Source organism: Bradyrhizobium sp. USDA 4451 (assembly GCF_054822585.1).
In genome coordinates, this window is the sequence record NZ_JBTRCH010000001.1 from 1,478,220 (window position 1) to 1,706,153 (window position 227,934).

208 protein-coding genes, 3 tRNA genes and 3 pseudogenes (2 of these 214 running past the window's edge) are annotated in these 227,934 nt (G+C 65.3%); 113 read left to right on the forward strand and 101 right to left on the reverse strand.

Annotation, left to right across the window (positions count from 1 at the left end):
• The 3 genes from ACVMB0_RS06765 to ACVMB0_RS06775 form a co-directional block, all read right to left on the reverse strand.
• Positions 1–169: the 5' portion of a chemotaxis protein CheW gene (locus tag ACVMB0_RS06765; RefSeq protein ID WP_461345709.1), read on the reverse strand. 305 nt of this gene lie to the left of the window's left edge; 169 of the gene's 474 nt are visible here — the first part of the coding sequence; it begins with the start codon at positions 167–169; the stop codon falls past the left edge of the window.
• Positions 170–182: 13 nt separating this feature from the next.
• On the reverse strand, positions 183–2,918 hold the full coding sequence (locus ACVMB0_RS06770) for a hybrid sensor histidine kinase/response regulator (protein WP_461345710.1): 2,736 nt from the start codon (positions 2,916–2,918) through the stop codon (positions 183–185).
• A gap of 385 nt (positions 2,919–3,303) precedes the next feature.
• Positions 3,304–4,902, reverse strand: a complete 1,599-nt coding sequence (locus ACVMB0_RS06775; protein WP_456751574.1) for a flagellin N-terminal helical domain-containing protein — start codon at positions 4,900–4,902, stop codon at positions 3,304–3,306.
• Between the two features lie 607 nt (positions 4,903–5,509).
• Between ACVMB0_RS06775 and ACVMB0_RS06780 the strand changes: the two genes are divergently transcribed.
• The 3 genes from ACVMB0_RS06780 (at position 5,510) to ACVMB0_RS06790 (ending at position 7,417) form a co-directional block, all read left to right on the forward strand.
• Complete coding sequence (locus tag ACVMB0_RS06780) at positions 5,510–6,199, forward strand: Crp/Fnr family transcriptional regulator (protein ID WP_456798937.1); 690 nt, start codon at positions 5,510–5,512, stop codon at positions 6,197–6,199.
• A 151-nt stretch (positions 6,200–6,350) separates the two neighbouring features.
• The gene (locus ACVMB0_RS06785) at positions 6,351–7,070 is read left to right on the forward strand and encodes a Crp/Fnr family transcriptional regulator (protein WP_456751573.1); all 720 of its coding nucleotides are present in this window, start codon (positions 6,351–6,353) and stop codon (positions 7,068–7,070) included.
• 98 nt (positions 7,071–7,168) lie between these two features.
• Complete coding sequence (locus tag ACVMB0_RS06790) at positions 7,169–7,417, forward strand: hypothetical protein (RefSeq protein WP_456751572.1); 249 nt, start codon at positions 7,169–7,171, stop codon at positions 7,415–7,417.
• Positions 7,418–7,448: 31 nt separating this feature from the next.
• Here the strand turns inward: ACVMB0_RS06790 and ACVMB0_RS06795 are convergent, their stop codons facing one another.
• Both ACVMB0_RS06795 and ACVMB0_RS06800 read right to left on the reverse strand, forming a co-directional pair.
• Entirely contained in the window at positions 7,449–8,057 is a 609-nt protein-coding gene (locus tag ACVMB0_RS06795) for a response regulator transcription factor (protein WP_461345711.1), read from the reverse strand.
• Positions 8,058–8,257: 200 nt separating this feature from the next.
• Positions 8,258–8,443: a hypothetical protein gene (locus tag ACVMB0_RS06800; RefSeq protein WP_456751570.1), complete on the reverse strand. Its 186-nt coding sequence runs from the start codon at positions 8,441–8,443 to the stop codon at positions 8,258–8,260.
• A 242-nt stretch (positions 8,444–8,685) separates the two neighbouring features.
• Between ACVMB0_RS06800 and ACVMB0_RS06805 the strand changes: the two genes are divergently transcribed.
• Positions 8,686–9,081 (forward strand): hypothetical protein, encoded by a 396-nt coding sequence (locus tag ACVMB0_RS06805; RefSeq protein WP_461345712.1) that lies wholly within the window; start codon positions 8,686–8,688, stop codon positions 9,079–9,081.
• Positions 9,082–9,157: 76 nt separating this feature from the next.
• On the opposite strand, the gene ACVMB0_RS06810 is transcribed toward ACVMB0_RS06805, so the two are convergent.
• Together ACVMB0_RS06810 and ACVMB0_RS06815 are read right to left on the reverse strand one after the other, a co-directional pair.
• The gene (locus tag ACVMB0_RS06810) at positions 9,158–9,340 is read right to left on the reverse strand and encodes a hypothetical protein (RefSeq protein WP_461345713.1); all 183 of its coding nucleotides are present in this window, start codon (positions 9,338–9,340) and stop codon (positions 9,158–9,160) included.
• A gap of 96 nt (positions 9,341–9,436) precedes the next feature.
• Positions 9,437–10,438, reverse strand: coding sequence for a glycoside hydrolase family 3 N-terminal domain-containing protein (locus tag ACVMB0_RS06815; RefSeq protein WP_461345714.1), 1,002 nt, complete (start codon positions 10,436–10,438; stop codon positions 9,437–9,439).
• A 117-nt stretch (positions 10,439–10,555) separates the two neighbouring features.
• Between ACVMB0_RS06815 and ACVMB0_RS06820 the strand changes: the two genes are divergently transcribed.
• Positions 10,556–12,670: an acetoacetate--CoA ligase gene (locus tag ACVMB0_RS06820; protein WP_461345715.1), complete on the forward strand. Its 2,115-nt coding sequence runs from the start codon at positions 10,556–10,558 to the stop codon at positions 12,668–12,670.
• A gap of 39 nt (positions 12,671–12,709) precedes the next feature.
• The gene (locus tag ACVMB0_RS06825) at positions 12,710–13,840 is read left to right on the forward strand and encodes a threonine synthase (RefSeq protein WP_461345716.1); all 1,131 of its coding nucleotides are present in this window, start codon (positions 12,710–12,712) and stop codon (positions 13,838–13,840) included.
• Here the strand turns inward: ACVMB0_RS06825 and ACVMB0_RS06830 are convergent.
• From ACVMB0_RS06830 to ACVMB0_RS06840, 3 genes are all read right to left on the reverse strand, one after another.
• Positions 13,837–14,877, reverse strand: coding sequence for a glycosyltransferase family 4 protein (locus tag ACVMB0_RS06830; RefSeq protein ID WP_456751564.1), 1,041 nt, complete (start codon positions 14,875–14,877; stop codon positions 13,837–13,839). The genes ACVMB0_RS06825 and ACVMB0_RS06830 overlap by 4 nt on opposite strands.
• A gap of 76 nt (positions 14,878–14,953) precedes the next feature.
• Positions 14,954–15,613: a DedA family protein gene (locus ACVMB0_RS06835; RefSeq protein WP_456751563.1), complete on the reverse strand. Its 660-nt coding sequence runs from the start codon at positions 15,611–15,613 to the stop codon at positions 14,954–14,956.
• A gap of 11 nt (positions 15,614–15,624) precedes the next feature.
• Entirely contained in the window at positions 15,625–16,203 is a 579-nt protein-coding gene (locus ACVMB0_RS06840; protein ID WP_456751562.1) for a class I SAM-dependent methyltransferase, read from the reverse strand.
• Positions 16,204–16,467: 264 nt separating this feature from the next.
• Here ACVMB0_RS06840 and ACVMB0_RS06845 point away from each other — a divergent pair, with 264 nt between their 5' ends.
• Together ACVMB0_RS06845 and ACVMB0_RS06850 are read left to right on the forward strand one after the other, a co-directional pair.
• A complete protein-coding gene (locus ACVMB0_RS06845) occupies positions 16,468–17,142 on the forward strand; it encodes a response regulator transcription factor (protein WP_456751561.1) in 675 nt (224 codons plus the stop codon).
• 5 nt (positions 17,143–17,147) lie between these two features.
• On the forward strand, positions 17,148–18,509 hold the full coding sequence (locus ACVMB0_RS06850) for a sensor histidine kinase (protein WP_461349611.1): 1,362 nt from the start codon (positions 17,148–17,150) through the stop codon (positions 18,507–18,509).
• A gap of 2 nt (positions 18,510–18,511) precedes the next feature.
• Here ACVMB0_RS06850 and ACVMB0_RS06855 read toward each other — a convergent pair whose 3' ends face one another.
• Together ACVMB0_RS06855 and ACVMB0_RS06860 are read right to left on the reverse strand one after the other, a co-directional pair.
• Positions 18,512–19,546 carry an aldo/keto reductase gene (locus ACVMB0_RS06855; protein ID WP_461345717.1) on the reverse strand — a complete coding sequence of 345 codons (1,035 nt, stop codon included), beginning with the start codon at positions 19,544–19,546 and terminating at the stop codon, positions 18,512–18,514.
• A gap of 23 nt (positions 19,547–19,569) precedes the next feature.
• A complete protein-coding gene (locus ACVMB0_RS06860; RefSeq protein ID WP_461345718.1) occupies positions 19,570–20,751 on the reverse strand; it encodes an MFS transporter in 1,182 nt (393 codons plus the stop codon).
• A gap of 101 nt (positions 20,752–20,852) precedes the next feature.
• Between ACVMB0_RS06860 and ACVMB0_RS06865 the strand changes: the two genes are divergently transcribed.
• Entirely contained in the window at positions 20,853–21,809 is a 957-nt protein-coding gene (locus tag ACVMB0_RS06865; protein ID WP_461345719.1) for a LysR family transcriptional regulator, read from the forward strand.
• 7 nt (positions 21,810–21,816) lie between these two features.
• The gene (locus ACVMB0_RS06870) at positions 21,817–22,305 is read left to right on the forward strand and encodes an SRPBCC domain-containing protein (RefSeq protein ID WP_461345720.1); all 489 of its coding nucleotides are present in this window, start codon (positions 21,817–21,819) and stop codon (positions 22,303–22,305) included.
• A 181-nt stretch (positions 22,306–22,486) separates the two neighbouring features.
• Here the strand turns inward: ACVMB0_RS06870 and ACVMB0_RS06875 are convergent, their stop codons facing one another.
• Positions 22,487–23,236 carry a class I SAM-dependent methyltransferase gene (locus ACVMB0_RS06875; protein ID WP_461345721.1) on the reverse strand — a complete coding sequence of 250 codons (750 nt, stop codon included), beginning with the start codon at positions 23,234–23,236 and terminating at the stop codon, positions 22,487–22,489.
• 329 nt (positions 23,237–23,565) lie between these two features.
• Between ACVMB0_RS06875 and ACVMB0_RS06880 the strand changes: the two genes are divergently transcribed.
• The 3 genes from ACVMB0_RS06880 (at position 23,566) to ACVMB0_RS06890 (ending at position 29,233) form a co-directional block, all read left to right on the forward strand.
• Complete coding sequence (locus tag ACVMB0_RS06880) at positions 23,566–25,941, forward strand: glucose/quinate/shikimate family membrane-bound PQQ-dependent dehydrogenase (RefSeq protein ID WP_461345722.1); 2,376 nt, start codon at positions 23,566–23,568, stop codon at positions 25,939–25,941.
• A 247-nt stretch (positions 25,942–26,188) separates the two neighbouring features.
• Positions 26,189–27,508, forward strand: a complete 1,320-nt coding sequence (locus tag ACVMB0_RS06885) for an Hsp70 family protein (protein ID WP_461345723.1) — start codon at positions 26,189–26,191, stop codon at positions 27,506–27,508.
• Between the two features lie 132 nt (positions 27,509–27,640).
• A complete protein-coding gene (locus ACVMB0_RS06890; protein WP_461345724.1) occupies positions 27,641–29,233 on the forward strand; it encodes an ABC-F family ATP-binding cassette domain-containing protein in 1,593 nt (530 codons plus the stop codon).
• 238 nt (positions 29,234–29,471) lie between these two features.
• Here ACVMB0_RS06890 and ACVMB0_RS06895 read toward each other — a convergent pair.
• Positions 29,472–29,561 (reverse strand) — tRNA-Ser (locus tag ACVMB0_RS06895).
• Positions 29,562–29,774: 213 nt separating this feature from the next.
• On the opposite strand from ACVMB0_RS06895, the gene ACVMB0_RS06900 reads away from it, so the two are divergent.
• On the forward strand, positions 29,775–30,638 hold the full coding sequence (locus ACVMB0_RS06900) for an alpha/beta fold hydrolase (protein ID WP_461345725.1): 864 nt from the start codon (positions 29,775–29,777) through the stop codon (positions 30,636–30,638).
• Positions 30,639–30,979: 341 nt separating this feature from the next.
• Here the strand turns inward: ACVMB0_RS06900 and ACVMB0_RS06905 are convergent, their stop codons facing one another.
• Entirely contained in the window at positions 30,980–32,122 is a 1,143-nt protein-coding gene (locus ACVMB0_RS06905; RefSeq protein ID WP_461345726.1) for an ROK family protein, read from the reverse strand.
• Between the two features lie 360 nt (positions 32,123–32,482).
• On the opposite strand from ACVMB0_RS06905, the gene rplU reads away from it, so the two are divergent.
• From rplU to ACVMB0_RS06920, 3 genes are all read left to right on the forward strand, one after another.
• Positions 32,483–32,938: a 50S ribosomal protein L21 gene (gene rplU / locus ACVMB0_RS06910; protein ID WP_461345727.1), complete on the forward strand. Its 456-nt coding sequence runs from the start codon at positions 32,483–32,485 to the stop codon at positions 32,936–32,938.
• Positions 32,939–33,040: 102 nt separating this feature from the next.
• Positions 33,041–33,310 (forward strand): 50S ribosomal protein L27, encoded by a 270-nt coding sequence (rpmA, locus tag ACVMB0_RS06915; RefSeq protein WP_028336337.1) that lies wholly within the window; start codon positions 33,041–33,043, stop codon positions 33,308–33,310.
• A 170-nt stretch (positions 33,311–33,480) separates the two neighbouring features.
• Positions 33,481–34,077 carry a GNAT family N-acetyltransferase gene (locus ACVMB0_RS06920; RefSeq protein ID WP_456751549.1) on the forward strand — a complete coding sequence of 199 codons (597 nt, stop codon included), beginning with the start codon at positions 33,481–33,483 and terminating at the stop codon, positions 34,075–34,077.
• A gap of 47 nt (positions 34,078–34,124) precedes the next feature.
• On the opposite strand, the gene ACVMB0_RS06925 is transcribed toward ACVMB0_RS06920, so the two are convergent.
• Together ACVMB0_RS06925 and ACVMB0_RS06930 are read right to left on the reverse strand one after the other, a co-directional pair.
• Entirely contained in the window at positions 34,125–35,159 is a 1,035-nt protein-coding gene (locus ACVMB0_RS06925; RefSeq protein WP_461345728.1) for an IS30 family transposase, read from the reverse strand.
• 186 nt (positions 35,160–35,345) lie between these two features.
• The gene (locus ACVMB0_RS06930) at positions 35,346–36,260 is read right to left on the reverse strand and encodes a DMT family transporter (protein ID WP_461345729.1); all 915 of its coding nucleotides are present in this window, start codon (positions 36,258–36,260) and stop codon (positions 35,346–35,348) included.
• Positions 36,261–36,402: 142 nt separating this feature from the next.
• Here ACVMB0_RS06930 and ACVMB0_RS06935 point away from each other — a divergent pair, with 142 nt between their 5' ends.
• The 12 genes from ACVMB0_RS06935 (at position 36,403) to ACVMB0_RS06990 (ending at position 47,973) form a co-directional block, all read left to right on the forward strand.
• On the forward strand, positions 36,403–36,888 hold the full coding sequence (locus ACVMB0_RS06935) for a MaoC family dehydratase (protein WP_461345730.1): 486 nt from the start codon (positions 36,403–36,405) through the stop codon (positions 36,886–36,888).
• A gap of 300 nt (positions 36,889–37,188) precedes the next feature.
• Positions 37,189–38,244, forward strand: a complete 1,056-nt coding sequence (gene obgE / locus ACVMB0_RS06940; protein ID WP_461345731.1) for a GTPase ObgE — start codon at positions 37,189–37,191, stop codon at positions 38,242–38,244.
• Positions 38,245–38,325: 81 nt separating this feature from the next.
• Entirely contained in the window at positions 38,326–39,468 is a 1,143-nt protein-coding gene (gene proB / locus ACVMB0_RS06945; RefSeq protein WP_456751545.1) for a glutamate 5-kinase, read from the forward strand.
• A gap of 184 nt (positions 39,469–39,652) precedes the next feature.
• The gene (locus tag ACVMB0_RS06950) at positions 39,653–40,945 is read left to right on the forward strand and encodes a glutamate-5-semialdehyde dehydrogenase (protein ID WP_461345732.1); all 1,293 of its coding nucleotides are present in this window, start codon (positions 39,653–39,655) and stop codon (positions 40,943–40,945) included.
• A gap of 45 nt (positions 40,946–40,990) precedes the next feature.
• Complete coding sequence (locus ACVMB0_RS06955; RefSeq protein ID WP_456756379.1) at positions 40,991–41,614, forward strand: nicotinate-nucleotide adenylyltransferase; 624 nt, start codon at positions 40,991–40,993, stop codon at positions 41,612–41,614.
• Between the two features lie 188 nt (positions 41,615–41,802).
• Entirely contained in the window at positions 41,803–42,171 is a 369-nt protein-coding gene (gene rsfS, locus ACVMB0_RS06960; RefSeq protein ID WP_016847840.1) for a ribosome silencing factor, read from the forward strand.
• 50 nt (positions 42,172–42,221) lie between these two features.
• Positions 42,222–42,704, forward strand: coding sequence for a 23S rRNA (pseudouridine(1915)-N(3))-methyltransferase RlmH (rlmH, locus tag ACVMB0_RS06965; protein ID WP_461345733.1), 483 nt, complete (start codon positions 42,222–42,224; stop codon positions 42,702–42,704).
• Positions 42,705–42,744: 40 nt separating this feature from the next.
• Entirely contained in the window at positions 42,745–44,130 is a 1,386-nt protein-coding gene (locus tag ACVMB0_RS06970) for a murein hydrolase activator EnvC family protein (protein ID WP_461345734.1), read from the forward strand.
• Positions 44,127–45,503 carry a S41 family peptidase gene (locus tag ACVMB0_RS06975; protein WP_456751541.1) on the forward strand — a complete coding sequence of 459 codons (1,377 nt, stop codon included), beginning with the start codon at positions 44,127–44,129 and terminating at the stop codon, positions 45,501–45,503. The genes ACVMB0_RS06970 and ACVMB0_RS06975 overlap by 4 nt, the downstream gene beginning before the upstream one ends.
• 150 nt (positions 45,504–45,653) lie before the next feature.
• Positions 45,654–46,865: a divergent polysaccharide deacetylase family protein gene (locus ACVMB0_RS06980; RefSeq protein ID WP_461345735.1), complete on the forward strand. Its 1,212-nt coding sequence runs from the start codon at positions 45,654–45,656 to the stop codon at positions 46,863–46,865.
• An 83-nt stretch (positions 46,866–46,948) separates the two neighbouring features.
• Positions 46,949–47,452 carry an RNA pyrophosphohydrolase gene (locus ACVMB0_RS06985; protein ID WP_456751539.1) on the forward strand — a complete coding sequence of 168 codons (504 nt, stop codon included), beginning with the start codon at positions 46,949–46,951 and terminating at the stop codon, positions 47,450–47,452.
• 20 nt (positions 47,453–47,472) lie between these two features.
• Positions 47,473–47,973, forward strand: a complete 501-nt coding sequence (locus tag ACVMB0_RS06990; protein WP_461345736.1) for an RNA pyrophosphohydrolase — start codon at positions 47,473–47,475, stop codon at positions 47,971–47,973.
• On the opposite strand, the gene ACVMB0_RS06995 is transcribed toward ACVMB0_RS06990, so the two are convergent.
• The 7 genes from ACVMB0_RS06995 to ACVMB0_RS07025 all read right to left on the reverse strand — a co-directional run bounded on the left by ACVMB0_RS06995 (position 47,931) and on the right by ACVMB0_RS07025 (position 56,175).
• A complete protein-coding gene (locus tag ACVMB0_RS06995) occupies positions 47,931–48,926 on the reverse strand; it encodes an AraC family transcriptional regulator (RefSeq protein ID WP_461345737.1) in 996 nt (331 codons plus the stop codon). The genes ACVMB0_RS06990 and ACVMB0_RS06995 overlap by 43 nt on opposite strands.
• A 223-nt stretch (positions 48,927–49,149) precedes the next feature.
• On the reverse strand, positions 49,150–50,820 hold the full coding sequence (locus ACVMB0_RS07000; protein ID WP_461345738.1) for an adenylate/guanylate cyclase domain-containing protein: 1,671 nt from the start codon (positions 50,818–50,820) through the stop codon (positions 49,150–49,152).
• A 301-nt stretch (positions 50,821–51,121) separates the two neighbouring features.
• A complete protein-coding gene (locus tag ACVMB0_RS07005; RefSeq protein ID WP_461345739.1) occupies positions 51,122–51,529 on the reverse strand; it encodes a F0F1 ATP synthase subunit epsilon in 408 nt (135 codons plus the stop codon).
• Positions 51,530–51,646: 117 nt separating this feature from the next.
• Positions 51,647–53,089, reverse strand: coding sequence for a F0F1 ATP synthase subunit beta (atpD, locus tag ACVMB0_RS07010; protein ID WP_456751534.1), 1,443 nt, complete (start codon positions 53,087–53,089; stop codon positions 51,647–51,649).
• A 26-nt stretch (positions 53,090–53,115) separates the two neighbouring features.
• Complete coding sequence (locus ACVMB0_RS07015; RefSeq protein ID WP_461345740.1) at positions 53,116–53,994, reverse strand: F0F1 ATP synthase subunit gamma; 879 nt, start codon at positions 53,992–53,994, stop codon at positions 53,116–53,118.
• A gap of 91 nt (positions 53,995–54,085) precedes the next feature.
• Positions 54,086–55,615 (reverse strand): F0F1 ATP synthase subunit alpha, encoded by a 1,530-nt coding sequence (atpA, locus tag ACVMB0_RS07020; protein WP_456751532.1) that lies wholly within the window; start codon positions 55,613–55,615, stop codon positions 54,086–54,088.
• Positions 55,615–56,175 carry a F0F1 ATP synthase subunit delta gene (locus ACVMB0_RS07025; RefSeq protein WP_456751531.1) on the reverse strand — a complete coding sequence of 187 codons (561 nt, stop codon included), beginning with the start codon at positions 56,173–56,175 and terminating at the stop codon, positions 55,615–55,617. The genes atpA and ACVMB0_RS07025 overlap by 1 nt, the downstream gene beginning before the upstream one ends.
• Before the next feature lie 630 nt (positions 56,176–56,805).
• Here ACVMB0_RS07025 and ACVMB0_RS07030 point away from each other — a divergent pair.
• Positions 56,806–57,291: a septal ring lytic transglycosylase RlpA family protein gene (locus ACVMB0_RS07030; protein WP_456751530.1), complete on the forward strand. Its 486-nt coding sequence runs from the start codon at positions 56,806–56,808 to the stop codon at positions 57,289–57,291.
• Positions 57,292–57,500: 209 nt separating this feature from the next.
• Here ACVMB0_RS07030 and ACVMB0_RS07035 read toward each other — a convergent pair whose 3' ends face one another.
• Positions 57,501–59,711 (reverse strand): primosomal protein N', encoded by a 2,211-nt coding sequence (locus ACVMB0_RS07035; protein ID WP_461345741.1) that lies wholly within the window; start codon positions 59,709–59,711, stop codon positions 57,501–57,503.
• A gap of 123 nt (positions 59,712–59,834) precedes the next feature.
• Between ACVMB0_RS07035 and ACVMB0_RS07040 the strand changes: the two genes are divergently transcribed.
• Together ACVMB0_RS07040 and ACVMB0_RS07045 are read left to right on the forward strand one after the other, a co-directional pair.
• A complete protein-coding gene (locus ACVMB0_RS07040) occupies positions 59,835–60,806 on the forward strand; it encodes a tyrosine recombinase XerC (RefSeq protein WP_461345742.1) in 972 nt (323 codons plus the stop codon).
• Between the two features lie 162 nt (positions 60,807–60,968).
• Positions 60,969–61,559, forward strand: a complete 591-nt coding sequence (locus ACVMB0_RS07045; RefSeq protein WP_456751528.1) for a DUF4337 domain-containing protein — start codon at positions 60,969–60,971, stop codon at positions 61,557–61,559.
• Positions 61,560–61,700: 141 nt separating this feature from the next.
• Here the strand turns inward: ACVMB0_RS07045 and ACVMB0_RS07050 are convergent, their stop codons facing one another.
• From ACVMB0_RS07050 to ACVMB0_RS07105, 12 genes and pseudogenes are all read right to left on the reverse strand, one after another.
• Positions 61,701–62,240, reverse strand: coding sequence for a hypothetical protein (locus ACVMB0_RS07050; protein ID WP_456751527.1), 540 nt, complete (start codon positions 62,238–62,240; stop codon positions 61,701–61,703).
• A 123-nt stretch (positions 62,241–62,363) separates the two neighbouring features.
• Positions 62,364–63,764 carry a dihydrolipoyl dehydrogenase gene (gene lpdA, locus ACVMB0_RS07055; protein WP_461345743.1) on the reverse strand — a complete coding sequence of 467 codons (1,401 nt, stop codon included), beginning with the start codon at positions 63,762–63,764 and terminating at the stop codon, positions 62,364–62,366.
• An 84-nt stretch (positions 63,765–63,848) separates the two neighbouring features.
• Entirely contained in the window at positions 63,849–64,598 is a 750-nt protein-coding gene (locus ACVMB0_RS07060) for an SDR family oxidoreductase (protein ID WP_461345744.1), read from the reverse strand.
• A gap of 71 nt (positions 64,599–64,669) precedes the next feature.
• Positions 64,670–65,914 carry a 2-oxoglutarate dehydrogenase complex dihydrolipoyllysine-residue succinyltransferase gene (gene odhB, locus ACVMB0_RS07065; protein ID WP_461345745.1) on the reverse strand — a complete coding sequence of 415 codons (1,245 nt, stop codon included), beginning with the start codon at positions 65,912–65,914 and terminating at the stop codon, positions 64,670–64,672.
• 172 nt (positions 65,915–66,086) lie between these two features.
• Entirely contained in the window at positions 66,087–69,047 is a 2,961-nt protein-coding gene (locus ACVMB0_RS07070; RefSeq protein ID WP_456751523.1) for a 2-oxoglutarate dehydrogenase E1 component, read from the reverse strand.
• 256 nt (positions 69,048–69,303) lie between these two features.
• The gene (sucD, locus tag ACVMB0_RS07075; protein ID WP_461345746.1) at positions 69,304–70,185 is read right to left on the reverse strand and encodes a succinate--CoA ligase subunit alpha; all 882 of its coding nucleotides are present in this window, start codon (positions 70,183–70,185) and stop codon (positions 69,304–69,306) included.
• Between the two features lie 35 nt (positions 70,186–70,220).
• Positions 70,221–70,697, reverse strand: coding sequence for a DUF1579 family protein (locus ACVMB0_RS07080; protein ID WP_456751521.1), 477 nt, complete (start codon positions 70,695–70,697; stop codon positions 70,221–70,223).
• A gap of 2 nt (positions 70,698–70,699) precedes the next feature.
• Positions 70,700–71,897 (reverse strand): annotated as a pseudogene (gene sucC, locus ACVMB0_RS07085) (ADP-forming succinate--CoA ligase subunit beta).
• A 160-nt stretch (positions 71,898–72,057) separates the two neighbouring features.
• A complete protein-coding gene (gene mdh / locus ACVMB0_RS07090; protein WP_461345747.1) occupies positions 72,058–73,026 on the reverse strand; it encodes a malate dehydrogenase in 969 nt (322 codons plus the stop codon).
• Between the two features lie 255 nt (positions 73,027–73,281).
• Positions 73,282–74,469: a cell division protein ZapE gene (zapE, locus tag ACVMB0_RS07095; RefSeq protein WP_461345748.1), complete on the reverse strand. Its 1,188-nt coding sequence runs from the start codon at positions 74,467–74,469 to the stop codon at positions 73,282–73,284.
• Positions 74,470–74,607: 138 nt separating this feature from the next.
• Positions 74,608–75,144, reverse strand: a complete 537-nt coding sequence (gene thpR, locus ACVMB0_RS07100) for an RNA 2',3'-cyclic phosphodiesterase (RefSeq protein WP_456751519.1) — start codon at positions 75,142–75,144, stop codon at positions 74,608–74,610.
• A gap of 167 nt (positions 75,145–75,311) precedes the next feature.
• On the reverse strand, positions 75,312–75,983 hold the full coding sequence (locus ACVMB0_RS07105) for an arylesterase (RefSeq protein ID WP_461349612.1): 672 nt from the start codon (positions 75,981–75,983) through the stop codon (positions 75,312–75,314).
• A 55-nt stretch (positions 75,984–76,038) separates the two neighbouring features.
• On the opposite strand from ACVMB0_RS07105, the gene ACVMB0_RS07110 reads away from it, so the two are divergent.
• From ACVMB0_RS07110 to ACVMB0_RS07120, 3 genes are all read left to right on the forward strand, one after another.
• Positions 76,039–76,758 (forward strand): ABC transporter ATP-binding protein, encoded by a 720-nt coding sequence (locus tag ACVMB0_RS07110; RefSeq protein WP_461345749.1) that lies wholly within the window; start codon positions 76,039–76,041, stop codon positions 76,756–76,758.
• Positions 76,755–79,352, forward strand: a complete 2,598-nt coding sequence (locus tag ACVMB0_RS07115; protein ID WP_461345750.1) for an ABC transporter permease — start codon at positions 76,755–76,757, stop codon at positions 79,350–79,352. Before ACVMB0_RS07110 ends, ACVMB0_RS07115 begins: the two co-directional genes overlap by 4 nt.
• Before the next feature lie 233 nt (positions 79,353–79,585).
• On the forward strand, positions 79,586–80,377 hold the full coding sequence (locus tag ACVMB0_RS07120; protein ID WP_021078796.1) for a Bax inhibitor-1/YccA family protein: 792 nt from the start codon (positions 79,586–79,588) through the stop codon (positions 80,375–80,377).
• A gap of 202 nt (positions 80,378–80,579) precedes the next feature.
• Here the strand turns inward: ACVMB0_RS07120 and ACVMB0_RS07125 are convergent, their stop codons facing one another.
• From ACVMB0_RS07125 to acnA, 3 genes are all read right to left on the reverse strand, one after another.
• The gene (locus tag ACVMB0_RS07125; RefSeq protein ID WP_456751516.1) at positions 80,580–80,951 is read right to left on the reverse strand and encodes a DUF2794 domain-containing protein; all 372 of its coding nucleotides are present in this window, start codon (positions 80,949–80,951) and stop codon (positions 80,580–80,582) included.
• A 519-nt stretch (positions 80,952–81,470) separates the two neighbouring features.
• Complete coding sequence (locus ACVMB0_RS07130; RefSeq protein ID WP_456751515.1) at positions 81,471–82,232, reverse strand: DUF1223 domain-containing protein; 762 nt, start codon at positions 82,230–82,232, stop codon at positions 81,471–81,473.
• A gap of 228 nt (positions 82,233–82,460) precedes the next feature.
• Positions 82,461–85,181, reverse strand: coding sequence for an aconitate hydratase AcnA (acnA, locus tag ACVMB0_RS07135; RefSeq protein ID WP_456751514.1), 2,721 nt, complete (start codon positions 85,179–85,181; stop codon positions 82,461–82,463).
• 251 nt (positions 85,182–85,432) lie between these two features.
• Between acnA and ccmA the strand changes: the two genes are divergently transcribed.
• The 6 genes from ccmA (at position 85,433) to ACVMB0_RS07165 (ending at position 89,204) form a co-directional block, all read left to right on the forward strand.
• On the forward strand, positions 85,433–86,035 hold the full coding sequence (gene ccmA / locus ACVMB0_RS07140) for a heme ABC exporter ATP-binding protein CcmA (RefSeq protein ID WP_461345751.1): 603 nt from the start codon (positions 85,433–85,435) through the stop codon (positions 86,033–86,035).
• A gap of 316 nt (positions 86,036–86,351) precedes the next feature.
• Positions 86,352–87,020 carry a heme exporter protein CcmB gene (ccmB, locus tag ACVMB0_RS07145; protein WP_461345752.1) on the forward strand — a complete coding sequence of 223 codons (669 nt, stop codon included), beginning with the start codon at positions 86,352–86,354 and terminating at the stop codon, positions 87,018–87,020.
• Between the two features lie 64 nt (positions 87,021–87,084).
• Positions 87,085–87,882, forward strand: coding sequence for a heme ABC transporter permease (locus ACVMB0_RS07150; RefSeq protein WP_461345753.1), 798 nt, complete (start codon positions 87,085–87,087; stop codon positions 87,880–87,882).
• A 4-nt stretch (positions 87,883–87,886) separates the two neighbouring features.
• Complete coding sequence (ccmD, locus tag ACVMB0_RS07155) at positions 87,887–88,066, forward strand: heme exporter protein CcmD (RefSeq protein ID WP_456751510.1); 180 nt, start codon at positions 87,887–87,889, stop codon at positions 88,064–88,066.
• A complete protein-coding gene (locus tag ACVMB0_RS07160) occupies positions 88,063–88,656 on the forward strand; it encodes a DsbE family thiol:disulfide interchange protein (protein ID WP_461345754.1) in 594 nt (197 codons plus the stop codon). The genes ccmD and ACVMB0_RS07160 overlap by 4 nt, the downstream gene beginning before the upstream one ends.
• Positions 88,657–88,826: 170 nt before the next feature.
• Positions 88,827–89,204 (forward strand): ComEA family DNA-binding protein, encoded by a 378-nt coding sequence (locus ACVMB0_RS07165; RefSeq protein ID WP_461345755.1) that lies wholly within the window; start codon positions 88,827–88,829, stop codon positions 89,202–89,204.
• 67 nt (positions 89,205–89,271) lie between these two features.
• On the opposite strand, the gene ACVMB0_RS07170 is transcribed toward ACVMB0_RS07165, so the two are convergent.
• Both ACVMB0_RS07170 and ftsY read right to left on the reverse strand, forming a co-directional pair.
• The gene (locus tag ACVMB0_RS07170; RefSeq protein WP_456751507.1) at positions 89,272–89,871 is read right to left on the reverse strand and encodes a septation protein A; all 600 of its coding nucleotides are present in this window, start codon (positions 89,869–89,871) and stop codon (positions 89,272–89,274) included.
• A 4-nt stretch (positions 89,872–89,875) separates the two neighbouring features.
• The gene (gene ftsY / locus ACVMB0_RS07175; protein WP_461345756.1) at positions 89,876–90,823 is read right to left on the reverse strand and encodes a signal recognition particle-docking protein FtsY; all 948 of its coding nucleotides are present in this window, start codon (positions 90,821–90,823) and stop codon (positions 89,876–89,878) included.
• A 49-nt stretch (positions 90,824–90,872) separates the two neighbouring features.
• On the opposite strand from ftsY, the gene ACVMB0_RS07180 reads away from it, so the two are divergent.
• Positions 90,873–91,574 carry an RluA family pseudouridine synthase gene (locus tag ACVMB0_RS07180; protein WP_461345757.1) on the forward strand — a complete coding sequence of 234 codons (702 nt, stop codon included), beginning with the start codon at positions 90,873–90,875 and terminating at the stop codon, positions 91,572–91,574.
• Between the two features lie 878 nt (positions 91,575–92,452).
• Here ACVMB0_RS07180 and mtaB read toward each other — a convergent pair.
• Positions 92,453–93,706, reverse strand: a complete 1,254-nt coding sequence (mtaB, locus tag ACVMB0_RS07185; protein ID WP_461349613.1) for a tRNA (N(6)-L-threonylcarbamoyladenosine(37)-C(2))-methylthiotransferase MtaB — start codon at positions 93,704–93,706, stop codon at positions 92,453–92,455.
• A 60-nt stretch (positions 93,707–93,766) separates the two neighbouring features.
• The gene (dapF, locus tag ACVMB0_RS07190; protein ID WP_461345758.1) at positions 93,767–94,651 is read right to left on the reverse strand and encodes a diaminopimelate epimerase; all 885 of its coding nucleotides are present in this window, start codon (positions 94,649–94,651) and stop codon (positions 93,767–93,769) included.
• Positions 94,652–94,833: 182 nt separating this feature from the next.
• Here dapF and ACVMB0_RS07195 point away from each other — a divergent pair, with 182 nt between their 5' ends.
• Both ACVMB0_RS07195 and ACVMB0_RS07200 read left to right on the forward strand, forming a co-directional pair.
• Complete coding sequence (locus tag ACVMB0_RS07195; protein ID WP_461345759.1) at positions 94,834–95,544, forward strand: GyrI-like domain-containing protein; 711 nt, start codon at positions 94,834–94,836, stop codon at positions 95,542–95,544.
• Between the two features lie 5 nt (positions 95,545–95,549).
• Complete coding sequence (locus ACVMB0_RS07200) at positions 95,550–96,278, forward strand: SIMPL domain-containing protein (RefSeq protein ID WP_461345760.1); 729 nt, start codon at positions 95,550–95,552, stop codon at positions 96,276–96,278.
• 104 nt (positions 96,279–96,382) lie between these two features.
• Here the strand turns inward: ACVMB0_RS07200 and ACVMB0_RS07205 are convergent, their stop codons facing one another.
• Positions 96,383–97,447 carry an MBL fold metallo-hydrolase gene (locus tag ACVMB0_RS07205; RefSeq protein WP_461345761.1) on the reverse strand — a complete coding sequence of 355 codons (1,065 nt, stop codon included), beginning with the start codon at positions 97,445–97,447 and terminating at the stop codon, positions 96,383–96,385.
• A gap of 465 nt (positions 97,448–97,912) precedes the next feature.
• Here ACVMB0_RS07205 and ffh point away from each other — a divergent pair, with 465 nt between their 5' ends.
• The 3 genes from ffh (at position 97,913) to rimM (ending at position 100,472) form a co-directional block, all read left to right on the forward strand.
• Complete coding sequence (gene ffh, locus ACVMB0_RS07210; RefSeq protein ID WP_461345762.1) at positions 97,913–99,460, forward strand: signal recognition particle protein; 1,548 nt, start codon at positions 97,913–97,915, stop codon at positions 99,458–99,460.
• A gap of 140 nt (positions 99,461–99,600) precedes the next feature.
• On the forward strand, positions 99,601–99,933 hold the full coding sequence (gene rpsP / locus ACVMB0_RS07215) for a 30S ribosomal protein S16 (protein ID WP_139480006.1): 333 nt from the start codon (positions 99,601–99,603) through the stop codon (positions 99,931–99,933).
• A 17-nt stretch (positions 99,934–99,950) separates the two neighbouring features.
• Positions 99,951–100,472: a ribosome maturation factor RimM gene (gene rimM, locus ACVMB0_RS07220; RefSeq protein WP_461345763.1), complete on the forward strand. Its 522-nt coding sequence runs from the start codon at positions 99,951–99,953 to the stop codon at positions 100,470–100,472.
• A gap of 14 nt (positions 100,473–100,486) precedes the next feature.
• On the opposite strand, the gene gcvA is transcribed toward rimM, so the two are convergent.
• The gene (gcvA, locus tag ACVMB0_RS07225) at positions 100,487–101,398 is read right to left on the reverse strand and encodes a transcriptional regulator GcvA (RefSeq protein WP_456751496.1); all 912 of its coding nucleotides are present in this window, start codon (positions 101,396–101,398) and stop codon (positions 100,487–100,489) included.
• Positions 101,399–101,570: 172 nt separating this feature from the next.
• Between gcvA and ACVMB0_RS07230 the strand changes: the two genes are divergently transcribed.
• The 6 genes from ACVMB0_RS07230 to ACVMB0_RS07255 all read left to right on the forward strand — a co-directional run bounded on the left by ACVMB0_RS07230 (position 101,571) and on the right by ACVMB0_RS07255 (position 107,427).
• Positions 101,571–102,767: an MFS transporter gene (locus ACVMB0_RS07230; protein ID WP_461345764.1), complete on the forward strand. Its 1,197-nt coding sequence runs from the start codon at positions 101,571–101,573 to the stop codon at positions 102,765–102,767.
• Positions 102,768–102,936: 169 nt separating this feature from the next.
• Positions 102,937–104,019 (forward strand): zinc-binding dehydrogenase, encoded by a 1,083-nt coding sequence (locus ACVMB0_RS07235; RefSeq protein ID WP_461345765.1) that lies wholly within the window; start codon positions 102,937–102,939, stop codon positions 104,017–104,019.
• 9 nt (positions 104,020–104,028) lie between these two features.
• Positions 104,029–104,790 carry a tRNA (guanosine(37)-N1)-methyltransferase TrmD gene (trmD, locus tag ACVMB0_RS07240; protein ID WP_461345766.1) on the forward strand — a complete coding sequence of 254 codons (762 nt, stop codon included), beginning with the start codon at positions 104,029–104,031 and terminating at the stop codon, positions 104,788–104,790.
• A 110-nt stretch (positions 104,791–104,900) separates the two neighbouring features.
• Complete coding sequence (gene rplS, locus ACVMB0_RS07245) at positions 104,901–105,281, forward strand: 50S ribosomal protein L19 (protein ID WP_021078824.1); 381 nt, start codon at positions 104,901–104,903, stop codon at positions 105,279–105,281.
• Between the two features lie 359 nt (positions 105,282–105,640).
• A complete protein-coding gene (leuC, locus tag ACVMB0_RS07250) occupies positions 105,641–107,047 on the forward strand; it encodes a 3-isopropylmalate dehydratase large subunit (protein ID WP_456751492.1) in 1,407 nt (468 codons plus the stop codon).
• Positions 107,048–107,217: 170 nt separating this feature from the next.
• Positions 107,218–107,427 (forward strand): hypothetical protein, encoded by a 210-nt coding sequence (locus tag ACVMB0_RS07255; protein WP_456751491.1) that lies wholly within the window; start codon positions 107,218–107,220, stop codon positions 107,425–107,427.
• Between the two features lie 184 nt (positions 107,428–107,611).
• On the opposite strand, the gene ACVMB0_RS07260 is transcribed toward ACVMB0_RS07255, so the two are convergent.
• Positions 107,612–108,553 carry a LysR family transcriptional regulator gene (locus tag ACVMB0_RS07260; RefSeq protein WP_456751490.1) on the reverse strand — a complete coding sequence of 314 codons (942 nt, stop codon included), beginning with the start codon at positions 108,551–108,553 and terminating at the stop codon, positions 107,612–107,614.
• A 129-nt stretch (positions 108,554–108,682) separates the two neighbouring features.
• Between ACVMB0_RS07260 and ACVMB0_RS07265 the strand changes: the two genes are divergently transcribed.
• Both ACVMB0_RS07265 and ACVMB0_RS07270 read left to right on the forward strand, forming a co-directional pair.
• Positions 108,683–109,648: a tripartite tricarboxylate transporter substrate-binding protein gene (locus ACVMB0_RS07265; RefSeq protein WP_461345767.1), complete on the forward strand. Its 966-nt coding sequence runs from the start codon at positions 108,683–108,685 to the stop codon at positions 109,646–109,648.
• A gap of 8 nt (positions 109,649–109,656) precedes the next feature.
• Positions 109,657–110,670, forward strand: coding sequence for a methyltransferase (locus ACVMB0_RS07270; RefSeq protein WP_461345768.1), 1,014 nt, complete (start codon positions 109,657–109,659; stop codon positions 110,668–110,670).
• Positions 110,671–110,684: 14 nt separating this feature from the next.
• Here the strand turns inward: ACVMB0_RS07270 and ACVMB0_RS07275 are convergent, their stop codons facing one another.
• Positions 110,685–111,161 carry a lipocalin-like domain-containing protein gene (locus ACVMB0_RS07275; RefSeq protein WP_461345769.1) on the reverse strand — a complete coding sequence of 159 codons (477 nt, stop codon included), beginning with the start codon at positions 111,159–111,161 and terminating at the stop codon, positions 110,685–110,687.
• 244 nt (positions 111,162–111,405) lie between these two features.
• On the opposite strand from ACVMB0_RS07275, the pseudogene ACVMB0_RS07280 reads away from it, so the two are divergent.
• Positions 111,406–112,163, forward strand: a pseudogene (locus ACVMB0_RS07280) (IS5 family transposase).
• A gap of 40 nt (positions 112,164–112,203) precedes the next feature.
• On the opposite strand, the gene ACVMB0_RS07285 reads toward ACVMB0_RS07280, so the two are convergent.
• The gene (locus ACVMB0_RS07285; RefSeq protein WP_461345770.1) at positions 112,204–112,764 is read right to left on the reverse strand and encodes a hypothetical protein; all 561 of its coding nucleotides are present in this window, start codon (positions 112,762–112,764) and stop codon (positions 112,204–112,206) included.
• Between the two features lie 164 nt (positions 112,765–112,928).
• Here ACVMB0_RS07285 and ACVMB0_RS07290 point away from each other — a divergent pair, with 164 nt between their 5' ends.
• Together ACVMB0_RS07290 and ACVMB0_RS07295 are read left to right on the forward strand one after the other, a co-directional pair.
• Complete coding sequence (locus ACVMB0_RS07290; RefSeq protein WP_456751485.1) at positions 112,929–113,222, forward strand: DUF1330 domain-containing protein; 294 nt, start codon at positions 112,929–112,931, stop codon at positions 113,220–113,222.
• A gap of 198 nt (positions 113,223–113,420) precedes the next feature.
• Entirely contained in the window at positions 113,421–115,118 is a 1,698-nt protein-coding gene (locus tag ACVMB0_RS07295; RefSeq protein ID WP_461345771.1) for a methyl-accepting chemotaxis protein, read from the forward strand.
• Between the two features lie 44 nt (positions 115,119–115,162).
• Here the strand turns inward: ACVMB0_RS07295 and ACVMB0_RS07300 are convergent, their stop codons facing one another.
• On the reverse strand, positions 115,163–115,501 hold the full coding sequence (locus ACVMB0_RS07300) for a hypothetical protein (RefSeq protein WP_461345772.1): 339 nt from the start codon (positions 115,499–115,501) through the stop codon (positions 115,163–115,165).
• Between the two features lie 127 nt (positions 115,502–115,628).
• The gene (locus ACVMB0_RS07305; protein WP_456751482.1) at positions 115,629–115,856 is read right to left on the reverse strand and encodes a hypothetical protein; all 228 of its coding nucleotides are present in this window, start codon (positions 115,854–115,856) and stop codon (positions 115,629–115,631) included.
• Between the two features lie 115 nt (positions 115,857–115,971).
• Between ACVMB0_RS07305 and ACVMB0_RS07310 the strand changes: the two genes are divergently transcribed.
• Complete coding sequence (locus tag ACVMB0_RS07310; RefSeq protein WP_461345773.1) at positions 115,972–116,337, forward strand: hypothetical protein; 366 nt, start codon at positions 115,972–115,974, stop codon at positions 116,335–116,337.
• On the opposite strand, the gene ACVMB0_RS07315 is transcribed toward ACVMB0_RS07310, so the two are convergent.
• Positions 116,334–116,660, reverse strand: coding sequence for a hypothetical protein (locus tag ACVMB0_RS07315; RefSeq protein WP_461345774.1), 327 nt, complete (start codon positions 116,658–116,660; stop codon positions 116,334–116,336). The genes ACVMB0_RS07310 and ACVMB0_RS07315 overlap by 4 nt on opposite strands.
• Before the next feature lie 115 nt (positions 116,661–116,775).
• Between ACVMB0_RS07315 and ACVMB0_RS07320 the strand changes: the two genes are divergently transcribed.
• From ACVMB0_RS07320 to ACVMB0_RS07330, 3 genes are all read left to right on the forward strand, one after another.
• Positions 116,776–117,174 (forward strand): metallopeptidase family protein, encoded by a 399-nt coding sequence (locus ACVMB0_RS07320; protein WP_461345775.1) that lies wholly within the window; start codon positions 116,776–116,778, stop codon positions 117,172–117,174.
• Between the two features lie 188 nt (positions 117,175–117,362).
• A complete protein-coding gene (gene leuD, locus ACVMB0_RS07325) occupies positions 117,363–117,965 on the forward strand; it encodes a 3-isopropylmalate dehydratase small subunit (protein WP_456751478.1) in 603 nt (200 codons plus the stop codon).
• Positions 117,966–118,058: 93 nt separating this feature from the next.
• Positions 118,059–118,847, forward strand: coding sequence for a glycosyltransferase family 32 protein (locus tag ACVMB0_RS07330; protein WP_461345776.1), 789 nt, complete (start codon positions 118,059–118,061; stop codon positions 118,845–118,847).
• A 166-nt stretch (positions 118,848–119,013) separates the two neighbouring features.
• On the opposite strand, the gene ACVMB0_RS07335 is transcribed toward ACVMB0_RS07330, so the two are convergent.
• Positions 119,014–119,892, reverse strand: coding sequence for an HpcH/HpaI aldolase/citrate lyase family protein (locus ACVMB0_RS07335; protein WP_461345777.1), 879 nt, complete (start codon positions 119,890–119,892; stop codon positions 119,014–119,016).
• A 141-nt stretch (positions 119,893–120,033) separates the two neighbouring features.
• Here ACVMB0_RS07335 and ACVMB0_RS07340 point away from each other — a divergent pair, with 141 nt between their 5' ends.
• On the forward strand, positions 120,034–120,690 hold the full coding sequence (locus ACVMB0_RS07340; protein ID WP_461345778.1) for a carbonic anhydrase: 657 nt from the start codon (positions 120,034–120,036) through the stop codon (positions 120,688–120,690).
• Between the two features lie 62 nt (positions 120,691–120,752).
• On the opposite strand, the gene ACVMB0_RS07345 is transcribed toward ACVMB0_RS07340, so the two are convergent.
• Positions 120,753–121,298, reverse strand: a complete 546-nt coding sequence (locus ACVMB0_RS07345) for a TIGR00645 family protein (RefSeq protein ID WP_461345779.1) — start codon at positions 121,296–121,298, stop codon at positions 120,753–120,755.
• A 28-nt stretch (positions 121,299–121,326) separates the two neighbouring features.
• Complete coding sequence (locus ACVMB0_RS07350) at positions 121,327–122,361, reverse strand: aspartate-semialdehyde dehydrogenase (protein ID WP_461345780.1); 1,035 nt, start codon at positions 122,359–122,361, stop codon at positions 121,327–121,329.
• Positions 122,362–122,476: 115 nt separating this feature from the next.
• Between ACVMB0_RS07350 and ACVMB0_RS07355 the strand changes: the two genes are divergently transcribed.
• Together ACVMB0_RS07355 and ACVMB0_RS07360 are read left to right on the forward strand one after the other, a co-directional pair.
• The gene (locus ACVMB0_RS07355; RefSeq protein ID WP_461345781.1) at positions 122,477–123,268 is read left to right on the forward strand and encodes a hypothetical protein; all 792 of its coding nucleotides are present in this window, start codon (positions 122,477–122,479) and stop codon (positions 123,266–123,268) included.
• 178 nt (positions 123,269–123,446) lie between these two features.
• Positions 123,447–123,854 carry a hypothetical protein gene (locus ACVMB0_RS07360; RefSeq protein ID WP_456751471.1) on the forward strand — a complete coding sequence of 136 codons (408 nt, stop codon included), beginning with the start codon at positions 123,447–123,449 and terminating at the stop codon, positions 123,852–123,854.
• Positions 123,855–124,060: 206 nt separating this feature from the next.
• Here the strand turns inward: ACVMB0_RS07360 and leuB are convergent, their stop codons facing one another.
• Positions 124,061–125,173, reverse strand: a complete 1,113-nt coding sequence (gene leuB, locus ACVMB0_RS07365) for a 3-isopropylmalate dehydrogenase (protein ID WP_461345782.1) — start codon at positions 125,171–125,173, stop codon at positions 124,061–124,063.
• Positions 125,174–125,323: 150 nt separating this feature from the next.
• Here leuB and ACVMB0_RS07370 point away from each other — a divergent pair, with 150 nt between their 5' ends.
• Both ACVMB0_RS07370 and ACVMB0_RS07375 read left to right on the forward strand, forming a co-directional pair.
• Complete coding sequence (locus tag ACVMB0_RS07370) at positions 125,324–126,187, forward strand: DMT family transporter (protein WP_461345783.1); 864 nt, start codon at positions 125,324–125,326, stop codon at positions 126,185–126,187.
• 89 nt (positions 126,188–126,276) lie between these two features.
• The gene (locus tag ACVMB0_RS07375) at positions 126,277–127,455 is read left to right on the forward strand and encodes a YbfB/YjiJ family MFS transporter (protein ID WP_461345784.1); all 1,179 of its coding nucleotides are present in this window, start codon (positions 126,277–126,279) and stop codon (positions 127,453–127,455) included.
• A 123-nt stretch (positions 127,456–127,578) separates the two neighbouring features.
• On the opposite strand, the gene ACVMB0_RS07380 is transcribed toward ACVMB0_RS07375, so the two are convergent.
• The 3 genes from ACVMB0_RS07380 to ACVMB0_RS07390 form a co-directional block, all read right to left on the reverse strand.
• Positions 127,579–128,364, reverse strand: a complete 786-nt coding sequence (locus tag ACVMB0_RS07380; RefSeq protein WP_461345785.1) for a molybdopterin-binding protein — start codon at positions 128,362–128,364, stop codon at positions 127,579–127,581.
• Positions 128,365–128,467: 103 nt separating this feature from the next.
• The gene (locus tag ACVMB0_RS07385) at positions 128,468–129,100 is read right to left on the reverse strand and encodes a cytochrome b/b6 domain-containing protein (RefSeq protein ID WP_461345786.1); all 633 of its coding nucleotides are present in this window, start codon (positions 129,098–129,100) and stop codon (positions 128,468–128,470) included.
• Positions 129,101–129,282: 182 nt separating this feature from the next.
• Positions 129,283–129,837 (reverse strand): fasciclin domain-containing protein, encoded by a 555-nt coding sequence (locus tag ACVMB0_RS07390; protein WP_461345787.1) that lies wholly within the window; start codon positions 129,835–129,837, stop codon positions 129,283–129,285.
• A gap of 316 nt (positions 129,838–130,153) precedes the next feature.
• Here ACVMB0_RS07390 and ACVMB0_RS07395 point away from each other — a divergent pair, with 316 nt between their 5' ends.
• Positions 130,154–131,554, forward strand: coding sequence for an MFS transporter (locus ACVMB0_RS07395; RefSeq protein WP_456751464.1), 1,401 nt, complete (start codon positions 130,154–130,156; stop codon positions 131,552–131,554).
• Between the two features lie 111 nt (positions 131,555–131,665).
• On the opposite strand, the gene ACVMB0_RS07400 is transcribed toward ACVMB0_RS07395, so the two are convergent.
• The gene (locus tag ACVMB0_RS07400; RefSeq protein WP_461345788.1) at positions 131,666–132,427 is read right to left on the reverse strand and encodes an SDR family oxidoreductase; all 762 of its coding nucleotides are present in this window, start codon (positions 132,425–132,427) and stop codon (positions 131,666–131,668) included.
• Between the two features lie 87 nt (positions 132,428–132,514).
• On the opposite strand from ACVMB0_RS07400, the gene ACVMB0_RS07405 reads away from it, so the two are divergent.
• Positions 132,515–134,050, forward strand: a complete 1,536-nt coding sequence (locus tag ACVMB0_RS07405; protein ID WP_461345789.1) for a malonate--CoA ligase — start codon at positions 132,515–132,517, stop codon at positions 134,048–134,050.
• Positions 134,051–134,127: 77 nt separating this feature from the next.
• On the opposite strand, the gene ACVMB0_RS07410 is transcribed toward ACVMB0_RS07405, so the two are convergent.
• Positions 134,128–134,988, reverse strand: a complete 861-nt coding sequence (locus tag ACVMB0_RS07410) for a sulfite exporter TauE/SafE family protein (protein WP_461349614.1) — start codon at positions 134,986–134,988, stop codon at positions 134,128–134,130.
• 134 nt (positions 134,989–135,122) lie between these two features.
• On the opposite strand from ACVMB0_RS07410, the gene ACVMB0_RS07415 reads away from it, so the two are divergent.
• From ACVMB0_RS07415 to ACVMB0_RS07435, 5 genes are all read left to right on the forward strand, one after another.
• Positions 135,123–136,031: a LysR family transcriptional regulator gene (locus ACVMB0_RS07415; RefSeq protein ID WP_461345790.1), complete on the forward strand. Its 909-nt coding sequence runs from the start codon at positions 135,123–135,125 to the stop codon at positions 136,029–136,031.
• A 253-nt stretch (positions 136,032–136,284) separates the two neighbouring features.
• A complete protein-coding gene (gene sdhC, locus ACVMB0_RS07420) occupies positions 136,285–136,671 on the forward strand; it encodes a succinate dehydrogenase, cytochrome b556 subunit (RefSeq protein ID WP_461349615.1) in 387 nt (128 codons plus the stop codon).
• Between the two features lie 14 nt (positions 136,672–136,685).
• Entirely contained in the window at positions 136,686–137,060 is a 375-nt protein-coding gene (gene sdhD, locus ACVMB0_RS07425; RefSeq protein WP_456756374.1) for a succinate dehydrogenase, hydrophobic membrane anchor protein, read from the forward strand.
• An 18-nt stretch (positions 137,061–137,078) separates the two neighbouring features.
• Positions 137,079–138,920, forward strand: coding sequence for a succinate dehydrogenase flavoprotein subunit (sdhA, locus tag ACVMB0_RS07430; RefSeq protein ID WP_456756373.1), 1,842 nt, complete (start codon positions 137,079–137,081; stop codon positions 138,918–138,920).
• A gap of 18 nt (positions 138,921–138,938) precedes the next feature.
• The gene (locus tag ACVMB0_RS07435) at positions 138,939–139,724 is read left to right on the forward strand and encodes a succinate dehydrogenase iron-sulfur subunit (RefSeq protein WP_021078861.1); all 786 of its coding nucleotides are present in this window, start codon (positions 138,939–138,941) and stop codon (positions 139,722–139,724) included.
• Between the two features lie 28 nt (positions 139,725–139,752).
• Here the strand turns inward: ACVMB0_RS07435 and ACVMB0_RS07440 are convergent, their stop codons facing one another.
• The 3 genes from ACVMB0_RS07440 to ACVMB0_RS07450 all read right to left on the reverse strand — a co-directional run bounded on the left by ACVMB0_RS07440 (position 139,753) and on the right by ACVMB0_RS07450 (position 144,771).
• Positions 139,753–142,500, reverse strand: coding sequence for a bifunctional acetate--CoA ligase family protein/GNAT family N-acetyltransferase (locus ACVMB0_RS07440; protein WP_461345791.1), 2,748 nt, complete (start codon positions 142,498–142,500; stop codon positions 139,753–139,755).
• A 112-nt stretch (positions 142,501–142,612) separates the two neighbouring features.
• Positions 142,613–144,487, reverse strand: coding sequence for a ferrous iron transporter B (gene feoB, locus ACVMB0_RS07445; RefSeq protein WP_461345792.1), 1,875 nt, complete (start codon positions 144,485–144,487; stop codon positions 142,613–142,615).
• Positions 144,484–144,771, reverse strand: a complete 288-nt coding sequence (locus ACVMB0_RS07450) for a FeoA family protein (protein WP_456751459.1) — start codon at positions 144,769–144,771, stop codon at positions 144,484–144,486. Before ACVMB0_RS07450 ends, feoB begins: the two co-directional genes overlap by 4 nt.
• Positions 144,772–145,101: 330 nt before the next feature.
• Here ACVMB0_RS07450 and ACVMB0_RS07455 point away from each other — a divergent pair, with 330 nt between their 5' ends.
• From ACVMB0_RS07455 to ACVMB0_RS07485, 7 genes are all read left to right on the forward strand, one after another.
• Positions 145,102–147,249 carry a hybrid sensor histidine kinase/response regulator gene (locus tag ACVMB0_RS07455; protein WP_461345793.1) on the forward strand — a complete coding sequence of 716 codons (2,148 nt, stop codon included), beginning with the start codon at positions 145,102–145,104 and terminating at the stop codon, positions 147,247–147,249.
• Positions 147,250–147,460: 211 nt separating this feature from the next.
• On the forward strand, positions 147,461–148,543 hold the full coding sequence (locus tag ACVMB0_RS07460; protein WP_461345437.1) for an IS4 family transposase: 1,083 nt from the start codon (positions 147,461–147,463) through the stop codon (positions 148,541–148,543).
• 328 nt (positions 148,544–148,871) lie between these two features.
• On the forward strand, positions 148,872–150,938 hold the full coding sequence (locus tag ACVMB0_RS07465) for an ABC transporter ATP-binding protein/permease (RefSeq protein ID WP_461345794.1): 2,067 nt from the start codon (positions 148,872–148,874) through the stop codon (positions 150,936–150,938).
• 61 nt (positions 150,939–150,999) lie between these two features.
• Positions 151,000–151,827: an FkbM family methyltransferase gene (locus ACVMB0_RS07470; protein ID WP_461345795.1), complete on the forward strand. Its 828-nt coding sequence runs from the start codon at positions 151,000–151,002 to the stop codon at positions 151,825–151,827.
• A 221-nt stretch (positions 151,828–152,048) separates the two neighbouring features.
• A complete protein-coding gene (locus ACVMB0_RS07475; protein WP_461345796.1) occupies positions 152,049–152,435 on the forward strand; it encodes a VOC family protein in 387 nt (128 codons plus the stop codon).
• Positions 152,436–152,541: 106 nt separating this feature from the next.
• Positions 152,542–152,793: a hypothetical protein gene (locus ACVMB0_RS07480; protein ID WP_461345797.1), complete on the forward strand. Its 252-nt coding sequence runs from the start codon at positions 152,542–152,544 to the stop codon at positions 152,791–152,793.
• Positions 152,794–153,006: 213 nt separating this feature from the next.
• Positions 153,007–155,256 (forward strand): OmpA family protein, encoded by a 2,250-nt coding sequence (locus ACVMB0_RS07485; protein WP_461345798.1) that lies wholly within the window; start codon positions 153,007–153,009, stop codon positions 155,254–155,256.
• Positions 155,257–155,547: 291 nt separating this feature from the next.
• Here the strand turns inward: ACVMB0_RS07485 and ACVMB0_RS07490 are convergent, their stop codons facing one another.
• Positions 155,548–155,913, reverse strand: a complete 366-nt coding sequence (locus ACVMB0_RS07490; protein ID WP_456751452.1) for a nuclear transport factor 2-like protein — start codon at positions 155,911–155,913, stop codon at positions 155,548–155,550.
• 151 nt (positions 155,914–156,064) lie between these two features.
• Here ACVMB0_RS07490 and ACVMB0_RS07495 point away from each other — a divergent pair, with 151 nt between their 5' ends.
• On the forward strand, positions 156,065–156,652 hold the full coding sequence (locus tag ACVMB0_RS07495; RefSeq protein WP_461345799.1) for a TetR/AcrR family transcriptional regulator: 588 nt from the start codon (positions 156,065–156,067) through the stop codon (positions 156,650–156,652).
• A 165-nt stretch (positions 156,653–156,817) separates the two neighbouring features.
• Here the strand turns inward: ACVMB0_RS07495 and argG are convergent, their stop codons facing one another.
• From argG to ACVMB0_RS07525, 6 genes are all read right to left on the reverse strand, one after another.
• Positions 156,818–158,155, reverse strand: coding sequence for an argininosuccinate synthase (gene argG, locus ACVMB0_RS07500; protein WP_461345800.1), 1,338 nt, complete (start codon positions 158,153–158,155; stop codon positions 156,818–156,820).
• 90 nt (positions 158,156–158,245) lie between these two features.
• Positions 158,246–159,028 carry a phosphatase PAP2 family protein gene (locus ACVMB0_RS07505; protein ID WP_461345801.1) on the reverse strand — a complete coding sequence of 261 codons (783 nt, stop codon included), beginning with the start codon at positions 159,026–159,028 and terminating at the stop codon, positions 158,246–158,248.
• Positions 159,029–159,067: 39 nt separating this feature from the next.
• Positions 159,068–159,553, reverse strand: a complete 486-nt coding sequence (locus ACVMB0_RS07510) for a hypothetical protein (RefSeq protein ID WP_456751448.1) — start codon at positions 159,551–159,553, stop codon at positions 159,068–159,070.
• 116 nt (positions 159,554–159,669) lie between these two features.
• Positions 159,670–160,884: a dual-specificity RNA methyltransferase RlmN gene (gene rlmN, locus ACVMB0_RS07515; RefSeq protein ID WP_461345802.1), complete on the reverse strand. Its 1,215-nt coding sequence runs from the start codon at positions 160,882–160,884 to the stop codon at positions 159,670–159,672.
• Between the two features lie 75 nt (positions 160,885–160,959).
• Positions 160,960–161,547 carry an invasion associated locus B family protein gene (locus tag ACVMB0_RS07520; RefSeq protein ID WP_461345803.1) on the reverse strand — a complete coding sequence of 196 codons (588 nt, stop codon included), beginning with the start codon at positions 161,545–161,547 and terminating at the stop codon, positions 160,960–160,962.
• A 189-nt stretch (positions 161,548–161,736) separates the two neighbouring features.
• A complete protein-coding gene (locus ACVMB0_RS07525) occupies positions 161,737–162,576 on the reverse strand; it encodes an SDR family oxidoreductase (RefSeq protein WP_461345804.1) in 840 nt (279 codons plus the stop codon).
• A 90-nt stretch (positions 162,577–162,666) separates the two neighbouring features.
• On the opposite strand from ACVMB0_RS07525, the gene ACVMB0_RS07530 reads away from it, so the two are divergent.
• Complete coding sequence (locus ACVMB0_RS07530; protein ID WP_461345805.1) at positions 162,667–163,647, forward strand: NADPH:quinone oxidoreductase family protein; 981 nt, start codon at positions 162,667–162,669, stop codon at positions 163,645–163,647.
• Positions 163,648–163,939: 292 nt separating this feature from the next.
• On the opposite strand, the gene ACVMB0_RS07535 is transcribed toward ACVMB0_RS07530, so the two are convergent.
• Both ACVMB0_RS07535 and ACVMB0_RS07540 read right to left on the reverse strand, forming a co-directional pair.
• Complete coding sequence (locus ACVMB0_RS07535) at positions 163,940–164,317, reverse strand: YkvA family protein (RefSeq protein ID WP_461345806.1); 378 nt, start codon at positions 164,315–164,317, stop codon at positions 163,940–163,942.
• Positions 164,318–164,411: 94 nt separating this feature from the next.
• Positions 164,412–164,717, reverse strand: a complete 306-nt coding sequence (locus ACVMB0_RS07540) for a 4a-hydroxytetrahydrobiopterin dehydratase (protein ID WP_456751442.1) — start codon at positions 164,715–164,717, stop codon at positions 164,412–164,414.
• A gap of 211 nt (positions 164,718–164,928) precedes the next feature.
• On the opposite strand from ACVMB0_RS07540, the gene ACVMB0_RS07545 reads away from it, so the two are divergent.
• From ACVMB0_RS07545 to ACVMB0_RS07555, 3 genes are all read left to right on the forward strand, one after another.
• Positions 164,929–166,332, forward strand: coding sequence for a TAXI family TRAP transporter solute-binding subunit (locus ACVMB0_RS07545; protein ID WP_456751441.1), 1,404 nt, complete (start codon positions 164,929–164,931; stop codon positions 166,330–166,332).
• Between the two features lie 214 nt (positions 166,333–166,546).
• On the forward strand, positions 166,547–168,109 hold the full coding sequence (locus ACVMB0_RS07550) for an alkaline phosphatase D family protein (protein WP_461345807.1): 1,563 nt from the start codon (positions 166,547–166,549) through the stop codon (positions 168,107–168,109).
• A gap of 214 nt (positions 168,110–168,323) precedes the next feature.
• A complete protein-coding gene (locus tag ACVMB0_RS07555) occupies positions 168,324–169,256 on the forward strand; it encodes an N-acetylmuramoyl-L-alanine amidase (RefSeq protein ID WP_461349616.1) in 933 nt (310 codons plus the stop codon).
• A gap of 13 nt (positions 169,257–169,269) precedes the next feature.
• On the opposite strand, the gene ACVMB0_RS07560 is transcribed toward ACVMB0_RS07555, so the two are convergent.
• Both ACVMB0_RS07560 and ACVMB0_RS07565 read right to left on the reverse strand, forming a co-directional pair.
• On the reverse strand, positions 169,270–170,382 hold the full coding sequence (locus ACVMB0_RS07560) for a hypothetical protein (protein ID WP_461345808.1): 1,113 nt from the start codon (positions 170,380–170,382) through the stop codon (positions 169,270–169,272).
• Between the two features lie 87 nt (positions 170,383–170,469).
• Entirely contained in the window at positions 170,470–170,841 is a 372-nt protein-coding gene (locus ACVMB0_RS07565; RefSeq protein ID WP_461345809.1) for a response regulator, read from the reverse strand.
• 199 nt (positions 170,842–171,040) lie between these two features.
• Between ACVMB0_RS07565 and ACVMB0_RS07570 the strand changes: the two genes are divergently transcribed.
• The 7 genes from ACVMB0_RS07570 (at position 171,041) to ACVMB0_RS07600 (ending at position 178,198) form a co-directional block, all read left to right on the forward strand.
• Positions 171,041–171,805: a Crp/Fnr family transcriptional regulator gene (locus ACVMB0_RS07570; protein ID WP_456751436.1), complete on the forward strand. Its 765-nt coding sequence runs from the start codon at positions 171,041–171,043 to the stop codon at positions 171,803–171,805.
• A 201-nt stretch (positions 171,806–172,006) separates the two neighbouring features.
• On the forward strand, positions 172,007–172,726 hold the full coding sequence (locus ACVMB0_RS07575; RefSeq protein ID WP_461345810.1) for a prolipoprotein diacylglyceryl transferase: 720 nt from the start codon (positions 172,007–172,009) through the stop codon (positions 172,724–172,726).
• Positions 172,707–174,152 carry a radical SAM protein gene (locus ACVMB0_RS07580; RefSeq protein ID WP_461345811.1) on the forward strand — a complete coding sequence of 482 codons (1,446 nt, stop codon included), beginning with the start codon at positions 172,707–172,709 and terminating at the stop codon, positions 174,150–174,152. Before ACVMB0_RS07575 ends, ACVMB0_RS07580 begins: the two co-directional genes overlap by 20 nt.
• The gene (locus tag ACVMB0_RS07585) at positions 174,149–174,430 is read left to right on the forward strand and encodes a hypothetical protein (protein ID WP_456751433.1); all 282 of its coding nucleotides are present in this window, start codon (positions 174,149–174,151) and stop codon (positions 174,428–174,430) included. The genes ACVMB0_RS07580 and ACVMB0_RS07585 overlap by 4 nt, the downstream gene beginning before the upstream one ends.
• Positions 174,427–174,666 (forward strand): hypothetical protein, encoded by a 240-nt coding sequence (locus tag ACVMB0_RS07590; protein ID WP_461345812.1) that lies wholly within the window; start codon positions 174,427–174,429, stop codon positions 174,664–174,666. The genes ACVMB0_RS07585 and ACVMB0_RS07590 overlap by 4 nt, the downstream gene beginning before the upstream one ends.
• 283 nt (positions 174,667–174,949) lie before the next feature.
• Positions 174,950–176,776 carry a translational GTPase TypA gene (gene typA / locus ACVMB0_RS07595; RefSeq protein ID WP_461345813.1) on the forward strand — a complete coding sequence of 609 codons (1,827 nt, stop codon included), beginning with the start codon at positions 174,950–174,952 and terminating at the stop codon, positions 176,774–176,776.
• A 174-nt stretch (positions 176,777–176,950) separates the two neighbouring features.
• Complete coding sequence (locus ACVMB0_RS07600; protein WP_461345814.1) at positions 176,951–178,198, forward strand: flavin monoamine oxidase family protein; 1,248 nt, start codon at positions 176,951–176,953, stop codon at positions 178,196–178,198.
• Positions 178,199–178,296: 98 nt separating this feature from the next.
• On the opposite strand, the gene ACVMB0_RS07605 is transcribed toward ACVMB0_RS07600, so the two are convergent.
• The 3 genes from ACVMB0_RS07605 to ACVMB0_RS07615 are packed head-to-tail and all read right to left on the reverse strand — an operon-like array spanning position 178,297 to position 180,514.
• Positions 178,297–178,704: a thiol-disulfide oxidoreductase DCC family protein gene (locus tag ACVMB0_RS07605; RefSeq protein ID WP_461345815.1), complete on the reverse strand. Its 408-nt coding sequence runs from the start codon at positions 178,702–178,704 to the stop codon at positions 178,297–178,299.
• Positions 178,701–180,029: an SDR family oxidoreductase gene (locus ACVMB0_RS07610; RefSeq protein ID WP_461345816.1), complete on the reverse strand. Its 1,329-nt coding sequence runs from the start codon at positions 180,027–180,029 to the stop codon at positions 178,701–178,703. The genes ACVMB0_RS07605 and ACVMB0_RS07610 overlap by 4 nt, the downstream gene beginning before the upstream one ends.
• Before the next feature lie 17 nt (positions 180,030–180,046).
• Positions 180,047–180,514, reverse strand: a complete 468-nt coding sequence (locus tag ACVMB0_RS07615) for a DUF2269 family protein (RefSeq protein WP_461345817.1) — start codon at positions 180,512–180,514, stop codon at positions 180,047–180,049.
• A 355-nt stretch (positions 180,515–180,869) separates the two neighbouring features.
• Here ACVMB0_RS07615 and ACVMB0_RS07620 point away from each other — a divergent pair, with 355 nt between their 5' ends.
• Together ACVMB0_RS07620 and ppa are read left to right on the forward strand one after the other, a co-directional pair.
• Positions 180,870–181,379 (forward strand): GNAT family N-acetyltransferase, encoded by a 510-nt coding sequence (locus tag ACVMB0_RS07620; protein WP_106326641.1) that lies wholly within the window; start codon positions 180,870–180,872, stop codon positions 181,377–181,379.
• A gap of 165 nt (positions 181,380–181,544) precedes the next feature.
• Entirely contained in the window at positions 181,545–182,075 is a 531-nt protein-coding gene (ppa, locus tag ACVMB0_RS07625; protein ID WP_021078233.1) for an inorganic diphosphatase, read from the forward strand.
• Between the two features lie 165 nt (positions 182,076–182,240).
• Here ppa and ACVMB0_RS07630 read toward each other — a convergent pair whose 3' ends face one another.
• Genes ACVMB0_RS07630 through ACVMB0_RS07640 form a run of 3 tightly spaced genes read right to left on the reverse strand, consistent with a single transcriptional unit; the run spans position 182,241 to position 183,791 of the window.
• On the reverse strand, positions 182,241–183,125 hold the full coding sequence (locus ACVMB0_RS07630; protein WP_461345818.1) for a bifunctional methylenetetrahydrofolate dehydrogenase/methenyltetrahydrofolate cyclohydrolase: 885 nt from the start codon (positions 183,123–183,125) through the stop codon (positions 182,241–182,243).
• Between the two features lies 1 nt (position 183,126).
• A complete protein-coding gene (locus tag ACVMB0_RS07635; protein WP_461345819.1) occupies positions 183,127–183,462 on the reverse strand; it encodes a DUF167 domain-containing protein in 336 nt (111 codons plus the stop codon).
• A gap of 38 nt (positions 183,463–183,500) precedes the next feature.
• Positions 183,501–183,791 (reverse strand): YggT family protein, encoded by a 291-nt coding sequence (locus ACVMB0_RS07640; RefSeq protein WP_021078230.1) that lies wholly within the window; start codon positions 183,789–183,791, stop codon positions 183,501–183,503.
• 297 nt (positions 183,792–184,088) lie between these two features.
• Here ACVMB0_RS07640 and ACVMB0_RS07645 point away from each other — a divergent pair.
• Positions 184,089–184,164: transfer RNA gene (locus tag ACVMB0_RS07645), tRNA-Ala, on the forward strand.
• A 106-nt stretch (positions 184,165–184,270) separates the two neighbouring features.
• On the opposite strand, the gene ACVMB0_RS07650 is transcribed toward ACVMB0_RS07645, so the two are convergent.
• From ACVMB0_RS07650 to ACVMB0_RS07680, 7 genes are all read right to left on the reverse strand, one after another.
• Positions 184,271–185,080, reverse strand: coding sequence for an enoyl-CoA hydratase (locus tag ACVMB0_RS07650; protein ID WP_461345820.1), 810 nt, complete (start codon positions 185,078–185,080; stop codon positions 184,271–184,273).
• Positions 185,081–185,195: 115 nt separating this feature from the next.
• On the reverse strand, positions 185,196–186,011 hold the full coding sequence (locus ACVMB0_RS07655) for a glutamine amidotransferase (RefSeq protein WP_461349617.1): 816 nt from the start codon (positions 186,009–186,011) through the stop codon (positions 185,196–185,198).
• Positions 186,012–186,176: 165 nt separating this feature from the next.
• A complete protein-coding gene (locus tag ACVMB0_RS07660) occupies positions 186,177–186,968 on the reverse strand; it encodes an SDR family NAD(P)-dependent oxidoreductase (RefSeq protein WP_456751423.1) in 792 nt (263 codons plus the stop codon).
• A gap of 237 nt (positions 186,969–187,205) precedes the next feature.
• Positions 187,206–187,709, reverse strand: coding sequence for a tellurite resistance TerB family protein (locus tag ACVMB0_RS07665; RefSeq protein ID WP_456751422.1), 504 nt, complete (start codon positions 187,707–187,709; stop codon positions 187,206–187,208).
• Between the two features lie 272 nt (positions 187,710–187,981).
• Positions 187,982–189,391 (reverse strand): DUF5939 domain-containing protein, encoded by a 1,410-nt coding sequence (locus ACVMB0_RS07670; RefSeq protein ID WP_461345821.1) that lies wholly within the window; start codon positions 189,389–189,391, stop codon positions 187,982–187,984.
• 97 nt (positions 189,392–189,488) lie between these two features.
• A complete protein-coding gene (locus ACVMB0_RS07675; protein WP_461345822.1) occupies positions 189,489–190,874 on the reverse strand; it encodes a cytochrome P450 in 1,386 nt (461 codons plus the stop codon).
• A 94-nt stretch (positions 190,875–190,968) separates the two neighbouring features.
• Positions 190,969–192,333 (reverse strand): hydrolase, encoded by a 1,365-nt coding sequence (locus ACVMB0_RS07680; RefSeq protein WP_461345823.1) that lies wholly within the window; start codon positions 192,331–192,333, stop codon positions 190,969–190,971.
• 151 nt (positions 192,334–192,484) lie between these two features.
• On the opposite strand from ACVMB0_RS07680, the gene ACVMB0_RS07685 reads away from it, so the two are divergent.
• A complete protein-coding gene (locus ACVMB0_RS07685; protein WP_456751418.1) occupies positions 192,485–194,164 on the forward strand; it encodes an MFS transporter in 1,680 nt (559 codons plus the stop codon).
• A gap of 110 nt (positions 194,165–194,274) precedes the next feature.
• On the opposite strand, the gene ACVMB0_RS07690 is transcribed toward ACVMB0_RS07685, so the two are convergent.
• Together ACVMB0_RS07690 and ACVMB0_RS07695 are read right to left on the reverse strand one after the other, a co-directional pair.
• On the reverse strand, positions 194,275–194,490 hold the full coding sequence (locus ACVMB0_RS07690) for a cysteine rich repeat-containing protein (protein ID WP_461345824.1): 216 nt from the start codon (positions 194,488–194,490) through the stop codon (positions 194,275–194,277).
• A 101-nt stretch (positions 194,491–194,591) separates the two neighbouring features.
• Complete coding sequence (locus tag ACVMB0_RS07695) at positions 194,592–194,873, reverse strand: hypothetical protein (RefSeq protein ID WP_456751416.1); 282 nt, start codon at positions 194,871–194,873, stop codon at positions 194,592–194,594.
• 220 nt (positions 194,874–195,093) lie between these two features.
• Here ACVMB0_RS07695 and ACVMB0_RS07700 point away from each other — a divergent pair, with 220 nt between their 5' ends.
• The 3 genes from ACVMB0_RS07700 (at position 195,094) to ACVMB0_RS07710 (ending at position 200,353) form a co-directional block, all read left to right on the forward strand.
• The gene (locus ACVMB0_RS07700; RefSeq protein WP_461345825.1) at positions 195,094–196,158 is read left to right on the forward strand and encodes a polysaccharide deacetylase family protein; all 1,065 of its coding nucleotides are present in this window, start codon (positions 195,094–195,096) and stop codon (positions 196,156–196,158) included.
• A 639-nt stretch (positions 196,159–196,797) separates the two neighbouring features.
• Positions 196,798–198,150, forward strand: a complete 1,353-nt coding sequence (locus ACVMB0_RS07705) for an autotransporter strand-loop-strand O-heptosyltransferase (protein ID WP_461345826.1) — start codon at positions 196,798–196,800, stop codon at positions 198,148–198,150.
• Between the two features lie 181 nt (positions 198,151–198,331).
• Positions 198,332–200,353 carry an AIDA repeat-containing protein gene (locus tag ACVMB0_RS07710; protein WP_461345827.1) on the forward strand — a complete coding sequence of 674 codons (2,022 nt, stop codon included), beginning with the start codon at positions 198,332–198,334 and terminating at the stop codon, positions 200,351–200,353.
• 92 nt (positions 200,354–200,445) lie between these two features.
• On the opposite strand, the gene ACVMB0_RS07715 is transcribed toward ACVMB0_RS07710, so the two are convergent.
• The 5 genes from ACVMB0_RS07715 to ACVMB0_RS07735 all read right to left on the reverse strand — a co-directional run bounded on the left by ACVMB0_RS07715 (position 200,446) and on the right by ACVMB0_RS07735 (position 205,275).
• Positions 200,446–200,880, reverse strand: a complete 435-nt coding sequence (locus ACVMB0_RS07715; RefSeq protein ID WP_461345828.1) for a DNA methyltransferase — start codon at positions 200,878–200,880, stop codon at positions 200,446–200,448.
• A 282-nt stretch (positions 200,881–201,162) separates the two neighbouring features.
• Positions 201,163–201,238, reverse strand: a tRNA-Thr gene (locus tag ACVMB0_RS07720).
• A gap of 109 nt (positions 201,239–201,347) precedes the next feature.
• Positions 201,348–203,141, reverse strand: a complete 1,794-nt coding sequence (locus ACVMB0_RS07725; protein ID WP_461345829.1) for a heme biosynthesis HemY N-terminal domain-containing protein — start codon at positions 203,139–203,141, stop codon at positions 201,348–201,350.
• A 21-nt stretch (positions 203,142–203,162) separates the two neighbouring features.
• Positions 203,163–204,425, reverse strand: a complete 1,263-nt coding sequence (locus tag ACVMB0_RS07730; protein ID WP_461345830.1) for a COG4223 family protein — start codon at positions 204,423–204,425, stop codon at positions 203,163–203,165.
• A 121-nt stretch (positions 204,426–204,546) separates the two neighbouring features.
• On the reverse strand, positions 204,547–205,275 hold the full coding sequence (locus ACVMB0_RS07735; RefSeq protein WP_461345831.1) for a uroporphyrinogen-III synthase: 729 nt from the start codon (positions 205,273–205,275) through the stop codon (positions 204,547–204,549).
• Positions 205,276–205,477: 202 nt separating this feature from the next.
• Here ACVMB0_RS07735 and tsaD point away from each other — a divergent pair, with 202 nt between their 5' ends.
• From tsaD to ACVMB0_RS07755, 4 genes are all read left to right on the forward strand, one after another.
• A complete protein-coding gene (gene tsaD / locus ACVMB0_RS07740; RefSeq protein ID WP_461345832.1) occupies positions 205,478–206,551 on the forward strand; it encodes a tRNA (adenosine(37)-N6)-threonylcarbamoyltransferase complex transferase subunit TsaD in 1,074 nt (357 codons plus the stop codon).
• Between the two features lie 13 nt (positions 206,552–206,564).
• Complete coding sequence (locus ACVMB0_RS07745) at positions 206,565–207,542, forward strand: NAD(P)H-dependent glycerol-3-phosphate dehydrogenase (protein WP_461345833.1); 978 nt, start codon at positions 206,565–206,567, stop codon at positions 207,540–207,542.
• A 117-nt stretch (positions 207,543–207,659) separates the two neighbouring features.
• On the forward strand, positions 207,660–208,769 hold the full coding sequence (locus ACVMB0_RS07750) for an alpha/beta hydrolase (RefSeq protein WP_461345834.1): 1,110 nt from the start codon (positions 207,660–207,662) through the stop codon (positions 208,767–208,769).
• A gap of 83 nt (positions 208,770–208,852) precedes the next feature.
• A complete protein-coding gene (locus tag ACVMB0_RS07755; protein ID WP_461345835.1) occupies positions 208,853–209,266 on the forward strand; it encodes an EVE domain-containing protein in 414 nt (137 codons plus the stop codon).
• Positions 209,267–209,408: 142 nt separating this feature from the next.
• On the opposite strand, the gene ACVMB0_RS07760 is transcribed toward ACVMB0_RS07755, so the two are convergent.
• Complete coding sequence (locus tag ACVMB0_RS07760) at positions 209,409–210,575, reverse strand: DNA topoisomerase IB (protein WP_461345836.1); 1,167 nt, start codon at positions 210,573–210,575, stop codon at positions 209,409–209,411.
• A gap of 818 nt (positions 210,576–211,393) precedes the next feature.
• Between ACVMB0_RS07760 and acs the strand changes: the two genes are divergently transcribed.
• Both acs and ACVMB0_RS07770 read left to right on the forward strand, forming a co-directional pair.
• Complete coding sequence (acs, locus tag ACVMB0_RS07765) at positions 211,394–213,334, forward strand: acetate--CoA ligase (RefSeq protein WP_461345837.1); 1,941 nt, start codon at positions 211,394–211,396, stop codon at positions 213,332–213,334.
• Positions 213,335–213,704: 370 nt separating this feature from the next.
• Positions 213,705–214,220 carry a L,D-transpeptidase gene (locus ACVMB0_RS07770; protein ID WP_456751403.1) on the forward strand — a complete coding sequence of 172 codons (516 nt, stop codon included), beginning with the start codon at positions 213,705–213,707 and terminating at the stop codon, positions 214,218–214,220.
• Positions 214,221–214,297: 77 nt separating this feature from the next.
• On the opposite strand, the gene ACVMB0_RS07775 is transcribed toward ACVMB0_RS07770, so the two are convergent.
• Positions 214,298–214,906: a thermonuclease family protein gene (locus ACVMB0_RS07775; RefSeq protein ID WP_456751402.1), complete on the reverse strand. Its 609-nt coding sequence runs from the start codon at positions 214,904–214,906 to the stop codon at positions 214,298–214,300.
• A 52-nt stretch (positions 214,907–214,958) separates the two neighbouring features.
• Positions 214,959–215,183, reverse strand: a complete 225-nt coding sequence (locus ACVMB0_RS07780; protein ID WP_461345838.1) for a DUF1674 domain-containing protein — start codon at positions 215,181–215,183, stop codon at positions 214,959–214,961.
• Between the two features lie 186 nt (positions 215,184–215,369).
• On the opposite strand from ACVMB0_RS07780, the gene ACVMB0_RS07785 reads away from it, so the two are divergent.
• From ACVMB0_RS07785 to purH, 3 genes are all read left to right on the forward strand, one after another.
• On the forward strand, positions 215,370–216,716 hold the full coding sequence (locus tag ACVMB0_RS07785) for an RsmB/NOP family class I SAM-dependent RNA methyltransferase (protein WP_461345839.1): 1,347 nt from the start codon (positions 215,370–215,372) through the stop codon (positions 216,714–216,716).
• Positions 216,717–216,865: 149 nt separating this feature from the next.
• On the forward strand, positions 216,866–218,617 hold the full coding sequence (locus ACVMB0_RS07790) for a heparinase II/III family protein (RefSeq protein WP_456751399.1): 1,752 nt from the start codon (positions 216,866–216,868) through the stop codon (positions 218,615–218,617).
• Between the two features lie 281 nt (positions 218,618–218,898).
• Complete coding sequence (purH, locus tag ACVMB0_RS07795; protein ID WP_461345840.1) at positions 218,899–220,491, forward strand: bifunctional phosphoribosylaminoimidazolecarboxamide formyltransferase/IMP cyclohydrolase; 1,593 nt, start codon at positions 218,899–218,901, stop codon at positions 220,489–220,491.
• Positions 220,492–220,607: 116 nt separating this feature from the next.
• Here purH and ACVMB0_RS07800 read toward each other — a convergent pair whose 3' ends face one another.
• Positions 220,608–221,999, reverse strand: coding sequence for an MFS transporter (locus tag ACVMB0_RS07800; protein WP_461345841.1), 1,392 nt, complete (start codon positions 221,997–221,999; stop codon positions 220,608–220,610).
• 114 nt (positions 222,000–222,113) lie between these two features.
• Here ACVMB0_RS07800 and ggt point away from each other — a divergent pair, with 114 nt between their 5' ends.
• The 3 genes from ggt (at position 222,114) to ACVMB0_RS07815 (ending at position 226,350) form a co-directional block, all read left to right on the forward strand.
• Positions 222,114–223,859 (forward strand): gamma-glutamyltransferase, encoded by a 1,746-nt coding sequence (gene ggt, locus ACVMB0_RS07805; protein WP_461345842.1) that lies wholly within the window; start codon positions 222,114–222,116, stop codon positions 223,857–223,859.
• A gap of 106 nt (positions 223,860–223,965) precedes the next feature.
• Positions 223,966–225,264, forward strand: a complete 1,299-nt coding sequence (locus ACVMB0_RS07810) for an MFS transporter (RefSeq protein WP_461345843.1) — start codon at positions 223,966–223,968, stop codon at positions 225,262–225,264.
• Positions 225,265–225,474: 210 nt separating this feature from the next.
• Positions 225,475–226,350, forward strand: a complete 876-nt coding sequence (locus ACVMB0_RS07815; protein ID WP_461345844.1) for an SDR family oxidoreductase — start codon at positions 225,475–225,477, stop codon at positions 226,348–226,350.
• Positions 226,351–226,416: 66 nt separating this feature from the next.
• Here ACVMB0_RS07815 and ACVMB0_RS07820 read toward each other — a convergent pair whose 3' ends face one another.
• Positions 226,417–226,752, reverse strand: coding sequence for a GIY-YIG nuclease family protein (locus ACVMB0_RS07820; RefSeq protein WP_456797011.1), 336 nt, complete (start codon positions 226,750–226,752; stop codon positions 226,417–226,419).
• A 114-nt stretch (positions 226,753–226,866) separates the two neighbouring features.
• A pseudogene (locus ACVMB0_RS07825) lies at positions 226,867–227,533 on the reverse strand (glutathione S-transferase family protein).
• 131 nt (positions 227,534–227,664) lie between these two features.
• On the opposite strand from ACVMB0_RS07825, the gene ACVMB0_RS07830 reads away from it, so the two are divergent.
• On the forward strand, positions 227,665–227,934 hold the start of the coding sequence (locus ACVMB0_RS07830) for a DUF2239 family protein (protein WP_456797009.1). Its footprint extends 318 nt past the window's final position; the window shows 270 of its 588 coding nt (coding positions 1–270); it begins with the start codon at positions 227,665–227,667; its stop codon lies off the right edge, out of view.

Consider the following 227,934-nt stretch of genomic DNA (forward strand, 5'->3'; position numbering starts at 1 on the left):
GGTTGAGCACGCCGGCGATCTCGCTGGACGACAGCGGCACCCGCGTCAGCCGCTCCGGCATGAACACGTCCTGGACGCGAGAGATCGGCAGCCCGAACAGCTGGCCGCCGATGACGGCGGTGACATATTCGGCGACCGCGCCTTCAGTTGTCTCGGTCTTGCTGGTCATTGGTGTGTTTCCCTCAAGCGGCCCGACGCATCTCGGCGGTCTGCTCTTTCAGCGCCGCGATCAGCCCGGGACGGTCAAACTTGGCGACATAGTCGTGGAAGCCGGCCTGCCGGCCGCGCTCGATCGCCGCCGGCGACACCATCGCCGACAGCGCGATGATCGGCAGCTGGTTCAGATTGTGGTCAGATCGGATGTTCTCGGCGAACTCGAAGCCGTTCATCTCGGGCATCTCGATATCGGTCAGCACGACGTCGAAGGCCTGCCCCGAGCGCAGCGCGGCGAGGCCCTCCTGGGCATTCGGCGCGGTCCTGACCTTGTAGCCGGCAGCCTTCAAGACCGGCGCCAGCATGTTGCGGAAGAACGCCGAGTCGTCGACCAGGAGCACCGATTGTGCCGAGGCCGACGGGCGCATCTCCTTGCGCGAGAACCAGTCGGCGAACGCCATCGGCAGGAAGTGGCCGACGTCGATCACCTCGGTGGCCTGCCCCTTGATCACCGCCGAGCCCAGAATGCCGTCCTGGGAGCCGGCGACCTCGATATTGAGCCGCTCCTCGACGATGTCGATGATCTCGTCGACCACGAGCCCCATCGAGCGGCCGTCGTCGGCGAACACCAGGATCGGCTGCGCGCCCTGGCTTTGCACCTCGACCCCGGCCATCTGCACCAGCGGCATCAGCTGCTCGCGGTACTGCACCATGTAGCGGCCGTTGCTGAGCTCGATCTTGTCGGTCGCGATCTCCTCCAGCCGGGTGACGAGGCCGAGCGGCACCGCCTTGGGCTGGCTGGAGCCGGCGCGGAACACCAGCAGCGAAGTCAGCTGCTCGCCGCTTGCGGCGTGGGCATTGGCGCTGTCGTCGGCCATGTCATGGGCCGAGGAGCCGGAGGCGCCGAGCGCCTTGGCAATCCCGTTGGGGTCGATGATCATGATCACGGCGCCATCGCCCAAAATGGTGTTGCCGGAGAACATGTCGATGTGCCGCAGCTTCGTGGACATCGGCTTGACCACGATCTCCTCGGTGTGGAACACGCCGTCGACCACGATGCCGAAGGTCTGGCTGCCGACTTGGGTGACCACGATGAAGCCGTTCTCGGCATCTGACGTGGTGGCGCCGTCGTCGATCTTCAGGAGCTTCTTGAGATGGATCAGCGGCAAGAGCTTGTTGCGCAGCCGCAGGACCGCGGTGTCCTTGATCCGCTCGATGCGGTGCTCGGAGTTGGCGCGGGCCCGCACCAGCTCGACCACGGAGAGCTGCGGGATGGCAAAACGGTCGCCGCCGGCTTCGACGATCAGGGCGGAGACGATCGCCAGGGTCAGCGGGATCTTGATGGTGACACTGGCGCCCTCGCCGGCCACGCTCTTGATGTCGATGGTGCCGCCGATCTGGTCGATATTGGTGCGCACCACGTCCATGCCGACGCCGCGGCCGGACACCGAGGTCACCTGCGCTGCGGTCGAGAAGCCCGGCGCGAAGATGAACTTGTGGATCTGGGCTTCGGTCATCTTCTCGAGCTCAGCCTCGGTGACGAGGCCGTTCTGGAGCGCCTTGGCCTTGATCCGCTCGGTGTTGAGCCCTCTGCCATTGTCGGCGATGCAGATGATGATGTGGCCGCCTTCGTGATAGGCGGAGAGGCGAATGGTGCCCTGCTCCGGCTTGCCGGCGGCGAGGCGCTCGGCGGTGGTCTCCAGCCCATGGTCGGCGGAGTTGCGCACCATGTGCGTCAGCGGATCCTTGATCAGGTCGAGCACCTGGCGGTCGAGCTCGGTGTCGGCGCCGTGCATCTCCAGCTCGATCTGCTTGCCGAGTTCGCCGGAGAGGTCGCGGACGATGCGCGGCAGCTTCTGCCAGGCATTGCCGATCGGCTGCATCCGCGTCTTCATGACGCCCTCCTGCAGCTCGGCGGTGACGTTGGAGAGCCGCTGCAGCGGCACCTTGAACTCGGTGTCCTCGTTGCGCCTGCTAATCTCCAGCAGCTGGTTGCGGGTCAAGACCAGCTCGGAGACCATGGTCATCAGGTGTTCGAGGGTGTCGACATTGACCCGGATCGACTGGTTGGCGATCTTGTCGCCTTCCTGGACGTCGGTCTCGGCGGCCGCCTTGCGGGCCGGCTTCTTGGCGGCCTCGGCCGGCTCGGCGGCGGGTGCGGCGGCCACCGGCTTGGCGGCCGGCGCCGGTGCGGGTACGGGCGCAGTCACTTCGGTCTCGGTCTCGCGGAAGGCGCGCTCGAGCTCGTCGAGCGAGACCTCGCCCGGACGCAAGGGGCGCTCCAGCGTCTGCACCACCAGCGTGCCTTCGGTCATTGCCGCCTGCACCGACGGGGCTTCGACGACGGGCACATCTTCTTCGGCGACATCAGCAGCCGCCATTGCGGCCATGCCGCGCTCGACCATGGCCTCGAGCTGATCGATCAAATCGCGGTCATTGCCCTCAGGCTCGGCTTCGGTTGCCTCGAGCCCGGCCAGAATCTCCTTGATGCGGTCGATCGAGGACAGGATCAGCGTCACGGCTTCGGCCTTCACCGGCATGCCGTCGCGGAATTTGCCCATCAAGGTCTCGCCGGCATGCGCCAGCGCTTCCAGCCGCGGCAGTCCGAGGAAGCCGCAGGTCCCCTTGATGGTGTGCACAAGGCGGAAGATATTATCCAGGATCTTTGCGTTGTTCGGATCCTGCTCGAACTGCACCAGCTGGTTGTCGACCGTGTCCAGGCTCTCGCTGCTCTCCGTCAGGAACTCGCGCAACAGATCGTCCATGGATAGGTCCCCTCAAGGTGCTACGGAACGCTCGCCTCGCATCGATAACTTGGCCGGCTTCACAGCGACGTTAATTTTGCCGTCCGTGCAAATACGGACGATGAAGCGTTTCAAGCGACGACGCACCACGACATCACGACCAATCTCACCGGACAGGCCCTTACCACCCCGACGGGAAAGAGCCCGTTCCACCGGTCATCGCAATTTGAATCAAATGGAATCACGGTCCCGCTAAGCCGAGCGAAACGTTTGCGGCGCCGACATTCGCCGGCATCAAACGCGATCGCCTGCTGGTTGAAGCCGGCGGGATGGTTAAGCGCGGCTAAAACAAAGGCGGCGGAGTTTCCTCCGCCGCCTCGATACCAGTTGTCTGTTGCGGCTACGCTTAGCGGAGCAGCTGCAGAACGCTCTGCTGCGACTGGTTGGCCAGCGCCAGCGCGGACACCGCGATCGACTGGCGGGTCGACAGCGCCTGGCTGTTTGCCGCTTCCTCGTTGGTGTCGGCCAGCGTCAGGTTGGACGAGCCGGTCTGCAGCACGTTGATCAGGTTCTTCGAGAAGTCCTGGCGGATCTGCACGATCGACAGGTTCGAACCGAGGGTCGAAGCCTGGGTGCGCAGCAGGCCGCTGGCGTTGTTCAGCGTCTTCAGCGTGGCATTGGCCGAGGCGTTGTCGATGAAGTCCGTGCCGGCCACCAGCTTGGTGAGGTTGAGGCCGGAGGCGTCGAAGGTCACGCCCTGGATCTTCAGCGTCGAGGAGCCCGTCTCGTTGAAGGTCAGCTTGAGCTGGTCGCCATTGAGCAGGTTGATGCCGTTGTACGACGCGTCCTGGGCAGTCGTGGTGATCTGATCCAGGATGTTGTTGTACTGGTTGACCAGGTTGGCGCGGTTGGCGAGCCCGTTCGGATCCTGCACCGGGGCGCTGCCCGCGAGGCCGTTGAACAGCTTGCCGGAGGCCGCTGCCGTGCCACCGATCGTGCCGATGGTCGCGGAGGCAGCATCGTTGGTGGTGCTGATGGTGAGCGCACCGCTGGCGCTGAGCGACGCCTGCAGGTTGTTGGCCGACAGGGCGTTGTTCAGGTCGTTGAGCGACTTCACCTGGCCCGCACCGCTGCCGAATGTGATGTTGGTGGCGGTGCCGTTACCGGTCGCACCGATCGTCAGCGTCAGGCCGTTGAGCGGCGACGGCGTTGCGACGGTGCGTGCCGTGGTTCCGGCGGTAAGACCGAAGGCAGCCAGTCCCGCGCCGGAGATGTTGAGATCCTGGTTGATGCCGGTGCTGATCTGGAGCGCGCCAGCCGACACGGTGGAGGCGGTGGTCGCACCGGTGATGCCGTCGATCGCGGTGAGCAGGTCGCCGACCGTCAGGGTGCTGCCCGCGCCGGTGCCGAGGGTCACGTTGCCGGCCGAGTCGGTCGTCGACGTGGTCTGCGAGGTCGAGAACGAGATCGTCTTGCCGTTGACGTTGATCACACCGGTCGGGGTCGCCGCCAGGGTATCGGAGTTGGTCGCACTCACGAGCTTGGTCGCAGCCGTGATCGGCGCGGGAGTCGTGAGATTGTTGTTGACGACCGAACCAGCGAGGGTGGCGCTGCTGTAGGTGGCGGTGCCGCGGATATCGTCGGTGGTGGCGCCGGTGATCACGGCGGTCGTCACCTGCGACTTCGCGGAATAGCCGACTGCAGCTTGCAGGGCCTGGTTGGCGACCGACTTGGCGCTGTCGACGAGCTTCTGCAGCGAGGTGATGCCGGTGTTGGCGGCCTGCAGCACCTGCACGCCGTTGCCGATGCCGTCCAGCAGGTTGTTGATGTCGCTGGCGCGGTTGTCGAGCGACTGCGCCGTGAAGAAGTTGGTCGGATTGTCGAGAGCGGTGTTGACCTTCTTGCCGGTGGACAAGCGGTTCTGCGTGGTGGCGAGCAGATCGGCCGTCGACTGCAGCGAAAGCAGATTTTGACGAACCGATGCCGAGAGGACGATGCCGGACATACTGATACCCTTCTGGATGAACACGATTGACGCGACGCCGTAAATTTCGCACGGCGACCGCTGCCACACTGGTCCGTCCGCGCTACCCGTTCGTTAAAGGGCTGCTCCGTACAAATACCCAGAATGGCCTTGCCGGTAATTCTACGGTGTGACGATGTAGCGTTGCGCGGAGCGGCGCATATCCGCCGCCGGATCCGCCTCGCGACGACGAATTTGTCCTCGCATTTGCGTAACTTGCAGAATCCCGGCGCCGCCGATCGGACGCGTCGAATGCCGCAATCGCAATCATGTCGATGCGTGATCGGACACGCATAAGAGTTAATGAAAATCAACAAATGCGAGACAATGCCGCAACCCTATCGTCCGCGACGCCTGTCGATCGAATCGACGACTGCCGCAGAGGCCGATGCGACGCGGACCGTCTGCCTCCTAGCGGGTATAAGGTTCGCGCCACAACCTCTGAGGTTCGCACCTCAACCCTTGTGCAATTAAACAGGCAAGCTATGGTCGCTGACCACGCGCCAAGAGTAGGTGATGCGAGACCATAGTGCTCCCGCCCTCGGCAGGAGCTCCAATGTCTGCGGTATCGTCCCCGCCCAATCGTCTGTTGCAAGCACTTCCCTCCGCGGAGTACGCGCAACTTCATCCCTTTCTCGAAACGGTCGACCTCACCAAGGAAGCGGTACTCGCCGAAGCCGGGGCACCGGTGCAGCGGGTCTACTTCCCGCATGGCGGCCTGGTCTCGATGATGGTCAATCTGTCCGACGGGCAATCTGTTGAGATTGCAACCATCGGTCGCGACGGCATCGTCGGCGCATCCGCCGCCCTGCATGACCGGCCGCTGCTCGCCGACGCGATCGTCGTGGTGCCGGGCACGGCCTCGATGCTGAGAGCGGAGGACTTCCGCGAGGCGGCAGATCACAGCGCGGATTTCCGGACCCTGGTCGCGCTCTACGAGCAGGCGCTGATGGCGCAGACGCAGCAATCGGTGGCATGCAACGTCTCGCATCCGGTGGAAGCACGGCTGTCACGCTGGCTGCTGCGTGCGCGCGATCTGTGCGGCAGCGAGGCATTGCCGTTGACCCAAGAGATGCTGGCCCAGATGATCGGCGTGCGGCGCAACGCAGTTTCGATCGTCGCGCATGGGTTCCAGCAGGCCGGCATTTTGCGCTACAGCCGCGGTCATATCGAAATCACCGATATCGACGGTCTGCGGAAGGCCGCGTGTGAGTGTTATGCGGCCGTCAAGGCGCACGCCGAACAATTGATCGGACCGGACGATTCCGGCCGCGGATAACGCCGCCTGCGGCGATTGGCATGTTCCTTATGGAACCAAGATATGTTTCCATTGGAACCGAGACGTGCCAGAATAAGTTGCAAGGACGTCCAGCTGCACGCATCAGCCCTGGTGACCAGAGACAAGCTTTGCCGGCAGGCAGGAGGTTGCTTTGGATAAGGTTCCGCGATCACCCAACGGATTCCTGTCGTCGCTCTCCGCGAACGATTTCGAGCTGATCCGGCCGCATCTGCGGACCACCGAGCTCGCCACCGATTCGGTGCTGGTCGAGGCCGACGAGTTGCTCCAGCTGACATATATGCCGCACAAGGGCGTGATCTCGCTGGTGGTCAAGCTCGGCCGAGGCGAGCGCGTCCAGGTCGCGATGGTCGGCCGCGACAGCATCTATGGTGCATTCGCGGGGCTTGGTGAGGCGCCCACGCTGAGCAGCGCCGTGGCCCTGGTGCCGGGCGTGACCTCCACGATCGAGGTCAAAGCCTTGCGGGCCGCCGCCGCGGCGAGTCCGACGTTGCGCGCGATGCTGATTCGGCATGGTCTCGCCGTCTATGCCCAAATCCAGCAGACCGCCGGGTGCAACGCCGTGCACACTGTGGAATCAAGATTGGCTCGATGCCTGCTGCAAACCCGCGATCTCTCCGGCAGCAACAAGATCGTCCTGACGCAGGAGATGATGGCGCAGATGATCGGCGCGCGCCGCAACAGCGTGTCGCTGGTCGCCCATACTTTGCAGCAGGCGAATTTCATCCACTACAGCCGCGGGCACATCGAGATCACCAACGCGGATGGCCTGAGCCGGACCGCGTGCGAATGCTACGCCACGGTCAAGGCGCAGTATGCGGGACTGCTGAGTTGCCAGGAGGTCGGCGGTTAGGGCCCGAACCGACGCCCGAGCCGTACTTCTACGGCGTGCGATTTTCACCGTCGGATAACGCTGAATCCCCACAGTCGCATGGACGCACGGGGGAGCCGATGTTCACTTACGAGACGACCGACCGGAAGGAAGCCCGGCGCTTCCGCATGGCCCAGTTCAACGGCCGAACCGCCACCGTCCGGTCGGCCGGCGCGACCGTCACCGGACGCGTCCGCGCGATTGTCGAAAGCAAGTCGGGCGCGACCGCCGCATGGGTGGTCACGATCGTTCCGGAGGAGCCGAAAGCGGCTGCCGCACCCGTGCGGCTCGCGCCGCGCCTGTGCTTCGCCGCCAAAGACGATTTTTGAAAACGGGTTCGGACGAAACCGGATTCACCGCTCAGGCGGAATGCAACAAAGCCTTGCGGACCAGATCCGCGGTGTTGCGCGCACCGAGCTTGCGCATGGCCTCGGCGCGATGGCTCTCGAAGGTGCGCGGGCTGATGTTCATCCGCAACGCGCCCTGCTTGTTGGAATAGCCATCGCTGATCAGGCTGAGCACCTCACGCTCGCGCTTGGTCAATGGCTTGCGGCCGGCTTCCGGCGCGAACATGACGTCCGGCGACCGTGAGCCTGCCGGCTTGTCGTCGCCCTGCGGCTTGAGGTCGGTAACCGGAACGACATTCGGATAGAGACTGGAAATCTGCTTCAGCATCGCAGACACCCGCTCGGTCTGCTCGAGCGCGTTCTCGATCACCTGGCGCAGATAGACGCCGTTGCCGGGCGCGTGCGCGAATTGCTGGCTGTGCTGTTTGAGCTCGTTCATATAGAGCAGCAGCGCCGTCACGGGCCCGTTGAACTGCCGGACGATCGCGGCACCGGCGTCCGGGGTCGCCTGGGGTCGCGGTGCAGCAGCCCCCTGGAGTTCGGCCGACTGGGTCTCGAGCGTCGCAGTTCCACCCGTCCATGTCGGGAGGCGCGCCTCGGCTCGATTGTCATGTTGCGTCATAAGTATGGTTTACCGAAGGTGAACTTGTGGCTGCGTTAACACGGGACTCCGTAGAACTACGGGTGACGCAACTGTGACCTCGGGCCCCGACCGGTCGAGGAGGCGCAGATTACCGCTGATTTGGCAACGAATCTCGCATATTTGAGTCGAATTACAGTATTCTTACGGGATGCAGGGCGCCGCCCGATACCCGGGCGGCTTCACAGATCGACATTGACCATTATCGTTTGGCCGCCGCGTTCCAGCGCGGCCAGTGCGGCCGTGCTGTCGCCGCCCCGCGGACCGGAGGTCACGGGCGCCGGAGCCGCAGGAATTTCTGCAGGAACCGCCCCGAAAGAACGAACCTGAGCCACCAATACGCCATTCGCCGGGTCGTCATCGATCATCCCTCTGGGCATCGGGATGGCCTCGCCTTACCGCACGCTTGAGCGCGCGCATATGAGCCGGTTCACATCGGCCCAAGGCGGCAAGAGAGCAGCGAGTGACCCGCCGGGAGCAGCGGACGGCCATCCGCTCAGGTGAATGTCAATTTACAGCCCCGGCACGCGCCGCGATGATCGCCGCCTCTCGACCAACAACAAAGGGTGCGGCCATGAAGCGAGGGCGAAACGGGCGACACGGATCCTGGATGGCGATTGCGGCGCTCGCCGCTGCATTGATGGCCGGCGCCGGTGCGCAGGCCGAGACCCCGCCGACCATCAACGCTGCACCGACACCTGACAACGCGATCATGGTCACCATCTTCTTCAAGCACGATCAGTCACGCCCGCTCAGCGAACTCAACGCGCAGCTCGAACGGCAGGGCTTCTACAAAGCGTTCCCGCCCGACGGCGTCGAGGTCGTCAGCTGGTATGTGATGATGGGTGTCGGCCAGGTGGTGACGCTGCGGCTGCCGGCCTCGCGGCTGCGCGAGGTCAACCGTGTCATCGAGAACAGTGCCTGGGGTGCCTATCACACCGAATTCTATCCGACCTACGACTACAAGGCGGTCGGGATCGGCAATCACGAAAAGGCGAAGCAGTAACCGATCGGATCAGGAGCTGCGACCGCACGCCGGCTCCGCCGAGAACCGGCTCACCATTGTGGATTCGATCCGCCGCCTAGGCGTGGGCGCGCGAGCGTTGGCTCAGCCGCTTGGCTAGGATCCGCAAATCCTCGGCACGCCCGCTGCACAGCAGACGCGTGAATTCGTCGGAATCGATGCAGGCAGGCGGGACGTCGGCCGAGCTGCGGGGGTCGCGGCGTAGCCAGGTCAATCGGAAGAGACGCTTGAGCATCTTCATGGTTGTTAGCCCCGATGAGCGTCACTGTTAAATCGCGGTAATGAAATTTGGTTCCGCTCCTTGTGGTCGGCCGGCGCAAAAATTGGTTCAGCGCGATCAGGCGAGCAGTGCCTTGCGCTTTTGCACCCGCGCAATGGAGCGTTGCACCGCGGCCCGATCCAGTGATCCGTCCTGCACTGCACCCGCGATCGCGGCGGCGATGCCGGCCATCTCCCGCTCCTGATCGAGCAGATTATTGCCGATGCAGATCATGTCGATGCCGGCGGCGATCGCCTGCAGGCTGGCCGCGCTGGTGCCGAGCGCCTTCTGCAACCCCTGCATCTGCATGTCGTCGGTGATCAGCAGCGTCTCGGGCAGGCGGTCGCGAAGCCGGCCGATCCCGGCCGGCGACAACGTCATCGGATGCTGCGCGTCCCACTGGCGGACGATGGCGTGGCTGACCAGCACCGCATCGCCATGGATCTGCGGCGCCAGCGCATAGAACAGCTCCTCCTGCTCCGGCCGCAGCGCATCGGAAATATCCATGAACTCCAGATGGGAATCGACGCACGCGCCGCCGATGCCCGGATAATGCTTCAGGCAAAGGCCCACGCCCGCCTGCCGCGCCGCGGCGTCGACCAGGCGGGCATTGGCCGCCACCTCGGCGATATCGGACGAATAGGACCGCTTGATCTTGCCGATGTTGGGATTGTCAGGGTTGAAATCGACGTCGATGACCGGCGCGAAATTGTAGCGGATGCCGAGCCGGCGCAGCTCGCCATAGCTTGCGGCCAGGATGGCCTGCTTATCCGACGTGGCGAGCCGGTTGAAATCCTTCGCGCTCGGCAGCGGCTGAAAGCCCAGCCCCTCCTTGAGCCGGCGCACCAGGCCGCCCTCCTGGTCGATGAAGACCAGCGGCTGTGACGGCAGGCCTGCGATCTCGGCGCAGAGCGATTGCAGCTGCGCGGACGAGGCGATGTTGTTGTCGTATTGCCGGGTCTGGCAGGAGTAATCGAACAGGATCACGCCACCGAGCCCGAACTGCGCGGCGAATTCGGTCAGCCAGGACGGAATGATCTTGCCGTGGAAGCCGAGGATGAAGAGTTCGCCGACGGACATGGCCGCTCCACTCCGACAGGCATGGAATCAGCCCGTACCGACGGAATAGCACGCCGCAGGGGGTCAAGAATATGACGCAGGCCGCGGGACCGCTGCGTTCGCCGTGCTCGCATCCCTATGTTAAGAGACGCCGGCACGCCAGATGGCGCATGCCACAACACAAGAAAGTTTCGGAAACCGCCCATGACCGCACCTTACGTCCCGCAAATGGCCCTTTACCGGCAATGGCTGAAGCAGACCCGCGGGCTCGAATTTGCGGATTTCGAGGCGATGCGGCGCTGGTCGGTCACCGATATCGACGGCTTCTGGCAGAGTGTCTGGGATTATTTCGACCTGCGCTCGCCGACGCCGCACACTGCGGTGCTGGCCGACCGCAAGATGCCGGGCGCGGTGTGGTTTCCCGGCGCTTCGGTGAATTATGCCCGCCAGGTCTTCCGCCATGTCGGGCCGGCGCATGCAGCCGGGCTGCCGGCGCTGATCGCGAGCGGCGAGGACGGCAAGCTCACTGAGACCAGCTGGCCCGAGCTCAAGCGCAAATCGGCGGCGCTGGCGTTGCATCTGAAGGCCAAGGGCGTCCGCGCCGGCGACCGGGTCGCGGCGTACCTGCCGAACATCCCGGAGACGATCATCGCCTTCCTTGCGACCGCGAGCTTGGGGGCGATCTGGAGCGTCTGCGCGCCCGACATGGCGGCGCCCGCGGTGATCGACCGCTTCAAGCAGATCGAGCCGAAGGTGCTGATCGCCTGCGACGTCGTGATCTATGCCGGAAGGCGCCATGATCGGCAGGGTGTGATCGAGGAGCTGCGGCGCGCGCTGCCGACCGTGCAGCATGTCATCCTGCACAGCGACGACGCTGCACCGTCGGAAACACGATTGTCGTCGATCCTCGCCGACCAGAGCGCGGAGATCGATGCCTTCGAGCCGGAATGGCTGCCGTTCGATCATCCGCTCTGGATCGTGTATTCCTCGGGCACCACGGGATTGCCGAAGCCGATCCTGCACAGCCATGGCGGCATCATCGTCGTGGCGCTGCCGCTGTCGACGCTGCACAACGACGTCGGCTGCAGCTACCATCCGAATTCGTTCGGCGAACGCTTCCACTGGTACTCGTCGACCGGCTGGATCATGTGGAATTGCCAGGCCAACGGCCTGCTCAACGGCACCACCTGCTGCATCTTCGACGGCAGCCCCGGCGGCACCAAGGACAAGCCGGACTGGACCACGCTGTGGCGCTTCGTCGCCGATGCCAAGGCGACCTTCTTCGGCGCCGGCGCGGCGTTCTTCGCCAATTGCACCAAGGCGGAGATCGATCTGGCCGCTGTCGGCGACCTCTCGGCCCTGCGCACGCTCGGCTCGACCGGCTCGCCGCTTTCAGCCGACACCCAAGCCTGGTTCAACGAACGCTTCGCCGCGCTGTCGAGGCGCAACGGCAACCAAGCGCAGGCCGAGATGTGGTGGGCCAATATTTCCGGCGGCACCGATTTCGCCGGCGCCTTCATCGGCGGCAATCGCGAACTGCCGCAGACGCCGGGCATCATGCAATGCCGCCTGCTCGGCTGCGCGGTGGACGCGTTCGACGAGCAGGGCCGCGCCGTGATCGACGAGGTCGGCGAGCTGGTCTGCACCGAGCCGCTGCCCTCGATGCCGCTGCGGTTCTGGAACGATCCCGACAATGCGCGCTATCTGTCGAGCTATTTCGAAACCTACCCCGACAATTTCGACGGCTCAGGCCGCGGCCCGGTGTGGCGGCACGGCGACTGGCTGAAAATCAATCCCGACGGCTCCTGCGTGATCTACGGTCGCAGCGATGCCACCATCAACCGCCATGGCTTGCGGATGGGCACCAGCGAGCTCTATTCGGCGATCGAAGCGCTGCCGGAGGTACTGGATTCGCTGGTCGTCGACCTCGAATATCTCGGCCGCGACAGCTACATGCCGCTGTTCGTGGTGCTGCGCGACGGCGTCGCGCTGGATGCTGCGATGAAGGCGAAGATCAACAAGGCGGTCGAAGCCGGGCTGTCGCGTCGCTTCCTGCCCAACGACATCTTTGCAGTGGCGGAAATTCCACGCACGCTGTCCGGCAAGAAGCAGGAGCTGCCGGTCAAGAAACTCCTGCTCGGCCATGCGATCGAGAAGGTGATCAACCGCGATGCGATGGCCAATCCCGGATGCCTCGACTGGTATCTCGACTTCGCAAAGAGCTATCTCGGCAAACAGGCCGGCGCGGCGTAACGCCGGCACAGGCCAAACGTATTTTTAGGATCTGACGACATGCCATCACCCAGCTACATCGACCCGCTCAACGGCAAGCTCTACCCGCTGGACGTGCCGCGCTGGTGCTCCGACGAGGGCAAGCCGCTGCTCATCACGCCGCTGTCGGGCATTTCCCGCGACGAGGTCGAGCGCGGAACGCGGTCGCTGTGGCGCTACCGCGCGGCGCTGCCGGTCGAGATCAGGCAGCCGATCACGATGGGCGAAGGTTGCACCCCGGCGGTCGAGAAGCAATGGGACGATCTGCGGCCGCACTTCAAGCTCGAATGGTTCAATCCGACCGCGAGCTTCAAGGATCGCGGCACCACGGTGATGCTGTCCTTGCTGCGCCAGCTCGGCGTCGACGCGGTGCTGGAAGACTCGTCCGGCAATGGCGGCGCGTCCGTGTCGGCCTATGGCGCCGCCGGCGGCATGCGGGTCAAGATCCTGGCGCCCGCCACGACGTCGCCGATGAAGGTCGCGCAGATGCACGCCTTCGGCGCCGAGGTGCAGCTGGTCGAAGGCCCGCGCGAGGAATCCGAGGCTGAAGCGATCCGGCAGTCGAAGCAGATCTTCTACTCCAGCCACAACTGGCAGCCGTTCTTCCTGCAAGGCACCAAGTCGCTGGCCTACGAGATCTGGGAAGATTTTGGCTTCACCGCGCCCGACAATGTCGTCATGCCGGTCGGCGCCGGCAGCAGCCTGCTCGGCTGCTATATCGGCTTCAAGGAATTGCTGGCGGCCGGACAGATCAAAAAGCTGCCGCGTCTGTTCGGGGCGCAGCCGCTCAACTGCTCGCCGGTCGATGCCAGCTTTGCCGCCGGCGTCGACACGCCGGTCGATCGCGCGGTCCACAAGACCATCGCCGAGGGCACCGCGATCAGGCATCCGCTGCGGCTGAAGCAGATGATCGCGGCGCTTACGGAGAGCGGCGGCGGCACCGTCGCCATACCCGAAGACGGCATCGTCGCCGCGTTGAAGCGGCTGGCCTTGACCGGCCTGTTCGTCGAGCCGACCTCGGCCACGGCGGCGGCCGCACTCGACATCCTGAAGGCGCGCGGTGCGATCCGGCCCGCGGAGCGCACCGTCGTCATCATCAGCGGCACCGGGATCAAGGCCGCCGGGTTGATCACGGAGCTGTTGGGCAGCTAGTCAGCCTGCAATCCTGCAACGACTGCGCGCGCCGGCGTGGCGTGCGCCCGCCCGATATTGTCGAGGAACTGCCGCACGCTTTCCTGCCAGGTAAATGTGAGCGCGTGGGCGCGGCATTTCTCGCGCGGCACATGCAGCGCGCCAAGCGCGGCGCGGCGTAGATCGTGATCGAGACACCCGCAGCCCGATTGACCGATCACGTCGAGCGGCCCCATCGCCGGATAGGCCGCAACCGGCACGCCGCTGGCCAGCGCCTCCAGGATCACCATGCCGAACGTATCGGTCAGGCTCGGAAAAACCATGACGTCGGCCGACGCATAGGCATCGGCGAGCGCCCGGCCGGTCCGCGTGCCGAGGAAGTGCGCGTGCGGAAACCGGGCTTGCAGGCTGCAGCGCAGCGGCCCATCTCCGACCACGACTTTCGAGCCAGGCAAATCGAGACCGAGAAACGCATCGAGGTTCTTCTCGACCGCGACGCGGCCGACATAGAGGAACACCGGCGCCGGGAAAGCCAGCGGCCGTTCCGCGCGGGGGCAGAACAGCTCGGCATCGACGCCGCGCGACCACGGCATCAGCTTGCGGAAGCCATGCGCCTTCAGCGCCTGCTCGAGCGACGGCGAGCCGACCATGACGCCGTCGCCGCCATTGTGGAAACGCCGCAACGCCGCGTAGCTCCACCGCAGCGGCACCGGCAGCCGTGCCGCGAGATATTCGGGAAAGCGGGTGTGATAGCTGGTGGTGAACGGATAGCCCCGCGTGCGGCAGACATGACGGGCGATCCAGCCGATCGGGCCTTCGGTCGCGATGTGCACCGAGTCCGGACGCGCGGCCGCGATCGCGCGCGCGATGCGCCCGATCGACGGCAACGCCAGCCGGATCTCCGGATAGCCGAGCATCGGCACGGTGCGGAAATCGGCCGGCGTGAGGAAGCTGATCTCGGCGCCGAGCGATGGCGCTTCGCTGGCAAGATATTCCAGCGAACGCACCACGCCATTGATCTGCGGATGCCAGGCGTCGGTCGCCACCAGCACGCGCATCAGGCGATCGCCTCCGATGCCGCGGCGACACGTTGACGCGCGTGCGAGCCTGGCTGCAAGCGAAACGGCAGCATCCTCATGCGCCCTCCTCCACCGGCAAGCGCGAGGGTAGCGCGAGCGGCTCCGCGAGAGGCCGCGGCGCGCGCGAGCGCCTGTAGAGGCGGAATCCGAATAACAGCCCGACCTCCACGGCGATCAGGACGACGACGACCCAGAAGCCGAGGCTGACCGGATCATGGCCGCTGCCGCGCAGCGCATAGCCCAGAGTGAGGAACGGCATGTTCCAGACCACCGTGCCGATCGCCGTCGCCAGCACGAAGGCGCGCGGTTCCAGCCGCAGCACGCCGGCGGGCAGCGCCAGATAGATCCGGACGGTGGGCAGGGTCTGACCAATCAGCGTCACCCAGAAATGATTGCCGCGATAGGCATCGGTGAGCTGCCGGTAGAGCGACGGCCGCAACAGCACGAATTTGCCAAAGCGTGTCACCAAGCCATCGATGCGCCGCGAGCCGAGCGTGCGGCCGAGCCCGTACCAGCCGATCGCGCCGACGACGGATCCGACGCTGGTCGCCAGGATCGTCATCGCGAGCGTCGTGCCGTCGGAGACGGTCAGCCCGAGCAGCATCAGCAGCACATAGGACGGCAACAGCGGAATGAACTTCTCGGCGATGGCGAGGCAGCCGACGCCCACCAGGCCAAAATGCAGGAACATCGCGATCGTGCTCGACGTGTCCATCGCGACCTCGATCAGGCGTGGGGGTGGCGGCGGCTGATCCGATAGACGGACGCCGGCGGCAGGTTGCGGAACGTCTGCCCGATACAGCTCGCTTGCAGATCGAGGCGATCCAGGATCGCATCGGCGACCGGACAGCGCGGACCATAGGTGATCTGGTAGAAGGCCCCGTCGGAGCGGAGATAGCCGAAGGCGCCATCGAGGATCGCCGTGACCTTTTCGGGCGGCATGATGAGAAGCCCGAGGCCGCTCACGACCGCACCGACCGGCGCTCCCTCGAACAGCCTCTCCCGCTTCAGCCACGCCGCATCCATCCAGAGCACCCGCGCACCGGGAAAGCGGCGCTGCAGCAGCGGGATGAATTCGGAGCCGTACTCGACCAGCGTCAGGTCCCGCTGCCTCACGCCACGGCGAAGCAAGGCTTGGGTAAAGACGCCCGTGCCGGGACCGAGCTCGATCACCGGACCGGTGTCAGCCGTGATCTCCTGCGCCATCAGCGACGCGACCGCCGGCCCGGACGGCGCGACCGCGGCAACACGCCGCGGATTGCGCATCCAGGCGCGGAAGAACGGCAGGATGTCAGCGGCCGACATGCTGAGGCTCCCGCGTGTTGAGCGCGATGCCGGTCGCGCGGCAGAGGTCGGTTGGCAAAATCATTTCAGGTGTCTTTCGCATTGCAGATGCCGGTAGCGCCGCCTCCGTCTCATGCGAAGCTTGCGTCAACCTGTCGCGAATCTGCGCACCCGAAAAATTTCGGTCGGCGACGCATTTGAGCTGACAAGCACGCAAGGTTGCCGCAATGAACGAGACATAAAGCCGGCAGATCGATTGCCGAGGCGATGCAGGAATAGAGACGAATGCGGGTGCTGTTGGTGGAGGACCAGCCGGACATGGTCGCGGCGCTGCGTGCGGCCCTCGCGCGCCACGACATGCTGGTCGATCATGCGCCGGATCTCCTGGAAGCCGAGGCGATTGCCGCGGCGGGAAGCTACGACGCGATCGTGCTCGACCGGCAATTGCCCGACGGCGACGGGCTGACGCTGATCCCGAAATTGCGCGCGAGCGGCAACGCCGTGCCGGTGCTGGTGCTGACCGCCCGCGGCGAGCTCGCCGACCGCATCTCGGGCCTCGACAGCGGCGCCGACGATTATCTCGGCAAACCATTTGCGTTCGAGGAGCTGTTGGCGCGGTTGCGGGCGTTGCTGCGCCGGCCCGCCAATGTGCAGCAGCACGCCGTGCGGATCGGCCGCCTGTCGTTCGACTTCACCCATCGCGAGGCCAGCGTCGATGGCCGTGCCCTGGAGATGCCGCGCCGCGAGCGGCTGGTGCTCGAGGCGCTGATGCATCGGATGGGGCGGATGGTGCAGCGCTCCGCGCTGATGGAGGCGGTCTACGGCCTCGACGATGACGTGCAGCCCAACGCGCTGGACAGCCATGTGTCGCGTCTGCGCCGCAGGCTTGCCGAGGCCGACGCCGGCGTCACGATCAACGGCGTTCGCGGCCTCGGCTATGTGCTGCGGGAGACACCGTGAGCGTGCTGCGGCCGCGATCGCTCACCTGGCGCCTGGTCGGGCGCCTGGCGGGCCTGCAGGCGATCGCGTTGACCCTCCTGATTCTGCTGATCGGCGCCGCCGCGATCGGCCTGCTGCGCGCCGGGCTTTTGATCGGCGAGTACGAAGGCAGCACGCTCGATACGCTGCGCGACGCCGTGATGCGCGATGAATCCGGCGGCGTGATGCTGCGCCAGACGCCGGAACTGGCCGCATTGCGCGCCGAGCACGCCGACCTCTGGTTCATCGTCCGCGATGCCGAAGGACGCCAGATCTCCGAAGGCGCGGTGCCGGCGCAGTTCGCGCCGATCGCCTCAGCGCTCGATCATGTCAGCGAGGCGCGGCTCAAATGGAACGCGGCGGAGGCGATGCGGCCCGCGGCTCTCGTCAAATGGGTCGACACATCGGCCGGGCGGATCCAGATCCTGACCGGCACGTACGGCCAGCTCTCGATGTGGCGCGCGCTGGAGAGCACGCCGCTGCTGTTCCTCAACATGATCCTGCCGATCGTCGTGCTGATGACGCTGGCGACGCTGGTCGCAACCCCGTTCGTGGTGCGGCGGGCCATGACCGGCCTCGCCCAGGTCGCGGCGCAGGCCGAGCGCATCGACATCGACCAGCGCGGCGTGCAACTGCCGCTCGACGACGTCCCGGTCGAGATCACGCCGCTGGTCAAGGCGATCAATGCCGCGCTCGACCGGCTCGACCGGGGTTACGAGCGCCATCGCCGCTTCCTGGCCGACGCCGCGCACGAGCTGCGCACGCCGATCGCGATCCTCTCGACACGCGTCGCTTCATTGCAGGCCGGTCCGGAGAAGACCCATCTGCTCGAGGACGCCACAAGGCTGAGCGTGATGGCCGGCCAGCTATTGGACCTGCAACGGCTCGACCAGCGCACCGACACGTTCGGCCCGGTCAATCTCGTCGGCGCCGCGCGGCAGGTCGTGCTCGACCTCGCACCGCTCGCTTTCGCGGCGGGATATGACATGTCCTTTGAGCAGGACGACGACGCGGTCGTGGTGACCGGCGACCAGACCGCGCTTGAGCGCGCCCTCACCAATCTCGTGCAGAATGCCATCGACCACGGGCAGCGCCGCGGCACGATCCTGGTTCGGGTGACGACAGCCGCGCGGATCGAGGTCTGCGACGACGGCGACGGTGTCCCGCCCGACGCGCGCGAGCAGATCCTGGAGCCGTTCCGCCGGCTGCATCCGGGTGGACGCGGCGCCGGCCTGGGCCTCGATCTGGTGCAGACCATCATGCGCCTGCACGGCGGCCGCATCGAGGTCGATCAGGCGCCGTCCGGCGGCGCCTGCATGCGCCTGGTATTCCCCGAGCTGCGGGGTTGAGCTCATACGGCCGGCGGGTTCAGGCGCGCGAAGCCCTCCTGGATGCGATAGGGGTAATATGGATAGGCCGGCATCATCGCGCTCGCTTTGTCGAGACGCGCGATCTGGTCCGGCGAGAGCGACCATCCGACCGCGCCGAGATTGTCGCGCAGCTGCGCCTCATCGCGCGCACCGATGATGACGGATGAAACGCTGGGGCGCGTGAGCAGCCAGCGAAGCGCGACCTGCGGCACGCTGCGGCCGGTCTCGGCGGCGACCATGTCCAGCGCATCCACGATCGCGTAGAGCTTCTCGTCGTCGACCGCCGGCCCGAACTGCGCCGTCTCATGCAAACGGCTGTTCGCCGGCAATGGCTGGCCGCGCCGGATCCTGCCGGTGAGCCGGCCCCAGCCGAGCGGGCTCCAGACCAGCGCGCCGACGCCCTGATCGAGCGCGAGCGGCATCAGCTCGGATTCATAGTCGCGGCCGACCAGCGAATAATAGACCTGGTGCGCCACATAGCGCGGCCAGCCGTGCCGCTCGGCGATGGCGAGCGATTTCATCAAATGCCAACCGGAGAAATTCGAGGCGCCGACATAACGCAGCTTGCCGGCGCGCACCAGCGTATCGAGCGTCGACAGCACCTCGTCGACCGGCGTGAAGGCGTCGAAGGCATGCAGCTGCAGCAGGTCGATATAGTCGGTGCCGAGCCGGCGCAGCGCAGCGTCGACCGCCGCGACCAGGCGATATCGCGACGTGCCGGCATCGAGCGGGCCGTCGCCCATCGGCAGGCCGGTCTTGGTCGAGATCAAGACCTTGTCGCGGCGGCCTTTGATCGCGGCACCGAGGATTTCTTCCGACGCGCCGTTCGAATAGACATCGGCGGTGTCGAACAGATTGACGCCGGCCTCGAGGCAGATGTCGATCAGCCGCCGCGCCTCGCTGGCGTCGCTGCGGCCCCAGGCCGAGAACAACGGTCCCTGGCCGCCGAAGGTGCCGGTGCCGAAGCTGAGCACCGGTACTTTGAGGCCGGATGCGCCGAGATTGCGGTATTCCATGGTCATACTCCTTGTGATGCGGTTCACTCGGCCGGGCACTGCGTGGCCAGCACGACGGGCCGGTCGAGGCGCAGGCTCCACAGCGCGAGCAGCAGTCCGACCGCGGTGATGATTGCGGCGACCAGCGGCAGCGCGCCAAGCCCGAGGCCGCGATCGATGGTGACGCCGCCGGCCCAGGCGCCGAGCGCGTTGCCGAGATTGAAGGCTGCGATGTTCAGGCTGGAGGCCAGCGTCCGCCCTTGCGCGCCGGCGGACTCGAGCACGCGCAGCTGCAACGGCGCGACGGTCGCAAATGACGCGATGCCGAGCACGAACAGCAACGCCACTGTCAATGCCTTGATCGAGACCACCGCCGCCAGCACGACGAGCACGGCGGCGAGGCCGCCGAGCGACACCAGCAGTGCACGCGCAAGTCCCTTGTCCGCGAGCTTCCCGCCGGCGACGTTGCCGATCGCAAGTCCGGCGCCGAACACCAGCAGGATCGGCGACACCGCGGCGTCGGAAAATCCGGTGAGCCGGGTCAGGATCGGCTGCACATAAGTGAACACCGCGAACAGCCCGCCGAAGCCGAACACCGTCATGGCAAGCCCGAGCAGCACCTGCGGGCGACCGAGCACGGCGAGCTCCTCGCGCAGCGGCGCCGGCTTGTCGTTGGCGCCGACATGACCGGGGACCAGCACCGCCAGCACGATGAACGCGATCACGCCGATCGCCGCCACCGCCCAGAATGCCGCGCGCCAACCGAGCATCAGGCCGAACCAGGCGCCAAAGGGAACACCGAGCAGGGTCGCGACCGTGAGGCCGATGAACATCGTCGAGATTGCCGACGCGCGCTTGTCCTCCGGGACGAGGCCGGTCGCGACCACCGAGCCGACGCCGAAGAAGGTGCCGTGCGCCAGCGAGGTGAGGATGCGCGCCGCCATCAGGAGTTCGTAGTTCGGCGCCAGCGCGCAGGCGGCATTGCCGAGCGTGAAGATCGCCATCAGCGCCAGCAGCACCGCCTTGCGCGGCATCCGCCGCGTCCCGAGCGTCAGGATCGGCGCACCGACGAACACGCCGAGCGCATAGCCGGAGATCAATAGGCCCGCCGCGGAGACCGAGACGTGCATGTCGGCGGCGACCTGCAGCAACAGCCCCATGATGAGGAATTCGGTGGTGCCGATGCCAAAGGCACCGGCGGTCAGGGCAAGGACTGCGAGAGGCATGTGTCGCTCCGGAAGGTGAAGATTCCGCAATGCGAGATAGCGGTCCAGGCGGGGAAGGACTAGAATGGCCGCAATCCAATCATTTGTGACTTGAATTCAAGATGGCCCGAACAGATACCAACCGCTCCGGCGAGATGGACGTGTTCGTCCGCGTGGTCGATCTCGGCGGCTTCACCGCGGCCGCGAACAGCCTGCGCCTGACGCCGTCCGGCGTCAGCAAGCTGGTGTCCCGGCTGGAGACCCGGCTCGGCACGCGCCTGGTCAACCGCACCACCCGCAAGCTGCAACTGACAGAGGAAGGCCAGGCCTTCTATCAGCGCGCCCAGCGTATCCTCGCCGACATCGACGAGGCCGAGCGCGAGGCCGCCTCCTGCGTGCCGCGCGGCCATCTCACCGTGAACAGCAACATCCCGTTCGGCATGCTGCATGTGATGCCGCTGCTGCCGCGCTTCATGCGGGAGCATCCCGACATCACCCTCGACCTCGTGCTGACCGACACGCTGGTCGATCTGATGCAGGCGCGCGCCGACGTCGCGATCCGCGCCGGCCCGCTCGGCGCCTCACGGCTGATCGCGCGCAAGCTCGGCACCAGCCGGATGGCGGTGGTCGCCGCGCCCTCCTATCTCGCCCGCTTCGGCACGCCGAAGACCCCGGCCGACCTCGCCGCCCATCGCCGCATCGGCTGGACCTTTCCGCGCAGCATCCGCGGCTGGCCGTTTCGCCGCGCCGAAAAGATCGAGGAGGCGTTGCCGCCGCCGGTCGCCCGCGCCAGCGACGGCGAGGCCGCGCGCCAGCTCACGCTCGGCGGCATCGGGGTAGCACGATTGGCGTTGTTTCACATCGGCCCCGATATCGAGGCCGGACGGCTGGTGCCGGTGCTGCAAAATCTCAATCCCGGCGACCGCGAGGACATCCACGCGGTCTATGTCGGCCACGCCGGCCCGCTGCCGGCGCGGGTGCGGGCCTTCATCGATTTTCTTGCGCGACACATCAGGATCGGCGATCCGGCGCTGCGGCGCGGCGCGGATGGCAAATGGAAGATCGTGGGCGGCAAGTGAGCATCCGATGACAAACGAAACCCCGATCTTGCAGACGGTCACCGAGACGATCCGCATTGCCGCGCGGCCGGAACAGGTATGGGACGCGATCATGGCCGCCAATGCGGGCGAGACATGGCGCAATGCGCATTTCAAGACCGACTGGCAGATCGGCGCCCCGATCGAGATCGAGGCGGAGATCGGGGCGAAGCGCTATCGCGACAAGGGACGCGTGCTCCATGTCGAGCCGCCAATGCAGCTCGCATACGCCTATTGGTCGCGGGTGTCCGGCCTGCCCGATGTTCCGCAATCCTATGCGACTGTCACGATGACGCTCGCAACTGAGGGCGGCGAGACGGTGCTGACCGTCACCCAGCAAGTGCCGCCGTCGCCGGTTCGCCGCGGGGACGGATGGGAAATCGGACCTGAGTCTGGCGCGAAGCATGTCGCCTTCTATTGGCGCATGACACTTCCCCGCCTGAAGCAGGCGGTCGAGGAAAGACGCACCGCGGAGTAGCACGGTCCAGTCTTACTACATCACAGGCGCTTTCCGCTGGTCCTGCGAGGCTATGAACGAATCCAGCCGTCATTGCGAGCGAAGCGAAGCAATCGATCTGTCCGCAACGCGGTTGGATGGATTGCTTCGTCGCTATCGCTCCTCGCAATGACGACGGAGCCAGAATCGTGACGCAATAAGACTAGACCCGCTTCAGCAGAAAGAGCTGCGTGACATAAGGAAACACCACCTCGTCGGCCTGACCGAGGCCGGCTTCGCGCAGGATATCGTCCGTCTTCTGCCGAAGCGCCGCCTTCTCCGCAGCGGGAAGATTGGCGACATAGCTGGTCGATGCGACACGCTCGAACACGTCCTGGCGCGCCATCCGGTGCGGATGGTCCTGCACGATCTCCTTCTCAAGCACGAAGCGGGGATCCTTCAAGATCCAGCGCCAGCGTCCCGACCGTTGCCGCGGCGTATCTCCTGCGTATTTTTCAATCATGACGGACAACGCGTCGACCCACGGCGCGCGGTCATCCCTGTTGTTCCAGACCAGCGCAAGCGTTCCGCCGGGACGCAAAAGGCGCGCGATCTCGGCGACCGACGCCTCATTGTCGAACCAGTGGAACGCCTGGGCGCAGGTGACGAGATCGACGCTGCCGGTGTCGAGATCGATCGCGTCGGCATGCGTGTTGATGACCTCCACCCGCGCCTCCTTGGCCAGCCTGGCCGACATTTCCGCGACGGGCTCGACTGCGACCAGACGCGCGGTGGTGGGGAGATGCTGAAGCAGCAGGCGGGTGAACTTGCCGGTTCCGGCACCAAGGTCGACAACACAACGCGCGGACTGCAGCGGCAGCGCGGCGATCATCTCCGCAGGGTAGCTGGGCCTTCCCGCCTCATAGGCGGCGACAGCGACGCTGTAATTCCTGGCCGTAGGGTTCAGTGCCATGTGAGCTTCTCCTGCGAGCCGGCAAATCTGGCTGATGGTATAGAACAGTGCCTGCGCAGAACTGGAAGAGCGCGTCGATTCAAAATTCACCGAAGCTCGTCACCTTTGCGTCAGTGCGAGGCGCCTGGCGTTGCTGCTTCTCGAACAAGTGCGCGCAGTTTGAATGATCTTGCTTCGGCAAGCAGCGCAACTTTGCACGCCTGTGTTGCATCAACATCGCAGTTCCAGGTTGCAAGTTACTCATGATTGAACCACAGTTGCTGAAAGCGGACGTGGTCTGTTGCGCTTGCGCGGGACAAGCCCGGTGCCTCTTCCGCACTGGTGCAGCCATGCAGCGATCGCGGGCAATTTTCATCACAGCTATCGTCTACGCCGTGATCGGCGCGGTCATCGCCACCGGCGGCATCTGGCTCGCCGCGCTGGGTGGATCGATCTTCTACGTCATTCTCGGCATCGGCATTCTCGCCACCGCCGCGTTGTTGCTCGCGCAGCGCCGTCAGGCGCTCTGGCTGTTTGCGATCGTGCTGGTCGGCACGCTGGCATGGGCGGTTGCCGAGGTACGATTCGACTGGTGGCCGCTCGCGGCGCGCGGCGACGTCATCTTCCCGATGGCACTCTGGCTGCTGACGCCGGTGATCGTTCGCGGGCTCTCGCGACACCAGCCGGTGTCCTACGGGCGCGCGACCGCGCCGCTCTGGATCGGCGTGGTGGCGGCAGCCGCCGTGCTCGTCGTCGGGCTGCTGTCGAGCTATCACGACATCAACGGCACGATTACTGAGGCCGGCGCGGCCGTGCAGCAAAGCGAAGCCGACCCGCAGCCGGATGGCGACTGGCGCGCCTATGGACGCACGCAATTCGGACAACGTTATTCGCCGCTGAAGCAGATCACGCCCGACAATGTCGGCAAGCTCAAGGTCGCCTGGACTTTCCGCACCGGCGACGTGGCAACGCCGGAGGATTCCGGCGAGACGACCTTCGAGGTCACCCCGATCAAGGTGCGCGACACGCTCTATCTCTGCTCGCAACACCAGGTGCTGTTCGCGCTCGATGCCAAGACCGGCGCCGAGCGCTGGCGCTACGACCCCAAGCTCGTGCACAACAAGACATTCCAGCACATGACCTGTCGCGGCGTCTCCTATCACGAGACCGCACAGGGTGCCGTCGACTCCGGCGGCAGCCCGGCGCCGGCCGAATGCCCGCGCCGGATCTTCCTGCCGGTCAATGACGGCCGCATGATCGCGCTCGATGCCGACAGCGGCAAGCTGTGCGACGGCTTTGCCGATCACGGCATCCTCGACCTCCAGCAGGGCATGGGAATCAAGACCGCCGGCTTCTTCGAGCCGACCTCACCGCCTGTGGTCAGCGACAAGATCCTGGTCGTGGCCGCCGCGGTGATCGACAATTACGCGGTCGAGGTGCCGTCGGGCGTGATCCGCGGCTTCGATGTCTACACCGGCAAGCTGGTGTGGGCCTGGGACTCCGCCGCGGCCGACGAGAACGCGCTGCCGTCGCCGACGCGGCATTACACCAACGGCTCGCCGAACTCCTGGATCACCGCCTCGTTCGATCCGAAACTCAACCTGGTCTACATCCCGACCGGCAACAACGGACCTGATATCTGGGGCGGCAATCGCGATGCGCTGGTCGAGCGCTATTCGAGCTCGATCGTCGCGCTCGACGTCAACACCGGCAAGCGCGCCTGGTCGTACCAGACCGTGCATCATGACCTCTGGGACATGGACGTGCCCTCACAGCCGAGCCTGGTCGATGTGACGACGGCCAAGGGCGTCGTTCCCGCGATCATCCAGCCGACCAAGGTCGGCAACATCTTCGTGCTCGACCGCAGGACCGGCGAATTGATCGTGCCGGCGCCGGAACGTCCGGTACCGCAAGGCGCCGCGCCCGGCGACCGCAGCGCGCCGACGCAGCCGTTCTCCGAGCTGACCTTCCGTCCCGAGGCAAAGCTGACCGGCGCCGACATGTGGGGCGGCACGATCTTCGACCAGTTGCTGTGCCGGATCATGTTCCACCGCTTGCGCTACGAGGGCACGTTCACGCCGCCGTCGCTGCAGGGCACGCTGGTCTTCCCGGGCAATCTCGGCATGTTCGAATGGGGCGGCATCGCCGTCGATCCCGTCAGGCAGATCGCGATCGCCAATCCGATGTCGCTGCCGTTCGCGTCAAAGCTCATTCCGCGCGGCCCGCAAAATCCGCCGGCGCCGACCGCCGAGAAGCCGGTCGGCAGCGAGGTCGGGGTGCAGCCGATGTACGGCACGCCGTTCGGCGTGGATATTTCGAGCTTCCTGTCGCCGCTCTCCGTGCCGTGCTACCGGCCGCCATGGGGCTCGATGGCTGCGATCGATCTGAAGACGATGAAGATCGTCTGGCAGCATCCCAACGGCACGATCCGGGACACCACGCCGCTTCCGCTTCCGTTCAAGCTGGGCGTGCCGATGCTGGGCGGGCCGATCACCACCGCGGGCGGCGTCGCGTTCTACACCGGGACCTACGAGTACACGATCCGGGCCTACGACGTGCGTGACGGCAAGGTGCTGTGGGAAGATCGCCTGCCCGCCGGCGCGCAATCGACGCCGATGAGCTACGAGGCCGACGGCAAGCAATACATCGTCACCGCGGCCGGCGGCCACGGCTCGTTCGGCACCAAGCGCGGCGACTACGTCATCGCCTACGCATTGATGGATTGAACCGCTTCATCGGGACCGGGCTCTCTTCTCCTTCCCCCTGAAACGGGAAGGTCGGGATGGGGCAGCCACGGGCAACGGGCAAGTGGAGCGAGCAGATCCCCACCCGCTTTGCTCTGGCGAGCAAAGCGACCTCCCCTTTCCAAAGGGCGGTGGAACTGGCCCAACTCGGATAGCCTTGGCAAGGGTTGGCAAGCCCGGCCAAAGCCGCTAAAGGTCCGCCCCCTTTCACATCATATCCGAGCATGACATGTCGAGCGCCCCGCCCGCCGTCTCGATTGGCGTCGATTTTGGCACCAGCAACACCGTGGTCGCGCTGTCCGATGCCGACGGCCGCGTTGAGGCCATCCGCTTCGACCATGGCGGCCGCACGCATAGCGTCTATGTGTCGGCGCTGTGCTTCTGGGAGGAGCGGCCCGGCGCCGGCCTGCATCCGCGCGCCGAGGGCGGCCCGTGGGCGATCGAGCAATTCCTCGAAGGGCGCACGATCCATCGCTTCATCCAGTCGTTCAAGACGTTTGCGGCAAGCTCGGCCTTCAACACCACCCAGATCTTCCGGCAGCGCTACAAGTTCGAGGACCTGCTGGCGGCGTTCCTGCGCACGCTGACACGCCATGCCGGCGACGGATTCGATCTGGGCGCACCGACCATCATGGTCGGCCGCCCGGTGAAGTTCGCCGGCGGCAATCCCAACGACGAGCTCGCGATGCAGCGCTATCGCGCCGCGTTCGAGCGGCTCGGTGCCGGCCATGCGCGCTATGTCTACGAGCCGGTCGGCGCGGCGTTCTCCTTTGCGCGCAGCCTCGACCACGACGCCACCGTGCTGGTCGCCGATTTCGGCGGCGGCACCAGCGATTTCTCCGTGATGCGGTTCTCGCGCAAGGGCGGCGTGCTGCGCGCCGAACCGCTGGGACATTCCGGCATCGGCATCGCCGGTGACACTTTCGACTACCGCATCGTCGACCACATCGTCTCGCCGCGGCTCGGCAAGGGCACCAACTACCGCTCGTTCGACAAGGTGCTGCCGATCCCCAATCACTATTATTCGAGCCTCGCGCGCTGGCACCAGCTCGCGATGATGCGGGGCAATGGCGATTTGCGCGAATTGCAGCAGCTGGCGCGCACCGCGCTCGATCCGGCGCCGCTGAACGATTTCATCACCATCGTCGACCACGATCTCGGCTTCGCGCTGTACCGCGCCGTCTCCGATACCAAAGTCGCGCTGTCGAGCCACGACCGCGTCGAGTTCCGCTTTGCCCGCGCCGGCATCGATATTGGTGCCACCGTGACGCGCGCCGATTTCGAATCCTGGATCGCCGATGATATCGAGCGGCTGGGTGCGACCGTCGACGAGGCGCTGGCGAAATCCGGCATCACCGCGCGCGATGTCGAGAAGGTGTTCTTGACCGGAGGCACCTCGTTCGTGCCGGCGGTGCAGCGCCTGTTCGCCGAGCGTTTTGGCGCAGCGCGGCTGACCTCGGCGGATCAATTCGAATCGATCGCCTATGGCCTCGCTTTGATCGGCCACACGCCCGATCCCGACCGCTGGACCTTCGCCGAAGCGGCGTGACGCTTCGCTTCGCGCCTTGATCCCGGCTCAATGCGGGATTACATCAATTCGATCATCAATCCCCGAGGATGCTTACGACCATGGATTTCACCCTGACCGCAATGCCCATCAGCCTTGCCCACGGGGATATCCATGCCAGCATCGATCGCGCTTTCTCATCTGACCCTGTCCGCGCCTGACGGCCGGGTTCTCGTTTCCAACATCGATCTCAGCTTCGGACCCGAGCGGACCGGTCTCGTCGGCCGCAACGGCGTCGGCAAGACGACGCTGCTCGGCCTGATCGCAGGCCGGCGCGCGCCACACTCCGGCGCGGTCTCGGTGCAGGGACGTGTCGCGATGCTGCATCAGACGGTTCAGGTGCAGCCGGACCAATGCGTCATCGATCTGTTCGACGCGCGCGATGCGCTCACTGCACTGCGCCGTGCCGAGCAGGGCCTTGCGAGCACCGAAGAGCTTGCGGAGCTCGACTGGACGCTCGATACGCGCATCGCGGCTGCGCTCGCGCAGGTCGGACTGAGCGACGTGCTCGACGCGCCGCTGTCGATGCTGTCGGGCGGACAGGCCACCCGGGCGCGCCTCGCCGCGCTGACTTTTGCAGAACCCGACTTTCTGCTGCTCGACGAACCCACCAACAATCTCGACCGCGCGGGACGCCAGGCGGTGATCGACCTGCTCGCCGGGTGGCGCCATGGCGCCATCATCGTCAGCCACGATCGCGCGCTGCTCGAGACCATGGATGCGATCGTCGAGCTGACCTCGCTTGAAGCCAGACGCTATGGCGGCAACTGGAGCCAGTACCGTGCGCGCAAGGCCGTCGAGCTGTCGGCCGCACGCCACGATCTGGCGGATGCCGAGAAGCTCGTCGCCGAGATCGACCGCAAGGCAAGGGAAACCTCCGAACGGCAAGCGCGCAAGGACGGCGCCGGCGCGAAGAAGCGCGCCAAGGGCGACATCCCGCGGATCGCTGCCGGACTGCGCCGGGATCGCAGCGAAGACACCGGCGGCGAGAAGGTCCGCCTCGCCGAGCGCCGGCGGACCCAGGCGCTCGAACTGGCCGCCACGACGCGCCAGCGCATCGAGGTGCTGCAACCTTTCTCGGTGCAACTGCCGTCGACGCAGCTGCCGGCGGGCAGGATGGTACTGCGGATCGAGGCGGCTGACGCCGGCTACGCCGCGGACGCGCCGATCCTGCGTGATCTCACCTTCTCGATCTCAGGTCCGGAGCGCGTCGCGATCACCGGCCCCAACGGCGCCGGCAAGACGACGCTGCTCAGGCTCGTCAGCGGCGAGCTGGCGGCGACGCGCGGCAGCGTCGAGGTGATGACCCGCTTTGCGATGTTCGATCAGGCGGTCAGCCTGCTCGATGCACAGGCCCCGATCCTGGATAATTTCCGCCGCATCAATCCGGAGACGAACGAGAACGCCTGCCGCGCAGCGCTGGCGCGCTTCATGTTCCGCGCCGATGCCGCCTTGCAGATCGTTGCGAGCCTCAGCGGCGGCCAGCTGCTGCGCGCCGGCCTCGCCTGCGTGCTGGGCGGCCCAACGCCGCCGCCACTGTTGATCCTCGACGAGCCGACCAATCATCTGGATATCGAATCGATGGAAGCGGTCGAGGCCGGGCTGTGCGCCTTTGACGGCGCGCTGCTGGTCGTCAGCCACGACGAAGCCTTCCTGGATGCGATCGCGATCACCCGCAGGTTCGAGCTCGGCGCCCATCCCCGCTGACGATAGACGAGCCTCCCCCCAAAATGGCGAAAACAACCCCATGCAAAGGAGTCCGCGGCCGCCGCGACTGATGGACCGGCGCGCTTCGCTGCCTCAGTGCGTGATTTCCTCGAGACACGCGGCCAGTACCTGGACCAGAAACCCTGCAACCCCTCGACAAGCCGTTCGGCACGAGGCTGTCACCCATGTCTTAGGTACGATCTGTTACCTATGTGTCCGGGCTGGACAGGGCGAAGGGTGGCGGAGAGGGAGGGATTCGAACCCCCGATAGGCTTGCACCTATGCCGCATTTCGAGTGCGGTGCATTCAACCACTCTGCCACCTCTCCAGTGGCCCGGGTGATTTGCGCCACCCGCGGTCGGGGCGTGTTCTAGGCGAGGTTGGCGGGACAGACAAGGCGCTGCAATAATATTTCCGTCACCGGCGCGCCACTCCACCGAAATGCCGGAGCGGCGCAAGAACGTGCGCGGAAACAACGCGCTAGCGGGACGGCGCTGATTCGATCGGCGTGCAAGCGAGCCAGAGGCAGCAGGAGCGGACCATGGAGCATGTGACGATTCGAGCCAATGGCGCGGCGTTCCACGTCGCGCGGACCGGGAGCGGCAGGCCGCTGTTGCTGCTGCACGGCTGGCCGGAGTTCTGGCTGACCTGGGAGCCTGTCATGGCGCGGCTGGCCGACCGCTACACCCTGATTGCGCCCGACCTGCGCGGCTTCGGCGACAGCGACAAGCCGCAGGGGCCTTACGGTCCAGATCAGCATACCGACGACATGCTGGCGCTGCTGGATGGGCTCGGGATCGACAGAGCCGGCGTGGTCGGCCACGACGTCGGCGGCGCCGTGATGCAGCCACTCGCCCGCAAGGCGCCCGAGCGAATCGCCGGGCTGTTCCTGTTCGATTTCGTCTATCCCGGCATCGGCCTGCGAATGGCCGCGCCGGACCGGCTGAACCACATCTGGTACCAGTCGTTCCACCAGATGGAGATGGCGCCCGCGCTGGTCGGCACGAGCCGCGAGAGCTGCCGCACTTACATCGGCCATTTCCTGCACAACTGGACCCACCGCAAGGCCGCGTTCGACGACGTGCTCGAGGATTTCGCCGACAATTTCTTCAAGCCGGGCAACCTCGCCGGCGGCTTCGCGCATTATCGCGCCTCACACGCGGGCCGCGTGAAGATGATGCAGGGCGAGGCGCCGGCGCTGCCGCCGATCAATGTCCCGACCTGCATCCGCTGGGCCGAGCACGACCCGCTGTTTCCTTACTCATGGACCGACCGGCTGGGCGAGACCTTCTCCAATCTGGATCTGGAGATGTTTCCCGATGTCGGGCATTTCCCGCATCGCGAGGACCCAGACCGCGCGGCCGCCGAGATCGCCGGCTTCTTCGCGCGGATCAATTGGAAGTGAGAGAAGTGGTGGGACCGCCAGGACGCGACAAAAACTGGCGGTCCCGTGCCGCTTTTCAGTATTGCAGGCCGGGAAGTGCGGCTTCGCCGGTCGGCGGGAGCGACACGGTCCACGGTAGCGGCCGGTGTCGAAACGGCAACGCGAAGCCGATCTTAACCTAACCGATCAACCTTACCGCGCGTCATCGGCACGCAGTGGCGCGACCCGTTTGGCCGGGAGCGTCGCCTGCCCGGATTGCGCGGAGCCTGTCACCGGGCGCGCATTCGCGCGACCCGTTGGCTCCATCCGGGCTACAGGCTAGCCGATCGACCTTACGCGCGATCGCCCGAGCACGCGCCGGCTCAGGCCTCGGCCTTCTTGGCTTTTTTGGCCTTTTTCTCGTTCTTGTCGTCGTCCTTGTCCTCGGCCTTCTCGCTTTTGCCGTTGTCCTTCCTGCGATTGGTGAAGCGGGCATTGCCGAGCCCGGTCCCGATGGTCAGCACGCCCCAGCGCGTGACATCCTGCATGAACGGAACCTCGGACAGCCCCTGCACCACGCCGTCATTGTGCATGACGATCGCGGTATCATGATCGCCGATCTGCGGGATCGCCTCGACCAGATTCGCCGGCAGGTTGAATTTGCTGCTCTCCCAATTGCCGGGCAGGTTCTGCGCGCCCTTCTCGATTCCGCCGTCCTCCTTGATGACGCCGGGACAGGCAATACCGATGAATGGCGCGAGCTTGAGATTTTCCTTCTCGGCGGCGGCGATCAAATCCTTCAGCATCTTCACCAGCCGCTTCACCGCGCCCTCGCGCGTCGGCTCGTCATCGGCGTGGCGCCACAGGTCCGACTTCCAGACCGCCGCCTTGGAGAGATCGGGCGCCTTCTTCCAGCGCGTCTCGACGACACCGCAACGGATATTGGTGCCGCCGATATCGACGGCGAGCACGCCGTCATGGGCCTCGAAGATCCACGAGGGCGCCAGATGCAGCGTGCCGATCAGGCCGGCGTCATCGGGATGAAAGCGGATCGGCGCCAGGTCGACCTTGAAGTCTTCCGACTTCAGGATGATGTCGGTGCGCGCGATGGCGAGCTCGCCGAGCCTGGAGTCGCGGAAGCCGCCGCCAACCACGATGCGCTCGGTCTTGGCCCAGGCCTTGGTGTTGAGGAAGCGCCGCGTCACATAGGCGAGCTCCTGGGCGAACTCCTCGATCGCGCTGTGCACGACCGCGGAGGCCTCGGTGTCGTCGCCGACCAGCATCTCGTCGAGCTTCTTCTTGCTGATCTTGTCCGACGGCTCGTCGCCGAACGGATCCTCGCCGGATTTGCGCAGCGGCTTGCGCCAGCGGTCGAGGATCTTGCGGAACGCACCCTTGGAGGCGCGATCGCCGAGAAAGCCCTCGTCGTCCTTCAGCTCGATGTTGAAACTGTCGATATCGACGGATGGCAGCCGCGCGGCACCGTGGTGCGCGATGCCCGTGGTCAGTCCAGCCTCTTCTGCCATTCGTCCTTGCCTGCCCGAGAGATTTCCTCCACTAACCGCCGGGAACTCAAATGGTTGCTCTCCGCGCGGCGGAGCCGCCGGCAGCGCCGAGAGCTCCGGTCAAGGTGCCGAATTCGGGCAAAAAGCACGCCAAACCCTTCATCTTTGGCCGGTTTTTGCCCTGCTTTACCTTGACTCTCGGTGGTTTGCGGCTATAAGTCCGCCCATCCGGCGCGGGGATTTCTCGCGCCGATTGTTTTTGTGCGGGCCATTTGGGAATTCATTCCCTTTCGCGCGAAACACATAACCCATAGCGACTGAACAAAAAGCCGACCCGGACCATCGGTCCGAGGCCGGAACCGAACACGAAGGAATCAAACGATGTTCGCAGTCATCAAAACCGGCGGCCGGCAGTACCGCGTCGTTCCGAATGATGTACTCGAGATTGGCAAGATCGCCGGCGACGTCGGCACGATCGTGCAGCTAGGCGAAGTTCTGGTGCTCGGCGGTGACACGCCGGTGCTGGGAACGCCCACCGTGGCAGGCGCCACCGTTGCGGCCGAAGTGCTGCAGCACAAGCGCGGCGCCAAGGTGATCGCGTTCAAGAAGCGTCGCCGCAAGAATTCACGCCGCAAGCGCGGCTATCGCGACGAACTCACGGTGCTTCGCATCACCGAGATCCTCGCCGATAACGCCAAGCCGACCATCGGCCCGCGGCCGAGGAAGGAAAAGGTCGCAGCGCCCGCCGATGGCGAGGACGCAGCACCGAAGGCGGCCAAGAAGAAGGCGCCCGCCGCGAAGAAGGCTCCGGCCAAGAAGGCCGCGGCCAAGGCTTAAGAAGAAGTGATCGTCGCGCTCTCAGATGTGAAGCGTGACAAAATGTGAAATGATTCCGTCAAGGAATTGATCTAGAGATCAAAGCGAAGTCGGAGACGAGCTATGGCTCACAAAAAAGCAGGCGGTTCATCGCGCAACGGACGTGATTCCAAGGGCAAACGCCTTGGCATCAAGGCGTTCGGCGGCGAGCGCGTGATCCCCGGAAACATCATCGCGCGTCAGCGCGGCACCACCTGGCATCCCGGCCTTAATGTCGGCATGGGCACCGATCATACCCTCTTCGCCAAGATCGAGGGTCATGTCGAGTTCCGTGCCAAAGCCAACGGCCGCACATTCGTATCGGTTATCCCGATGGCGGAAGCGGCCGAGTAGACGGTGGACACATACGAGTCCGCCGGGTCCTGTTGAACCGGCGGAGTCGCAAAGGGCTCCAAGGGGAGGCGGGATGACCGGCCTCCCCTTTTTGTTGCGCGCGATCCGGTTCGACCGCGCGTGACGTTCCAAGCGTTGCGTAACGATTTTTCGCATCACAGGAGCTCGACATGTTGCAGGACATCCCGACGCCGACCTTGCGTGAGGCAAGAGCTTGCGTCCTCGAGACCGAACGGCTGACATTGCGCAAGCCGACGCTCGCGGACGTAAAAGCCATCGCACGCCTCGCCAATGACCGCCGCATCGCGGAGAACACCCGCCGCCTGCCGCATCCTTATACCCAGGACGACGCCATCGATTTCGTGCGCGCGCTCGGCGCCGGCGGACGCGAGACCGTTTTCCTGATCGAGAACAATCACACGCCGATCGGCATGGTCGGCATCGACTGGCGCGAGGAGACATCGGCCGAACTCGGCTACTGGCTCGGCGTCGATTATTGGGGCCAGGGCTTCGGCACCGAGGCCGCGCGCGCCGTGATCGACTACTTCTTCGAGGAGTTCGATCTCGACCAGCTGATCGCGGGCGCCCGCGTCGTCAACCCGTCGTCGCGCAACATCCTCGAGAAGTGCGGCTTCCAGTGGAGCGGCGTCGAGCTGCACCGCTTCGAGGCGCTGGGCTCATCGAGCCCGGTCGACGCCTTCCGCCTGTCACGCGGCGTCTGGACCTCGCTGAAGAGCTGGAACAACTCGACCCGGCGCGAGAGCTGAACACCAGCACATTGCGTAGGGTGGGCAAAGCGCGAGCGTGCCCACCCTCACGAGCACGATCGCGCCACAGGTCGTCGTCCCCGCGAAGGCGGGGAGGTGGATTCACACTCGAAGTGCAACACTTGAGAGAAGGCCTCGAGAGGGGTTTGGAAGTCAAGGCATTTGCGCGGGGTGTTGTTGTAGGCGTTGATCGACTGGCGGAGGCGGCGCGTCGGGAAGGTCGCGAGATCGGTTTTGCGTGGAATGAAGCGGCGCATCCGACCGATCGCATTCTCGATGCCGCCCTTCTGCCAGGGCGCGTGCGGATCGCAGAAGAAGGTCTCGATCGCGAGGCGGTGCAGCTCCAGGTGACAGGCGAACTCGGTCCCATTGTCGAAGGTAACGGTCTGGCACAGGCCTTCCGGCAAGGCAGCAAACAAGCGGACGAGATGACGGGCGATACCGCGCGCGAGCTTGCTGGCGATGCGGATGCCGAGCAGCAGGCGCGAGGTGCGCTCGTGCACGGTCAGGATCGCCTGACCGTATTTGGAGAACATCATCAGGTCGGCTTCCCAATGACCGGGGGCATTGCGATCGGCGGCCTCGATAGGCCGTTTGTCCAAGGAAACACGGCCTTCTATGAAGCTTGCGGGACTGCCGCCCTTCTTGCCGCGGTAGCCGCGTTTGCTCTTGCCGCGTGGCAGATAACGCCGCCAGCTGAAGTCCGAGGTGCGCCGGATCTGGGCGTATATGAAGCGGTAGATGGTCTCGTGGGAGATCACCTTGCGGCCGTGTTCGCGGGCCAGCCGGCCCGCGACCTGCTCGGGCGACCAGCCCCGACCAAGGCGCTCCAAGACCGCGCGGCGCAGGCCGGGCTCCCGTTCGAGGCGTACGCCCGTCCAGCGCCGCGCTCGCATCTGTTGCTGGGCATAGCTGGGTTTGTAGCCGACCTGGGCGCCAGAATTGCGGTTCAGCTCCCGAGAGATCGTTGATGGCGAGCGATCCAGAGCTGCCGCGATTTGCCGCACCGAGCTGCCATTGGCTGAAAGCCGGGCAATCTCGCATCGCTCGTCCAGGGATAGCTGCTCGTAACTCCGCCCCATCGCAACACCTCCTCAAGGAAGTGTTGCACTTCGTTTGTGAACTCAGGGGACCCAGAGCCACAAATGGTCATTGTTTGGCGGAGCTGTGGCTCCAGCGCAGGTGACGACAAGCAACGGTGGTTATGGTCCCTGCGTTCGCAGGGACGGCAGCTATTATGCGGGGACGCTTTTGCCCGCCGCGCACCTTTACGCCGGCGGGTTCACCGCGGAGTCGATGCGTCCGAGCTGCTGCTCGCGCACGAAGATGTAGAGGCCGGCCGCGATGATGATGGCGGCGCCGACGATGGTGGCCCAGGACGGCACGTCGCCGAACACCACGAAGCCGAAGATCACCGCCCAGACGATCATCGAATACTGATACGGCACCACCACGCTGGCCGGCGCGAGCTTTAGCGAGCGATTCACACAGAGCAGCGCCGCAACCGAGATGATGCCGGCGGCGAAGAACAGCACCAGGCTGCCGGCCGACGGCGTCACCCAGCCGAACGGCGAGAGCACCAGGCCCAGGATGAAGGTGCCGCCGAATTGCGACGTCGCCAGCACGATATCGGGCGTCGCGCGCAGCGAGCGCGTGATCAGCATCAGCACCGCAAACGACAGGCTGCCGCCGAGCGCGATCATCGCCGGCCAGCTGATGGTCTGCGCCGACGGCCTGAGCGCGATCAGCACGCCGCAAAAGCCGACCAGGATCGCGGTCCAGCGCCGCCAGCCGATATGCTCGCCGAGCACGAGGCCCGACATCGCGGTGACGAAGATCGGCCCGGCCAAATAGTAGGTGATGACGTCGGCGAGCGGCAGATAGACAGTCGCCAGGAAGAACGCCGCGACCTCCAGCGTCGACAGCGTGACGCGCAGCAATTGCAGCCACGGCCGCTCCAGATGCAGGAAATCCGCGCGCCGCTGCCACACGATCGGCAGCAGCACGAGCAGCGCCGCGCAGGCGCGCAGCCACAACAATTGCCCGACCGAATAGGTGGCGACGATGAATTTGCCCATCGCGTCGCCGAACGAGAACATGAAGATCGACAGCAGCATCAAGCCGATGCCGGCGAGCCGCGCCGATCGATCGTCGTAGGAGGACAGTTTTGCGAACAGGCTCATGGAGGGATTCCCGGGTCGTCCGGTTTAAGAGCCGTGGATGCCCGGGACAAGCCCGGGCATGACGAATTGAACGGATTGCCGCACCCGCATCGCTGCGATACCGGTAGCCGATCCCGGCAACAAAAAGAGCAGGAAACGCCGCATGAGCGAGTTCGACCCCACCCAGCATCGCATGGTCCCCGCGCAACGCTGGTTCGAGGATTTCGTGCTCGGCGAGCGCTTCGTGATCCCGAGCCGGACCCAGACGTCGGCGGTGTTCGCCGCGTTCCAGACCGCGAGCGGCGACACCCATCCGATCCATTACGACGTCGAATATTGCCGCAACCGCGGCATGCCCGATTTGCTGGCGCACGGCTTCCAGACCCTGGTGCACACCGCGCCCGGCGCGGGGCTGTTTCCCTATGTCGTCGAGGAGTCGCTGGTCGGCTTCCTGGAACAGTCGAGCAGGTTCCTGAAGCCGGTCTATGCCGGCGACACCATCTACCCGGCGCTGGAGGTGATCGAGCTATCGCCCGGCAAGACGACGGGCGTCGTGACCTTGCGCTCGACCGTGCACAACCAGCGCCGCGAGCTGGTGCTGGAGGGCATGCAGAAATTCCTGGTCAGGAGGCGGCCTGCTAGCCTCTAAGCGTGGTGATTTTGGCTGAGTCGGGCCGCAAACTCGTTTCGCCTCTCCCGCTTGCGGGGAAGGCCGACGCGCGTAGCGCGGCGGGTGGGGGCTCTCTCCACAATGGGATTCGCGGCGATACCCCCACCCCAGCCCACCCCGCAAGCGGGAGAGCGAGCGCAGCGTGTTCGCGGTCGCCAGTTCAACCTGACTTCGTCACGCCTCAGGGCCGTAAAAAGGCCCGAAAATTAAGGCTTTTCGCTGATGTGAGGGCCTTTCCGGGTTGCCGCCGCGGCCACCCTGCCCTAACTAGTGAAAATCATGAAATTCCTCGATGAAGCCAAGGTCTATATTCGCTCGGGCGACGGCGGCAATGGCTGCGTCGCGTTCCGGCGCGAGAAGTTCATCGAGTTCGGCGGCCCCTCCGGCGGCAATGGCGGCCGCGGCGGCGACATCATCATCGAGTCCGTCGACGGGCTGAACACGCTGATCGACTACCGCTACCAGCAGCACTTCAAGGCGCCGAAGGGCGGCAATGGCATGGGCAAGGACCGCCACGGCGCCAACGGCAAGTCGATCGTGCTGAAAGTGCCGGTCGGCACCCAGGTGTTCGACGAGGATCGCGAGACCCTGCTGCACGACTTCACCGAGCTCGGCGAGACCTTCGTGCTGGCCAAGGGCGGCAATGGCGGCTTCGGCAACGCGCATTTCAAATCCTCCACCAACCGCGCGCCGCGCAACGCCAATCCCGGCGCGCCCGGCGAAGAGCGCTGGATCTGGCTGCGGCTGAAGCTGATCGCCGATGCCGGCCTGGTCGGCCTGCCCAATGCCGGCAAATCGACTTTCCTGTCGGCGGTGAGCGCGGCGCGGCCGAAGATCGCCGACTATCCCTTCACCACGCTGCATCCGCAGCTCGGCGTCGTGAACTACGGCGGCCGCGAATTCGTGCTCGCCGACATCCCCGGCCTGATCGAAGGCGCGCATGAAGGTGCCGGCCTCGGCGACCGCTTCCTCGGCCATGTCGAGCGCTGCCGCGTGCTGCTGCACCTGATCGATGCGACCTGCGAGCATGCCGGCAAGGCCTACAAGACGGTGCGCACCGAGCTCGAAGCCTATGCCGGCCAGCTCGCCGACAAGATCGAGATCGTCGCGCTCAACAAGATCGATGCTGTCATGCCCGACGAGCTGAAGAAGCAGAAGGAACGCCTCAAGCGCGCCGCAAAGAAGACGCCGCTGCTGCTGTCAGGCGCGACCGGCGAAGGCGTGCAGGATGCGCTGCGTGCGCTGGTCGACGTGATCGGCGAGGCGCCGGTGTCCAACAAGGCCAAGGGCGGCCAGGCGGAGCCGTGGGCAGTGCCGCTGCCGCCGCAGGGCTGAGCGGCGCGAGCCGAACGCCCTTTGGACTTTCCATGCCACTCGTGGCGCCTCTTGCTTCCACCTTCCTGCCAGACCGAACCCATGAAACGCCCCGCGCTCAAGAACTTTCGCCGCATCGTCGTCAAGGTCGGCTCGTCGCTGCTGGTCGACTCGCAGGCCGGCGAGTTGCGCGCATCCTGGCTCGCCGCGCTGGTCGAGGACATCGCAAAACTCCACAAGCGCGGCTGCGAGGTCATGGTGGTGTCGTCGGGCTCGATCGCGCTCGGCCGCAGCCGGCTGAAGTTGCCGCGCGGCCCGCTGAAGCTCGAGGAGAGCCAGGCTGCCGCAGCGGTTGGCCAGATCGCGCTGGCGCGGATCTGGTCGGAGGTGCTCGGCCATCACGGCATCGGGGCCGGGCAGATCCTCGTGACCTTGCAGGACACCGAGGAGCGCCGCCGCTACCTCAATGCGCGCTCGACCATCGCCAAGCTGCTGGAATGGGGCGCGGTGCCCGTGATCAACGAGAACGACACCGTCGCCACGACAGAAATCCGCTACGGCGACAATGACCGCCTCGCCGCCCGCGTCGCCACCATGGCGAGCGCGGATCTCTTGATCCTGCTGTCCGATATCGACGGCCTCTACACCGCGCCGCCGGCGCTCGATCCCGACGCCAGACTGATCCCGGTGGTCGAAAGCATCACTGCGGAGATCGAGGGGATGGCGGGCTCGGCCGGCTCCGAGCTGTCGCGCGGCGGCATGACCACCAAGATCGAGGCCGCGAAGATCGCGACCACTGCCGGCACCCACATGCTGATTGCCTCCGGCAAGATCGAGCATCCCTTGCAGGCGATCGCCGACGGCGGCCGCTGCACCTGGTTTCTCACTCCGGCCAATCCCGTCACCGCGCGCAAGCGCTGGATCGCGGGCTCGCTCGAGCCGAAGGGCACGCTGACCATCGATGCCGGTGCGGTGGCCGCGCTGCGCGCCGGCAAGAGCCTGCTGCCGGCCGGTGTTGTCAGGGTCGACGGCCAGTTCGCTCGCGGCGATGCCGTGGTGGTGCGCGGCCCCGACACCCACGAGATCGGCCGCGGCCTGGTCGCCTACGACGCCGAGAACGCAGAGAAGATCATGGGCCGCTCCTCGCCCGACGTGATGACCATTCTGGGCATCAGCGGCCGGTCCGAGATGATCCATCGCGACGACCTCGTTATCGGCCCAGCCGGCGCGATCCCGGCCAAATAGGCCATTGGGCAGGCATTGTGTGGGCCATCGGCCGAGCGCGGCGGCCGGCCGCCCATCTGCCATGCCGGTTCCGCGCCTCGCCACCCCTCAATTGCCATGCTAGAACATGGCCTTAGAGCATGATCCGGAAAAGTGGGCACCGGTTTTCCGAAGAGATCATGCTCAAACAAGAGCTGGGACTTCCATGAGCGCCCCCCTGAAGGCGATCGACGGCAACGCCGATCTCACCGTCCTGATGACCGACCTCGCCGCCAAGGCGCGCGCCGCCGCGCGCGTGCTGGCGCTGGCGCCGGCGGAGCAGAAGAACCGGGCGCTCACCGCGATCGAACGCGCCATCCGCGCAAATGCGCCGGCCATCCTTGCCGCCAATGCCGAGGACGTCGCCGAAGCCCGCGCGGGCGGCATGAGCTCGGCTTTCGTCGACCGCCTGACCCTGACGCAGGCGCGCGTCGACGGCATGGCCGATGGCGTTGCGACCGTGCGCGAGATCATCGATCCGGTCGGCGCCGTCACCGAAAGCTGGCAGCGTCCGAACGGCATGACGATCGAGCGCGTCCGGGTGCCGCTCGGCGTCATCGGCGTGATCTTCGAGAGCCGCCCCAATGTCGCGGCCGACGCCGGCGTGCTGTGCCTGAAATCCGGCAACGCGGTGATCCTGCGCGGCGGCTCCGACAGCTTCCGCTCCTGCCGCGCGATCCATGACTGCCTGGTGCAGGGCCTGCGTGAAGCCGGCCTGCCTGAGGCCGCGATCGCCCTGGTGCCGACCCGTGACCGCGCCGCCGTCGGCCTGATGCTGACCGGATTGAACGGCGGCATCGACGTCATCGTGCCGCGCGGCGGCAAGAGCCTGGTCGCGCGCGTCGAGGCCGAGGCGCGCGTGCCGGTGTTCGCGCATCTTGAGGGCGTCAACCACATCTATGTCGATGCCACTGCGAAGCTCGACATGGCCAAGTCGGTCGTGCTCAACGCCAAGATGCGCCGTCCCGGCGTCTGCGGCGCCGTCGAGACCCTGCTGATCGATCGCAACGCCGCCGCGACGAAACTGAAGCCGCTGGTCGCGCTGCTGCTCGACGCCGGCTGCGAGGTGCGCGGCGACGACGTCGTGCAAGGCGCCGACGCGAGAGTGAAGCCCGCGTCCGACGAGGACTGGAACACCGAATATGAGGACGCGATCATCTCGGCGAAGATCGTCGACGGCCTCGATCAAGCGATTGCGCATATTCAAGATCACGGCTCGCATCACACCGATGCGATCGTGACCGAGGATGCCGCTGCCGCGCAGCGTTTCCTCAACGAGGTCGATTCGGCGATCGTGCTGCATAACGCCTCGACTCAGTTCGCCGACGGCGGCGAGTTCGGCTTCGGCGCCGAGATCGGCATTGCCACCGGCAAATTCCACGCCCGCGGCCCGGTCGGCGCCGAGCAGTTGACCAGCTTCAAATACCGCGTCCACGGCACCGGGCAGACACGGCCGTGATCATTGTCGCACGCACACGGTAGATCCTTGCAGCAAGCTTCCACCGTGCCGTTGTCCGCAGCCCAGGCGCTTCCGTTCTATACCAACGGCATGCGTATCGGGCTGCTTGGCGGCTCGTTCAATCCGCCGCACGCCGCGCATCGCGCCATCAGCCTGTTCGCGCTGAAGCGCTTGCAACTCGATCGCGTGTGGTGGCTGCTGACGCCGGGCAATCCGCTGAAGAACCATGACGGCCTGCATGCGCTCGCCGAACGTGCCGAAGCGGCGCGCCGCGTCGCCGACGATCCGCGCATCGATATCAGCTGTCTCGAAGCTGTCATTGGCACGCGCTACACTGTCGACACGATCATCCACTTGCGCCGTCGTGTCTCCGGCGTGCACTTCGTATGGATCATGGGCGCTGACAATCTCGCGCAATTCCATCGCTGGAAGGATTGGCGGCGCATCGCGTCCGATGTGCCGATTGCCGTGATCGACCGACCGCCCCAGAGCTTTCGCGCCCTTGCCGCACCGGCTGCGCAGGCGCTCTCGCGCTATCGCATGCCCGAAAATCAGGCGACACGGCTGGCCGACCAGCAGGCCCCGGCCTGGGTGTTCCTGACAGGAATGAAATCCAATCTGTCTTCGACCGGTCTGCGGAACCCGGACGGGAGCTGGAGAACGGCGTGAAGCGCAAAAGGGTTACTGGAATATTGAAACCATTAACCCCACATGCGTAGTATGGTGTGTGGGTGCCGAGGATTCGGCCCCCGCGATACAGTGAAAGGAAATGGTCCCTGGCCACATCTGTATTGTCAAAGTCTGTTTTACCCAAGGTTCCAAAGACTGCGCGTAAAACATCGACGAAAACCGCGGCCTTGCAGGCGCAACCGGACGCCGACAAACCGGATGCCAACAAGACGCTGAGCCTGATCCTCTCCCGCCTCGAGGACATGAAAGCGGAAGAGACGGTCACCATCGACCTCCGCGGCAAATCCGCATATTCCGACTACATGATCGTCACCACCGGCCGGGTGAACCGGCACGTTGGCGCGATCGCGGAAAATGTGACGAAGAGCCTCAAGGAAAACGGGGTCAAGAACATCCATGTCGAGGGCTTGCCCAATTGCGACTGGGTGCTGATCGATTCCGGCGAGGTGATCGTGCACGTGTTCAGGCCTGAGGTGCGCGAGTTCTACAATCTCGAACGGTTGTGGACTCAGAACCCGGCGGTCGCGGCGGTCTAAGGGGTGTCGAAGCCGATGCGAATCGGCTGCAGCGCAGATAGTTTGCGCTGATGCGCCTTGTCGTGATCTGCATCGGCCGCCTGAAGCAGGGCCCTGAACGGGAGCTCGCGGAGCGGTACCGCGAGCGCTTCGAGGATATCGGCCGCAAGCTCGGCTTTCGCGGCCTGGAGATTCATGAGATTGCGGAGAGCCGCGCGCGCGACACGGCTGCGCGGATCGCGGAAGAAGCTGCGGCGATCGCGGCGCTGCTGCCGGACAAGCACATGCTGGTCGCGCTCGACGAACGCGGCAAGAGCATCGACAGCGCAAGCTTCGCGCAGCAGCTCGGCCACTGGCGCGACGAGGGACAGCCGCATACGGCTTTCGTGATCGGCGGCGCGGACGGACTTTCGCCGGAATTGCAGCGCAAGGCTTCGTTGCGAATTGCATTCGGCTCCGCGACCTGGCCGCATCAAATGGTCCGCGTCATGCTTCTGGAACAGATTTATCGGGCCGCAACCATTTTGGCCGGCCACCCCTATCATCGCGCGTAAGGCGCGGTGACCGACAGTCGAAAGCGCTGAACGCACGCGAATGCAGCACAAGCGGGACACAGCTTCGTATTTCGGCACCGCGCGCCGCTGGCTGCCGGAGGCTTTGTCGGTCGCGATCTTCGCCGCCGCTCAGCTGTCAGCAGCGCACGCGCAAACGACCTCACCTGCGCAGCAACCCGCGCCGCCCCCGCAGCAGGCCGCAACGGCGGAGACCTCGCCCGACGCCATCAAGCAGCGCGAGCAGGAGCTCGAGGCCGCGCGCGAACAGCAGCGCAAGGCGGCCGAGCAGCAGGAGAAGCTGAAGGCCGACATCGCGGCGATCGGCCAGGACCGCAGCAAGCTCAATCAGCAGCTGATCGATATTGCCGGCCAGGTGCGTGGCGTCGAGACCCGGATCGCGGATGCCGAGGCACGCCTGCAGCCGCTCGACGGCCGCGAGCGCGAGATCCGCAGCTCGCTCGATTCACGCCGCTCCGACGTGATCGAGGTGCTGGCCGCGCTGCAACGCGCCGGACGGCGCACGCCGCCGGCGCTGCTGGTGCGGCCGGAGGACGCGCTGCAATCGCTGCGCACAGCAATGCTGCTCGGCGCCGTGGTGCCGGAGCTGCGGGTCCGCGCCGAGAAGCTTGCGGCCGACCTCGGCGAGCTGGTCGCGCTGCGCAAGACCATCTCCGCCGAGCGCGATGCGCTGGCGGCCGACCGCGACAAGCTCAGAGAAGACCAGACCCGGCTTGCGGCGCTGGTCGACGAACGGCAACGGCAGCAGAGCGCGGCGGAAAAGGACATGGAGGCGGAAGGCGCGCGCGCCGTCGCGCTGGCCAAGCAGGCCGACAGCCTGCAGAGCCTGATCGCCAAGATGGAGCAGGACCTCAAGAGCGCGGCCAAGGCCGCCGCCACGGCGAGCCTCCAGGGGGCGCCGGCGACGGTTAACGGCAAGCCGAATCTGGGAGCCGTGAAGGATCCCGCCCGCATGAGCCCGGCGGTCGCCTTCGCCTCGGCCAAGGGCCTGTTCTCGTATCCGGTGAATGGCACCAAGATTCGCGAATTTGGCGGTTCCGATGGCGCGGGAGGCGTACAAAAAGGCATTTCTTTGGCGGCGAAACCGGGCGCGCAGGTCACAACCCCGTGTGACGGCTGGGTAGTTTACGCTGGTCCTTTCCGCAGCTATGGACAACTCTTGATCCTCAATGCCGGGGGCGGGTATCATGTCCTGATCGCCGGGATGGAGCGTATTTCGGTAAACATCGGCCAGTTTGTACTGACGGGGGAGCCGGTTGCGACCATGGGGTCGACGTCCCAGGTTGCATCCATTCTCGCGACCAATGCGAGCCAGCCAGTGCTCTATGTCGAGTTCCGGAAAGACGGCACTCCAATCGATCCAGGTCCATGGTGGGCCGCAAATGAAGGCGAAAAGGTTCGCGGATGATGCGCAAGACTTCGGTAATTCTCCTGAGCGCCGCCACCGGCGCGGCCCTGACGCTTTTCGTCACGCAGCCCCGCGCTGTGCTGATGGGATCGAGCGCGCGCGCCGCGACGTCGGACACCTACCGCCAGCTCAATCTGTTCGGCGACGTGTTCGAGCGGGTGCGCAGCGACTATGTCGAGAAGCCGGATGATTCCAAGCTGGTCGAATCCGCGATCTCGGGCATGCTGTCCGGCCTCGATCCGCATTCGAGCTACATGGACGCCAAGAGCTTCCGCGACATGCAGGTGCAGACCCGCGGCGAATTCGGCGGCCTCGGCATCGAAGTCACGATGGAAGACGGCCTGATCAAAGTGGTCTCGCCGATCGACGACACTCCGGCCTCGAAGGCCGGCATCATGGCCAACGACATCATCACCACCCTCGACGACGAAGCCGTGCAGGGCCTAACCCTGAACCAGGCCGTCGAGAAGATGCGCGGTCCGGTCAACACCAAGATCAAGCTCAAGATCATCCGCAAGGGCCAGGACAATCCGATCGACGTCACGCTGGTGCGCGACAACATCCGCGTCCGCTCGGTGCGCGCGCGCGTCGAGGCCGACGACATCGCCTATATCCGCATCACCACCTTCAACGAGCAGACCACCGAAGGCCTGAAGAAGGAGGTCGCCAATCTGCAGGGCCAGATCGGCGACAAGCTGAAGGGCTATATCATCGACCTCAGAAACAACCCCGGCGGCCTGCTGGAAGAAGCGGTCACCGTGTCCGACTCCTTCCTGGAGCGTGGCGAGATCGTCTCGACCCGCGGCCGCAATGCCGAGGAAACCCAGCGCCGCGCCGCCCATCCGGGCGACCTGACCAAGGGCAAGCCGGTCATCGTGCTGATCAACGGCGGCTCGGCCTCGGCGTCTGAGATCGTCGCGGGCGCGCTGCAGGACCACAAGCGGGCAACGCTGGTCGGCACCCGTTCGTTCGGCAAGGGCTCGGTGCAGACCATCATCCCACTCGGCTCGGGCAACGGCGCACTGCGCCTGACCACCGCGCGCTATTACACGCCGTCGGGCAAGTCGATCCAGGCCAAGGGCATCGTGCCCGATATCGAGGTGCTGCAGGACGTGCCGGAAGAGCTGAAGGCGCGCACCGATACCAAGGGCGAGGCCTCGCTGCGCGGCCATCTGAAGAACGATGGCGACGAGAAGACCGGTTCGCAGTCCTACGTCCCGCCGGATGCCAAGGACGACAAGGCGCTGAAAATGGCCGACGATCTGCTGCACGGCATCAAGTCGACCTCGAACGCCACGCCGGCGCCGGCCGGTGACAAGGCGCCCGGCGACAAGGCCGCCGCCGACAAGCCGGCCAACAAGTCCGCGAACTAATCCAATCCGATCGATTCGGCGAAAGGGCGGCCCTCGGGCCGCCCTTTCTGCTTTCGGATGTCCACCCGTAACCGTGCTTTGACGGGGCGGCCGGTGCGCGGGAATGCACCGCATCGTGCTATCGTTCGCGCTGTTGATTCGGGGAGGGTCATGGCAGAAGCGGCCGACGAACTGAGCACGCCGCTTGGGCAGAAGACCGTGGGCAGGACGCGCCGTATCCGCCTGCCATTCACGGCGATGCAGGCGCTCGCCGTGCTGCTGGGCCTCGTGCTGGTCGGCTTCGCCGGCGTCGCGCTGTTCAACGACAACCCGCTCGGCGGCGAGCCGATGGCCCGGATCGCGCTCCGCAATGCGCCGCCCGCAGCCGGCGACGACAAGCACGCCCCGGCCGCCCAGCCGGCCGAGCCGGCGGTCAAATCCGCCGCCAAGGCGCCGGGCGCATCGAGCGACGCCAGAACGGTCACCATCATCGACGGCTCCAGCGGCAAACGCCAGGATGTCGTGATCGGCGCCGGCGATCCGGCGGACAAGGCCGATGGCGAGGCATCTCCGGTCGCGATGGCCGGGGTCGACCCGCGCCTGTTGGAAAAGTCGCGCTACGGCATGATCCCGATGGTCGCTGACGGCCTGAAGCCGTTCACGGTCTATGCGGCCGAGGCCGACCGTGCCAAGGCGGCCCGGATGCCCGTGGTTGCCATCGTGGTCGGCGGCCTCGGCGTCGGCGCCGCCAAGACCGCCGACGCCATCATGAAGCTGCCGCCGGCCGTGACGCTGGCCTTCACGCCCTATGGCGCCGACCCCGGCAAGCTTGCGGAACGTGCCCGCGCCCAGCGCCACGAGATCCTGCTGCAGATCCCGATGGAGCCGTTCGACTATCCCGACAACGATCCGGGCCCGCAGACCCTGCTGACCACCCTGGGCAGCGAGCAGAACCTCGACCGGCTCTATTGGCATCTGAGCCGCCTGCAGGGCTATGCCGGGATCGCCAATTTCATGGGGGCGCGGTTCGTCGCGACCGATCTCGTGATGCAGCCGATCGTGCGCGAAGCGGCCAAGCGCGGCCTGAGCTGGTTCGACGATGGTTCCACCCCGCGCAGCGTGGCGCAGACGCTGTCCGCGGGCCAGTCGCTGCCGTTCGCCAAGGCCGATTTCGCCATCGACGCGGTGCCGACGTCGGCAGAAATCGACCGCGCACTGGTCAAGCTGGAAACCATCGCCAAGGAACGCGGCACCGCCGTGGGCGTCGCCTCGGCGCTGCCGGTCTCGATCGAGCGGCTCGGCGCCTGGCTCAAGACACTGGACTCCAAGGGCATCATGCTTGTGCCATTGACAACGGCGATGCTGAAATCAAAATCGGGCTAGAAGATCAATCTGTTGGTGCGACTTGAGACCTTGCCGGGGGGCCGGGTCTGGTGGCGCCGGGAACTGGGCGAGGTAGCGGCAGCATGGCACGTTATGAAGACCTGCCCTATCGAACCTGCGTCGGCATCATGCTGCTGAATACCGCCGGGCTGGTCTTCATCGGACGCCGCGCCGGCGGCATCGAGCATGTCGACGACGCCCATGTCTGGCAGATGCCGCAAGGCGGCGTCGATCCCGGCGAGGATACGTTTCAGGCGGCCAAGCGCGAGCTTTACGAGGAGACCAGCGTCAAATCGGTGGAGAAGCTCGGCGAGGTCGCGGACTGGCTGATCTACGACATCCCGCGCACCGTCGCCGGGCGCGCCTGGAAGGGCCGCTATCGCGGCCAGCGGCAGAAGTGGTTCGCGTTGCGCTTCACCGGCAAGGACAACGAGATCAACGTCGCCAATCCCGGCGGCGGCCACAAGGCCGAGTTCATCACCTGGCGCTGGGAGCCGATGAAGAATCTGCCGGAGCTGATTGTGCCGTTCAAGCGGCCGGTCTATGAGCGCGTCGTGAAGGAATTTGCCGCGCTGGCAGCCAAATAGACCCACGACGCAGCGCCGAAATGTCATCAGATAAGCCCTATCGGCCCAATGTGGGCATTGCGCTGTTCAACGCGGCCGGACGCGTGCTGATCGGCCACCGGATCAAGGACGACGGTCCGGAGATCGTGCTGCCCGGCCTCGACTGGCAGATGCCGCAGGGCGGCATCGACGACGGCGAGGATCCGCGCCAGGCCGTGATGCGCGAATTGTGGGAAGAGACCGGAGCGGTCAGCGCCGATTATCTCGGCGAGACCGACTGGATGACCTACGAATTCCCCGCCTATGACGGTCCGGCCTCGCACCGGCTGGCGAAATTCCGCGGCCAGCGGCAGAAATGGTTTGCGCTGCGCTTCACCGGACACGACGCCGAAATCGACCCGTTGACGCCGCGCAACGGCCAGCCCGCCGAGTTCGATCAATGGCGCTGGGAGCGGCTCGACCGTGTCGCCGATCTGGTGGTGCCGTTCCGCCGCGACGTCTATCGCACGGTCGCGACCTGGTTCGCCGAATTCGCCGGCTGATCCGGCGGCGGAATCCGTCGCGCATCGCCCGGCGTCATGCCGTAGGTTGCGCGGAACACGCGATAGAAGGTCGCGATGCTGTCGAAGCCGCAGGAGAATGCGATCTCGTCGATGCTGCGCTCCCGCGTGGCATAGAGCAGCCGCCTCGCCTCTTTCAACCTCGCCGCCGTCAGCGTCCGCGCGAACGACAGGCCGGTCGGCTCGAACAGCGCATGCACTTGCCGCAGCGAAATGCCGAGCTCGGCGGCAACAGTGGCCGGCGAGAGCGAGGCGCGATGCAGATCGCGCAACAGGATTTCGCGCGCGGCGTGGAGGTAGCCGGCATGCAGCGCGGCCCGGACCTCATCCTGGCGCGGCCGCACGCGCCCGCGCGCGAGCAGCGCCAGGCGCACCATATGCGTGACCTCGGCAGTGAACTGGCCGGCTTGCGCCGGATGCTGCGTCATGGCGCGGAACATGGCGCCGACCAGCCTGGTCAGGCCCGCGCCCCGCGTCAGCATGACCGGCGGGGCATCCTCGATCCGCGCACCAAGGGCGAGGTCGGCGGTGACGGGGATCTTGAGGCTGAAGAAGTGGAAGCCATCGGTCCGGTCGGGCGTCGACGCAAACGGAAGATTGGAGTGGCCGAACACCAGATCCCCGTTGTCCACCCACTGAACACGATCGCGGCCGATATTCAGATGACCGGGGCCGCGCACCTGCCAGGCGAGTTGCAGGCTGTTGCTCGGGACGCGCGCGATATCGGACGACGTGCGGCTGACGCGATAGGACGACGCCGACATTTCCGCCAGCACGGCATCGCCGATCGGCGTCGCGGAAAAGCGCCCGCGGAAGTCGGGCCGTTTGTCGCGCTCGAGCTCGATGGTGACCCCGAACAGGCTCTTGCCGCGCACGTCGCACCAATGCTCGAAGCGGTCTTGCGGGCGGAGCGCGTCGGTGGAGAAAGTCAGCACTTCAGAATGACCCGTTACGTGGGAGAGACGTCGCGATGCTGCGAGGCCAGTTCGTCATCGCGCCGCAGCTTGTCATGTGTGCGTGATCCCTGCTGTAAGCAGCCTCACATTTTCGGATCATGTTCTGGTCTTGCTGAGGCGATTTCTTCTCTTTTCGCTCGCAATGACGGCAGGATTCGTTCAGAGCCTTTCGGGACCAAAAACCTCCATTGACGCGGTAGGATTAGTTCGGGCCGACCGTGAACGGGCCGATCGCGACGACATGGCAATCACTGTCGCGCTTGACGCAGTCCCCGAGCGCGGCGTTGACCGCGCTCTGCTCGTTCTCCGCTTTCAGGCCCAGTCCGGGCCGTCCCTGGGTGCCGACCGCGACCGCATTCCAGCCGGTCGTCGCATCGGCAAGCTTGCGCATGACATCGCCGCGCTCGTTCGGCATGATGACCGAGCTGTCGGCGGGCTTGAAGAAGCCGGTCACGCGCAATGTGGCCGGGATCGGCACCACAAAGACGTCGTCGACCGCGACGATCGTGCACGGCACGCCCGCGACCGCGCCGCAGGCCTGCAGGTTGCGACGCGCCGATTCCTCCAGTGAATCGATGCCCGAATTGAAGAAGTAGTGGCCGCCCGGGCCGAGCGCGATGGTTCGCGTCTTGCGTCCCGGCACGAACAGGCTTTCAAGCCTTGCCCTGGCCGGCTCGCGCAGCAGCGGAACGTCCCTGGTCGCATACGGCTTCTCAACCAGCGCATCGCGCTTGACCCATGGCAAGGGCGGCACCGGCGGCAGGCCATGGCTATACACGATCGTATTTCCGACGGCGTACAACTCGCATTTGCGCGGCGAGCCCGCATTGTCGGCGCGCTTCTGGCACAGGTCGAGCGCGGCCGTCTTCGCCGCGTCCTCGCTCGGCTGCGCCACGCTCCAGCCGACGAAGCCGTTGATGTTGAGCGCAACCGCCTTGGAATCGCCTGCCGGCAAATATTCGGTCGCGAGCCCGTTGCGGGTGCGGTCGCTGACAAAGGGTGTCATGCCGGCGACGAGCTTGTCGCCCGATGTGATCGATGGCGGCGGCTCGGACACCGGCGTAGCCAATGTGGGTGCCGGTGGGGGTTTGGCAGACGGCGCCGCCGATGGCGACGGCGATGGCGCGACCAATGGTGCCGGTGCAGCCGAGACCAGGGACCCGGGCGCCGGCGGCGAGCTTGTCACGACAGCAGGCTTCGCCGCCGACGTTTCGAGCTTGGTGTAATACAGGAAGCCGCCGACGCCGATGGCGGCCAGCAGCACCAGCGTGATGGCGGCGGGCCACATCCAGGCCGGTACGGCCGCAGGCGCGGCCTTGACCGGCTTCTTGACCTGGGGCGTCGCGTAGCTGCCGTCGTCGCGCCGCATCGCCACCATGTAGGCGTGCACGGGGGTCGGAATGTTCTTCACTTCCTGCGCGCCGATGTCGGCGAATTGCACCGACAGCTTGTTGGCGACCTGCTCATGCACCGCGCGCGACACGCAGATGCCGCCGACCTCGGCGAGGCCCTCGAGCCTTGCTGCGATGTTGACGCCATCGCCGAGCAGATCGCCGTCGCGCTCGACCACGTCGCCGATCGTGATACCGATCCGGAACGCCATCTGCCGGCTCGGCGGATAGGCCATGTTGCGCGTGCGCAGGCTTTCCTGGATGTCGATTGCGCAACGCACGGCTTCGACGGCGCTGGGAAATTCCGCCAGCACCGCGTCACCCGCGGTGTTGAAGATGCGGCCACCGCCCTTGGCAATGAAATCGTCGGTGACCTGGCGGTAGGACGCGAGCCGCCGCAGCGTCTCTTCCTCATCCTCGGCAACCAGTCGACTATAGCCTGCAATATCGGCGGCGAAGATCGCTGCGATCTTGCGCTTCATGAGCACCAGCCCCGGAACCCGAATATGCCGGGCAGCATGCCGCCAGATGCTCGCGGGTGCAATAAACATTCAATGCCCGCCGGGGCGCGGCGAGCGTTGAATCGTTCAAGGCTTGATCGATGAAGGCAGAAAGTGTGAGCGATTTCACAAAGCCGCGCCCGACTTGAGCGCCATGGCGCGATCGCAGATCAGCAACCGCCTTAAAGGGCGATGTGATTAGGTTGAACCGTCATCGCGCCTTGGTTTGTTGTCTAAGCATGATCTTTTCGGAAACCCGCTTCGCACTTTTCCGGATCATGCTTTAGTGCATCGCCGTCGCGTTGAGCTCGTGCTGGATGCTCTTGAAGTGGTCAAGCCGCTCGATCGCGTGGTCGAGTTCGGTGCCCTCGTGCTTGGCAAGCTTCTCTTCCATCTCCTTGATGGTCTCCGCGAACTTGGCGCGGTCGAGCTCCGCAATCGCGGTCGCGACGTCGGCGAGCACGGTGAGGCCCTTGTCCGACACTTCGGCGAGACCGCCGAGCACGATCACCTTCTCCTTCTTGCCGGCGGTCGTGATCGTCAGGATGCCCGGACGAACCGTGGCGACGACCGGCGCGTGGCCGGCGAGCACACCGAAATCACCCTCCACGCCGGGGACGTCGACCTGATCGACCTCGCCGGAGAAGGCGAGCTTTTCGGGGGAGACGAGATCGAAGTGGAAGGTGGCCATGGAGCGCCCGTAGTTCAGACTGGTTTCGACTGGTGAGAGGCGAATAGCGAATGGCGAGTAGCGAATGCGCTCGTCACTCTTTCCCTATTCGCCGCTCCCTATTCGCTATTCGCTAACTCAGGCGGCTTCGGCCGCCAGCTTCTTGCCCTTCTCGACGGCTTCTTCGATGGTGCCGACCATGTAGAACGCCGCTTCCGGCAGGTGGTCGTACTTGCCTTCGCAGAGGTCGCGGAAGCCCTTGATGGTGTCGGCGAGGTCGACGAACTTGCCCGGCGAGCCGGTGAAGATTTCGGCGACGTGGAACGGCTGCGACAGGAAGCGCTCGACCTTGCGGGCGCGGGCGACCGTCAGCTTGTCCTCTTCCGACAGTTCGTCCATGCCGAGAATGGCGATGATGTCCTGCAGCGACTTGTAGCGCTGGAGGATCTGCTGGACCATACGTGCGGTGTTGTAGTGCTCGTCGCCGACCACCAGCGCCGACAGCATGCGCGAGGTCGAGTCGAGCGGGTCCACCGCCGGATAGATGCCCTTTTCCGAGATCGCGCGCGACAGCACCGTGGTGGCGTCCAGATGCGCGAACGAGGTGGCGGGCGCCGGGTCGGTCAGGTCGTCGGCCGGCACGTAGATCGCCTGCACCGAGGTGATCGAGCCCTTCTGGGTGGTGGTGATGCGCTCCTGCAGCGCGCCCATGTCGGTCGCCAGCGTCGGCTGATAACCCACGGCGCTCGGGATACGGCCGAGCAGCGCCGACACTTCCGAACCCGCCTGGGTGAAGCGGAAGATGTTGTCGACGAAGAACAGCACGTCCTGGCCCTGGTCGCGGAAATGCTCGGCGACCGTCAGACCGGTCAGGCCGACGCGGGCGCGGGCGCCCGGCGGCTCGTTCATCTGGCCGAACACCAGCGCGCACTTCGACTTCACGCTCGGATCCGGATTGTGCGGATCGGCGTTGACCTTCGATTCGATGAACTCGTGATAGAGGTCGTTGCCCTCGCGGGTACGCTCGCCGACGCCGGCGAACACCGAGTAACCGCCGTGCGCCTTCGCGACGTTGTTGATCAGCTCCTGAATCAGCACGGTCTTGCCGACGCCGGCGCCACCGAACAGGCCGATCTTGCCGCCCTTCGCGTACGGAGCAAGCAGGTCGACGACCTTGATCCCCGTGACGAGGATTTCGGCCTCGGTGGACTGATCGGTGTAGGTCGGCGCTTCCTGGTGGATGGCGCGCACGCCGTCGGACTTGATCGGACCGGCTTCGTCGATCGGCTCGCCGATCACGTTGATGATGCGGCCGAGCGTGCCTTCGCCGACCGGCACCCGGATCGGTTCGCCGGTGTCGGTCACTTCCTGGCCGCGCACCAGACCTTCGGTGATGTCCATCGCGATGGTACGGACGGTCGATTCACCGAGATGCTGGGCGACTTCGAGCACCAGGCGGTTGCCGCCGTTCTTGGTCTCGAGCGCGTTCAGAATCGCCGGAAGGTGGCCTTCGAACTGCACGTCGACCACGGCGCCCGTGACCTGGGTAACGCGACCGATCGGATTGGCTGCTGTAGCCATGGACTGTTCTCCTTCGAAAATCTGCCTTAGACCGCCTCAGCGCCGGAGATGATCTCGATCAGCTCCTTCGTGATCTGGGCCTGACGGGTTCGGTTGTAAATCAGGGTTTGCTTGCGAATCATCTCGCCGGCATTACGGGTCGCGCTGTCCATCGCGCTCATCTGCGCGCCATAGAACGAGGCGTTGTTTTCGAGCAGCGCGCGGAACACCTGCACCGCGAGGTTGCGCGGCAGCAGGCTGCCGAGGATCTGATCCTCTTCCGGCTCGTATTCATAGGACGTGGAGGGAGCCGCGCCCGCGGCGGGCGCGGCGACCTCGAGCGGGATGATCTGCTGCGCGGTCGGGATCTGCGCGATCACCGACTGGAAGCGAGAATAGAACAGCGTGCAGACGTCGAACTCGCCGGCCTCGAACCGCGCCAGCACCTTGTTGGCGATGTGCTCGGCGTTGGCGAAGCCGATCTGCCGCACCGAACGCAGGTCGAGATGCTCGACAATCCGCTTCTCGAAGGTCCGCCGCAGCTGCTCGTAGCCCTTGCGGCCGACACAGAAGAATTTGACGTCCTTGCCCTGCGCGAGCAGCGACTGCGCCCGCTCGCGCGCCAGGCGCACGATGGCCGAATTGAAGGCGCCGGACAGGCCGCGCTCGCCGGTGCAGACCAGCAGCAGGTGAACCTGGTCGTTGCCGGTGCCGGCGAGCAGCGCCGGTGCGCCCGGCGTGCCATTGGCCGCGGCGGCGATGTTGGAGATCACCGCATCCATCTTGGTGGCATAGGGCCGCGCCGCTTCGGCGGCGTTCTGCGCGCGGCGCAGCTTCGAGGCTGCGACCATCTGCATGGCCTTGGTGATCTTCTGCGTCGCCTTGGTCGAGGCGATGCGGACCCGCATGTCTTTTAGTGACGCCATTCTTCGTTCACCCCGGCGATCCGACCACAATGGTCAGATCGCAAGCCTCCGTTCGTCACGCCCGGCGGCGAGCCGGGCGACGCCCCATTCGTTATGCAAACGTCTTGGCGAAGCCGTCGACCGCCGCCTTCAGCTTGGCGGCGCTGTCGTCGGACAGATCGCGGCTGTCGCGGATCGCGTTGAGGATGTCGACGTGCTTGCCGCGCAACAGCGACAGCAGGCCATCCTCGAACGCCTTCACCTTGTTGAGCGGCAGCGCATCGAGATAGCCGTTGGTGCCCGCCCAGATCACGCAGACCTGCTCTTCCATCTTCAGCGGCGAGAACTGCGGCTGCTTCAGGAGCTCGGTCAAGCGCGAACCGCGGTTGAGCAGGCGCTGGGTGGACGCGTCGAGGTCGGAGCCGAACTGCGCGAACGCCGCCATTTCGCGGTACTGCGCGAGTTCGCCCTTGATCTTGCCGGCGACCTTCTTGGTCGCCTTGGTCTGCGCCGACGAACCGACGCGCGACACCGACAGACCGACGTTCACCGCCGGGCGGATGCCCTGGAAGAACAGGTCGGTTTCCAGGAAGATCTGACCGTCGGTGATCGAAATCACGTTGGTCGGGATGTAGGCCGACACGTCGTTGGCCTGGGTTTCGATGACCGGCAGCGCGGTCAGCGAGCCCAAACCGTGCTCCTTGTTGAGCTTGGCCGCGCGCTCGAGCAGGCGGGAATGCAGATAGAACACGTCGCCCGGATAGGCTTCGCGGCCCGGCGGGCGGCGCAGCAGCAGCGACATCTGGCGGTAGGCGACGGCCTGCTTGGACAGATCGTCATAGATGATCACGGCGTGCATGCCGTTGTCGCGGAAGTATTCGCCCATCGTGCAGCCGGTGAACGGCGCGATGTACTGCATCGGCGCCGGGTCCGACGCGGTCGCCGCAACGACGATCGAGTATTCCAGCGCGCCCTGCTCTTCGAGCACCTTGACGAACTGCGCAACGGTGGAGCGCTTCTGGCCGACCGCGACATAGACGCAGTACAGCTTCTGGCTCTCGTCCGGCTGGGCGTTGAGCGGCTTCTGGTTCAGGATGGTGTCGAGCGCGATCGCGGTCTTGCCGGTCTGACGGTCGCCGATGATCAGCTCGCGCTGGCCGCGGCCGATCGGGATCAGCGCATCGATCGCCTTCAGGCCGGTGGCCATCGGCTCGTTGACCGACTTGCGCGGAATGATGCCGGGCGCCTTGACGTCGACGCGCTTGCGTTCGGTGGCCTGGATCGGGCCCTTGCCGTCGATCGGGTTGCCGAGCGCGTCGACGACGCGGCCGAGCAGGCCCTTGCCGACCGGCGCGTCCACGATGGCGCGGGTGCGCTTGACGGTCTGGCCTTCCTTGATCTCGCGGTCGGCGCCGAAGATCACGACGCCGACGTTGTCGGTTTCGAGGTTGAGCGCCATGCCGCGCGTGCCGTTCTCGAACTCGACCATTTCACCGGCCTGGACGTTGTCGAGACCGTAGACGCGGGCGATACCGTCACCGACCGACAGCACCTGGCCAACTTCGGTGACCTCGGCTTCCTGGCCGAAATTCTTGATCTGGTCCTTGAGGATCGCAGAAATTTCTGCGGCGCGGATGTCCATCAGCCTGCCTCTTTCATCGCGTTCTTGATCGAATTGAGTTTGGTGCGAAGCGAACTATCCACCATCCGGCTGCCGAGCTTGACCACCAGGCCACCAATAATGGAGGGATCGACCTTCACGTTGAGCGCGACGTCCTTGCCCGTCACTGATTTCAGTGCGGTCTTCAGGGCGTCGAGATTCTTGTCACTGAGCTGCTCGGCGACGGTGACGTCCGCAGTCGCCTCGCCCTTGAACTTCGCCACCAGCGCGCGATAGGCGCGGATCACATCGGCAATTGCGAACAGCCGGCGGTTGGCGGTGAGCACCTTGAGGAATTTGGCCGACGTGCCGGCGATGCCGGCCTTGTCGAGCACCACGGTCAGCGCCTTCAGCTGGGCGTCCGCGGAAAACACCGGGCTGCGGACGAGGCGCTTCAGATCGGCGCTCTCGTTGAGCATGGCCTCGAATTTGTCGAGGTCGGCCCGGACTTGATCGACGGATTGCTCGTCGCGCGCCAACTCGAACAGGGCCGTTGCGTAACGACCGGACACTCCCGAAACGGACGGATCTTCAGCAGCCACGAGCTCGCTCTTTTTTGCTGTCAAATTCGCAAGGGAAAAACCGTCGCCACCAAAGCAGCGCCTAGCGATCCAAGCCCTTGGAATTCAAGCGGGACTTCGATTTTCGACCGGCACAGGACATGCCGGGACCGTTAAAATCGCGGCTTTGCTAACATAGCAATCGCGCAGGTGCAACATGACGGCATCGTGAGAGCCGCCTTGTCGCACGCGGTTTTCGGTGACCGCAGCCGACGGCAAATCGAGACGAGTTCGGCCCGCGGAAAACCGACCTAGCGACGCCCGATTTACATCTCGCGAATTTGTTCCATCGAATTTTGCATGGGCCTATGGCCGATCGCGCAAGGAACCCGCGACAGCCGTGATTTCCATTTGGCGAATACTTACCGAAAACTTACCACTGCAACGATATTCAGTATTCGTAAGTATAGCTTCAGTTAAAAATTGGTTAAAGCACAAGCTTAGGCAACTTCGATCGAGTACCCCAAGGCGGTAACAAGATATTTCAGCCCGAGACATTCGGGATTTACTGCCTAATTCGTGCCTCAATGCGAAACCAAACGGCCTAGGTCAACGAAGGGACGGGGGTTCCACTTGCCGCGTTAGCGGCAATACTGTCTGAGGGTCTTATCAATGCTGAATATCAAGAAAGCAGCGGGCAACGTCACCCGCTCGCGTACGGCGCTTGCGTTTGTAGCCGCAACTGTTCTGGTCGGGGGCAGCGTGACCGAGGCGTCCGCGAAGTCCCGGCACCACCATCATCGCCACCATCACCACCATGCCCGCGCCGAAGGCTCGTCCTGGCGCGACGCCAACGCATCGGTCCAGTCGTCCGGCGGCCACACGTTCTCGGGGATGGCCTCCTTCTACGGCAATGAATCGGGCAGCCGCACCGCTTCCGGCCAGCGCTTCAACCAGAACGCCATGACCGCGGCCCACCGCTCGCTGCCGTTCGGCACCAAGCTCCGCGTCACCCATGGCGGCCGCAGCGTCGTCGTCACCATCAACGATCGTGGCCCGTTCATCCGCGGCCGCGTGCTCGACCTCTCCACCGGCGCAGCCCGGGCCATCGGCCTGACCGGTGCCGGCGTCGGCCGCGTCACGGCCGAGGTCATCTAACGCTTTCAGTAAGCGTTGCGTTGCGTTGCGTACCGGCCGCGAGGCCCGCCTCGCGCCAAAGGGCCTGCCGTCGCGAATGACGGCAGGCTTTTTTTCGTCATTCCGGGGCGCGCGAAGCGCGAGCCCGGAATCCATTTGTCACCAACGTTGCGGCCTGATGGATTCCGGGCTCGTCGCTTCGCGCCGCCCCGGAATGACGGCTGTGAGAACTACAAAAAGCTCTGCGGATCGACGTCGACCTCGAGCTTCAGATTGCCGGTGGTCTTCGGACCGGCCTCCAGCCATTCGCGCAGATATTGCGACAGGTCGACATTGCGCAGCGACTTCACCAGCAGGCGAAAGCGATAGCGGCCCTTGATGACGGCAAGCGGTGCCTCGGCGGGGCCGAGCACCTGGATCCGTTCGTCGAGCGGCGCCACCGCGGCGAGCTTGCGGGCAAAGCCTTCCGCCGTCGGGCGATCGCCGGCGGAGATGATCAGGCTGGCCAGCCGGCCGAACGGCGGGTAGCCGGTGCGCTCGCGGATTTCGATCTCGCTGGCGTAGAACGCCTCGCGGTCGTTGGCGATCAGGGCCTTGATGACCGGATGCTCCGGCTGGTGGGTCTGCAGATAGCCGACGCCGCGGCCCTGCTCGCGGCCGGCGCGGCCGACCACCTGGTTCAAAAGTTGGAACGTCCGCTCGGCGGCGCGCGGATCGCCGTTGCTCAGGCCGAGATCGGCATCGATGACACCGACGAGGTTGAGCCGCGGGAAGTTGTGCCCCTTCGCCACCAGCTGGGTGCCGATGATGATATCGACGCGGCCCTCGGCGATCTCGTTGAGCTCGCTGCGCATGGTCTCGATCGAGGTGATCAGGTCGCTCGACAGCACCATGGTGCGGGCCTCGGGGAAGATGTGAGCTGCCTCCTCCTGCAAGCGTTCGACGCCGGGACCGACCGCGACCAGCGATTCCTCGGCCGCGCAATGCGGGCAGATGTTCGGGCGCGGCATCGAGAAGCCGCAGTGATGGCAGACCAGCCGCTGTCGGAACCGATGGTCGACCAGCCAGGCGTCGCAGATCGTGCAGGCAAAGCGGTGGCCGCAGGCCCGGCACAGCGTCAGCGGCGCATAGCCGCGGCGGTTGAGGAACAGCAGCGCCTGCTCGCGGCGCCCGATCGCATGGCGAATCTGCTCGGCCAGAACCGGCGAGATGAAACGCCCGCGCGGCGGCGGCGCGCGCCGCATGTCGATCGCCTCGATATGCGGCATGTGCTGGCCGCCGAACCGCGACGGCAGCGCCACGCGCTGGTAGCGCCCCTTGCGGGCATTGACCTCGCTCTCGACCGACGGCGTCGCCGACGCCAGCACGATCGGGATTTTGGCGATATGGGCGCGAACCACCGCCATGTCGCGCGCGTGATAATGCGCGCCGTCGTCCTGCTTGTAGGCCTGGTCGTGCTCCTCATCGACGACGATCAGGCCGAGCTCGGCATAGGGCAGGAACAGCGCCGAGCGGGCGCCGACCACGACCGGCGCCTTGCCCTCCGAGATCGCGGCCCAGTTGCGCGCGCGGGTGCGCGGCGTCAGCTCGGAATGCCATTCCAGCGGCCGCACACCGAAACGCTGCGCGAAGCGGTCGAGGAACTGGCCGGTCAGCGCGATTTCCGGCATCAGGATCAGGGTCTGCTTGCCGCGGCGGATATTCTCGGCGATCGCCTCGAAGTAGACCTCGGTCTTGCCCGATCCGGTGACGCCGTCGAGCAGCGCGACATGAAAGCTGCCGCTCGCCGCAAGCGTCCGCAGCACGTCGACCGCGCTGCGTTGCTCGCGCGAGAAATCCGGCTGCGCATAGGAAGGATCCGGAACCGGCGGTGCGGCTGGCGGCGGCATCGCCTCGACCGTCAGCGTGCCCTCATCGACCAGGCCGTCGATCACGCCGGAACTGACGCCGGCTTCCCGCGCCGCGTCCGACTTGCCGTGCAGCAAGCGGTCCGACAGCACCTCGATCAGGCGCCGCCGCGCCGGCGTCAGGCGACGCGGCGGCTCGCCGACCAGTCGCACACCGAGGCGCATCCGCTCCGGCCCGAGATTGTCGCCCATCCGCAGCGTCATCCGCAGCACCATGCCGCGCGCCGATAGCGTGTAGGTGGAGACCCAGTCGACGAGCTGGCGCAGCTCCGCCTTCAGCGGCGGAACATCGAGCTTCTCGCTGACGTCCTTGAGCCGGTTGTGCAGCCGCGGATCGGGCCTGGCGTTCTCGGCCCAGACCACGGCTATGACCTCGCGCGGTCCGAGCGGAACCGAGATCACGTCGCCGGGCGCGAGCTCCATGCCGCGCGGCACGCGGTAGGAATAGGTCTGGTTCAGCGCGACAGGCACCAGCACGTCGACGACGCCTGTCGTCGATGCGGAGGCCAAGCTGGGGCGCGTGGTGTGATCCATGAAATCGGAGCTTTTGAATCCGGACTTTGCACCGGGCTAGCACCGTCGTGCGGTCTTAGCGATCGGTAAACGAAGGCAGTGCGATATAATCAGGAGATTCGTAGCGCCAATAGCCCCTAACAGATGGCCCGGACCGATCAGCCCATCGCACCGCTCGAGCTCGACTGCGCCGATCCATCGGTGACGCAGGAGATGATGCGATGGCTGTCGCATCTGCGCGCCGAGCGGCGGCTGTCGCCGAAGACGCTCGAGGCCTACGCCCGCGACGTCAGGCAATGCCTGGCCTTCCTGGCCGAGCACTGGAGCGCTCGCGTGACGCTTGCGGCATTTTCCGTGCTCGAGGCGAGCGACGTCCGCGCCTTCATGGCGATGCGCCGCGCAGACGAGATCGGCGGCCGATCGCTGATGCGGGCGCTGGCCGGCCTGCGCTCATTCGGACGTTTCCTGGAGCGCGAAGGCAAGGGCAAGGTCGGCGCTCTCTCGGCGATCCGCGCGCCGAAGGTGGCGAAGAGCCTGCCGAAACCCATCCACATGGAAGCCGCGAAGCGCTTTGCCGACGCCGACGAGCGTGCCGGCGAAGAGCGCGAGACCTGGATCCTGGTGCGCGACGCCGCCGTGATGGCGCTGCTCTACGGCTCGGGCCTGCGCATCTCCGAGGCGTTGGGGCTGAAGCGCCGCGACGTGCCGAAGCCGGGCGAGGGCGACGTGCTGGTCGTGACCGGCAAGGGCAACAAGACCCGCATGGTGCCGGTGCTGCACAACGTGCTGCAACTGATCGCGGACTATGCGGCGATCTGCCCGCACCAGCTCAGCCCGACCGGGCCGATGTTCGTCGGTGCGCGCGGCGGCCCGTTGAGCCCGCGCATCATCCAGCTCACCATGGAGCGGCTGCGCGGAGCGCTCGGCCTGCCCGACAGCGCCACGCCGCATGCGCTGCGGCACTCCTTCGCCACCCATCTCTTGAGCCGCGGCGGCGATTTGCGTGCGATCCAGGAATTGCTCGGCCACGCATCGCTGTCGACCACGCAGATCTACACCGGCATCGACAGCGAGCGCCTGCTCGAAGTCTATCGCTCCGCGCACCCGCGAGGCTGATCGCATCGCTGTCAGCTCAAAGTCAGGCGCAGGCCTCGCCTGCCGATCCGCCGTTCATCTTGCGCCGTTCATCTTCGTTCATACGGCTGCCACATATTGCGCGGCCCTTGCCTTGTGCGCCGCATTCGGCAATCGTGGCGCGGTCTCATCCGGAGGGGAATCATGAGCGCACATGAAAGTATGGAGCACGCGGAGCATGCCGAGCATGCGTCGGGCGAGAACAGGAAGATCGCGCTCCTGATCGCCGTGATCGCGCTCTGCCTGGCGCTGTCCGAGACGCTCGGCAAGGGCGCCCAGACCGAATCGATCAGCAAGAATGTCGAGGCCTCCAACCTCTGGGCCTTCTTCCAGGCCAAGAGCATCCGCCGCACCGCGGTGCAGACCGCCGCCGAGCAGGGCAAGCTGAACCTCGCCACCACCACCGACGAGGCGGCCAAGGCCGCGCTGCAGAAGCAGATCGACGACTGGCAGAAGACCGCGGCGCGCTACCGCTCGGAGCCGGAGACGGGCGAGGGCTCCGAGCAACTCTCCGAGCGCGCCAAGCACGCCGAGCATGAGCGCGACGAGGCCACCGCGAAGTATCATCACTTCGAGCTTGCCTCCGCCGCCTTCCAGATCGCGATCGTGCTGGCATCCGCAACCATCATCACCGGCATCGCCGCGCTGGCCTGGGTATCCGGCCTGGTGACGCTCGCCGGCGTCCTGATGACCGTGCTCGGTCTATTCCAGCCGCACCTGCTGCCTTTGCATTGAGGCGGACGATTTCGCTCTGTAACCGTCATCCTGAGGAGCCGCGAAGCGGCGTCTCGAAGGATGAATCGGCCACCAGCTGGGCCGTGCATCCTTCGAGACGCGCGCAAAAGCGCGCTCCTCAGGATGACGGAATTGTAGAGTTCAAAGAACCTTGCTGGTCTGATGCACGCTTTTGCGGAAGCGTGCGATCAGGCGCAACGTGCGTGCGGTCCAACCCTCGCCGTCGCCGGTGATCATCTCGCGGATGCGCCGCTTGACCGGCTCGACCAGCGCGGTGGCCTTGGCGCGCAGCGCCATCACGAAATTATAGAGCGCCTCGAACCAGGGCATCTCCAGCAGCTTCGACCGCGTCACGTCGAACAGGAAGGCCGTGACGCCGACGCCGACGATCTTGGCGAACAGGATCAGCGAGACCGCACTGAACCAGTATTGATTCGCCAAGAGCCAGAGCCCGACCAGCTTCAGCGGAAACAACGGGATCAGCGGCACGACGAAGACGATCAGCGTCATCGCCGGCGACAGCGAATCGACCCGGTCCGCGAGCCATTGCTTGAGCGCATGCAGCGGAATCCACGCCACCACGCGGGCCACGATCGGCTCGAGGTGATCCCACAGCCAGGCCTCGATCAGGAAGATGATCGCAAGCAGGACCCAGAACGGCTGAAGCAGGCGGCGCAACATCGCTATGATCTTGAAGCGCGATGAATCATCGCGCTTCAGCTCCTCGTTTGAGCATGATCCTCTCGGAAAACCGCTTCACACTTTTCCGGATCACGCTCCAGCCGGCTCGCGCCGGACGTTCGATCACATATGGATGGCGCGCTTGCCCACCGCAAGCGCAGCTTCCTTGATCGCCTCGGAGCGGGTCGGATGGGCGTGGCAGGTGCGCGCCAGATCTTCGGCCGAACCGCCGAATTCCATCAGAACGCAGGCTTCATGGATCATTTCGCCGGCCTCGATGCCGACAATGTGCACGCCGAGCACCCGGTCGGTCTTCGCATCTGCGAGAACCTTCACGAAGCCGTCGGTGGTCTGGTTGACCTTGGAGCGGCCGTTCGCGGTGAACGGGAATTTGCCGACGGTATAGGCGACGCCGGCCTGCTTGAGGTCTTCCTCGGTCTTGCCGACCGACGACACTTCCGGGGTGGTATACACAACACCTGGAATGACGTCGTAGTTCACATGGCCGGCCTGGCCCGCGATGATCTCGGCGCAGGCCACGCCCTCGTCTTCCGCCTTGTGCGCGAGCATCGGCCCGGCCACGACGTCGCCGATCGCGTAGATCCCCTTCACATTGGTCGAGAAGTGCTGATCGATCGCGACGCGGCCGCGATTGTCGAGCGCAACGCCGGCTTCCTTCAGCCCGAGACCCTCGGTGTACGGCACGCGGCCGATGCAGACCAGCACGACGTCGGCCTCGATGGTCTCCGCGGCACCGCCGGCGGCCGGCTCGACCTTGGCCTGCAACGTCTTGCCAGACGTGTCGACCGAGGTGACCTTGGCGCCGAGCTTGAAGGCAAAACCCTGCTTCTCCAGGATGCGCTGGAATTGCTTGGCCACTTCGCCGTCCATGCCGGGCAGGATGCGGTCGAGGAATTCCACCACGGTGACCTTGGCACCGAGACGGTGCCAGACCGAGCCGAGCTCGAGCCCGATCACGCCGGCGCCCACGATCAAGAGGCTGCCCGGCACCTTCTCCAGCGACAGCGCGCCGGTCGACGACACGATGCGCTTCTCGTCGATCTCGATGCCCTTCAGCCGCGCGATGTCCGAGCCGGTGGCGATCACGATGTTCTTGGTCTCGACGGTCTCGGCCTTGCCGTCGCCGGAGATCTCGACCTTGCCGGCACCGAGGATCTTGCCGGTGCCCTTGAGCACGTCGATCTTGTTCTTTTTCATCAGGAACTCGACGCCCTTGACGTTGCCGTCGATGCCCTGCTGCTTGAAGTTCATCATCGCCGGCAGATCGAGCTTCGGCGCCGGGACGCTGACGCCCATCTTGGCGAAGGAGTGCCCGGCTTCCTCGAACATCTCGGAGGCGTGCAGCAGCGCCTTCGAGGGCATGCAGCCGACGTTGAGACAGGTGCCGCCCAGCGTCGCGTTCTTCTCGACGACGGCAACCTTCATGCCGAGCTGTGCCGCGCGGATCGCGCAGACATATCCGCCGGGTCCGGTGCCGATGACAACGAGATCGTAAGAAGCCATGATGGAAGGTCCTGTAGCTAAATTCCGTGATAATTATGCGGGCGCGATCTTGTTGGCAGACCGGCGCCCGCTCTTGAATGTGGCCTAGCGACCGCCCGACACGTCGAGGATCGCGCTGGTGACGTAGGACGCCTCGTCCGAAATCAGCCAGACGATGGCGTTGGCGATTTCGTCCGCGGTGCCGACGCGCTTCATCGGCACCAGATGGGCCAGCCGATGCGCGCGATCAGGCTCGCCGCCGGCGGCATGGATATCGGTATCGATCAGACCGGGACGAATCCCGGCGACGCGGATGCCTTCATTGGCGACTTCGTAGCCGAGGCCGACGGTGAAGGAATCGATCGCGCCCTTGGAGGCGGCATAATCGACATAGGTGTTGGGCGCGCCGAGCTTGGCCGCGACCGAGGACAGGTTGACGATGACGCCGCCCTTGCCGCCATGTTTGGTCGACAGCCGCTTCACCGCCTCGCGCGCGCACAGGATGCTGCCGGTGACGTTCACCGCCATCATCTGCTGGATGCGCTCGGCCGACATCTCGTCGACGCGCACGCCGCTCTTGCCGACGATGCCGGCATTGTTGACGAGCGCGCCGAGCGTGCCGAAGCCATCGGCGGCCTTGAACAGCGCCAGGATATCCTGCTCGCTGCCGACGTCGCACTTCACCGCGATCGCCTTGCCGTTCTTCGCTTCGATCGCGGCGACGACCTCGTTGGCCGCGGCCTGGTTCGTGGCGTAGCCGACCACGACGCGATAGCCGCGCGCGGCGGCAGCAAGCGCGGTAGCGCGGCCGATGCCGCGGCTGCCGCCGGTGATGACAACGACCTTATCCGTCACATTGATCCCCGATCATGAGCACCCAACAAATCGCGACGCCCGAGCCGGTCGGGCGTCGCGCGCGAACGACCTCAGAGATCCAGCACCAGGCGGGCCGGATCTTCCAGGCTCTCCTTGACGCGCACCAGGAAGGTGACCGCTTCCTTGCCGTCGATCACGCGGTGATCGTAGGACAGCGCCAGATACATCATCGGGCGCACCTCGATCTTGCCGCCGACCACCATCGGCCGCTCCTGGATCTTGTGCATGCCGAGGATGCCGGACTGCGGCGCGTTGAGGATCGGCGTCGACATCAGCGAGCCGTAGATGCCGCCATTGGTGATGGTGAAGGTGCCGCCCTGCATCTCGTCGATCTTGAGCTGACCGTCGCGGGCGCGGCGGCCGAAGTCGGCGATCGACTTCTCGATCTCGGCGATCGACTTGTGGTCGCAGTCGCGCACGACAGGCACGACGAGGCCACGGTCGGTGCCGACAGCAACGCCGATGTGGTAGTAGTTCTTGTAGATCAGGTCGGAGCCGTCGATCTCGGCGTTGACGGCCGGAATGTCCTTCAGCCCCTGCACCACCGCCTTGGTGAAGAAGCCCATGAAGCCGAGCTTCGAGCCGTGCTTCTTCTCGAACGTGTCCTTGTAGAGCGCGCGCAGCTTCATCACCTCGGTCATGTCGACCTCGTTGAAGGTGGTCAGCATGGCGGCGGTGTTCTGCACGTCCTTGAGGCGGCGCGCGATGGTCTGGCGCAGCCGGGTCATCTTGACCCGCTCCTCGCGCGCGGCATCGTCGGCCGGCGAGGGCGCACGGACCTGCACGGCGGCCGCCGGCTGGTTGACCGGCGTTGGCGCCGAGGCGGCCTTCTCGATCGCAGCGAGCATGTCGCCCTTGGTGACGCGGCCGTCCTTGCCGGAGCCCGGAACGGTGGAGGCATCGACGCCGCTTTCGGCCGACAGCTTGCGCACCGACGGCGCCAGCGGCGCGTCCGCCGGCGGAGCCTTCGGCGCGGCAGGCGCCGCCGCGGGAGCGGCGGCAGCGGGCGCGGCGGCCTTGGCGGGAGCGGCGGCAGCAGCAGCCGGCTTGGCGGCAACAGCGCCGTCATTGATCTGGCCGAGCAGCGCGCCCACGGCGACGGTCTCGCCATCCTTGGCGATGATCTCGCCGAGCGTGCCGGCGACCGGCGCGGGCACCTCGATGGTGACCTTGTCGGTCTCCAGCTCCACCAACGGCTCGTCCACTGCGACGGCCTCACCGGCCTTCTTGAACCAGCGGCCGATGGTGGCCTCGGTCACGGATTCGCCGAGCGTTGGAACGCGAATTTCAGTCATGGTCTTTTCCTCGATAACCTTGCGGTCGAAAAATTTATCCGGCCACCACCCGCCAAAGCGGACGACCCGGTCCTCCGTGACGACAGCACCTGTGCTGAATGACGCGGATACCGGATGCCCCGCCCCGGTGCGCGTTTGCGCACAGGGCGGGGCATGGCTGCAGTGAAGATCGTTAGTTCAGTGCGTCGTCGAGCAGCGCCTTGAGCTGCGCCAGGTGTTTCGACATCAGACCGGTGGCGGTCGCTGCCGATGCCGGACGGCCGGCATAGCGCGGACGCTTGTTGGCTGCGTTGACCTGGTTCAGCACCCATTCCAGATAGGGCTCGATGAAGTGCCAGGAGCCCATGTTGCGGGGCTCTTCCTGGCACCAGACCATCTCCGCGTTCTTGAAGCGGCCGAACTCCTGCACCAGCGCCTTGAGCGGCACCGGGTAGAGCTGCTCGATGCGCATCAGATAGATGTCGTCGATGCCGCGCTTCTCGCGCTCCTCGTACAGGTCGTAATAGACCTTGCCGGAGCACAGCACGACGCGACGGATCTTGTCGTCCGGCACCAGCTTGATCTTCTCGTCCGGCAGCATCTGCGCGTCATCGTACAGGATGCGGTGGAACGTGGCGTTCTTGCCGAGCTCGTCGAGCCGCGACACCGCGCGCTTGTGGCGCAGCAGCGACTTCGGCGTCATCAGGATCAGCGGCTTGCGGATCTCGCGATGCAGCTGGCGCCGCAGCACGTGGAAGTAGTTCGCCGGCGTGGTCGGATTGACCACCTGCATATTGTCCTCGGCGCACATCTGCAGATAGCGCTCGAGGCGCGCGGAGGAATGCTCCGGTCCCTGCCCCTCATAGCCGTGCGGCAGCAGGCAGACGAGGCCCGACATGCGCAGCCATTTGCGTTCGCCGGAGGAGATGAACTGGTCGAACACCACCTGGGCGCCGTTGGCGAAGTCGCCGAACTGGGCTTCCCAGAGCGCCAGCGCATTCGGCTCGGCCAGCGAGTAGCCGTATTCGAAGCCGAGCACCGCCTCTTCCGACAGCAGCGAGTTGATGACCTCGTAATGGCCGGTGTCTTCGCCGCCGAGATGGTTGAACGGCGTGTAGCGGCTCTCGTCCTCCTGGTCGATCAGCACCGAATGGCGCTGCGAGAAGGTGCCGCGCTCGGAATCCTGGCCGGACAGCCGCACATGATGGCCTTCCTGCAGCAGCGTGCAGAACGCCAGCGCCTCGCCGGTCGCCCAGTCGATCCCGATCCCGCTGTCGATCGCCTTGGCGCGGTTGTCGAGGAAACGCTGGATGGTGCGGTGGACGCGGAAGCCATCCGGCACCTTGGTGATCTTGCGGCCGATGTCCTTGAGTACGGCAACATCGACGCCGGTGACGCCGCGGCGGGCGTCTTCTTCCTGATCGGCCGACTTGAACCCGGCCCACTTGCCGTCGAGCCAGTCGGCCTTGTTCGGCTTGTAGCCCGAGCCGGCTTCGAGCTCGGCATCGAGCCGCGCGCGCCAGTCGGCCTTGGCCTTCTCGACCTCGCCGTCGGTCAACACGCCGTCAGCGACCAGCCGCTTGGCGTAGATTTCCAGCGTCGTCGGGTGCGCGGCGATCTTCTTGTACATCACCGGCTGGGTGAACGCGGGCTCGTCGCCCTCGTTGTGGCCGTGGCGCCGGTAGCAGAACATGTCGATCACGACCGGCTTGTGGAATTTCTGCCGGAACTCGATCGCGACCTTGGCCGCGAACACCACGGCCTCCGGATCGTCGCCGTTGACGTGGAAGATCGGCGCATCGATCATCTTCGCGACGTCGGACGGATAGGGCGACGAGCGCGAGTAGCGCGGATAGGTGGTGAAGCCGATCTGGTTGTTGACGATGAAGTGCAGCGAGCCGCCGGTGCGATAGCCCTTCAGGTCGGACAGGCTGAAGCACTCCGCCACCACGCCCTGGCCCGCGAACGCCGCGTCGCCATGCATCAAAAGCGGCAACACCGAGATGCGCATGTCCGGCGGATCGCCGTGCTGATCCTGCTTGGCGCGCACCTTGCCCATCACGACCGGATCGACGATCTCGAGATGCGACGGATTTGCAGTCAGCGACAGATGGATGCTGTTGCCGTCGAACTCGCGGTCCGAGGAGGCGCCGAGGTGATACTTGACGTCGCCGGAGCCTTCGACCGAGTCCGGGTTGGCCGAGCCGCCCTTGAATTCATGGAACAGGGCGCGGTGCGGCTTGCCCATCACCTGGGTCAGCACGTTGAGGCGGCCGCGATGCGGCATGCCGACCACGATCTCCTTCACGCCGAGATTGCCGCCGCGCTTGATGATCTGCTCCAGCGCCGGGATCAGCGATTCGCCGCCGTCGAGGCCGAAGCGCTTGGTGCCGGTGAACTTGGTGTCGCAGAACTTCTCGAAGCCGTCGGCCTCGATCAGCTTGTTGAGGATCGCGCGGCGTCCCTCGGGCGTGAAGCTGATCTCCTTGTCCGGACCCTCGATGCGCTCCTGGATCCACGCCTTCTGCGCGGCATTGGAGATGTGCATGAACTCGACGCCGAGCGTCTGGCAGTAGGTGCGCTCGCAGATCTGCACGATCTCGCGCAGCGTGCCGTATTCGAGGCCGAGCACGTGATCGAGGAAGATCTTGCGGTCGAAGTCGGCTTCGGTGAAGCCGTAGGAGCGCGGATCGAGCTCCTCGCGATCGCGCGGCGCCTCGATGCCGAGCGGATCGAGCTTGGCGTGGAAATGGCCGCGCATGCGGTAGGCGCGGATCAGCATCAAGGCGCGAACCGAATCGCGGGTCGCCTGATGCACGTCGGCGTCGGAAAGCTCGGTGCCCTTGGCCTGCGCTTTCGCCGCAAGCTTGGTGCCGACCGCCTTCTCGACCTGGGCCCAGTTGCCGTCGAGCGCCGAGGTCAGCTCGTCGCGCGGCGTCACCGGCCAGTTGGCGCGGCCCCACGAGGCCCCCTCGGCGTTCTTCTGCACGTCGGCCGGGGCGTCCTTCAGGCTCTTGAAGAAATCCTGCCATTCGGCGTCGACCGAGGATGGGTCCTGCTCGTAACGGGCATAGAGGTCGTCGATGTAGGCGGCGTTGGTGCCCTGCAGGAATGAGGAGAGTGCAAAAGCGGCGTTCGCGTCTTGGCGAGACATGGGGCAGTCCTGGTGATTTTTTCGGTTCGCGCGTAGGAGACGGCGCTGATGCCGGTCTGGAAGTGCGCCGGCTGGATGGGATATCCTTTACCCTATCTAGGACGGATATTCCTGCCTAAAAGAACTAAGAAATGAATATATTTTCAGTTCTTATCGAGCGGCCGCTGCGCCGTTAATATGCTCAAATAGATGTGGTTCCGGACGGAAATCCCGCCGGAACCATGTCGTGATCCAGGTAAGTTCCGCGTGGCGGCGGTTACTTCAGCATCTCGGCGAGCGTATGCCCGAGCCGCGCCGGCGACGGCGAAACCTTGATGCCGGCCGCTTCCATCGCCGCGGTCTTGGAACCGGCGTCGCCCTTGCCGCCCGAGATGATCGCGCCGGCATGGCCCATGCGGCGGCCGGGAGGTGCGGTGACACCGGCAATGAAGCCGACCATCGGCTTCTTGCGGCCGCGCTTGGCCTCGTCCTTGAGGAACTGGGCGGCATCCTCCTCGGCGGAACCGCCGATCTCGCCGATCATGACGATCGATTTGGTGTTGTCGTCGGCCAGGAACATTTCCAGCACGTCGATGAATTCGGTACCCTTGACCGGGTCGCCGCCGATGCCGACTGCGGTGGTCTGGCCGAGGCCTTCCTGGGTGGTCTGGAACACCGCCTCATAGGTCAGGGTGCCGGAGCGGGAGACGATGCCGACCGAGCCGGGCTTGAAGATGTTGGCCGGCATGATGCCGATCTTGCATTCGCCGGCGGTCATCACACCGGGGCAGTTCGGCCCGATCAGCCGCGACTTCGAGCCGGACAGCGAGCGCTTCACGCGCACCATGTCGAGCACCGGGATGCCCTCGGTGATGCAGACGATCAGCGGGATCTCGGCGTCGATCGCCTCGCAGATCGCGTCCGCCGCGCCGGGCGGCGGCACATAGACCACGCTGGCATCGGCGCCGGTCTTGGCGCGCGCCTCGGCGACGGTGTCGAACACTGGCAGATTGAGATGGGTCGAGCCGCCTTTGCCGGGCGCCACGCCGCCGACCATCTTGGTGCCATAAGCGATCGCCGCTTCCGAATGGAACGTGCCGTTCTTGCCGGTGAAGCCCTGACAGATGACCTTGGTGTTCTTGTCGATCAGAATGGACATGGTTCGAGATGCTTTCGCGAGACAGCGGTGAAGGGTTAGTGGATACGCCGGTACACGCCGGTGAGCACGTCGGCCCACCCTTCCGCGTCAGGCGAGAACTGGATCTTCATGGTGTAGGTGTTGTCGTCGACGACCTCGTAGACGTGACGGGCATTGCCGCGCAGCGAGCCGCGCACCAGGATCAGCGACTTGCCCGCCCAGCCGCCGGAGGCCGGCGACGGCGGGTAGTAGCCGAGCGAATCGTGCCAGAACAACCGGTAGGCGCGATCCTCGCGGTCGTAGGTGAAGACGCCGTGGGTGGCGAAGCTCTCCTTGCCGTCGCGGGTCTGCACGCTGTCCTGGATCAGGTAGAAGCCGTTGAGCGCGATGCGCGCAACGACATGCGAGGTGGCCGGACCGCCCGCGGTCCAGCGCGACGGATAGACCATCTCTTCGCCGTTCCACTCGCCCGCGAAGACCGCAAGCTTGCGGTGTTCATCCAGCGGCGTCGGGGCGTCGAGATGATCGGCCATCGTTAGCCTCCCTTGACGGCTTTCACGATCTTCTGCGCGGCGTCGTCGAGATTGTCGGCGGCGAGGACATTGAGACCGCTGTCGCGGATGATCTTCTTGCCGAGCTCGACATTGGTGCCTTCAAGACGCACCACCAGCGGCACCTTGAGGCCGACCTGCTTCACCGCGGCGACCACGCCCTCGGCGATCACGTCGCACTTCATGATGCCGCCGAAGATGTTGACCAGGATGCCCTTCACGTTCGGATCGGCGGTGATGATCTTGAAGGCGGCTGCGACCTTCTCGACGCTGGCGCCGCCGCCGACGTCGAGGAAGTTCGCCGGCTCCATGCCGTAGAGCTTGATGATGTCCATCGTCGCCATGGCGAGGCCGGCGCCGTTGACCATGCAGCCGATCGTACCGTCGAGCGCGACGTAGTTGAGGTCGTATTTCGACGCCTCGATCTCCTTGGCGTCTTCCTCGGTCTCGTCGCGCAGCGCGACCACGTCCGGGTGGCGGTACAGCGCGTTGCTGTCGAACGACACCTTGGCGTCGAGCACGCGGAGCTGGCTCTGCTTGGTGACGACCAGCGGATTGATCTCGAGCATCGCCATATCCTTGGCGACGAAGGCGTTATAGAGCTGGGCCGTCAGCTTCTCGGCCTGCTTGGCGAGATCGCCCTTCAGCTTCAGCGCCTCGGCAACGGTGCGGCCGTGATGCGGCATGATCCCGGTGGCGGGATCGACCGAGAACGAGATGATCTTTTCCGGGGTCGAATGCGCGACGTCCTCGATGTTGACACCGCCTTCGGTCGACACCACGAAGGAGATTTCCGAGGTCTCGCGATTGACCAGGATCGAGAGGTAGAACTCCTTGTCGATGTCGGAGCCTTCCTCGATGTAGAGGCGGTTGACCTGCTTGCCGTGCGAGCCGGTCTGCACCGTGACCAGCGTCGCGCCGAGCATCTGCTTGGCGAATTCGTCGACCTCGGCGACCGATTTGGCGATGCGGACGCCGCCCTTGTCGCCGGCGGATGCTTCCTTGAACTTGCCCTTGCCGCGGCCGCCGGCATGGATCTGGCTCTTCACCACCCAGATCGGGGCCGGGGAGCTGCTTGGCCGCCGCATCGGCGTCTTCCGGCTTCAGCACCGCGACGCCGCGCGAGATCGGCACGCCGAATTCGTGCAGCAGTGCCTTGGCCTGGTATTCATGGATATTCATGGAAAGAGGCTCCCAAACCCTCGTGCGCCGAACTTCGCGTCAGACTTAACGCTGGCATACCATATACCAAGGCTCGCGCAACTACAAAATCCGCCGGAATTTCATCACCTTGCGTCCGACAGGCGATCGAAATCGCCTATCGGGCGATTGCCGAACGCGATTACTTGCCGAGCAGATCGGGCGCGATCTTCTTGCAGGCGTCGACCAGGCCCTGCACCGCGCCGACCGACTTGTCGAACGCTTCGCGGTCCTTGCCGGCAAGCTCGATCTCGACGACGCGCTCGACACCCTTGGAGCCGATCACGGTGGGCACGCCGACATACATGTCCCTCACGCCGTACTCGCCGTTGAGATAGGCGGCGCAGGGCAGCACGCGCTTCTTGTCCTTCAGATAGCTCTCGGCCATCGCGATCGCGGATGCGGCCGGCGCGTAGAAGGCCGAACCGGTCTTGAGCAGATTGACGATCTCGGCGCCGCCGTTGCGGGTGCGGTCGACGATCTCGTCGATGCGCGCCTGCGAAGTCCAGCCCATCTTGACGAGGTCGGGCAGCGGAATGCCGGCAACCGTCGAGTAGCGGGTCAGCGGCACCATGGTGTCGCCGTGGCCGCCGAGCACGAAGGCGGTGACGTCTTCGACCGAGACGTTGAATTCGTCGGCCAGGAAATAGCGGAAGCGCGCGGAGTCGAGCACGCCGGCCATGCCGACCACCTTCTTGTGCGGCAGGCCCGAGGCCTTCTGCAACGCCCAGACCATCGCGTCCAGCGGGTTGGTGATGCAGATGACGAAGGCGTCCGGCGCGTACTTCTTGATGCCGGCGCCGACCTGCTCCATGACCTTGAGGTTGATCGAGAGGAGATCGTCGCGGCTCATGCCGGGCTTGCGCGGCACGCCGGCGGTGACGATGCAGACCTTGGCGCCGTCGAGCGCTTCATAGGAATTGGCGCCGACCAGGTTGGAGTCGAAGCCGTCGACCGGCGACGACTGCGCGATGTCGAGTGCCTTGCCCTGCGGCACGCCCTCGGCGATATCGAACAGCACGACGTCTCCGAGTTCCTTGAGGCCGACGAGGTGCGCCAGCGTTCCGCCGATCTGTCCGGAGCCAATCAGTGCAATCTTGTCGCGTGCCATGGGAAATCAGTCCTTTGAACTGGTGCAGGAGGGAGGGAAGTCGGTTGCAAGGGTGGTTATCCCTTTCGAATGATCCATTCAAGTCGGCCTGCAAGTCGGCCTGCAAGTCAGCCTGTAAGTCAGCCTTTAAGTCACGGCCTGCCCGATTGCGGGCCCTGCCTGCAATTCGATCAGGCATGCCAGCAGCATCCTCCCGGAGACACGAAAAGTTGCTCCGAACCGGACCACGCGCAAGAGCGAATTTCGAGCTGGATTTCAGGTCTCGACCAGCCCGGTCGTCGCGCCGCTTGCGGCAGAATCCTTCCGGCCGTGCGGCAGCGCCAAATAGGATTCCGAGCTCATTTCGATCAGGCGCGAGGCCGTGCGCTTGAACTCCATCGCCTCGACGCCGTCGTCGGCAAGGTACAGCGACACCGGATCGGCTGCCGCCGAGGCCATCAGCTTCACGGCATTGTCATAGAGCGTGTCGATCAGCGAGATGAATCGCTTGGCGGCATTGCGCTCGGCGTAGTCCATCACCGGAACGTGGTCGATCAGGATGGTGTGGTAGTCGTGCGCCAGCCTCAGATAGTCGGAGGCGGCAAGCGGCTTCTCGCAGATCTCGGCAAAGCTGAAACGCGCGACGCCGTGCGACGAGCACGGCACGTGCAGCACGCGCCCCTTGATCGCGATGTCGCGTGCCTTGCACGGCGCATTGCCGGTCATCTTGCGCCAGGCCGCGTCGAGCTCGGCATCGGCCGCTTGATCCGCCGGCACCAGCCACATCTTGACGCCGAACAGTTTTTCCAGCCGGAAATCGGTGCGCGCATCGAGCCGCAGCACGTCCATATGGTCGGAGATCTGCGCGATGAACGGCAGGAACAGCGCGCGATTGAGGCCGCCCTTGTAGAGATCCTCAGGCGCCACGTTCGAGGTCGCGACCACGACGGTGCCGAGATCGAACAGCCTCGCGAACAGCCGGCCGAGGATCATCGCGTCCGCGATGTCGGTGACGTGGAATTCGTCGAAGCAGAGCAGCCAGGCCTCGTCGAAGATCGCCTGCGCGGTGAGCGCGATCACGTCGCCGTCTGCAATCTCGCCGCGCGCGATCTGCTGACGATAGCCGTAGATCCGCTCATGTGCCTCGGCCATGAATTCGTGGAAATGCGCGCGGCGCTTGTGCTCGACCGGGCTCTGCTGGAAGAACAGATCCATCAGCATGGTCTTGCCGCGGCCGACCTCGCCATGGACGTAGAGACCGCGCGGCGGCTTGTCGTCCTTGTCGCCGCCGAACAGCCGGCCGAACAGGCCCTGCTTGCGCTGCGGCTTGTAGCTCGCGAGCCGCTCCTCCAGCGCGCCGAACGCATCGGCGGCGCGGGCCTGCGCGGGATCAGCCTCGATCGCGCCGGAGGCGACCAGGGCTTTGTAGTGCTCGAGAAAGGAACTGGGCGAGGTGGACAGCATGGGCCCACCTTACGGCCCTACTGCGCGCCAAATTGCAAGCCGTGAATTGTGCCATTGGGGTATGCAAGCGCGAACCCTTGCATACCACGGCCGGCCACACGGCCTTGCCAGGTGTCTGGCACCACGATCTGCGAGCCCTTACGCGCAGAGGTCGTAGGAATCCTCGACCACGTAAGGGCCGCCGCCTGTCGACGCGCGCGACGAGAACAGCACGAAGCGGTCCGCCATGAAGCTGCGGCTCGGGAAGTAGCCGCGCACCGACAGATAATCCGCGACGTCCCGGCTCGATGCATCATGCAGACGCGCGAGCGTGACATGTGGCGTGAATTTCCTGCCCTCCGGATCGAGCCCCATCCGCTGCATCATCCGCTCGAGCTCGGCTTGCAGTTCGATCAACGGCCGGCTGGGCTCGACGGCGGCAACCACCGCGCGCGGCTTGCGTCCGCCGAAGCTCGACAGGCCCTGCAATTTGACCTCGAACGGTTTGCGGTTCACCCGAAACAGCATCGTCGCGATCTCGTTGGCCCAGAGGCCGTCGATATCGCCGATGAAGCGCAGGGTGACGTGATAATTTTCGGGATCGATCCAGCGAGCGCCGGGAAGGCCACCACGCAAGCTGGAGAGGGATTGGCCGATATCGGCCGGAATTTCCAGACCAGTGAACAGACGCGGCATCGCTTTAATCCTCGATGCTTGGCGCGGGTTTTGGGAGCCCGCACCCTGTAACAAGCCCGGCGACGAATCACCGATGCCTATTTGTACCCGAGATATGTGACTCTGCGAAGCATGACCCGTTAACAGCTCGTAAACCTACGGACCCGACACGGCGCACTGCCTGCGTTTCAACTGCGTTGCCCGGATAATGCGCCGAGAAGTGCCTCCACCGTGGGCAGTATATTCTTCACAACGATGTCCACACCTTCCGCCGTCGGATGCATGCCGTCGGCCTGGTTGAACTTCTGATTAGCAGCAACGCCATCGAGGAAGAACGGATAAAGCGGTACGCCGAGGGATTTCGCCAAATCCGGATAGATCGCGTTGAACTTCGCTGCATACTCACTGCCATAGTTCGGCGGCGCAAGCATGCCGCACAAGAGCACGGCAATCTTGCGCGCCTGCAACTTAGTGATGATGTCGGAGAGCGCGGCACGCGTCACCGCGGGATCGATGCCGCGCAGGGCATCATTGGCACCGAGTTCGACGATCACCGCATCGGTTCCATCGGCCACCGACCAGTCGAGCCGCTCGCGGCCGCCGGAGGCGGTATCGCCGGACACCCCCGCATTGGTCATATCGACCTTTATCCCCTTGGCTTCCAAGGCTTTTTGCAGCCGAACCGGAAATGCCGCCGAGCCCGGGAGACCGTAACCGGCGCTCAGGGAATCGCCCAGGACCACCATCCTGATGGGTTTCACGGAGCCTTGCGCCGGGCCTTTGTCGGCTCCGTCCCCAGATCCCGGCGTCTGCGCACTTGCCACCGTCATCAAGCCCATAAGCAACACGAGTATGTGCACGACAATTCTCAACCGGCCCTCGACCGCAGCCGCGGAAGTGCCATATGACCGAACCATGGACAGTCTCATCGCATCCTCTTCACTGACCGACGTCGAGCCGGACACCATTGCCGTCAGGAACGTCAATCTCTCGCTCGGCACCGGCGCGGCACGGGTTCATATCCTGAAAGATATCAGCCTTCGTGTGGCAGCGGGCGAGGCGATCGGCCTGATCGGCCCGTCGGGCTCGGGCAAGTCGACCTTGCTGATGGTGATGGCGGGGCTTGAACGTCCTGACGGCGGAGAAGTGGTCGTCGACGGCACCTCGTTCAATGCCCTCGATGAAGATGCGCTGGCGCGCTTCCGCGGCCGCCAGGTCGGCATCGTGTTCCAGTCGTTCCATCTGATCCCGACCATGACGGCGCTGGAGAATGTCGCCGTGCCGCTCGAACTTGCCGGCAATCCCGATGCGGCTGCGCGCGCCGCACAGGAGCTGCAATCGGTCGGGCTCGGCGAACGGCTGCATCACTATCCGACGCAGCTCTCCGGCGGCGAGCAGCAGCGCGTCGCGATCGCGCGCGCGCTGGCGCCCGATCCCGCGATCCTGGTCGCCGACGAGCCGACCGGAAATCTCGACGAGACGACGGGCAAGCAGATCGTCGATCTGCTGTTCACCAAGCACGCCGAGCGCGGCATGACGTTGGTGCTGGTGACGCATGACCTCGCGCTCGCGCAGCGCTGCGACCGCGTGGTGCGGCTGCGCTCCGGCCGCATCGACGGACAATCCGCGACATGAGCATTGCGTCCGACGTCGCGGTGCAAGTCCGTACCCAGGGCCGCGCGTCGTCGCTTGCCTTCCGTTACGCGCTGCGCGAACTGCGCGGCGGCCTGCGCGGGTTCTATGTCTTCATCGCCTGCATCGCGCTCGGCGTGATGGCGATCGCCGGTGTCGGCTCGGTTGCAGCGAGCCTCGGCGATGGCCTGTCGCGCGAGGGCCGCACGCTGCTCGGCGGCGACGTCGCGTTCTCGCTGATCTCGCGCGAGGCCAAGCCCGACGAAGTCGCGTATCTGCGCACCCGCGGCGAGGTCTCGGTTGCGGCCACGCTGCGCGCGATGGCCCGCAGTGGCGACGGCAAGCTGGCGCTGGTCGAGCTCAAGGCGGTCGACGGCAAATATCCGATGCTCGGCGAGCTGACGCTCGAGCCGGGCATGCCGATCGCCGATCTGCTCGCCGAGCGCGACGGCGTTTTTGGCGCGGGTGCCGATTCGACTTTGCTGGCGCGGCTCGACCTCAAGCTCGGCGACCGCGTCACCATCGGCAGTGCGACCTACCAGATCCGCAGCGTGGTCGCGGCCGAGCCCGACAAGCTCGCCGGCGGCGTCGGGCTCGGCCCGCGCTTCCTGATCAGCGAAGCCAGCCTGCGCGCCACCGACCTGCTGCAACCTGGCAGCCTGGTGCGCTGGATCTACCGGGTGAAGCTGCCCGACGGCGCCAACGACGATCGCGCCACCACCGCGCTGATCGACGGCGCGCGGGCCGCGGCGCCGGAGGCCGGCTGGGAGGTCCGCAGCCGCAGCAACGCCTCGCCGCAGCTCGAACGCACCATCAACCGCTTCACCCAGTTCCTGACCCTGGTCGGCCTTGCCGCCCTGCTGGTCGGCGGCGTCGGCGTCGCCAACGCAGTGAAAAGCCATATCGACCGCCGCCGCGACGTGATCGCCTCGTTCAAGGCGCTCGGCGCCACCGGCCGCGACGTCTTCACGATCTACTGCACCCAGGTCGTGGTGCTGGCCGGAATCGGCTCGGTGATCGGGCTTGCGCTCGGCGCCGCGCTGCCTTTCGTCATCGTCGGCCTGTTCGGCAAGCTGCTGCCGCTGCCGGTGGTGCCGGCCCTGCATCCCGACGAGCTCGCGCTCTCCTTCATCTATGGCCAGCTCACTGCGCTGGCGTTCGGGCTGTGGCCGCTCGGCAGGGTCCACGACGTGCCGGTCGCCGCGCTGTTCCGGGAAACCGTCACCAGCGAGTGGCATCGCCCGCGCTGGAGCTATCTCGCGCTGATGGCCGTGGTGATCGCATTGCTGATCGGCGTTGCGATCGGGCTGGCCTATGACAAGCGGGTCGCCACCGTGTTCGTCGCCTCGTCGATCGCAGTGTTCCTGCTGCTGCGCGGCATCGCCGAGATCCTGATGGCGGTGGCGCGGCGGCTGCCGCGCAGCCGCATCACCATGCTGCGGCTCGCGATCGCCAACATCCACCGGCCGGGCGCGCTGACGCCGTCGGTCGTGCTGTCGCTTGGGCTCGGGCTCGCGGTGCTCGTCACCATCACCCAGATCGACGGCAATCTGCGCCGGCAATTCCTGGCCGCGCTGCCGGAGCGGGCGCCGTCGTTCTTCTTCATCGACATCCCCTCCACCGAGGCCGACCGCTTTGCCGCCTTCCTGGGTCAGATCGCCGCCGGCTCAACCGTCGAGGACGTCCCGATGCTGCGCGGGCGCATCGTCGCCGCGCGCGGCGTCAAGGCCGATCAGCTCAAGCCGTCGGTCGATTCGGAATGGGTGCTGCAAAGCGACCGCGGCCTCACCTATACCGGCGAGATTCCCAAGGGCTCGAAGATCGTCGAGGGCGAATGGTGGGGCCCCGACTACAGCGGACCTCCGCTGGTCTCGATGGAGAAGAAGATCGCCGACGGCCTCGCCCTGAAGATCGGCGACGAGGTCGTGGTCAACGTGCTCGGCCGCGACGTGCCGGCGAAGATCGCCAATCTGCGCAACATCGACTGGCAGGGCCTCGGCATCAATTTCGTGCTGGTGTTCTCGCCGAACGCCTTCAAGGGCGCACCGCACAGCCACGTCGCCACCCTGACGGAGCCGCACGCAAGCTCGACCCAGGCGGGCGCTGACGATGATGCGCGCATCATCAAGCAGGTCGCCGATGCGTTTCCGATGGTGACGAGCGTGCGGGTCCGCGAGGCGCTGGAGACGGTCGGCAGCGTCGTCAGCAACCTCGTGCTGGCGATCCGCGGCGCCAGCGCCGTGACGCTGATCTCGGCGATCCTGGTGCTGGGCGGCGCGCTCGCGGCCGGGCACCGCCACCGGGTCTATGATGCCGTGATCCTCAAGACGCTCGGCGCCACGCGGCCGCGATTGCTCGGCGCTTACGCGCTGGAGTATCTGATGATCGGTTTTGCAACCGCGATCTTCGGCGTCATCGCCGGTTCGGTCGCGGCCTGGCTGATCGTGACGCGGCTGATGACGCTGAGCTTCATCTGGCAGGCCGGCAGCGCCGCGCTGGTCGTGCTCGCCGCGCTGGTCGTCACGGTCGGGCTTGGGTTGGCTGGCACGCTGCTCGCGCTGAACCAGAAACCGGCCTCGGTGCTGCGGAATTTGTGACAATATGTAGCGGCGAAAGCGCCGTTTTTGCCTATCATGCTAGGCCAGAGCGACATTCGGCCGCGCGTGGAAGCTTGCGTCGGATGTGTTAATTTCCCACATACCAAACGGGTCGGATGGCCGGCTGAATGACACGGAATTAATGTTCCGCAAACCGAGCCATCTGAGATAGATTTACGACCGGCGCCGCAAATCCCTTGCGCTCCACCGGGACCAACCACGGGAATTCGACCATGTCGGACCTAGACCGCAATTACGCTTCTCCTTTCGGCCGGGCCGCCGGGCGCATTGACGCTGCGGCCGTCGACGCCGGTCTGCGCGCCTACATGCTGCGCATCTACAACTACATGAGCATCGGCCTTGCCATCACCGGCCTGGCCGCGCTCGGCGTCTACATGGGCGCGGTGACCACCGACCAGTCGGCCGCGGTCGCCAAGTTCGGCAACGCCTATCTGACGCAGTTCGGCTACGCGATGTTCGTGAGCCCGCTGAAGTGGCTGTTCATCCTCGCTCCCTTGGCGATGGTGTTCGTCATCTCGGCCGGCATCAACCGCTTGCAGCCCGCGACCGCCCAACTCCTGTTCTGGGTGTTCTCGGCGCTGATGGGCCTGTCGCTGTCATCGATCTTCCTGGTGTACACGCACACCTCGATCGTGCGCGTGTTCTTCATCACCGCGGCGACGTTCGGTGCGCTGAGCCTGTACGGCTACACCACCAAGCGTGACATGAGCGGCATGGGCTCGTTCCTGTTCATGGGCCTGATCGGCATCATCATCGCGAGCCTGGTCAACCTGTTCCTGGCGAGCTCGGCGCTGCAGTTCATCGTCTCGGTGGTCGGCGTGCTGGTGTTCGCTGGCCTCACCGCCTGGGACACCCAGCGGCTGAAGAACGACTACATCTACGGTTACGCCTCGCAGGGTGGCGTGATGGCAGAGCGTGCGGCGATCACGGGAGCGCTGTCGCTCTATCTGAACTTCATCAACCTGTTCACGCTGCTCTTGCAGCTGCTCGGCCAGCGCGATTAACCACCTCGAGCAAGGCAACCGATCGAAGCCCCGGCCCAACGGCCGGGGCTTTTCTTTTCGGCGGGCAGAATGGCGTAGCTCGGATGGAGCAGCGTAGCTCGGATGGAGCGGAGCGCAATCCGGGACTCCTCCATCCGCGGTTATAACGGCCCCGGATTGCGCTGCGCTCCATCCGGGCTACGAAGCCGCGGCCTTGCCACGCCTACACCAGCGACAGCTTGCGGTCGATCGCGAGCAGCACGCGTTCGAGTTCATGGCCACGACGCAGGATCAGCCCGGTCGCCGAAATCACGCTGTACATGCCTTGCTTGCGCGCCAGCCGGGGATCCTTCTCGATCCGGTAGATCGGCATTTCCGACGCACGCCGGAACACCGAGAACACGGCGCGGTCCTTCAGAAAGTCGATCGCGTAGTCGCGCCACTCGCCGTCGGCGACCATGCGGCCGTAGAGATTGAGGATGCGGTTGAGCTCAAGTCGATTGAATGTCACGCGGTTGGGCTGGGGGGTCGCGGCGACGGGACGCGCCGCGGCGCGACTCCCGCTCGGATCAGTGTCCTCCGAGATCAAACTCATCGAGCGCCTCCTGTCATCTCGGTGACGGCGGAACCCGAATGCCGTCCACCCTTCGGGATCGTCACGAGAGTGACATGATTGCGCTAAGCGATGGGCCCTGCAAGGGGCCATTCGCAACGCAACCAGGCCTTAACCACTATTGGACGCAACGGATTGTCCGAAAAACCAGAGAGTCACGGGAACGTTAGCGGAATCATATTGCTGCCCCACTTCCGCCAATCGCCCGCCCCGCTGCCTTGCGAAAACAAAATCCTGCGTTGGCCCGGTCCTTTCGGTTCCGGATTCCTCAGCCCCCAGCCCCCCGGGGCCGTCGGGATCGGGCCTGTTCGCAGGGGAGTCAAATCCCAACACTGGGCCAACGAAAGTTGGTCCTTTTTGTTTTTGGGACCTACGGCATAGCGCACGATCGAGACGCAGGCGCAAAGCCTCGCGTCCTTCCTTTCAGCACATCACTGGATGCACGTTCGCTGTCGCTCGGCTGCGCGACAAACCATGCAACGCAAGCGCGCCCCGTGAAGCTTAGTGAAGCGAGGTGAACGCGGCGCCGAGCATCGGGCCCGGCTTGTCGCGGTTGCCGTCCTGGACGTACACCGCCGCGGCATCGACGCCCTCGCGCGTGATGTTCTCCAGCGGCACCGTCCAGCTCCCGGACGACCCGTTCCAGTCACCGACCTTGAGGAGATTGCGCACCACATTGTGGTAGGTGATCTCGCGGCCGCGGTTCTCGCCGCGCGCGATCGAGATCGGCACCGACTTCGAGATCGAGCAGATCCAGACTTCGCCGCGCGATGCGGCGGGCGACTTCGATGCCGCGACCGACACGTTGATCTGCTTGCCGGTCAGCGTCATTGTCACCGGCACCGACATCACGCTGCCGCCCTTCTCGGTATCCTTGATCGCGCTCTCGATGCCGGCGCGATCGCTGCCGATCACATGCGCGGAGCCGTTGATCACGGCCTGCGGCGTGTAGACGTCGCGATCGCCGCGCATATGCGAATAGGCTTTCTGACGCGCGCTGAACCGGGAGTCGGCCAGCGTATCCTTCCAGCCGAGATAGTCCCAATAGTCGATCGGCATGCTGAGCGCGATGACGTTGGGGTCCTTCGCAAGATCACCGATGATCTTGTCCGCGGGCGGGCAGGACGAGCATCCCTGCGAGGTGAAGAGTTCGACGACAGCACGCGGATCGGCGTGAGCGGGGCGGATGATCGCGACGATCGCGCAGATACCGAGCGCACTGGACCATCGCGAGATAGAATTATAGGCCATCATCGCTGTCATACTGCGAACCAGTCGTGATGATTTCCATCCGTAATTGTACGGAGCATGAAGTCTGTCCCTGAACTTGCGTGCCCCAAAACGCGAGAAAGCGGCCTTTTCATAGGCCGCCTTCTTTTTGGTCGCTACTCACTAAGCGGTGAGCCACCGATCACAAATCCGCGTTGAGGCATGGTCCCTCGCGGCAAACGCGAGGGGTTTGCGCGGAGACCAGGCTCCAACAAACGGCCCTTAGGCCGCGAGTTTGCGCAGCACGTAGTGCAGGATGCCGCCGTTGCGATAGTAATCGAGCTCGTCCAGCGTATCGATGCGGCAGAGCAGCGGGACATCCTTCTTGGCCCCGTCGGCGGAGACGATCTCGGCGGTCAGCGTCTGGCGCGGCTTGAGGTCGCCCTGCAGGCCGCGGATCGTGACCTTCTCGTCGCCCTTGAGGCCGAGCGAGGACCACGACGTGCCGTCCTGGAAGGTGAGCGGCAGCACACCCATGCCGACCAGGTTGGAGCGGTGGATGCGCTCGAAGCTCTGGCAGATCACCGCACGCACGCCGAGCAGGCGGGTGCCCTTGGCGGCCCAGTCGCGCGACGAGCCGTTGCCGTACTCGGCGCCGGCGAACACCACCAGCGGCACGCCCTCGGCCTGATACTTCATCGCGGCGTCGTAGATCGACATCTGCTCGCCGTCCGGCCAGTGCTTGGTCAGACCGCCTTCCGGAATATTGCCGTCGGCGCCCTTCAGCATGAAGTTCTTGATGCGGATGTTGGCGAAGGTGCCGCGCATCATCACTTCATGGTTGCCGCGCCGCGTGCCGTACTGGTTAAAGTCGGCGGGGCGCACCTGGTGCTCGCTGAGGAACTTGCCGGCGGGCGAGGTCAGCTTGATCGAACCGGCCGGCGAGATGTGGTCGGTGGTGATCTTGTCGCCGAACATCGCCAGGATGCGGGCGTCGACCACGTCGGTGACCGGATCCGGCTGCTTCTTCATGCCTTCGAAATAGGGCGGATTCTGCACATAGGTCGAACCCATGTTCCAGCGATAGGTCTCGCTTTCCGTGGTCTTGATCTTGCGCCAGTTGGTATCGCCCTTGAACACGTCGGCGTACTTCTTCTTGAAGATCGTCGCGGTGACGTACTTCTTCATGAAGGCGTTGATCTCCTTGGCGGTCGGCCAGATGTCCTTGAGGAACACCGGCTTGCCGTCCTTGCCGATGCCGATCGGCTCGACCGCGAGGTCCTTGGTCACGGTGCCGGCGAGCGCATGCGCGACCACCAGCGGCGGCGAGGCGAGGTAGTTCGCCTGCACGTCCGGCGAGACGCGGCCTTCGAAGTTGCGGTTGCCGGAGAGCACGGCGGCGGCGACGATGCCATTCTCGTTGATCGACTTCGAGATGTCTTCCGGCAGCGGCCCGGAATTGCCGATGCAGGTCGTGCAGCCGAAGCCGACCAGGTTGAAGCCGACCTTGTCGAGATCGGCCTGCAGGCCGGAATTGGCAAGATATTCCGCCACCACCTGGCTGCCCGGCGCGAGCGAGGTCTTCACCCACGGCTTGGCCTTCAGGCCCTTGGCGGCCGCCTTGCGCGCGAGCAGGCCGGCGCCGATCAGTACGCTCGGGTTCGAGGTGTTGGTGCAGGAGGTGATTGCGGCGATCACGACATCGCCATGGCCGAGATCGAAGTTGCGGCCCTCGACCGCGAAGCGCTTCGATTCACCCTCGGGCTTCTTGTACTCGTTGACCAGCGCGGTCGCGAAACCGGTCGACACCGCCGGCAGCGCGATCCGGCCTTCGGGGCGCTTCGGTCCGGCCATCGACGGCACGACGTCGGCGAGGTCGAGCGTCAGCGTGGTGGTGAACACCGGATCGGCCGACTTGGCGGTGCGGAACAGGCCCTGCGCCTTGGCGTAGGCCTGCACCAGCTTGACGCGATCGGCCTTGCGGCCCGAGGTCTTCAGGTAATCGATGGTCGCGGCATCGACCGGGAAGAAGCCGCAGGTCGCGCCATATTCGGGCGCCATGTTGCCGATGGTCGCCTTGTCCGCGACCGAGAGATAGTCGAGGCCGGGGCCGAAGAACTCGACGAACTTGCCGACCACGCCGAGCTTGCGCAGCATCTGGGTGACGGTCAGCACCAGGTCGGTCGCGGTGACGCCTTCCTTGAGCTGGCCCTTGAGCTTGAAGCCGACCACCTCGGGCAGCAGCATCGACAGCGGCTGGCCAAGCATGCAGGCTTCCGCCTCGATGCCGCCGACGCCCCAGCCGAGCACGGCGAGGCCGTTGACCATCGTGGTGTGCGAATCGGTGCCGACGAGCGAGTCCGGATAGGCGACCTCGAAGGTGCCGGTCTTCTTGCCGACCGTCATCTTCTCCTTTTTGGTCCACACCGTCTGGGCGAGATATTCGAGATTGACCTGGTGGCAGATGCCGGTGCCGGGCGGCACCACCGAGAAGTTCGAGAACGCCTTCTGGCCCCACTTCAGGAACTCGTAGCGCTCCTGGTTCTGCTTGTATTCCTCGGTGACGTTCTTTGCGAACGCCTTGTTGTCACCGAAGAAGTTGACGATGACCGAGTGATCGATCACGAGATCGACCGGCACCAGCGGGTTGATCTTCTCGGCGTCGCCGCCGAGGTTCTGCATCGCGTTGCGCATCGCCGCGAGATCGACCACGGCCGGAACGCCGGTGAAGTCCTGCATCAGCACGCGCGCCGGACGGAATGCGATTTCATGCTCGAGCTGGCGCTTCTTCAGCCACTTCGACACCGCAACGATGTCGTCCTTCTTGACGGTGCGGCCGTCCTCGTTGCGCAGCAGGTTCTCGAGCAGAACCTTCATCGAATACGGCAGCTTCGAAATCCCCTTCAGTCCGTTCTTCTCTGCCTGGGGCAGGCTGTAATAGACGTAGGACTTGCCGCCGACCTTCATGGTCTTGCGGCATTTGAAGCTGTCGAGCGAGGTCATGCGAGGAATCCCAATTTTCAGTTATACCCGGCAGGGGTAACTACGAGGGTAACTAAACACCGGCGACCAACACGGGCCAAGGGATGGCCTGGATGGCTTGCGGCCGCCGATTGTGTGTGCTGCATCAAGTTCCGGGCTTATAGAACCTTTCTAGAAGCACCGCCACACCGACAAGCGTGCGACAGCGTTGCGCGACCCAAAAATTCTCACGCGGTAGCGAAAGATTTCAGAGGGCTGTGACAAGACGAACCATGCAGCTCTCCGGACGAAATCTGAAATGCGTGCGCGGCGGACGCGAGGTGTTTTCCGGCCTCGACCTGTCGGCTGCGGCCGGCGAGGCGCTCGCCATCACCGGCCCCAACGGCGCCGGCAAGACCTCGCTGCTGCGCGTGCTCGCCGGGCTCCTGGTTCCGGCCGAGGGTTCGGTCGCGCTCGAAGGCGGCGACGCCGAGCTCAGCCTGCCCGAGCAGGCCCACTATCTCGGCCACCGCGACGCCCTGAAGCCGGCGCTGAGTGTCGCGGAAAATCTTTCCTTCTGGCGGGAATTCCTCGGCGGCGAGACGCAGGATGCCGGCCGCTGCCTTGCCGCCGTGGCGCTCGACCACGCCACGCATCTGCCGGCGGCGTATCTTTCCGCCGGCCAGCGCCGCCGCCTGTCGATCGCCCGCCTGCTCTCGGTGCGGCGGCCGGTCTGGCTGCTGGACGAGCCGACCTCGGCGCTCGATGCCGCCGGACAGGCGCTGTTCGTCGGCCTGATGCGCGACCATCTCGCCAGCGGCGGCCTGATCGTCGCGGCGACCCATCTGCCGCTCGGCATCGATGCGAATGAGCTGCGGATCGGAGGCCCGGCATGAACCCGCTGTACTTCTCAACGCTGAGCTCCGGTCTCTCCGTTCCCTCCCCCCTTGCGGGGGAGGGCATAGGCCGCCTTTGGCGGCCTATGACTGAAAGGACGCCGAAGCAAAGCTTCGGCTATGGAGCGGGGTGCCACACGACGGACTCTATCGATGTGCGCTTCAACGACGCACGGCCGAGATTGCGAAAGCAGCACTCCCAACAATCCTCTCGCCCGGGGCCACCCCTCTCCCCCGCCCTCCCCCGCAAGGGGGGAGGGAGCGCAGCGAGTACGCGGCGAGATTTCGGGAGCTTCCTGCAGAGTGGATTTCTTACATGACCGCGCTGGGCGCATTGATCCGCCGCGATGTCCGGATCGCGCTGCGCGTTGGCGGCGGGGCGCTGATCGGGGTGCTGTTCTTTCTCACCGTCACGGTGCTGATGCCGTTCGCGGTCGGGCCGGATCTAGCGCTGCTGTCGCGACTCGGCCCTGCCATCCTCTGGCTCGGCGCGCTGCTGGCGAGCCTGCTCACCCTCGACCGGCTGTTCACGGCCGACCACGAGGACGGCTCGCTCGACCTGATCGTGATGAGCCGGACGCCGCTGGAACTCGCCTGCGCGGCCAAAGCGCTGGCGCATTGGCTTGCCGCCGGCCTGCCGCTGGTCATCGCAACCCCGGTGCTCGGCTTGCTGCTCAATCTCGACGGCACGGCGACGCTGGCGGTTGCCGCCACGCTGCTGGCGGGAACGCCGGCGCTGACTTTCACCGGCATGATCGGCGCGGCCCTGGCGGTGACGCTGCATCGCGGCGGGCTGCTGCTGGCGGTGCTGGTGCTGCCGCTGTCGATCCCGGTGCTGATCTTCGGCGTCGCGGCCTCGCAGGCGGCGATCTCGGGTCCCCTCCCCTTTGGAACACCGTTCTCGATCCTGTGCGCGCTGTCGCTGGCGAGCCTCGTGATCGGCCCGTTTGCCGCTGCCGCGAGCCTCCGGCACGGGCTGGACTGATCAAATCTCGCCGAGGGGAATTCGGCCAATTGCCTCGTTCACAGCGGACGACTATCAGGGTGCCATGAAGCTGACCGAGACGCTGACCGACCTCGCCAATCCGACCAGGTTTCTGGCACTGACCGCGCGCATCCTGCCGTGGCTCGCCGGCGCGACCGCGCTGCTGCTCGCGATCGGACTCTACCAGTCGGCGATGGCGCCCGACGACTATCAGCAGGGCGCCACGGTCAAGATCATGTTCATCCACGTCCCGAATGCGTGGCTGTCGATGTTCGTCTGGGGCGTCATGAGCGTGGCTGCGCTCGGCACCCTGGTGTGGCGGCATCCGCTGGCCGACGTCGCCGCGAAAGCCGCAGCGCCGATCGGCGCCGCCTTCACCTTCCTTGCGCTCGTCACCGGCTCGCTGTGGGGCCGGCCGATGTGGGGCACTTATTGGGAGTGGGATGCGCGGCTGACCTCGGTCTTGATCCTATTCCTGATGTATCTCGGCCTGATCGCGCTGTGGCGTGCGGTCGAAGACCCGTCGCGCGCGGCACGGGCGGCGGCGGTGCTAACCCTGGTCGGCGCCATCAACATTCCGATCATCAAATTCTCGGTCGATTGGTGGAACACGCTGCATCAGCCGGCCTCGGTGTTTCGCGCCGGCGGCCCGACCCTCGACAAGGCGTTCCTGTGGCCGCTTTTGGTGATGGCGATCGCGTTTTCGCTGCTGTTCATCACGTTGCATCTGGCGGCGATGCGCAACGAGATCCTGCGCCGGCGCGTGCGCAGCCTGCAGATGATGCAGGCGAGCCGCGTCTCGTTCGCGAGCGAAGCAGGTGCCGGCTCGCGCGACGGAAGCGCGCCCAAGGGAGCGGCGTGACGCGATGTCGCTTGGTCCCTACGCCTCTTTCATCGTGACGTCTTACGCGCTGGTCGCAGCCGTCGTGCTGCTGCTGATCGTCTGGATCGTCGCCGACTATCGCCGCCAGCAGACCCGCCTCAGGGAGATCGAGGCCAGCGGCATCACCCGCCGCTCCGGCCGCAGCGCGGCGGACATCAGATGAGCGAGCAGGCGACCGACAGCCCGCCGCAAGCCCGCCGCCTGCTGGTGGTGCTGCCGCTGCTGATCTTCCTGGGGCTGGCAGCCCTGTTCCTGCTGCGGCTCTACGGCGGCGATCCCTCGAAAATTCCGTCGGCGCTGATCGGCCGGCCGGCGCCGCAGACCGCGCTGCCGGCGCTCGACGGCCTGGTGAAGGACGGCGCACCGGTCCCCGGTCTCGATCCCGCCGCGTTCAAGGGCAAGGTCTCGGTCGTCAACGTCTGGGCGTCGTGGTGCGTACCCTGCCATGACGAGGCGCCGCTGCTGACCGAGCTCGGCCGCGACAAGCGCTTCCAGATCATCGGCATCAACTACAAGGACTCGCCCGAGAACGCGCGGCGCTTCCTCGGCCGCTACGGCAACCCGTTCGACATCGTCGGTGTCGACGGCAACGGCCGCGCCTCGATCGAGTGGGGCGTCTACGGCGTGCCCGAGACTTTCCTGGTCGGACGCGAGGGCACGATCGTCTACAAGCTGGTCGGGCCGGTCACCCCTGACAACGTCAACACCGTGCTGAAGGCCGAGATCGAGAAGGCGCTGCACGCCGGACAGTAAGCGCATCGTCATTCAGCGATGCTGTGAACCGCTGGTGAATGACGAGGAGAAATGCCTGCGGCAAAATACTTCGTCGCATTTATCCGCGGTTCATTTCGCGGCCACGGCAACGCCACGAACGCGACCCCAACTCAGCAGCGTTAACATCAACGTTCCTCTGGAGGGGACATATGCGCAAGACCACGCTCGCTTCACTTCTCACCACCGCGCTCACGCTCGGCATGCTGACGGCGACGCCGTCGATGGCCCAGAGCGTCCAGCCCGCCACGCCCGCCACCAAATCGGACGTCAACAAGATGGCTCCCGCGCCGAAGGCTGCGACGCCCGACGCGAAGACGACCGGGATGGCCAAGGACGACCTGCTCGACGTCAACAGCGCCACCGCCGACCAGCTCGACGCGCTGCCCGGCGTCGGCAAGACCTATTCGGCCGCGATCATCAAGGGCCGCCCCTACAAGGGCAAGGATGAACTGGTGCAGAAGCACATCCTGCCGCAGGCGACCTACGACAAGATCAAGGACAAGATCATCGCCAAGCAGAAGAGCTGAACGCTGAAGAGTTGATCTCCGAGACCTCGAACGCAGCGCGGCGCAATCGCCCGCGCTGCGTTTCGATCTACTTCCGCAGGTCGCCGGCGTCCGCTTCGCTGGTTTCCAGCGAGACCGGCTCGAGGTGATAGCGCTTGGTCAGCGGCATCTGCGCGATGGCGAAGATCATGGTCAGCGGCGTCACGCCGAACACCTTGAAGTTCACCCAGAAATCCGTGGTCTGGGTACGCCAGACGATCTCGTTGAGAACAGCCATGCCGGCGAAGAACAGCGCCCAGCGCATGGTGAGGATACGCCAGCCCTGCGGCGTCAAATTGAACATCTGGTCGAACATCACGGCAATGAAGGAGCGGCCGAACAGCAGCCCGCCGCCGAGCACCGCTGCGAACAGGCCGTAGATGATGGTCGGCTTGACCTTGATGAAGGTCTCGTCGTGCAGCACCAGCGTCAGGGTGCCGAACACCAGCACGATCGCGCCGGTCACCAGCGCCATGATCGGCACATGCCTGGTCACCACATAGGATGCGATCATCGCCGCGACGATCGCGACCATGAATGCACCGGTCGCGACGAACAGATGGTACTTGGCGTTCGCCACGAAGAACACGAGCAGCGGCCCGAGTTCGGTCGCAAGCTTGAACAGCGGATGCGGCTGGGTCTTGTCCATCAATCTAGTTCTCGATCCCGGCAATCGCCTTGGCAAAATCCTTCGCCGTGAAGGGCGCGAGGTCCTCGACGCCTTCGCCGACGCCGATGAAATGCACCGGCAGCCTGTGCTTCTCCGATAGCGCGACCAGGATGCCGCCGCGCGCGGTGCCGTCAAGCTTGGTCATCACGAGGCCGGTCACGCCAGCCGTACGATGAAACGCCTCGACCTGCGACAGCGCATTTTGTCCCACCGTGGCGTCGAGCACGAGCAGCACCGCATGCGGCGCCGAGGCATCGACCTTCTTGATGACGCGCACGACCTTCTCGAGCTCGTTCATCAGCTCGGACTTGTTCTGCAGCCGGCCGGCAGTGTCGATCAAGAGCACGTCGCGCCCCTGCTCCCTGGCCGCGGTCAGCGCGCTGAAGGCAAGGCTCGCGGAATCGGAGCCCTGGGCACCGGCAATGACCGGCGACTTGGTGCGCTCGCCCCAGACCTTGAGCTGCTCGATCGCCGCGGCGCGGAAGGTGTCGCCGGCGGCGAGCATCACCTTGCGGCCCTCGGCGGCGAATTTCGCCGACAGCTTGCCGATCGTCGTGGTCTTGCCGGAGCCGTTGACCCCGACCACCAGGATGACGAACGGCTGCTTCGAGCCATCGATCTCGAGCGGCTTCGCCACCGGCGCCAGCACCTTCTCGACCTCGGTCGCAACCACGTCCTTGACCTCGTCGGCGGAGATCGCCTTGTCGTAGCGGCCCTTGCCGACCGCCTCCGCGATGCGGACCGCGACATCGGTCCCGAGATCGGCGCGCAGCAGCACATCCTCGATGTCATCGAGCATGGCCGAATCGAGCTTGCGCTTGGTGACGAGGTCGGCAACCGCGGTCCCGATCGAACTCGAGGTCCGCTTCAGGCCGCCTTTCAGCCGCTGCCACCAGCTCTGTTTGGGAGTTCCCGCAGTGGTATCGTTCATGGCGCGGACGTGTTAGCCGTTTCGGCTCACAAACGAAAGTCTCGACGAATTGATCGATGTTCACCAATTGACCGCGGAAGAAATCCTTGCGCGGGTGCTCCACCGCGACGGGCTGATGCTGGTGATCGACAAGCCGGCCGGCCTGCCGGTGCATCGCGGCCCCAAGGGCGGCCCCAATCTGGAGGCCTCGTTCGACGCGCTGCGGTTCGGGCTGCCACGACCGCCGGTGCTGGCGCATCGGCTCGACAAGGACACCTCCGGCTGCCTCGTCCTGGGACGCCACCGCAAGGCGACCGCCTCGCTCGGGCTGTTGTTCAAGCACAGCAAGATTGCGAAGACCTATTGGACCGTGGTCGAGGGCGGCCCCACCGAGGACGAAGGCACCATCGACATGCCGCTCGGCCGGCTCAACGCCGAGCGCGGCTGGTGGCAGAAGCCGGACCCGGACGGCCAGAAGGCGATCACCAACTGGAAGGTGCTGGGGCGCGGCGATGGCCTCGCCTGGCTCGCGATGGAGCCGGTCACCGGCCGCACCCATCAGCTGCGGGTGCATTCCTCGGCGATGGGCTGGCCGATCGTCGGCGACAATATCTATGGCAACGGCCCGCGTTTCGGCGAGCCGACCCTGCATCTGCATTCCCGCGAGATCGGCATCCCGATCTCCCGCAACAAGGACCCGGTGCATGTCGTGGCGCCGGCGCCCGCGCATATGCAGGCGCGGCTCAAGGCCTGCGGCTGGAACGGGCAGTGACCGCCGGAAGATTTCGGATTCAGTTGTCAAACAGCCAAGCCCTCCCCGCGTCGTCCCGGCGAAGGCCGGGACCCATACGCCGCGGCGGGTGTTGTGAGAGGGGATTCGTCGTTCCGGCGTGGTTCAACAATGACCATTTGGGGTAATGGGTCCCCCTGGCTTTCGCCAGGACGACGGTCGGGATGGCTTGCGATTCGCGTCACACCACGTGCTGTCATCACCCGCGCATCGAGCCGGGCGATGACAATTTGGGTGAGGATGCAGTTTTGCGTTCTCGCGACATGATCTGCCCGAGCTTTGCTTGTCGTTTCGCCCTCTCATCAATGAGGGCGCAGGGAAAGCCGGGTGCCGATCGCACCCATGGGCCCCGTGCAATAGGTAGAAAGCACGGGGGTAGGACCACAGGTGTAACCGGAGCAATCCGGCTTTCCCTGCGCGATGGGTTACGGCTTATACGTGCTCTCCCCGGCGAGACTGGGCTTGTTTGTCACCGTCTTCACAACGCGCATTTGCGCAATCGGAAGAGACACCTACCGCTAGGGCGTCAGGCCTGCACGATTTCGCCGTCCGCTTCATGCGCATTCGTCGACTGCGCAATCGGCGTCCACCGCATCTCACGCCGCGTTCGTGACGATCGCGAAGCGCCCCTCGATCGGGTGAGACGGGCGGAATTGAACATCTGATTTGCCCGACGACGGAAGCGCTATTTTGCCCGTCGGGTTAATATGCCGCAGCAGGCGTCTTCATCCGCGTCATCCTGAGAGTTGTCAAAGTTTGCAGCCCGTCATTGCGAGCCAACGGGTCGCAATGACGGGGCTAATAGATTCAAAGACTCTCAGGATGACGGGAATGGAGTCGGGGTGAGCGTCTCAGCCGTCCTACGCAACGAGGTGCGTGCCATCGTGACCGATCACGGTCAGCCGCCGCACCGCACCGGGCACATCGCCAGCGATCGCGACCGGCAGGAAATGTTCGGTGCGGCCCTGCGCGTCGCTCTCGATCAGCACCTCGCGTACGGCGCCGATCTCCGCCGCAAGCCGCCGCGCCAGCGCGGCGTCGCCGGCCGCGCGCAGCCGCTTGGCGCGCTCCCGGATCGTGCCGCCTGGGACCTGCGGCATCCGTGCGGCGGGCGTGCCCGGACGTGGCGAATAGGGAAACACGTGCAGGAAGGTGAGATCGCATTCGTCGACCAGGTCGAGCGAGCGCGAAAACATCTCGTCGGACTCGGTCGGAAAGCCCGCGATGACGTCGGCGCCGAAGGCGATGTCCGGCCGCAGCCGGCGAACCTGCGCGCAGAAATCGATCGCGTCCTTTCGTGAATGCCGGCGCTTCATCCGCTTCAGGATCATGTCGTCGCCGGATTGCAGCGACAGATGCAGATGCGGCATCAGCCGTGCGTCGTCGGCGATGACATCGAGCAGATCACGATCGGCCTCGACCGAATCGATCGACGAGATGCGCAGCCGCTTCAGCTCCGGCACGTGGCGCAGGATCTGCCGGGTCAACTGGCCGAGCTTCGGCGCGCCAGGCAGGTCGGCGCCATAGCTCGTGAGATCGACGCCGGTCAGCACGATCTCGGCATGGCCGCGCTCGACCAGCGCACGGACCTGATCGACCACCGCGCCCATCGGCACCGAGCGCGAATTGCCGCGGCCATAGGGGATGATGCAGAAGGTGCAGCGATGGTCGCAGCCGTTCTGCACCTGCACGAACACCCGCGGCAGGCCGCGCGCAAAGCCGTCGAGCAGGTGCGGCGCCATTTCCGTCACCGCCATGATGTCGGCGACCGCGATCTTCTCGCTGGCGCCGAGATCGAACGCGGCGCGTGTCGCGCGCCAGGCGTCACCGCGCGTCTTCTCGTCATTGCCGACGACGCGGTCGACCTCGGCCATGTCGGCGAACATCCGGCTTTGCGTCTGCGCCGCGCAGCCGGTGACCACGATGCGCGCCGTGGGCCGCTCGCGCTTCAGCTTGCGGATCGACTGCCGGGCCTGCGCCACCGCCTCATTGGTGACGGCGCAGCTGTTGATGACGATGGTGTCGGAAAGTCCCGCCTGTTCCGCCTCGCGGCGGATCACCTCGGATTCGAATGCGTTGAGGCGGCAGCCAAAGGTGACGACGTCGACGCCCATAGTTCTTCGTTTGAGCATGATCTCTTCGGAAAACCGGTTTCCACTTTTCCGGATCATGCTCTAAGCGACGCTGGCGAACAGCGCCGGATCGAAGCGGCCCTCATATTCGAAATCGGCGGTGCCGGTCATCAGCACGTGATCGTCGCGCTCGCGCCACTCGATGCCGAGCTTGCCGCCAGGTAGCGTGATCTCGACGACCCGATTGGCGCGCTTCAGCCGCGCCGCGGCGACCGCCGTGGCGCAGGCCGCCGAGCCACAGGCCCTGGTGAGGCCGGCACCGCGCTCCCAGGTGCGGATCGTGATGTGGTCGCGATCGACGATATGGGCAAGCGTGATGTTGGCTCGCTCCGGAAAAATCGGATGGTTCTCCAGCAGCGGGCCGAAACGTTCGAGGTCGTAAGCATTGACGTCATCGACCCAGAACACCGCATGCGGATTGCCCATCGAGACCACCGAGGGCGAATGCAGCACCGGATTGTCGATCGGCCCGACCTGCAGCTCGATGTAGCGGGTATCGCGAAATTCCTCAGCCAGCGGAATGTCCTGCCAGCCGAACTTCGGCGCGCCCATGTCGACGGTGTAAAGATCGGGCGCCGGGCCCTGCCAGCAATTGAGCAGCCCGGCGCGGGTCTGGAACGTCGCGGTGGTCTGGCCGGTCTTCTCGAAGATCCGCCGCACCACGCAGCGCATGCCGTTGCCGCAGGCCCCGGCCTCCGAGCCGTCATTGTTGTAGATCGTGATGTACGCTTCGGTACCGTCGAGCCGCGGCGGCTGCAGCACCATCAGCTGGTCATAGGGCGCCCCGGCCGGCGACGCCACCGCGCGCGCCTCCGCCGCCGAGACGACTGCCCGACCTGGTGCCTCTAAATCGCGCAGGTCGACGACGACGATCTCGTTGCCGATGCCGTTCATCTTGGCGAATGCGTGATTGGCGAGCGCGCTCATCGATTTTCCCAAATTCTGCCCGGTTATATGGCGAGTGAAGGCCAGTTAGCCAGCCTGAATAGCCCCATGACACATCTGTCATGGGACGAATGCAGAACTTGCGTGTTAGGACTAGCGCACCTCGCGGACCGCGCGCCGGGACAATCGAGCGGCCGTCTGAGGACGGGGATGGAGAAGACCGAATGAACCGTATCAACACGCTCCGCGCGGCCGTGCTCGCGCTGCTCCCTTTGACCGCTATCGCACTGGCAAGCCCGGCACCTGCCCAGTCCCCGGCTGCCTCGCCCGCCCCGGCGGCAAGCCCGAGCCCGACGCCCACCCCAGCGCCATCGGCAACGCCGGTGCCCCCGCCCGCCGAGACCAAGTCGCCCGCCGACAGCCCGGCCGCGTCGCAATCCCCGACACCGCCGCCGGCCGCCCCGGTGCAGACCGCCGATCCGTTCGGCGAGCCGTTCACGCTGGAGCCGAAGAAAGTTGTCATGCTGAAGGGCACGGCCAACTGGGATTCCGCGTTCGACGCATTGATCGAGGCGTTCAAGCAGCTCACTGCCCTGCTCGACAAGGATGGTGTCAAGGCCGCGGGCAATCCGATGATCGTCTACACCTCGACCGACGACACCGGCTTCACCTTCATCGCCGAAGTCCCGGTCGACCAGGACCTGAAGAACCTCGGCAAGAACATCAGCATGGGCAATTCGCCGGACGGCAAGGCGCTGAAATTCGTCCATCGCGGGTCCTACGACAACATGGACAACACCTACGAGGCGATCACCAATCACCTCGACGACAAGAAGCTCGAAGCCAAGGACACCTTCATCGAGGAATACATCACCGATCCCCTGAAGACCGCCGAAGACAAGCTTGTGATCAACGTCTACGTCCCCCTGAAGTGAGCCAGATGACCTATCGCCTCCCCCTCGGCCTTCCTTGCGCTGCCACCCTGATTGCGACCACGCTGCTGGCTGCGCCGGCCTTCGCCGACACCGACTTTCCGCCGGCGATCTCGGTCACCGGCGAGGCGACCGTGTCGGCGGCGCCGGACCAGGCGCAGCTCGACGCAGGCGTCACCACCGACGGCAAGACCGCACGCGAGGCCACCGAAGCCAACAATGTGACGATGGGCAAGGTGCTGGCGGCGCTGAAGGGCGCAGGGATCGCGGAGAAGGATTATCAGACCTCGCGGCTGTCGCTGCAGCCGCAATTCGCCAACCGCACGCCGTCGTCGCCAAACGCCCCGCCCAGCATCGTCGGCTACCACGCCAGCAACCGCGTCACGATCCGGCTGAACGATGTCAGCAAGGTCGCCGGTGTGATCGACGTGCTGGTGGGCGCCGGCGCCAATGATATCGGCGGGCTGAACTTCTCGGTGACGCAGGCCTCGAAGCTGCTCGACGAAGCGCGTGAGAAGGCCGTCGCCGACGCCCGCCGCAAGGCGGAAATCTACGCCAAGGCCGCCGGTGTCACGCTCGGCGCGCCGTTGAACATCGCGGAGGTCGGCTCGGCGCCGGTGCCGGTGTTCCGTGCCAAGATGGCCACCGCAGGCTTTGCCGCACCGACGCCGGTGGCGCAGGGCGAGGAAACGCTGACGGTCAATGTCAGCGTCTCCTGGGCGATCAAGGAGAAGTAGAGCCACAGGCGTAGCCCGGATAGAGCGAAGCGCAATCCGGGGCCGATCTCTCCGCGGATAGTCCCCCCCGGATTTCGCTTCGCTCCATCCGGGCTACTCTGCTGCTAGATCTCGAACACCTGCCCCGGCTTCAACGCCACGAATTTTTCGCGCGGCACTCTTGCCGCATCTAACGCCTCACCCAGCGCGATCGCGGGCGCGTCGATCGCCTCGTCGGTCAACTGGAATGTGCCGTGATGATGCGCCAGCGCTTGCGCCGCGCCGCAATCGGCCAGCGCCTTCACCGCGTCCTCCGGATTCATGTGCTGGTCCTGCATGAACCAGCGCGGCTCATAGGCGCCGATCGGCAGGATCGCGAGCCGCAACGGGCCGTGCGCTTCGGCCACCCTGCGGAAATGCCCCCCGTCGCCATAGCCGGAATCGCCGACGATGTAGAGCTTGCCGGCCGGCGTCTCCAGCACAAAGCTCGCCCACAGCGCCTTGTTGCGATCGAACAGCCCGCGCGCCGACCAGTGCCGCGTCGGCACCAGCGTCACCGCGAGACCGCCTCCAAGCTCGACGCGCTGATGCCAGTCGAACGCCTCGGCTTTGATCGCAGCATCGGCCGCGCGCATCGTGACGTCGTTGCCGAGCGGCGTGATCACGCGCGGCGCAAAGGAAGCAGCAAGCTTCGACAACGTCGCGACGTCGAGATGGTCGTAGTGGCCGTGCGACACCAGCACGACGTCGATCTTAGGCAGCTTGTCGAACGCGATGCCGGGATCGTTGTGCCGCTTCGGACCGGCGAAGCTGAACGGCGAGGCGCGCAGCGACCACACCGGGTCGAACAGGATGTTGAGGCCCGCGGTCTGGATCAGCCAACTGGCATGACCGACAAAGCAGAATCGCACCTTGTCGCCATCGACCCGCGGCGGCGGAGTATCGGCAAAGGGGCTCGGCGCCCATTCCGGCCACTCGGCGCGCTTGCGACCGCCGCCGAACTGCCAGCGCAGCACCTCGCCAAGCGATTTCGGCGGCGATCCATCCGGATCGAAGAAGCGCAGGCCGTCGAAATGATCGGAGACGGGGCCGTCATAGGTTTTCATCAGGGACATCCAGATCGAGGGCACGCCGAGCGCGGCGGCGGCTCCGGTCAAGGTTGCAAGCAGGCGGCGGCGGGTGATGGGCAAGCGGGCTCCCAAACAGGAGGCAGGCTCCGGTTATATGGGTGGCCGCCGCGGATTCGGAACCAAGCCAGCAAATCGACGCAATTTCAGTACGTTAATGACTATGTTCGGCAACTCGCGGCGAAACTTTCCTTGACTTTGCCGCCCCGGCAGCGTTTAACGCCGCGACTTTCTCGGAAAGCTCCGTCTTTTCGACCCGCCCACTGGTCCTGGAGGCCAGAGGCCAACGTCCGACAGCGCGATGCGCCCTCGGGCGCGAAAGTGTTTGGACCATCGTCTTGGCACGCCGTCTTGGCACTGTGCCAAGGCGGACTATGTGGTCATCACCCGCGAAAGCGGGTGATCCAGTATTCCAGAGCAGCTCGGATTGAACCGAGAGGCCGCGGCGTACTGGATACCCCGCTTTCGTGGGGTATGACGGGAAGCGAATGTAGCGAGCGCCGACCGGCGCAACGAAGGACAACGGCATTGTTCGACAATCTGTCGGAACGGCTTGGTGGCATTCTCGATCGTCTGACGGGGCGCGGCGCGCTGACCGAAAAGGACGTCGACGCCGCGATGCGCGAGGTGCGCCGCGCGCTGCTCGAAGCCGACGTCGCGCTCGAGGTGGTCCGCAGCTTCATCGAACGGGTCCGCGAGCAGGCGATTGGCGCCACCGTCGTCAAGTCGGTGACCCCCGGCCAGATGGTGGTGAAGATCGTCCATGACGAGCTGGTCGCCACGCTCGGTTCGGACGGCCAGACCATCGATATCAATTCCGTGCCGCCGGTGCCGATCATGATGGTCGGCCTGCAAGGCTCCGGCAAGACCACCACCACCGCGAAGCTGGCCCGCCGCATGGTCCAGCGCGACAAGCGCAAGGTGCTGATGGCCTCGCTCGACGTCTACCGCCCCGCGGCGATGGAGCAGCTCGCGGTGCTCGGCCGCGACCTCGACATTCCGACCTTGCCGATCGTGGCCGGCCAGATGCCGCCACAGATCGCGCGGCGCGCGCTGGAAGCCGGCAAGCTCGGCGGCTACGACGTCGTGCTGCTCGACACCGCCGGCCGCACCACGCTCGACGAAGACATGATGAAGGAGGCGGCCGAGATCAAAGCCGCCGCCAACCCGCATGAAGTGCTGCTGGTCGCCGATAGTCTGACCGGCCAGGACGCGGTCAACCTCGCACGCTCATTCGACGAGCGCGTCGGTCTCACCGGCATCGTGCTGACCCGCGTCGACGGCGACGGCCGCGGCGGCGCCGCGCTGTCGATGCGCGCGGTCACCGGCAAGCCGATCAAGCTGCTCGGCACCGGCGAAAAGACCGACGCGCTGGAAGACTTCCATCCCAACCGCATCGCCGGCCGCATCCTCGGCATGGGCGACGTCGTCTCGCTGGTCGAGAAGGCCGCCGCCAATATCGACGCCGAGAAGGCCGCGCGCACCGCCGAGCGCATGCGCAAGGGTCAGTTCGACCTCAACGACATGCGCGAGCAGCTGCAGCAGATGGCCAATATGGGCGGCATCGGCGGCCTGATGGGCATGATGCCCGGCATCTCCAAGATGAAGAACCAGATCGCGGCCGCCGGGATCGACGACAAGATCATCAAGCGCCAGGTCGCGATCATCGATTCGATGACGCGGCAGGAGCGCAAGAACCCGGACCTCCTGAAAGCCAGCCGCAAGAAGCGCATCGCGGCCGGCGCCGGCCAGAGCGTCGAGCACGTCAACAAGCTCCTGAAGATGCACCGGAACATGGCCGACATGATGAAGGCGATGGGAAGCGGCAAGCGCGGCCCGCTGGCCGGCATCGCACAGGCGATGGGCTTTGGCGGCGGCATGAAGCCGCCCTCGGCCGAGGAGATGAAGGCGCTGGCCGAGAAGATGCAGGGCGGCGCCGGCGGCGGTCTGCCCAATTTGCCGAAGGATTTGCCCGCAGGGCTGCGCGGCGGCCTGCCGAACGTGCCGGGCCTGACCGGGCTTTCCGGCAAGCCGATGCTGCCGGGCCTCGGCGGCTTCCCGGGCAAGAAGAAATGACCCTCTTTCGTCATTGCGAGGAGCGAAGCGACGAAGCAATCCACGCCTCCATGTGCGGGGCTATGGATTGCTTCGCTGCGCTCGCAATGACGGCGTAACTGACCAACACAGACTTCAAACCAACACTTAAGGAGAACTAAATGTCCGTTGTTATCCGCCTCGCTCGCGCAGGCACCAAGAAGCGTCCGGTCTATCACGTCGTCGTCGCCGACTCGCGCTTCCCGCGCGATGGCCGCTTCATCGAGCGTCTCGGCCACTTCAACCCGCTGCTGCCGAAGGACAACGAGGCTCGCCTCAAGCTCGACATGGACAAGGTGAAGGCCTGGCTCGCCAAGGGCGCGCAGCCGTCGGATCGCGTGACCCGCTTCCTCGATGCCGCCGGTGTCAAGAAGCGCACGCCGCGCAACAACCCGGAGAAGGCCGTGCCGCGCAAGGAGCGCAAGGCGCAGGCCGAAGCCGCCGCCAAGGCATAAGCTGAACGGCTGCTGCGGTGGCTGCACCGGTCTGTGTCGCCCGTATCGGCGCTGCGCATGGCGTGCGCGGCGCCGTCCGGCTATGGACCTTCACCGAAGACCCGCTGGCCGTGAAGGACTACGGCCCGCTGATGACCAAGGACGGCACGCGCCAGTTCGAGGTCACGCATGCGCGCGAGGCCAAGGACCATCTGGTGGTGACGCTGAAGGGCGTCGCCACGCGCGATGATGCCGAGCGGCTGAACGGTCTCGAGCTCTACATTCCGCGCGACCGGCTGCCGGCCACCGACGACGGCGAGTACTACCACACCGATTTGATCGGGCTCGCTGCGGTGACGACATCAGAGCAGCCGCTCGGCAAGGTGATCGCGATCCATAATTTCGGCGCCGGCGACATCATCGAGATCGCCCCGCCGCAGGGCGCGACGATGCTGCTGCCGTTCACCAATGCAGTGGTGCCGACGGTCGACATTGTCGGCGGCCGCGTCGTGATCGAGCTGCCGCAGGAAATCGACGGCGACGATCCGTCGGCCGCCTGACCTGAAAATACTCTTCAGCCTGTCATCCGGCCCTGCTGCTCGAGCCAGTCGCAGAACACCGCGCTGTGCGGATCGTTGCTGCGGCCCGCCGGGAAGTAAGCGAAGTAGCTGCGCGCCGGCAGGCTGATATCCGGAAACGGCGTCACCAGGCGCCCGGCCGCGAGATCGTCCGCGATCAGCGCGGTCGGCCCCATCGCGACGCCGAGCCCATCGAGCGCGGCCTGGATCGTCAGATAGAAATGATCGAAGGTCAGCGCGGCCTTGGGCTCCAGCGCGGAATGCCCGGCCTCGGTGAGCCAGTCGCGCCACAGCCGCGGCATCGACGTGACATGCAGCAGCGTATGCCTGGCGAGATCCGCGACCTCATGCAGCGGCAGTTGCGCTGCCAGCGATGGACTGCACACCGGCAGTCGCCGCTCCGAGACCAGGAAACGCGACGAGAAGCCGTGAAACGTATCGGGCCCGCCGCGGATCACGACGTCGAATGTGTCGGGCAGCGCATCCACCGGATCGTTCGACGTGCTCAGGCGCACCTCGATATCGGGATGCTCGGCGCGAAACCGGCTCATCCGCGGCAGCAGCCAGCGCAGGCTGAAGGTGGCGAGCGCATTGACCTGGAGCACCGCCACCGTCGCGTCGCTGCGCCGCGCGCGATGCTGCTGGACGGCCGCCGAGATCCGGTCGAGCGCCGGCGCGAATTCCGCAAGCAGCGCCGCGCCCGCCGGCGTCAGCACCACGCGCCGCACCGACCGCCGGAACAGCGCCGGCGCGCCCAGCCATTCCTCGAGCAGCCGGATCTGCTGGCTGACGGCGCCATGAGTCACGCTGAGCTCGGCGGCGGCTTCCTTGAAGCTGCCGAGCCGCGCGGCGGCTTCGAAGGCGCGCACCGCATTGAGCGGCGGCAGGCTGCGGCGGGGGACGAACATGAATTCCTCCATACCAGATTTTCTAACGCATCGCTGGATTATTACTGATTTGTGACAGCGGCTGATCGGGCGCATATTGCGCAGCAAGACACTCACATATCTCCACTTTTCGGAAGACTCCTCGAATGCAACGCCGTCCTGGCTTTAGATTTTCTCGATATAGGTGGCCGCAATGAGCGTAGCGGCGAAAGCCGGCACGCCCCGCCCCGACCGCGCCCGGGCGACGCGGACGCTGACGGTGACCGGGCTCAACCACGCCCTGCACGACGGCTACACCGATCTGATCTACGTGCTGCTGCCGATCTGGCAGGCCGAATTCGCGCTGGGCTACGGACTCCTGGCGCTGCTGCGCGGGCTCTATGCCGGCGCCATGGCGGGCTTGCAGATTCCGGTCGGGCGCATCGCGGAGCGGATCGACGGCAAGATCATCCTGATCGCCGGCACGGCGCTGTCGGCGCTCGGCTACATGTTCGCCGGATTGTCCGGCGGCGTCATCGGACTTGGCCTCGCGCTCGCATTGTCCGGCGCCGGCTCGAGCACGCAGCATCCGATCGCATCCGCCGCGGTGTCGCGCGCCTATGGCGCCGGCGCACGCGGGCCGCTCGGCATCTACAATTTCACCGGCGATCTCGGCAAGGCGGCGATTCCGGCAGCGACCTCGATCCTGCTCGTGATCATGTCATGGCGGCACACGCTGCTTGTGGTCGCCTTTGCCGGCCTGCTGGTCGCGACCTGCATCGCGTTCTGGATGCCCTCGGTCGGCAAGGGCGCCGAGCACAAGGCCGCCGGGGCTTCACGCCACGACGGCGACGGCAGTGGTTTTCCCTGGCTGCTCGCGATCGGAATTCTCGACACCGCGGTGAGGATGGGTTTTCTCACCTTCCTGCCGTTCCTGTTGCGCGACAAGGGCGCCGCGCTGCCGACCAACGGCCTCGCGCTGGCGCTGGTCTTCATCGGCGGCGCCGCGGGAAAATTCACCTGTGGCTGGCTTGGCCAACGCGTCGGCACGCTGCGCACCGTGCTGATCACCGAAGGCGGCACGGCAGCGCTGATCGTGGCCGTGCTGCTGTTGCCGCTGGCGCCGGCGATCGTGCTGCTGCCGCTGCTCGGCGTGATGCTCAACGGCACCTCCTCGGTGCTCTACGGCACGGTGCCCGAGCTGACGCCGGCGCATCAGACCGAGCGCGCCTTCGCGCTGTTCTATACCGGGACCATCGGATCGGGCGCGATCGCGCCTGTCCTCTACGGCCTGCTCGGCGACGCGCTCGGCCCGGCGCTTGCCACCGCGGCAACCGCGCTCACGGCACTGGCGATCTGTCCGCTTGCAATGGTCCTCGCCCGGCATCTCGCCGACGAAGCGACGGCGTGACGCCGAACATGCCCAAGCCCGTAGCCCGGATGAAGCCAACGGGTCGCGCGAATGCGCGCCCGATGACAGGCTCCGCGCAATCCGGGACCGCCGCTTGTTGCTTGCGTGACCCCGGATTGCGCTTCGCTCCATCCGGGCTACTTAAGCATTGGTCTCACGGAGCATCCCAATGACAAGCACGCACAAGGCCTGGCGGCTGCACGCCCACAATGATCTTCGCTTCGAGGATGTCGCAACGCCCAGGCCCGCGCCCGATGGCGTCGTGGTGCGGATCGAGGCCGGCATGGTGCTGTCCTATACCAACAGACTCCTCTCCGGCGCGCTGCCCTACAGCCTGCCGCCGATGCCGTTCGTGCCGGGCACCAACGCGATCGCGCGCGTCGTCGCCGCCGGCGACAACGTCACGCATGTGCAAAGCGGCGACCGCGTATTCCTCAGCCCGCATCTGCGCGGCGACGTGCCGGATCGCGATCCGCCGCAAATCCTGATCGGCCTCACCGCCACGGTGACGACGCCGGAGGCGCTGGCGTTGCAGGCGCGCTGGCGCGACGGCGTGTTCGCGGAGATCGCGCATTGGCCGGCCGCCTGCGTCACGCCGCTCGCCAATCTCGACGACCGACCCGCGACCGAGCTGATCGGGCTCGCCAAACTGATCGTGCCGTTCGGCGGCTTGCAACGCAGCGGCCTGCGCGGCGGCCAGACCATCATCGTCAACGGCGCCACCGGCTATTTCGGCTCGGGCGGCGTGATGCTCGCGGTCGCGATGGGCGCGGGCCGCGTCGTCGCCGTCGGACGCAAGCAGGCCGCGCTCGACCAGTTGCGCGACGCATTCGGCCCGCGCGTCATTCCTGCCCTCGTCACCGGCGATGGCGCAACCGACCTTCAGATCATCCGCCGCGCCGCCGGCGGCAGCGCCGATGTCGCGCTCGACCTGCTCGGCGCCGCCAGCAGCACATCCACCACGCTGTCGTCGCTGCGCGCGCTCCGGCGCGGCGGCCGGATGGTGCTGATGGGCAGCGCCGAAGTGCCGCTCGAGCTCTCGTTCCGCGAGATGCTGGCCAACGACTGGGAGGTGGTCGGCCAGTTCATGTACGACCGCACCGCGCCGGGCCAGCTCGCCGGCCTCGCCGCCGAAGGCCTGCTCGATTTGCGCAAGATCAACGTCGCGGCCTTTGCGCTCGCCGACTTCCGCCGCGCGGTCGACGCCGCCGCGATGATGCAGAGCCTCGACCTCACGGCCGTGGTGCCGTAACCAGAGGACATGACACCGCAAGAGACCCCAGCCCAAGCGACACCGTGGCGCGCCACCGTGCTGACCCTGTTCCCGGACATGTTTCCGGGGCCGCTTGGCGTGAGCCTGGCCGGCAAGGCGCTGGCCTCGGGCCTTTGGGCGCTGGAGGCGCGCGACATCCGGGCGTCGGCGACCGACAGGCATCGCAGCGTCGATGACACCCCGGCCGGCGGTGGCCCCGGCATGGTGCTGCGGGCCGATGTGCTGGCGGCAGCGATCGACGCCGCTGGCGTCGCGCCTGAGCGTCCGCGCCTGCTGATGAGCCCGCGCGGTCGGCCATTGAGCCAGGCCCAGGTCGCACAGCTTGCGGCCGGGCCCGGCCCCCTGATCGTCTGCGGCCGCTTCGAGGGTATCGACCAGCGGGTGATCGAGGCCAGAGGCCTCGAGGAGGTCTCGATCGGCGATTATGTGCTGTCCGGCGGCGAAATCGCCGCGATGGCGCTGATCGACGCCTGCGTCCGCCTGCTGCCGGGGGTGATGGGCAAATTGGCCTCGGGAACCGAGGAGAGTTTCTCCGAAGGACTACTGGAATACCCCCAATACACCCGTCCGCAGGAGTTCGAGGGCCGCCAGATCCCGGAAATCCTGATTTCCGGCGATCACGCCAAGGTCGCGGCCTGGCGGCTGGCCCAATCCGAGGCCCTGACGGCGGCCCGCAGGCCCGATCTCTGGGCCCGGAAGGCCGGCCAAAAAGCCGCTCCGCGCCGGACAAAAAACACGACAGACGGGTGACAAACCGTGCGCTTTGCCTTATAGGCACGGCCTAATCCGCACACGCGCAGGATAGATGGACGTTTGCGCAGCCCCCATGCAGGCTGGGCGCGCCGCCGATGGAGATTTCGATGAACCTTATTCAGCAGCTCGAAAAAGAGCAGTTCGACAAGCTCGCCGCCACCAAGACCATTCCGGAATTCGGTCCCGGCGACACCGTCATCGTCAACGTGAAGGTTGTCGAAGGCGAGCGCACCCGCGTGCAGGCCTATGAAGGCGTTTGCATCGGCCGTTCCGGCCAGGGCCTCAACGAGAGCTTCACCGTGCGCAAGATCTCCTATGGCGAAGGCGTCGAGCGCGTCTTCCCGGTGATGTCGCCGATGATCGACTCGATCAAGGTCGTGCGCCGCGGCAAGGTGCGTCGCGCCAAGCTCTATTACCTGCGCAACCTGCGCGGCAAGTCGGCCCGCATCGTCGAGAAGCAGGACCGTCAGACCGCCGTCGGCGAGTAATCCATCCCGCAAGGGTTTTGACGAAAAGCGCGGGGCTGGCCCCGCGCTTTTTTGTTGCGGCATACCTATCTGATGGACAGGCCCGCGCATCGATCGATTGTCGCGGGCGCGAGCCCTGTGTTAGAAATTTAGAATGGTTCCGGATCAAGCAAGCCAGCGCTGCCCAAGTCAGATCTGCCAGCGCGTCGTGATCGACGATCGCTCGCGGCTGCCCGGCCGCTTCTTCGGGCGCTTTGCGACATCGGCAACGTCTGAGCTTAGACGCGCAGCGTAACGCTGCCTGGACGCTGTCGCCTGCTCGCGCGCTTGAGGCGCGCTCTACACCATTCACCACTGAATTTCTTCTGGAGCTGAAGCTCATGTCCAAACCGACCACGCTGTACGACAAGATCTGGAACGACCATCTGGTCCACGAGGCAGAGGACGGCACCTGCCTGCTCTACATCGATCGCCACCTGGTGCACGAAGTGACCTCGCCGCAGGCGTTCGAGGGGCTGCGCGCCGCCGGCCGCAAGGTGCACGCGCCCGAGAAGACGCTCGCCGTCGTCGACCACAACATCCCGACCACGGATCGCTCCAAGCCCAATCCCGACCCCGAGAGCATCGAGCAGATGCGGGTGATGGCGGAGAACGCCAAGGAATTCGGCATCGAATATTACAACGAGTTCGACAAGCGCCAGGGCATCGTCCACGTCATCGGCCCGGAGCAGGGTTTTACGCTGCCCGGCACCACCATCGTCTGTGGTGACAGCCACACCTCGACGCATGGCGCGTTCGGTGCGCTCGCGCACGGCATCGGCACCTCCGAGGTCGAGCACGTGCTGGCGACGCAGACGCTGATCCAGAAGAAGGCCAAGAACATGCGCGCGATCGTCGACGGCAAATTGCCCGAAGGCGTGACCGGCAAGGACATCATCCTGGCGATCATCGGCGAGATCGGTACCGCCGGCGGCACCGGCTACGTGCTGGAATATGCCGGCGAGGCGATCCGTGCCCTCAGCATGGAAGGCCGCATGACGGTCTGCAACATGTCGATCGAAGGCGGCGCGCGCGCCGGTCTCGTTGCACCCGACCAAAAGGCGTTCGACTTCCTGCGCGACCGTCCGAAGTCCCCGAAGGGCGCCGCCTGGGATGCCGCGATGCGCTACTGGGAGACGCTGCGCTCCGACGAGGGCGCACATTTCGACCACGAGCTGCGGCTGGACGCGGCAAAACTGCCGCCGATCGTCACCTGGGGCACGAGCCCTGAGGACGTCATCTCGGTGACCGGCTTCGTGCCCGACCCCGACAAGATCGAGGACGAGGCCAAGCGGCTCTCCAAGCACCGCGCGCTGAAATATATGGGCCTGACCGCCGGCACCAAGATCACCGACATCAAGCTCGACCGCGTCTTCATCGGCTCCTGCACCAACGGCCGCATCGAGGATCTGCGCGCCGCCGCCAAGATCGCCGAGGGCAAGACCGTCAACGCCAACGTCAATGCGATGATCGTGCCGGGCTCGGGCATCGTGAAGGAGCAGGCGGAAGCCGAAGGCCTCGACAAGATCTTCGTCAAGGCCGGCTTCGAATGGCGCGAGCCGGGCTGCTCGATGTGCCTGGCGATGAACCCGGACAAGCTGAAGCCGGAAGAGCGCTGCGCCTCGACCTCGAACCGCAATTTCGAGGGCCGTCAGGGCTTCAAGGGCCGCACCCATCTGGTGTCGCCCGCGATGGCCGCGGCGGCCGCGATCGCCGGCCACTTCGTCGACGTCCGCGACTGGCGGTAAGGCAAGCACCAGATTCTTTTTGACGCGTTTTCTTCACGCGAACCGGGGCCACTTCGCTCGAAAACGCTATTGCTTCGCCTCAAGCTCGAGCCGTTTCGGAAACGGCTCGTTAACGGGACGCACGCACACTGCCTCCTTGCGAAAACAAGTCTTCGCAAGGAGCGCCTGCCGTGGCCGATAAACCCGAATTCGTCGACATGATCAGGGAGGCGACGCGGCAGAAGCGCCGCCGCGCTGCGCCACGCATCATCGATCCGCTTCCCGAGGTGAAGGAAACCTCGCGCCTCAGCCACTGGCCGCCGGACCGCTGGACGCAATGGCGGATGGAAAACCTGACGCCGTGGAAGATCAAACCCTGGAAGCTGAAGAACTGGGACTAGAGCCTTTCCCGTTCCGACAGAATCGGAACGGGGCTCTAGAATCTTGTGTTGGCGCGTTTTCCTCACGCGAACCGGTATCCACTTCGCTCGAAAACGCTCCAGCGCGCCCGCGACGCGGGGCGTCACCTAGGGCGCGTACTCATAAATTCGTCAGTTCCGCTTTTGAGCAGTCCGCTCGGACCGATCAGTTCACTCCAACCAGCGCCTTACAGACCTCCCGGCTGGCCTCTTGGAATAATTTGACGGCACCTCCGGCCCGTCGCCCCTTCAAGGTGATTGAGGCTATCGGGGCGGAAGTATCGCCAAGATCGACGTTCAGCGCGCGCAGCCATGCGCTACTCGATCGCATTCTGAGTATCTGCATGGGCAATAGGGTTATAAACCGGCTGCTCGCCAACAGATTCAACCGCATGTAGATTGAGATCGTGGTGACGGTCGTTGGCGGAAGCGGCAGGTTATGTCGCCGAAACAGCTCGGCGCCGGTACGCCCCAAAAAAGTATCGGGTGGCGAGAGCGTCCATTGCTCTTGCATAATGTCTGCGAGCTTCAACTTCTTGCTCGATCGCAGCAGCGGATGCCGTCGCTCCGCCATCACCGCGAGGGAGGATTTAAACAGCACCTCCGCGGACAAATCGTCGGCGGCCGGCAACGGCGACCAGCGCGTTATGGCCAAATCAAGCATTCTCTGGCGCAAAGCGTGCTCCAGCGCATCCCGATCACCTATCGTGATATGATACCTGATGCCTGGATATCTGCGGACGAGATGTCCGATAATTTCTGTAACGATAGCGGTGACCGGCTCGGTTGTACCGATCGCAATGAGCCCTTGCGCCGGATCTGACCTTTGCACAATGTCGGTAACACCTAGCTTTATTTCGTCGAAGACGACGCGCGTCCTATCGACAAGAAGGCGACCGCACTCGGTGAGTTCAACTCCGCGCGAAGTGCGATCCAGCAGCGTAGCTCCGACGGCATGCTCCATATCGGTGATAGCTTTGGAAATCGCCGGCTGCGACAACCCGAGACGGCGAGACGCCTTGGCCATGCTACCGACCTCTGCGACGGTCTGCAGCGTATGCAGATCCTTGAGGCGCAGGCGCCGGCCGATGCTTTCGTGCCACTGCATGGGTATTCACCTCACGTTATAGCCCGATAGGAAAATGCGATTTCGGGTTATAGCGTTGTTGCTTCAGAATAGCGAGATGGAAAGCCGGCCGGATCATCTCATTGCTGTCCCAAGCACATGGAGAACGCCATGCAGCTTTACTCGCGTCGCGCCATACTGGCCGGATTTTCGGCTCTGGCTGTTCCGCTACCCGTTATTGCTGCCGACCAGCCGCTGAAGATCGTGTTTCCATTCGCGCCTGGTGGGTCGGGAGATTCGATCGCCCGGCTGTTTGCCGAGCAGCTTCATACCAGGTTCGGCAAGGTGGCGATTGTAGAGAACCTTGCTGGCGCTGGCGGGCGCATCGGCGCCCAGGCAGTCAAGAATGCCGCACCCGGAGAGGAGGCAGTGCTGTTTGCTTCCGCTTCGCAATTCACGCTTCAGCCGCATCTCTTCAGGAGCCTGGGATACGATGCAGAGCGCGACTTTGTGCCCCTTTCGCAGGCGATGACGGTCGATCTGGCTCTGGCGGTCAGCGGGAAGCTGCCCATCCATTCAGCGCATGAGCTCATCGACTGGATCAAGGCCAATCCCGCACAGGCCGTGTACGGCTCGCCCGGAGCAGGTACAGCACCTCATTTTATCTGCGGCGAGTTTGGCCGGATCACAGGCCTTAACATGCGCCACACGCCCTACAAGGGTACGCCTGCTGCCCTCCCGGATGTGCTGGCCGGCCGGGTCCCGATGTATATGGCGTTTCTTTCTGAACTCCTGGAGCAACATGGGAGCGGTGGCATACGCATCATTGCCACCGCGGCCGCTGCGCGGTCTTCCTTCCTGCCCCAGACTGCAACTCTGAAGGAGAGCGGGATCGATATCGACGCGGCCGGGTGGTTCGCATTCTATGCGCCTGCCCATTCCTCGCGTCAGTTCGTTGAGCGCCTGGGAAAGGAGATCGTTGCAATCGCAAGCGATCCCGAAATGCGCGCAAAGATACATGCCATGGGATGCGAGCCGACAGGAACGACATCGGACGAACTTAAACATATCCAGCGCACCGAGTTCGAACGCTGGGGACCGATCGTCAAGGCGTCGGGATTCCCGATCGAAGACTAGGGCGGCACATGACCACCAATCCACCCGAACGGTTGTTGGACCTTGTTCAATCGCACCGCGTGACCGCAGTGATCTATGTCGCTGCCCGGCTGGGGCTCGCCGAGTTGCTGCGCGACGGACCACGAACGATCGACGAACTCGCGAGTCGAACCCACACGGACCGGGACGCGCTTGCGCGCTTGCTCGTCGCTCTCTCGACCGTCGGCATCTGCTCCCGCGTCGGCGAACGCCGCTACTTGCTAACCGAACTGGGGACGGGACTCGACGGTGCTGCGGGACGATCATTCAAGAACTGGGTCATTTTTGAAGGCTCCATGCTGACCAAGAGGTGGGATGGTCTCCTGGATTCGATCATGTCGGGCAAGACGGCTTCCCAGCTTCAGGACGTCGAGGACAATTTCGACTTGATGGCGCGCTCGCCAGAGCATGTGCGGATATTCAATGAAGCCATGACAGACCTGACACGGCTGGTCACGCACGATCTACTTGAGGCCTACGACTTTGGCGCGATCTCCCACTTGACGGATGTCGGAGGCGGCTCGGGGGAGCTCATGGGCGCGGTGGCGAGGGCATATCCAGCCATCAGAGGAACGGTCTTCGATCTGCCGAGGTGCGCCGACGCCGCCAATCAGTGCTTCGAGCGCCTCGGCATCTCCGACCGCGTCGGCTTCGTTGCAGGCGATTTCTTTCACGTGGTGCCTGCAGTGGCCGATGCGATCATCTTGAAAAGCATTATTCACGACTGGGATGATGAGCGCAGCCGCATCATTTTGGGAAACTGCCGCAAAGCACTTCCCCAAAAAGGCAGACTGCTATTAGTCGAACGTGCGATGCCGGAATTGCCCGGCACCGATGACGCGGGCAGGTCGTGCGCGATGAGCGATTTAAACATGCTGCGCGGACCAGGTGGACGGGAACGGACGGAAAGGGAATATTGTCGGCTCCTGACCGAGAGTGGCTTCCGTCCCATCGCGGTTCTCCGCGCCGGCCGCTTTAATCTGACCGAGTCGCGGCTTTGTTGAGACTTGGAAGTGGTTTACTTTGCTCGCTTCCAAGTCACATCGACATTCTCTCCGCTCGGAGGGCGAATGGTCAGTGTGAGTTGATCCCCAGTGATCGCAACGAAGCGCTTCTGATCTGAGCCGTTCCAGTTGGGAAAGGAGCTACCTTCAACATGGATTGCGATGCTACGGTCTGCCTCATTCACGGTGTACGTCCCGAAGTAGGTCTGGGTCCCATTAGCTGTTGTTTCATTCTCTTCCGGAGTACCGTGCCAAAGCGCATTGCTTTTGTATTTGGCGCGGTCTGGGCGCATGACCGTGATGATGTACCGCCCACCTGCATCAAAAATGGCGATACCCGCTGGGTTCTCTCCGAATTGCCGTAAGGTGGTGCCATCATTTTTCTTCTGCTCCCAGGACGCCACGATCCATGTCCCGACGAGGCCTTCTTTCATCGATGGCTGCTGACCGGCGCTATTTGCATGCATGGACAGCCCGAAAGCCGCGACCATGCACGCTCCGAGAACTCTACGGTGCTTCCTCATGTCTCATCCGCCTTTCAAGTCGCCAAATTACAGGAATCTAGGCTTGTGAGGGACTGGTTTCCACATTCGGGTCATTTTCGACGCATTTGGCAGAAATTGAGAACTGGTTGATGTCCGCTCCTATCCATAAGCGCCGTACCAGGAGCGGGCCAGGATCGTTGCGCCTGGCCCGAATGCCGTGATTCAAACTCCTGAACTGAAGGCTCGAATCATGCGTTACGAACTCGCGGACCATGAATGGAATGCCATCAAGCCGATGCTACCGAACAAGCCGCGTGGCGTTCGTCGGGTGAATGACAGACGGGTCCTGAATGGCATCTTCTGGGTCCTCCGATCAGGAGCACCTTGGCGTGATCTGCCAACGGCGTTTGGCCCATACACCACTTGCTACAACCGCTTCTCAGGTGGCGGCTGGCCGGTGTTTGGGGCCGCATCATAGAAGCGCTTGCCGCTGCTCATGATGCCGCTGTTCAGATGATCGACACCTCCATTGTCCGCGTGCATCAGCATGGAGCCTGCATCACTAGGAATCAGCGCCAATCGATGGGAAGGTCCCGCGGCGAGTTGACGAGCAAAATCCATGCGGTGGTCGATGGCAATGGTCTGCCAATAAGGCTGGCGCTGAGCCCGGGTGAAGCCCATGACGTTCGACTTGCCGGAAAACTGCTGTCTCGTCTGAAATCCGGGTCAATGCTGCTTGCCGACCGTGGCTATGACGCGGACTGGATCAGGGAACTTGCCATGAGGAAGGGCGCGTGAGCCAACATCCCGCCGAAAGGCAATCGCGGCGATCCGATCTGCTTCAGCCCCTATCTCTATCGTGCTCGCAACCAGGTCGAGCGGTTCTTCAACAGGATCAAATGTCGTCGCGTGGCTACGCGCTACGACAGGCTGGCCGCCAACTACCTTGCCTTCGTTCAGCTCGCGTCAGTCAGGCTATGGCTGCGTCGTAATGAGTCCGCGTCCTAACAGAACGGGCGCCGCTTGGCGCCCGCGGTCATTTCAAGCCTCACCAATAGCCATACGGCCGCCAGTGATGGCGGTGGTGCCAATACGGCCGGCAGATCCGGCGCGGTCCGTGATAGGTCCAGATCACCCGGCAGCGGCGGTGATGATAATAGGCCGGGTAGTAATAGGACGATCCGTAGAAATAGCGCCGGTGATGGAAGTGCCGGCGGTAGCCGTAGCGATAACCGCCGCCATAGAAGCGGCGATCGCCACCGTAGTGACGGTGGAAGCCGCCATAGCGATAGCCGCCGTGGAATGCCGGCGCGGCCCGGAAGCCGCCACCATGGAAGCCGCGGAAACCACCGCCGTGAAATCCGCCACCATGGAAACCGCCACCGTGGAAGCCACCACCATGAAACCCTCCACCACCGTGGCCACCACCGCCATGCCGAACCTGGGTCGTCATGGCATCGGCCGCAGATTTCGCCGCGGGCACGGTGCCCGGGCTCGCCAGCGACAGCGCTTCGGCGCGCTGCTGCGAAGTGATCGACAACGCGAAGACCGCAGCCGCCGCAACACCGAGCCGGCGCAGCAATCCACGCCGCTGATAGCTCTCCCTCATCACTGAACCTCCCTGACAACAGCAATGAGAACCGTGCGCCGCATGGCAGCCGGTCTCATTGCGTTGATTGCGGTCGCTCCCGGCATGACGCTAGAAACCGGCGAGTGAATGCGCCATGAACACGCACACCAAACGGTGCGGCGAAAAGTCCGGGAGGGAATTCAGTGACCGTCTATGTGATCGTGCAACTGAAGATGACCGATCGCGCCGCCTATGATCGCTATCAGGCGCGCTTCTTCGACGTGTTCAGGAAGTTCAACGGACGACTGCTGTCGGCCGACGAACACCCTGCGGTGCTTGAAGGCAGCTGGGATCGCGACAAGCTGGTGCTGATGTCGTTTCCCGACGAAGCCGCCTTCCGCGCCTGGTCGGAATCACCCGACTACGTCGAAATCTCCAGGGATCGCAAAGCAGGCGCGCAGGGCATCGTGCTGCTCGCGAAGGGCTTCGCACCTTGATGCCGGCGGCCGGTTCCAGCGTGAACCCTTTGCTAAGGGTTGCTGGCTAGGGTTAACCGACAATCAATCAGAAAATTCAGGACTTCTTCCGTTTCCACGGCACGGCCGCCCAGGCCAGGCCGTGGCATCGCGTCCTCACATATGGCTGGTCGGCCGGGTGGGCCGATGGATTTCCGCAGCCTTATCGTGGGACCAGAAATGACCCTCAAGTTTCAGAATTTGCCGATCATCGCCAAGATCGCAGTGCCCGCGGCCATTGTCGCCCTGGTCGCGATCGGCATCGTTGTCGAGGCCTCGCTGGCTCTCAGCCATCTGGCGGTGACCGCCTCCGACCTCGTCGACGGCAACGCCCGCCGCGTCGAGTACAGCCTCGAGGCAGAGAGCAATTTCAACAGCGCAGCCGTGAGCGAGAAGAACGTCATCCTCTCTGCCTCCGACCGCAGGGCGACCGACTCCAATATCGAAGCCTACACCAAGGCGACGGACGCGACGCTCGCCGCCGTCGACCGCCTGGCGTCCGTGACGTCAGACGCCGCACAGCACCAGCTGATCGAGACGCTGCGCCGCGCGGTCAAGGACCGCCGCGAGGCAAGCGCCAAGGTGTTCGAGCTGGTGACCGCGGACAAGGTAGAGGACGCCTTCGCCTATTCGCGCAATGTCGCGGCCAAGCATCGCCAGACCGCGATGGAGGCGGTCGCCAGCCTGATATCAGCCAATGTGAAGGACATGCAGGCCGCGCGCGACCAGGGCGTCGTCTCCGCCGACCAGACCCGGCTCGTGCTGCTGTTCGGCGCCGCGGCCGGGCTGCTCTGTGCCTTCACCATCCTGGCCTGGATCGCATTCGGCCAGATCGCGCGGCCGCTGTCGCGCATGACGGAGGAGATGGCGAAGCTCGCCGAGGGTGATCTCGACATCACTGTTGCCGGCGACGACAGGAGCGACGAGGTCGGTGGTCTCGCCAAATCGCTGCGCGTATTCAAGGAGAATGCGATCACGGCGCGCCGCCTCGAAGCCGAGCAGCGCGAGGAGCAGTTGCACAAGGAGGCCCGGCAGCGCGCGGTCGAAGGTCACATCGCGACCTTCGACAACCAGATCTCCGAGGCGCTCAATGCCCTGACCGCGGCCTCGACCGAGATGCACGCCACGGCCGGCAGCATGTCGGCAACCGCGGAGGAAACCAGCCGGCAGGCGACCTTCGTCGCCACCGCCTCCAACGAGGCCTCGGCCAATGTCCAGACCGTTGCGGTTGCGACCGAGGAGCTGCACGCCTCGATCAGCGAGATCACGCGCCAGGTGACGCAGGCGGCCGAGACGGCAAGAGCGGCGGTGGACGAGACCGACCGCACCAACGCGACCATCGAGAGCCTTGCCGCGGCGGCACAGCGGATCGGCGAAGTGGTCGCACTGATCCAGAACATCGCGTCACAGACCAATCTGCTGGCACTGAACGCAACGATCGAAGCCGCCCGCGCCGGCGATTCCGGAAAGGGCTTTGCGGTCGTCGCCAATGAGGTGAAGGCGCTCGCCACCCAGACCGCCAAGGCGACCGAGGACATCTCCTCGCAGATCGCCGCGATCCAGCAGGAAACCGGCCACGCTGTCGACGCGATCAGGACGATTGGCGGCACCATCGGGCGCATGAGCGAAATCGCGGCCGCAATCTCCGCGGCGGTCGAGCAGCAGAGCGCCGCAACCCGCGATATCGCGAAGAACATCCAGGAAGTCTCGCGAGGCACCAGCGAGGTGTCGGCAAATGTCGGCAGCGTCAACGAGGCCGCTACCGAAACCGGATCGGCGGCTACCCAGGTGCTGACGGCCGCCGACGATCTCAGTCATCAATCGGCAACGTTGCGCGGCAACGTCAATGCCTTCCTGGACAAGATCCGCGCGGCCTGACCGGGTCAGGCCGCATCAGTTCGCGAAGCGGCGCGCGCGGAGCCTCACCAGAACGGGCCGAACCCGAAGCCGAAGGTGAAGGGCGCCGGCGCAGCATACGGATACGGCCGATAGTCATACGGCCGCCCGTAATAATAGGAGCCGTACGGCCGATAGTAGGAATAGGGCTGGTAGTATGGCCGGTAATAGGGCCGGTAGCCGCGGTGATAGTGGCGGCGATGGATGTGGCGATGATGGCGCTGCGCGCTGAAGTCGGTCGCCTGGCCCGCCTGCCGCTGCGAGGTCGCGGCCTGCGCCTTGCTTGAAGCCGCCGCGGTTGCCGATGCCGGCGCCGTCAATGCCAATGCACACGCGACAGCCGCGACACCGATCCATCTCATCATGATCAACTCCTGCAGATTGCGATCAATCTCATCTCGCGCGCGCGAATCTGCCGGTTTGATGGCTGATAACGACGACAGGCCCGCTGCTCACGGGCCTGTGTCTCGACTGCGCTGATGCGTCGCGCGATCAGCGGCGCCAGTGGCGACGATGGCCCCAGCCACGGTGATGTCCGCGATGCCAGCCACGATGCCAGCCGCGACCATAGCGTACCTGCGTGGTCTGGCTCGCGTTGTCCTGAACCGTTGCGGCGGTGCCCGGCGTGGCGAGCGACATCGCGCTCGCGCGCTCGGCCGGCGCCGCCAAAACCAGCACGGCACCGACGGCCGCAAGCCCCAGAACCTTCATCACCTTCATGAGTTGTCTCCTTGATCCCTTGAGGTCACGTCTTGCAACGACGATTGGAGTTTCGAATCGACCCCCGTTGCCGCGACGCAGATCGCTAGCAGAATGCGGACGACGTGAATGGGAAGTGAATGACTGCGCCACGATCATGAATGCCGCTGGCGCGCACAGGTTCCGATTGACCGCGTCATTTTTCGCGCAGACGCGCGAAACCCGGCATAGACTATGGTCGTATCTCGCGTGCTCTCTGTTGCAGGAGATGGCCGTGACACAGACAGGCACACGCCGGCGGTTGCTTCGAACCGGCGTTGCGACGTTCATTGGTTCCATCATGCTGGCCGATGTCGCGCTCGCTTCGCAAGGACCAGGCGACGGCACGGGAATGGCAAGCCATCTCACGCAATTGCTGATGGCAGTTGTGGTCTATGGAACGTCAGGTGTTGTCGCGGTTGCCGCGATGATCGGTGCGGCACGTCGGCGGGCGCGCAGCTAGCCCGGCCGCCAGAAGCAATTCATGCGCGGCGTGATCACCGTGCCGCTCGGCCGGTGCTCCTGCACATAGGTCGCGGTGCATTCGCGCACGGCGTTCGGACCGGGATTGTAGCGCGGGATCACATCCGGTTCCCAATGATCGGGCCGCGATCGGTAGACCGGCACGCGCCTCAGGCGGCGGCGCTCGGCGACGCGCTGATGCACAACGGGTGCCGGCTCACCGATCCGTGCTTCAGCCGCCGCGCTCTGCGCGCGCGCCTCTCCTGCCGAGAGCGAGAACCCGACTGATGCCGCCAACAGCGCTGCCGCCACGATCCGTTTCATCACGCCACCCAAGCCCCAATCTTGAGCCCCTATTATTGGGCAGCACGGTCTCCCATCGCATCGCCAAGGTCAACTGCGCTGGCGTGGCCGATAGCACTCGCGCTAAAGGAGTGGCATGTGGACCACAGAAAAAGCCCCCTCGCTCGCCGAGATGGAGGCCATGGCGCACGAGGTTTTCGAGCGCCTGCCAGCGACGTTCCGGGCCCTCTGCGAGGGCCTGATTATCCGTGTCGACGACTTCCCGACCGATGAGGTGCTCGACGAGATGCAGGCCGAAAGCGAGTTCGACCTGCTCGGCCTGTTTCACGGCATCGGCCTGCCGCAGCAGAGCCATGGCGACGTGGCCCGGCTGCCCAACCTGGTGTGGCTCTACCGCCGGCCGATCCTGGACTACTGGGCCGAGCACGACGAGACCCTGGGCCATATCGTCCGCCACGTGCTGATCCACGAGATCGGGCACCATTTCGGCCTCTCGGACGCCGATATGGAGGCGATTGAGGCTGGCGCGGGGTAACGCGTTTTCGAGCGAAGTGGACCCGGTTCGCGCGAAGAAATCCCGTCAAAACAAGAAACTGGAGCCCATTCCGCTTCCATCGGAGCGGAATGGGCTCCAGCCCTGCAGAAATCGCCCTTTTACCGCTGTCACATTCGCGATAGATATCCGGCCCCTATCCCTCACTTTTTGGCCCGGGAAGAGCACCGATGGACAAGTTCACCACGCTGGAAGGCGTCGCGGCACCGCTGAAGATCATCAATGTCGACACCGACATGATCATTCCGAAGCAGTACCTCAAGACCATCAAGCGCACCGGCCTTGGCAAGGGGCTTTTTTCCGAGCAGCGCTACAAGGATGACGGCAGCGAGAACCCCGATTTCGTGCTCAACCAGCCCGCCTATCGCAGCGCGAAGGTGCTGGTCGCCGGCGACAATTTCGGCTGCGGCTCGAGCCGCGAGCACGCGCCCTGGGCGTTGCTCGATTTCGGTATCCGCTGCGTGATCTCGACCTCGTTCGGCGACATCTTCTACAACAACTGCTTCAAGAACGGCATCCTGCCGATCCGCGTGTCGCAGGAAGACCTCGACAAGCTGTTCGACGATGCCGAGCGCGGCGCCAACGCGACGCTGACCATCGACCTCCCCAACCAGGAGATCCGCGGTCCCGACGGCGGCAAGGTCAAGTTCGAGATCGACCCGTTCCGCAAGCACTGCCTGATCAACGGCCTCGACGACATCGGCCTGACGCTGGAAAAGAAAACGTCGATCGACAGCTACGAGGCCAAGCTTAGGGAACGTGCCTGGGCCTGAGGCTCGGCGTATCGTCGCGCCCCGGTGCCCTCAGGCGCCGGGGCTTTTCTTTGCCGCATGGCCTCTCCGCACACCCAGAGATGACTGACGCGCATGCTGCCTGACATCGTCACCTTCTGGCACGGCTCGATGGACGCGCTGCGCCAGACCTGCCTGCGCTCGCAGCTGGCGGCGGGCCACAAGGTGACCGTGTACAGCTTCGATCCGATTCCCGGCCTGCCCGATGGTGTCGGCAATGCCGAGGCGGAAGCCGTGCTGCCGCATGCGTTCTCCGAGAAGCTGCGTCCGGCCGAGCGCGACGGCTCGTGGCGCGACTGGACCATCCTGCAATTCAGCGACTTCTTCCGGATGCGGCTGATGACCCAGCGCGCCGGCGTGTGGCTCGACGCCGATGTGCTGTTACTCAAGCCGGTCGCGATCGATCCGGCCAAGCCCTATTTCGCCTGGGAGCGGCCGCGGCAGCTCGGCAACTCCGTGCTGTATCTGCCGCCGGACGATCCGATCGTGCGCGCCTTCGAAGCGCTGATGAAACAGGACGAGCTGACGCCGGACTGGCTGGCGCTGCGTCACCGCCTGACCTTTGCGATGCGCAAGCTGCGCGGCAAATCCCACCGCCTCTCCGACATCCGCATCGCGATCTACGGCCCCGCCGCGCTCACCGCGCTGGCGCGCCGCGAAGGCGAGTTGCAACACGCGCTGCCGAAGCAATCGTTCTATGCGGTGCATGCGGAGCCAAAGCTGTTCTTCGAGCCGTCGGATTTTTCGCCCTACCTGAACGATCCCGCAATCATCGGTCTGCACATTTCGCCGAAGGGCCGCGGCAAGGAGGCGCCGATCCCCGGCAGCCTCTATGCATGGGCGACGGAGAGGTTCGGGGCGTGATGCAACTGCTGCACCCTCTCCCCTTGTGGGAGAGGGCGGCTTCGCGAAGCGAAGCCGGGTGAGGGGTTCTCTCCACACGGGAGATTTCGCAAGCGGAGAGAACCCCTCATCCGGCGCTTCGCGCCACCTTCTCCCACAAGGGGAGAAGGAAAGAATCTTCGCTGAATCAATGTCCCATCGCCGCGATCGCGTCCGCGATCGCGATGGTGCGCTTCGCCATCTCGGCGTGCAGCCGCTCCACCATGCGGCCCTCGAGCTGGATCGCGCCGCGCGAGGCGTTTTCCGGCAGTTGGAAGGCGGCGATGATCTTGCGGGCCTCAGTGACCTCGGCCTCCGGCGGCGTGAAGATCGCGTTGCAGGCATCGATGTGACTCGGATGGATCAGCGTCTTGCCGTCGAAGCCGAGATCGCGGCCCTGCGCGCATTCCTCGGCAAAGCCGTCGACATTGCTGATGTCGCCATAGGGTCCGTCGAGGATCTCGAGCCCGTGCGCGCGGGTCGCCAGGATGCAATGCGTGATCATCGGGATCATCGCCGCGCGGCCCGGCTTCATCCGGATCCGGGTTTCGCGCGCAATGTCGTTCGGCCCGAACACGAAGCCGGCGAGCCGGGTCTCGGAATCCTTCGACGCGGCCGCGAGCTTGTCGGCATCGAGCACCGCGCGCGCGGTCTCGATCATGGCCCAGACCCGGATCGAGGCCGGGGCATTGATGTCGCTCAGGCGATCGGCGACGGCGTTGAGATCGTCGACGGTGGAAATCTTGGGAACCAGGATGCCGTCCGGCTGCGCCTTGCCGGCCATCGCGATGTCGTCGACCCACCAGGGCGTGTCGAGCGCGTTGATGCGGATCAGCACCTCGCGCTTGCCAAAGCCTTTGGCGGCGACCGCCTTGGCGATCTGCTCGCGGGCCACCGCCTTGGCGTCGGGCGCAACGGAATCCTCCAGATCGAGGATGATGCCGTCGGCCGGCAGCGTGCGGGCCTTCTCCAGCGCCCGTGCATTCGATCCCGGCATGAACAACAGGCTGCGGCGCGGACGGGTCATCGGCATTCTCCTCGGGGCTTCGGCTCTGCCGGTCCAACTTTTGGGCATCGACCGGGAACCATGCTTCAACGCTGCCGTATCATTTCAGGCCGTACCCCGAAAGTCTTGTTCCCGTCACCGGCATGTGGTTAGCCAGAGGCCATGAAATTCTTTCCGAAGCAGTTGATCGACGGCTACCGGACCTTCGCGACCCAGCGGTTGCCGACCGAGCAGTCGCGCTACCGGGATCTGTCGGAGCGCGGCCAGTCTCCCGAAACCATGGTGATCGGGTGCTGCGATTCCCGCGTCTCGCCGGAAGTGATCTTCGATGCCGGCCCCGGCGAATTGTTCGTGGTGCGCAACATCGCCAATCTGGTTCCGGTCTATCAGCCGGACAGCAACGCTCACGGCGTCTCGGCGGCGCTGGAATACGCCGTGACGGTGCTGAAGGTGAAGAACATCGTGGTGCTGGGCCATGCCCAGTGCGGCGGCATCCGCGCCTTCGTCGACAAGATCAAGCCGCTGACGCCGGGCGACTTCATCGGCAAATGGATGCAGATGTTCATCAAGCCGGGCGAGGTCGTCGAGCAGCGCGCGCATGAGAGCATGCAGGATTTCGTCACCCGCATCGAGAAGGCCGCGGTGTTCCGCTCGCTGGAGAACCTGATGACCTTCCCGTTCGTCCGCGAACGGGTCGAGAGCGGCGAGATGCAGTTGCACGGCGCCTATTTCGGCGTCGCCGAGGGCTCGCTGTTCGTGCTCGACAGGGTCGCGAAGGAATTCATCAGCGTGCGGGAAGCCCTTCAAAAGAGCGAATAGCGAATGGCGAGTGGCGAATAGGGAAGCCCTACTCGCCATTCGCTACGCACAATTCGCGAGCTTCATTCGTGATCGTTGCCCCAGCGATCGGAGATCGCGAGCAAGAGCGCCGAGATCACGAACACCAGGTGCACGGCGACCAACCAGGTCATCCGCGTCGCGTCGAACGCGGAATCGATGTTCAGGAACGCTTCCAGCACATGGATCGCGGAGATCGCGACGATCGAGGCCAAAAGCTTCTGCTTCAGCCCGGCAAAATCGATCTTGGTGATCCAGATCGGCCAGTTCGGATTGCCCGACGTGTCGATGCGCGAGACGAAGTTCTCGTAGCCCGAGAACACCACGATCAGGATGAGATTGGCGACCAGCGTGACGTCGATCAGCGCCAGCGCGTCGAGGATGACTTCGGTTGATTTGTAGCCGGACGCATGCAGCACGAACTCCCAGAGCATGCGCGCGAATTTCAGCAGCAGCACCGCCAGCGCCACGACCAGGCCGACATAGAACGGCGCCATCAGCCAGCGGCTGTTGAACAGCACATATTCGAAGCCGCGCATGAAGCGCGGCGTCGCGGGGCTGGGCGGGACGGGAGCCGACTGTTCCGACATGGTTACGCCCCCCGTTGGCCCCCGCCGCTCAGGCCGCCTTCTGCTTCGCGGTGATCAGCTTGCGGTTGATCAGGACCTCGGCAATCTGCACGGCATTGAGCGCCGCGCCCTTGCGCAGATTGTCCGACACGCACCAGAACGCCAGGCCGTTCTCCACCGTCGCGTCCTCGCGGATGCGGCTGATATAGGTGGCGTCCTCGCCCGCCGCCTCATAGGGCGTGACGTATCCGCCCGGCTCGTGCTTGTCGATCACCAGGCAGCCCGGCGCATTGCGCAGGATGTTGCGCGCCTCGTCCGCCGTGATCGGATTGGCGAACTCGGCGTTGACCGCTTCGGAGTGGCCGACAAAGACAGGCACGCGCACGCAGGTCGCGGTCAGCTTGATCTTGGGATCAAGGATCTTCTTGGTCTCCGCCATCATCTTCCACTCTTCCTTGGTGAAGCCGTCTTCCATGAAGACGTCGATCTGCGGAATGACGTTGAAGGCGATGCGCTTGGGAAACTTCTTATTGATCAGCTCGTCATTGGTGTAGACGGCCTTGGTCTGCGAGAACAATTCGTCCATCGCATCCTTGCCGGCGCCCGACACCGATTGATAGGTCGAGACCACGACGCGCGTGATCGTCGCCTTGTCGTGCAACGGCTTCAGCGCGACGACGAGCTGCGCGGTCGAGCAGTTCGGGTTGGCGATGATGTTCTTCTTGGTGAAGCCGGCCGCGGCATCCGCGTTCACTTCCGGCACGATCAGCGGCACGTCCGGATCCATGCGCCAGGCCGACGAATTGTCGATCACGACCGCACCGGCCGCGCCGATCCTGGGCGACCATTCCTTGGAGACCGAACCGCCGGCGGACATCAGGCAGATGTCGATGTCGGAGAAATCATAATGCTCGAGCGCCTTCACCTTCAGGGTGCGGTCGCCATAGGAGACCTCGATGCCGACGCTGCGGCGCGAGGCCAGCACGACGACCTCGTCGGCGGGGAATTTGCGCTCGTCGAGAATGTTGAGCATTTCGCGCCCGACATTGCCGGTCGCACCGACCACCGCGACTTTGTAACCCATCGTTCACTCTCCGACGAAAAATGCCCGCTTCCCCGCTGTCAGCGGAAAGGGAAGAGGCAGCGCTTCTATGCGAGAAACCCGGTCAACACAACGTTGCGTAGCTTTGAGCGTTTTGATGCGTTTATTCCGGGCCGATCCGGCCGCACCCAATCATACGAGAATTCCGTCAGCGCTGACGAGCTTCGTCGACGAGGTGTACGCCACGCTCTCCGGGCTGTTCGCCTATGCCGCCGCGCTTGCGCTGTTCGCGGTCCTCGGCGTTTATCTATGGAAGCAGCTGCCTGATACAACGGCGATGGCGGCCCCCGCCGCCGGCTGGAGCATGGCTGCCCGCACGGCCCCCGGCTTTGCTGTGAGCAAGCTCGATCCACGAGATAAAACAGCAACTTACGAAATCTACCGGCACCCCGAGGGCGGCCGCAAGGACGTCTTCCGCTGGACCGATGCCGACGGTGCGCCGGCGGCCGAGCTGGAGATCTATCGCCCCGGCGGCGAGGCCCTGGGACCCGCGGTGACCGAGATCGCCGGCCGGCTCGACCCGGGCGGCAGTCGCGAGCTCGAGGCCGCCGGAATTGTCGACAGCAAGTTCGGCAGCGTCACCCTGCTGCGCCCGGCGCGGCAGGATGGCAGCCGCGCCTGCCTCGGCTTCCTCGAGCAGGCCGACGCGCCCGACCTGCGGATCTCCGGCTGGACCTGCCAGGGCGACAATCTGCCGGCCCAGCGCGCCGCGATCGTTTGCATGCTGAACCGGCTGACCCTCTTGGCCGCGGGCAATGACGCGCGGCTTGCCGCGCTGTTCGCCCATGCCGAACTGCGCCGCACCGACTGCGTTACCTCCGGCCCGCCGGCGCTCTCGGCCGACTGGGTCATGGGCAGCCAGAACCCGCTGCTGCGCGGCGCGCTTTGATGGCGAGACCGTGGCAAGGCACTGGTTTTCATGAAACTTTTGCGCTTGGACACGCATTATCTCGGCCGGTGTGGCGCAATTGACCTAGTGACGGCCTCCCCACCATGGCTACAATGTGTTCCAAGTGATTTTGGCTGATACGCCAGCCCCTGACGGGGGCCGTAATGACGAGGATGCGATGACCTTGAATTTCCCTGCCGCGAACAAGCTCGTGGTGTTGCTTGCCGCGGCTGCCGTCACCGCAACCGCCTTCGGAATGACCGCGGCCAGCGCGCAGCAGACCCCGAGCAAGCGCAAGCAGCAAGAGCAGTATGACCGCGACGGCCGCCGCTATTACGGCACGCAGGGCCCGAACCGGGTCTATCAGCAGGGCCCGCGTACCCGCGTCTACGTCACCACGCGCTCGTGGCTGGACGCCGGCACCGAAGTGTTGCCGGGCGACCGCAAGTTCAACGACTACGCCTATCCGCCTGATGTCGGTTATCCCTCGTTCGGACGCGAGAACAACAACCGCCCGATCGATCGCCAGCCGCTCAGTCCGCCGTCCGACCTCGGCGGCTATCCGCGGACCTTCCCGCTGTACTGAGAATCGGCGCACCGCCGATACGAAAATGCCCGGCTCCGGCCGGGCATTTTTTTGATCGCCGTCATTCCGTGGCTCGCCAACGGGTCGCGCGAACGCGCGCCCGATGACAGGCTCCGCGAGAACCCGGAATCTCGAGATTCCCCGATGCGCGATTGCGCATCTGTGGTTCGATGCTTCGCATCGCCCCGCAATGACGGGTGTCAAATTTATGCGTGCAGCTTCTGCAATTCCTTCAGGATCGCTTCGCCCATCTGCGCGGTGCTGACGGGCGTGGTGCCGGCCGCCTTGATGTCGGCGGTGCGCAGGCCGGCGGCGAGCACGGCCGCGATGGCGGCGTCGACCTTGTCGGCGAGATCGCCCATGCCGAACGAATAGCGCAGCGCCATGCCGAACGAGGCGATCATCGCGATCGGATTGGCTAGGCCCTTGCCCGCGATATCGGGCGCCGAGCCGTGCACGGGTTCATACAGCGCCTTGCGCTCCTTGGTCTTGGCGTCCTCCTTGCCGAGCGACGCCGACGGCAGCAGGCCGAGCGAGCCGGTCAGCATCGCCGCGATGTCCGACAGCATGTCGCCGAACAGATTGTCGGTGACGATGACGTCGAACTGCTTCGGCGTCTTGACCAGGTTCATGCCGCCGGAATCGGCGAGCTGATGCTCCAGTGTGACGTCCTTGTATTCGCGCGCGTGGACCTGGGTCATGACCTCGTTCCAGAGCACGCCCGACTTCATGACGTTGCGCTTCTCCATCGAGGTCACCTTGTTCTTGCGCTTGCGCGCCAGTTCGAAGGCGACGCGGCCGATGCGCTCGATCTCGAAGGTGTCGTAGACCTGGGTGTCGATCGCGCGCTTCTGGCCGTTGCCGAGATCGGTGATGGTCTTCGGCTCGCCGAAATAGACGCCGCCGGTGAGTTCGCGCACGATCATGATGTCGAGGCCCTCGACCACCTCGCGCTTGAGGCTCGAGGCATCGGCCAGCGCCGGATAGCACACCGCCGGGCGCAGATTGGCGAACAGGGCAAGATCCTTGCGCAGCCGCAGCAGGCCGGCCTCGGGACGCACCTCATAGGGCACGCTGTCCCACTTCGGGCCGCCGACCGCGCCGAAGATGACGGCGTCGGCCGCATTGGCCTTGGCCATGTCGCCTTCGGAGATCGACACCTTGTGCGCGTCATAGGCGGAGCCGCCGACCAGGCCCTGCTCGGTCTCGAACCTGGCGATGCCATGCGCATTCAGCCAGTCGATCAGGCGCTGCACCTCGGCCATCACTTCGGGGCCGATGCCGTCGCCGGGGAGGAGCAGCAGTTTGTGGGTCGCCATGGTCGTTACCTCATTCAATCGGGCATGCCCGCCATCGTCAGGCGCGAGTGCTAAAACGCCCCGCACCGATTGGCAAGGCACCCGGCACAGGGCCAAAATGGGGCTTGAGCGAGCCAAACCGCGCCTCAAGAAGCCGACAAGACGGACCTCATGACCGCAGCCATCGTCTACGCCTTCGCCTCGGCCATTTTCCTCGGTGCCGGGGTGGTGCTGGCGCAGCTTGGGCTGCGCACCGTCGAGCCGCTGTCCGGCGCCGCGATCAGCGTGCCCTCCTTCACCCTGCTGTTCCTGGTGCTGTCACCGCTGATCCTGCATGGCGAGCCGGTGGTCTGGCGAGCCTTGCCGATCTTCATGGCGATCGGCCTGTTCTTCCCGGCCTCGCTGACCTTGCTGACCTTCGCCTCGAACCGGGCGCTCGGGCCGGTCATCACCTCGACGCTCGGCAATCTGGCGCCGCTGTTTGCGGTCACCGCCGCGGTGGTGCTGCTGCACGAGCCGCTGCTGCCGCAGCAGCTCTTAGGCCTCGTCGTTGCGGTCGCAGGTGCGGCCATCATTACGGTCACCCGGCCGCGCGACCTCGGGCATTGGCGGAGCTGGGCGCTGCTGCTGCCGCTCGCGAGCGCGCTGGTGCGCGGCATCGTGCCGCCGATCGCCAAGCTCGGGCTGGCGATGTGGCCGAGCCCGCTATGGGCCTGCCTGGTCGGCTATGTGATGTCCTCGCTGGTGGTGCTCACCGTGCAGCGGATTCGCAAGGGCAGCTTCATGGTGCAGGCGCCGCGCGAGGGCCGGTTCTGGTTCATGCTCACCGGCATCAGCAACGGGCTCAGCGCGCTCAGCCTGTTCGCCGCGGTCCGCAACGGGCCGATCACGCTGGTAGCTCCGCTTGCCGCGATCTACCCGCTGGTCACCGTGGCGATGAGCGCCGTCATGCTCAAGCATGTCGAGATCACGCCACGGATCGTCGCCGGAACCCTGCTGACCGTGATCGGCGTCGCGCTGGTCCTGATCGCCTGATTGCCCGATACGCAAGACAGTGTTGCTGCCTCCGGCGCTGGGCAGGAGCGCCGCGGCCTGCCACAATGGCTGTATTGCCGGAGTGAATTGTGAGAGCCCCCGCCCCGTCCTACCCGCATCCCGCGCGGCTGATTCTGATTCTGTCGCTTGCACCGACGGTCGGTCTCGGCATCGGCCGTTTCGCCTATTCGCTGGTGCTGCCCGACATGCGCGAGCAGCTGGCCTGGTCGTATTCGGCCGCCGGCTTCATGAACACGATCAATGCCGCCGGCTATCTGGTCGGCGCATTGTTCGCCTCGCGCCTGATCCAGCGCTTCGGGCTCGCCGCATCGGTGCGATGGTCGACGCTGGCCTGCGCACTGTCGCTGGCGCTGTGCGCCATCTCGGGCAATTTCGCCGTGCTGAGCTTTGCCCGCCTGCTGGTCGGCTTCGCCGCCGCGATCGGCTTTGTCGGCGGCGGCGCGCTGGCGGCGACGATCGCGCAATCGCGCCCGGACCGCGCCAACTTCCTGCTCAGCCTGTTCTATGCCGGACCGGGCGTCGGCATCCTGGCATCGGGCCTGATCGCGCCGTTCGTGTTGCAGGGCTTTGGCGCCGGCTCGTGGTGGATCGTGTGGTGGGCGATGACCTTGCTCTCCGCGATCATGATCGTGCCGTTGTGGCTTGCGCCATTGCACGCCAATGCGATCGCCGGCGGCATCGTCCGCACCAAATTCGCCGTGATGCCGGTCCTGATCTACCTCGCCGCCTATTTCCTGTTCGGCGCCGGCTACATCGCCTACATGACCTTCATGATCGCCTATGTCCGCGACGGCGGCGGCGGCGCGGTGGCACAGAGTGCGTTCTGGAGCCTGATCGGCGTCAGCGCCTTCGTCACGCCATGGGTCTGGCGGCGGGTGCTGGCGCTCGACCGCGGCGGGCTCGCCACCACGATCATCCTCGGCGTCAACGCACTCGGCGCGGCGCTGCCGATCTTCGGCCATTCGCCGCTGCTGCTGGCGATCTCGGCGCTGGTGTTCGGCGTCGCGTTCTTCGCGGTGGTCGGCTCGACCACAGCCTTCGTGCGCCTCAACTACCCGGCTGAAGCCTGGCCGACCGCGATCGCGGCGATGACCATTGCCTTCGGCATCGGCCAGACGCTCGGGCCGATCGTGGTCGGCGCGATCACCGATGCGATGGGCAGCCTGTCATTTGCGTTGAACGTCTCGGCCGCGATGCTTGTGGTGGGGGCGGTGCTGTCGGCGTTTCAGAGGAAGGTGGGGCGGTAGTCCTCCGTCGTCATTCCGGGGCTGGCTAAGCGAGAGCCCGGAATCCATCGTAACGCAACACACGCGGCCAAATGGATTCCGGGCTCGCGCCAAGAGGCGCGCCCGGAATGACGAGGGGAGAGTTCAGCTTCCACTAAACGAATTATACCCCTGGTCTTCCCAGTAGCCGCCCTTGTAGTCGTTGGTGACTTCCATCGAGAGCACGTATTTCGGGTTCTTGAAGCCGAGTTTCGTGGGCACCCGGATCTTCATCGGGAAGCCGTAGGCGCGCGGCAGGATCTCGTCGCCGAACTTGAACGTCATCTGGGTCTGCGGATGCAGCGCCGTGCGCATGTCCAGCGGCGAGTTGTAGCCGTCCTTGTCGGCGCACTGGAACCAGACATATCTGGCGCGGGTGTCGGCGCCGACCAACTTGAGGAAATCGCGCAACGGCGTGCCGGTCCAGCTGCCGATCGCGCTCCAGCCCTCGACGCAGATATGCCGCGTCACCTGCTTGACCTGCGGCAGCTTGTACAATTCGTCGAGCGTCCACGACTTCTTGTTCTCGACCAGCCCACGCACCTCGAGCTTCCAGTCGGCGCCCGCAATCTCAGGCGCATCGTCGAGATCGTAATAGGCATTGAACGGAAACGGCTTGGTGATCATGCTCTCGGGAAAGGTCGGAGCCAGCGCGTCCGGATTGAACATCCAGGCCTGCACTGCGTCGTTGAACTTGGAGACATGCTTCAGCAGTTCCTCCGCCGACGACGAATCGACCACGTCGCAGCCGGTCAACAGCGTCAGCGCGCCGAGGCTGGTGCCCGCCGTGATGAAGCGGCGGCGCGTCAGCTCCGGCATCGTCTTCACTGCGTCGCGCACGAGCAGCTTCTTGTCGACACCGGGGATCAGGAGCTTGCGGAGACGACCCATGACAATCCTCCTACAGCATGATCCGGAAAAGTGCGAAGCGGTTTTCCGAAAAGATCATGCTCAAACAATATGAAGCTAAGGCGCGATGACGATTCATCGCGCTTTAGCGCCCGATAATCATGGCGCGCAGGCTCTTCGGCACCAGCAGCGCAAGCGCGACATGGATCACCAGGAAGGCGACGATCAGCGCCATGCAGGTGAAGTGAACATAACGGGCGAAATCGTAGCCGCCGAACAGCGAGACCAGCCAATGCAATTGCACCGGCTTCCACATCGACAGGCCGGACAGCACGATGACGACACCGACGATGATGATGCCGGCATAGAGCAGCTTCTGCACCGAATTGTACTTGCTGAGATCCTCATGCGACAGCTTGAAGGTCAGCGCCGCCCTGGTGTCGGCAATCACGCCGCCGGGAGTGATCGGCAGCAGTTTCTTGCGGAAGCGGCCGGTGGCGAAACCGAGCGCCAGGTAGACCAGGCCGTTGACCATCAAGAGCCACATCGCGGCGAAATGCCAGAGCAGCGCGCCGCCGAGCCAGCCGCCCAGCGTGATGCTGCGCGAGAAGCTGAAGCCGAACAGCGGCGAGGCGTTGTAGATCTGCCAGCCGGACATGATCATCAGGATCATCGCGACAGCGTTGATCCAGTGCACCATCCGCACCCAGACCGGCTGGATCACCTTCGCGGGCGTTGCGGTCTCTGCCTGGTGGTCGCTGACGGCAAGGCTCGTCATGGAAATTCTCTGCTCATGGTCGTTACCGGCTTATACGCCGGGAACCGGGGTTGCGTTACGGGGGCACGCCTCATCAGTTTGATATACGCCACCCGATCTGGTCACAAAAATGCGAGCCGGAGCGAGGCTCCGGCTCGCGATTTTTGAAAAGCGGGCAGGGACTAAATCGGGGCCGCCGGGTGTTACGTCGCCGGCATCAGCACAGTGTCGACCACATGGATGACGCCGTTCGACTGGTTGACGTTGGAGATCGTCACCATCGAGGTGCCACCCTTGGCATCGACGATCCAGACCTTGCCGTCCTGGTGCTTCACGGTCAGCTCCTCGCCCTCGGCGGTCTTCAGCTTCTTGCCGTCGGTGAGGTCGGAGGCCTCGAACTTGCCGGGCACCACATGGTAGGTGAGGATCTTGGTCAGCGTCGCCTTGTTCTCGGGCTTGACCAGATTGTCGACGGTTCCGGGCGGCAGCTTGCCGAACGCGGCATTGGTCGGCGCAAACACCGTGAACGGGCCCTTGCCTTCCAGCGTGCCGACCAGGCCCGCGGCCTTCACCGCAGCGACCAGGGTGGTGTGGTCCTTCGAATTGACGGCGTTCTGGACGATGTTCTTCGACGGGAACATCGCCGCGCCGCCGACCATCACGGTCTTCTCCTCTGCACGGACCGGCGCCACGGCGGTGGCGGTGATCGCGATGGCACTGAAGGCGGCGGCAGCGAGAGTGGCAATACGCTTCGACATGGTTTCGTCTCCCGATGGGTAATCGAGCCGACGCATCCGCGCCGGCGATGAAGGGACAACAACGGCACGGATGGGTTTGATGAAAGCGCCGTCGTTGGCCTGAGCTACGGGAGGTTTTCGGTGCGGTTTCCGGAATAATTCTTTGTGATTCCTGAAACCGGCTGCGGCGCCCTGCGTACACGCGACGCGGTCGCGCATTCCATTCAGCGGAATGGACGGGTGCGATGCCGCGAGCAATTTGCTTGCCGCCACCGCGCGATTGGTTCAGCCTGAGCTTGCAGGCTGCTTCGCAGAGAGCGGCTGCGGGGAGGCAATCATGAGCAGCATCACGGCTGACGGCCATGCCATGCCTGCGGTGAACGATGCAGGCACCGACATCGGCCCGCTCGAGCAGCAACACCTGCAATACGCCAACTACCGCGCCGTCGCCGGCGGCACCGAGCTCACCAAAACCCATTGGCACATCGCCACCGCCAACGCGCTCGGCTGGGGCTTTGACGGCATGGACGGCGTGATCTTCGCGCTGATCTCGCCGATGGTGATCAAGGAATTCGCGCTGACCTTGCCGGAATATCGCTCCGGCATGCAGATCGCATTGTTCGTCGGCATCGCCGGGCTTTATTTCTGGCCGTGGCTCGCCGACCGCTACGGCCGCCGCACGCTGCTCGCGGTCAACATCGCGCTGTTCTCGCTGCTGATGCCGGTCGCGGCGATGTCGCCGACCTTCGCGGTGTTCGTGATCGCACGCTCGCTCTTGTTCTTTGCGCTCAACGGCGAATGGTCGCTCGGCTCGATGCTGGTGGCGGAGACCTGGCCGGCGCGGTTGCGTGGACGCGTCATCAGCATCACCCGCTCGGCCTGGTGCCTCGGCGCCACCTCCGCAGGCGCGATCACCGGGCTGATCGCCGCCAACTATGGCTGGCGCATCGCCGTGATGGTGCCCGGCGTGATCGCGCTGCTTGCGATCTATATCCGCTCCACCTGCCCGGAATCGCCCTATTGGGTGCGGTCGCAGGACCGCAAGCGGCGCATCGCCGAGACACTGGCGCGCGGCGGCACGGTTAGCGACGACGACCGCACCTGGTTCGGCAAGGCCAAATCGGTCGGCATCCGCCAGGTCTTCATGCCCGACGTGCTGCCCTCGACATTGGTCGCGCTGTTCGTGGCCTGTGCCTCGACCTGCATCTACGGCACGGTCGGCGCCTGGATGCCGCTCTACCTCTCGACCGAGAAGCACTGGTCGACCACCGAATACAGCCTGTTCTATGTGTTCTACGGCCTGTGCGGCTTCGTCGGCCTGTGCCTGGTCGGCTGGCTGATCGACAAGATCGGCCGCCGCCGCACCTTCATCATTGCGTTGATCGAGGGCGCGGTCTTCATGACGCTCTGGGTCTATTCCGAGGACCGCGTGCTGCTGTGGACGTTCGGACTGCTTTGGTGCCTCGGCTTTCTCGGCTTCTGGGGCCCGAGCACGACGCTGACGGCGGAAATCTTCCCGACCCGGATCCGCGGCGCCGCCAACGGCGTGGTCTGGGCGATCGCCTATCTGGTCGGTTTCGTGCTGTTCCCCTTCGTCTCGATCGCGCTGCAGCAGCACACCGGCTCGTTCGCGCTGGCGTTCCTCTGCATCCCCGTGCTGATGCTCGCGATGGCGGTCGGCGTGGTCCTGTTCGTGCCGGAACATTCCGGGAAAGAGCTGAACGAGATCAGCGAGTGATCCGTCACGATTTGTAGCCCGGATGGAGCGCAGCGAAATCCGGGACAGCCTCTCCGCGGAGACCACACCGGATTGCGCTTCGCTCCATCCGGGCTACGACGTGACCGCCGCCTAATCCCGGTTCGCCGGCGTCTGGATGAACCCGCGGTTATGCGTCGGGCTGATCAGGATCTCGTTCATGCAGACCCGCGCCGGCATGCTGGCGACGAAGGCGATGGTGCGGCCGCAATCCTCGGGCTGCAGCATCTTGGCCTGCTCCGCCTCGCTCGGCACCACCGGCCGCTGCTTCAGGATCGGGGTGGCGACCTCGCCCGGCGACAGGCAGCAGGCGCGCAGGCCGTTGACGCATTCGTCCATGTTGAAAGAATGGGTCAGCGCCAGCACCGCGTGCTTGGTGGTGGTGTAGGCCGGGCCCGGCATCTTCGAGACGTGGCGGCCGGCCCAGGAGGCGACGTTGATGATGCAGCCGTCCTGCTGCTTGCGCATGGTCGGCAGCACCGCGCGCATGCAATACAGCACGCCGTTGAGGTTGACCTCGACCAGCTTGTCCCAGCCTTCCAGTTCCATATCGGCCCAGCTGCGTTTCGGCACGTTGATGCCGGCGCTGTTGACCAAAAGATCGATGCGGCCGTGCCTGGCGACGATCGCCTCTGCCGCCTTGTTGACCTCGGCCTTGTTGCTGACGTCGAGCGGGATCGCCTCGGCCGTGCCGCCCTTTTTTGTGATGTTGACCACGACGCGGTCGAGCTCTTGCTTGCGGCGGCCGGAGACCACCACCGTCCAGCCGTCCGCGGCCAGGAATTCCGCCCCGGATTCGCCGATTCCGGTGCCGCCGCCGGTGACCCAGGCCACGCGTTTCCCATGATTTGTCATGCAAACTGTCTCCGTTGCTTTCCGAAGGGCGTTTTTGCTAATCCAGCCGGACTCTTACCGGCTCTTTCGCCCCTCAGGGGATGTTGCATGAACACGACCGCCAACGCCAATCTGTTTTCCCGCCTGTTCGACGGCCTCGACGACCCCAACCGGCTCGCGATCGAGCAGCTCGACGGCAGCCGCATCACCTATGGCGATTTGATCGCGCGGGCGGGCCAGATCGCGAATGTGCTGGTTGAGCGCGGCGTCAAGCCGGGCGACCGCGTCGCGGCGCAGACCGAGAAATCGGTGTCGGCGCTGGTGCTGTATCTCGCCACCGTGCGCGCCGGCGGTGTCTATTTGCCGCTCAACACCGCCTACACGCTGAACGAACTCGAATACTTCATCACGGACGCCGAGCCGGCGCTGGTGGTCTGCGACCCCGCCAAGCTCGAAGGCATCAGGGCGATCGCGGCCAAGGTCGGCGCCAGGGTCGAGACGCTCGATCCGACCGGCAAGGGTTCGCTGACCGAGGGCGCCGACAAAGCGGCGAAGGAATTCGCGACCGTCCCGCGGGCAAACAACGATCTCGCCGCGATCCTCTACACTTCGGGCACTACCGGCCGCTCCAAGGGCGCGATGCTGTCGCACGACAATCTGGCGTCGAACTCGTATTCGCTGGTCGATTACTGGCGCTTCACCAACAAGGACGTGCTGATCCACGCGCTGCCGATCTACCACACCCACGGCCTGTTCGTGGCCAGTAACGTGACGCTGTTCGCGCGCGCCGCGATGATCTTCCTGCCGAAGTTCGATCCGGACCTGATCATCAAGCTGATGGCCCGCGCCACCGTGATGATGGGCGTACCGACCTTCTACACCCGCCTGTTGCAGAACCCGGGCCTGAACAAGGACGCGACAAAACACATGCGGCTGTTCATCTCGGGCTCGGCGCCGCTGCTCGCCGACACCCATCGCGAATGGTCTGCCCGCACCGGCCACGCCGTGCTCGAGCGCTACGGCATGACCGAGACCAACATGAACACGAGCAATCCCTATGACGGCGACCGCGTGCCCGGCGCGGTCGGCTTCGCGCTGCCCGGCGTCTCGGTGCGGGTCACCGATCCCGAGAGCGGCAAGGAGCTTCCTCGCGAGACCATCGGCATGATCGAGGTGAAGGGCCCGAACGTATTCCAGGGCTATTGGCGGATGCCGGAGAAGACCAAGGCCGAATTCCGCGCTGACGGTTTCTTCATTACCGGCGACCTCGGCAAGATCGACGACAAGGGCTACGTCCACATCCTCGGCCGCGGCAAGGATCTGGTGATCTCCGGCGGCTTCAACGTCTACCCGAAGGAGATCGAGAGCGAGATCGACGCCATGCCCGGCGTGGTCGAGTCAGCCGTGATCGGCGTGCCGCATGCCGATTTCGGCGAAGGCGTCACTGCAGTGCTGGTTTGCAGCAAGGGCGCCGATGTCAGCGAAGCCTCGGTGCTGAAGGCGCTCGACGGCCGGCTGGCCAAGTTCAAGATGCCCAAGCGCGTCTTCGTGGTGGACGAATTGCCGCGCAACGCGATGGGCAAGGTGCAGAAGAATATTTTGCGGGATACGTATAAGGATATTTATTCGAAGCGATTTCCGTAGCCCGGATGAAGCGAAGCGAAATCCGGGACTAGCCTATCCACAGCAAGAACCCCGGATTACGCTTCGCTCCATCCGTGCTACGCACCGCCCAACAGGCTGATCACGAACCGGCCGCCGACGATGAAGAGATAGGCTCCGAACGCCACCTCCAGCGCGCGCTTCGACAGCGCGTGCGCGACCTTGACGCCGAGCGGCGCGGTGACCAGCGTGGTCGGCATCACCAGGAGCGCGCCGATCAGCGAGACATAGCCGAGCGCGAACGGCAATTGCAGCGCGGCGACGTCGGGGAAGCGCGCGGCGGCGGGCCAGCCGGCATAGACGTAACCCAGCGCGCCGGGGATCGAGATCAAGACTGCGAGCGCGGACGAGGTCGCGACCGCCTGATGGATCGGCCGGCCGTAGAAGGTCATCAGCAGGTTGGCGAACAGCCCGCCGCCGATGCCCATCAATGTCGACAGCAGGCCGACGAAGAAGCCATAGACGCGCATCAGAAAACCCCTCGGCACGTCGTCGCCGAACTTCCAGGTCTCGCGCGCCAACAGCAGCCGCGCCGCCGCCGACCAGGCCACCATCACGAACACGATCTTGAACAGCCGCTCCGGCGCGAAGCGCGCGGTGACGCTGCCGGCGGCGACGCCGATCACGATCGGCAGCCACCAGCGCTTCAGGATCTCCATGTCGACCGCACCGCGGCGGTAATGGGCACGGAACGAGCTCAGCGAGGTCGGGATGATGATCGCGAGCGAGGTGCCGATGCAGAGCGGCATCCGCACTTCCAAGGGCACGCCGGCGAGGCGAAAGCATTCGTAGAACACCGGCACCAGGATCGCGCCGCCACCGATGCCGAACAGGCCGGCGAGGAAGCCGGACAGCGCGCCGACCGCGATCAGCAGCAGCGCAAGCTCGAGCAATTCCCTGGGATCGAGGCCGGCCATCATGTCCTTCATCTGTGTTCGGCGCGCGGCCGCAGTTGTGCCGCGGCGCCGTCTTCAGAGAGCAATAGCCGCTTTTCGGATTCGGGAGTATCTATGCTGTTGCGCAGGCTCTGTTGCGAAATGCGGAAGGATCGGGCTTGGACCAGCTTGCGGCGATGGCGGCCTTTGTCCGGGCGGTTGAGACCGGCAGCCTGTCGGCGGCGGCACGCTCGCTGCCGAGCTCGCTGACCTCGGTCAGCCGCCAGATCAGCGCGCTTGAAGAGCATTTCGGTACCCGCCTGTTGCTGCGCACCACCCGCCAGCTCGCGCTGACCGATGACGGCCGGATCCTCTATGAGCGGGCGAAATCGGTTCTCGGCGAGATCAAGGAGATCGAGGCGGCGCTGGCCCGCGATCCGCAGCAGCCGTCGGGCCGGATCAGGCTGAGCTCGCCGAGCCTGATCGGACGGCTCGTGATCGCGCCCTTGCTGGTCGAGTTTCTGCGCCGCTATCCGGCACTGTCGGTCGACCTGCTGTTGATCGATCGCGCCGTCGACATGATCGAGGAGGACATCCATCTGGCCATTCGGATCGGCCGGCTGCGCGACTCGCAGCTCGTCACCCGCAAGCTCACCGATCTGCAGATGATCGTGTGTGCATCACCGAATTATCTGGCCCGGCACGGCGAGCCGCGAACGCCGAGCGATCTTGCGACGCATGACTGCCTGGTGTTTTCCGATTCGCCTGGCAGCGCGGAGTGGCGCTTTGCCGATGGATCGAAGACGGGCCGCAAATTCCGCATATCCGGTCGGCTCTGGATGAATAGCCTCGACGCGCTGGTTGCTGCGGCGCGGGATGGTGCTGGCATCGTCCGTGTGCCGTCGTGGCAGGTACAGTCCGATCTCTTGAACGGCCGGCTGCAACGCCTGCTGATCGACCATGAGCCGGCGCCGACGCCATTGCATTTGATGCTTCAGCCGGCGCGCCTCGCATCGCCTAAGATCAGGGCATTCGTCGATTATCTGGTGGAACAATGGGGCAGGATCGACGCCTTTCGGGGCCCGTAAGGCGGCATCTGAGCCCGGCGGTAAAGGCCGTGAATATTGATTCACTTCTTAGTCCATTCGACCTTGCATCTGGTATACCACCCTGCGGATCAACCAGAATTCGGCAACTCTAACAATGAACTTCGGTTCGAGCGAAGGCTATTTGGCCGTTGCGCGGGGTGAGTCTAGTCCGTAAATAGAACTCCTCTACCGCGTTCCCCGATGGGCCGGGCGCGGTCCCTCACATCATAAAGCCCGCCGATGACCCGCCAGGATCGAACGACCGCTTTCACCCCATTTGCAGACCTACCGGTGGACGCTGACGATGGCGCTGTCCATCGTTCACCGTGCCACAGGTGTGGCACTCTATTTCGGCACCCTGCTGCTGGCCTGGTGGCTGATCGCCGCCGCCTCCGGCCCGACCGCCTATGCCAACGTCCAGGCCTTCACCGGCAGCGCGATCGGCAAGCTGATCGTGTTCGGCTACACATGGGCGCTGATGCACCATCTGTGCAGCGGCATCCGGCATTTCGTCTGGGACCTCGGCTACGGCTTCAAGGCCAATGAGCGCGAAGCCCTGACCTGGGGCGCGCTGGTCGCCGGCATCGCGCTGACCGTGCTGGTCTGGATCATTGCCTACGCGGTTGGAGGTGGACGATGAGCGGCCCCTCCTCGATGCGCACGCCGCTGGAACGCGTTCGCGGCCTCGGCTCGGCGCACACCGGCACCGGCGATTTCTGGCGCCAGCGCCTGACCGCGGTCGCGATGACGCTGCTGATCGTCCCCGTCATCGTCGTGATGATCATGCTGGTCGGCCGCAACCACGCCGGCGCGGCGCAGATCCTCGGCTCGATCCCGATCGCCATCATCCTCTTGCTCTTCATCGTCGCCAGCGTCTGGCACATGAAGATCGGCATGCAGGTCGTGATCGAGGACTACATCCACAACGAGAAGCTGAAGATCGCCAGCGTGATGGCAAACAACTTCTTCTGCGTCGCGGTCGCATTGGCCTCGATCTACGCAATCCTCAAATTGTCGTCGGGAGTTTGACCCATGGCCACTCAAGGTTTGGCCGCTGAAAGTAACGGCAAGGCCACCAACGGCAGTGGCCCTGCCAGCAATGGCAAGGCCTACCCGATCCAGGACCACACCTATGACGTCGTCGTGGTCGGCGCCGGCGGCGCCGGCCTGCGCGCGGTGGTCGGCTGCTCGGAAGCGGGCCTGCGCACGGCCTGCATCACCAAGGTATTCCCGACCCGCTCGCACACCGTTGCGGCGCAGGGCGGCATCTCGGCCTCGCTCGGCAACATGCATCCGGACGACTGGCGCTGGCACATGTACGACACCGTGAAGGGATCGGACTGGCTCGGCGACCAGGACGCGATCGAATACATGGTGCGCAACGCGCCCGACGCGGTCTACGAGCTCGAGCATTGGGGCGTGCCGTTCTCGCGCACCGAGGACGGCAAGATCTATCAGCGCCCGTTCGGCGGCATGACCATGGACTACGGCAAGGGTCAGGCGCAGCGCACCTGCGCCGCGGCCGACCGCACCGGCCACGCCATGCTGCACACGATGTATGGCCAGTCGCTGCGCCACTCGGCCGAGTTCTTCATCGAATTCTTCGCCATCGACCTGATCATGGACGACCAGGGCGTCTGCCGCGGCGTGATCGCGCTCAAGCTCGATGACGGCACGCTGCATCGCTTCCGCGCCCAGACCACGATTCTCGCGACCGGCGGCTATGGCCGCGCTTACGCCTCCTGCACCTCGGCGCACACCTGCACCGGCGACGGCGGCGGCATGGTGCTGCGCGCCGGCCTGCCGCTGCAGGATATGGAGTTCGTCCAGTTCCATCCGACCGGCATCTACGGCTCGGGCTGCCTCGTCACCGAAGGCGCCCGCGGCGAAGGCGGCTATCTCGTCAACTCCGAAGGCGAGCGCTTCATGGAGCGCTACGCGCCGTCGGCCAAGGATCTTGCCTCGCGCGACGTCGTCTCGCGTGCGATGACGATCGAGATCCGCGAAGGCCGCGGCGTCGGCAAGAAGAAGGACCACATCTTCCTGCACCTCGACCACCTCGATCCGAAGGTGCTGCATGAGCGGCTGCCGGGCATCTCCGAATCGGCGAGAATCTTCGCCAATGTCGACGTCACCCGCGAGCCGATTCCGATCGTGCCGACCGTGCACTACAACATGGGCGGCATTGCCACGAACTATCACGCCGAGGTGCTGACCAAGCGCAACGGCGACGACAACTCGGTGGTGCCGGGCCTGATGGCGATCGGCGAGGCCGCCTGCGTCTCGGTGCACGGCGCCAACCGCCTCGGCTCCAACTCGCTGATCGACCTCGTGGTGTTCGGCCGCGCCGCGGCGCTGCGCCTCGCCGACAAGCTGACGGCGAACGCCAAGCAGCCGGAACTGCCGAAGGACTCGGCCGACCGCGCGCTCGGCCGGCTCGACCACTTCCGTCACGCCTCCGGCGGCACGCCGACCGCGAAGCTGCGCGACAGCATGCAGCATGTGATGCAGAACAATTGCGCGGTGTTCCGCACCGGCGAGGTGCTGCAGGAAGGCCAGAACCTGATCCACAAGGTCTATGGCGGCGTCGGCGACATCTCGGTCTCGGACCGCTCGCTGGTGTGGAATTCCGACCTGGTCGAGACGCTGGAATTCGACAATCTGATCGTGCAGGCGGTCGTGACGATGGATTCGGCCGCGAACCGCACCGAGAGCCGCGGCGCACATGCGCGCGAGGATTTCTCGGCGCGCGACGACAAGAACTGGATGAAGCACACGCTGACCTGGATCGATCCGGCCGGCAAGACCACGATCGATTACCGTCCCGTCCACGACTACACGATGACCAACGATGTGCAGTACATCCCGCCGAAGGCGCGGGTTTACTGAGAACGAAGGCGAGCAAGCATGGTTGAATTCGCACTTCCGAAGAATTCGAAGATTTCCGGCGGCAAGACCTGGCCGAAGCCGGCCGGCGCCACCGAGACCCGCGAATTCCGGGTGTATCGCTGGAATCCGGACGACGGCAAGAATCCGAGTGTCGACACCTACTATGTCGACACCAATGATTGCGGTCCGATGGTGCTGGACGGTCTGATCTGGATCAAGAACCACATCGACCCGACGCTGACCTTCCGCCGCTCCTGCCGCGAGGGCGTCTGCGGTTCCTGCGCGATGAACATCGACGGCCAGAACACGCTGGCCTGCACCAAGTCGATGCACGATGTCGGCGCCGGCGGCGCGGTGAAAGTCAATCCGCTGCCGCACCAGCCGGTGGTCAAGGACCTGGTCCCCGACCTCACCAATTTCTACGCCCAGTATGCCTCGATCGAGCCGTGGCTGAAGACCACGACGCCGACGCCGCAGAAGGAGTGGAGGCAGAGCCACGAGGACCGCGAGAAGCTCGACGGTCTCTACGAGTGCATCCTGTGCGCCTGCTGCTCGACCTCGTGCCCGAGCTATTGGTGGAACAGCGAACGCTTCCTCGGCCCCGCCGCGCTGCTGCAGGCAACGCGCTGGGTCACCGATTCCCGCGACGAAGCGACCGGCGAGCGGCTCGACAATCTCGAGGATCCGTTCCGCCTCTATCGCTGCCACACCATCATGAACTGCGCCAAGGCGTGCCCGAAGGGTCTCAATCCCTCGGAAGCGATCGCCGAGCTCAAGTTCAAGATGGTCGAACGCCAGATCTGATCCGACACCGCCGCGGCTGGCGCTGGTATCAGTGGCCAGCCGCCGGCCGGATCAGGATATCCGCGCCGACCGCATCGGCGCCGGGCCGATCGAGGTCGAGCACGACGTCGACGATGCTGTGATCCTCCGGATCCATCGTGACGGTGAAGCCGAGATCGCGGCACATCCCGATCATGGTGGTGTTCTCGGTCAAGACCTGGCCGGACAGGCGCTTCAGTCCCTCCGACCGCGCATAGTGGATCAGGAGCTGCATCAGCGCCCAGCCGAGGCCTTTGCCCTTCAGATCGGACTGCAGCAGGATCGCGTATTCGGCGTTCTGGTACAGCGAATCCGAATGCAGCCGGACCGCGCCCATCATCTCGCCGGTCGCCGGATCGAGCGCCACGAAGGCCATCGCGCGCGCATAGTCGAGCTGGGTCAGGCGCGCGATGAAGGCGTGCGAGAATTCCTTCATCGCGTGGAAGAAGCGCAGCCTGAGATCCTCGGCGGTGACGCGCTTGAAGAAATCGGCGACCATCGGCTCGTCCTCGGGACGCATCGGACGCACCGTGACATGCGAGCCGTCGCGCAGCGCCAGCTCACCTTCCCACTGTGACGGATAGGGCCTGACCGCGAGCCTGGTGTGGCCGGCAAACAGCCGCGTCGGCTTGCGAATCGCCACCCGCGCATCGAGCGCCAGCACGCCGCTCTCGTCGGCCAGCATCGGATTGATATCGAGCTCGGCGACCTCGGGAATGTCGGCGGCCATCTGCGCCAGCTTGACCAGAGTGAGCGGCACCACGTCGGCCGGGACGGCCGGCACATCGCCATAGCCGCCGAGCAGCCGCGACACGCGGGTGCGCCCGATCAGTTCACGGGCGAGATTCATGTCGAGCGGCGGCAGCGCCAGCACCTTGTCGTTGATCACCTCGACCGCCGGACCGCCGCGGCCGAACACGATCACCGGGCCGAAGGTCGGATCGTCGGCGATGCCGAGGATCAGCTCGCGCGCCGCACGCCGCACGATCATCGGCTGGATCGTCACGCCTTGCAGCGTCGCGTCCGGCCGCGCGCTGCGTGCCCGTTCCATCACGGTCCTGACGGCCTCGACGACGCTGTCGCTGGTGCGCAGGTCGCGGATCACCCCGCCGACATCGGAGGCGTGCCGGATGTCGCGCGAAAACACCCTGACCACGATCGCGTGCCCCGCGGCGAGGAACGGCGCAGCCTTCGCGGCGGCGTCCTCGGCACTGTCGGCGACGAGGGTCGTCACGATCGGAATGCGATAGGCCTCGAACAGCGCGACGATCTCGGCCGGATCGAGCCAGGCGCGTCCCTCCGACAACGCCTTCACGACGACGTGCCGCGCCGCCGGGGTCTCGGGCGTGAACACCGATGCGACGCCGGGCGGCGTCGCGGCGAGCGCGGTGGAGGCCTCGCGGTAGCGCACCAGATACATGAAGGCGCGAACCGCATCATCCTCGGTCGGGAAATGCGGAATCCGCGCCGCCTCGAAGATCGCGCCGGTGCGCTCGTCGGCGCCGACCCAGGCCGCCAGCACCAGGGCCGCGACGGCGCTGCGCCTGGTCCTGCGGTCGCGCACGCACTGCGCCACCGCTTCGGCAATGCCCACGGCCGGCGCCACCGCGGTCTCGACATTGGCGACCAGCACCGCGTCGCTGTTGGCGTCATCGAGCAGGGCGTTGAGCGCCACCACGTAGCGGGCGGCATCGGCATCGCCGGCGATGTCGACCGGATTGGCGCAGGACCAGCCCGGCGGCAGCATCTGGTCGAGCCGTTCGATGGTCTCCGTCGTCAGCGTCGCCGGAACGCCGCCGAGCTCGGCCAGCCGGTCGGTCGCGAGGATACCAAGGCCGCCGCCATTGGTCAGGATCGCAAGCCGGTTGCCGCGCGGCACGAAACCGCGGCCGAGCAGCTCGGCGCAATCGAACAGCTGGCGCAGGTCGTAGACCCGCAACATGCCCGCGCGGCGGAACGCGGCGTCATAGACCGCATCCGAGCCGGCCAGCGCGCCGGTGTGGGTCGCGGCGGCCTTTGCGCCCGGCGCCATCCGCCCAGATTTGACGACGATGACCGGCTTCATGCGCGCCGCGGCACGCGCTGCCGACATGAACTTGCGCGCGTCCTTGACCGCTTCGAGATAGATCAGGATCGCGCTGGTGTGATCGTCGAGCGCGAAATAATCCAGGAGGTCGGCGACGTCGACGTCGAGCTGGTCGCCGATCGACGCGATGCCGGAGAAGCCAAGCCGCCGCTCCGCCGCCCATTCGATCATCGCCGACGCGACCGCGCCGGACTGCGAGATCAGCGCGACATGTCCGTCGGATGGCTGATGCGAGGCGAAGCTCGCATTGAGCTTGGCGCGCGGCACCATGATGCCGAGGCAATTCGGCCCGATCAGGCGCATGCCATGCTGCCGTGCCGTCTGCGCCACCGTCTCCGCGAGCGAGCCCGCGCCGTGGCCGAGACCGGCCGACAGGATCGCCGCGCCGGCAACGCCGGCGTGAGCTGCCTCCGCGACGATCTCCGGAACCGCCGCCGCAGCCGCGCTGATGACGACGAGGTCAGGCACGAACGGCAGTGACGTCAGGTCGGGAACGGTCGGCTCCCCATCGACCTCGGCATAGTGCCGGTTGACGACGCCGAGCTTGCCGGCAAAACCGCTCGCCCTGATGTTCCGAAGCACCGCCGCGCCGAGCGACGACAGGCGTGGACTGCCGCCGACCACCGCGATGCTTCGCGGCGCAAATACCCGCTCCAGGCCGTAAGTCGACATTGCATGGTCTCGCAGGGAGCGCGTAATGCGCTTCGGATGAACTCTACTTCCTCGTTCGACCCATTGTAACCGCTGCAACCTCTGGCCCGTGTGACGGAACCCAATACGCCGTCTAATGGAGGCCCAGCGCCTGCGCCAGATTGAAGGTCAGGAAACTCGCGGCATAGGCCAGCACGAGCATGTAGAGGAACGTCACCACCATCCACTTCGCGCCGCCGGTCTCGCGGCGGATCACCGCGAGCGTCGAGGCGCATTGCGGGGCGAAGATGTACCAGACCAGCATCGACAGTGCGGTCGCCAGCGTCCATTTCTGCGCCAGCACCTGGCCGATCGCATCCGCCGCTTCCTTGCCGCCCTCGATCGAATAGACGGTGCCGAGCGCCGCGACCGCGACCTCGCGCGCCGCCATGCCCGGGATCAGCGCCACCGCGATCTGCCAGTTGAAGCCGATCGGCCGCAGCAGCGGCTCGAGCGTATGGCCGATCATCGCCGCGAAGCTGTAGTTGATCGCGGGCCCCTCGGCGCCGGCCGGCGCCTGCGGGAACGAGGCCAGGAACCAGATCAGCACCATCATCGAGAGGATCGTGGTGCCGGCGCGATACAGGAACATTTTTGCGCGGGTGAACACGCCGATCGCGATGCTCTTCAGCCGCGGCACCTTGTAGTCGGGCAATTCCAGCATGAACGGCGCCGGCGCGTGGTCGCGCCACAGGAAGAATTTTGCGATCGCCGAAACCGTCAGCGCGCTGGTGATGCCCGCGGCATACAGCCCGAACATCACGAGGCCCTGCAGATTGACGAAGCCCCACAGCGTGGTTGCCGGAACGAAGGCCGAGATGATCAGGGTGTAGACCGGAATCCGCGCCGAGCAGGTCATCAGCGGCGCGATCAGGATCGTGGTCAGGCGGTCGCGCCGGTTGTCGATCACCCGCGTCGCCATGATGCCGGGAATCGCGCAGGCGAAGCTCGACAGCAGCGGAATGAAGGCGCGGCCGTGCAGTCCGGCGCCGCCCATGATGCGGTCCATCAGGAACGCGGCGCGCGCCATGTAGCCGAAATCTTCCAAGAGCAGGATGAACAGGAAGATGATGATGATCTGCGGCAGGAACACGATGACGCTGCCGACGCCGGAGATCAGGCCGTTCTGCAGGAAGCTCTGCAACAGGCCCCAGCTTTCCGGCAGCAAATCATGGATCAATTGCCCGAGCGCCGAGAAGCCGTCCGACAGCATTTCCATCGCCGGCTGCGCCCAGGTGAACACCGCCTGGAACATCACGAACAGGATCACGGCCAGGACCACAAGACCCCAGACCGGATGCAGCACGACCGAATCGATCCGGTTGGTCAGCGTGTCCGGCTTGGTCGGCAGCGTCACCGCCGCAGCGATGATGCGGTCGGCCTCGCGCTGCGCGGCCTTGAGATCGGCGATCGTCGGCGTCGTCCACTCGCTCGCCGCCGCCTCATGCGACCGCGCCAGGAATTCGTCGGTCCGCTTCAACAGCTCGTCGACGCCGCCCTTGCGCACCGCGACCGAGGTCACGATCGGCAGGCCCAGCTCCTGCGACATCCGATCGAGATCGATCGTGACGCCGCGGCGCCTCGCGATGTCGATCATGTTGAGCACCAGCATCATCGGCCGGCCGACGCGCTTCAGCTCGAGCACCAGCCGCAAGGTCAGCCGCAGATTGGTGGCGTCGGCGACGCAGAGCACCAGATCAGGCACCGCCTCGCCGTCGAAGCGACCGAGCACGATGTCGCGGGTGATCTCCTCGTCCGGGCTGCGGCCGCGCAGCGAATAGGTGCCGGGCAGATCGAGCACGGTGACGCTGCGGCCCTCCGGCGTGACGAAGCCGCCGGATTTGCGCTCGACCGTGACGCCCGGATAGTTGGCGACCTTCTGGCGGCTGCCGGTCAGGCTGTTGAACAGCGACGTCTTGCCGGTGTTCGGGGCACCGACCAGCGCCAGGCGCAGGGATGCGGTGGTCATTCGACGATCACGGCCATGGCTTCGCTCCGGCGCAGCGCAATCGTGATGTTGTCGACGCGCACCGCGATCGGATCCCGCCGGATCGTGCCTTCATGCAGGATTTCGACGCGCGCGCCTTCCACAAACCCCATCTCGACCAGGCGCTGCTCCAGCTCCTGCGGTGAAAGCGATGAGCCCGTCACGAGCGCATCGAGCCTGATGATCTTGCCGACAAAACCGCGATCCGCATGTCCGAGCCGGGTATCCGGGAAATTGCCGTGGGAGCTGTTTGGATCGCCTGTCATGCGGCCTGTTTTTCAGCAGGTAGTCACAGGGTCAAGCATTTGCCCGTGAGAGGTTTTAGAACTCCTAAAAACAGCGCCCCGGCACGCCATCCCGCCCGATTTTGCGCTTGACGGCCGACGATGTGCTAACGAGGTCGTGATGGCGCCGAACAGCACCCGCCCTCCGCCGCGGATGTAAGCCGGCACGCACTTGATCGATCCCGGTTGGCCTCCGGTAACCTTGACTTGTCGCCGGGAGGCGAAGCAGCCCCAGCGCCGCGCGCCAGGACAGGGATTCGCTTTCTCCGGCGCAACGGTTTGCGTTAATGTTGCTGCGGAGCCGGAGCGCCCGTGCAGACCGCACACCGCAATTCGCTGAGACTGCTGCAATGGATGATGGCCGCCTCGCTGGCCCTTCCGCTGGCGCTGTTCGCGTTTGCCTCCGCGATGTCCTGGATTTCGACCAGCGACGCCGCCGACCAGGAGATCCAGCGCACGCTCGACGTCGCCCATGAGCACGCGCTCAAGGTGTTCGAGACCATCGACCGCGGCCTCGCCGAGGTCACCGAGGTGATCCGCGGCATGAGCGACGCCGACATCGCCGCACGCGAGAAGAGCCTGCACCAGCGGTTGCGCGCGGTCGCCGAGGCGCTGCCCCAGGTGAAATCGGTCTGGGTGTTCGATGCCAACGGCCGGGCCCTGGTCAACAGCCTGGTGGAGCCAGCCCCCGACGTCGATTTCTCGGACCGGGACTACTTCCGGATCCATGCCGAAGGCGACATCGGCACCTATATCGGCGAGGTGCTGACGCCGCGGCCGCCCTATCTGGGCGCCCGGTTCTTCAGCGTCGGCCGGCGCCGCAACAACGAGGACGGCAGCTTTGGCGGCGTGATCCAGGCCTCCGTGCTGCCGGAATATTTCGAGAGTTTCTACGGCAAGATCGGCCGCGAGCCGGGCAGCTTCCTGGCGCTGATCCGGACCGACGGCGCGGTGCTGGCGCACTTTCCCGTCATCGACCACCCCACCCGGTTCGAGCCGAGCGGACCGCTCGGGCAGCAGCTCGTCGCCCATCCGCAGGCCGGGACCATGACGATTCAGTCGCCGGCCGACGGCATTGAGCGGCGCATGCGCTATGAGCGGCTGGCCGAATACCCGATCTATGTCAGTGCCGGCCTCGAAACCGCGGCGATCCGCTCGCGCTGGGTGTCGACCATGGCCCAGCACCTGGTCTTCGGCATCCCGGCCACCGCCCTGCTGTTCGGCCTGCTCGCGCTCGCCTACCGGCGCACCCAGCGCCTGGAGGAAGAGGCCACCCGGCGCATCGAGGCCGAGGAGGCGCTGCGCCATGGCCAGCGGCTGGAGGCGCTCGGGCAGCTCACCGGCGGCGTCGCGCATGACTTCAACAACCTGCTCACCGTGATCCGCGCCTCGGTCGACATGCTGCGGCGGCCGGATCTGCCGGAGCCGCGGCGGCAGCGCTACATCGATGCGATCTCCAATACCGTGAACCGCGCCGCCAAGCTGACCACCAACCAGCTGCTGGCATTCGCGCGCCGGCAAACCCTCAAGCCCGAGGTGTTCGACGCCAGCCAGAACGTCCGCACCCTGAGCGAGATGATCACCACCCTGATCGGCTCGCGGGTCGAGATCACCGCCCAGGTGCCGGACGAGACCTGCCTGGTCAATGCCGATGCCGGCCAGTTCGAGACCGCCATCATCAACATGGCAGTGAACGCGCGCGACGCCATGGACGGCGTCGGCCGGCTCACGATCGCAGTCCGCGTCGTGGACAAGCTGCCATCCACGACGAGCACTCCACCAGGCTCGCACGGCCATGTCGCCGTCACGGTGACCGATACCGGCGTCGGGATTCCGCAGGAACTGTTCGGCCGTATCTTCGAGCCGTTCTACACCACCAAGGAGGTCGGCCACGGCACCGGCCTCGGCCTGTCGCAGGTGTTCGGCTTCGCCAAGCAATCCGGCGGCGAGGTCACCGTGACCAGCGAGGTCGGCAAGGGCTCGACGTTCACCTTGTATCTGCCGCGCGTCGTCGGCGGACCCGGCGCGCAATCGCCGCTCACCGAGGATGCGCCGTCGGTCGATCCGACCAGTGCGTCGGTGCTGATCGTCGAGGACAATGCCGAGGTCGGAAAATTCGCCGCCGATACGCTGACCCAGCTCGGCTGCACCTGCGTGCTGGTGGAGAACGCCACCCACGCGCTGGAGGAGCTCGCGGTCGACCCTGATCGCTTCGACCTGGTGTTCACCGATGTCGTGATGCCCGGCATGAGCGGCATCGAGCTTGCGGAGGAGATCCGCCGGCAGGGCCTCGATCTGCCGATCGTGCTCGCCTCCGGCTACAGCCAGGTGCTGTCGCAGCAGGGCAGCGGCGGCTTCGAGCTGCTGCAGAAGCCCTATTCGGCCGAGCAGCTCGCCCGCGTGCTGCACAAGGCCGCGCGCTCGCGCCGGCTGAAGCGGGACCAGGCGCCGGCGGGGTGAGGTGGTGACGTATCCCACAAACGCCGTCGTCCTGGCGAGGGCCAGAAGGCCATAACCACCGAACTCCGTGATGGACGGGACCGTGGCCCCAGTGTCGGACAACAATTGAGATTTGGGCTCATGGGTCCAGGCTTGCGCCCATCGGCGTTAAAATAGGCTTGTGTGGCGGAATCGTTTGTGATTCCAGCATGGAATGACACACGAATCGCTGGTGAATGGCGACTGGGCGGGCGTCGTGACCCGGCTCGGTGGGGCAGAAGCACTCAATCGCACGGCACGTGAGACGAAGGCTTTCGTGCGTCCGCGCGAGATTAGGAGTGCGGTGGATTTGCTGCGGCTGATCCTGGCTTATTGTTTGAGTGAGCGGGGACTTCGCTCGACGGCGGCATGGGCGACATCGGTCGGCCTTGTCGACATTTCCTGCGTGGCGTTGCTGTATCGTTTGCGTCAGTGCGGAGATTGGCTGGCGCTGCTGGTGGGTCAGGCGCTTGCTGCCGCTGCCCCGAAGGCAAGCCGAGGTCGCTTGATCCGGATCATCGATGCTACCACGGTGCCGAAGAAAGCGCTGGATGCCAGGAAGAAGAACGAGGTGTGGCGCATTCACAGCGCGTTCGATCTTCCGCAGGAACGATTTGGCCACTTCGAACTGACCGATCAGCAAGAAGGCGAGACGCTCGACCGGATCCCGGTGGTTGCGGGCGAAATCCGTCTTGCCGATCGGGCCTATTTGCAGCCGGAACGCATGGCACGGCTGATCGAGGCCGGCGCAGACTTCGTCATTCGGGCTGGTTGGAAGAGCGCGCGCTGGCTCGATTGCAAAGGCTGTGCGCTGGACCTCATGGCTGAGCTGCGCAAGGCGGCGGAACGAGGCCTCATCGATTGTCCGATTTGGATCAAACCCAAGCACGGCGCGCCGCTCGCCGTGCGTCTGGTCGCCATCAAGAAGCCGCAACAGGCTGCTGCCGAGGCACGACGCAAGGCGCACCGGACCGCACAGAAGGGAGGCCATCAGCTCTCCAAGCAAACGCTTGAGGCCGCCGATTGGGTCATCCTGGTCACCTCACTTGCTCCGGATGACTTCACCGCGGATGATGTTCTCGCCCTCTATCGCCTGCGCTGGCGGATCGAACTGGGCTTCAAGCGACTGAAGAGCCTGATCGGCCTGAAGGGGCCGCCGGGAACTGACGAACGAACGGCCCGACCTCACATCCTCGCTCATCTGCTGGTTATTCTCTTGCTCGAGCCGCTTGTCGACGAACTCGAGGACTCTCCCCGCTTGGCGGACGCCGCCTGACCCGCCCCGGCGCGTGGCGCTTGCTCCGCCAACTCGTCGCCTCACTCCTGCAGGCGATCATTCCGCAGCCGACAATGGCTCGCCTTCGCCGATCTCTCTCCACTCTTCGCCGACACCTCCGCGAGCCCCCGAGGAAAAAGCGCCGCTATCAAACCATGTATCCACTACCTTAACGCACATGGGCTTGCGCCAGGACGACGATGACTGTTCCCGATTCAAGGCGTCAAACGCACGGCTCAGCGTCGCATTCTCGCGACATCCGTCGGGTCCATCGGCTGCCCCTCGGAACCGCAATGGAACCTTCTGATTTCGCTCGCGTTGTCACGCGATGGCCAAGGCTAAGGCAAAATCCAGATCGTCGAAGGGGGCCTCGCCGGCCAAGGCCACCTCGCCCCGGAAAGCGAGTGCGAAGCGTGCCGGCGCCGCAGACGGCGACGCCGCACCGAGCGGAGCGGACGACAAGGAGGCCGACGGCAAATCGGAGCTCGTCGAGGTCGTCGCCGAAGACGGCGACCATGTCGAACCGCCACCGCCGGAAATTCTCGAGCCCGATCCCGAATTGTCGCCCGAAGAGGCCGAACAGGCGCGCAAGGATTATCTGCTGACGCGGTTCTGGATCAGCGCGCGCGGCTATTGGGGCCGCAACGGCGATCGGCTGGCGTGGCTGTTCACGATCGGCCTGCTGCTGCTGATCGTCGCCAACGTCGCCGTGCAGTACGGCATCAATGTCTGGAATCGCGCGATCTTCGATGCGATCGAGAAGCGCGACTCGGCGTCAGTGTTCCATCTGACGGCCATCTTCTTCCCGCTTGCGATCGGCAGCGTGCTGTTGGGTGTCGCCCAGGTGTTCGGCCGCATGAGCATTCAGCGGCGCTGGCGCGCCTGGCTGACCAATGCCGTCGTGTCGCGCTGGCTGGCCAATGGGCGTTACTACCAGCTCAACCTCGTCGACGGCGATCACAAGAATCCGGAATACCGCATCGCCGAGGATCTGCGGATCGCAACCGACTCGCCGGTCGACTTCGTCGCCGGGGTGACGTCGGCGCTGCTGTCCGCCGTTACCTTCATCATCGTGCTCTGGACGATCGGCGGCGCGCTGACGGTGACGCTCGGCGGCTCGTCGATCAGCATCCCGGGCTTCCTGGTGATTGCCGCCATCATCTACGCCGCGATCGCGTCCGGCTCGATCACCGCGATCGGCCGCCGCTTCGTGCAGATATCCGAGGACAAGAACCAGGCCGAAGCCGAATTCCGCTACACGTTGACGCGCGTGCGCGAGAATGGCGAAAGCATCGCGCTGCTCGGCGGTGAAGCCGAAGAACGCGACGGCATCGACAGGACGTTCTCGAACGTATTGCGGCAATGGGCACGGCTCGCCGGACAGCACATGCGGACGACGCTGGTGTCGCAGGGATCGAATCTCATTGCGCCGGTAGTCCCCCTCTTGCTGTGCGCGCCGAAATTCCTCGATGGCAGCATGACGCTCGGCCAGGTGATGCAGGCCGCGTCCGCCTTCACCATCGTGCAGACTGCGTTCGGCTGGCTGGTCGACAATTATCCGCGGCTCGCCGACTGGAACGCATGCGCGCGCCGCATCGCCTCGCTGATGATGTCGCTCGACGGGCTCGAGCGCGCCGAGACCGGCGACGGCTTCGGCCGCATCAAGCGCGGCGAGACCGCGGGCGAGGCCATGCTGAGTCTCAACGATCTCTCGGTCACGCTCGACGACGGCACGGCCGTGGTCGGCGAAACCGAGGTCGACGTCGAGGCGGGCGAGCGGCTGCTGGTTGCCGGCGAATCCGGGACCGGAAAGAGCACGCTGGTGCGTGCCATCGCCGGCTTGTGGCCGTGGGGCGGCGGCAGCGTCGGCGTGCACCCGGACCGCCGCCTGTTCATGCTGCCGCAAAAACCCTACGTGCCGTCGGGCACGCTGCGGCGCGCAGTCGCCTATCCCGGTGCGGCGGAAGACTGGAACGTCGAAGAGATCGGCGAGGCCCTGCACAAGGTCGGCCTCGACCATCTCAAGGACAAGATCGAAGAGGATGCGCCGTGGGACCAGACGCTGTCCGGCGGCGAGAAGCAACGGCTCGCCTTTGCGCGCCTGCTGCTGCACAACCCCGACATCGTCGTGCTCGACGAGGCGACGTCGGCGCTCGACGAGAAGAGCCAGGACAAGATGATGGAGATGGTGACGACGGAGTTGCCGAAGGCGACCATCGTCAGCGTCGCCCATCGGGTCGAGCTCGAAGCGTTCCATAGCCGCAAGATCGTGCTGGAGCGCCGCAAGGGCGGCGCCAGACTGGTCAGCGACGTCGACCTGATTCCGCGCAAGGGCAAGCGACGGCTGCTGGGACGCTTCCTGCGGCAGCGCCAGGCATCGAGCAAGGCCGCATAACGGACGTTGGCGCTCCCGCCAAAACCGGCTATGCATGCCGCGCTTTTGACGAGGACCAGGCTTGATCCCCAGCAACGACATTTCGCCGGCGCCATTCGGCGCCTTTGCGCCCAATGCGGCGCAGGCCGCCATCATCCGGCTGGCGCACGGCTCAGGATTGAAGCGCGGCGCGTTCCGGCCCTGGCTGTCGCGGCTGGTCGATCTGTTCGGCGCAGGACCGCTCGATGTGAGCTATCAGGGCGCCTCGTTCCGCTTCTATCACCAGGCCAGCGCGACCGAGCGCGGCGCACTGTTCAATCCCGATTACAATCTTGAAGAGCTCGCCTTCCTGCGCCGGCATGTCGGCGCCGGCGGCACCTTCGTCGATCTCGGCGCCAACGTCGGCACCTATGCGCTGGCGCTGGCGCGCGATGTCGGCGCCGATGGCAAGGTGATCGCGATCGAGCCGCATCCGGTGACGCATGCGCGGCTCAAATTCAACACGCAGGCCTCCAACTATCCGCAGGTGCGGCTGGTTGCGGCGGCCGCGGGTCCGAGCGACGGCGAGCTGATGATCGAGACCGACGGCGACAATCTCGGCGCCAGCCACATCGTCACCGGCACGCCGACCGGCAAGGCATACAAGGTGCCGTCGCTGCGGCTGCAACGCATCCTCGAGGAGGCCGGCGCAAGCAAAGTCGATGCGCTGAAGATCGACGTCGAGGGCTTCGAGGACCGCGTGCTGACCGGCTTCTTCCGCGACGCGCCGGAGCAGTTGTGGCCGCGCGCGGTGGTGATCGAGCATCTGTCGAAAGACGAATGGACCGAGGACTGCATCGCCGACATGCACAGCCGCGGTTACGTCGATCAGGGCCGGACCCGCAGCAACACGCTGCTGGTGCGCGGTTGAGAAGCCGCTAGTTGCTCGCGGTGAGAAACGGGGAGATGGTGCGCGCAGCTCCATCCACGTCATTGCGAGCGACGCGAAGCAATCCATCGCACGGCAAGCTGAGGAATGGATTGCTCGTCGCTATCGCTTCTCGCAATGGCGTCGGCGCCGAAGCGTCAATCCGCTCGGGGAGAGCGAATATCGAATCGACCACCTGACCGCCACAACAAGCGAGGCTCGCGATGATCGACCATATCGGCTTTTCGGTTTCCGACTATGAGCGCGCGAAAGCATTCTACCAGACCGCGCTGGCGCCGCTCGGCTATGGCTTGATCATGGAAGTGCCCGCTGAAGTGACCGGGCACGCGCCGGCGGCGGGCTTCGGCGCCAACGGCAAGCCGGACTTCTGGATCGGCGGCGCAGGCGCGATGAACAAGCCGGTGCATATCGCGATCACCGCCAAGGACCGCGCCACCGTCGACGCCTTCTACAAGGCTGCGTTGGCGGCGGGCGGCCGCGACAACGGCGCGCCCGGCATTCGCGCGCATTATCACCCGACCTATTATGGCGCGTTCGTGCTCGATCCCGACGGCCATAATATCGAGGCGGTCTGCCACACGCCCGAATAGCGCCGCACAGGAACGGCTTGGCGCGCGTTCCGTTAGCGCTTCGAACTGCGATGGAGCGATCAATGCGCGCGACGCGAGCCGGCATCGGCCACGACACCTCGATCTGATGCCGATCGAGCCTCCCGAGATTCCGCCGACGACGCCCGGCAATCCGAGCGAACCGCCGCCCGGAATTCCGCCCGGCAATCCGCAGCCCGAGGTTCCAGCACCGGTGCGCGAACCCGGCGAACCGCCGCGACCGGACGAGTTGCCGGGCAATACGCCCGACGAATCGCCGGTGCGCGGGCCACCCGGACCGACGGGCCCGCCGCCCGCGACAGATCGACCTGCCGGCCGATCAATCACGCGCGCGCCTTAGTTCCCAATCGCTGACAATCGTGTCCGGGCGTTTCTTATGAATGTCCAGTGAACAAGGGCACATGCAACCCGTTATAATGTCGAAATAAACTTCGCCGATGATTCGGTGCTCGCCACAATCCGGCCCAACGGCTGGCAATTCATCGTGTCGCCGAATTGTTCGGCTCTCACTTTCGCTCCTGCCCAGACTTTCCGCCCCGGGGACTCCGATACCATGACAAAGCTTCGTCTCGTGCTGCTCGCCACGACCGCGCTGACGGTGATGCAATTCGCAACCTCAGCGTCGCACGCACAAACTTCGCCGCTGGTCGTCGCACAGGCGCAGCCAAAGGAAGAGCTCGGCCCCGACGGAAAGCCGAAGCCAAAACCGGCGCCGGGCGCTCCCGCACATCCGGCTCCGCCGGCCGCCGCGCCGCATCCGCAGGCGCCTCCCGCAGCCGCGCCGCCCGCCCATCCAGCTCCGCCGCCGGCCGCAGCGCCCGCGAGGCCGACCCCGCCCGCAGCGCCTGCGCGGCCCGAACCGCCCGCTGCCGCACCGGCAAAGCCGACGCCGCCTCCGGCAGCCGCACCGCATCCCGCGCCGCCTCCGGCTCCCGCACGGCCGGAACCGCCCGCCGCGCGTCCGGCACCGCCGCCGGCAGCCGCGCCCGCGCGGCCCGAACCACCTGCCGCAAAGCCGGCGACACCGCCGCCTGCGGCCGCGCCCGCACGCCCTGAACCCCCTGCTGCGAAGCCGGCGACGCCGCCGCCTGCGGCTGCGCCCGCGCATCCCACACCGACCCCGCCGCCGCCCGCCGCAGCACCGCAGCGGCCAGGCACGCCGTCGACGCCCGCACCGGGTGCAGCGCATACGCCGCCAAGCCCGACGCCGGGGGCCGCAACGCCGGCACCGGGCGGCGCTGCTCCGGCAGCACGCCCCGGCACGCCGCCCGTAGCCGCAACACCGACGCCCGCAACGCCCCAAGCTCCGACAATGGCGCCTGCCGAACGCCGGCCCGGCGATCGCCCGGGCGGCGAACGTCCGGGTGGCACCAAGCAACCGCCGGGCACGACGACGCCGGCAACGCCCGCGCCGGGCGCGACACCGGCAGCACCGGGTGCCGCTGCTCCGGCAGCACGCCCTGGCACGCCGCCGGCAGCTGCAACGCCAACGCCGGCTGCACCTGCAACGCCGGGAGCTGGAACACCGACTCCGGGTCAGCAGGGACGTCCCGCCACACCGCCCGGAACGCCTGCAACCCCGGGAGCAGCGATGGGCGCCCCCGGCGCAGCGCCGGCACCCGCGCAGCAGGCCCGTCCGGGCGCTGCGCCCGGCTTGCCGCCGGCCCAGGGAGCCGCCATGGGCGCGCCCGCGGCACCGACCGTGGTGCCCGGCTCGGCCGCCGCAACGCCGCCGCCCGGCAAGGCGCAATACGCCCCGCCGACGGTTGCACCGGCATTCCGGGCCGCTCCTGCAGTCGCGGCACCGCTGCCGCCGCCGCCGCGCCATGACAACATCACGCCGCTCGCGATCGGCGCCGCAGTCGGTGCAGGCGTGGTGGCCGGTGCCATCATCGGCGGGAGCATCGCGGACCTGCGCGGCCAGCGGCAGGAAGTCGTCGAAGACGGCCGCACCATCTACACCGAGCCGGACCGCGTCATCATCCGCGACCCGAGCGGCCAGGCCTATGTACGCGGCGACGACATCTATCGTTTCCGCTATGGCGCGCGCGACATCCGCACCGAGACGATCGGCGGCGAGACCCGCACCATCGTGGTCCGTCCCGACGGCAGCGAGATCATCACCGTGGTCGGTGCCGACGGTCAGATGCTGCGCCGAATCCGCAGGGATCCCGGCGGGCGCGAGCTCGTCATCATCGACAACAGCTATCGCGATCCGCGTGCGGTCGGCGGCTTCTATGTCGACGTACCGCCGCCGGTGGTCAACATTCCCTACGATCGCTACATCGTCGACGCTCAGGACGCGTCGCCCGACGTGATCTACGAGACCATGGAGGCACCGCCGGTGCAGCGGATCGATCGGCGCTACTCGCTCGAAGAGATCCGCTACAGCCCCAATGTCCGCATGCAGATGCCGTCGATCGACCTCAACACGATCAACTTCGATTCCGGATCGTGGACCATCCCGCCCGATCAGGCGGCGCGGCTGCAGGTGATCGCCGACGGCCTCAACCGGGCCATCCAGCGCAACCCGCGCGAGGTGTTCCTGATCGAAGGCCATACGGACGCGACCGGCAACGACACCGACAATCTGTCGCTGTCGGACCGCCGCGCGCAATCGGCCGCCGAGTTGCTGACGCAGCAGTTCGGCGTGCCGGCCGAAAACCTGACCTCGCAGGGTTACGGCTCGCAATATCTGAAGGAGCAGACTGACGGACCGAGCCGCATCAACCGGCGCGTCACGGTCCGCCGCATCACTCCGCTGCTCAACGGCGGCACCGCCTCCGCCGCGCCACCGCGCTGAGCCGGTGCGACATCACGAGACCAAAATGGCCGGGAGCGATCCCGGCCATTTTCGTTTTGGTCGTCGGATGAGCGGGCTCTTGCTTCACCTCGCCCCGCTTGCGGGGAGAGGTCGGAACGCATCGCGAGATGCGTTCCGGGTGAGGGGGTGCAGGTCTATCTACGCACACGACTCGTGGAGGGAGTCCTCACCCAACCCTCTCCCCGCATCCGCCTTCGCCCGAAGGCGGGCTTCGGCGGACAAGAGAGCGGGGCGAGGGAGCACACCGTCAGCGCGGTGTTGTCAGTGACCTCACCGCGCCATCTGCGCCGGATCGTAGAAGAAGCGCTCCTCGATCAGCTCCTCGCCACGCCAGGTCTGCCAGGCGACCTCCTCCATGCGGCGGACCTTGCCGTCCTTGGCCGTGAACTCGAACCGCCAGCAGATCGCCGAGTGATCGCCGTCGACGAGCAGCGGCCCGAGCCGCGTGGTCGTCACGCTGCTGACCGCCGCCAGCACCGCCGCCTCGCGCGCCGCGAGAGCTTCACGACCGACGCGCCATTCGCCGTCGTTCTCCTGGGTGCGGGCGTCGGCCGAGTAGAAATTCCTGATGGCGCCGACATGGTCGTTGGACTCGACCGCGTCAGCGAAGGCTTGCAGCGTCTTGAGCGAAGGCATGGGCTCTCTCCATTTACCGACTGATGGTCGGTATTTATCGACTGCTAGTCGGTAAGTCAATTGGCTTGCGGCTGGAACTGGGTTAGACAGCATGATCCGGAAAAGTGTGACGCGGTTTTTCCGATAGATCATGCTCAGACAATAACGAACCATGGCAACCCAGGCCGAGCGGCGCGAGAAGACCAGAGCCTCGATCGTCAAGGCAGCGCGCCGCATTTTTGGCGAGCGCGGCTTTGCCGCGACGACGATGGACGACATCGCTGCCAGCGCGCGCGTCGCCAAGGGTGCGGTCTATCACCACTTCGCAACGAAAGAGGCGGTGTTCGAGGCGGTGTTCGAGCAGGTGTCGATCGACCTCGTCGCCGATCTCGACCGCATCTCGCGCGCCGAGTACGATCCACTCGCGGCGATGGCGGCGGGCACGCAGGGCTATTTCGCGGCGTGCGCGAAGGGCCCGACCGGCCACATCATCCTGCGCGACGGCCCCGCCGTGCTCGGCTGGGAACGCTGGCGCGAGATCGACGCCAAGCATTTCGGCGGAAAATTTCCGCGCGCGCTGGCGGCGGCGATGGAGGCCGGCGTGATCGCGAAGCAGCCGATCGAACCGCTGGCGCGGCTGTTGCTCGGCGCAGTGACGGAGGCGGCAGTCGCGGTGTCAGCCGGGCCCGATATCGGCAAGACCGGCACCGATTACGCGCGGGCGTTTCGTTCGCTCTTGGATGCGCTGAGGGTGAAGTAGGGCAACATCTCTCCCGTCGTCCCTGCGAAAGCAGGGACCCATAACCACTGGGAGTTGTTGTTGTACGAGCTGGGGTCCCAGCACTGCGCAACAATTTACAGTCGTGGTTATGGGTCCCGGGTCAAGCCCGGGACGACACGAGTTTTGTATCAGCCGCTCGCGACCCTAACCCTTGTCGCTCTCGAGCTGGAAGATCTGCGCGCCTTCGCCGCTCGCAATCAATCCGGTCTTGTTGTAGAGGCCGAGCTTGGCGCGGGTGTCCGAGATGTCGAGGTTGCGCATGGTCAGCTGGCCGATGCGGTCGGCCGGCGTGAAGGCGGCGTCCTCGACCTTCTCCATGCTGAGCCGCTCCGGCGCATAGGTCAGGTTCGGGCTCTCGGTGTTCATGATCGAATAATCGTTGCCGCGGCGCAGCTCGAGCGTCACCTCGCCGGTGACGGCGCGCGCCACCCAGCGCTGCGCGGTCTCGCGCAGCATCAAGGCCTGCGAATCGAACCAGCGGCCCTGGTACAGCAAGCGGCCGAGTCGCATGCCGCTGATGCGGTACTGCTCGATCGTGTCCTCGTTGTGGATGCCGGTGACCAGACGCTCATAGGCGATGTGCAGCAGCGCCATGCCGGGCGCCTCGTAGACGCCGCGGCTCTTGGCCTCGATGATGCGGTTCTCGATCTGGTCGCTCATGCCGAGGCCATGGCGGCCGCCGATCGCGTTGGCTTCCAGGAACAGCGCGACCGGATCGGCGAACGTCTTGCCGTTGAGCGCGACCGGCTGGCCCTCCTCGAAGCGCACCGCGACCTTCTCGGCCTTGACGTCGCAATCGGCGCGCCAAAACGGCACGCCCATGATCGGGTTGACGATGGTGATGCCGCTCGCAAGGCTTTCGAGATCCTTCGCCTCATGGGTCGCGCCGAGCAGGTTGCTGTCGGTCGAATAGGCCTTCTCCGCGCTCATCTTGTAGGCGAAGCCCTGCGCGGTCATGAACGCCGACATCTCGGCGCGGCCGCCGAGCTCGTCAATGAACTGCTGGTCGAGCCAGGGCTTGTAGATGCGCAGGCTCGGGTTGGTCAGCAGGCCGTAGCGGTAGAAGCGCTCGATGTCGTTGCCCTTGTAGGTCGAGCCGTCGCCCCAGATGTTGACGCCGTCCTCCTGCATCGCCGCGACCAGCATCGTGCCGGTCACCGCGCGGCCGAGCGGGGTGGTGTTGAAATAGGTGATGCCGCCGGTCGAGATGTGGAACGCGCCGGACTGGATCGCGGCGATACCCTCATGGACAAGCTGGGTGCGGCAATCGACCAGGCGGGCCTTCTCGGCGCCGAAATCCATCGCCTTGCGCGGGATCGCGTCGTAGTCGGCCTCGTCGGGCTGGCCGAGATTGGCGGTGTAGGCGAACACCTTGGCGCCCTTCAGCTTCATCCAGAGCAGCGCCGCCGAGGTGTCGAGCCCGCCCGAGAACGCGATGCCGACTTTTTCGCCGGTGGGCAGGCTTTTCAGAATCGTACTCATGGAACGGTCCAATCGGTCGACATGGATCAGGTTTCAGGGCTGGCGATATCAAATTTCCGCAAGCGGAGCACGCCTTTAATCGGGCTCCAATCAGGCTTCGGGCTGGCTGGATGCAGCCTTGCCGCCCCGGCGCCAGCGCTGCACCCACCGGTAGCCGGGCATTGCAAGGCGCGTCAGCGCGGCATCGACCGCCTCGTCGGTCAGCCGGGTCGCTGCCCAGCGGTAGATCAGCGCGTAGAACAGCCAGACGGTGAAGAACGACACCAGGCCCGCGATCGCCACATCGGTGAAGAAATGACCGCCAAAGGCCATGCGAAGGGCGCTGGTGACGATGCCGAACACGGTCGCCCCGGCAAAGGCCAGCGGCCGCCACGCCGGCGGCGTCAGCGCCGCCGGCGCATAGGTCCAGAACGCGGTGGCGCCCTCGCCGGAGAAGAACGAGCAGTTGCGCGGGCAGCCGCCGCGCGGATCCCACCACGGCATGAATTGCAGGTCGCCGCCGAACTGCGTCACGACCACCGGGCGCGGCCGGCCCCAATAATTCTTGAAGGTGAAGTTGGTCAGCACGCCGGCCGAGAGCAGCATCGTGGTGAGCAGGAACACCGCGGCGCGGCCGGACATCAGCATCGGCCGATCCGGCCGAATGAATTTCCAGACGATGGTCACGAGCGCCGGCAGCACCAGCGCCCACGCGATCCACATCGCCGCATCGCGCGCAAAAGCGGCGATCGCGTCGAGCTTCAACGGAAAGGTTTTCTGCGCGGCGTCGTAAAACAGCGCGGCGAGCTTCAGATCGAGCTCGGGATAGAGCCCGAACAGGATGCCGATGATGAGCGCGAGCGCCAGGGCGATGAAAAGTCCGGTCCGGTTCATGGCGCGCGGTTTAGCCGAGGCGATGGGGTATGGGAAGCATCACGGCCGCGGCGATTGTGACGGCAATGGCGGGGGCGGCGGTAATGGACGGCGCGGCTCGCGCCAGGCGCCGGCGCTGCGGCCGGCGATCAGCCAGTAGACCAGGCCGGCGACGATGCCGGCGCCGGTCATGATCTCCAGGTGCCGGCGTACGATGCCGTGGAACTGGATCGTATCGGGATCGAACGGGACCAGGCCGAGATAGCAGGCCGCGCCGACGATCGCGCCGCCGACCGCATAGGCCAGCACGCTTCGGATGTAGAACGCCTCGGTGATCAGCACCACGATCAGCGCGGGCAGCAGCGCAAAGCCCGAGATGAAGATGAAGCCGAAGCCGAGCACGATATCGATCGCGCTCTGGTCGATCTGGCCGCCGAAATCGCTGATCTCGGGGTACAGCACCGCGACGACCACGATGATCCCTGCCACGAAGCAGGACATCAGGAAGCCGAACGCGACGACGAACAGGCGGCCGATCAGGGCCATGCTACCTCCCCGTCATTGCGAGCGGAGCGAAGCAATCCATCTCGCCACTTGCCGAGGCATGGATTGCTTCGTCGCTTCGCTCCTCGCAATGACGGATTGCATGGAGGCAGCACTTCTCAATCCGTCATCGCCATCGCGCGCAGCGCCTGGCGCTCGCGGGCGGAGAGCTTTTCGGTCTCCGACTTGAGCTGGCCGCAGGCGGCGAGGATGTCGCGGCCGCGCGGCGTGCGCACCGGCGAGGAATAGCCGGCATTGAAGATGTATTCGGAGAATTTCTCGATCTGCTCCCAGTCCGAGCATTCATAGGCGGTGCCCGGCCACGGATTGAACGGGATCAGGTTGATCTTGGCCGGAATGCCCTTCAGCAGCTTCACCAAGAGCCTGGCGTCATCGAGCGAATCGTTGATGCCCTTGAGCATCACATATTCGAAGGTGATGCGCCGCGCGTTGGACGCGCCGGGATAGTCGCGGCAGGCCTGCAACAGTTCCTTGATCGGATATTTGCGATTCAGCGGCACCAGCTCGTTGCGCAATTCGTCGCGCACCGCATGCAGCGAGATCGCGAGCATCACGCCGATCTCGTCACCCGTCCGCTTGATGTTCGGCACCACGCCCGAGGTCGACAGCGTGATGCGGCGGCGGGAAATGCCGATGCCCTCATTGTCGGCGACGATCAACAGCGCATCGCGCACCGCGTCGAAATTGTACAGCGGCTCGCCCATCCCCATCATCACGATGTTGGTGACGCGGCGGGTGCCGTCCTCGCGGTCGGCCCAGTCGTTGAGCCGGTCGCGCGCCACCATCACCTGGCCGACGATCTCGCCGGCGGTGAGGTTGCGCACCAGCCGCTGCGTGCCGGTGTGGCAGAACGCGCAATTCAGCGTGCAGCCGACCTGCGAGGACACACACAGCGTGCCGCGATCGGTCTCGGGGATATAGACGCACTCGACCTCGTGCGGCCGCTCGACCTTGTCGCCGCTCGGCAGCCGCAGCAGCCATTTGCGGGTGCCGTCATTGGAGATCTGCTCGGCGACGACCTCGGGACGGTCGACGGTAAAATGCTTCTCGAGCTCGGCGCGCATGTCCTTCGAGACGTTGGTCATCTCGGCAAAGCTTTGGGCGCCGCGGAAATACATCCAGTTCCAGAGCTGCTGGGTGCGCATCTTGCGCTGACCCGCCTGCACGCCGATCTCGCCCAGGCGATCCGATATCTCGGCGCGCGACAGCCCGATCAGCGACGGCTTGGCCGGCGGCACATAGGTCTCGAGCGGAACCTTTTCGACCAGCGCGCTGGCGCCGGAGACGGCCTTGGTGGTCACGGTGTCGGTCATGAAACCTCAAATAGGCCTTCCAGCCGGTGCTGGAAAGCCGCCTAATACCTCAATCTGACGCCTTAAGTCGCGTCTCTAGCGCCGGCAGTCCTGGCCCACCCGGTCGAGCGCCTGCGCCAGGCCCTTCAGCGAGAAGGTGTCGATCGTCTCGGTTCCCTTGGCCGAGACGGCTTTGACCGTCAGATCGGCCGATTTGCGCATGGCTTCCACCATCCGCTCCTCTTCGGCCGCATTCTTGATCCAGAGGCCGTCGCCCTGCGTATACATCGCATAGGTCCCGCCGCCGACCTGCAATGTCGATTCCGAGCCCGGCTTCACGGTGTAGCCGATCATGATCGAGACTTCGTTGACGACCTTCTCCGCCGGGCGGGTGGAGATGAAGGCATAGGCCGGATCGCGTGGCCGGTTCGCCGGATTGGTCTTCGACGACGCCGGCTTGGCGAGCGCGAAGCACACCTTCTTGCCGTTGGGCGCGGCGGTGTAGGCGCCCCAGGTCCCGAATTGCCCGATCAGCGTCGGCTCTGCGCCGCCGGCCGCAGCCGCGGCCGCCGAAGGCACCGGCTTGGCCGCGTCTTTCTTGGGCGCAGCCTGCGTCGGTGCGAGGGTGATGATCCCGCACAGACCACAAGCCGCCAATGATGTCAGAATCTGCCGCACAGCCAACTGGTTCCCCCATCATTGTGACTGCAAGATGGCCCGGCGATTCCCCCTCCGCCGGCCGGGATGGATAACCGGGAAACGCTTTTTTGGGAAGGCAGTTACAGTTGGATGCGCGTGCGGACCCAACGCCGCAGCGCGCGTCTACTGTTCCTAGTGCACGCTCATTGTTTGCTGATGCACATCAGCCCTTTTTCATCCCTTGGCACGCGCCGCGCGCTGGCTCTCCCACTGCGCATCGGTCCATTGCAGCAGATCCTCGGCACCGGAACTGCGCAAATGCGAGCCGCCGTCCTGCACCACCATCTCGCCATTGATGTAGCCTGCCTGATCGGAGATCAGGAAGGTCGCAAGATTGGCGAGCTCGGAATGTTCGCCGGCGCGGCCGAGCGGATTGCGATGCGACCAGGTCTCGCCGCGCGCCTCGGGGCGCAGCTGGCCGGTCGCCCCTGGCGTCGGGAACGCACCCGGCGCGATCGCCACGGTGCGGATGCCCTTCGGGCCCCATTCGACGGCGAGGCTCTTGGTCATCGCCAGCACCGCGGTCTTGGCCATCGACGACGGCACCGTGAACGCGCGGCCCGTGATGGTCGAGGTCGAGAGGATCGAGAGCACCACGCCCTTGTGCTTGCCGTCGATCCAGCGGCGGCCGGCGGCGAGCGTGCAGTACATCGTGCCATGCAGTGTCGGCGCGAGGATCGCGTCCGCCGCGCGGAATGACAAATGTTCGCTCTGCGCAATAAAGGTTGCGGCCGCATTGTTGACGAGCACGTCGATCGGCGCGTCCTGCCAGATCTGATCCATCATCGCTTCGACCGCAGCGCCGTCGCGGATATCGCAGCGCGCGATGGAGACCTTGGCGCCGAGCTCGCTGCGGAATTTCGCGGCGGTTTCCTCCAGCAGCGCCTCGCGCCGGCCGCAGATGATCAATTCGGCGCCGAGTTCGGCAAAGCGTCGACCCATCGCAGCGCCGAGGCCGGAGCCGCCGCCGGTGATCAGGATGCGCTTTTTCGCTAGCAGGCCTTTTTCAAACATAGTTTGATCCCTCCGCACTGTATTGTCGCTCCGCCGCAAATCCGGCATGAAGCTTTCAGTCCTTTTTGCGTCCGAAACTCAGGTGTGTCCATGAAAGCCATCCTCTGCTCGCAATACTGTCAACCCGACGATCTCGTGCTGGCTGACGTGCCCGATCCGGTGGCGGGTCCCGGCGAAGCCGTGATCGCGATCAAGGCGGCGGCGCTGAATTTCTTCGACATCCTGATGATCCAGGGCAAGTACCAGATCAAGCCGCCGTTCCCGTTCTCGCCGGCCGCCGAAGTCGCCGGCGTGATCGAAAGCGTCGGCGCCGGCGTCACTGATCTGAAGGTCGGCGACCGTGTCGTCGCATCCTGCGGCCACAACGGCGCGCGCGACAAGATCGCGCTGCCTGCGAATTCGATCGTGAAGATTCCCGACAATCTCGATTACGACCGCGCCGCCGGGATCATCATCATCTACGGCACCGCGCTGCATGCGCTGGAGGATCGCGCGAGCCCGAAACCGGGCGAGACGCTCGCGGTGTTAGGGGCCGCCGGCGGCACCGGCCTCGCCGCATGCGAGCTCGGCAAGCTGATGGGCCTCAAGGTGATCGCGTGCGCCTCGTCGGACGAGAAGCTCGCCTTCGCCAAGCAGCATGGCGCCGAGCTGACGCTGAACTACGCCAAGGAGGATCTGAAAGAGGGCCTGCGCAAGCTGACCGACGGCAAGGGCGCCGACATCGTGTTCGATCCGGTCGGCGGCGCCTATGCCGAAGCCGCGTTGCGCTCGACCGCATGGGAAGGCCGCTTCCTGGTGATCGGCTTTGCCGCCGGCGACATTCCGAAGATTCCGCTCAACCTCGCGCTGCTGAAGGGCTGCGATATCCGCGGCGTGTTCTGGGGCGCGTGGGCGCGGCAGAATCCGGAGAAGAACCGCAAGAACCTCGAGAAGCTCGTGCAGTGGACCGCGGAAGGCAAGATCTCCTCGCATGTCGACCGCACCTTCCCGCTGTCGCAGACCGCGGAAGCGTTGAAGGTGCTGGCCGGCCGCAAGGCAATGGGCAAGGTGATCCTGCATCCGGGCAGCTGAAGGCAACGCTGAACCGCAGGCTCCTAACTATCTCCGTCACCCTGGGGAGCGCCACCGGGTCCGCGCAAAGCGCGGCCCGATGACAGGCTCCGCGCGTCTCGAAGGGTCGACGGCCCGGACCGGGGCCGTCCATCCTTCGAGGCTCGCAAGAGCTCGCACCTCAGGATGACGGGTTGAAAGTCTAGTAGCCCGGATGCAGCGAAGCGAAATCCGGGGTTATCCGGGGTTGGACCATTCGCGATTAGAGCGGCCCCGGATTGCGCTTCGCTTCATCCGGGCTACGCCTGTGGCGCTACTCCTCTTCAGGCACCCCGCGCTTCAGCGCTGCGCGGGCGGCTTCGCGGTGCTCGGGCGTGATGTGGCTTGCCACCATGCGGATCGCGGTGGCGAGCACGGCGGCATCGTCGGTGAAGCCGAGCACCGGCAGCATGTCCGGGATGAAATCGAACGGCAGGATGAAATAGGCGATGGCGCCGAGCAGCGCGGCCTGGACATGGCGCGGCGTCTGCCGGTCGAAGGCGCAGTAATAGGCGGCCAGTAGGTCCTCGGCGAAGGGCAGGCGGGCGACCACTTTCTTGAACTTGATCCAGAAGCGGCGGCGCACGCTTTCGGGGTCCTGCGCCAGCCGGTCGGCAGGCCCAAATCCCACGCCGGTGTCGGACGTTGCCATTGCAAGGGTTCCTCGACGCCGCGTCAGTTCAGCGGCGGACGATTACGAATCTGGGGATGTCGGCCACCCGGTGCAAGGTTGCCGATCCGTCGGCTCAATTGACCCCGAGCTGCCGTGCGATCGCGTTCATGGCCTTGGCGAGATCGATGTCGCGCTTGGTCACCCCTCCGACATCGTGGGTCGCCAGCACGACCTCGACCGTCTTGTAGACGTTCTTCCATTCAGGGTGATGGTCGCTCTTCTCGGCGACCAAAGCGGCGCGCGCCATGAAGCCGAATGCCTCGTTGAAGTCCTTGAACACGAAGGTCTTTGCGATCGCCTCGCGTCCGGCGGGCTCCGACCAGCCGGCCAGTTCCCAAAGCGCGGCCTTTCTTGCTTCCGCTGACAGCTTCTCGACCATGGGTACCCTCCCGTTTGGCCCGACCTTAACCTAACGACCGGCCTCCGGGGCGGGATCCACGCCAAAATTAAGGCCGAAATCGCGTCCTATCGCCGCTGGTAACCATGACGCAGATGTAACATCTGTCCGTTCAGGAATTTGCTACAAATACAGGATGTATGCACGTTGGTAGTTTTACGAGATTGAGCCCCGACGTTTGTTTGCGAGATCGATGACAGACGGCTCCGCCAGCATATCGCCCAAGCCGCCGCGTTCGGCCAAGCGCCGGCTGATGTTCGTTTTGATCGCCGGCGCGCTCGCCATCATCGGCGCGACGGCTGCCGGATATTATTTCGCGGTGCGCCCGGTGACGCTGCGGATCGCGGTCGGCCCAGCGAACAGCGATGACGTCAAGGTCGTGCAGGCGCTGGCCCAGGCCTTCAACAACCAGCAGCACACCCAGGTCAAGCTCCGACCAGTGCAGACCGACGGCGCCACCGCCAGCGCGCAGACGCTGGCCGACGGCAAGGCCGATCTCGCCATCATCCGCGGCGACCTCGAAGTGCCGAAGAATGCGCAGGCGGTCGCGACGTTGCGCAAGAACGTCGTGGTGATGTGGGTGCCGCCCGCCAAGGGCAAGGTCCGGAAGTCTGCCAAAATCACCAAGATCGCGCAGCTTTCCGGCCGCAAGATCGGCGTCGTCGGACGGACGCCGGCCAATGTCAATTTGCTCAAGCTGATCCTGACGCAATATGGCGTCGACCCGATGAAGGTCGAGATCGTGCAGTTCCCGGCCAATGAAGCGGCCGAGGCGATCAAGAACCTGAAGGCCGACGCCTATCTCGCGGTCGGCCCGGCCAACAGCAAGATCACGATCGATGCGATCACGGCATCGGTCAAGGACGGCGGCGAGCCCACCTTCCTCGCGATCGACGCGTCGGAGGCGATCGCGCAAAACCATCCGGCCTATGAGGCCGCGGAAATTCCCGCCGGCTCGCTCGGCTCGGCCGACCGGCCGGACGACGAGGTGAAGACGATCAGCTTCTCCCATCACATCGTCGCACGAAAAGGCCTGTCGGACTCGACCGTCGCGGCCTTCACCCGGCAATTGTTCGCGATCCGGCAATCGCTGAAGAACGACTTCCCGCTCGCCGCCAAGATCGAAACCCCCGACACCGACAAGGACGCCACCATCCCGGTACATCCGGGCGCGGCCGCCTTCGTCGACGGCGAGGAGAAGACCTTCCTCGATCGCTACAGCGATTACATCTGGTGGAGCCTGATGGCATTCTCGGCGATGGGCTCCGCCGGCGCCTGGTTCGCCGGCTATCTCAAGCAGGACGAGCGCAACACCAACACCTCGCAGCGCGAACGCCTACTGGAGATGCTGAAGGCCGCGCGGCAAAGCGATTCGACCGAAGAGCTCGACCAGATGCAGGCCGAAGCCGACGACATCCTGCGCCACACGCTCGACTGCTTCGAGCATGGCGCCATCGAGGAAGGCACCCTGACCGCGTTCAACATCGCGCTAGAGCAGTTCCACAACGCGGTCGCCGACCGCAAGGCCCTGCTGCTGAGCATGCCGCAGAATTTGCAACGGACTGCGACGCAGTTCAGGGCGGCGGGGACGGCGTAAGCCATCCACGTTCCTCGCGTGAGGGAATCACCGGCGGCAGGGTTCCCTCCCCCCTTGCGGGACCCGCAAGGGGGAGGGAGCCTGACAGGCGTGCTCACCTTACAAAGGCTGACTCCGATATCTTGCGCGCATCCCTGTAATCTCACCGTCATGGAATTTTTCTAGGTCTTGGCACGCCCGCGGCGCAGTGTCGCTGTGACCTTGAGGAGACCCCATGACGATCCGGTTCTCGCGAAATCTCACCCGCCGACGCTTTCTCTCGACGGCGGCTGCGGCCGGTGCCGGCGTGGTCGCGATGCCTTATCTGTCGCGCGCGGCGGATCGTCCCGTCATCACCCATGGCGTGCAGTCCGGCGATGTCGGCGTCGACGGCGGCGTGGTGTGGGCGCGGGCGGACCGGCCGTCGCAGATGATGGTCGAGGTCGCGACCACCGAATCGTTCAAGGACGCTCGCGCGCTGCCGCCGATCACGGCGCTGCCGGAGAGCGACTTCACCGCAAAGATGCTGCTGGAGAACCTGCCCTCCGGCCAGGACATCTTCTACCGCGTCCGCTTCCGCGACCTCGCCCATATCGACGTGGTCGGCGAGCCCGTGGTCGGCCGCTTCCGCACCGCGCCGAGCGACCGCCGCGACGTCTCCTTCGTATGGGGCGGCGACGTTGCCGGCCAGGGCTGGGGCATCAACCCCGACGACGGTGGCATGATCACCTTCGCCGCGATGAAGAAGCACAACCCGGATTTCCTGCTGCACTCCGGCGACACCATCTACGCCGACGGCGTGATCCCGTCCGAGGTGAAGCTCCCGGACGGCAAGATCTGGAAGAACATCACGATCCCGGAGAAGGCCAAGGTCGCCGAGACGCTCGACGAATACCGCGCCGCGCACAAATACAATTTCCTCGATTCCAATGTGCGCGCCTTCAATGCCGAGGTGCCGATCTTCGTGCAATGGGACGATCACGAGGTGACCAACAACTGGTCGCTGTCGAAGCAGCTGCCGGCGGCCTACAAGGAGCGCGACATCACGGTGCTCGCCGCGCGCGCGGCGAAGGCGTTCCACGAGATGTATCCGATGCGCGAGAGCATCGTCGAACCGGGCCGGGTCTATCGCACCCTGAGCTACGGCCCACATCTCGACGTGTTCATGCTCGACGAGCGCAGCTATCGCGGTCCGAACGGTCCGAACCTGCAGGAGACTTACGGTCCCGACGCCTATTTCATCGGGCCGGACCAGATGGCCTGGCTGAAGCGCGCGCTGCACAACTCGCGCGCCACCTGGAAGGTGATCGCCTCCGACATGCCGCTGTCGCTGATCGTCTATGATGATGCGACCAACAAGAAGGGCTCGGAAGCGTTTGCGCAGGGCGACGGTCCGGCGCGAGGCCGCGAGCTCGAGATCGCCGACATCCTGCGCTTCATCAAGACCGCAGGGATCGTCAACACGGTGTGGCTGACCGCCGACGTGCACTACGCGGCCGCGCACTACTACAATCCGAACAAGGCCCAGTTCCAGGAGTTCGATCCGTTCTGGGAATTCGTCTCCGGCCCGCTGCATGCCGGCACGTTCGGCCCGAACGAGCTCGACAACACGTTTGGTCCCGAGGTGAGTTTCGTCAAGGCGCCGGGCGAAGCCAACCAGAACCTGCCGCCGTCGGCCGGCATGCAGTTCTTCGGCCACGTCAAGATCGACGGCAAGAGCGGGCAAATGACGGTGAGCCTGCGCGACCGCGTCGACGCCGAGCTGTGGGCGATCACGCTCGACCCGAAGCCGGTGTGACCAGGTCGCTGCCGCGGCGGAACCGGACTCCCTTGTTCTGACGGCCTCGCTCCAGGGCGAGGCAACATGATTGCCGGGGATGGACGTCCTCGGCCTCTTCCGGTACCGATATCAGAGCCGTTATGCTGGGGGCCCGGAGGGGCGGAGCATGAGGCGCTGCGAATTCTTTCGCGTGCTCGGTGGTATCGTCGCGAGGTTTCGGTCTCGCCGCTTGTTGGTCGTTACGATCGCGGTGTTCGCACTGCTGCCGATCGGAGCCGGTGATGCCGGCTGGCTGCCCGATCTCTTCAAGAGCTCACCCAAACATGCCAAATCGCCAAAGCGCGCGAAGGCCACCAGGCCGGCCAGATTGGCGAGGCACCGCTCCCCGCCCAAACACCGCGCCACGCGACTGGCCGCCCTTGGCCCAGTCACCCTGCCGCTTTCAGGGCTCAAGCCGGCCGCAGTCACATGCGATCCCGCGACATTCCGGATCGTGCTGGACGTCGGACATACCGCCGAATCGGAAGGTGCGATCAGCGCGCGGAATGTTGCCGAGTTCACCTTCAACCTGCGGCTTGCGAAGCTGATCGAGGAGAGATTGAAGGCCGAAGGTTTTGCCGAAACCAGGCTGCTGCTGACCGAGGGCAAGGCGCGACCCAGCCTGTTCAAGCGGGTCGCCAGCGCCGGCAATCTGCACGCCGATCTGCTGCTGTCGATCCACCATGACTCCGTGCCCAACAAGATGCTCGAGGACTGGGAATTCGAGGGCAAGAAAAGCCACTTCAGCGACCGCTTCAGCGGTTACTCCGTGTTCGTCTCGCGGGAAAATCCGGACTTCAAGATGAGCCTGCGGTTTGCCGAACTGCTCGCCGGAGAAATGAAGGCCCAAGGCCTGCACTATGCCGAGCAGTACAGCCAGCCGATCATGGGCAGCAACCAGCATCCGCTGCTGAACAAGGACACCGGCGTCTACAGCTATGACGAGCTGATCGTGCTGCGAAAGACCGCAATGCCCGCCGTGCTGCTGGAGGCCGGCTCGATCATCAACCGGGACGAAGAACTCGCAATGGACTCGCTCGAGCGCCGCAACATCATCGCCGGCGGCGTCGCGTCTGCCGCGAAGCAATTCTGCGAGCCGCGATGGAGCCTGCAAGGCCCACTCTGACGGGCCGCTGACGTCATTCCGGCTTGCCGGCCTTGATCTCCTTGAATTTGGCAAGCGCCTGTTCGAACTTGGCGTTGAACAGCCACATCGCATCGAGGATGTTGCGGAAGGTTGCGGAGGTTCGAGCCCGGTCGGCCCGGCCGAAAGCGAAGACGCTGTTGTTTCGCAGATATCCCATGATCCGGGGATCGGAGATCCTGTAACCTGTGAGGTTTCCCGATTTCAGCGCAGCTCTCGTCGGCGTCGGAATGATCTGGATCAATTCGAACAGCTTCATTTGATCGATCGGATCCGGCAGAGCCTTTGCGATCGCCGGGACCTGCGGGAAAATGTCCGCGTGCGCGTTCATCAGGCCGTCCCGCACCGCGGTCCAGTGATTGAACCTGCGATCGAGGTTGCCGGCCCGCGCCTCTTCCTTGTCGTCGCGGCGGCTCAGCGCCGGATCCAGCGCCGCGATCGATTCCTTGATCGCGGCCCACTTGTTTCGACCGTTGCGATCTTCGGACGGGCCGGTCTGCAGGCTGCCCTTGTAGGTGTTCGACCGCGCATTTCCCGCGTTCTGCTTGCCGTTGGTCTCGGCAAAGAACAGCCCGAGGCTGATACGGCCGGCGGTCGCGGCGTCAGCGGCATCCAGTCCCCTGGCGCGCGCGATCACGGTCGCCAGATCGACCACATCCTTGAACGGCGTCTCGGAGCTTTGTGCACCGGCGGGCGGCGCCTCCATGAGGTCGAACAGTTTCCTGTACTCCTCGAGCAGCGGCTCATTGTCGGCGTCGAGATAGGCCGGCGGAATTCCCAGTTTGTTGGGCCTTCCGATCCGCGACGGCAACGCATCGGTGAGATCCTTGTAGGCGCTCATCATCTCGACTCGGGCAAGATAGATCGCCTGGCCCGGCAGGTTGGGCAGCGGCTGCTTCGAATCGATCTGCGCGCGGCGCTGGCGCAGGATCGAGATGAAGGTCTTCAGGGCATTGTCGTAGGCCTCGCTTGCGGCGGATTGCGCGCTCGACAATGCGGTCGGCTCAGCAACGGCTCGAGATACGAAGCCACCGCCGACGGCCGAGGCGAGCAGCAGGCCGATGGAGAGCGCTGCTACACGCGCAGCGGCAGATGTGCTGATCGCCATGACGGCTTGCCTGTGCGTCGCCGAATCCTTGCGACCCGGATCGTAGACGACGAACGCTTCGACGGCGAGGCCGAAGCCGGCAATTCGTCAGAGCCCGTTGCGCAGCGCGGCCTCGAGCGTCTCGCTCGAACACGGCTTGGTCAGCCGCGGCTTGCCGGCGAGCGAGTCCGGCAGCCTGACATCCGCGCCATAACCCGTGATGAACGCGAACGGCACCTCCAGCGTATCGAGCCGCTCGGCGATCGCGAACGTCTTCTCGCCCCCGACCAGGCCGACGTCGAGCAGGGCGAAATCCGGCGGACGTTCAGCAATCAGTTCGAGCGCGCGCGCGACATTCGCGGCGGTCCGCACCGTGCGGACGCCGAAGCCCAGGATGGTGTCCTCGAAATAGAGCGCGATGATCGGATCGTCCTCGACGACCAGAACGTCGCCGGGCATGGCATTGGGAGCGCAGTCCATGGCTCGGTGTCCATTTCTTCAATGATGGATGAGAGGCCGGATCGATCCGGCCCGATGGCCCGCGACCGGCGCCCGAAGGCGCGCCGGCTGTTCCCAATATGAAACCCATCACATCGCGCGCGGTCGCGTCTGTTCACTAGTGAACATAAATACGGGAACTTTTTCAGTATGGTCCGCGTTGGGCTGGCAGGATTTTCCAATGATTACAAAACCGACTGATTTGGCCGGGGCGAACGACCGGCCGTTCAATAATCTTTTGCGCCGGCTCAATGCCGTCGACTACGAGCTGATCGCGCCGCATCTTGCGCTGGTCGAAGCTAATGCCGGCGATCTGCTCTATAATCCCGGCGACGATGTCCAGACCGTGCATTTCCCGTGCGGACCGAGCCTTGCGTCCTACATGGTGCCGAACGAAGACGGGCGCGATGTCGAGACCATCCTGGTCGGCCGCGAGGGCGCAGTCGGCGGCATCGTCAGCCAGGGATTCCTGCCGGCCTATACCCGCATCACCGTCAAGTTCGGCGGACCCTTCGCGCGGCTGCCGATCAGCAAGCTCGACGCCGCCAAGCTGAAATCGATCTCGGTGCGCAACATCTTCGCGCGCTATGCCGACTGCATGCTGGCGCAGATCTTCCAGTCGACCGCCTGCAACGCGATCCACTCGATCGAGCAGCGCGCCGCGAAATGGATCATCTCGGCGATCGAGCGCACCAACGGCAACGGCGTGGTGCCGCTCACCCATGAGCAGCTCTCGACCCTGCTCGGCGTCGGCCGCAGCTACACCAGCCGGGTGATCCAGAACTTCAAGGCGGAGGGCGTGCTGGACACCCGCCGCGGCGCGATCGTGATCCGCGATCCGGACAAGCTCCGGCTGCGCTCCTGCCAGTGCAACGAGGCGGTGAAGGATCACTTCGAGGAAGTGCTGCGCGGGGTCTATCCGAGCGAGGACAACCCTGCGAATTAGTCCCACTTACCTCTCCCCGCTCTTTGCGGGGAGAGGTCGGTCGGATCGCTCTGGCGATCCGGGTGAGGGGCGAGGCACACTGCTCAACAAGCTGCGAGGTGCTCGCCGGATGGATGCCCCTCACCCCAACCCTCTCCCCGTAAGAACAGGGAGAGGGAGCATAGCTATCGCAGGCCGCGAAAATCACGCTACACTCGCCTCATGAGTGGGGCTGAACTTCACGCCGTCTTCGACGTCGCAGCATGGGGCGCGGCCGCGCTCGCGATGTGGTGGCTGTCGCGCCAGCGCGGGCTGCAATTCGCCCGGCAATCGTTCGAGCTGCCCTACATCGCGGCGCTGGTGTTCGGTGCCGGCATCGGCGCCTACATCTTCGGCACGCTGAACCTGTGGTTCTCCGGCATGCCCGGCATCGCCCGCTCGGTCGAGGGCGCGCTGGCCGGCGGCATCGTCGCGATCGAGCTCTACAAATGGCTGCACGGCATGACGCTGCGCACCGGGGCGCGCTTCGCGCTGCCGCTTGCGATCGGCGTCGCAGTCGGCCGGCTCGGCTGCTATTTCGCGGGGCTCGAGGACTTCACCTACGGCACGCCGACCACGCTGCCCTGGGGCCATGATTTCGGCGACGGCGTGCTGCGCCATCCGGTGCAGCTCTATGAAAGCCTGGCGATGGCCGCGTTCGCGGTCTTCTATGTGTGGGCCGTATTGAACCGCAACGCCGCTGTCATCACCAATGGATTCTACCTCGTGCTGTTCTACTACGGGCTGCAGCGCTTCCTGTGGGAGTTCATCAAGCCCTATGGCGCACTGATCGGCCCGTTCTCGCTGTTCCACCTGCTATCGCTGTTTGTCATGATTTATGCCGCCGTCATGCTGGCGACGGCACCAGATGTGAGTGTGAAGCATGAACGCGCCGCTGCGTAAGGCACGCCCCTACATCTTCTGGGGTCAGACCCAGTCGCTCTGCGAAACCTGCCTGACCCTGGTGCCGACCAAGATCCAGATATCAGGCAACGAGGTCTGGTATGAGAAGCGCTGCAAGCAGCACGGCGTGCAGTCGACGCTGGTCTCGACGGATTCGGCCTATTGGCGGCTGTGCAAGGACTTCATCAAGCCGGGCGACCGGCCGCTCGCCTTCCAGCGCCACACCGAATTCGGCTGCCCCTATGATTGCGGGCTGTGCCCGGACCACGAGCAGCATTCCTGCCTGGCGCTGATCGAGATCACCGAGCACTGCAACCTGACCTGCCCGGTGTGCTTTGCGAATTCCTCGCCGGCACGCTCAAGCTTCACGCCGCTGGCGAAGATCGAGAAGATGCTGGACGCGCTGGTGGCAAGCGAGGGCGAGCCTGATCTGGTGCAGATTTCCGGCGGCGAGCCGACGCTGCACCCGGACTTCTTCGCGATCCTGGATGCGGTGCGCGCCCGCCCGATCCGCCATGTCATGATCAACACCAACGGCCTCAGGATCGCACGCGAGCCCGATTTCGTGGCCAAGCTCGCCGAGAACAAGCGCGGGCTGGAGGTCTATCTGCAATTCGATTCGCTGAAGCGCGAGGCTCTGGTCAATCTGCGCGGCGCGGACTTGCGAAAAATCCGCCAGCAGGCGCTGGAGAATCTCGAGCGCGAAGGCATCTCGACCACGCTGGTCGCCACCATCAAGCGCGGCGTCAATGATGCCGAGATCGGCGACATCGTCCGCCATGCGCTGAGCTGGAAATGCGTCCGCGGCGTCACCTTGCAACCGGTGCAGGACGCCGGCCGCAACGAGGATTTCAACAAGGACACCGACCGCATCATGCTGTCGGAGATCCGAAAGCGGGTGATCGACACCGGGGTGTTCGGCGCCAACGACATGATCCCGCTGCCCTGCAACCCCGAGAGCATCTCGATCGGCTACGGCCTGCGCAACGGCGACAAGGTGCTGCCGCTGACCTCGCTGATCCCGCAGGATCAGCTGATCGCCGTGATGCCCAACACCATCAGCCCGGAGAAATATCCGGCGCTGCGGGAGAAGTTCGTCGATTTGTTCTCGCTGTCGTCGGGGCCGCACAACACGAGCGAGCGCGTCTGCGAGCTGCTGTGCTGCCTGCCGAGCTTCGAGGTGCCTGAGGGCCTCAGCTACGAGAACGTGTTCCGCGTCACCATCGTGCAATTCCTCGATCGCTTCAATTTCTGCGTCGGCAACGTCAAGCGAAGCTGCATCCACTTCGTCACCGAGAGCGGCGCGATCATCCCGTTCGACACCTACAACCTGTTCTACCGCAATGGGCTGATCGACGGCATCCGCGCCGCGCTGGCCGGCCAGACCTATCGCGAAACACGGCAGAGCGAGCAGGTGCCGCGATGAGCGAGGCCAATCCACCGCCGCTCCCGCCTGCGCCACCGGAGCTGCCCTATCAATACGTCCCGCCGGCGCAGCCGCCACGCAGCGGCTGCGCGACCGCCTTTATGGCGCTGTTCGGGGTGTTCCTGCTGCTGCCCGGGCTCTGTGCCCTGCTGTTCGGGTTCGGCGGCATGAACTGGTCGCGGCCCGATCCCTCGATCTTCTTTCTGATCCTGCTCGGGCTGGCGGTCTGCTTTGCCGGCGTGATGCTGATCCGCGCCGCGATCAAGGGGAGCCCATGAGCAATCTGGACCAACCGTCGTCGACAGAACCGCCGCGGCAGGAACCACGGTTGCCGCCCGGCTGCATGATCTTCATGCTGATCGTGGGGGTGCTGCTGCTGATCCCGGGCGCCCTCTGCGTGGTCCTCAATGTCACCTTGGGTGGGTCAAACGACCCGCTCACCGGGGTCTCGGTGCTGGTTGCGCTTGTTGGACTCGGGCTGATCGTGTTTGCCCGGGCGCAGAAACGGGGCTGAATCGACCCAGAAAAGCCCCTTAAGGCCGGCTTCCGCAACCAAATCAGCCCTCCAAACGACCAATAAACCATTGTTTTTTGGCGTTTTCTGACTATATTGCGCCGCAACGCGCAAGGTGCCCGGTCCTTAAGACCGGGCTTCCTTTTTGGGGTGATGCGTCCCCGTCAAATTTCTTGGGTATGAGCGTGATCCGGGCCCCGATTGGGCCACGCGAGCGAGCGGCCGGCCAAAATCGGTCCGGCGAGATCGCGCATCTGACCATTGCACGACCAGAAGAAGAGCCATGAACCTTCGCAACGTCGCCATCATCGCCCACGTCGACCACGGCAAGACCACCCTCGTCGACCGCCTGCTGCAGCAATCCGGCACCTTCCGTGAGAACCAGAAGGTCACCGAACGCGCCATGGACTCCAACGACCTGGAGCGCGAGCGCGGCATCACCATCCTGGCCAAAGCCGCCTCGGTGCAGTGGAAGGATATCCGCATCAACATCGTCGACACCCCCGGCCACGCCGATTTCGGCGGTGAGGTCGAGCGCATCCTCAACATGGTTGATGGCGCACTGGTGCTGGTCGACGCCGCCGAGGGTCCGCTGCCGCAGACCAAGTTCGTGGTGTCGAAGGCGCTCAAGATCGGCCTGAAGCCGATCGTCGTGATCAACAAGGTCGACCGTCCGGACGCCCGCCCGACCGAAGTCATCAACGAGGTGTTCGACCTGTTCGCGGCGCTCGATGCCTCTGAGGAGCAGCTCGATTTCCCGATCCTGTACGGGTCGGCCAAGCAGGGCTGGATGGCGGAGAGCCCGGAGGGTCCGAAGGACCTCGGCATGCAGCCGCTGTTCGACTTGATCGTGCGCCATGTCGAGCCGCCGAAGGTCGAGCAAGGTCCGTTCCGCATGATCGGCACCATCCTCGAGGCCAATCCCTATCTCGGCCGCATCATCACCGGGCGGATCTCCTCCGGCTCGATCAAGCCGAACCAGCAGGTCAAGGTGCTGGGCGCCGACGGCAAGCTGATCGAGAGCGGCCGCCTGACCAAGATCCTCGCCTTCCGCGGCCTCGAGCGCACCCCGCTCGAAGAGGCCGAGGCCGGCGACATCGTCGCGATCGCGGGCCTCACCAAGGGCACCGTCGCCGACACCTTCTGCGACCCCTCGGTCGAGACGCCGCTGCCGGCGCAGCCGATCGATCCGCCGACGGTCTCGATGTCGTTCATCGTCAACAACTCGCCGCTCGCCGGCACCGAAGGCGACAAGGTGACCTCGCGCATGATCCGCGACCGCCTGCTGCGCGAGGCCGAGGGCAATGTCGCGCTGCGCGTCGTCGAGGCCGCCGACAAGGATTCCATGGAAGTCTCCGGCCGCGGCGAATTGCAGCTCGCGATCCTGATCGAGACCATGCGCCGCGAGGGTTTCGAGCTCTCGGTGTCGCGCCCGCGCGTCGTGCTGCAGAAGGACGAGGCGACCGGCGGCTGGCAGGAGCCCATCGAGGAGGTCGTGATCGACGTCGACGAGGAGCATTCCGGCGTCGTCGTGCAGAAGATGAGCGAGCGCAAGGCCGAGATGATCGAGATGCGCCCGTCCGGCGGCAACCGCCTGCGGCTGGTGTTCTACGCGCCGACCCGCGGCCTGATCGGCTACCAGGGCGAACTGCTCACCGACACCCGCGGCACCGCGATCATGAACCGCATCTTCCACGGCTATGCCGCCTACAAGGGCGAGATCCAGGGCCGCCGCAACGGCGTCCTGATCTCCAATGACCAGGGCGAAGCGGTGGCCTATGCGATGTTCAAGCTGGAAGACCGCGGCCCGATGATGATCGAGCCGGGCTGGAAGGTCTACAAGGGCATGATCGTCGGCGAGCACACCCGCGACAATGATCTCGAGATCAATGTTCTGAAGGGCAAGCAGCTCACCAACATCCGCACCACCTCGAAGGACGAAGCGGTGCGCCTGACCCCGCCGATCCGCATGACCCTGGAAAAGGCGCTGGCCTATATCGAGGACGACGAGCTCGTCGAGGTGACGCCGAAGTCGATCCGGCTGCGCAAGAAGCACCTCGACCCGAACGACCGCAAGCGTGCCGAGAAGGCCAAGGAAGCGGTGGCGTAAGCGGTCCCACATAGAAACTGTCATGCCCCGGCTCGACCGGGGCATCCAGTACGCCGCGGCTCATCCGTAAAATCACAGCTGCCTCTGGAATACTGGATCACCCGCTTTCGCGGGTGATGACAGTCATGCGCGCGGCCGCTTCAGGCTTGGCGGCGAACGTGCTAGAGCCGGGACATGAGTTCTCTTCCCTCCACGGTCGATGTCGCCATCATCGGCGCCGGCGCTGCGGGCCTCGGCGCCGCGCATGCGCTGCAGGGCACCGGTCTGTCCAGCATCGTGCTGGAAGCCCGCGATCGCCTCGGCGGCCGCGCGCATACCATCCAGGCTGCGCCTGACGTGGTGTTCGACGTCGGCTGCGGCTGGCTGCACTCGGCCGACCAGAACAGCTTTGTCGGCATCGCCCAGCAACTCGGCTTCGAGCTCAACAAGGACCTGCCGCCGTGGCGCGAGCGCGCCTATGGCAAGGCGTTCCCGCAGGCCGACCGCGATGCGTTCACGCTCGCGCTCGACCAGTTCTACGATCGCCTCGAACAAGCCGCGCGCGACGGCAAGGATGGTTCCGCCGATCGCTATCTCGAACCCGGCAACCGCTGGAACCCGATGATCGATGCGATCTCGACCTATGTGAACGGCTGCGAGCTCGATCAGGTCTCGATCCTCGACGTCGACGCCTATGAAGACACCGACATCAATTGGCGGGTGCGGCGCGGCTATGGCGCTTTGGTCGCGGCCTACGGCGAACAGGTGCCGGTCGCACTGAACTGCGAGGTCCGGTTGATCGATCACACAGGCCCGCGCGTCCGCATTGAGACCACGCGCGGCACGCTTGAGGTGGACAAGGTGATCGTCACCGTGCCGACCAATTTGATCGCCGACGAGGCGATCCGCTTCTCGCCGGCGCTCCCGGACAAGCTCGATGCCGCGCGCGGGCTGCCGCTCGGCCTCGCCGACAAGGTGACCTTGGCGCTCGCCGAACCCGAGGCGCTGCCGAAGGAAGGCAATCTGCGCGGCGCCACCATGCGCACCGAGATGGGCACCTATCACATCCGCCCGTTCGGCCAGCCCTGCATCGAAGGCTTCTTCGGCGGCCGCTTTGCGCAAGCGCTCGAAGATGCCGGCGACGGCGCCATCGCCGCGCACAGCATCGACGAGATCGTCTCCTTCCTCGGCAATGATTTCCGCCGCAAGTTGAAGCCGCTCAGCGAATCCCGCTGGGCCCACGACCGGTTCGCCCGCGGCTCCTACTCGCACGCGCTGCCCGGCCACGCCGACAAGCGCGCCGTGCTGGCCGCCCCGGTCGACGGCCGGCTGTTCTTTGCGGGAGAGGCGACATCGCCGCATTTCTTCTCGACCGCGCATGGCGCACGGGACTCGGGGGAGCGGGCGGCGAAGGAAGTCCTGGCGGCTGTGCCGCGCAAATAGCCGCATCGTCATTGCGAGCGAAGCGAAGCAATCCATCGGGCGGCATAACGGAAGCATGGATTGCTTCGTCGCTTCGCTCCTCGCAATGACGGCAGATATTACTCCAGCACCCTCGCCCGCATATCGGCGTCGGGGACAAAACACGTCTCATACTTCCCGAAGATCTTGTACCGGTTGCGGGCGATCAGGCTGTAGACCGCGTCGCGCAGCGGCTTCGGCACCGCGAACAGCGCGCTTGTCCATCCCCAGCGGGGAAGATGGCTCAGTACCGTCAGTGCGGCATCGGACTTCATCCAGGCGACGCCGCCATGGATTACGGCATTGGTGTCGGGATCGTCGGGGTCGATGCCGAAGGTTTTGGCGAGCCGCGTGCCGTAGGCGGACTGGATCGGCGTGAAGCGGAAGCGCCTCTCGGTATCGCGCGAGACGACGAAGCGGACCCAACGCGAGCAGAAGATGCAGACGCCGTCATAGAGGATCACGTCGTCGTCGGGCCAGCTCTTCATCGGTTATCCAGCGTCAGCAGCGCCACCAGCATCAGCACGATCGCGGGGCCGGTCTTCACCAGTGCGCCGAGCGGCTCGATCCAGAGATCGGGCGTCAGGATCGCCGATCCCGCCATGTAGCCGAGCGAGGCGACGATGCCGGCAACGAGGCCGAATGCCGCGGTGCGGCGGATCGCGATCAGCACGCCGATGCTCATGTCCATCAGGCTGGTCAGCACCGTCACCGGCCCGACCAGAGCGGGTGGAAAATGATGTGCGCTCAAAATCCCGGCGGCGGCGTCATAGGAGATGACAAGCGCGATGAAGCCGGACGCCACCCAGAACAGCACCAGGCTGGCGAAGATCAGCGCCTTGATCAGGAACAGCCGCGCAAACCATTTGTCCTGGATCGTCGCGGGACGCCCGCCGACGGCTTGCGCGATCGTCCTCGGCACGATGCCGGTCGCCTGCATCCAGGCTGAGGGATCGCCGGTGACGCCGCGGCGCAGCTCGGCGATCGCAGTGGTCCGCAGCGGCGGCATCCAGCCGAGGCGGCTGACGAGATCGCCGAGGCGAGCACCGAGATCAATCAAGAAGGACGGCGAGGCGATGCGGACATGCTTCGCCGTGCCGAACGTCCCTCGGAATTGGGCGATGACGCCGCCGAGCGAGACCGGCTGAGGCTGCATCAAGTCCCACGCCACCGCTCGCACAGTTTCATCGCCGACGTCGCGCGCAGCGAGCCAGGCGATGGTGGCCGCGATATCCTCGACCGCGACCGGCTGGAACGGCGTCGCCGCCTCATCGGCCGGCAACTCGACCGGCAGCGCCGCCAGCGCGCGCAGCATCGCGCTGCCGCCATAGGCCGATGGCGCGATGACAAAGCCCGGCCGCAGGATCGCATGCGCGATCCCTGATGCCCCAATCAGCCGCTCGGCCTCGCGCTTGGTGGTGCTGAAGGCGGTGCGGTCCTGATCGGCGGTGCCGGGAATCGAAATATGCACAAGACGGATCGCGCGATGGCTGTCGCGGCTCGCTTGAAGAATCCGCGCGACGAAATCGCGATGCACCGCGCGCGTGTCACTGCCCGGCCCGTCCTGCAGCACGCCGAGGCAATTCAGGACGATATCGACCTCATGCGTACGCAGCAGCTGCGTCAGCGCCGCGGCATCCAGCGACATCACAGGCAGCTCGAGATCGGCCGCGCTCATCTTTTGCGCCGGCGTGAAATGCCGCGCGATCCCGATCACGTGAAAGCCGCGCGCCCTCAGATCGTCGGTGATGGCACGTCCGATCAGGCCCGACGCGCCGAGCACGAGGATGTTGTGTGATGCATCGTCACTCATAGAAGACGGATCATGCTTCAAAATGGTTTCGCGATCATCAGCCACAGGATGATCGTCACCGAGCCGAAGCCGGGAATGCCGAACAGGAACCAGCGGCGAAACAACGCATGGTAGCGCGGCGGCAGCGGCAGACCTTTTTCGACGGCGGCCTGCGCGAGGTCGCGCATCTCCATCTGCATGAAGATGACGGGAATCCAGAACGCGCCGGCCAGGGCGTAGAGCGCAAGCGATACCAACAGCCAGCGTTCGGTGATCCCGGTTGCCGACAGCAGCATCAGCAGTCCGCCGCTCACCGGCTGCAGCAGCACGGCGCTCAGCGTGAAGATCATGTCTGCGATCACGACGGTCGCCGCCGTGCGTGCGATGAACGCTGCATCCTGCGTGCGATGCGCCGCCAGCATGAAGAAGGCGATGCCGGTCCCGGTGCCGAGGATCACGATGGCGCCGAGCACATGCAGATATTTGATCAGGAAGTAGAGCGTCATCGCAGTCCGCTCGGGCCGATTAATACCGCTGCTGCCTTAAGGCCGGCGCACGCGAAAATCCACTGCGGCGGCGCAGCGACCGCGCACGCGTGGTACCCACTTCGCGCCGGGATCGCGCGCCAAATCCTGCCGGCGAATCAGCCCCGAACGAGCATTTTTCGGCGCGACGGCAGTGTCATACTGCGCGCGCGATTCACGCTTTGCACAGGGCCGGGCCAGCGATCGACCGCTTGAGCCCGGCAAGTGTCCTTTTTCGGAACAAGTTTTCATCACACTGATGCAAAAAATCCACAGCTTAACCGATAATTAACGATGGACCTTGAAGGCGGCCCGCTGACTTGCTTTGATCGGATGCATGAGCACAACGCTGATCGAGGTCCGGCCGGCCAAAGCTGCAGACGCGGCTGCGGTGGCGTCTACCCATGACGAAGCCTGGCGCTCGGCGTATCAGGGAATCATCCCCGGCGCCGAACTCGAAAAGCTGATCAATCGCCGCGGCCCGCAATGGTGGGACAGCGCCATCCGCAAGGGCAGCCGCGTCAGCGTGCTGGTGTTCGGAGACCGCATCGCGGGCTACGCCAATTACGGCCGCAACCGCGCCCGCAGCCTGCACTTCGAAGGCGAGATCTACGAGCTCTATCTGCGGCCGGAATTCCAGGGCCTCGGCTTCGGCCGTCGCCTGTTTGCCTCCGCCCGCCGCGACCTCCTGCAGAGCGGCCTGAAGAGCATGGTGATCTGGGCGCTCTCGGATAACGAGCCGGCGACCGAGTTCTACCGCGCGCTGGGCGGACGAATGGTGGCGCGCTCCTCGGAGCGGTTCGGGCCGAAGTCGCTCGACAAGGTCGCTTTCGCCTGGGCGAACTGAAAATCATGCTTCTCTCGCAGCTGCAGCAAGGCTAAACCAGCCTGAGCGCGTGCGCGCGACGGCCAGCCCGGCTCCCAAGGCCGGGCCTGATGTAGTTCGCGGCCCGGCGGCGCCAACAAAAAATCACATCGTTTCTCAACTTCCAAAGGCCACGCGGAGCAATCCATGCGTATCGACGCCATATCGATCGGAAAAAATCCGCCCCACGACGTCAACGTCATCATCGAGGTTGCCGTCGGCGGCGAGCCCATCAAGTACGAGATGGACAAGGAGGCCGGCACGCTCGTGGTGGACCGCTTCCTGTACACGCCGATGCGCTATCCCGGCAATTACGGCTTCATCCCGCACACCCTGTCCGGCGACGGCGATCCCTGCGACGTGCTGATCGTCAACACCCGCGCGATCGTGCCGGGCGCGGTGATGAGTGTCCGTGTGGTCGGCGTGCTCTTGATGGAGGACGAGGCCGGCGGCGACGAGAAGATCATCGCGGTGCCGTCGTCGAAGCTGACCCAGCGCTACGACAAGGTGCATAATTACAGCGACCTGCCCGACATCACGCTGCAGCAGATCCAGCACTTCTTCGAGCACTACAAGGATCTCGAGAAGGGCAAGTGGGTGAAGGTGCTGCGCTGGGGCGACGCCGACGAAGCCCGCAAGCTGATCCTCGAAGGCATCGAGCGCGCGAAGAAGAAGTGACGGCGTAGCCGCAAATACTCCCTCGCCCCGCTCTTGCGGGAGAGGGTTGGGGTGAGGGGCTGCTTCCGCGAGTTGTGAACGTTGGGAGACCTGCACCCCCTCACCCGGATTGCATCTGACGATGCAATCCGACCTCTCCCCGCAAGAGCGGGGCGAGGGAGCAACTCACACCGCCGGCGCCGGCAGGCCGGCAATCGCGCAGGCGGCGCGCAGCGTGTTGACCAGGAGGCACGCCACCGTCATCTGCCCGACGCCGCCGGGCACCGGCGTGATGGCACCGGCGACATCAAGCGCTTCCTGGAATGCGACGTCGCCGACCAGCTTCGGCTTGCCGCCGGGAACCGCAATCCGGTTGATGCCGACATCGATCACGGTCGCACCCGGCTTCAGCCAGTCGCCACGCACCATCTCGGGGCGGCCGACCGCGGCATAGACCAGATCGGCCTGGGCGCAGAGCTTTGGCAGGTCGCGCGAGCGCGAATGCGCGATCATCACCGTGGCGTTCTCGTTCAACAGCAGTTGCACCAGCGGACGGCCGACCAGATTGGAGCGGCCGATCACGATCGCGTTCATGCCCTCGAGCGAGGCGTGCACGCTCCTGGTCAGGATGATGCAGCCGAGCGGCGTGCAGGGCGACAGCGCCGCGAGGCCGCCGGCGAGCCGGCCGGCATTGTTCGGATGCAGACCATCGACATCCTTGGCCGGGTCGATCGCATTGATGATGGTCTCGGTGTGCAGCGATTTCGGCAGCGGCAGCTGCACCAGGATGCCGTGCACCATGGGATCGCGGTTGAGCCGCGCGATCAGCGCCAGCAGATCGGCCTGCGACACGTCCTCGGGCAGCTTGTGCTCGAACGAGGCCATGCCGGCGGCCTGGGTCTGGGTGTGCTTGCTGCGGACATAGACCTCGCTCGCGGGATCGTGACCGACCAGCACGACGGCGAGGCCGGGCGTGAGCGCATGGTCGCGCTTGACGCGGGCGACCTCGTCGGCGACGCGGGCGCGAAGCTCGGCGGCGATGGCTTTTCCGTCGATGATGCGGGCGGTCATGTCAGTCCTTCGTGTCTCGGTTCGGCCCGGTCGCAGTCAATTTCCTCAAGGTCTCGCCAAGCTGCCGCGGATCGCCGTCGACCGCCACCTGCTTCAGCCGCGAGGTGGCGCCCGACAGCAGCTTCACCCTGGCCTTGGGCACGCCGAGCGCCTTGGCCAACAGTTCGGTCACCGCCCGGTTGGCCTCGCCGCCCTCGGCGATGGCGCGGACCCGCACCTTCACCACCGAGCGGCCGTTGGCCAGCGTCTCGATCCCGTCGATATCATCGCGGCCGCCGCGCGGCGTCACGCGCAACGCGATTCTGATGCCCTCGGTGGAATAGCGCCAAGGATCCATTGCCAAGGCTCCATCAGCAGCGGTCCATCAGCGTTGGATCAGATCACGTTGGGATAGATGTAATAGGCGATCACCCGCTGGATGAACATGATGATCAGGATCACGATGATCGGCGAGATGTCGAGACCGCCCAGATTCGGCATCACGTTGCGAATCGGCCGCAGCACCGGCTCGGTGATCCGGTAGAGGAACTCGGCCACCGCGGAGACGAACTGGTTGCGCGTATTGACCACGTTGAAGGCGACCAGCCAGGACAGGATGGCCGAGGCGATCAGGAGCCAGACATAGAGGTCGAGGACGATGATGACGATGTCGAGAACAGCGCGCATATGATGGGAGCTCGCGGGTGGGACGACCAGGTAAAGCGCAAACAAACCGGACTGAACCGCCAGCGCGCTTCTTGTTTGAGCAGGATCTTCTCGGAAAACCGCTACGTACTTTTTGCTAGCGCGGCCGACCGGGTCCGGATCATGCACTAAATATCGGTTCATCCCCCCGCAAACAAGGGAAGTTCCGGGCGGGCAAGGCCGAAAACCGCCGTTTCACCGTTCTTGACTTGGCCTTGGGCGGGACTGTAAATGGCGCCCGACTGACGGCCGGGATACTCAGCAACACCCGGCCGCGATGGGGCCATAGCTCAGCTGGGAGAGCGCGTCGTTCGCAATGACGAGGTCGGCGGTTCGATCCCGCCTGGCTCCACCACGCTTCGCCCTTCGGGCTACGCGTGGCGCAGCCACGAGTTGCCCGAAGGGTGAAGCGTGGTGTCCGGCGAAGCCCAACGGGCGAAGACGGACCAGATCAGCCCCCCTCACGTCCCCGTAAACCGCGGCGGCCGCTTCTCCACAAAGCTCGCGACGCCTTCCCGGAAATCATTGCCCTTCAGCGCGATCTGCATCTCGCGGTTGGCGTCGATGGTGGCTTCAGCGAGCGTCTGGAACGGCACGTCGTAGAGCTGGCGCTTGATGACAGCGATCGCGCTCGGCGAGACGAAGTCGGCGAGGTCGCGGGCATAGGCATAGGTGTCCTCGCGCAGCTTGTCCGGCGCAGAGAGCCGGTTGACGAGACCGATGCGCAGGGCCTCCGCGGCCGACACCCGCCGCGCCGACATCAACAGGTCGAGCGCGTTGGCGTGACCGACGATGCGCGGCAGCATCCAGCTGATGCCGTGCTCGGCGATCAGGCCACGGCGCGCGAAAGCGGTGGTGAACACGGCGCTGTCGGCCGCGAAGCGCAGATCGCAATACAGCGCGTGGACCAGGCCGATGCCGGCAGTGGCGCCATTGAGCATCGCGATCACGGGCTTCTTGATCGCGGGATAATAGGCGTAGCGCGTCTGCCAGTCGGCGCGGCGGTTCATGTCGAACGGGATGCTCTCGCCGCGCCTGACCTCGTTGGGATCGATGCCCTGCAGCGCTTCCATGTCGGCGCCGGCGCAGAAGCCTCGGCCCGCGCCGGTCAGTACGATGACGCGAACATTGTCGTCGTTGGCTGCCGCCTCCATCGCGTGGCGCACGTCGCGCTCCATGATCGCGGTCCACGCATTCATGCGGTCGGGACGATTGAGCGTGATGGTCGCGATCCGCTCGCTGACCTCATAGAGGATGTGCTGGTAGCCCACGGCGATCTCCCTGTGCCTTGTTGTTATTGATAGGCGCGGCGCCACGGCCTGCGCGCGGCAGGTACACTAGCACATCCATCACAATGAAAAGGCGGCGCGAAATTCCGCGCTGCGGCTATTCCGCGGCCTGTAGCATCACCGGCTGCGGCACGCGCGCGATCCAGCCGTCGATGAAATGCGTCAGCCAGGCGCGCTCGGCGGAATCCTGCACGGCACGCTCGGCGAAGTGCTGATGACGCGGCTGTGCCCCCGGCGACTCCATCCGTGCACACCCGCGCGCGGTCCAGCGATGCATCATCGCGTAGGTGACGTCGGGATGGAATTGCAGGCCGAACGCATTGCCGAACTGGAACGCCTGGACCGGGAAATCATCGCCCGCCGCGAGCAGGTCTGCGCCGGCCGGCAATTGAAAGCCCTCGCCATGCCAGTGATAGACGCGCGCCGGCCAGTCCGGGCAGAGTGCGCGCCCCGCTGCCGTCGGCCTAACCGGGTAATAGCCGACCTCGACACGACCTTGCGGATGCGGTGCGACCTTGGCGCCGAGCTGCCGCGCCAGCATCTGCCCACCGAGGCAGATGCCGAGGAACGGGCGCTGCTCGCGCAAGGGAACGGCGATCCAGTCGATCTCACGCCGCACATAGTCGTCGGGATCGTTGGCGCTCATCGGGCCGCCGAAGATCACGGCGCCGGCATGCGCCTCGAGCGTCTCGGGCAGCGCATCGCCGAAGCGCGGGCGGCGGATGTCGAGGGGGTAGCCCAGCGCACGCAGCGCGTTGCCGATCCGGCCGGGGGTCGACGTCTCCTGATGCAGCACGATCAGCACCGGCCGCAGCGGGGTCCGATCTGCGATCTGATCCTTGAGCGTGACCGCAGCCGGCCTTCGGCTTGCGAAGGGCACCACGACACGGGTTTGGTCAGACCGGAACGACATCGCCTCGGACTTGGCCTCGAACTTGAAGGTTTGGCCTCTGCTCAAAGTTTCGGCACGTAAGGCACGATCATAGCTAAGTGGTCGTTAACATCGTGTGAGTTTGCGCACACCTAGGCGAAGCAAATCGCGGGCCAGAAACAGGCTTAACGGCGATGAATCGGCGCGTTAGCGCTTGCGGAGCTGGAAACCGCCGACCGCGGTCAGGATGAAGGAGCGCGGGAATAGCCGGAGCAGGAACGGCACCAGCTTGATGAAGGCGCCGGGCAGCACCGCGCGCTTGTTGGCCATCAGGCCGCGATAGGCCTGACGGGCGACCTCATCAGGCGCGACGTTGAGGATGGCCGAATCGAATCCGGGGGCAAAGCCGGCGCGATCCTGGAATTCGGAGGGCACGGGACCCGGGCAAACCACGGTGACGCGCACGCCTTTCGGCGCCAGCTCGCAACGCAGCGCCTCGGAGAACGAGAGCACATAGGCCTTGCTGGCGTAGTACACCGCCATGCCGGGCCCCGGCAGGAATCCGGCGATCGAGCCGAGATTGAGGATGCCGCCGCGGTTGCGGATCAGCTGATCGGCAAAGCGCAGCGTCAGGTCGGTCAGCGCGCGGATATTGACGTTGATCACGTCGAGCTGTTCGGCACGATCGCGCTCGACGGCGAGGCCGAACAGGCCGAAACCGGCATTGTTGACGAGATATTCGACCTCGACCCCAGCCTCGGCCAGGGCCGCGGCGATCTTATCACCCGCATCGGTCTGCTGGAGGTCGCAGGGAATCACGATCGGCGCCGCGCCGGCCGCCGCACCTGGCTTGGCCCCGAGTTCGTCGGCGAGCGCCTTCAGGCGATCGGCGCGCCGTGCCACCAGCGCCACGCGGTGACCATTCGATGCAAACACGCGCGCCAGTTCGGTGCCTATGCCCGCCGATGCCCCGGTTATCAGCGTCACACGCTCAGCCACGTTCAAACTCTTACTGCAAATTCTAGTGAGGTCCCCAACGGCGCGACGAGAGCATAGGCATGCGGTGTGACGCAAGACGCGTATGGGCTTGTGGATAGTTGTGGACCGCCGATTTGGCGATGAAATCGCCAGATTTTCAGTCGTATCGCCCCACAATCGCTGCGGAAATTAAAGTTTCTTAAAGTTTCGTCATCCGCGAGGTCGGCGATGGTGCTTCCGCTTGCGCCTGCGACCGTGTCAGATCGCCGCGTCCGCGGTGCCCCATGGGCCCTTTGGCAGCGCCGCCTGCTTCTCGGCGACCCGGTGCTTGAGGTCGATGCGGTCGCGCGAGGAGATGCCGAGCAGATCGGCCGCGCGCCAGACCACATTGTCCTCGAACTCGCTGACCTGGCCGTCGGCATAGACCAGCTCCCACATCATCTCGACGATGCGCAGCCGTCCCTCCTCGTTCACCGAGCGCATGATCACACTGGTAAAGTGATAGAGATCTACGGCCTCACCCTCGACGCGCATGGCGGAGGTGATCAGCTTGTCGGCGGTGCCGGGATCGAGCTGGAAACGGCTCTCGATCAGGCTGTGCAGCTTGAGCTTTTCGGCAGGCGTCGGCTCGCCGTCGAGCGAGACGACGTGCACCAGTAGCGCTGTCGCCGCCAGGCGATAGTCGCCGTCATTGAACGCGCGATCGGCCTGAGCATCGGGGGAGACGATATCGGCAATGAATTGTCGGAGTCCGTCGAGCATCGCTCTCTCTGCGCAATGAAGAAGTCTTCGATCGGAGCATGATCCGTCCGGAAAACCGCTACATACTTTCGGGATCGTGCTCCAAAACCTATATGGCGTGGAAACAGAACCAGTGCAATCGCGCAGGTTCCCGCCGCGGCATTACGTTTCGGCAATATGACCGACTCCTCCGTCATTGCGGGGAGCGTAACGAGGAAGCAATCCATGCCACCGCATATGCTGAGGTATGGATTGCTTCGCTCCGCTCGCAATGACGGTGCGAGATTGAAATACTACGGTATCTCGTACACCACGAGCTTGTCGGCAATGCCGCGCAGCGCGGCTTCCTTCTGGATCGGCTTGATCGCCGCGCGATCGAGGATCCCTGCGACTTCAGCCGATTCCATTACCGGCTGCGTCAGATGGATTTCCTGCGACGTCGACAGGCTCTGCACCCTGGCGGCGATATTCACGGTCTGGCCGAAATAATCCTGCCGCTCGTTCAGCGTCACCGCGAGGCACGGCCCCTCATGGATGCCGATCTTGACGATCAGGTCTTCCTTGCCGCGCTCGGTGTTGAGCTGCTTCATCGCCGCCCGCATGCGCAGGCCCGCGGACAGAGCGTGCTCGGGCCGAATGAAGGTCGCCATCACGGCATCGCCGATCGTCTTCACCACGGCGCCGCGCTCGGAGGCGATGATCTCGAGCAGCGCGTGGAAGTGCGCGCGCACCAGATCGAATGCGGCGAGATCGCCGACCCGCTCGTAGAGCGCGGTCGAGCCCTTCAGATCGGTGAACAGGAAGGTCAGCGCGGTGATCTTCAGCCGCTGGTCACCAGTGAGGTTGTCGGCCTTGAACACGTCGCGGAAGGTCTGGTTCGACAGCATCCGCTTCGCGGTCAGGATCGGCTTGCGCTTGCCAAGCAGCTTGTGCAGCGGATCGCCGGCGATCCACACCGAGGGCAGCACGCGGACGTCGGCGTGATTCTCCAGCGAAAGCCGCAGCGGCCCCGGCCGCATCGTCGAGGTGCCGGTCGGCGCATGCGACTTGTTGAACGCGATCGAGAACTGCTGACGCTCGGTAGTCGGCTCGCCCTCGACGGCAAAGAAATGCGCCGAATGCGTCACCGGCTCGAACACGATGACGAACTGATTGGGCAGGTTGAGCGACAGGATCGCCTTTTCGCCGGGCGGCAGCTCGAGCCCCTCCAGCGTCACCTCGTTGATCAGCGTCGACACTGAACTCTCGTCGAACTCGATCCCCGAGCTCCAGAACATCTGCCGAAAGTATTCCCAGATCGGCAGCGTGTTCGGATCGTGCGCAGCGATGTGGCGAACCCGCGGGCTGACGGTGAAGGCAACCTCGACCAGCTCGTCGACCGAGGCCTCGTAGCCGGCGGCGCACAGCGCGCAGTTATAGTCGTCGTGGCGCAGCGACTTCAGCGTGGTGTGGGCGTCGAGCACGCCGCCGCAGCCCGGACACAACACGTTCCAGCTCATGTCGAACAGGCCGAGCCGGGAGGCATGCAGGAAACCGGAGATCACCTTCTCCTCGTCGAGGCCGGTGCGCCGCGAAAAATCCAGAGCGTTGATGCGATTGAGCTCGCGATCATGGCCATCAGCGATCAGCTGTTGCATGGCATCGACGACGGCCGGATCGGTCGTCTGCCTGAGGACTGCGAAATGCGCCTGCGTATCGCTCATGGTGAGCCCCTAGAGCAGATCCGGAAAAGTGGAGACCGGCTTTCCGAAACGATCATGCTGAATCAAGAAATGAGCATTGCGACACTATCGCGCAAGATCAGCGCGGCTTGATCGTAAAGGCCGGCGAGCGGTTCGGCTGCGTCGTCACCACGCCGATCGGCAGCACCGGTTCCTTGTCCGCCAGCGCGACGCGGAACGCGCCGATGATCTTCGCAAGCGCGAGCGTCGCCTCGACCAGCGCAAAATGCGCGCCGATGCAGACCCGCGCGCCGACGCCGAACGGCAGATAGGCGAAGCGATCCGGCGGCGTCCCCGTCATGAAACGCTGCGGCACGAACGCATTCGGATCGCGCCACAGTCTTTCATGCCGGTGCAGCAGCCACGGCGCGATCAGAATTACGTCATGCTTCCTGACCGGCCGGCCCGCAATGATATCGGGACCACCGGCCGCACGCGCGATTAAAAACGCCGGCGGATAAAGCCGCATAGTCTCGTCGACCACCGCGCGGGTGAATTTCAGCCGCTCGATGTCGAGCGCGCCATTCGTCGCCACCCTCCTGACTTCTGCCGCCAGCTGCTCCTGGGTCTCGGGATCGAGCGCCAGCAGATAGAGCGCCCAGAACAGCGCGGTCGCAGTCGTCTCATGGCCGGCCAGGATCATGGTCGCGACCTGGTCGCCGAGCTGGGCATCGGTGAAGGCCTCACCGGTTTCCGGGTCGCGCGCGGCGCCCATCAGGTCGAACAGGTCGCGGGCCGGCGCATTGTCATCCTTGCCGGCAGCACGGCGCTCAGCCATCAGCTGACCGACGAACGCAGTCCAGCGCTTGCGGAAGCGGGCGCGCCGGAAGTCCTGCGGGGTCGGCCAACCCAGCGGGAGTATCAGGTCCAGCATGTGCGGCCGTGCCAGCGTGTCGCCATACTCCATCACGAAATCGCGCAGCGCGGCGCCGTGGCGATCCATGCCGAACGAGAACATGGTGCGGCCGGCGATCTCCAGCGTCATGCGCTGCATTACCTCGCGCAGATCGACCGGGCCACCGCTCGCGGCCGTCAGCTTGGCGATGGTCTCGTCGACCGCCGCGATCATGTAGGGCTCGAGCGTGGTCACCGCGCGCGGCGTGAATGCCGGCGCCAGGGTGCGGCGCTGATGCTTCCACGCGCGGCCTTCGGCGATCAGCAGTCCCTCGCCCAGCATCGGGCGCAGCACGCGAAGGCCGGCCGGCGTGCGGGTGTAATTCTCGTAATTGTCGACCAGCACGTGGCGGATCGCATCAGGAGTGTTGAGGATGAAGCTCGAGCGGCCGAGAAAACGGCCTTGCACGATGTCATCCTGATAGGCGCGCTGGCCCCAGGTCTCGATCGGCGAGTTGCGCATCACCCGCATCCGCTGAAGCCCGGTCATGTCGTCGGGCGCGCGCGGCGGGGCGGGCGGGACCAGGGGGCGCCGCGTGACCGTGATATCGTAGACTTCGGCTATGCTCATGGTCCTCGCTTCCTGCCTCACGCAACAACCGATCCGGCCATGCGATCCCGGCGCCATGAAGGCGCGCGGACCCTTTATAGGTCTTGCACAAGACCTAATAAGTCAGCTCGGCAACTGCAATCCGGTTCTCCGATGCCGGCCAGGCCCGCATCACAATGCGCTCCATGTTGAAGATTGCGGCGAGCGGACGGCCGATCTCGGCCGCGGTGAGCCGCAATGTCGTCACCGCATCGGTCGGCACGCCCGATTTGATGTCGGCCGGCTCCTTGCCGTCGAACAGCACGACATCGCGCGGTAATCCGAAATAGCCGCGCGGCCGCGACATCAGCACGACCGCGCCCGCACCGGCATCGGCGGGACCGAGCAACCTCGCCGCGCGCAGATGCACGATCTCCGAGGAGCGCGGAAACGGCGAACGATAGATATGCGTCGTCACCGCATCGGGCGATGTCAGCACGAATTCGAGCGGCCAGGACGGATCGACCTGCGCCGGCCCCCAGCGGCCGTCGGTGCCGGTCTGCGAGCTGTGCAGCGGGCCGCCGATCCGCTCGCCGGTCTCCGCCGCCACATGATAGATGTCGACCGTGGCGCCCGGCACCGGGCGGTTGGTCGGCACGCCGCCGGGCGTGCCGGTGACGAGGCCGCTCAACCTCACCGGCTGCTCCGGTGCGATCTCGATCCGCGACGGCTCGTGCCCCGCGATGAACTTGTAGATTTCGCGAAAGGCGCGCGGATGATAGGCGGTCTCGCGATGATCGACCGCGCCGAGCACCAGATTGGTCGCGCCCTTCAAAGCCGGACCTTCTGATGTGACGTTGGTCGGCGTACCCGGCTTGCCGATGAAGCGGCCGTCGGCTTGCGCATATTTGTCGAGACCATCGCTGCGCAAGGTCAGGAATGCGGTGCCCGCGGTCACCTCGCTGTCGCCCTCATTCAGCCCGCGCAGGAACGGGCCGCGGCCGTTGAACTCGTTGCCGAGGCCGTCGTCCGACCCATAGACGCCGTGATTGGGCGTGCCGCACAGCACCGCGTGGCTGACGTCGCCGGCACCACCGTTCTTGATGAAGTTGCGGATCGCATTGCCGCCGCGGGAATTGCCGACCAGCGCAATCCGCGCGGCGCCGGTGTTCTGCTTCAGCTCGCTGACCGCCTCGGCGAGCGCGCGGCGCTGATCCTCGGTCGAGGAGCGGCCCGCCTGCTCGACCTTGTCATCGGCGCGCGCCAGCGGATCGGTGAAATTGATCGCGGCCATGCGCTCGCGCGGCACGCCGTTGGATTCCATCCGCCACAGCGTCGTCAGCCAGAGCGCGGCGTGGTCGCCATTGCCGTGCACGAACAGGATCGGCGGCGGAATCTCGGCGGCGGACGCCGGCTGGGCCAGCGCCGGGGTGGCGAGGCGGCCGGCCATCAGCGACAGCGCGCCAGTCCCTTGCAAAAATCTCCGCCGCGACAGCGCCATCGGTATCCTTCCTCAGGCCTTTCAGGGCTTTAGCTGTGACCTCGATCAGCGAAATATACCGTAATCGCTGGACAGGACACGCGTTTGCCGGGCATCAGTTGATGCAGCCGGAATCATTCAACAATCCATAGCAGGCCAACCGGAACCGGATATGACCGAACCGCGTGATCGCTCCGACAGTATCACTGCACCGTTGCGGCATTCAATCTTCCGGCGCATCTGGCTCGCCAGCCTGCTCTCCAATCTCGGCATCCTGATCCAGGGCGTCGGCGCCGCCTGGGCGATGACCCAGATGACCGCCGAGGCCGACAAGGTGGCGCTGGTGCAGACCGCGCTGATGCTGCCGGTCATGCTGATCTCGATGCCGGCCGGCGCCATCGCCGACATGCATGATCGCCGCGTGGTGGCGCTGGTGTCGCTCATGATCGCGCTCTCCGGCGCCACCACGCTGACGGTGCTGGCCTGGCTCAATCTGGTGACGCCGAACATCCTGCTCGCGCTGTGCTTCGTGGTCGGCAGCGGCATGGCGCTGTTCGGCCCGGCCTGGCAATCCTCGGTCAGCGAGCAGGTGCCGTCGGAGACGCTGCCCGCCGCGGTCGCGCTGAACGGCATCAGCTACAACATCGCGCGCAGCTTCGGTCCTGCGATCGGCGGCATCGTGGTGGCGTCCGCGGGCGCGGTGGCGGCATTCGCGGCCAACGCCGTGCTGTATCTGCCGCTGCTGGTCGTGCTGTTCCTGTGGCGGCGCGTCAGCGAGCCGTCGCGGCTGCCGCGCGAGCGGCTGAACCGCGCGATCGTCTCCGGCGTGCGCTACATCACCAATTCGCCGTCGATCAAGATCGTGCTGACCCGCACCATGGTGACCGGCATCATCGGCGGCTCGGTCTCGGCGCTGATGCCGCTGGTGGCGCGCGACCTCCTGCATGGCGGCGCGCAGACCTACGGCATCATGCTCGGCGCGTTCGGCATGGGCGCGGTGATCGGCGCGCTCAACATCAGCGAGATCCGCAGCCGGCTCAGCGGCGAGGCCGCGATCCGCGTCTGTGCGTTGACGATGGGCGCGGCGATCGCGGCCGTGGCCGTGAGCACGCAGCCTGTGATCACCGCCGCAGCCCTGGTGGTTGCCGGCGCGGTGTGGATGCTGGCGATCGCGCTGTTCAATATCGGCGTGCAGCTGTCGGCGCCGCGCTGGGTCGCCGGCCGGTCGCTGGCGGCCTTCCAGGCCTCGATCGCCGGCGGCATCGCGATCGGCAGCTGGTGCTGGGGCCGCATCACCGACCTCGGCGGCGTCGAGATGGCGCTATTGATCTCGGCCGGCCTGATGCTGCTGTCGCCGGTGCTGGGCATCTGGCTCAGGATGCCGCCGATCGGCGCCCGCAACGAGGACGCCACCGATATGCTGGCCGATCCCGAGGTGCGGCTGCAACTGAGCGGGCGCAGCGGACCGCTGGTGGTCGAGATCGAATACCGGGTGGCGCAGGACAAGGCCCGCGCCTTCCACAATGTGATGCAGGACGTGCAACTGAGCCGCCAGCGCAACGGCGCCTATGGTTGGTCGATCGCGCGCGACATCGCCGATCCCGAATTGTGGACCGAGCGCTACCACTGCCCGACCTGGCTCGATTTCCTGCGCCAGCGCAATCGCGCCACCCAGATCGAGCGCGAATTGCATCAGAAGGCGGCCGACTTCCACATCGGTGCCGAACCGATCCGGGTGCGCCGGATGCTGGAGCGTCCGTTCGGCTCGGTGCGCTGGAAGGACGAGACCCCGGACCGCGCCGCCAAGGAGGTGATCCCGGTGGTGGCGACCGCAGCGGGGAGCAGTACGTAGTCTCGATCGTCATTCCGGGGCATCGCGAAAGCATCGAACCTCAGATGCGCAATTGCGCATCGGGGAATCTCGAGATTCCGGGTTCGCTTCGCGCCCTGGAATGACGGCGGTTACTGCCCGTTTTCCGTAAGAGTCTGCTGGCAGGCCTTGCTGAGGCGGCTGCGATGCTCCTTCAGGCAGGCCAGCACGACCTGATCGCCCTCGCCGAGATGGGCGCGGCAGAACCGCGACGCATCGCGGGAGCAGGCATCGCGTCCCTGCTGCTGTGCAGAGGCGGCCGACGCCAACAGAACGAATGGCACGACGGCGAGCAGAAATCGGGTCATGTCTCAAAGCCTCTAAAGAATGCACCGCCGGTTCTATAGTGTTTCAGCACCGGGAAGAAGCTTGAAACGGCGGGCCGACCGGTCGGTTCCACCGCGCAAGATCACTCCGCGGCGGCCCGGCGCTGGGCGGCGAGATCGCGATCCAGCACGACGCGGCAGCCGCTGGTCAGCTGGGAGCGATTCCTGATCATGCAGGCGGTGATTTTGGGGATGTTCGGGATCTCTGCGCTGCACAGGCGGAACGCGTCGCCGGTGCACATCTGCTGCGCCTCGGCGCTGAACGCGAAGCCCGCGGTCGGCGATAACACGGACACGCTGGCCGCAACGGCCAACGCAACGCTGGCCCTGCGGACGGTAACCCGGCTCCTGAAGATGGTGGTCATGATCGGCTCCCATCGGCACCGCGAATGGCGGGGCCCGTTGTTCGATGGGTCCGATCCTGCACGGGCGCGAGCCAGCAGACTGTGATAGTCATCACGTAGGCGTAAGCCGCACTTTTTCTTGCCGTTCCGGCGCCCCGTTGGGATCGCGTTAAGACCTTGTTGGCATTAATCGCTCGTTACGGCTGTGGCGTATCCTTAAGTTCCGAGAGAGTGTGTAGCGATGCGTAGTGCGTTGGGCCTGATGCTGGCCAGTGTTGTAGCGGCGATCGTGATCGCCGGCGTGTGGTTCTGGACCTCCTCCCCGCGTGCCGACGCGGCACCTCCGCAGACCACGGCCGCAAGCCAGGCCGATCCGCTTCCCGCGGCGGCCAAGCAGGCCGCCAGGGACGATGTCGAGACGACCGCCGCGCTGTCGAAGCGCGCCGATGCCACCCAGGCAGCCGCCCCAGCCGCGGCCCCCGCAGCGGCGCCGATGCCGGCCCCGGTCGCAGCCGCGGCCACGCCCAAATGCAACAATCCCGACGCGCTCGGCATCAGCCGCACCGTCGTGGTCGACACCACGGGCGGCCCCGGCTTCGGCTTCCTGCAATACAAGCAATATGATTTCCTGACCGACCATGAGGTCGTGCTGACCTTCGACGACGGTCCGTGGCCGACCACGCCCGCGGTGCTCAAGGCGCTGGCGGATGAGTGCACCAAGGCGGTGTTCTTCCCGATCGGCCTGCACACCACCTATCACCCGGATATCCTGCGCCAGGTCGCAGCCGCCGGCCACACCATCGGCGCCCACACCTGGTCGCATGCTCATCTGGCGAGCAAGAAGCTCACCGAGCAGCAGGCCAAGGACGAGATCGAGAAGGGCTTTAGCGCGGTGAAGCTGGCGCTGGGCGCCAATCCCGCCCCGTTCTTCCGCTTCCCGGCGCTGGCGCATACGCCGGCGACCACGGCCTATCTCGGCACCCGCAACATCGCGATGTTCTCGGTCGACGTCGACTCCAACGACTTCAAGTCCAAGAACTCCGACGAGGTGATCAACAACGTGATGACCAAGCTCGACAAGGAGCACAAGGGCATCATCCTGATGCACGATCTGCAGAAGCACACCGCGCAGGCGCTGCCGACGCTGCTGCGCAAGCTGAAGGCGGGCGGCTACAAGGTGGTCTGGATGAAGGCCAAGACCCAGATCGAGACGCTGCCCGAATACGACGCGATGATGGCGAAGACCGAGAAACCGGTCGCATCGGGCCGGCCGATCGGCAACGTCGTGCAGACCGTCGCCGAGTAACGCAGCCAACGCATTCGACACGCTCAACGCAAGGCGCCCCCGGATCGGATCCGGGGGCGCTTTCGTTTTTGCGGCCCTAGCCACCCTTCAAGGGAACGCGTGTCGTGCCCTGCGGTGGCTCCAGCCAAAACAGCGAAAACAACCCCATGCAAAGGAGCGGAAAGGTTCTATGATACCAGAAGATTCCGCGGCGATGCAGCTCGCCGATGATCCGGCCCTCGGTCCAGCGCCGGGCGTGGCGGTGATGACTCGACCGCTGCGCGCCTGCTGGCCCGACGTCGGGCGCCGCTGACGACTGGACGCCGGCCTCCTGGGCCGTCGTGGTCAGCTGGGCCTGCGGCTGCGGAGCCGCCGCTGGCGTTGCGACCGGCGCTGCGCGCTCGCCACGACAGCGGCGAACAGGGGCGGGGTCTGCTCCTCAGCCGAGAGCTTGCCGATGCGGTTGTCCGCGTACGGCGGCAAGCCCCCAAATGCCGCCGCGTCGGAAGACGGAACTTGTGCGGCGTGGGGCGTATGCGTGAGGCTAGACGGCCGACTGATCTAATGGACCCGCTCTATTGCGTGCCTGACCCCGCGACGGTAAGTATAAAAATTGATTTTTCAGACCTCTATTCAAATTTTTAGCATTTCGTTGGGCAAATGAACGTCGCAGTATTGCCGAGCAGTTCTTTAGGGCAGACCAGTCCCGATTCGTTGGAGGAACCCGACCCCGCTGTTGCCGCTCCAGGGGTCACGCTGAGATCCGATCCATCGCTGCAATCCGCAGGAGCTTCTGCAGCAGTCTCGAGTGCACAGCGCGCTTTTCCGGCGCCAGCGGAGCTCCCGACCCAGGAAGCGCCGAGGGGTATTCGCTTCGATTTCAATGATGGTTGCAGGGTTGCGCTGCCGCAGAGCGAGCACGCTTGGAAAGTCCGCCTCAGCGACTTGGATACTGGAAATATTCTCTTCGAGACGGAGTTCAATGGCGGCTGGGTAGCGAGCGCCAAGAAGTATTACGTTCGCATTCGGATCGATGTTTGGCAGCGGGACGAAAGCGTTTTCGTTCACGATTATTCGGCGGCTGATTGCGAAATCCTGGTGCAATTCCCAGTCGGCACGCTCGGCGACCTGATGGGATGGTTTCCCTACGCGGTGAAGTTCCGCGAGCGCCATCATTGCAAGCTTACCTGCGCGATGGGCGAAAAACTGATCGAGATATTCCGCGACGCATATCCGGAAATAACCTTCGTGACTCACGAAGAGGTCACCCCCGAGCGCTATTACGCCACATACAGCATCGGATTATTTTTCGAAGATAAGGATTTCATCTATCAGCCGTGCGACTTTCGTCACGTCGGGCTGCATCGCACTGCCGGCTATATTCTCGGTGTCGATCCAACCGAGGCAAGGCCACACCTCGTCATCGAGAACGATGAAAGGCCGATCGCTGAGCCCTACGTTTGCATTGCGGTTCAAAGTACGACGCAGAGCAAGTATTGGAACAACCCTGATGGTTGGCGATCGATCGTTCGTTTCCTGCGAGAAGCTGGCTATCGCGTCGTCTGCATCGACCAAAAGCCCGTGCATGGTCACGGTCTGATCTGGAATCACATTCCGAACGGCGTTGAGGACGAGACCGGCGAAAAGCCGCTCGCCGAAAGGATACGCTACTTGAGGCATGCGGCCTTCTTTATCGGGCTGTCGAGTGGTCTATCGTGGCTGGCCTGGGCCGCCGGGATCCCGGTTGTGATGATTTCGGGATTCACGCACCCGACCAACGAATTTCATACGCCGCACCGCGTGATCAATTATCACGCCTGCAATAGCTGCTGGAACGACGTCCGTGTCAGCTTCGATCACAAGGATTTCCTTTGGTGTCCGCGGCACAAGGACACGCCCCGGCAATTTGAATGTACCCGCTTGATCACGGTCGATCAGGTCAAGGCGGCGATCCGGAACGTGCCAGGCTTCGTTGAGCGCGCCGAGCCTCTCACGTTGGAAGGCCGTGGATGACTGTCGTCAGTAACGGCCACACCCTTACAATACCGAGCAGCGTTATAAGTAGAGGCGAGGTTTCTTTGGCGGCTGAACCGAAACCGTCATGGCAGACGGCGCCGTCGCGGGTCCGAATTGCCGGACAGACTAATGGATTTCGTCAAAGATCAGTTTCAAAGAGTATTTTTCGGAGGGATTTATGGGCGTGAACGTTGTCAGCGGAGGCTCCGTATATGTGTCGGACATGCAGAGCGACAATAGCGTAGCCTACGGCGGAACTCTCTACGTTGTGAATGGCGGATCCATCAGCAACACCGTGAATGCGGGGAGTGTCGTTGTTTCCTCCGGCGCCACGGATGTCGGCGACACGACCTCCAGTGGTTCTTCCAATAGCGCCGGGCAGATTTACGTTCTTGGCACCCTCGTCAACGCTGTGGTCAACGGTGGAGGAGGTGTGTCCCTCGGCATCACTCCGTCAAACGCGACCGGGACTGGAACCGCGATCGGCACGACCATCAATAGCGGCTTAATGGCCGTTTACAGTGGCGCGACCGCAAGCAACACCACGGTCGGCAGCGGCGGGATTAGACTATTCAACGGCACAACCATCAACACCACTCTCAGTGGCGGCAACGAACAAATGTGGGGCGGCACCACGATCAGCACCTTGATCGAGAACGGAGGATACGAATACGTCTCCGACACATACAACAACAACTTCGTGGGCAGCGCACTCGCGTCCAACACCACGATTCAAAGCAGTTCCGAACAGATCGTCGGATTTCTTGGCGGCGGTGTCGCGATCGGCACGACGATCGCCGGCGGAACGCAGTGGATCGGCTATGCCGCCTTCGGAAGCGCCGGCAATGGTGTCGCGAGCAATACCACCATCACCAGCGGTGGAATCCAGCTTATTGCGCCATACAACTATATTGCGACAGGCAAAGCCGTCAACACGACGGTAACCGGCAGCGGCAGCATCCAATACGTCGGCAGTGGCCAATACTGCGGAATCGCAACGGCGATCTCCACCACGCTGATCGCGGGCGGTAAACAGATCGTGTGGGGCGGCGGCGTGTACAGCCCCATCGCCAGCGGCACGGTAATCAGTTCGGGCGGTAGCGAGATTGTTTCGTCCGGCGGCATCGGGAGCGGTACGGTGATCAGTTCGGGCGGCACCGAAATCGTCGTAGCGGGCGGCAGCGCCTACACGACGGTGATCAGCTCCGGTGGCACCGAAGTCGTCTCATCCGGTGGCACTGCCGACGGCATCGTCGTCAACAGTGGCGGGACGTTGATCATCATGGACGGCGCCCATGTGACGAACGTGACCGGCAACGGCGTTGTTAGTTCGGGCGGGATCAACCAAGCCGGCACTTCAGGGAATGACAGTCTGTATGGGAGCGGCGGAAACGACACGCTGTCAGGCCTGGGCGGAAACGATGTTCTTGTCGGCAATGCCGGCGACGACATCTGCTATGGCGGCGACGGCAATGATTATATCTATGCCGGTGCCGGCAACGACGTGCTGTCGGGGGATGCCGGGCTCGACGTGCTGCTCGGCGAGGACGGCAATGATGTGATCTATGGCGGCACCGGATTTAACTATCTGTTCGGCGGCAACGGTGCCGACACATTGATCGGCTCCGGCGGCGCGGGCTCTGGCGACGTCAATGTCATGTTCGGGGACGCCGGTGCCGATTATCTCTATGGCGGAGCCGGCACCAATTACTTCTATGGCGGCACCGGCGTTGACACGATGTTCGGCGGCTCCGGCTTGAACATCTTCATCTCTACTGGCGAAACGGACGGCAACTTCATCTATGGCGGCTCCGGTCAAAACTATGTCTACGGCTCGAATGGCGGTGATACAGTCACTGGCGGCGCGGGAGTCGACGTATTTCTGATGGGATCGGGCAATGATTCAATCACCGGCGGCGGCGGTGTCGACTATGCTTGGGGCGGAGGAGGCTCCGATACGTTTACGATCAACGATAGCGGGTCGGAAGTCATGGTCATCCAGGACTTCAACACCGGCGGTGTGAACGACGCCCTCAATTTCGCCGGCACGTCTCTCCATTCGTTTGCTGATGTCCAAGCTGCGGAGTTCTACTCGCCGGGGATCAACACCACCATCATCACCGACGCGGCCGGCAACGCCGCTTGGCTGATCGGCCTTGCGCCCGGGCAACTCGACGTCAGCATGTTCAAGTTTACGTAATTCGGCAACTCAGGGCGCGCGCGGACAAGGCGCGCGCAGCCGAACATCGCGTTCTTCGTTGTTCGTCGATCTCTTCCACTAGCACGGAATTCTCACGCCATTCCCCCGCCCAGCGACAGGCTCCGTTCGCCGGCCCGCGCGGATGCGGACGGCAAGACTATCGCCGTGATCGGGATGAGTTTGCGCGTACGAATGTCTCCGACTAGTGCGGAGAACCACGACGGCAGCGGATCGTCTTCCTTCATTGCAACTTTACGAGCCGCCCCTTTCAATATCGTGTTAGCCAACGGCTCGAGTGCGTCAATCTCGCTAAATGGCAGCATCCGCGCGCGGGAGATAATGACCATCACCGGATTCAAATCGAGGCCGATGGCCTTGTGTCCGCGATGGATTGCGGCATACGAGGTGGTGCCGCTGCCATTCCACGGGTCGAGCACGGTCGGCCCGGGCTTCAGATTCAAGCTTTCCAAAACTTCGTTCGCAAACGCTTCGGGAAGCCAGCGTAATACGGAAAGAACTTCTCCCAAGTGGTCTGTTCGTGGCTGTCGCGCTTCGGGGTCGGATTCCCGCTGAGCGGCATTGTTTTCGTTGATCCTCTTGAGACTCCATCAATTACACGCGATTCGTCTTGTTCGTTAACCCTGCTCATGCGGTGAAGGCGAGTTTCCGCAGCGTTTTCGTTTCGACTGCAGCAATCCTGCATCGGGCGGACGGTCTGCAATTGAGGTTTTTTGGCTCCAGTAGGCGCTGCGGCGTGGGCAGCACGCGACTGCTTGCCCGCCCGACCGATCGGCTCTCTATGGAAAAACTGGTGCCGCAAGAGGGACTCGAACCCCCGACCCCGTCATTACGAATGACGTGCTCTACCAACTGAGCTATTGCGGCGAACCGTTCGGGCTGCTGCCTCACAACGCGTGCCACCTGATATCGGGCATGACCCCGATTGGCAAGATGACGCGGGTATTTAACCGCCCGGCGGTTATCTACCTGCGAATTAGCTTCCCAAACGTGACAGAAATCCGCGCCAGCCGCCCGCCTGGGCCTTGGGCGGGCCGATTTGTTCCGCAAACTCATCCACCGGGCCGTCCTCGTCGACCCCGGGGTCGTCGGGGGCCCGGACGATCGGGATCACGGCCGGGATCGGCGCCGGCGGTGCCTTGGGCAAGTCGGTCCGGGAGCGGAACAGGGGCGCCGGGGCCGGCGGCGCCGGTTCGGCGGCTGCTGGCGGCGGGGCCGGCTCAGGCGCGGCCGGTTCGGCCGGGGCGGGCTCGGCCTCGATGGCCGCTGGCAGCGGGGCGTTATCCTGGGCGGTCGGCGCGGCCGGCTCCACTGGTTTGCTCTCGGCCGGCTTCACCTTGACCGGTTCAACCGGGTTGGCCGGCTCCGGCGGTTTGGCTGTCTCCGGCTCGCTGGCCAGCTCCTTGGCCAGTTCCCTGGGCGGCTCGACCCGGCGCGGCGCCAGCATCGCCTCCTCGAACGGCGAGGGCTCGATCGCATGGCCCTTGTCGGACGGCAGCGCCGCGACCGGGGTCTGCCACTGGAAGGCATCGAGGCGGCCGGTGACCGGCGAGACCGGCCGCCAGCGGTCGGAGACATAGCCGTCGGCGGTCCACACCGGATCGTGCAGCGCGCGCACCGCGCGCAAGGTCCAGGCCCGCGCCCGGCCGCTGTCGCCATGCTCGGTGCGCTCGATCTCGGCCATCAGCAGCGCGACGCGCTGCGTCGGCAGTGCTGCGAACGGCTCCAGCGCCGCACGCGCCTTGGCGAATTCGGCGGCATCGATCGCGGCGCGCGCGATCGCCAGCGCGCCCTCGATATGGCCAGGCGTTTTCGCCGCCAGCGTCTCGACCCGCACCAGGCGCTGGCGCGCGGAATCGCCGAGCCGGACATGCGAATAGGCGTCGGCGAGATCGGGATGCGGCTGCTTGAGCCACGCCGTCTCGACGATGCGCATCGCGCGGCGCACCTGATGCGCCTCGCTCTCGAACTTCGCGGCGAGCACGGCGGCCGGGATCAGCGTCGGCGCCAGCTTCACCGCCTCCATCGCACTCGCGCGCGACAGATCGCGATCGATGGTCTCGAATTCCAGCGCGCGCGCCGTCAGCAGCACGCCGCGCTGCCGCCGATAGGTCGCCTTGTCGATCAGCCCTGCCGACTGGTTGTTGTCGATGATCGACAACGCGCCGGCCCAATCGCCCTTGGCGCAGCAGAAGCCGAGCACCGCATGCGAGGCCCATGACGACGACGGCGACAGCTTCAGCGCCTCCTCGGCGATCATCACGGCCGCCACCGGATCGTCGGCGCGCTGCGCTTCGATGAACAGGCCGCGCAGGCCGAGCAGCCTGGTGTCGGCGCGCTCGGCCATAGCGCGGAAGGCGCGCTGCGCGCCGTCGCGATCCCCATCAAGCTGGGCCGATTGCGCATGCAGCAACAGCGCCAGCGGATCGCCCCCGGCATGGCGCCGCGCCACTTCGGCATGCGCACGCGCCGCCGATGAATCGCCATGCCCGATCGCGAGCAGGCCTTGCGTGATGGCGTGACGGCCGCGTGCCTGGCGCCGCTCGCGCCGGCCGCGGCGGATATGGCCCGGGATCTTCCACAGCGCGCGCAGGATCACACCGGAGACCATCGCAACGACGATGATGAGGCCGAGCAGATACATCGGCTGCTTCGACGTCAGGCGGAAGCCGCCCCAATTCAGCACGAGATCGCCGGGCTGATCGGCCAACCAGGCCGCACCCGCTGCAGCGAGCGCGATCAGCAGCAGGAACAGAATGATCCGGATCATCAAGAACCCAATGGCAAGAAGCTATTGATTGACCGTGGCGAGCGCCGCCATGGCGTTGTCGGCAAATTTCCGCGACGCGTCGAGCGCGGCGCGGCGCGCGTCCACCTTGGCGAGCCAGGCCTGTGCCGCAGTGCGATCAGCCGGCGGCAGCGACTTCAATTCACGCTCGGTCAATGCGAGATCATTATGCACGGCGGCCGATGTCACGCGCGCGACGATGCTGCTGCGATCGGAGCCGGTGCCATCGGCGCGCTCGATGCGGATCAACTTGGAGGCGCCGGCCTGCAGACGATCGACCAGGCCCGCATTCGCCGCCGCAGCGTCCGGCGCCGGCGGCGCGAGCTGCGGCACGATCTCGATCAGCTCACGGCACAGTGCGGCCGGGCTCGGTACACCTGATGTCGCAAACGTCTCGAGCGGCTTCAGCACCGCGGCGTCATCCGAGAGCGCCTTCGCGGCCTCGAGCGCCGACGCATAGGGGTCACCGTGACGAACCGCGCCATCGAGCAGCGATGCCGCGACCACGCGGCGCAACGGCACGTCGTCCGCCTTCGCCTCGGCCTTGGTGTCGGCGATCTTGCCGTCCTGCCTGGCGATCGCGGCGCCTTGCGCCTTCAATGCGCCCTCGACCTTGTCGATGCGCGCGGTGATGCCGGAGATGTCGGGCGCGGCCGCGCCGTCGCGCGGCGCAGCCTTCGCGTCATTGACAACAGCGGCAAGCTTGTCGGATTGCGCTCGCGTTGCGGCGAGCTCGGAGCGCAGCGCGGCGATCGATTTATCGAGCGCCTCGAGCCGCGCCGTTGTCGCGGGATCGGCGGCCGCAGCAGGCGGCCGGCTCGCCTTCGATTCCAACGCGCTGACGCGGGTGCCGAGCTCGTCGACCGCGGCGGCATTGGGCTCCGCCGCCGAGGGCTGCTGCACCGTGGGCCAGCCGAGCAGCCAGCCGACCCCGATCACAAGGGCTGCCGCGACCGCGCCGGACAGCGGCGCCACCACCCAGGGCGATACCGGCCGCGCCGGCTCGGCGTCCGGCGCCGCGGAAGCGGTCCCATGCTGCGGCTCCGTTTGAGGCGCGGCGTCGGCCTGGGGCTCCACCCCAAGGGCCGCGGCGTCCACGGACGGCCGTTCAGCTTCGTTGCCGGTGTCCTTGCCGGCTTCCTCGGCGCCCTCGGCATTCGGCGGTTCACTGGAAATATCGGTCGCCTGAAGATCGATGGTCGGCGGCGCGCGCTTGGGCCGGGAATCCGGCGAAGGTCCTGTGTCGTCGGGCCTTTCTTCAGCCATCGCAGAGGGTCCTCAAAACTATTGGCCGCACATTGTAGCAGAATCGGCGCCAGTTCTTAGAGCACGATCCGAAAAACCGAGCATTGCCTAACATCATGGTCAGACGAAAGAATTAATCCGGTCAGGGCCGCATCGTTCGCACCAGCGCCTCCAGCAGGGCAGCCTCATCCGGCCGTGCCGCCACCACCACCTTGGTCGCGCCGGCGTCATGCAGCACGGAGGCGACCGCCGCCGAGATGCAGCATTGCGGCAGAGCCAGCGCCGAGATCTCGATGCCGTCGGCCCTGACGGCGTCGAGGAACGCCTGGGCGCTGCGGCGGGAATAATGCAGCACCGCCGTGATCCGGTTCGCCATAAAGGCGTCGCTGACCTCCCTCGGGAAGGCGGCCACCGGCGCCATCCGGTAGGTGGTGTGGGTGACGATACTCAGCCCCTGTTCGCTGAGTTCGCCGGCGAGATCGCGCGACAGGTCGGCGCCGGCAAGATAGAGCAGCACGGCCGACGCCGCGAGTTCGCCGGCCTTGACCCGCGCCAGCACGAGATCGCGCAAGCTTGCCGCCTCGCCCTTGGCGACGATCACCTTGGCAAAACCCGTGGAGCGCGCGGCATCGGCGGTGTGCGCCCCGACCGCGAACAGCGGCAGACGCAACAACCGGCTGGCCGCGAGATCGAGCGCGCGCAGCGCATTGGCGCTGGTCAGGACGACGGCATCGTAATCCGCCTCATCGTCATGGAACGGCAGCGGCTCGAAGCGCAGCACCGGCGCCGCGACGGCCTCGAAGCCGCGCTGGCGCAGCGCCGCGAGCGTGGCGTCACTATCCGGATGCGGTCGTGTGACAAGGATGGTCACGGGGTCAGGTCTCCAGCCTCAGAAATTGGACCTTGCAAATTGGACCTTTGCAAATGGGCCTGGCCGACCGATTGCACTTTCAGACCTCGCAATGCTACCCCGGAGGGGACATTTTGATGGATATGATCCTGCCGGAAACTGGTTCCGGCCTGTCCGGATCATGCTGGTAGCACAAGGGCCGAAATTGGAACACGAACCACCGATGCTGGTGCTGGGGATCGAGACCACCTGCGATGAAACCGCAGCCGCCGTGGTGGAGCGCCAGGCTGACGGGCAGGCAAGGATCCTCTCCAACGTGGTGCGTTCGCAGACCGACGAGCACGCCCGCTTCGGCGGCGTGGTGCCGGAGATCGCGGCGCGCGCCCATGTCGACCTGCTCGACGGGATCGTCGACAGCGCGATGAAGGAGGCCGGCGTCGGCTACGGACAATTGTCCGCGGTCGCGGCCGCCGCCGGCCCCGGCCTGATCGGCGGCGTCATCGTCGGCCTCACCACCGCGAAGGCGATCGCGATGGTGCACGACACGCCGCTGATCGCGGTGAACCATCTCGAGGCGCACGCGCTGACGCCGCGGCTGACCTGCGCGCTGGCGTTTCCCTACTGCCTGTTCCTGGCATCCGGCGGCCACACCCAGATCGTCGCCGTGGTCGGCGTCGGCGACTATGTGCGGCTCGGCACCACGGTCGACGACGCGATGGGCGAGGCATTCGACAAGGTGGCGAAGATGCTGTCGCTGCCCTATCCCGGCGGACCGGAGGTCGAGCGTGCAGCGGCCGGCGGCGACCCGACGCGGTTTGCCTTTCCGCGCCCGATGCTCGGCCGGCCCGATGCCAATTTCTCGCTGTCGGGATTGAAGACCGCGGTGCGCAATGAAGCGAGCCGGCTGGAGCCATTGGAGCCGCAGGACGTCAGTGATCTCTGCGCGAGCTTCCAGGCTGCGGTGCTGGAAGCGACCGCGGATCGGCTGACTGTCGGACTAAAACTGTTCCAGGAGCGGTTCGGCACGCCGCGCGCGCTGGTCGCGGCCGGTGGCGTTGCCGCCAACCATGCCATCCGCAGCGCGCTGCAGGAGGTCGCGGCGAAAGCGCAGACCACGCTGATCATCCCGCCGCCGGCGCTGTGCACCGACAACGGCGCGATGATCGCCTGGGCCGGCGCCGAGCGGATGGCGCTCGGCCTCACCGACACGATGGAAGCGCCGCCGCGCGCCCGCTGGCTGCTCGATGCCAACGCCAAGGCGCCGGCCGGCCACGCCAACAGCCGCGCCGGATATTGAACCGGGGGTTTTGATGCCCGCGCATAGCTCAGTCAGCGTGATCGGTGCCGGCGCCTGGGGCACGGCATTGGCCGAGGTCGCGGCACGCGCCGGCCGCAAGGTGACGCTGTATGCGCGCAATGCCGAACATGCCGTGCAGATCGAGGCGACGCGAGTCAATCCAAAGCTGGCCGGTGTCCCGCTTCATCCCGGCATCGTCGCGACGCCGGATATCGCTGCGGCGGCACGCGCGGACATCATCCTGGCCGTCACGCCGGCGCAGCATTTGCGCGCGGCAGTCGGGCACCTTGCGCCGCACCTCGCGCCTGAGACGCCGGTCATCGCCTGCGCCAAGGGCATCGAGCACGGCACGCATAAGTTCATGACCGAGGTGATCGCGGAGGCTGCGCCGCGGGCGGTGCCGGCGATCCTGTCGGGGCCGAGCTTTGCCGACGACGTCGCGCGCGGATTGCCGACGGCGGTGACGCTGGCCACAAAGGACGAAGCGCTCGCACGCGCGCTCGTCCAGGCGCTCGGCTCGGCGACCTTCCGGCCCTATCACACGACGGACGTGCGCGGCGTCGAGATCGGCGGCGCGGCCAAGAACGTGCTGGCGATCGCCGCCGGCATCGTCGTCGGCCGGAATCTCGGCGCCTCCGCGCTGGCCGCGCTGACCACGCGCGGCTTCAGCGAGCTCGCACGATTGGGCCGCGCCTGCGGGGCGCGCACCGAAACCCTCGCCGGCCTGTCCGGGCTCGGCGATCTCCTGCTCAGCTGCTCGACCGCGCAGTCGCGCAATTTCGCGCTCGGCCTCGCGCTTGGACGCGGCGAAGCCGCGCCGGTCGGCAAGCTCGCCGAAGGCGCGTTCACCGCTCCCGTGCTGTGCGAGCTCGCCGCGGCGCAGACGGTCGACATGCCGGTGTCGAACGCGGTCGCCGCGATCCTCGGCGAGCGGCTGACCATCGACGCCGCGATCGAGGGCCTGCTGACCCGGCCATTCAAGGCCGAGTGACGCACGACACGGGTGCGCGAGGCGGTGCTTCACGATCCGCGCGCGCCGTACTAGCGTGGCGGCGAACCGTCGGATCCCGGTCTTAGCAGTCGAGCAATGGATCCCAAGGGAAAACACATGCGTCAACCGCAACGCGCCATCGTTCCGATCTGCATCGCATTCGCCCTCGCCGTCTCATCCGCCGCCCACGCCCAAACCGCCACCTCCTATGACGAGCTCGCCAAGAGCGAGGCGGCTGCCAATGCCGACAACGGCAAGCGGGTCGCGCCGCTCAAGTCGATCGGCAATCCCTCTGCCGATGTCTCTCCCGAAATGCAGGCGATGATCGGCACGCCCTACCCGCCGCATTTCAACGCCGACCCGAAGACATCAGCGGAATGGAAGGAGCTGATCGATCGCCGCGCCAAGCAGGCCATCGCGAATATCCCGGCGATGAAGGCGAAGCTCGGTGTCAAGGTCGAGGAAACAAGGATCGCCGGCGTGCACTGCTACATCGTGACGCCGAACAAGATCGCGCTCGAGAACCGGCGGCGCCTGCTGATTCATGTGCACGGCGGCGGCTATGTGTTCGGCCCCGGCGAAGCGGCGTTGCCGGAAGCGATCATGATGGCCGGCTTCGGCGGCTACAAGGTGATCTCGGTCGACTACCGGATGCCGCCGGACTTCCCCTATCCGGCCCCGATGGACGACGCGATGGCGGTCTGGAAGGAGGCTTTGAAATCGCACGAGCGCCACCGGCTGGCGATCTTCGGCACCTCGACCGGCGGCGCGATGACGCTTGCGATGGTGCTGCGGGCGAGGGATGAGAAGCTGCCGCTGCCGGCCGCGATCGCGCCGGGCACACCATGGTCCGACATCGACAAGATCGGCGACAGCTACGCGAGCAATGAGTGGGTCGACAATGTGCTAGTGACCTGGGACGGCTGGCTCGGCCGCGCCGCCAGGCTCTATGCCAACGGGGCCAGCCTGAAGAATCCCTACATCTCGCCGATCTATGGCGACTTCAGGGGCTTTCCGCCCACCATCCTGACCTCGGGCACGCGCGACCTGTTCCTCAGCAACACGGTTCGCACCCATCGCAAATTGCGACGCGCCGGCGTGATCGCCGATCTCAACGTCTATGAGGGGCAGTCGCACGCCCAGTACCAGATGAACATCGACGCGCCCGAGACCAGGGAGGCGTTCACCGACATCGCCAAATTCTTCGATCGGTATCTTAAACAGTGAGTGCGGATGCCCGCGCTTGTCGCGGGCGACCGCCTCCCTGTAGATTGCCGCGCGATGGGCGCTCGAGAACGGGATGAGTCGCGATGAATTACTGGCTGGTGAAATCCGAGCCGTCGGTCTGGTCGTGGGACCAGCAGGTTGCCAAGGGCGCCAAGGGCGAGGCCTGGACCGGCGTGCGCAACTTCACGGCGCGGCAGAATCTGGTCAACATGAAGAAGGGCGACAAGGCGTTCTTCTACCATTCCAACGAAGGCAAGGAGATCGTCGGCATCGCCGAGGTCGTCAAGGAAGCCTATCCCGATCCGACCGACAAGACCGGCAAGTTCGTCTGCGTCGACATCAAGGCCGACAAGCCGCTGAAGACACCGGTCACGATGGTCGCGATCAAGGCCGACAAGAAGCTCGCCGACATGGCGCTGGTGAAATATTCGCGGCTCTCGGTGCAGCCGGTCACCGCGGAGGAGTGGAAGTACGTCTGCAAGATGGGCGGGCTGTGATCAACCCTCTCCCCTTGTGGGAGAGGGTGCGCTCGCGAAGCGAGTGCGGGTGAGGGGTCTGTCTCCGCGGAGAGAACCCCTCATCCGTCGCGGACTGCGTCCGCGCCACCTTCTCCCACAAGGGGAGAAGGGAAGTAGGACCTTACGCCCCCGCCGCCATCACCACCTGCGCCAGCAATTGCTCGCGCTTACTCTGCGTGCGGTAGCCGCCCATCGTCGCGGCGAAGCGCTCGAGGATGCCGTCCTCGAAGGCGGTGACGATGGTGTCGTGGACATAGCTCTTGCGGCAGATCGCCGGCGTGTTGGAGAGCTGGTCGGCGGCGGCGCGGATCGCATCCAGCACCTGGCGCTTGCGGCCGCGCTGGCTGGCGGCGGGCGTGATCCGCGACAGCGATTCCACCACGACGGCCGACGCCATCAGGGTGCGGAAATCCTTCAGCGAGATCTTGATGCCGGCGAGCTCGCGCAGGAACGCGTTCACCGCCGTGGTCGAGGCGGCGCGCACGACGCCGGAACGGTCGTAATACTGGAACATGCGCTTGCCCGGGACGTCGCGCAGGATGCCGATCGCGCGCACCAGCTTGGCCGCGTCGCATTCCTTGCGCACCGCCTTGCCGCCCTTGGCCTTGAAGGTCAGCACCAGGCTGTCGTCTTCCAGCGTGACGTTGGACTTCAAGAGCGTGGTGGCGCCGCGGGTGCCGTTGAGGCGGGCATAGGATTCGTTGCCGGGGCGGATCGCGGTGCGCGCGATCAGCTCGATCACCGCCGACAGCGCGAACTCGCGGGTCGGCTCGTCGCCGGACAGGAACGCCGAAACCTTGCGCCGGATCTTCGGCAGCGCGGCCACCAGCTTGCCCAGGCGATGCGCCTTGCGCTGCTCGCGGACCTTCTCCCAATCGGCGTGATAGCGGTATTGCAGCCGGCCGGCCGCATCGAGGCCGACCGCCTGCAGATGCGTGTTCGGATCGGTGGAGTAGCGCACCTGGCGATAGGCCGGCGGCATCGCCATCGCGTGCAGCCGGCGGATGGTGCGGGCGTCGCGGACGCGCGAGCCGTTGGCGCGAACGAACGAATAAGTCTTGCCGCGCTTGACGCGGCGGATGGTCAGCTCGTTCTGGTCGCCGAGCCGCAGGCCGAGATCACGGGCCAGTTCTTCAACCGAGGTCTTGACGGCGGCGGGGGCGTCGAGCTTGATCCTGGACGGCTTTGCCTGCGCTGGCTTGGGCCATTGGCCCAGCGCCTTCGCCAGGGCGACAGCGGGATCGGCGGACATGGGCCGCACAGCCGCGATGTTCTGCTGATCCATCATCTCAGTTAGACGCCTTGTTCCGTTGTTCTCCCGGTAATGCCGTTGCTTCGGGCTTCGTTCCGGTGGGGCCGTCCGGCCTCGGTTTCGCGATTTAGGGCGTCAGGGCTGACATTGCGAGTCGCGATTCGGTTATTTGAGGTCTCTAAATACCTTTCATGGGTGCCATTCGCCCGCTAACCCTGATTTTGGCCCCTCCGGATCGGGTCAAAATGGCGGGAACGCGGGCCGGGAACCCCATCGGGACGGGCCCACCACGGACGATCTGCCGCGGCCGAACAGGTCAGAGATCGTACAACTTCTCGCGACGCTGCCGGATGCCGGGGGCATCGACCGACCGAACGGCTTACCCGCCGGCAGGCAGGCCAGCCTTGCAACATGCGTCACCTCGACGCGTTCAGGCCGAGGGGGGCCGGCATCGAAGCAACCAATTGTTGGTGCAGATCGTCGCGGCGGCGGCCGATCGTTCGCTTCATCGCGCGTTATCAAGATCGGCACCGGCCCGCTCGTCGTCGGACCCGGCATCGTTGCGATGGCTGAACCACGGTGCACAGAGCAACGTCACTACGACCAAGAGACCAGTGACCGGGAACGAACGATGGCGCATAGGTTTCCATCGTCAATGAGGCACGGTAAATCGGCCCATCACATGCAGAAGCTGGCGGCCTCGACCCATGGCTTCTGCGCGACGAAAGTGACAGTCCTTTTTCCTTGCCGGGCCGGAATGCGCCAACGCATAATCGCGGCAATGATCAAGACGGCTTGAACTTAAAAGACTTGCCGCCGCGTCGTTTGCGATCGGCAATGAGTGGAGGAAAGCGATGTCCGAGAAGATCTATGACGTGTCGGCCGACTGGGCCAAGCGCGCTTATGTCAACGACGCCAAATATCGCGAGATGTACGCGCAGTCGGTCAAGGACCCCAACGGCTTCTGGGGCGAGCACGGCAAGCGGATCGACTGGATCAAGCCCTTCAGCAAGGTCGAGAACGTCTCCTACGCGCCCGGCAACATCTCGATCAAATGGTTCGAGGACGGCGAGCTGAACGTCGCCTGGAATTGCATCGACCGCCATCTGGACAAGCGCGGCAACCAGACCGCGATCATCTGGGAAGGCGACGACCCTTCCGAATCCAAGCACATCACCTACCGCGAGCTGCACGACGAAGTCTGCAAGATGGCCAACATCCTGCGCACGCGGAACGTCGGCAAGGGCGACCGCGTCACGATCTATCTGCCGATGATTCCGGAGGCCGCCTACGCCATGCTGGCCTGCGCGCGGATCGGCGCCATCCACTCGGTGGTGTTCGGCGGCTTCTCGCCGGACAGCCTCGCCCAGCGCATCAAGGACTGCGACTCCAAGGTCGTGATCACCGCAGACGAAGGCCTGCGCGGTGGCAAGAAGGTGCCGCTGAAGGCCAATGTCGATGCCGCGATCGCCAAGACCGGCGGCGTCGACTGGGTCGTGGTGGTGAAGCGCACCGGCGGCAAGATCGAGATGAACCCGACGCGCGACCTCTGGTACCACGAGGCCGCCGAGATGGTGACCAACGAATGCCCGTGCGAGCCGATGAATGCGGAAGATCCGCTGTTCATCCTCTACACGTCAGGCTCGACCGGCACCCCGAAGGGCGTGCTGCACACTTCGGCCGGCTATCTCGTGTTCGCGTCGATGACGCACCAATACGTGTTCGACTATCACGACGGCGACATCTACTGGTGCACCGCCGACGTCGGCTGGGTCACCGGCCACAGCTACATCCTCTATGGGCCGCTCGCCAACGGCGCGACCACGCTGATGTTCGAGGGCGTGCCGAACTACCCGGACAATTCGCGGTTCTGGAACGTGGTCGACAAGCACAAGGTCAACATCTTCTACACCGCGCCGACCGCGATCCGCGCGCTGATGCAGGGCGGCGACGAGCCGGTGACGAAGACCTCGCGCAAGTCGCTGCGCCTGCTCGGCTCGGTCGGCGAGCCGATCAACCCGGAAGCCTGGGAGTGGTACTATCGCGTGGTCGGCGAGGAGCGCTGCCCGATCGTCGACACCTGGTGGCAGACCGAGACCGGCGGCATCCTGATCACGCCGCTGCCCGGCGCGACCAAGCTGAAGCCGGGATCGGCGACGCGGCCGTTCTTCGGCGTGGTGCCTGAAATCGTCGACGCCGACGGCAAGACGCTGGATGGCGAGACCTCGGGCAATCTCTGCATTGCCAAGTCGTGGCCGGGCCAGATGCGCACCGTCTATGGCGACCACGCCCGCTTCGAGCAGACCTACTTCTCGACCTACAAGAACAAGTATTTCACCGGCGACGGCTGCCGGCGCGATGCCGACGGCTATTACTGGATCACCGGCCGCGTCGACGACGTCATCAACGTGTCCGGCCACCGCATGGGCACCGCCGAGGTCGAGAGCTCGCTGGTCGCGCACGAGGCGGTCTCGGAAGCCGCCGTGGTCGGCTATCCGCACGACATCAAGGGCCAGGGCATCTACGCCTATGTCACGCTGATGAAGGGCACCGAGCCGACCGAGGCGCTGCGCAAGGAGCTCGTCGCCTGGGTCCGCAAGGATATCGGCCCGATCGCCTCGCCGGACCTCATTCAATTCGCCCCCGGCCTGCCGAAGACCCGCTCCGGCAAGATCATGCGCCGCATCCTGCGCAAGATCGCCGAGGACGAGCCGTCGAGCCTCGGCGACACCTCGACCCTGGCCGATCCGGCCGTGGTCGACGACCTCGTGCAGAACCGGCAGAACAAGAAGTAATCCGGCGACGACAATCTCGGGACATGGTGCAAGGGCCGCGCGCGATCACCGCCGCGGCCCTTCGCTTTTCATGCGATCGGGCGTCGATGGCCCTTCAAACGCTCTGGGATTGGGCATTTCACGGGATTGTCAGAGGCGCGGCGCTATTCCGGCGCGTTTGTGGCCGGGTGTTGTTTTCAAGTCATTTACTTTGATGCGAAGTTTTCCTTTCCTCCCGCCATCTGGACGTGTCTCGCGGCCGGCGTGAAACCACCCGGTTAAGACACGCGGTTAATATTGCGTGCGTGAGACCGGCGGGCCCGGTTTTTTCAGGGCTCTGCATCTTCGTTTTTGGCTTCCTTGCGGGAGCTGTTGGGAAGTGGAGAGGTTGATGTCGATGAAGTTTGCGGTGGCGCTGGCTGCCACCCTTGGTGCTGTTGTCGTGATGTCGCAGGCGGCCGAAGCGCGGCCGGAAATGGTCGGAATCCACGCCGACAATTATGAGCCGGGCACCATCGTGGTGAAGACCAACGAACGGCGGCTCTATCTCATTCTCGATTCCGGCCACGCGATGCGTTACCCGGTCGGCGTCGGCAAGTCCGGCAAGCAGTGGGCCGGCACCACCAAGATCGACGGCAAGTATCGCAACCCGGCCTGGTCGCCGCCCGCCGAAGTGAAGCGCGACAAGCCGAGCATCCCAGACGTGATCGCCGGCGGCTCGCCGCGTAACCCGATGGGCGTCGCCGCGATGACGCTCGCCGGCGGCGAATACGCGATCCACGGCACCAACGTGCCGGGCTCGGTCGGCGGCTTCGTCTCCTACGGCTGCATCCGCATGCTGAACACCGACATCACCGACCTCTATTCGCGCGTCTCGGTCGGCACCACGGTCGTCGTCACCCGCTGATCGCGAACAGTCCTTCGCTTGAAGAAAGCCGCGCATCTGCGCGGCTTTTGTTTTCTGCGCTGTGGCGTCCACGACGCTTAGCGCGCAAAATATCCGCACCAGCCGAAGCGGTGCCCGCCATTGTAGGCGCGGGCGTGACCGGCCGCGAGCATCGCGGCTGAGACGTTGTCGGTCTTCTTGGTTGCGACGTCAGCGACGACGCGCCCCTGATATTTGTCGGGACCGACATTGTAGATCGCAACATCGCCCTGGCCGAGCAGATCGCGCAGCGCCACCGTCGCGGCCTGCGCCATTTGCAGTTCGCGCGCACACGACGCCTTCAGCTCCGGCGCATCGATGCCGCGCAGGCGGACCCGGGTATAGAGATCGGGGCCCGGTGTGAGATGCACCCGCGCCTCGAACGTGTCGCCATCGATCGTCCGGATGACATCGACGGCATGGCGCGCATCAGGTGCGCCGGCGCGCTGCCGGATCATTTCGGCATCCCGCGACCGGTTCAACGACCAGTGCGACGGTAGCGGCATCCATTGAGGCACATATTGGCGGATCGGCAGCGTGCTGCCGACGGCGATGCCGAGCACGAAAACCCAAGGCAGCGCCGCCGAGACACGGCGGCCCCAAGGTGAGCGGCGGAAGGGCGGACGTCCCGTCCCACGATAAGGATTTATTCTCTCGTATGGGGACATATTCCCAGACTGGCCCGAGTCGAACCGTCAGGCAAGACCGCGCGAAAGACCCTCAAAAATCCGAGGCGATTCCCTTGGTCTCCCAATCGCCGTAACGCGTCGGTTCCGGTCCCTTGGGGCCCTGGAATTCCTTCGGCCGCGCGGCTTCCTGCGCGGCTAATTCCTCGGCAGCCTTGCGCCGCGCCGCGGCCTCGGCGAGCGCACGCTGCGCGGCCGGCGTCAGCGGCTTGCGCGGCGCGGGTTCCGGCGGCGTCGGCACTGGCGATTTCTCAGACATGACAAGCCTTCTTGGCAAAACTCTTGGCCTGCGTACTTCGTATCTCCGTGCCGGCTCAGTGACGACATCACGATCAAGAAATCCGCAAGGCGATTCTTACATTTGGCATATTCGCATGCCAGAGGTGTCTTCGAGTTGATGGCATGAGCCGAACGTAACTCAGCACCTTCGAGATAACTCCGCTCCATGCCTCCTTCAAGATTTGCAGTTCCTGCCGAAGTCCCCGGTCTCGCGGCGCGCCGCATCGCAGCCGATATCCTCGACGGCGTGCTGCACAAGCACCGCACGCTGGACGATCAGCTCGACGGCGCCGGCGCGCATCCCGGCCTGAAATCGCTCGCCGATCGCGACCGCGCGTTGATGCGCCGGCTGGTCTCGACCATCCTGCGCAAGCTCGGCACGCTCGGCCATCTGCTGTCGCGCCTGCTCGACCGCGGCATCCCGACCGATGCGCCGCGCGCACAGAGCGCGCTGTTGATCGGCGCCGCACAGATCCTCTGGATGGACGTGCCCGATCACGCCGCGGTCGATCTGTCGGTGCGGCTGGTGCAGTCGGACCGGCGCGCCGCGAAATATGCCGGGCTCGTCAACGCCGTGCTGCGCCGCTGCGCGCGCGAGGGCCAGGGGCTGATCGACGAAATCGGATCGCAGTCGCTGGACCTGCCGCCGTGGATGCTGGCGCGCTGGAACGCGCATTACGGCGAAGCCACCGCGCGCGACATGGCGCTGGCGCTCGGCCACGAGCCGTCGCTCGACCTCACCGTGAAGTCGGACGCGCCGCAATGGGCGAGCCGCCTGCACGGCGAGACGCTGCCGACGGGAACCGTGCGCACGCTGCTGCAGGGTTCCGTCACCATGCTGCCCGGCTTTGCCGAAGGCCAATGGTGGGTGCAGGACGCCGCCGCGGCGCTGCCGGTGCGGCTGTTCGGCGACATCAAGGACAAGGCAGTCGCCGATCTCTGCGCGGCGCCCGGCGGCAAGACCGCCCAGCTCGCGCTGGCCGGCGCGCAGGTCACCGCGGTCGATCGTTCGCCGGCGCGCGTCGCCCGGCTGCGCGGCAATCTCACCCGGCTGGCCTTGCAGGCCGAGACCGTCGTCGCCGACGCCGCCGAGTGGCCCGCGGACGCAGCAAGCTTCGACGGTATCCTGGTCGATGCGCCCTGCACCTCGACGGGAACCATCCGCCGCCATCCCGACGTCGCCTGGCTGCGCCAGGAAGCCGACATCGCCGCACTGTCGGCGCTACAGCAGCGGCTGCTGCAAAAGGCGATCCATCTGCTGAAGCCCGGCGGCACGCTGGTCTACTGCACCTGCTCGCTGGAGCCGGAGGAAGGCGAGCACGCGATTTCCGCGCTGCTGGCCGGCGAATCAGGCTTGCGCCGCGCGCCGGTCGAGAAGGGCGAGGTCGCCGGCCTCGACGACATCATTACCGCCGACGGCGATCTGCGCACTTTGCCCAGCCACTTGCCCAACGCCGACCCGCGGCTGGGCGGCCTGGACGGCTTTTACGCGGCCCGGCTGGTTAAGGCCTGATTTTAAACGTCGGTCTTCTAAGCTCCAGATGCTTCGTGAAGTGATTCGTGCGGTATCAAGAGGGTGTCTTGTCGATCAAGATGGTGTCTTGGCCGCGTTTCCGGATTAAATAAGGATTCGTTGAAAATTCCCTCCCCGCAAGGTTAGGCGTGTCGGTCGCTCAAAGCAGACGCATCTCGACGCTGATTGCTGGCCGCTTCGCCCGCAGCATGCTCGCGCGCGCCAGCGGCAGCACGGTCGCGCTGTCGCGGCTGTGGCCCGGCCGCACCGACCGGCTGATCATCGCTCCGCACGATCTGCGAACCGCCGACGCCACCCGCGCCGCCGAGATCTATGCCGGGCGATTCGTGTTCGCCGGCAAGATCGTCACCTGCCACGGCCGCTCGATCTTCGATCTCGAGCCGCCGTCGGAGGATTGGGAAGCCGCGCTGCTCGGCTTCGGCTGGCTGCGCCATTTGCGCGCCGCCGATACCGCGCTGACCCGCGCCAACGCCCGCTCGCTGGTCGACGACTGGATCTCCAACCAGGCCCGCCGACGGCCGCTGGAGCGGCGCGCAGATGTGCGCGCGCGGCGGGTGATCTCGCTGCTGTCGCAGGCGCCCTTGGTGCTCGGCGACACCGATGGAAAATTCTACCGCAAATATCTGCGCGGGCTGGCGCGCGAGATCCGCTATCTGCGCCACGCCACGCTCGACAATGACGGCGTGCCGCGCCTGCAGGTCTTGATCGCGCTGTGCTACGCTTCGCTCTGCCTCGCCAACCAGGCGCGCAACATCAAATCCGCGACGCGCAGGCTGTCCGACGAATTGCAGCGCCAGATCCTGCCCGATGGCGGCCACATCTCGCGCAATCCCGGTGCGCTGGTCGAGCTGCTCAGCGATCTCCTGCCGCTGCGGCAGACCTTTGCCGCGCGGAACATCGCGCCGCCGCCGGCGCTGCTCAACGCGATCGACCGCATGATGCCGATGCTGCGCTTCTTCCGGCACGGCGACGGCAGCTTCGCGCTGTTCAACGGCATGTCGACCGCGCCGTCCGATCTGGTCGCAACGCTGCTCGCCTATGACGACACCCGCGGCGTGCCGATGGCGAGCATGCCCCATACCGGCTTCCAGCGGCTCGACGCCGGCAACACCACGTTGATCATCGACACCGGTCCGCCGCCGCCGGCGAGCGTCAGCCAGGATGCGCATGCCGGCTGCCTGTCGTTCGAGCTGTCCTCCGGGGTCAGCCGCATCGTCGTCAATTGCGGCATGCCCAGCACCGGCCGCGACAATTGGCGGCCGTTCGCACGCTCCACCGCGGCGCATTCGACCCTGACCTATCACGACACCTCGTCGTGCCAGTTCGTCGAGCTGTCGGCGATGAAGCGGCTGCTGCGCGGCGCGCCGATCACCAGCGGCCCGAGCAATGTCGAGAACTACCGCGAAGCCGTACCCGACGGCGACGTGCTGACCGCCTCGCATGACGGCTATCTCTCCCGCTTCGGCGTGATCCACCGCCGCGTGCTGATGGTGTCGCAGGACGGCACAAGGCTCGAAGGAGAGGACCAGCTGACGCCGGCGCCGGGCGGCCGCATCAAAGGCAGCGAGGCCGATTTCGCGCTGCGCTTCCATTTGCACCCTTCGGTGAAGGCGAGCCGGCTGTCGGATGCCCGCGGCGTGATGCTGGTGCTGCCCAACCGCGACGTCTGGACCTTCGAGGCGATGGACGACAAGGTCGACCTCGAGGACAGCGTGTTCCTGGCCGGCAATGACGGCCCGCGCCGCACCTCCCAGATCGTGATCCGGCAGGACGCGCGGCACGCCGGCACGATCCGCTGGAGCTTCGTGCGCTCCTCGACCTCGGCCACCGCCACCAACGCCCGCCGCAACGCCCGCCGCGAGCCGGAACTGCCGCTGTAGGGATTGTCGTATCGGCCCGACTTCGGCCGGCGCGCCCATCTCAGTCCCGTCGCCCTGAGGAGGCCGCAACGCGGCCGTCTCGAAGGGTCGACGGCCACCAGCCGGGCCGATTCATTCTTCGAGACGCCGCTGAGCGGCTCCTCAGGATGACGGGGATGGTGTGGCGCGGGAAAATTTGGACTGAATCGCCGCCAATTTGCGGGGATTCGGTCCCACGGACCGGTTTCGTACCGCCCAAAACCATGCTACCCGGCTGCCTTAACAGCCAGGGAATTTCCGATATGACCGAGCAGCTTCGCCGCGTGACCCGCGCTCTGTTGTCCGTTTCCGACAAGACCGGACTGATCGATTTCGCCATGGCGCTGGCCGACCAGGGCGTGGAGCTGGTCTCGACCGGCGGCACCGCCAAGGCGATCGCCGCGGCCGGGTTGAAGGTCAAGGACGTCTCCGAGCTGACCGGTTTTCCGGAGATGATGGACGGCCGGGTCAAGACGCTGCATCCGAAGGTGCATGGCGGCCTGCTCGCGATCCGCGACAACAAGGAGCATGCCTCCGCGATGGCCGCGCACGGCATCGCGCCGATCGACCTTCTGGTCGTCAACCTCTATCCGTTCGAGGCCACCGTCGACAAAGGCGCCGGCTTCGAGGAGTGCATCGAGAACATCGACATCGGCGGCCCCGCGATGATCCGCGCCGCGGCCAAGAACCATGACGACGTCGCCGTGGTGGTCGAGGCGAACGATTATCAGGCCGTGCTCGACGAGCTCGCCGCGCACAAGGGCGCGACCTCGCTCGGCCTGCGCCGCCGGCTCGCCGCCAAGGCCTATGCGCGCACCGCGGCCTATGACGCCGCGATCTCGAACTGGTTTGCCGTGCAGCTCGACACCAAGGCGCCGGACTTCCGCGCCTTCGGCGGCAAATTGATCCAGTCGCTGCGCTATGGCGAGAACCCGCACCAGACCGCGGCGTTCTACGCCACGCCGGAGAAGCGGCCGGGCGTTGCCACGGCACGCCAACTGCAGGGCAAGGAACTGTCCTACAACAACATCAACGACACCGACGCGGCCTATGAATGCGTCGGCGAGTTCGACCCGCAGCGCACCGCGGCCTGCGTGATCGTGAAACACGCCAATCCGTGCGGCGTCGCCGAGGGTCCCGATCTCGCCACCGCCTATGCCCGTGCGCTGGCCTGCGACTCGACCTCGGCCTATGGCGGCATCATCGCGGTCAACCGCACGCTGGATGCGGATGCGGCACGCGCGATCATCGGCATCTTCACCGAAGTGATCATTGCGCCCGACGCCACCGAAGAGGCGATTTCGATCATCGCCGGCCGGCGCAATCTGCGTCTGCTGCTCGCCGGCGGGTTACCGAACGCACGCGCGACAGGCCTCACCGCCAAGACCGTTGCCGGCGGCCTCCTGGTGCAGAGCCGCGACAATGCCGTGATCGAGGACATGAACCTGAAGGTCGCGACCAAACGCGCGCCGACCTACGCCGAGCTGCGCGATCTCAAATTCGCCTTCCGGGTGGCAAAGCACGTCAAGTCGAACACCATCATCTACGCCAAGGATCTTGCGACCGTCGGCATCGGCGCCGGCCAGATGAGCCGGGTCGATTCTGCGCGCATCGCCGCCCGCAAGGCGCTGGATGCGGCGGCCGAGCTGAAGCTCGCCGAGCCGCTGACCAAGGGCTCGGTGGTCGCCTCGGACGCGTTCTTCCCGTTCGCCGACGGCATGCTGGCCTGCATCGAGGCCGGCGCCACCGCCGTGATCCAGCCCGGCGGCTCGATGCGCGACGACGAGGTGATCAAGGCCGCCGACGAGCACGGCATCGCCATGGTGTTCACCGGCGTGCGGCATTTTAGGCATTGATCTCGTAGCCGGATGGAGCGAAGCGCAATCCGGGGTCTTTGATCCGCTGAGAGACCGTCCCGGATTTCGCTTCGCTCCATCCGGGCTACGAGCTTCGCCGGGACGACGGCGGTGATTTACTCCCGCACCTTCGCCAGCAGCGCCAGCCCCACCACGAAGAACGCCACCAGCACTGCCATGCCCGCCTTCTGGCTCGCAGTCGCCGCGGTGATCGCGCCGATCAAGAGCGGCCCGATGAACGACGTCACCTTCCCGGTCAGTGCGAACAAGCCGAAATACTGCGCGATGCGATCCCTGGGCGCGAGGCGGATCAGGAGCGAGCGCGAGGCCGCCTGCAACGGCGCGCCGGTGGCGCCGATCAGGCAACCCAGCACGATATAGGCGCGCTCGGCGGCGCCCGCGAACAAAGCACCGCCTGGCACCGGCGGCGCGACCGGGATGAACAGGATGGAACCCTTGTTCACGGTGAGGATCACGATGATCGCAAACAGCAGGATCACGAGACTGCCGGTGATCACGCGCTTCGGCCCGAACCGATCGTCGAGCTTGCCGCCGATCCAGCCGCCGAAGGTGCCAGCCACCGCCAGGATGATGCCGAAGGTGCCGATCCGGATCGTGTCCCAGCCGAACGTGCCGGCGGCATAGATGCCACCGAACGCGAACAGCGAGACCAGCCCGTCGGTGTAGATCATGTTGGCCAGCAGGAAGCGCGCCAGCGATGTCTGCTTCGGCAGCCCCGCAAATGATTCCCCGAGCTCGCGCAGGCCTTCACCGAGTGCCTCGCGCAGCGGGCGCTTCGCCGGATAGTCCGGCGTGAACAGGAACATCGGCGTCACGAAAATGATGAACCACAGCCCGGTCAGCGGTCCGGTGATGCGGTCGCCCTCATGCATGACCGGATCGAGATCGAACAGCGGCGTGAAGCCGAACAGCGTCTTGCCGGTCTCGGCATTGGCGGCGAGGAAGCCGAGCACCAGCACGAGGCTGAGGATGCCGCCGACATAGCCGGTGGCCCAGCCGGTGCCTGACAGGCGCCCGATCCTGTCGGGCGGCACGAGGGTCGGCATCATCGCATTGTTGAACACGGTCGCGAACTCGACGCCGACGCTCGCGATCGCATAGGCAAGCAGCAGCATCGGGACGATGTCCGGATTGCCGGGCTTGCCGATCCACATCGCGCTCGATCCGATCACGAGCAGCGCGCCGAAGGCCGCAATCCACGGCTTGCGCCGGCCGCTGGCGTCGGCGATCGCGCCCAACACCGGCGACAGCAACGCGATCGCCAATCCCGCGGCCGCGGTGGCAAAGCCCCACAACGCCTGCCCGCTCGCCGCATCCGACGCGACGAAGCTTGCGAAATAGGGCGCGAACACGAAGGTCGTGATCAGCGTGAAATAAGGCTGCGCGGCCCAGTCGAAGAAGATCCAGCTGACGACGGCGGCGCGGCCCGGATAGACATTTGTGGTGGTTTTCGTATCGCCGGCGCCCGTCTGCAATGTTGTCGTCATCGCGAAAGATATTCCCCAACTCGAACCACAGGCAGGCTTTTGCTGCTTCAATCCGCTCCCATATAGCATGAGCCGGTTTGACTGATACGGCGATGAACAGGGCAGGACATTTCGATGGCGCGGACAGCAATGATGTCGCGGCGGCTGTTTGCCGCTCTCCTGGTGACCGGCATCGCGACATCAGCCCTCGGCCAGGTTCAGCGCCACGCCTACGAGCCGTCAGCCACCGACACTGCCCGCAGCATTCGCGCCGAACACGGCATGGTGGTGGCGCAGGAGAAACTCGCGGCGCGGGTTGGCGCCGACATATTGCGGCAGGGCGGCAATGCGATCGATGCCGCCGTCGCCACCGGATTTGCGATGGCGGTGACCTATCCACGCGCCGGCAATATCGGCGGCGGTGGCTTCATGGTGATCCATCTCGCCGCAAGCAAAGAAGACGTCGCGATCGACTACCGCGAGACCGCGCCGCAGGCCGCAACGCGCGACATGTTCCTCAACGCCGAGGCCAAGCCCGATCCCGACAAGTCGCGCAACTCCGCGCTCGCGATCGGCGTGCCCGGCACGGTCGCAGGCCTCGCGCTGGCGCTGGAGAAATACGGCTCCGGCAAGTTCACGCTGGCGCAGATCCTCAAGCCTGCGATCGATCTCGCGCGCGACGGCTTCGTGGTCACCGACGACACGTCGGACACGCTGAACGACATGTATCGCCGCATGTCGCGCTGGCCGAAGTCGGCCAAGACGTTCTCGCACGCCGACGGCACGCCGCTGCGCGAGGGCGACCGCCTGATCCAGGGCGACCTCGCCGGCGTCTTGACCGCGATTGCCGAACAGGGCCCGCGCGGATTCTACGAAGGTGCCGTCGCCGAGAAGCTCGTCAGCGGGATCAAGAACGCCGGCGGTATCTTCAGTGTCGAGGACCTGAAGTCCTATCAGCCTATCATCCGCACGCCGATCCGCGGCACCTATCGCGGCTACGACATCGTCTCGATGCCGCAGCCGTCCTCCGGCGGCGTCGTTCTGCTCGAGATCCTCAACATCCTCGAAGGCTTTCCGATGTCCGACATGAAGCAGGGCTCGGCGGCCTCGCTGCATGTGATGATCGAGGCGATGAAGCGGGCCTATGCCGATCGCGCCCGCTATCTCGGCGATCCCGCCTTCGTCGACGCGCCGACGCAATTGCTGGTCGACAAGGACTATGCCGCCAGGCAGCGCGCGACCATTGACCTCGCCCGCGCCACGCCCTGGACCGACGTACGCAACGCGAAGCAGCCGCACGAGGGCGACAACACCACGCATTATTCGGTGATCGATGCCAGCGGCAACGCCGTCAGCAACACCTACACGCTGAACTTCCCTTACGGCGTCGGCCTCGTCGCCGACGGCACCGGCGTGCTGCTCAACAACGAGCTCGACGATTTCACCGCCGCGCCGGGCGCCTCCAATGCGTTCGGCCTGGTCGGTTTCGAGGCCAATCTGCCGGGACCCGGCAAGCGCCCGCTGTCGTCGATGTCGCCGACCATCCTGCTGAAGGACGGCAAGCCGGTGCTGGTGACGGGCTCGCCCGGCGGCAGCCGCATCATCTCCGCGGTGACGCAGATCATCGTCGACGTGATCGACTACAAGATGGATATCGCGGCCGCGGTCGCCGCGCCCCGCATGCATCATCAATGGCTGCCCGACGAGGTCCGGATCGAGCGCGGCTTTCCCGATGAGGTGCTGACCGAGCTGCGCGCCAAGGGCCACAAGACGGTCGAACCGCTCGGCTACTCCTCCGCGAACTCGATCGCCGTCACGACCAGCGGTCTGCTCGGCGCGCCCGATCCGCGCACGCGCGGCGCGGAGGCCGCGGGATACTAAAACGCGGGGCTTTGCCCGGCCTGCTACATCGCGATAGATTGGCGGTCCGCGCAACTCCGGCCGCGGATCGCAAAGAGCCGGTGAATGATTTCTCCGGGGAACGCGCATGAGCACGGCTGAATCCAAATCAATCGAAGTCGCAGAGATCGAGGACACCAGCCTCCTCGCTTTCTATCGCGACATGAATTTGCAGGAGCGGCGCACGTTCTGGGCCTGCGCGTCCGGCTGGACGCTCGACGGCATGGATTTCATGATCTATCCGCTTGTCATCGGCACCATCATCACGCTGTGGAAGGTCGATGCCGGCACCGCCGGCCTCGCGGGCACCGTGACGCTGCTTGCCTCCGCCGTCGGCGGCTGGCTCGGCGGCTATCTGTCCGACCGGATCGGCCGGGTGAAGACGCTGCAGCTCACCATCATCTGGTTCTCGTTCTTCTCGCTGGTCTGCGCCGTGGTGCAGAATTTCGACCAGCTCCTGATCGCCCGCGCGCTGCTGGGCTTGGGCTTCGGCGGCGAATGGGCGGCCGGCGCGGTGCTGATCGGCGAGGCGATCCGGCCGCAATATCGCGGCCGCGCGGTCGGCTCGGTGCAGTCGGGCTGGGCGATCGGCTGGGGCCTTGCGGTGCTGGCGCAGGCGATCCTGTTCTCGGTGTTGCCTGCGGAAAACGCCTGGCGCTGGATGTTCGTGATCGGCGCGCTGCCAGCGCTGCTGGTGTTCTATCTGCGCCGCTATGTCACCGAGCCCGAAATCTCGGCTGCGACCATGGCACAGCAGCAGGCTTCCGGCAGCGGACCGGCGGCGCTGTGGGAAATCTTCCACGGACCGATCCTGAAGACCACGCTGCTGGCCTCGCTGGTCGGCACCGGCATGCAGGGCGGCTATTACGCCATCACCTTCTGGGTGCCGCGCTTCCTCACCACCGAGCGCAAGCTTTCGGTCGTCGGCTCGACCGGCTATCTTGCGACCCTGATCATCGGCTCGTTCATCGGCTATCTCGTCGGCGCCTGGCTCGCCGACCGGATCGGCCGGCGCAACCTGTTCCTGATCTTCTCGATCGGCGCCATCGCGGTGGTGCTGCTCTACACCCAGCTGCCGCTTTCGAATGAGGTGCTGTGGGTACTGGGCTTCCCGCTCGGCTTCTTCGCCTCAGGCTATTTCTCCGGCATGGGCGCGTTCCTGACTGAGCTCTATCCGACCCGGCTGCGCGGCTCCGGCCAGGGTTTTTGCTACAATTTCGGCCGCGGCGTCGGCGCGCTGTTCCCGTTCCTGGTCGGCGCACTCTCGACCACGACCACGCTCGCCAATGCGATCGCGATCTTCGCGGTGGCGGCCTACGGCGTGTTCTTCATCGCCGCCTACGCGCTGCCGGAAACGCGCGGGCGCGTGTTGCATGCGGATGGGTAGGACGTGAGGTGATGTGATGGCCATCCCGCTTGCTCCGCTTCGCCTCTCCCCTTGTGGGAGAGGCCGGATTGCATCGGCAGATGCAATCCGGGTGAGGGGTCGCGGTCTGTCCACGCAGTATGCCGTACGGAGAGATACTCCTCACCCCCAACCCTCTCCCACAAGGGGAGAGGGAGCCGTCGGTCCGTGCTTCCCTCACAGGAGGTTCTCATGACATCGCTCAAAGGCAGGACGCTGTTCATCTCGGGTGCCAGCCGCGGCATTGGGCTCGCGATCGCGCTGCGGGCGGCGCGTGACGGCGCCAATGTTGCGATCGCGGCGAAGACCGCCGAGCCGCATCCGAAGCTGAAGGGCACGATCTACACCGCCGCCGACGAGGTCCGCGCCGCCGGCGGCAGGGCGCTGCCGGTGATTTGCGACATCAGGGACGAGGCGCAGGTGATGACGGCGATCGAGCGGACCGTCGCCGAGTTCGGCGGCATCGACGTCTGCGTCAACAATGCCAGCGCGATCAGCCTGACCAATTCGCAGGCGACCGACATGAAGCGCTACGATCTGATGACTGATATCAACACCCGCGGCACCTTCATGGTGTCGAAATACTGCATCCCGCATCTGAAGAAGGCGGAGAATCCGCACATCCTGATGCTGTCGCCGCCGCTCGACATCAAGACGAAATGGTTCGAGAATTCCACCGCCTACACGATGGCGAAGTTCGGCATGAGCATGTGCGTGCTCGGGCTCGCCGGCGAATTGAAATCCGCCGCCGTCGCCGTCAATGCGCTGTGGCCGCGCACCACGATCGCGACCGCCGCGGTCGGCAATCTGCTCGGCGGCGATGCCATGATGCGCGCGAGTCGCACGCCGGAGATCATGGGCGATGCGGCCTATGCGATCATCACCCGGCCGTCGCGCGAATTCACCGGGCATTTCTGCATCGACGACAAGGTGCTCTACGCCAATGGCGTGCGCGACTTCGAGCGCTATCGCGTCGATCCCTCGGTGCCGCTGATGTCGGACTTCTTCGTGCCCGACGACGACGTGCCGCCGCCCGGGGTCACCGTGCAGGCACTGCCCGCGCGCTAGAGTTTCTTGTCTTGACGCGTTTTCTTCACGCGAACCGGTATCCACTTCGCTCGAAAACGCTCTAAGCTACACCGCAGCCGCGTTCAGCTGCATCCGCCAATGCTGCACGCGTTCTTTGAGCAGCGCATCGCGCACATAGCCGAGCTCCTCGTCCTCGATCCGCTCCAGCGTGTCGAGCGTGAGATTGTCCGCGCCATGCGCCGCCCAGGCGCGCTGCAGCTCGGCATTCCGATGACCGCCGATTCGCAGCGTGAACCAGATCCGGTTCTGGATTTTTTGCAGATCGAGCGTTTGCCCCACCCAGACCTCGCCGGTCGCGCGGCAGCGGATCGCGAACACGCCGGCCATGCTCGCACGCTTCTTGTAGTCGGCGATGGCCTGCTTGCGGTGCTCGGTCTTCATGGCCGCTCCTGTCGATTCGACACGCCATTTATACCCGGGCATTATTGACACCGCAATAATACCCGGATATAAATGGCGACATCGAAACCGGAGCCGCCGGCCATGACTGCGATTCTACCGGCCGACCTGGTACGGCCCGCCCTTTTCCAGCGCCCGCGCATAGGCCGGGCGGGCGTGGATGCGTTCAAGGAATGCGACGCACCGGGGATGGCCGTCCTCGAGCCCGCCGCGCGCGGCGGCCGCTTCGAGCGGAAAGCTCATCTGGATGTCGGCGCCGGAGAATTCGTGGCCGGCGAACCACTCGCTCTTGCCGAGCTCGCCTTCCCAATAGGCCATGTGCTGCTTGAGCTGCGGATTGACCAGCGTCGACAGCGCCGTGTTGGACACCTTGCGCACCAAGGGCCGCAGCAGCGCCGGCGCGCGCTTCGGCATCAGAGTGAACAACAGCTTGAGGAGCAGCGGGGTCATCGCCGAGCCCTCGGCATAGTGCAGCCAATAGGTGTAGCGCAGCCGCTCCGGCGTATCGGGCCGGCGGGATCAGGCGGCCCTTGCCGTAGCTCGCGATGATGTATTCGAGGATCGCGCCGGATTCCGCGATGGTGTTGCCGTTGTCGGTGACGACGGGCGACTTGCCGAGCGGATGGATCGCGCGCAGCTCCTTCGGCGCCCGCATGTCCGGCTGCCGCTGGTAGCGCACGATTTCGTAGGGCACGCCCAATTCCTCGAGCAGCCACAGCACGCGCTGCGAGCGGGAATTGTTGAGGTGATGAACCGTCAGCATGGGCGTCCTCTCGGGTGTCAGCGCAGTCGGGCCGCGCTTGGTGCCAGCCTGACACAGGAAAGTCGAGATGAATGCGCCCGCATGACCCCAAATTACCCGGGCAATATGTCGCGCAACCGAAGAGATCAGTTATGAACCCAGCCTATGTCGCCTTCGAAAACGAGCACTGCATCGCAGCCGGCGACCTCAGCGACGTTGCCCGCGCCGCCAAGCAGTTAATCGACCGGCGCAAGGACGCCGCGATCCTGGTGTTCAACGGCCGCACCTCGGCGCTGGTCGACATCGACTACCGGGGCTCGGTCGACGACGTGTTGGCCCGGCTGCCGAAGCTCGCGCCGCCGCCCAGCGAGGAGCCGGCGGCGCCGGCCGCGCCGCGCGGCCCGGGACGTCCCAAGCTTGGC

Coding starts and splice junctions, on each gene's coding strand:
- ACVMB0_RS06770 (WP_461345710.1), bottom strand. CDS start 2,918: ATGGACGATCTGTTGCGCGAGTTCCTGACGGAGAGCAGCGAGAGCCTG.
- ACVMB0_RS06775 (WP_456751574.1), bottom strand. CDS start 4,902: ATGTCCGGCATCGTCCTCTCGGCATCGGTTCGTCAAAATCTGCTTTCG.
- ACVMB0_RS06790 (WP_456751572.1), top strand. CDS start 7,169: ATGTTCACTTACGAGACGACCGACCGGAAGGAAGCCCGGCGCTTCCGC.
- ACVMB0_RS06795 (WP_461345711.1), bottom strand. CDS start 8,057: ATGACGCAACATGACAATCGAGCCGAGGCGCGCCTCCCGACATGGACG.
- ACVMB0_RS06800 (WP_456751570.1), bottom strand. CDS start 8,443: ATGATCGATGACGACCCGGCGAATGGCGTATTGGTGGCTCAGGTTCGT.
- ACVMB0_RS06805 (WP_461345712.1), top strand. CDS start 8,686: ATGGCGATTGCGGCGCTCGCCGCTGCATTGATGGCCGGCGCCGGTGCG.
- ACVMB0_RS06810 (WP_461345713.1), bottom strand. CDS start 9,340: ATGAAGATGCTCAAGCGTCTCTTCCGATTGACCTGGCTACGCCGCGAC.
- ACVMB0_RS06815 (WP_461345714.1), bottom strand. CDS start 10,438: ATGTCCGTCGGCGAACTCTTCATCCTCGGCTTCCACGGCAAGATCATT.
- ACVMB0_RS06820 (WP_461345715.1), top strand. CDS start 10,556: ATGTTAAGAGACGCCGGCACGCCAGATGGCGCATGCCACAACACAAGA.
- ACVMB0_RS06825 (WP_461345716.1), top strand. CDS start 12,710: ATGCCATCACCCAGCTACATCGACCCGCTCAACGGCAAGCTCTACCCG.
- ACVMB0_RS06830 (WP_456751564.1), bottom strand. CDS start 14,877: ATGCGCGTGCTGGTGGCGACCGACGCCTGGCATCCGCAGATCAATGGC.
- ACVMB0_RS06835 (WP_456751563.1), bottom strand. CDS start 15,613: ATGGACACGTCGAGCACGATCGCGATGTTCCTGCATTTTGGCCTGGTG.
- ACVMB0_RS06840 (WP_456751562.1), bottom strand. CDS start 16,203: ATGTCGGCCGCTGACATCCTGCCGTTCTTCCGCGCCTGGATGCGCAAT.
- ACVMB0_RS06845 (WP_456751561.1), top strand. CDS start 16,468: ATGCGGGTGCTGTTGGTGGAGGACCAGCCGGACATGGTCGCGGCGCTG.
- ACVMB0_RS06855 (WP_461345717.1), bottom strand. CDS start 19,546: ATGGAATACCGCAATCTCGGCGCATCCGGCCTCAAAGTACCGGTGCTC.
- ACVMB0_RS06860 (WP_461345718.1), bottom strand. CDS start 20,751: ATGCCTCTCGCAGTCCTTGCCCTGACCGCCGGTGCCTTTGGCATCGGC.
- ACVMB0_RS06865 (WP_461345719.1), top strand. CDS start 20,853: ATGGCCCGAACAGATACCAACCGCTCCGGCGAGATGGACGTGTTCGTC.
- ACVMB0_RS06870 (WP_461345720.1), top strand. CDS start 21,817: ATGACAAACGAAACCCCGATCTTGCAGACGGTCACCGAGACGATCCGC.
- ACVMB0_RS06875 (WP_461345721.1), bottom strand. CDS start 23,236: ATGGCACTGAACCCTACGGCCAGGAATTACAGCGTCGCTGTCGCCGCC.
- ACVMB0_RS06880 (WP_461345722.1), top strand. CDS start 23,566: ATGCAGCGATCGCGGGCAATTTTCATCACAGCTATCGTCTACGCCGTG.
- ACVMB0_RS06885 (WP_461345723.1), top strand. CDS start 26,189: ATGTCGAGCGCCCCGCCCGCCGTCTCGATTGGCGTCGATTTTGGCACC.
- ACVMB0_RS06890 (WP_461345724.1), top strand. CDS start 27,641: ATGCCAGCATCGATCGCGCTTTCTCATCTGACCCTGTCCGCGCCTGAC.
- ACVMB0_RS06900 (WP_461345725.1), top strand. CDS start 29,775: ATGGAGCATGTGACGATTCGAGCCAATGGCGCGGCGTTCCACGTCGCG.
- ACVMB0_RS06905 (WP_461345726.1), bottom strand. CDS start 32,122: ATGGCAGAAGAGGCTGGACTGACCACGGGCATCGCGCACCACGGTGCC.
- rplU (WP_461345727.1), top strand. CDS start 32,483: ATGTTCGCAGTCATCAAAACCGGCGGCCGGCAGTACCGCGTCGTTCCG.
- rpmA (WP_028336337.1), top strand. CDS start 33,041: ATGGCTCACAAAAAAGCAGGCGGTTCATCGCGCAACGGACGTGATTCC.
- ACVMB0_RS06920 (WP_456751549.1), top strand. CDS start 33,481: ATGTTGCAGGACATCCCGACGCCGACCTTGCGTGAGGCAAGAGCTTGC.
- ACVMB0_RS06925 (WP_461345728.1), bottom strand. CDS start 35,159: ATGGGGCGGAGTTACGAGCAGCTATCCCTGGACGAGCGATGCGAGATT.
- ACVMB0_RS06930 (WP_461345729.1), bottom strand. CDS start 36,260: ATGAGCCTGTTCGCAAAACTGTCCTCCTACGACGATCGATCGGCGCGG.
- ACVMB0_RS06935 (WP_461345730.1), top strand. CDS start 36,403: ATGAGCGAGTTCGACCCCACCCAGCATCGCATGGTCCCCGCGCAACGC.
- obgE (WP_461345731.1), top strand. CDS start 37,189: ATGAAATTCCTCGATGAAGCCAAGGTCTATATTCGCTCGGGCGACGGC.
- proB (WP_456751545.1), top strand. CDS start 38,326: ATGAAACGCCCCGCGCTCAAGAACTTTCGCCGCATCGTCGTCAAGGTC.
- ACVMB0_RS06950 (WP_461345732.1), top strand. CDS start 39,653: ATGAGCGCCCCCCTGAAGGCGATCGACGGCAACGCCGATCTCACCGTC.
- rlmH (WP_461345733.1), top strand. CDS start 42,222: ATGCGCCTTGTCGTGATCTGCATCGGCCGCCTGAAGCAGGGCCCTGAA.
- ACVMB0_RS06970 (WP_461345734.1), top strand. CDS start 42,745: ATGCAGCACAAGCGGGACACAGCTTCGTATTTCGGCACCGCGCGCCGC.
- ACVMB0_RS06975 (WP_456751541.1), top strand. CDS start 44,127: ATGATGCGCAAGACTTCGGTAATTCTCCTGAGCGCCGCCACCGGCGCG.
- ACVMB0_RS06980 (WP_461345735.1), top strand. CDS start 45,654: ATGGCAGAAGCGGCCGACGAACTGAGCACGCCGCTTGGGCAGAAGACC.
- ACVMB0_RS06985 (WP_456751539.1), top strand. CDS start 46,949: ATGGCACGTTATGAAGACCTGCCCTATCGAACCTGCGTCGGCATCATG.
- ACVMB0_RS06990 (WP_461345736.1), top strand. CDS start 47,473: ATGTCATCAGATAAGCCCTATCGGCCCAATGTGGGCATTGCGCTGTTC.
- ACVMB0_RS07000 (WP_461345738.1), bottom strand. CDS start 50,820: ATGAAGCGCAAGATCGCAGCGATCTTCGCCGCCGATATTGCAGGCTAT.
- ACVMB0_RS07005 (WP_461345739.1), bottom strand. CDS start 51,529: ATGGCCACCTTCCACTTCGATCTCGTCTCCCCCGAAAAGCTCGCCTTC.
- atpD (WP_456751534.1), bottom strand. CDS start 53,089: ATGGCTACAGCAGCCAATCCGATCGGTCGCGTTACCCAGGTCACGGGC.
- ACVMB0_RS07015 (WP_461345740.1), bottom strand. CDS start 53,994: ATGGCGTCACTAAAAGACATGCGGGTCCGCATCGCCTCGACCAAGGCG.
- atpA (WP_456751532.1), bottom strand. CDS start 55,615: ATGGACATCCGCGCCGCAGAAATTTCTGCGATCCTCAAGGACCAGATC.
- ACVMB0_RS07030 (WP_456751530.1), top strand. CDS start 56,806: ATGCTGAATATCAAGAAAGCAGCGGGCAACGTCACCCGCTCGCGTACG.
- ACVMB0_RS07035 (WP_461345741.1), bottom strand. CDS start 59,711: ATGGATCACACCACGCGCCCCAGCTTGGCCTCCGCATCGACGACAGGC.
- ACVMB0_RS07040 (WP_461345742.1), top strand. CDS start 59,835: ATGGCCCGGACCGATCAGCCCATCGCACCGCTCGAGCTCGACTGCGCC.
- ACVMB0_RS07045 (WP_456751528.1), top strand. CDS start 60,969: ATGAGCGCACATGAAAGTATGGAGCACGCGGAGCATGCCGAGCATGCG.
- ACVMB0_RS07050 (WP_456751527.1), bottom strand. CDS start 62,240: ATGTTGCGCCGCCTGCTTCAGCCGTTCTGGGTCCTGCTTGCGATCATC.
- lpdA (WP_461345743.1), bottom strand. CDS start 63,764: ATGGCTTCTTACGATCTCGTTGTCATCGGCACCGGACCCGGCGGATAT.
- odhB (WP_461345745.1), bottom strand. CDS start 65,914: ATGACTGAAATTCGCGTTCCAACGCTCGGCGAATCCGTGACCGAGGCC.
- ACVMB0_RS07070 (WP_456751523.1), bottom strand. CDS start 69,047: ATGTCTCGCCAAGACGCGAACGCCGCTTTTGCACTCTCCTCATTCCTG.
- sucD (WP_461345746.1), bottom strand. CDS start 70,185: ATGTCCATTCTGATCGACAAGAACACCAAGGTCATCTGTCAGGGCTTC.
- ACVMB0_RS07080 (WP_456751521.1), bottom strand. CDS start 70,697: ATGGCCGATCATCTCGACGCCCCGACGCCGCTGGATGAACACCGCAAG.
- mdh (WP_461345747.1), bottom strand. CDS start 73,026: ATGGCACGCGACAAGATTGCACTGATTGGCTCCGGACAGATCGGCGGA.
- zapE (WP_461345748.1), bottom strand. CDS start 74,469: ATGCTGTCCACCTCGCCCAGTTCCTTTCTCGAGCACTACAAAGCCCTG.
- thpR (WP_456751519.1), bottom strand. CDS start 75,144: ATGCCGCGTCTGTTCACTGGTCTGGAAATTCCGGCCGATATCGGCCAA.
- ACVMB0_RS07110 (WP_461345749.1), top strand. CDS start 76,039: ATGGACAGTCTCATCGCATCCTCTTCACTGACCGACGTCGAGCCGGAC.
- ACVMB0_RS07115 (WP_461345750.1), top strand. CDS start 76,755: ATGAGCATTGCGTCCGACGTCGCGGTGCAAGTCCGTACCCAGGGCCGC.
- ACVMB0_RS07120 (WP_021078796.1), top strand. CDS start 79,586: ATGTCGGACCTAGACCGCAATTACGCTTCTCCTTTCGGCCGGGCCGCC.
- ACVMB0_RS07125 (WP_456751516.1), bottom strand. CDS start 80,951: ATGAGTTTGATCTCGGAGGACACTGATCCGAGCGGGAGTCGCGCCGCG.
- ACVMB0_RS07130 (WP_456751515.1), bottom strand. CDS start 82,232: ATGACAGCGATGATGGCCTATAATTCTATCTCGCGATGGTCCAGTGCG.
- acnA (WP_456751514.1), bottom strand. CDS start 85,181: ATGACCTCGCTCGACAGCTTCAAATGCCGCAAGACCATGAAGGTCGGC.
- ccmA (WP_461345751.1), top strand. CDS start 85,433: ATGCAGCTCTCCGGACGAAATCTGAAATGCGTGCGCGGCGGACGCGAG.
- ccmB (WP_461345752.1), top strand. CDS start 86,352: ATGACCGCGCTGGGCGCATTGATCCGCCGCGATGTCCGGATCGCGCTG.
- ACVMB0_RS07150 (WP_461345753.1), top strand. CDS start 87,085: ATGAAGCTGACCGAGACGCTGACCGACCTCGCCAATCCGACCAGGTTT.
- ccmD (WP_456751510.1), top strand. CDS start 87,887: ATGTCGCTTGGTCCCTACGCCTCTTTCATCGTGACGTCTTACGCGCTG.
- ACVMB0_RS07160 (WP_461345754.1), top strand. CDS start 88,063: ATGAGCGAGCAGGCGACCGACAGCCCGCCGCAAGCCCGCCGCCTGCTG.
- ACVMB0_RS07165 (WP_461345755.1), top strand. CDS start 88,827: ATGCGCAAGACCACGCTCGCTTCACTTCTCACCACCGCGCTCACGCTC.
- ACVMB0_RS07170 (WP_456751507.1), bottom strand. CDS start 89,871: ATGGACAAGACCCAGCCGCATCCGCTGTTCAAGCTTGCGACCGAACTC.
- ftsY (WP_461345756.1), bottom strand. CDS start 90,823: ATGAACGATACCACTGCGGGAACTCCCAAACAGAGCTGGTGGCAGCGG.
- mtaB (WP_461349613.1), bottom strand. CDS start 93,706: ATGGGCGTCGACGTCGTCACCTTTGGCTGCCGCCTCAACGCATTCGAA.
- dapF (WP_461345758.1), bottom strand. CDS start 94,651: ATGAGCGCGCTCGCCAATCACGCATTCGCCAAGATGAACGGCATCGGC.
- ACVMB0_RS07195 (WP_461345759.1), top strand. CDS start 94,834: ATGAACCGTATCAACACGCTCCGCGCGGCCGTGCTCGCGCTGCTCCCT.
- ACVMB0_RS07200 (WP_461345760.1), top strand. CDS start 95,550: ATGACCTATCGCCTCCCCCTCGGCCTTCCTTGCGCTGCCACCCTGATT.
- rpsP (WP_139480006.1), top strand. CDS start 99,601: ATGTCCGTTGTTATCCGCCTCGCTCGCGCAGGCACCAAGAAGCGTCCG.
- gcvA (WP_456751496.1), bottom strand. CDS start 101,398: ATGTTCGTCCCCCGCCGCAGCCTGCCGCCGCTCAATGCGGTGCGCGCC.
- ACVMB0_RS07230 (WP_461345764.1), top strand. CDS start 101,571: ATGAGCGTAGCGGCGAAAGCCGGCACGCCCCGCCCCGACCGCGCCCGG.
- ACVMB0_RS07235 (WP_461345765.1), top strand. CDS start 102,937: ATGACAAGCACGCACAAGGCCTGGCGGCTGCACGCCCACAATGATCTT.
- trmD (WP_461345766.1), top strand. CDS start 104,029: ATGACACCGCAAGAGACCCCAGCCCAAGCGACACCGTGGCGCGCCACC.
- rplS (WP_021078824.1), top strand. CDS start 104,901: ATGAACCTTATTCAGCAGCTCGAAAAAGAGCAGTTCGACAAGCTCGCC.
- leuC (WP_456751492.1), top strand. CDS start 105,641: ATGTCCAAACCGACCACGCTGTACGACAAGATCTGGAACGACCATCTG.
- ACVMB0_RS07260 (WP_456751490.1), bottom strand. CDS start 108,553: ATGCAGTGGCACGAAAGCATCGGCCGGCGCCTGCGCCTCAAGGATCTG.
- ACVMB0_RS07265 (WP_461345767.1), top strand. CDS start 108,683: ATGCAGCTTTACTCGCGTCGCGCCATACTGGCCGGATTTTCGGCTCTG.
- ACVMB0_RS07270 (WP_461345768.1), top strand. CDS start 109,657: ATGACCACCAATCCACCCGAACGGTTGTTGGACCTTGTTCAATCGCAC.
- ACVMB0_RS07275 (WP_461345769.1), bottom strand. CDS start 111,161: ATGGTCGCGGCTTTCGGGCTGTCCATGCATGCAAATAGCGCCGGTCAG.
- ACVMB0_RS07285 (WP_461345770.1), bottom strand. CDS start 112,764: ATGAGGGAGAGCTATCAGCGGCGTGGATTGCTGCGCCGGCTCGGTGTT.
- ACVMB0_RS07295 (WP_461345771.1), top strand. CDS start 113,421: ATGACCCTCAAGTTTCAGAATTTGCCGATCATCGCCAAGATCGCAGTG.
- ACVMB0_RS07300 (WP_461345772.1), bottom strand. CDS start 115,501: ATGATGAGATGGATCGGTGTCGCGGCTGTCGCGTGTGCATTGGCATTG.
- ACVMB0_RS07305 (WP_456751482.1), bottom strand. CDS start 115,856: ATGAAGGTGATGAAGGTTCTGGGGCTTGCGGCCGTCGGTGCCGTGCTG.
- ACVMB0_RS07315 (WP_461345774.1), bottom strand. CDS start 116,660: ATGAAACGGATCGTGGCGGCAGCGCTGTTGGCGGCATCAGTCGGGTTC.
- ACVMB0_RS07320 (WP_461345775.1), top strand. CDS start 116,776: ATGTGGACCACAGAAAAAGCCCCCTCGCTCGCCGAGATGGAGGCCATG.
- leuD (WP_456751478.1), top strand. CDS start 117,363: ATGGACAAGTTCACCACGCTGGAAGGCGTCGCGGCACCGCTGAAGATC.
- ACVMB0_RS07330 (WP_461345776.1), top strand. CDS start 118,059: ATGCTGCCTGACATCGTCACCTTCTGGCACGGCTCGATGGACGCGCTG.
- ACVMB0_RS07335 (WP_461345777.1), bottom strand. CDS start 119,892: ATGACCCGTCCGCGCCGCAGCCTGTTGTTCATGCCGGGATCGAATGCA.
- ACVMB0_RS07340 (WP_461345778.1), top strand. CDS start 120,034: ATGAAATTCTTTCCGAAGCAGTTGATCGACGGCTACCGGACCTTCGCG.
- ACVMB0_RS07345 (WP_461345779.1), bottom strand. CDS start 121,298: ATGTCGGAACAGTCGGCTCCCGTCCCGCCCAGCCCCGCGACGCCGCGC.
- ACVMB0_RS07350 (WP_461345780.1), bottom strand. CDS start 122,361: ATGGGTTACAAAGTCGCGGTGGTCGGTGCGACCGGCAATGTCGGGCGC.
- ACVMB0_RS07355 (WP_461345781.1), top strand. CDS start 122,477: ATGCGTTTATTCCGGGCCGATCCGGCCGCACCCAATCATACGAGAATT.
- ACVMB0_RS07360 (WP_456751471.1), top strand. CDS start 123,447: ATGACCTTGAATTTCCCTGCCGCGAACAAGCTCGTGGTGTTGCTTGCC.
- leuB (WP_461345782.1), bottom strand. CDS start 125,173: ATGGCGACCCACAAACTGCTGCTCCTCCCCGGCGACGGCATCGGCCCC.
- ACVMB0_RS07370 (WP_461345783.1), top strand. CDS start 125,324: ATGACCGCAGCCATCGTCTACGCCTTCGCCTCGGCCATTTTCCTCGGT.
- ACVMB0_RS07380 (WP_461345785.1), bottom strand. CDS start 128,364: ATGGGTCGTCTCCGCAAGCTCCTGATCCCCGGTGTCGACAAGAAGCTG.
- ACVMB0_RS07385 (WP_461345786.1), bottom strand. CDS start 129,100: ATGACGAGCCTTGCCGTCAGCGACCACCAGGCAGAGACCGCAACGCCC.
- ACVMB0_RS07390 (WP_461345787.1), bottom strand. CDS start 129,837: ATGTCGAAGCGTATTGCCACTCTCGCTGCCGCCGCCTTCAGTGCCATC.
- ACVMB0_RS07395 (WP_456751464.1), top strand. CDS start 130,154: ATGAGCAGCATCACGGCTGACGGCCATGCCATGCCTGCGGTGAACGAT.
- ACVMB0_RS07400 (WP_461345788.1), bottom strand. CDS start 132,427: ATGACAAATCATGGGAAACGCGTGGCCTGGGTCACCGGCGGCGGCACC.
- ACVMB0_RS07405 (WP_461345789.1), top strand. CDS start 132,515: ATGAACACGACCGCCAACGCCAATCTGTTTTCCCGCCTGTTCGACGGC.
- ACVMB0_RS07410 (WP_461349614.1), bottom strand. CDS start 134,988: ATGATGGCCGGCCTCGATCCCAGGGAATTGCTCGAGCTTGCGCTGCTG.
- sdhD (WP_456756374.1), top strand. CDS start 136,686: ATGCGCACGCCGCTGGAACGCGTTCGCGGCCTCGGCTCGGCGCACACC.
- ACVMB0_RS07435 (WP_021078861.1), top strand. CDS start 138,939: ATGGTTGAATTCGCACTTCCGAAGAATTCGAAGATTTCCGGCGGCAAG.
- ACVMB0_RS07440 (WP_461345791.1), bottom strand. CDS start 142,500: ATGTCGACTTACGGCCTGGAGCGGGTATTTGCGCCGCGAAGCATCGCG.
- feoB (WP_461345792.1), bottom strand. CDS start 144,487: ATGACCACCGCATCCCTGCGCCTGGCGCTGGTCGGTGCCCCGAACACC.
- ACVMB0_RS07450 (WP_456751459.1), bottom strand. CDS start 144,771: ATGACAGGCGATCCAAACAGCTCCCACGGCAATTTCCCGGATACCCGG.
- ACVMB0_RS07465 (WP_461345794.1), top strand. CDS start 148,872: ATGGCCAAGGCTAAGGCAAAATCCAGATCGTCGAAGGGGGCCTCGCCG.
- ACVMB0_RS07475 (WP_461345796.1), top strand. CDS start 152,049: ATGATCGACCATATCGGCTTTTCGGTTTCCGACTATGAGCGCGCGAAA.
- ACVMB0_RS07480 (WP_461345797.1), top strand. CDS start 152,542: ATGCCGATCGAGCCTCCCGAGATTCCGCCGACGACGCCCGGCAATCCG.
- ACVMB0_RS07485 (WP_461345798.1), top strand. CDS start 153,007: ATGACAAAGCTTCGTCTCGTGCTGCTCGCCACGACCGCGCTGACGGTG.
- ACVMB0_RS07490 (WP_456751452.1), bottom strand. CDS start 155,913: ATGCCTTCGCTCAAGACGCTGCAAGCCTTCGCTGACGCGGTCGAGTCC.
- ACVMB0_RS07495 (WP_461345799.1), top strand. CDS start 156,065: ATGGCAACCCAGGCCGAGCGGCGCGAGAAGACCAGAGCCTCGATCGTC.
- argG (WP_461345800.1), bottom strand. CDS start 158,155: ATGAGTACGATTCTGAAAAGCCTGCCCACCGGCGAAAAAGTCGGCATC.
- ACVMB0_RS07505 (WP_461345801.1), bottom strand. CDS start 159,028: ATGAACCGGACCGGACTTTTCATCGCCCTGGCGCTCGCGCTCATCATC.
- ACVMB0_RS07510 (WP_456751448.1), bottom strand. CDS start 159,553: ATGGCCCTGATCGGCCGCCTGTTCGTCGTCGCGTTCGGCTTCCTGATG.
- rlmN (WP_461345802.1), bottom strand. CDS start 160,884: ATGACCGACACCGTGACCACCAAGGCCGTCTCCGGCGCCAGCGCGCTG.
- ACVMB0_RS07525 (WP_461345804.1), bottom strand. CDS start 162,576: ATGTTTGAAAAAGGCCTGCTAGCGAAAAAGCGCATCCTGATCACCGGC.
- ACVMB0_RS07530 (WP_461345805.1), top strand. CDS start 162,667: ATGAAAGCCATCCTCTGCTCGCAATACTGTCAACCCGACGATCTCGTG.
- ACVMB0_RS07535 (WP_461345806.1), bottom strand. CDS start 164,317: ATGGCAACGTCCGACACCGGCGTGGGATTTGGGCCTGCCGACCGGCTG.
- ACVMB0_RS07540 (WP_456751442.1), bottom strand. CDS start 164,717: ATGGTCGAGAAGCTGTCAGCGGAAGCAAGAAAGGCCGCGCTTTGGGAA.
- ACVMB0_RS07545 (WP_456751441.1), top strand. CDS start 164,929: ATGACAGACGGCTCCGCCAGCATATCGCCCAAGCCGCCGCGTTCGGCC.
- ACVMB0_RS07550 (WP_461345807.1), top strand. CDS start 166,547: ATGACGATCCGGTTCTCGCGAAATCTCACCCGCCGACGCTTTCTCTCG.
- ACVMB0_RS07560 (WP_461345808.1), bottom strand. CDS start 170,382: ATGGCGATCAGCACATCTGCCGCTGCGCGTGTAGCAGCGCTCTCCATC.
- ACVMB0_RS07565 (WP_461345809.1), bottom strand. CDS start 170,841: ATGGACTGCGCTCCCAATGCCATGCCCGGCGACGTTCTGGTCGTCGAG.
- ACVMB0_RS07570 (WP_456751436.1), top strand. CDS start 171,041: ATGATTACAAAACCGACTGATTTGGCCGGGGCGAACGACCGGCCGTTC.
- ACVMB0_RS07575 (WP_461345810.1), top strand. CDS start 172,007: ATGAGTGGGGCTGAACTTCACGCCGTCTTCGACGTCGCAGCATGGGGC.
- ACVMB0_RS07580 (WP_461345811.1), top strand. CDS start 172,707: ATGAACGCGCCGCTGCGTAAGGCACGCCCCTACATCTTCTGGGGTCAG.
- ACVMB0_RS07585 (WP_456751433.1), top strand. CDS start 174,149: ATGAGCGAGGCCAATCCACCGCCGCTCCCGCCTGCGCCACCGGAGCTG.
- ACVMB0_RS07590 (WP_461345812.1), top strand. CDS start 174,427: ATGAGCAATCTGGACCAACCGTCGTCGACAGAACCGCCGCGGCAGGAA.
- typA (WP_461345813.1), top strand. CDS start 174,950: ATGAACCTTCGCAACGTCGCCATCATCGCCCACGTCGACCACGGCAAG.
- ACVMB0_RS07600 (WP_461345814.1), top strand. CDS start 176,951: ATGAGTTCTCTTCCCTCCACGGTCGATGTCGCCATCATCGGCGCCGGC.
- ACVMB0_RS07605 (WP_461345815.1), bottom strand. CDS start 178,704: ATGAAGAGCTGGCCCGACGACGACGTGATCCTCTATGACGGCGTCTGC.
- ACVMB0_RS07610 (WP_461345816.1), bottom strand. CDS start 180,029: ATGAGTGACGATGCATCACACAACATCCTCGTGCTCGGCGCGTCGGGC.
- ACVMB0_RS07615 (WP_461345817.1), bottom strand. CDS start 180,514: ATGACGCTCTACTTCCTGATCAAATATCTGCATGTGCTCGGCGCCATC.
- ACVMB0_RS07620 (WP_106326641.1), top strand. CDS start 180,870: ATGAGCACAACGCTGATCGAGGTCCGGCCGGCCAAAGCTGCAGACGCG.
- ppa (WP_021078233.1), top strand. CDS start 181,545: ATGCGTATCGACGCCATATCGATCGGAAAAAATCCGCCCCACGACGTC.
- ACVMB0_RS07630 (WP_461345818.1), bottom strand. CDS start 183,125: ATGACCGCCCGCATCATCGACGGAAAAGCCATCGCCGCCGAGCTTCGC.
- ACVMB0_RS07635 (WP_461345819.1), bottom strand. CDS start 183,462: ATGGATCCTTGGCGCTATTCCACCGAGGGCATCAGAATCGCGTTGCGC.
- ACVMB0_RS07640 (WP_021078230.1), bottom strand. CDS start 183,791: ATGCGCGCTGTTCTCGACATCGTCATCATCGTCCTCGACCTCTATGTC.
- ACVMB0_RS07655 (WP_461349617.1), bottom strand. CDS start 186,011: ATGTCGTTCCGGTCTGACCAAACCCGTGTCGTGGTGCCCTTCGCAAGC.
- ACVMB0_RS07665 (WP_456751422.1), bottom strand. CDS start 187,709: ATGCTCGACGGACTCCGACAATTCATTGCCGATATCGTCTCCCCCGAT.
- ACVMB0_RS07670 (WP_461345821.1), bottom strand. CDS start 189,391: ATGAGCGATACGCAGGCGCATTTCGCAGTCCTCAGGCAGACGACCGAT.
- ACVMB0_RS07675 (WP_461345822.1), bottom strand. CDS start 190,874: ATGAGCATAGCCGAAGTCTACGATATCACGGTCACGCGGCGCCCCCTG.
- ACVMB0_RS07680 (WP_461345823.1), bottom strand. CDS start 192,333: ATGGCGCTGTCGCGGCGGAGATTTTTGCAAGGGACTGGCGCGCTGTCG.
- ACVMB0_RS07685 (WP_456751418.1), top strand. CDS start 192,485: ATGACCGAACCGCGTGATCGCTCCGACAGTATCACTGCACCGTTGCGG.
- ACVMB0_RS07690 (WP_461345824.1), bottom strand. CDS start 194,490: ATGACCCGATTTCTGCTCGCCGTCGTGCCATTCGTTCTGTTGGCGTCG.
- ACVMB0_RS07695 (WP_456751416.1), bottom strand. CDS start 194,873: ATGACCACCATCTTCAGGAGCCGGGTTACCGTCCGCAGGGCCAGCGTT.
- ACVMB0_RS07700 (WP_461345825.1), top strand. CDS start 195,094: ATGCGTAGTGCGTTGGGCCTGATGCTGGCCAGTGTTGTAGCGGCGATC.
- ACVMB0_RS07705 (WP_461345826.1), top strand. CDS start 196,798: ATGAACGTCGCAGTATTGCCGAGCAGTTCTTTAGGGCAGACCAGTCCC.
- ACVMB0_RS07710 (WP_461345827.1), top strand. CDS start 198,332: ATGGGCGTGAACGTTGTCAGCGGAGGCTCCGTATATGTGTCGGACATG.
- ACVMB0_RS07725 (WP_461345829.1), bottom strand. CDS start 203,141: ATGATCCGGATCATTCTGTTCCTGCTGCTGATCGCGCTCGCTGCAGCG.
- ACVMB0_RS07730 (WP_461345830.1), bottom strand. CDS start 204,425: ATGGCTGAAGAAAGGCCCGACGACACAGGACCTTCGCCGGATTCCCGG.
- tsaD (WP_461345832.1), top strand. CDS start 205,478: ATGCTGGTGCTGGGGATCGAGACCACCTGCGATGAAACCGCAGCCGCC.
- ACVMB0_RS07745 (WP_461345833.1), top strand. CDS start 206,565: ATGCCCGCGCATAGCTCAGTCAGCGTGATCGGTGCCGGCGCCTGGGGC.
- ACVMB0_RS07750 (WP_461345834.1), top strand. CDS start 207,660: ATGCGTCAACCGCAACGCGCCATCGTTCCGATCTGCATCGCATTCGCC.
- ACVMB0_RS07755 (WP_461345835.1), top strand. CDS start 208,853: ATGAATTACTGGCTGGTGAAATCCGAGCCGTCGGTCTGGTCGTGGGAC.
- ACVMB0_RS07760 (WP_461345836.1), bottom strand. CDS start 210,575: ATGATGGATCAGCAGAACATCGCGGCTGTGCGGCCCATGTCCGCCGAT.
- acs (WP_461345837.1), top strand. CDS start 211,394: ATGTCCGAGAAGATCTATGACGTGTCGGCCGACTGGGCCAAGCGCGCT.
- ACVMB0_RS07770 (WP_456751403.1), top strand. CDS start 213,705: ATGTCGATGAAGTTTGCGGTGGCGCTGGCTGCCACCCTTGGTGCTGTT.
- ACVMB0_RS07775 (WP_456751402.1), bottom strand. CDS start 214,906: ATGTCCCCATACGAGAGAATAAATCCTTATCGTGGGACGGGACGTCCG.
- ACVMB0_RS07780 (WP_461345838.1), bottom strand. CDS start 215,183: ATGTCTGAGAAATCGCCAGTGCCGACGCCGCCGGAACCCGCGCCGCGC.
- ACVMB0_RS07785 (WP_461345839.1), top strand. CDS start 215,370: ATGCCTCCTTCAAGATTTGCAGTTCCTGCCGAAGTCCCCGGTCTCGCG.
- purH (WP_461345840.1), top strand. CDS start 218,899: ATGACCGAGCAGCTTCGCCGCGTGACCCGCGCTCTGTTGTCCGTTTCC.
- ACVMB0_RS07800 (WP_461345841.1), bottom strand. CDS start 221,999: ATGACGACAACATTGCAGACGGGCGCCGGCGATACGAAAACCACCACA.
- ggt (WP_461345842.1), top strand. CDS start 222,114: ATGGCGCGGACAGCAATGATGTCGCGGCGGCTGTTTGCCGCTCTCCTG.
- ACVMB0_RS07810 (WP_461345843.1), top strand. CDS start 223,966: ATGAGCACGGCTGAATCCAAATCAATCGAAGTCGCAGAGATCGAGGAC.
- ACVMB0_RS07815 (WP_461345844.1), top strand. CDS start 225,475: ATGACATCGCTCAAAGGCAGGACGCTGTTCATCTCGGGTGCCAGCCGC.
- ACVMB0_RS07820 (WP_456797011.1), bottom strand. CDS start 226,752: ATGAAGACCGAGCACCGCAAGCAGGCCATCGCCGACTACAAGAAGCGT.